At 37.9% G+C, this 230,686-nt stretch carries 221 protein-coding genes, 2 tRNA genes and 11 pseudogenes (2 of these 234 only partly in view); 123 read left to right on the top strand and 111 right to left on the bottom strand.

The genetic code is table 11. The annotated features are described in order from the left end of the window. The 3 genes from aspS to NG743_RS18730 all read left to right on the top strand — a co-directional run. Positions 1–1,311, top strand: the 3' portion of a protein-coding gene (aspS, locus tag NG743_RS18740) for an aspartate--tRNA ligase (protein WP_257120653.1). The gene continues 477 nt to the left of window position 1, outside the view; the window shows 1,311 of its 1,788 coding nt (coding positions 478–1,788); the start codon falls outside the window, past its left edge; the stop codon is at positions 1,309–1,311. A 178-nt stretch (positions 1,312–1,489) separates the two neighbouring features. Then, complete coding sequence (locus tag NG743_RS18735; RefSeq protein ID WP_257120652.1) at positions 1,490–2,743, top strand: AAA family ATPase; 1,254 nt, start codon at positions 1,490–1,492, stop codon at positions 2,741–2,743. Positions 2,744–2,757: 14 nt separating this feature from the next. After that, positions 2,758–3,495, top strand: a complete 738-nt coding sequence (locus tag NG743_RS18730) for a hypothetical protein (protein WP_257120651.1) — start codon at positions 2,758–2,760, stop codon at positions 3,493–3,495. A 128-nt stretch (positions 3,496–3,623) separates the two neighbouring features. On the opposite strand, the gene NG743_RS18725 is transcribed toward NG743_RS18730, so the two are convergent. The 6 genes from NG743_RS18725 to NG743_RS18700 all read right to left on the bottom strand — a co-directional run bounded on the left by NG743_RS18725 (position 3,624) and on the right by NG743_RS18700 (position 9,238). After that, a complete protein-coding gene (locus NG743_RS18725; protein ID WP_027402216.1) occupies positions 3,624–4,250 on the bottom strand; it encodes a hypothetical protein in 627 nt (208 codons plus the stop codon). Between the two features lie 331 nt (positions 4,251–4,581). Next, positions 4,582–5,343 (bottom strand): Uma2 family endonuclease, encoded by a 762-nt coding sequence (locus NG743_RS18720; RefSeq protein ID WP_027402215.1) that lies wholly within the window; start codon positions 5,341–5,343, stop codon positions 4,582–4,584. A gap of 641 nt (positions 5,344–5,984) precedes the next feature. Further along, entirely contained in the window at positions 5,985–6,251 is a 267-nt protein-coding gene (locus tag NG743_RS18715; protein ID WP_027402214.1) for an NIL domain-containing protein, read from the bottom strand. A 73-nt stretch (positions 6,252–6,324) separates the two neighbouring features. After that, positions 6,325–7,164, bottom strand: coding sequence for a sulfate ABC transporter permease subunit CysW (gene cysW / locus NG743_RS18710; protein ID WP_027402213.1), 840 nt, complete (start codon positions 7,162–7,164; stop codon positions 6,325–6,327). Further along, complete coding sequence (gene cysT / locus NG743_RS18705; RefSeq protein WP_257120650.1) at positions 7,151–8,020, bottom strand: sulfate ABC transporter permease subunit CysT; 870 nt, start codon at positions 8,018–8,020, stop codon at positions 7,151–7,153. Before cysT ends, cysW begins: the two co-directional genes overlap by 14 nt. Positions 8,021–8,122: 102 nt before the next feature. Continuing rightward, the gene (locus tag NG743_RS18700) at positions 8,123–9,238 is read right to left on the bottom strand and encodes a sulfate ABC transporter substrate-binding protein (protein WP_027402211.1); all 1,116 of its coding nucleotides are present in this window, start codon (positions 9,236–9,238) and stop codon (positions 8,123–8,125) included. A 494-nt stretch (positions 9,239–9,732) separates the two neighbouring features. Here NG743_RS18700 and NG743_RS18695 point away from each other — a divergent pair, with 494 nt between their 5' ends. Continuing rightward, positions 9,733–10,815: a sulfate ABC transporter substrate-binding protein gene (locus NG743_RS18695; RefSeq protein WP_080683856.1), complete on the top strand. Its 1,083-nt coding sequence runs from the start codon at positions 9,733–9,735 to the stop codon at positions 10,813–10,815. A 540-nt stretch (positions 10,816–11,355) separates the two neighbouring features. On the opposite strand, the pseudogene NG743_RS18690 reads toward NG743_RS18695, so the two are convergent. After that, positions 11,356–12,130, bottom strand: a pseudogene (locus NG743_RS18690) (class II glutamine amidotransferase). Positions 12,131–12,554: 424 nt separating this feature from the next. On the opposite strand from NG743_RS18690, the gene msrB reads away from it, so the two are divergent. After that, positions 12,555–13,049 carry a peptide-methionine (R)-S-oxide reductase MsrB gene (gene msrB, locus NG743_RS18685; protein ID WP_027402208.1) on the top strand — a complete coding sequence of 165 codons (495 nt, stop codon included), beginning with the start codon at positions 12,555–12,557 and terminating at the stop codon, positions 13,047–13,049. A gap of 136 nt (positions 13,050–13,185) precedes the next feature. Beyond that, positions 13,186–13,524: a hypothetical protein gene (locus NG743_RS18680; RefSeq protein ID WP_027402207.1), complete on the top strand. Its 339-nt coding sequence runs from the start codon at positions 13,186–13,188 to the stop codon at positions 13,522–13,524. A gap of 210 nt (positions 13,525–13,734) precedes the next feature. On the opposite strand, the gene cpcG4 is transcribed toward NG743_RS18680, so the two are convergent. The 11 genes from cpcG4 to NG743_RS18625 all read right to left on the bottom strand — a co-directional run bounded on the left by cpcG4 (position 13,735) and on the right by NG743_RS18625 (position 23,011). After that, the gene (gene cpcG4 / locus NG743_RS18675; protein WP_027402206.1) at positions 13,735–14,496 is read right to left on the bottom strand and encodes a phycobilisome rod-core linker protein CpcG4; all 762 of its coding nucleotides are present in this window, start codon (positions 14,494–14,496) and stop codon (positions 13,735–13,737) included. 166 nt (positions 14,497–14,662) lie between these two features. Next, the gene (gene cpcG3, locus NG743_RS18670; RefSeq protein WP_027402205.1) at positions 14,663–15,391 is read right to left on the bottom strand and encodes a phycobilisome rod-core linker protein CpcG3; all 729 of its coding nucleotides are present in this window, start codon (positions 15,389–15,391) and stop codon (positions 14,663–14,665) included. Positions 15,392–15,530: 139 nt separating this feature from the next. After that, entirely contained in the window at positions 15,531–16,274 is a 744-nt protein-coding gene (cpcG2, locus tag NG743_RS18665) for a phycobilisome rod-core linker protein CpcG2 (protein WP_193962850.1), read from the bottom strand. Between the two features lie 135 nt (positions 16,275–16,409). After that, positions 16,410–17,246: a phycobilisome rod-core linker protein CpcG1 gene (cpcG1, locus tag NG743_RS18660; protein WP_039200908.1), complete on the bottom strand. Its 837-nt coding sequence runs from the start codon at positions 17,244–17,246 to the stop codon at positions 16,410–16,412. A gap of 40 nt (positions 17,247–17,286) precedes the next feature. After that, the gene (gene cpcF, locus NG743_RS18655; RefSeq protein WP_027402202.1) at positions 17,287–17,883 is read right to left on the bottom strand and encodes a C-phycocyanin alpha-cysteine-84 phycocyanobilin lyase subunit CpcF; all 597 of its coding nucleotides are present in this window, start codon (positions 17,881–17,883) and stop codon (positions 17,287–17,289) included. A gap of 104 nt (positions 17,884–17,987) precedes the next feature. After that, positions 17,988–18,818 carry a C-phycocyanin alpha-cysteine-84 phycocyanobilin lyase subunit CpcE gene (cpcE, locus tag NG743_RS18650; RefSeq protein ID WP_027402201.1) on the bottom strand — a complete coding sequence of 277 codons (831 nt, stop codon included), beginning with the start codon at positions 18,816–18,818 and terminating at the stop codon, positions 17,988–17,990. Positions 18,819–18,834: 16 nt separating this feature from the next. Further along, the gene (cpcD, locus tag NG743_RS18645; protein WP_027402200.1) at positions 18,835–19,074 is read right to left on the bottom strand and encodes a rod-capping linker protein CpcD; all 240 of its coding nucleotides are present in this window, start codon (positions 19,072–19,074) and stop codon (positions 18,835–18,837) included. A gap of 49 nt (positions 19,075–19,123) precedes the next feature. Then, complete coding sequence (locus NG743_RS18640) at positions 19,124–19,984, bottom strand: phycobilisome linker polypeptide (RefSeq protein WP_027402199.1); 861 nt, start codon at positions 19,982–19,984, stop codon at positions 19,124–19,126. Positions 19,985–20,345: 361 nt separating this feature from the next. Next, positions 20,346–20,834 carry a C-phycocyanin subunit alpha gene (gene cpcA / locus NG743_RS18635; RefSeq protein ID WP_027402198.1) on the bottom strand — a complete coding sequence of 163 codons (489 nt, stop codon included), beginning with the start codon at positions 20,832–20,834 and terminating at the stop codon, positions 20,346–20,348. 103 nt (positions 20,835–20,937) lie between these two features. Beyond that, positions 20,938–21,459, bottom strand: coding sequence for a C-phycocyanin subunit beta (cpcB, locus tag NG743_RS18630; protein ID WP_027402197.1), 522 nt, complete (start codon positions 21,457–21,459; stop codon positions 20,938–20,940). Positions 21,460–22,075: 616 nt separating this feature from the next. Continuing rightward, positions 22,076–23,011, bottom strand: coding sequence for an RluA family pseudouridine synthase (locus tag NG743_RS18625; protein WP_027402196.1), 936 nt, complete (start codon positions 23,009–23,011; stop codon positions 22,076–22,078). A gap of 219 nt (positions 23,012–23,230) precedes the next feature. Here NG743_RS18625 and NG743_RS18620 point away from each other — a divergent pair, with 219 nt between their 5' ends. The 3 genes from NG743_RS18620 to NG743_RS18610 all read left to right on the top strand — a co-directional run bounded on the left by NG743_RS18620 (position 23,231) and on the right by NG743_RS18610 (position 26,085). Further along, the gene (locus tag NG743_RS18620; RefSeq protein ID WP_027402195.1) at positions 23,231–24,271 is read left to right on the top strand and encodes a response regulator; all 1,041 of its coding nucleotides are present in this window, start codon (positions 23,231–23,233) and stop codon (positions 24,269–24,271) included. 231 nt (positions 24,272–24,502) lie between these two features. Then, positions 24,503–25,129, top strand: a complete 627-nt coding sequence (gene tmk, locus NG743_RS18615; protein ID WP_027402194.1) for a dTMP kinase — start codon at positions 24,503–24,505, stop codon at positions 25,127–25,129. 2 nt (positions 25,130–25,131) lie between these two features. After that, the gene (locus tag NG743_RS18610) at positions 25,132–26,085 is read left to right on the top strand and encodes a DNA polymerase III subunit delta' (RefSeq protein WP_027402193.1); all 954 of its coding nucleotides are present in this window, start codon (positions 25,132–25,134) and stop codon (positions 26,083–26,085) included. 484 nt (positions 26,086–26,569) lie between these two features. Here NG743_RS18610 and NG743_RS18605 read toward each other — a convergent pair whose 3' ends face one another. Next, entirely contained in the window at positions 26,570–27,016 is a 447-nt protein-coding gene (locus NG743_RS18605) for a VOC family protein (protein ID WP_193963739.1), read from the bottom strand. Positions 27,017–27,034: 18 nt separating this feature from the next. Further along, positions 27,035–27,628 (bottom strand): Uma2 family endonuclease, encoded by a 594-nt coding sequence (locus NG743_RS18600; RefSeq protein ID WP_027402192.1) that lies wholly within the window; start codon positions 27,626–27,628, stop codon positions 27,035–27,037. 278 nt (positions 27,629–27,906) lie between these two features. Between NG743_RS18600 and NG743_RS18595 the strand changes: the two genes are divergently transcribed. Further along, positions 27,907–29,037: a DNA cytosine methyltransferase gene (locus NG743_RS18595; protein WP_027402191.1), complete on the top strand. Its 1,131-nt coding sequence runs from the start codon at positions 27,907–27,909 to the stop codon at positions 29,035–29,037. Between the two features lie 123 nt (positions 29,038–29,160). On the opposite strand, the gene NG743_RS18590 is transcribed toward NG743_RS18595, so the two are convergent. From NG743_RS18590 to NG743_RS18565, 6 genes are all read right to left on the bottom strand, one after another. Further along, complete coding sequence (locus tag NG743_RS18590; protein WP_228043928.1) at positions 29,161–29,412, bottom strand: hypothetical protein; 252 nt, start codon at positions 29,410–29,412, stop codon at positions 29,161–29,163. A 3-nt stretch (positions 29,413–29,415) separates the two neighbouring features. Further along, on the bottom strand, positions 29,416–29,880 hold the full coding sequence (locus NG743_RS18585; RefSeq protein WP_228043929.1) for a hypothetical protein: 465 nt from the start codon (positions 29,878–29,880) through the stop codon (positions 29,416–29,418). After that, positions 29,858–30,109, bottom strand: coding sequence for a helix-turn-helix domain-containing protein (locus NG743_RS18580; protein ID WP_027402189.1), 252 nt, complete (start codon positions 30,107–30,109; stop codon positions 29,858–29,860). The genes NG743_RS18585 and NG743_RS18580 overlap by 23 nt, the downstream gene beginning before the upstream one ends. A gap of 380 nt (positions 30,110–30,489) precedes the next feature. After that, on the bottom strand, positions 30,490–31,509 hold the full coding sequence (locus tag NG743_RS18575) for an aldo/keto reductase (protein ID WP_027402188.1): 1,020 nt from the start codon (positions 31,507–31,509) through the stop codon (positions 30,490–30,492). A 13-nt stretch (positions 31,510–31,522) separates the two neighbouring features. Next, entirely contained in the window at positions 31,523–31,858 is a 336-nt protein-coding gene (gene petJ, locus NG743_RS18570) for a cytochrome c6 PetJ (RefSeq protein WP_027402187.1), read from the bottom strand. Next, entirely contained in the window at positions 31,855–32,079 is a 225-nt protein-coding gene (locus tag NG743_RS18565; protein ID WP_027402186.1) for a hypothetical protein, read from the bottom strand. Before NG743_RS18565 ends, petJ begins: the two co-directional genes overlap by 4 nt. A 307-nt stretch (positions 32,080–32,386) precedes the next feature. On the opposite strand from NG743_RS18565, the gene NG743_RS18560 reads away from it, so the two are divergent. Next, entirely contained in the window at positions 32,387–33,169 is a 783-nt protein-coding gene (locus tag NG743_RS18560; protein ID WP_035081653.1) for a hypothetical protein, read from the top strand. Positions 33,170–33,240: 71 nt separating this feature from the next. On the opposite strand, the gene NG743_RS18555 is transcribed toward NG743_RS18560, so the two are convergent. The 3 genes from NG743_RS18555 to NG743_RS18545 form a co-directional block, all read right to left on the bottom strand. After that, positions 33,241–33,432 carry a YqaE/Pmp3 family membrane protein gene (locus NG743_RS18555; RefSeq protein WP_027402184.1) on the bottom strand — a complete coding sequence of 64 codons (192 nt, stop codon included), beginning with the start codon at positions 33,430–33,432 and terminating at the stop codon, positions 33,241–33,243. Positions 33,433–33,467: 35 nt separating this feature from the next. Then, positions 33,468–33,836, bottom strand: coding sequence for a phage holin family protein (locus tag NG743_RS18550; protein ID WP_027402183.1), 369 nt, complete (start codon positions 33,834–33,836; stop codon positions 33,468–33,470). 545 nt (positions 33,837–34,381) lie between these two features. Continuing rightward, positions 34,382–34,678, bottom strand: a complete 297-nt coding sequence (locus NG743_RS18545) for a hypothetical protein (protein ID WP_236630511.1) — start codon at positions 34,676–34,678, stop codon at positions 34,382–34,384. 64 nt (positions 34,679–34,742) lie between these two features. Between NG743_RS18545 and NG743_RS18540 the strand changes: the two genes are divergently transcribed. Further along, on the top strand, positions 34,743–35,327 hold the full coding sequence (locus tag NG743_RS18540; protein ID WP_027402181.1) for a Uma2 family endonuclease: 585 nt from the start codon (positions 34,743–34,745) through the stop codon (positions 35,325–35,327). Positions 35,328–35,674: 347 nt separating this feature from the next. Here the strand turns inward: NG743_RS18540 and NG743_RS18535 are convergent, their stop codons facing one another. The 3 genes from NG743_RS18535 to NG743_RS18525 are packed head-to-tail and all read right to left on the bottom strand — an operon-like array spanning position 35,675 to position 36,257. Then, positions 35,675–35,950: a DUF5615 family PIN-like protein gene (locus NG743_RS18535; protein ID WP_234413330.1), complete on the bottom strand. Its 276-nt coding sequence runs from the start codon at positions 35,948–35,950 to the stop codon at positions 35,675–35,677. After that, positions 35,917–36,030 carry a DUF5615 family PIN-like protein gene (locus tag NG743_RS18530; protein ID WP_257120644.1) on the bottom strand — a complete coding sequence of 38 codons (114 nt, stop codon included), beginning with the start codon at positions 36,028–36,030 and terminating at the stop codon, positions 35,917–35,919. The genes NG743_RS18535 and NG743_RS18530 overlap by 34 nt, the downstream gene beginning before the upstream one ends. Continuing rightward, complete coding sequence (locus NG743_RS18525; RefSeq protein ID WP_027402180.1) at positions 36,027–36,257, bottom strand: DUF433 domain-containing protein; 231 nt, start codon at positions 36,255–36,257, stop codon at positions 36,027–36,029. The genes NG743_RS18530 and NG743_RS18525 overlap by 4 nt, the downstream gene beginning before the upstream one ends. A 206-nt stretch (positions 36,258–36,463) precedes the next feature. Between NG743_RS18525 and NG743_RS18520 the strand changes: the two genes are divergently transcribed. Next, positions 36,464–37,282, top strand: coding sequence for an Rpn family recombination-promoting nuclease/putative transposase (locus tag NG743_RS18520; RefSeq protein ID WP_027402179.1), 819 nt, complete (start codon positions 36,464–36,466; stop codon positions 37,280–37,282). A gap of 363 nt (positions 37,283–37,645) precedes the next feature. Here NG743_RS18520 and NG743_RS18515 read toward each other — a convergent pair whose 3' ends face one another. Further along, positions 37,646–39,805 (bottom strand): Tex family protein, encoded by a 2,160-nt coding sequence (locus NG743_RS18515; RefSeq protein ID WP_257120643.1) that lies wholly within the window; start codon positions 39,803–39,805, stop codon positions 37,646–37,648. A gap of 220 nt (positions 39,806–40,025) precedes the next feature. On the opposite strand from NG743_RS18515, the gene NG743_RS18510 reads away from it, so the two are divergent. From NG743_RS18510 to NG743_RS18480, 7 genes are all read left to right on the top strand, one after another. Further along, the gene (locus NG743_RS18510; protein ID WP_027402177.1) at positions 40,026–40,238 is read left to right on the top strand and encodes a hypothetical protein; all 213 of its coding nucleotides are present in this window, start codon (positions 40,026–40,028) and stop codon (positions 40,236–40,238) included. Between the two features lie 942 nt (positions 40,239–41,180). Beyond that, on the top strand, positions 41,181–42,890 hold the full coding sequence (locus tag NG743_RS18505) for a fatty acyl-AMP ligase (RefSeq protein WP_051424291.1): 1,710 nt from the start codon (positions 41,181–41,183) through the stop codon (positions 42,888–42,890). Positions 42,891–42,943: 53 nt separating this feature from the next. Then, the gene (locus NG743_RS18500) at positions 42,944–43,189 is read left to right on the top strand and encodes an acyl carrier protein (protein WP_051424290.1); all 246 of its coding nucleotides are present in this window, start codon (positions 42,944–42,946) and stop codon (positions 43,187–43,189) included. Positions 43,190–43,203: 14 nt separating this feature from the next. Further along, entirely contained in the window at positions 43,204–44,424 is a 1,221-nt protein-coding gene (locus NG743_RS18495; RefSeq protein WP_027402176.1) for a cytochrome P450, read from the top strand. A 19-nt stretch (positions 44,425–44,443) separates the two neighbouring features. After that, complete coding sequence (locus tag NG743_RS18490; protein WP_257120642.1) at positions 44,444–47,995, top strand: type I polyketide synthase; 3,552 nt, start codon at positions 44,444–44,446, stop codon at positions 47,993–47,995. A gap of 179 nt (positions 47,996–48,174) precedes the next feature. Next, positions 48,175–49,647 (top strand): TldD/PmbA family protein, encoded by a 1,473-nt coding sequence (locus NG743_RS18485; protein ID WP_027402174.1) that lies wholly within the window; start codon positions 48,175–48,177, stop codon positions 49,645–49,647. 190 nt (positions 49,648–49,837) lie between these two features. Then, entirely contained in the window at positions 49,838–51,178 is a 1,341-nt protein-coding gene (locus NG743_RS18480; RefSeq protein ID WP_027402173.1) for a TldD/PmbA family protein, read from the top strand. 82 nt (positions 51,179–51,260) lie between these two features. On the opposite strand, the gene NG743_RS18475 is transcribed toward NG743_RS18480, so the two are convergent. Together NG743_RS18475 and NG743_RS18470 are read right to left on the bottom strand one after the other, a co-directional pair. Continuing rightward, positions 51,261–51,947, bottom strand: a complete 687-nt coding sequence (locus tag NG743_RS18475; RefSeq protein ID WP_257120641.1) for a hypothetical protein — start codon at positions 51,945–51,947, stop codon at positions 51,261–51,263. 193 nt (positions 51,948–52,140) lie between these two features. Next, the gene (locus tag NG743_RS18470; RefSeq protein ID WP_015079318.1) at positions 52,141–52,788 is read right to left on the bottom strand and encodes a sigma-70 family RNA polymerase sigma factor; all 648 of its coding nucleotides are present in this window, start codon (positions 52,786–52,788) and stop codon (positions 52,141–52,143) included. An 880-nt stretch (positions 52,789–53,668) separates the two neighbouring features. On the opposite strand from NG743_RS18470, the gene NG743_RS18465 reads away from it, so the two are divergent. Beyond that, complete coding sequence (locus NG743_RS18465; RefSeq protein ID WP_257120640.1) at positions 53,669–53,851, top strand: hypothetical protein; 183 nt, start codon at positions 53,669–53,671, stop codon at positions 53,849–53,851. Positions 53,852–54,096: 245 nt separating this feature from the next. Beyond that, positions 54,097–54,285 carry a hypothetical protein gene (locus NG743_RS18460; protein ID WP_257120639.1) on the top strand — a complete coding sequence of 63 codons (189 nt, stop codon included), beginning with the start codon at positions 54,097–54,099 and terminating at the stop codon, positions 54,283–54,285. Positions 54,286–54,550: 265 nt separating this feature from the next. On the opposite strand, the gene NG743_RS18455 is transcribed toward NG743_RS18460, so the two are convergent. Both NG743_RS18455 and larC read right to left on the bottom strand, forming a co-directional pair. Continuing rightward, a complete protein-coding gene (locus NG743_RS18455; protein ID WP_257120638.1) occupies positions 54,551–55,462 on the bottom strand; it encodes a lysylphosphatidylglycerol synthase domain-containing protein in 912 nt (303 codons plus the stop codon). Positions 55,463–55,530: 68 nt separating this feature from the next. Beyond that, entirely contained in the window at positions 55,531–56,808 is a 1,278-nt protein-coding gene (larC, locus tag NG743_RS18450) for a nickel pincer cofactor biosynthesis protein LarC (RefSeq protein WP_027402171.1), read from the bottom strand. Positions 56,809–56,891: 83 nt separating this feature from the next. Between larC and NG743_RS18445 the strand changes: the two genes are divergently transcribed. Together NG743_RS18445 and NG743_RS18440 are read left to right on the top strand one after the other, a co-directional pair. Then, the gene (locus tag NG743_RS18445; RefSeq protein ID WP_027402170.1) at positions 56,892–57,551 is read left to right on the top strand and encodes an L-threonylcarbamoyladenylate synthase; all 660 of its coding nucleotides are present in this window, start codon (positions 56,892–56,894) and stop codon (positions 57,549–57,551) included. 407 nt (positions 57,552–57,958) lie between these two features. Then, positions 57,959–59,179 carry a HetZ-related protein gene (locus NG743_RS18440; protein ID WP_027402169.1) on the top strand — a complete coding sequence of 407 codons (1,221 nt, stop codon included), beginning with the start codon at positions 57,959–57,961 and terminating at the stop codon, positions 59,177–59,179. 156 nt (positions 59,180–59,335) lie between these two features. On the opposite strand, the pseudogene NG743_RS18435 reads toward NG743_RS18440, so the two are convergent. Further along, positions 59,336–59,924, bottom strand: a pseudogene (locus NG743_RS18435) (DNA adenine methylase); the annotation flags it as partial. A gap of 65 nt (positions 59,925–59,989) precedes the next feature. Between NG743_RS18435 and NG743_RS18430 the strand changes: the two are divergent. From NG743_RS18430 to NG743_RS18420, 3 genes are all read left to right on the top strand, one after another. Continuing rightward, positions 59,990–60,196, top strand: a complete 207-nt coding sequence (locus tag NG743_RS18430; RefSeq protein ID WP_071992769.1) for a DUF751 family protein — start codon at positions 59,990–59,992, stop codon at positions 60,194–60,196. A gap of 126 nt (positions 60,197–60,322) precedes the next feature. Further along, a complete protein-coding gene (gene rbfA / locus NG743_RS18425) occupies positions 60,323–60,721 on the top strand; it encodes a 30S ribosome-binding factor RbfA (protein ID WP_027402168.1) in 399 nt (132 codons plus the stop codon). A gap of 504 nt (positions 60,722–61,225) precedes the next feature. Further along, entirely contained in the window at positions 61,226–61,468 is a 243-nt protein-coding gene (locus NG743_RS18420; protein WP_015079328.1) for a DUF4327 family protein, read from the top strand. Between the two features lie 336 nt (positions 61,469–61,804). On the opposite strand, the gene NG743_RS18415 is transcribed toward NG743_RS18420, so the two are convergent. Together NG743_RS18415 and petN are read right to left on the bottom strand one after the other, a co-directional pair. After that, positions 61,805–61,966 (bottom strand): hypothetical protein, encoded by a 162-nt coding sequence (locus tag NG743_RS18415; RefSeq protein WP_168634893.1) that lies wholly within the window; start codon positions 61,964–61,966, stop codon positions 61,805–61,807. A 7-nt stretch (positions 61,967–61,973) separates the two neighbouring features. Further along, entirely contained in the window at positions 61,974–62,060 is an 87-nt protein-coding gene (gene petN, locus NG743_RS18410) for a cytochrome b6-f complex subunit PetN (RefSeq protein WP_013189847.1), read from the bottom strand. Between the two features lie 101 nt (positions 62,061–62,161). Here petN and NG743_RS18405 point away from each other — a divergent pair, with 101 nt between their 5' ends. Then, the gene (locus NG743_RS18405) at positions 62,162–62,602 is read left to right on the top strand and encodes a hypothetical protein (protein WP_257120635.1); all 441 of its coding nucleotides are present in this window, start codon (positions 62,162–62,164) and stop codon (positions 62,600–62,602) included. A 386-nt stretch (positions 62,603–62,988) separates the two neighbouring features. On the opposite strand, the gene NG743_RS18400 is transcribed toward NG743_RS18405, so the two are convergent. Beyond that, positions 62,989–63,414 (bottom strand): hypothetical protein, encoded by a 426-nt coding sequence (locus NG743_RS18400; protein WP_027402166.1) that lies wholly within the window; start codon positions 63,412–63,414, stop codon positions 62,989–62,991. Positions 63,415–63,475: 61 nt separating this feature from the next. On the opposite strand from NG743_RS18400, the gene NG743_RS18395 reads away from it, so the two are divergent. The 3 genes from NG743_RS18395 (at position 63,476) to NG743_RS18385 (ending at position 66,733) form a co-directional block, all read left to right on the top strand. Then, positions 63,476–63,646 (top strand): sensor histidine kinase, encoded by a 171-nt coding sequence (locus tag NG743_RS18395; protein ID WP_160170617.1) that lies wholly within the window; start codon positions 63,476–63,478, stop codon positions 63,644–63,646. Between the two features lie 129 nt (positions 63,647–63,775). Then, entirely contained in the window at positions 63,776–66,367 is a 2,592-nt protein-coding gene (locus NG743_RS18390; protein ID WP_257120633.1) for a cation-translocating P-type ATPase, read from the top strand. 84 nt (positions 66,368–66,451) lie between these two features. Continuing rightward, positions 66,452–66,733: a cytochrome b family protein gene (locus tag NG743_RS18385; protein WP_027402163.1), complete on the top strand. Its 282-nt coding sequence runs from the start codon at positions 66,452–66,454 to the stop codon at positions 66,731–66,733. Positions 66,734–66,851: 118 nt separating this feature from the next. Here NG743_RS18385 and NG743_RS18380 read toward each other — a convergent pair whose 3' ends face one another. Continuing rightward, positions 66,852–68,087 (bottom strand): glycosyltransferase, encoded by a 1,236-nt coding sequence (locus tag NG743_RS18380; RefSeq protein ID WP_027402162.1) that lies wholly within the window; start codon positions 68,085–68,087, stop codon positions 66,852–66,854. A 609-nt stretch (positions 68,088–68,696) separates the two neighbouring features. Here NG743_RS18380 and NG743_RS18375 point away from each other — a divergent pair. From NG743_RS18375 to NG743_RS18360, 4 genes and pseudogenes are all read left to right on the top strand, one after another. Further along, a complete protein-coding gene (locus tag NG743_RS18375) occupies positions 68,697–70,277 on the top strand; it encodes a glycosyltransferase family 39 protein (protein WP_051424289.1) in 1,581 nt (526 codons plus the stop codon). A 528-nt stretch (positions 70,278–70,805) separates the two neighbouring features. Next, complete coding sequence (gene cofH, locus NG743_RS18370) at positions 70,806–71,948, top strand: 7,8-didemethyl-8-hydroxy-5-deazariboflavin synthase subunit CofH (RefSeq protein ID WP_027402161.1); 1,143 nt, start codon at positions 70,806–70,808, stop codon at positions 71,946–71,948. Positions 71,949–72,139: 191 nt separating this feature from the next. Then, positions 72,140–72,538 carry a photosystem II protein Psb27 gene (gene psb27, locus NG743_RS18365; RefSeq protein WP_027402160.1) on the top strand — a complete coding sequence of 133 codons (399 nt, stop codon included), beginning with the start codon at positions 72,140–72,142 and terminating at the stop codon, positions 72,536–72,538. A gap of 123 nt (positions 72,539–72,661) precedes the next feature. Next, positions 72,662–73,254, top strand: a pseudogene (locus NG743_RS18360) (Uma2 family endonuclease). 93 nt (positions 73,255–73,347) lie between these two features. Here the strand turns inward: NG743_RS18360 and NG743_RS18355 are convergent. The 3 genes from NG743_RS18355 to trmB form a co-directional block, all read right to left on the bottom strand. Then, positions 73,348–73,809, bottom strand: a complete 462-nt coding sequence (locus tag NG743_RS18355) for a hypothetical protein (protein WP_027402159.1) — start codon at positions 73,807–73,809, stop codon at positions 73,348–73,350. Next, a complete protein-coding gene (locus NG743_RS18350; RefSeq protein ID WP_027402158.1) occupies positions 73,769–74,200 on the bottom strand; it encodes a hypothetical protein in 432 nt (143 codons plus the stop codon). Before NG743_RS18350 ends, NG743_RS18355 begins: the two co-directional genes overlap by 41 nt. A 410-nt stretch (positions 74,201–74,610) precedes the next feature. Beyond that, positions 74,611–75,315 (bottom strand): tRNA (guanosine(46)-N7)-methyltransferase TrmB, encoded by a 705-nt coding sequence (gene trmB, locus NG743_RS18345; protein ID WP_051424288.1) that lies wholly within the window; start codon positions 75,313–75,315, stop codon positions 74,611–74,613. Positions 75,316–75,463: 148 nt separating this feature from the next. Between trmB and NG743_RS18340 the strand changes: the two genes are divergently transcribed. Further along, positions 75,464–76,567 (top strand): metallophosphoesterase family protein, encoded by a 1,104-nt coding sequence (locus NG743_RS18340; RefSeq protein WP_027402157.1) that lies wholly within the window; start codon positions 75,464–75,466, stop codon positions 76,565–76,567. 212 nt (positions 76,568–76,779) lie between these two features. Here the strand turns inward: NG743_RS18340 and NG743_RS18335 are convergent, their stop codons facing one another. From NG743_RS18335 to NG743_RS18300, 8 genes and pseudogenes are all read right to left on the bottom strand, one after another. Then, positions 76,780–77,994: an FIST signal transduction protein gene (locus NG743_RS18335; RefSeq protein ID WP_027402156.1), complete on the bottom strand. Its 1,215-nt coding sequence runs from the start codon at positions 77,992–77,994 to the stop codon at positions 76,780–76,782. Positions 77,995–78,262: 268 nt separating this feature from the next. Continuing rightward, entirely contained in the window at positions 78,263–78,817 is a 555-nt protein-coding gene (locus NG743_RS18330) for a Uma2 family endonuclease (protein WP_257120630.1), read from the bottom strand. A gap of 149 nt (positions 78,818–78,966) precedes the next feature. Further along, positions 78,967–79,179: a type II toxin-antitoxin system HicB family antitoxin gene (locus tag NG743_RS18325; protein ID WP_027402154.1), complete on the bottom strand. Its 213-nt coding sequence runs from the start codon at positions 79,177–79,179 to the stop codon at positions 78,967–78,969. Beyond that, a complete protein-coding gene (locus NG743_RS18320; protein WP_096666998.1) occupies positions 79,179–79,370 on the bottom strand; it encodes a type II toxin-antitoxin system HicA family toxin in 192 nt (63 codons plus the stop codon). Before NG743_RS18320 ends, NG743_RS18325 begins: the two co-directional genes overlap by 1 nt. A gap of 309 nt (positions 79,371–79,679) precedes the next feature. Continuing rightward, a complete protein-coding gene (locus NG743_RS18315) occupies positions 79,680–81,629 on the bottom strand; it encodes an Eco57I restriction-modification methylase domain-containing protein (protein ID WP_257120628.1) in 1,950 nt (649 codons plus the stop codon). 56 nt (positions 81,630–81,685) lie between these two features. After that, positions 81,686–82,210, bottom strand: a complete 525-nt coding sequence (locus NG743_RS18310; RefSeq protein WP_257120627.1) for a hypothetical protein — start codon at positions 82,208–82,210, stop codon at positions 81,686–81,688. Positions 82,211–82,294: 84 nt separating this feature from the next. Next, positions 82,295–82,495, bottom strand: a pseudogene (locus NG743_RS18305) (ISKra4-like element ISMae18 family transposase); the annotation flags it as partial. A 292-nt stretch (positions 82,496–82,787) separates the two neighbouring features. Next, the gene (locus NG743_RS18300; RefSeq protein WP_027402149.1) at positions 82,788–83,135 is read right to left on the bottom strand and encodes a hypothetical protein; all 348 of its coding nucleotides are present in this window, start codon (positions 83,133–83,135) and stop codon (positions 82,788–82,790) included. 272 nt (positions 83,136–83,407) lie between these two features. On the opposite strand from NG743_RS18300, the gene cdf31 reads away from it, so the two are divergent. Further along, positions 83,408–84,310, top strand: coding sequence for a CDF family zinc efflux transporter Cdf31 (gene cdf31, locus NG743_RS18295; protein ID WP_027402148.1), 903 nt, complete (start codon positions 83,408–83,410; stop codon positions 84,308–84,310). Between the two features lie 117 nt (positions 84,311–84,427). Here cdf31 and NG743_RS18290 read toward each other — a convergent pair whose 3' ends face one another. The 4 genes from NG743_RS18290 to NG743_RS18275 form a co-directional block, all read right to left on the bottom strand. After that, positions 84,428–84,688 (bottom strand): CRR7 family NDH-1 assembly protein, encoded by a 261-nt coding sequence (locus tag NG743_RS18290; protein ID WP_039204043.1) that lies wholly within the window; start codon positions 84,686–84,688, stop codon positions 84,428–84,430. Continuing rightward, positions 84,673–84,807: a hypothetical protein gene (locus tag NG743_RS18285; protein ID WP_257120625.1), complete on the bottom strand. Its 135-nt coding sequence runs from the start codon at positions 84,805–84,807 to the stop codon at positions 84,673–84,675. The genes NG743_RS18290 and NG743_RS18285 overlap by 16 nt, the downstream gene beginning before the upstream one ends. Before the next feature lie 61 nt (positions 84,808–84,868). After that, complete coding sequence (locus NG743_RS18280; RefSeq protein ID WP_257120624.1) at positions 84,869–86,074, bottom strand: histidine kinase; 1,206 nt, start codon at positions 86,072–86,074, stop codon at positions 84,869–84,871. Positions 86,075–86,718: 644 nt separating this feature from the next. Continuing rightward, complete coding sequence (locus tag NG743_RS18275; RefSeq protein ID WP_080683854.1) at positions 86,719–86,838, bottom strand: AAA-like domain-containing protein; 120 nt, start codon at positions 86,836–86,838, stop codon at positions 86,719–86,721. A gap of 197 nt (positions 86,839–87,035) precedes the next feature. Between NG743_RS18275 and NG743_RS18270 the strand changes: the two genes are divergently transcribed. Next, a complete protein-coding gene (locus tag NG743_RS18270; protein ID WP_027402145.1) occupies positions 87,036–88,364 on the top strand; it encodes an S-layer homology domain-containing protein in 1,329 nt (442 codons plus the stop codon). An 81-nt stretch (positions 88,365–88,445) separates the two neighbouring features. On the opposite strand, the gene NG743_RS18265 is transcribed toward NG743_RS18270, so the two are convergent. Beyond that, positions 88,446–89,108 (bottom strand): peptidoglycan-binding protein, encoded by a 663-nt coding sequence (locus NG743_RS18265; protein WP_027402144.1) that lies wholly within the window; start codon positions 89,106–89,108, stop codon positions 88,446–88,448. 652 nt (positions 89,109–89,760) lie between these two features. On the opposite strand from NG743_RS18265, the gene NG743_RS18260 reads away from it, so the two are divergent. The 3 genes from NG743_RS18260 to NG743_RS18250 all read left to right on the top strand — a co-directional run bounded on the left by NG743_RS18260 (position 89,761) and on the right by NG743_RS18250 (position 93,112). Further along, the gene (locus tag NG743_RS18260; RefSeq protein WP_027402143.1) at positions 89,761–91,179 is read left to right on the top strand and encodes a hypothetical protein; all 1,419 of its coding nucleotides are present in this window, start codon (positions 89,761–89,763) and stop codon (positions 91,177–91,179) included. 370 nt (positions 91,180–91,549) lie between these two features. Further along, a complete protein-coding gene (locus tag NG743_RS18255; protein WP_027404406.1) occupies positions 91,550–92,509 on the top strand; it encodes an IS110 family RNA-guided transposase in 960 nt (319 codons plus the stop codon). Positions 92,510–92,815: 306 nt separating this feature from the next. Next, a complete protein-coding gene (locus NG743_RS18250; RefSeq protein ID WP_027402142.1) occupies positions 92,816–93,112 on the top strand; it encodes a hypothetical protein in 297 nt (98 codons plus the stop codon). 523 nt (positions 93,113–93,635) lie between these two features. On the opposite strand, the gene NG743_RS18245 is transcribed toward NG743_RS18250, so the two are convergent. From NG743_RS18245 to NG743_RS18230, 4 genes are all read right to left on the bottom strand, one after another. Beyond that, positions 93,636–93,818, bottom strand: a complete 183-nt coding sequence (locus tag NG743_RS18245; RefSeq protein ID WP_027402141.1) for a CAB/ELIP/HLIP family chlorophyll-binding protein — start codon at positions 93,816–93,818, stop codon at positions 93,636–93,638. A 136-nt stretch (positions 93,819–93,954) separates the two neighbouring features. Continuing rightward, complete coding sequence (locus NG743_RS18240) at positions 93,955–94,890, bottom strand: cation diffusion facilitator family transporter (protein ID WP_027402140.1); 936 nt, start codon at positions 94,888–94,890, stop codon at positions 93,955–93,957. Positions 94,891–95,088: 198 nt separating this feature from the next. Next, the gene (locus NG743_RS18235; protein ID WP_193962583.1) at positions 95,089–95,880 is read right to left on the bottom strand and encodes a YdcF family protein; all 792 of its coding nucleotides are present in this window, start codon (positions 95,878–95,880) and stop codon (positions 95,089–95,091) included. Between the two features lie 387 nt (positions 95,881–96,267). After that, on the bottom strand, positions 96,268–96,984 hold the full coding sequence (locus NG743_RS18230) for a biliverdin-producing heme oxygenase (RefSeq protein ID WP_027402138.1): 717 nt from the start codon (positions 96,982–96,984) through the stop codon (positions 96,268–96,270). Between the two features lie 210 nt (positions 96,985–97,194). Between NG743_RS18230 and glmM the strand changes: the two genes are divergently transcribed. The 4 genes from glmM to NG743_RS18210 all read left to right on the top strand — a co-directional run bounded on the left by glmM (position 97,195) and on the right by NG743_RS18210 (position 101,054). After that, positions 97,195–98,631 (top strand): phosphoglucosamine mutase, encoded by a 1,437-nt coding sequence (gene glmM, locus NG743_RS18225; RefSeq protein ID WP_257120622.1) that lies wholly within the window; start codon positions 97,195–97,197, stop codon positions 98,629–98,631. A gap of 108 nt (positions 98,632–98,739) precedes the next feature. Then, the gene (locus tag NG743_RS18220; RefSeq protein WP_027402136.1) at positions 98,740–99,378 is read left to right on the top strand and encodes a peroxiredoxin; all 639 of its coding nucleotides are present in this window, start codon (positions 98,740–98,742) and stop codon (positions 99,376–99,378) included. Between the two features lie 208 nt (positions 99,379–99,586). Then, positions 99,587–100,705 (top strand): AAA family ATPase, encoded by a 1,119-nt coding sequence (locus tag NG743_RS18215; RefSeq protein WP_257120621.1) that lies wholly within the window; start codon positions 99,587–99,589, stop codon positions 100,703–100,705. Positions 100,706–100,709: 4 nt separating this feature from the next. Beyond that, positions 100,710–101,054 carry a hypothetical protein gene (locus tag NG743_RS18210; RefSeq protein WP_257120620.1) on the top strand — a complete coding sequence of 115 codons (345 nt, stop codon included), beginning with the start codon at positions 100,710–100,712 and terminating at the stop codon, positions 101,052–101,054. 213 nt (positions 101,055–101,267) lie between these two features. On the opposite strand, the gene NG743_RS18205 is transcribed toward NG743_RS18210, so the two are convergent. From NG743_RS18205 to NG743_RS18180, 6 genes are all read right to left on the bottom strand, one after another. Continuing rightward, positions 101,268–101,423: a YlcI/YnfO family protein gene (locus NG743_RS18205; protein ID WP_257120619.1), complete on the bottom strand. Its 156-nt coding sequence runs from the start codon at positions 101,421–101,423 to the stop codon at positions 101,268–101,270. Between the two features lie 15 nt (positions 101,424–101,438). Beyond that, positions 101,439–101,669: an HNH endonuclease gene (locus tag NG743_RS18200; protein ID WP_213719599.1), complete on the bottom strand. Its 231-nt coding sequence runs from the start codon at positions 101,667–101,669 to the stop codon at positions 101,439–101,441. A 243-nt stretch (positions 101,670–101,912) separates the two neighbouring features. Next, positions 101,913–102,119 (bottom strand): hypothetical protein, encoded by a 207-nt coding sequence (locus NG743_RS18195; protein ID WP_257120618.1) that lies wholly within the window; start codon positions 102,117–102,119, stop codon positions 101,913–101,915. A gap of 41 nt (positions 102,120–102,160) precedes the next feature. Further along, positions 102,161–102,436, bottom strand: coding sequence for a hypothetical protein (locus tag NG743_RS18190; protein WP_257120617.1), 276 nt, complete (start codon positions 102,434–102,436; stop codon positions 102,161–102,163). A gap of 146 nt (positions 102,437–102,582) precedes the next feature. Beyond that, on the bottom strand, positions 102,583–102,744 hold the full coding sequence (locus NG743_RS18185) for a hypothetical protein (protein ID WP_257120616.1): 162 nt from the start codon (positions 102,742–102,744) through the stop codon (positions 102,583–102,585). Positions 102,745–102,786: 42 nt separating this feature from the next. Continuing rightward, the gene (locus NG743_RS18180; protein WP_257120615.1) at positions 102,787–102,972 is read right to left on the bottom strand and encodes a hypothetical protein; all 186 of its coding nucleotides are present in this window, start codon (positions 102,970–102,972) and stop codon (positions 102,787–102,789) included. A gap of 234 nt (positions 102,973–103,206) precedes the next feature. Between NG743_RS18180 and NG743_RS18175 the strand changes: the two genes are divergently transcribed. Together NG743_RS18175 and NG743_RS26715 are read left to right on the top strand one after the other, a co-directional pair. Next, positions 103,207–103,938: an Rpn family recombination-promoting nuclease/putative transposase gene (locus NG743_RS18175; RefSeq protein WP_306459802.1), complete on the top strand. Its 732-nt coding sequence runs from the start codon at positions 103,207–103,209 to the stop codon at positions 103,936–103,938. Continuing rightward, entirely contained in the window at positions 103,907–104,089 is a 183-nt protein-coding gene (locus NG743_RS26715) for an Rpn/YhgA-type helix-turn-helix domain-containing protein (protein WP_306459801.1), read from the top strand. The genes NG743_RS18175 and NG743_RS26715 overlap by 32 nt, the downstream gene beginning before the upstream one ends. A 799-nt stretch (positions 104,090–104,888) precedes the next feature. Here NG743_RS26715 and NG743_RS18170 read toward each other — a convergent pair. Both NG743_RS18170 and NG743_RS18165 read right to left on the bottom strand, forming a co-directional pair. Then, positions 104,889–105,293: a type II toxin-antitoxin system VapC family toxin gene (locus tag NG743_RS18170; RefSeq protein ID WP_027402407.1), complete on the bottom strand. Its 405-nt coding sequence runs from the start codon at positions 105,291–105,293 to the stop codon at positions 104,889–104,891. 7 nt (positions 105,294–105,300) lie between these two features. Next, complete coding sequence (locus tag NG743_RS18165; protein WP_027402408.1) at positions 105,301–105,597, bottom strand: hypothetical protein; 297 nt, start codon at positions 105,595–105,597, stop codon at positions 105,301–105,303. A gap of 454 nt (positions 105,598–106,051) precedes the next feature. Here NG743_RS18165 and NG743_RS18160 point away from each other — a divergent pair, with 454 nt between their 5' ends. Together NG743_RS18160 and NG743_RS18155 are read left to right on the top strand one after the other, a co-directional pair. Further along, a complete protein-coding gene (locus NG743_RS18160) occupies positions 106,052–106,288 on the top strand; it encodes a DUF433 domain-containing protein (RefSeq protein WP_015080100.1) in 237 nt (78 codons plus the stop codon). Beyond that, complete coding sequence (locus NG743_RS18155) at positions 106,285–106,635, top strand: DUF5615 family PIN-like protein (RefSeq protein ID WP_027402409.1); 351 nt, start codon at positions 106,285–106,287, stop codon at positions 106,633–106,635. The genes NG743_RS18160 and NG743_RS18155 overlap by 4 nt, the downstream gene beginning before the upstream one ends. Before the next feature lie 253 nt (positions 106,636–106,888). Here NG743_RS18155 and NG743_RS18150 read toward each other — a convergent pair whose 3' ends face one another. From NG743_RS18150 to NG743_RS18140, 3 genes are read right to left on the bottom strand one after another with little or no spacing between them, the layout of a single operon-like run. After that, positions 106,889–107,077: an element excision factor XisI family protein gene (locus NG743_RS18150; RefSeq protein WP_080683860.1), complete on the bottom strand. Its 189-nt coding sequence runs from the start codon at positions 107,075–107,077 to the stop codon at positions 106,889–106,891. A gap of 6 nt (positions 107,078–107,083) precedes the next feature. Further along, a complete protein-coding gene (locus NG743_RS18145; protein ID WP_027402410.1) occupies positions 107,084–107,482 on the bottom strand; it encodes a type II toxin-antitoxin system VapC family toxin in 399 nt (132 codons plus the stop codon). 9 nt (positions 107,483–107,491) lie between these two features. Next, positions 107,492–107,761: a hypothetical protein gene (locus NG743_RS18140; protein ID WP_027402411.1), complete on the bottom strand. Its 270-nt coding sequence runs from the start codon at positions 107,759–107,761 to the stop codon at positions 107,492–107,494. Positions 107,762–107,870: 109 nt separating this feature from the next. On the opposite strand from NG743_RS18140, the pseudogene NG743_RS26960 reads away from it, so the two are divergent. From NG743_RS26960 to vapC, 3 genes and pseudogenes are all read left to right on the top strand, one after another. Next, positions 107,871–107,992: pseudogene (locus NG743_RS26960) on the top strand (saccharopine dehydrogenase-like oxidoreductase); the annotation flags it as partial. A gap of 322 nt (positions 107,993–108,314) precedes the next feature. Next, a complete protein-coding gene (locus NG743_RS18135) occupies positions 108,315–108,536 on the top strand; it encodes a hypothetical protein (protein ID WP_027402412.1) in 222 nt (73 codons plus the stop codon). Further along, a pseudogene (gene vapC / locus NG743_RS18130) lies at positions 108,536–108,946 on the top strand (type II toxin-antitoxin system tRNA(fMet)-specific endonuclease VapC). Before NG743_RS18135 ends, vapC begins: the two are co-directional and overlap by 1 nt. 175 nt (positions 108,947–109,121) lie before the next feature. Here vapC and NG743_RS18125 read toward each other — a convergent pair. Then, entirely contained in the window at positions 109,122–109,988 is an 867-nt protein-coding gene (locus tag NG743_RS18125; protein ID WP_027402413.1) for a DUF2382 domain-containing protein, read from the bottom strand. A gap of 140 nt (positions 109,989–110,128) precedes the next feature. Between NG743_RS18125 and NG743_RS26955 the strand changes: the two are divergent. The 10 genes and pseudogenes from NG743_RS26955 to NG743_RS18085 all read left to right on the top strand — a co-directional run. After that, a pseudogene (locus tag NG743_RS26955) lies at positions 110,129–110,359 on the top strand (hypothetical protein); the annotation flags it as partial. 98 nt (positions 110,360–110,457) lie between these two features. Then, entirely contained in the window at positions 110,458–111,447 is a 990-nt protein-coding gene (locus NG743_RS18120; protein WP_027402414.1) for a PRC-barrel domain-containing protein, read from the top strand. Positions 111,448–112,166: 719 nt separating this feature from the next. Beyond that, positions 112,167–113,528, top strand: coding sequence for a serine/threonine protein kinase (locus NG743_RS18115; protein WP_257120614.1), 1,362 nt, complete (start codon positions 112,167–112,169; stop codon positions 113,526–113,528). 40 nt (positions 113,529–113,568) lie between these two features. Further along, positions 113,569–114,402 carry a hypothetical protein gene (locus tag NG743_RS18110; protein ID WP_257120613.1) on the top strand — a complete coding sequence of 278 codons (834 nt, stop codon included), beginning with the start codon at positions 113,569–113,571 and terminating at the stop codon, positions 114,400–114,402. Positions 114,403–114,552: 150 nt separating this feature from the next. Beyond that, entirely contained in the window at positions 114,553–114,834 is a 282-nt protein-coding gene (locus tag NG743_RS18105) for a hypothetical protein (protein ID WP_257120612.1), read from the top strand. Between the two features lie 61 nt (positions 114,835–114,895). Further along, positions 114,896–115,123, top strand: a complete 228-nt coding sequence (locus NG743_RS18100; protein ID WP_201769137.1) for a type II toxin-antitoxin system HicB family antitoxin — start codon at positions 114,896–114,898, stop codon at positions 115,121–115,123. Further along, complete coding sequence (locus NG743_RS26950) at positions 115,120–115,227, top strand: type II toxin-antitoxin system HicA family toxin (protein ID WP_371316430.1); 108 nt, start codon at positions 115,120–115,122, stop codon at positions 115,225–115,227. Before NG743_RS18100 ends, NG743_RS26950 begins: the two co-directional genes overlap by 4 nt. Then, complete coding sequence (locus tag NG743_RS18095; protein WP_257120611.1) at positions 115,217–115,348, top strand: type II toxin-antitoxin system HicA family toxin; 132 nt, start codon at positions 115,217–115,219, stop codon at positions 115,346–115,348. Before NG743_RS26950 ends, NG743_RS18095 begins: the two co-directional genes overlap by 11 nt. Before the next feature lie 248 nt (positions 115,349–115,596). Further along, positions 115,597–116,244, top strand: coding sequence for a Uma2 family endonuclease (locus NG743_RS18090; protein ID WP_257120610.1), 648 nt, complete (start codon positions 115,597–115,599; stop codon positions 116,242–116,244). A 441-nt stretch (positions 116,245–116,685) separates the two neighbouring features. After that, positions 116,686–116,946, top strand: coding sequence for an NDH complex assembly factor CRR9 (locus NG743_RS18085; protein WP_027402419.1), 261 nt, complete (start codon positions 116,686–116,688; stop codon positions 116,944–116,946). A gap of 74 nt (positions 116,947–117,020) precedes the next feature. Here the strand turns inward: NG743_RS18085 and NG743_RS18080 are convergent, their stop codons facing one another. Then, the gene (locus NG743_RS18080) at positions 117,021–117,800 is read right to left on the bottom strand and encodes a hypothetical protein (RefSeq protein WP_228043719.1); all 780 of its coding nucleotides are present in this window, start codon (positions 117,798–117,800) and stop codon (positions 117,021–117,023) included. A gap of 15 nt (positions 117,801–117,815) precedes the next feature. Beyond that, complete coding sequence (locus NG743_RS18075; protein WP_027402420.1) at positions 117,816–118,136, bottom strand: hypothetical protein; 321 nt, start codon at positions 118,134–118,136, stop codon at positions 117,816–117,818. A gap of 100 nt (positions 118,137–118,236) precedes the next feature. Here NG743_RS18075 and NG743_RS18070 point away from each other — a divergent pair, with 100 nt between their 5' ends. Together NG743_RS18070 and NG743_RS18065 are read left to right on the top strand one after the other, a co-directional pair. After that, entirely contained in the window at positions 118,237–119,925 is a 1,689-nt protein-coding gene (locus NG743_RS18070; protein ID WP_257120609.1) for a SulP family inorganic anion transporter, read from the top strand. 7 nt (positions 119,926–119,932) lie between these two features. Further along, the gene (locus NG743_RS18065; RefSeq protein WP_027402422.1) at positions 119,933–120,481 is read left to right on the top strand and encodes a carbonic anhydrase; all 549 of its coding nucleotides are present in this window, start codon (positions 119,933–119,935) and stop codon (positions 120,479–120,481) included. 26 nt (positions 120,482–120,507) lie between these two features. Here NG743_RS18065 and NG743_RS18060 read toward each other — a convergent pair whose 3' ends face one another. Then, positions 120,508–121,146, bottom strand: coding sequence for a hypothetical protein (locus NG743_RS18060; protein ID WP_027402423.1), 639 nt, complete (start codon positions 121,144–121,146; stop codon positions 120,508–120,510). 483 nt (positions 121,147–121,629) lie between these two features. Continuing rightward, complete coding sequence (locus tag NG743_RS18055; protein ID WP_027402424.1) at positions 121,630–121,956, bottom strand: YbjQ family protein; 327 nt, start codon at positions 121,954–121,956, stop codon at positions 121,630–121,632. 261 nt (positions 121,957–122,217) lie between these two features. Between NG743_RS18055 and NG743_RS18050 the strand changes: the two genes are divergently transcribed. After that, positions 122,218–122,898 (top strand): tetratricopeptide repeat protein, encoded by a 681-nt coding sequence (locus NG743_RS18050; RefSeq protein WP_053538238.1) that lies wholly within the window; start codon positions 122,218–122,220, stop codon positions 122,896–122,898. 77 nt (positions 122,899–122,975) lie between these two features. Here the strand turns inward: NG743_RS18050 and NG743_RS18045 are convergent, their stop codons facing one another. Then, complete coding sequence (locus NG743_RS18045) at positions 122,976–123,125, bottom strand: hypothetical protein (RefSeq protein WP_027402426.1); 150 nt, start codon at positions 123,123–123,125, stop codon at positions 122,976–122,978. A gap of 286 nt (positions 123,126–123,411) precedes the next feature. Between NG743_RS18045 and NG743_RS18040 the strand changes: the two genes are divergently transcribed. Continuing rightward, positions 123,412–124,245: an SWIM zinc finger family protein gene (locus NG743_RS18040; RefSeq protein ID WP_027402427.1), complete on the top strand. Its 834-nt coding sequence runs from the start codon at positions 123,412–123,414 to the stop codon at positions 124,243–124,245. A 105-nt stretch (positions 124,246–124,350) separates the two neighbouring features. Here the strand turns inward: NG743_RS18040 and NG743_RS18035 are convergent, their stop codons facing one another. From NG743_RS18035 to psbD, 4 genes are all read right to left on the bottom strand, one after another. Next, positions 124,351–124,974 (bottom strand): Uma2 family endonuclease, encoded by a 624-nt coding sequence (locus NG743_RS18035; protein ID WP_257120608.1) that lies wholly within the window; start codon positions 124,972–124,974, stop codon positions 124,351–124,353. 176 nt (positions 124,975–125,150) lie between these two features. After that, complete coding sequence (locus tag NG743_RS18030; RefSeq protein WP_257120607.1) at positions 125,151–126,131, bottom strand: hypothetical protein; 981 nt, start codon at positions 126,129–126,131, stop codon at positions 125,151–125,153. Positions 126,132–126,323: 192 nt separating this feature from the next. After that, positions 126,324–127,706 carry a photosystem II reaction center protein CP43 gene (gene psbC / locus NG743_RS18025; RefSeq protein ID WP_027402430.1) on the bottom strand — a complete coding sequence of 461 codons (1,383 nt, stop codon included), beginning with the start codon at positions 127,704–127,706 and terminating at the stop codon, positions 126,324–126,326. Beyond that, positions 127,690–128,745, bottom strand: a complete 1,056-nt coding sequence (gene psbD, locus NG743_RS18020) for a photosystem II D2 protein (photosystem q(a) protein) (RefSeq protein ID WP_015080309.1) — start codon at positions 128,743–128,745, stop codon at positions 127,690–127,692. Before psbD ends, psbC begins: the two co-directional genes overlap by 17 nt. Before the next feature lie 1,087 nt (positions 128,746–129,832). Here psbD and NG743_RS18015 point away from each other — a divergent pair. The 7 genes and pseudogenes from NG743_RS18015 (at position 129,833) to NG743_RS17985 (ending at position 133,717) form a co-directional block, all read left to right on the top strand. After that, positions 129,833–130,402 (top strand): photosystem I assembly protein Ycf4, encoded by a 570-nt coding sequence (locus tag NG743_RS18015; protein ID WP_027402431.1) that lies wholly within the window; start codon positions 129,833–129,835, stop codon positions 130,400–130,402. A gap of 158 nt (positions 130,403–130,560) precedes the next feature. Further along, positions 130,561–131,343: a peptidylprolyl isomerase gene (locus tag NG743_RS18010; protein WP_027402432.1), complete on the top strand. Its 783-nt coding sequence runs from the start codon at positions 130,561–130,563 to the stop codon at positions 131,341–131,343. 118 nt (positions 131,344–131,461) lie between these two features. Continuing rightward, complete coding sequence (locus tag NG743_RS18005; protein ID WP_193962980.1) at positions 131,462–132,598, top strand: beta-ketoacyl-ACP synthase; 1,137 nt, start codon at positions 131,462–131,464, stop codon at positions 132,596–132,598. 162 nt (positions 132,599–132,760) lie between these two features. After that, positions 132,761–132,913 (top strand): hypothetical protein, encoded by a 153-nt coding sequence (locus NG743_RS18000; protein WP_160170623.1) that lies wholly within the window; start codon positions 132,761–132,763, stop codon positions 132,911–132,913. 8 nt (positions 132,914–132,921) lie between these two features. Further along, positions 132,922–133,140: pseudogene (locus NG743_RS17995) on the top strand (type II toxin-antitoxin system HicA family toxin). Further along, positions 133,127–133,345, top strand: a complete 219-nt coding sequence (locus NG743_RS17990) for a type II toxin-antitoxin system HicB family antitoxin (RefSeq protein ID WP_027402435.1) — start codon at positions 133,127–133,129, stop codon at positions 133,343–133,345. The pseudogene NG743_RS17995 and the gene NG743_RS17990 overlap by 14 nt, the downstream one beginning before the upstream one ends. A 42-nt stretch (positions 133,346–133,387) precedes the next feature. Continuing rightward, entirely contained in the window at positions 133,388–133,717 is a 330-nt protein-coding gene (locus tag NG743_RS17985; RefSeq protein ID WP_228043847.1) for a putative endonuclease domain-containing protein, read from the top strand. A 495-nt stretch (positions 133,718–134,212) separates the two neighbouring features. On the opposite strand, the gene gcvH is transcribed toward NG743_RS17985, so the two are convergent. Together gcvH and gcvT are read right to left on the bottom strand one after the other, a co-directional pair. Further along, complete coding sequence (gene gcvH / locus NG743_RS17980) at positions 134,213–134,605, bottom strand: glycine cleavage system protein GcvH (RefSeq protein WP_027402437.1); 393 nt, start codon at positions 134,603–134,605, stop codon at positions 134,213–134,215. An 81-nt stretch (positions 134,606–134,686) separates the two neighbouring features. Then, positions 134,687–135,871, bottom strand: a complete 1,185-nt coding sequence (gcvT, locus tag NG743_RS17975) for a glycine cleavage system aminomethyltransferase GcvT (RefSeq protein WP_371316429.1) — start codon at positions 135,869–135,871, stop codon at positions 134,687–134,689. 155 nt (positions 135,872–136,026) lie between these two features. On the opposite strand from gcvT, the gene NG743_RS17970 reads away from it, so the two are divergent. Together NG743_RS17970 and NG743_RS17965 are read left to right on the top strand one after the other, a co-directional pair. After that, the gene (locus NG743_RS17970) at positions 136,027–136,524 is read left to right on the top strand and encodes a pentapeptide repeat-containing protein (RefSeq protein ID WP_027402439.1); all 498 of its coding nucleotides are present in this window, start codon (positions 136,027–136,029) and stop codon (positions 136,522–136,524) included. A 136-nt stretch (positions 136,525–136,660) separates the two neighbouring features. Then, positions 136,661–138,013 (top strand): C1 family peptidase, encoded by a 1,353-nt coding sequence (locus NG743_RS17965; RefSeq protein ID WP_193962981.1) that lies wholly within the window; start codon positions 136,661–136,663, stop codon positions 138,011–138,013. A 271-nt stretch (positions 138,014–138,284) separates the two neighbouring features. Here the strand turns inward: NG743_RS17965 and NG743_RS17960 are convergent, their stop codons facing one another. After that, positions 138,285–141,806, bottom strand: coding sequence for a WD40 repeat domain-containing protein (locus tag NG743_RS17960; RefSeq protein ID WP_257120606.1), 3,522 nt, complete (start codon positions 141,804–141,806; stop codon positions 138,285–138,287). Between the two features lie 621 nt (positions 141,807–142,427). Between NG743_RS17960 and NG743_RS17955 the strand changes: the two genes are divergently transcribed. The 4 genes from NG743_RS17955 to phnE all read left to right on the top strand — a co-directional run bounded on the left by NG743_RS17955 (position 142,428) and on the right by phnE (position 160,390). After that, a complete protein-coding gene (locus tag NG743_RS17955) occupies positions 142,428–156,011 on the top strand; it encodes a LamG-like jellyroll fold domain-containing protein (protein WP_257120605.1) in 13,584 nt (4,527 codons plus the stop codon). 1,298 nt (positions 156,012–157,309) lie between these two features. Further along, positions 157,310–158,281, top strand: a complete 972-nt coding sequence (locus NG743_RS17950; RefSeq protein WP_257120604.1) for a phosphate/phosphite/phosphonate ABC transporter substrate-binding protein — start codon at positions 157,310–157,312, stop codon at positions 158,279–158,281. A 79-nt stretch (positions 158,282–158,360) separates the two neighbouring features. Next, positions 158,361–159,143 (top strand): phosphonate ABC transporter ATP-binding protein, encoded by a 783-nt coding sequence (locus NG743_RS17945; RefSeq protein WP_080683888.1) that lies wholly within the window; start codon positions 158,361–158,363, stop codon positions 159,141–159,143. 500 nt (positions 159,144–159,643) lie between these two features. Further along, positions 159,644–160,390: a phosphonate ABC transporter, permease protein PhnE gene (gene phnE, locus NG743_RS17940; protein WP_370566882.1), complete on the top strand. Its 747-nt coding sequence runs from the start codon at positions 159,644–159,646 to the stop codon at positions 160,388–160,390. Positions 160,391–160,625: 235 nt separating this feature from the next. On the opposite strand, the gene NG743_RS17935 is transcribed toward phnE, so the two are convergent. The 6 genes from NG743_RS17935 to NG743_RS17910 form a co-directional block, all read right to left on the bottom strand. Then, positions 160,626–161,435, bottom strand: coding sequence for an alpha/beta fold hydrolase (locus tag NG743_RS17935; protein ID WP_257120603.1), 810 nt, complete (start codon positions 161,433–161,435; stop codon positions 160,626–160,628). A 98-nt stretch (positions 161,436–161,533) separates the two neighbouring features. Next, positions 161,534–162,001: an NUDIX hydrolase gene (locus tag NG743_RS17930; protein WP_173401703.1), complete on the bottom strand. Its 468-nt coding sequence runs from the start codon at positions 161,999–162,001 to the stop codon at positions 161,534–161,536. A 345-nt stretch (positions 162,002–162,346) separates the two neighbouring features. Continuing rightward, positions 162,347–165,232, bottom strand: a complete 2,886-nt coding sequence (locus NG743_RS17925) for a hybrid sensor histidine kinase/response regulator (protein WP_257120602.1) — start codon at positions 165,230–165,232, stop codon at positions 162,347–162,349. Between the two features lie 164 nt (positions 165,233–165,396). Continuing rightward, positions 165,397–168,021, bottom strand: a complete 2,625-nt coding sequence (locus NG743_RS17920; protein ID WP_257120601.1) for a methyl-accepting chemotaxis protein — start codon at positions 168,019–168,021, stop codon at positions 165,397–165,399. A gap of 59 nt (positions 168,022–168,080) precedes the next feature. Further along, entirely contained in the window at positions 168,081–168,578 is a 498-nt protein-coding gene (locus tag NG743_RS17915; RefSeq protein ID WP_027402448.1) for a chemotaxis protein CheW, read from the bottom strand. 253 nt (positions 168,579–168,831) lie between these two features. Next, entirely contained in the window at positions 168,832–169,851 is a 1,020-nt protein-coding gene (locus NG743_RS17910; protein ID WP_027402449.1) for an ABC transporter ATP-binding protein, read from the bottom strand. Between the two features lie 331 nt (positions 169,852–170,182). On the opposite strand from NG743_RS17910, the gene NG743_RS17905 reads away from it, so the two are divergent. The 14 genes from NG743_RS17905 (at position 170,183) to NG743_RS17840 (ending at position 184,059) form a co-directional block, all read left to right on the top strand. Then, positions 170,183–170,608, top strand: a complete 426-nt coding sequence (locus NG743_RS17905; protein WP_168643850.1) for a RusA family crossover junction endodeoxyribonuclease — start codon at positions 170,183–170,185, stop codon at positions 170,606–170,608. Further along, the gene (locus NG743_RS17900) at positions 170,605–171,855 is read left to right on the top strand and encodes a hypothetical protein (protein WP_257120600.1); all 1,251 of its coding nucleotides are present in this window, start codon (positions 170,605–170,607) and stop codon (positions 171,853–171,855) included. The genes NG743_RS17905 and NG743_RS17900 overlap by 4 nt, the downstream gene beginning before the upstream one ends. Further along, complete coding sequence (locus NG743_RS17895) at positions 171,852–172,217, top strand: Shedu anti-phage system protein SduA domain-containing protein (RefSeq protein ID WP_193963554.1); 366 nt, start codon at positions 171,852–171,854, stop codon at positions 172,215–172,217. Before NG743_RS17900 ends, NG743_RS17895 begins: the two co-directional genes overlap by 4 nt. An 89-nt stretch (positions 172,218–172,306) precedes the next feature. After that, entirely contained in the window at positions 172,307–172,801 is a 495-nt protein-coding gene (gene sixA, locus NG743_RS17890) for a phosphohistidine phosphatase SixA (RefSeq protein WP_257120598.1), read from the top strand. A gap of 87 nt (positions 172,802–172,888) precedes the next feature. Next, positions 172,889–174,025, top strand: coding sequence for a citrate synthase (locus NG743_RS17885; RefSeq protein ID WP_027402452.1), 1,137 nt, complete (start codon positions 172,889–172,891; stop codon positions 174,023–174,025). Positions 174,026–174,564: 539 nt separating this feature from the next. Then, positions 174,565–175,683, top strand: coding sequence for an NADH-quinone oxidoreductase subunit NuoH (nuoH, locus tag NG743_RS17880; protein WP_027402453.1), 1,119 nt, complete (start codon positions 174,565–174,567; stop codon positions 175,681–175,683). Positions 175,684–175,764: 81 nt separating this feature from the next. Beyond that, on the top strand, positions 175,765–176,358 hold the full coding sequence (gene ndhI / locus NG743_RS17875; protein ID WP_027402454.1) for an NAD(P)H-quinone oxidoreductase subunit I: 594 nt from the start codon (positions 175,765–175,767) through the stop codon (positions 176,356–176,358). Between the two features lie 267 nt (positions 176,359–176,625). After that, positions 176,626–177,243: an NADH-quinone oxidoreductase subunit J gene (locus NG743_RS17870; RefSeq protein ID WP_027402455.1), complete on the top strand. Its 618-nt coding sequence runs from the start codon at positions 176,626–176,628 to the stop codon at positions 177,241–177,243. Positions 177,244–177,338: 95 nt separating this feature from the next. After that, positions 177,339–177,644 carry an NADH-quinone oxidoreductase subunit NuoK gene (nuoK, locus tag NG743_RS17865; RefSeq protein WP_015080280.1) on the top strand — a complete coding sequence of 102 codons (306 nt, stop codon included), beginning with the start codon at positions 177,339–177,341 and terminating at the stop codon, positions 177,642–177,644. A gap of 6 nt (positions 177,645–177,650) precedes the next feature. Next, entirely contained in the window at positions 177,651–178,571 is a 921-nt protein-coding gene (locus NG743_RS17860) for an NAD(+) kinase (protein ID WP_027402456.1), read from the top strand. A gap of 342 nt (positions 178,572–178,913) precedes the next feature. Next, positions 178,914–180,053 (top strand): glutamate--cysteine ligase, encoded by a 1,140-nt coding sequence (gene gshA, locus NG743_RS17855; RefSeq protein ID WP_027402457.1) that lies wholly within the window; start codon positions 178,914–178,916, stop codon positions 180,051–180,053. A gap of 197 nt (positions 180,054–180,250) precedes the next feature. Next, complete coding sequence (locus NG743_RS17850; protein ID WP_027402458.1) at positions 180,251–180,712, top strand: tRNA (cytidine(34)-2'-O)-methyltransferase; 462 nt, start codon at positions 180,251–180,253, stop codon at positions 180,710–180,712. A gap of 769 nt (positions 180,713–181,481) precedes the next feature. Continuing rightward, the gene (locus tag NG743_RS17845; protein WP_257120596.1) at positions 181,482–183,839 is read left to right on the top strand and encodes a peptidoglycan DD-metalloendopeptidase family protein; all 2,358 of its coding nucleotides are present in this window, start codon (positions 181,482–181,484) and stop codon (positions 183,837–183,839) included. Between the two features lie 146 nt (positions 183,840–183,985). Beyond that, positions 183,986–184,059 (top strand) — tRNA-Met (locus NG743_RS17840). A gap of 745 nt (positions 184,060–184,804) precedes the next feature. On the opposite strand, the gene psaC is transcribed toward NG743_RS17840, so the two are convergent. Further along, positions 184,805–185,050, bottom strand: a complete 246-nt coding sequence (gene psaC / locus NG743_RS17835) for a photosystem I iron-sulfur center protein PsaC (protein WP_015080270.1) — start codon at positions 185,048–185,050, stop codon at positions 184,805–184,807. Positions 185,051–185,509: 459 nt separating this feature from the next. Between psaC and NG743_RS17830 the strand changes: the two genes are divergently transcribed. Beyond that, positions 185,510–185,860 (top strand): DUF6464 family protein, encoded by a 351-nt coding sequence (locus NG743_RS17830; protein ID WP_027402460.1) that lies wholly within the window; start codon positions 185,510–185,512, stop codon positions 185,858–185,860. A gap of 127 nt (positions 185,861–185,987) precedes the next feature. On the opposite strand, the gene fmt is transcribed toward NG743_RS17830, so the two are convergent. After that, on the bottom strand, positions 185,988–186,989 hold the full coding sequence (gene fmt / locus NG743_RS17825; protein ID WP_257120594.1) for a methionyl-tRNA formyltransferase: 1,002 nt from the start codon (positions 186,987–186,989) through the stop codon (positions 185,988–185,990). Between the two features lie 1,244 nt (positions 186,990–188,233). Here fmt and NG743_RS17820 point away from each other — a divergent pair. Continuing rightward, positions 188,234–189,484: a hypothetical protein gene (locus NG743_RS17820; RefSeq protein ID WP_193962548.1), complete on the top strand. Its 1,251-nt coding sequence runs from the start codon at positions 188,234–188,236 to the stop codon at positions 189,482–189,484. A gap of 448 nt (positions 189,485–189,932) precedes the next feature. On the opposite strand, the gene NG743_RS17815 is transcribed toward NG743_RS17820, so the two are convergent. From NG743_RS17815 to NG743_RS17795, 5 genes and pseudogenes are all read right to left on the bottom strand, one after another. Further along, complete coding sequence (locus NG743_RS17815) at positions 189,933–192,542, bottom strand: chloride channel protein (protein ID WP_035081719.1); 2,610 nt, start codon at positions 192,540–192,542, stop codon at positions 189,933–189,935. Positions 192,543–192,979: 437 nt separating this feature from the next. Next, a complete protein-coding gene (locus NG743_RS17810) occupies positions 192,980–193,402 on the bottom strand; it encodes a type II toxin-antitoxin system VapC family toxin (protein WP_257120592.1) in 423 nt (140 codons plus the stop codon). Beyond that, complete coding sequence (locus NG743_RS17805; protein WP_257120591.1) at positions 193,393–193,674, bottom strand: hypothetical protein; 282 nt, start codon at positions 193,672–193,674, stop codon at positions 193,393–193,395. Before NG743_RS17805 ends, NG743_RS17810 begins: the two co-directional genes overlap by 10 nt. An 83-nt stretch (positions 193,675–193,757) precedes the next feature. Next, the gene (locus NG743_RS17800) at positions 193,758–194,093 is read right to left on the bottom strand and encodes a XisI protein (protein ID WP_257120590.1); all 336 of its coding nucleotides are present in this window, start codon (positions 194,091–194,093) and stop codon (positions 193,758–193,760) included. Then, positions 194,081–194,434: pseudogene (locus tag NG743_RS17795) on the bottom strand (element excision factor XisH family protein). The gene NG743_RS17800 and the pseudogene NG743_RS17795 overlap by 13 nt, the downstream one beginning before the upstream one ends. Before the next feature lie 135 nt (positions 194,435–194,569). On the opposite strand from NG743_RS17795, the gene NG743_RS17790 reads away from it, so the two are divergent. The 4 genes from NG743_RS17790 (at position 194,570) to NG743_RS17775 (ending at position 195,869) form a co-directional block, all read left to right on the top strand. Continuing rightward, entirely contained in the window at positions 194,570–194,851 is a 282-nt protein-coding gene (locus NG743_RS17790; protein WP_257120588.1) for a hypothetical protein, read from the top strand. Then, positions 194,824–195,141 (top strand): hypothetical protein, encoded by a 318-nt coding sequence (locus tag NG743_RS17785; protein WP_257120587.1) that lies wholly within the window; start codon positions 194,824–194,826, stop codon positions 195,139–195,141. Before NG743_RS17790 ends, NG743_RS17785 begins: the two co-directional genes overlap by 28 nt. Positions 195,142–195,228: 87 nt before the next feature. Further along, on the top strand, positions 195,229–195,474 hold the full coding sequence (locus tag NG743_RS17780; protein ID WP_257120586.1) for a hypothetical protein: 246 nt from the start codon (positions 195,229–195,231) through the stop codon (positions 195,472–195,474). Further along, positions 195,471–195,869 (top strand): hypothetical protein, encoded by a 399-nt coding sequence (locus tag NG743_RS17775; protein WP_257120585.1) that lies wholly within the window; start codon positions 195,471–195,473, stop codon positions 195,867–195,869. Before NG743_RS17780 ends, NG743_RS17775 begins: the two co-directional genes overlap by 4 nt. Before the next feature lie 601 nt (positions 195,870–196,470). Here the strand turns inward: NG743_RS17775 and NG743_RS17770 are convergent. The 5 genes and pseudogenes from NG743_RS17770 to NG743_RS17750 form a co-directional block, all read right to left on the bottom strand. Next, positions 196,471–197,784, bottom strand: coding sequence for a TldD/PmbA family protein (locus tag NG743_RS17770; RefSeq protein WP_193964353.1), 1,314 nt, complete (start codon positions 197,782–197,784; stop codon positions 196,471–196,473). A 169-nt stretch (positions 197,785–197,953) separates the two neighbouring features. Continuing rightward, positions 197,954–198,058 (bottom strand): annotated as a pseudogene (locus NG743_RS17765) (Tab2 family RNA-binding protein); the annotation flags it as partial. Positions 198,059–198,160: 102 nt separating this feature from the next. Next, positions 198,161–199,018, bottom strand: coding sequence for a Tab2/Atab2 family RNA-binding protein (locus tag NG743_RS17760; RefSeq protein ID WP_371316428.1), 858 nt, complete (start codon positions 199,016–199,018; stop codon positions 198,161–198,163). Positions 199,019–199,474: 456 nt separating this feature from the next. Next, positions 199,475–200,155, bottom strand: coding sequence for a uracil-DNA glycosylase (locus tag NG743_RS17755; protein ID WP_193964357.1), 681 nt, complete (start codon positions 200,153–200,155; stop codon positions 199,475–199,477). A 276-nt stretch (positions 200,156–200,431) separates the two neighbouring features. Next, the gene (locus NG743_RS17750) at positions 200,432–200,638 is read right to left on the bottom strand and encodes a hypothetical protein (RefSeq protein ID WP_053538132.1); all 207 of its coding nucleotides are present in this window, start codon (positions 200,636–200,638) and stop codon (positions 200,432–200,434) included. Positions 200,639–200,789: 151 nt separating this feature from the next. On the opposite strand from NG743_RS17750, the gene NG743_RS17745 reads away from it, so the two are divergent. Then, positions 200,790–202,040: a competence/damage-inducible protein A gene (locus tag NG743_RS17745; RefSeq protein ID WP_257120580.1), complete on the top strand. Its 1,251-nt coding sequence runs from the start codon at positions 200,790–200,792 to the stop codon at positions 202,038–202,040. A 105-nt stretch (positions 202,041–202,145) separates the two neighbouring features. On the opposite strand, the gene NG743_RS17740 is transcribed toward NG743_RS17745, so the two are convergent. Further along, positions 202,146–203,726, bottom strand: coding sequence for a B12-binding domain-containing radical SAM protein (locus NG743_RS17740; RefSeq protein ID WP_027402474.1), 1,581 nt, complete (start codon positions 203,724–203,726; stop codon positions 202,146–202,148). 243 nt (positions 203,727–203,969) lie between these two features. Here NG743_RS17740 and NG743_RS17735 point away from each other — a divergent pair, with 243 nt between their 5' ends. The 6 genes from NG743_RS17735 to NG743_RS17710 all read left to right on the top strand — a co-directional run bounded on the left by NG743_RS17735 (position 203,970) and on the right by NG743_RS17710 (position 208,727). Then, positions 203,970–204,278 carry a type II toxin-antitoxin system HigB family toxin gene (locus tag NG743_RS17735; protein ID WP_053538135.1) on the top strand — a complete coding sequence of 103 codons (309 nt, stop codon included), beginning with the start codon at positions 203,970–203,972 and terminating at the stop codon, positions 204,276–204,278. Next, positions 204,253–204,660 carry a helix-turn-helix domain-containing protein gene (locus NG743_RS17730; protein WP_257120579.1) on the top strand — a complete coding sequence of 136 codons (408 nt, stop codon included), beginning with the start codon at positions 204,253–204,255 and terminating at the stop codon, positions 204,658–204,660. The genes NG743_RS17735 and NG743_RS17730 overlap by 26 nt, the downstream gene beginning before the upstream one ends. Before the next feature lie 288 nt (positions 204,661–204,948). After that, complete coding sequence (gene trpS, locus NG743_RS17725; protein WP_053538137.1) at positions 204,949–205,956, top strand: tryptophan--tRNA ligase; 1,008 nt, start codon at positions 204,949–204,951, stop codon at positions 205,954–205,956. Positions 205,957–206,101: 145 nt separating this feature from the next. Continuing rightward, positions 206,102–207,016 carry a methylenetetrahydrofolate reductase gene (locus NG743_RS17720; RefSeq protein WP_193963733.1) on the top strand — a complete coding sequence of 305 codons (915 nt, stop codon included), beginning with the start codon at positions 206,102–206,104 and terminating at the stop codon, positions 207,014–207,016. 156 nt (positions 207,017–207,172) lie between these two features. Beyond that, positions 207,173–207,895: a Uma2 family endonuclease gene (locus NG743_RS17715; protein ID WP_257120578.1), complete on the top strand. Its 723-nt coding sequence runs from the start codon at positions 207,173–207,175 to the stop codon at positions 207,893–207,895. An 88-nt stretch (positions 207,896–207,983) separates the two neighbouring features. Beyond that, positions 207,984–208,727 (top strand): Uma2 family endonuclease, encoded by a 744-nt coding sequence (locus tag NG743_RS17710; protein WP_027402478.1) that lies wholly within the window; start codon positions 207,984–207,986, stop codon positions 208,725–208,727. An 87-nt stretch (positions 208,728–208,814) separates the two neighbouring features. On the opposite strand, the gene NG743_RS17705 is transcribed toward NG743_RS17710, so the two are convergent. The 3 genes and pseudogenes from NG743_RS17705 to NG743_RS17695 form a co-directional block, all read right to left on the bottom strand. Continuing rightward, complete coding sequence (locus tag NG743_RS17705; RefSeq protein WP_027402479.1) at positions 208,815–209,033, bottom strand: hypothetical protein; 219 nt, start codon at positions 209,031–209,033, stop codon at positions 208,815–208,817. Positions 209,034–209,136: 103 nt separating this feature from the next. After that, a complete protein-coding gene (locus tag NG743_RS17700; protein WP_027402480.1) occupies positions 209,137–209,409 on the bottom strand; it encodes a CopG family ribbon-helix-helix protein in 273 nt (90 codons plus the stop codon). Positions 209,410–209,537: 128 nt separating this feature from the next. After that, positions 209,538–210,146 (bottom strand): annotated as a pseudogene (locus NG743_RS17695) (isocitrate lyase/PEP mutase family protein); the annotation flags it as partial. 128 nt (positions 210,147–210,274) lie between these two features. Here NG743_RS17695 and NG743_RS17690 point away from each other — a divergent pair. The 3 genes from NG743_RS17690 to NG743_RS17680 all read left to right on the top strand — a co-directional run bounded on the left by NG743_RS17690 (position 210,275) and on the right by NG743_RS17680 (position 214,402). Further along, a complete protein-coding gene (locus NG743_RS17690; protein WP_193963482.1) occupies positions 210,275–211,696 on the top strand; it encodes an aldehyde dehydrogenase family protein in 1,422 nt (473 codons plus the stop codon). An 846-nt stretch (positions 211,697–212,542) separates the two neighbouring features. Next, positions 212,543–213,931 carry a histidine--tRNA ligase gene (gene hisS, locus NG743_RS17685; protein WP_257120576.1) on the top strand — a complete coding sequence of 463 codons (1,389 nt, stop codon included), beginning with the start codon at positions 212,543–212,545 and terminating at the stop codon, positions 213,929–213,931. Between the two features lie 72 nt (positions 213,932–214,003). After that, positions 214,004–214,402 (top strand): nuclear transport factor 2 family protein, encoded by a 399-nt coding sequence (locus NG743_RS17680; protein WP_027402483.1) that lies wholly within the window; start codon positions 214,004–214,006, stop codon positions 214,400–214,402. Positions 214,403–214,747: 345 nt separating this feature from the next. On the opposite strand, the gene NG743_RS17675 is transcribed toward NG743_RS17680, so the two are convergent. Together NG743_RS17675 and NG743_RS17670 are read right to left on the bottom strand one after the other, a co-directional pair. After that, a complete protein-coding gene (locus NG743_RS17675; RefSeq protein WP_236630529.1) occupies positions 214,748–215,077 on the bottom strand; it encodes a YnfA family protein in 330 nt (109 codons plus the stop codon). Continuing rightward, positions 215,074–216,873, bottom strand: coding sequence for an aspartate kinase (locus NG743_RS17670; protein ID WP_257120575.1), 1,800 nt, complete (start codon positions 216,871–216,873; stop codon positions 215,074–215,076). The genes NG743_RS17675 and NG743_RS17670 overlap by 4 nt, the downstream gene beginning before the upstream one ends. A gap of 712 nt (positions 216,874–217,585) precedes the next feature. Here NG743_RS17670 and pstS point away from each other — a divergent pair. From pstS to NG743_RS26710, 13 genes are all read left to right on the top strand, one after another. After that, complete coding sequence (gene pstS, locus NG743_RS17665) at positions 217,586–218,626, top strand: phosphate ABC transporter substrate-binding protein PstS (RefSeq protein ID WP_193962268.1); 1,041 nt, start codon at positions 217,586–217,588, stop codon at positions 218,624–218,626. Positions 218,627–218,998: 372 nt separating this feature from the next. Then, positions 218,999–219,988 carry a phosphate ABC transporter permease subunit PstC gene (pstC, locus tag NG743_RS17660; protein ID WP_027402487.1) on the top strand — a complete coding sequence of 330 codons (990 nt, stop codon included), beginning with the start codon at positions 218,999–219,001 and terminating at the stop codon, positions 219,986–219,988. Between the two features lie 166 nt (positions 219,989–220,154). Further along, positions 220,155–221,027, top strand: coding sequence for a phosphate ABC transporter permease PstA (gene pstA / locus NG743_RS17655; RefSeq protein ID WP_027402488.1), 873 nt, complete (start codon positions 220,155–220,157; stop codon positions 221,025–221,027). 38 nt (positions 221,028–221,065) lie between these two features. Further along, positions 221,066–221,845: a phosphate ABC transporter ATP-binding protein PstB gene (pstB, locus tag NG743_RS17650; RefSeq protein ID WP_027402489.1), complete on the top strand. Its 780-nt coding sequence runs from the start codon at positions 221,066–221,068 to the stop codon at positions 221,843–221,845. A 79-nt stretch (positions 221,846–221,924) separates the two neighbouring features. After that, positions 221,925–222,521 (top strand): chromophore lyase CpcT/CpeT, encoded by a 597-nt coding sequence (locus NG743_RS17645; protein ID WP_027402490.1) that lies wholly within the window; start codon positions 221,925–221,927, stop codon positions 222,519–222,521. Positions 222,522–222,642: 121 nt separating this feature from the next. Beyond that, positions 222,643–222,714 (top strand) — tRNA-Cys (locus NG743_RS17640). A 189-nt stretch (positions 222,715–222,903) separates the two neighbouring features. Further along, entirely contained in the window at positions 222,904–223,233 is a 330-nt protein-coding gene (locus NG743_RS17635) for a CU044_2847 family protein (RefSeq protein ID WP_257120574.1), read from the top strand. A 14-nt stretch (positions 223,234–223,247) separates the two neighbouring features. Continuing rightward, positions 223,248–224,117, top strand: coding sequence for a trypsin-like peptidase domain-containing protein (locus NG743_RS17630; RefSeq protein ID WP_257120573.1), 870 nt, complete (start codon positions 223,248–223,250; stop codon positions 224,115–224,117). A 111-nt stretch (positions 224,118–224,228) separates the two neighbouring features. Continuing rightward, a complete protein-coding gene (locus NG743_RS17625; RefSeq protein ID WP_257120572.1) occupies positions 224,229–224,474 on the top strand; it encodes a DUF2887 domain-containing protein in 246 nt (81 codons plus the stop codon). Positions 224,475–224,711: 237 nt separating this feature from the next. Beyond that, positions 224,712–225,155, top strand: coding sequence for a hypothetical protein (locus NG743_RS17620; RefSeq protein ID WP_257120571.1), 444 nt, complete (start codon positions 224,712–224,714; stop codon positions 225,153–225,155). Then, positions 225,152–225,781 (top strand): hypothetical protein, encoded by a 630-nt coding sequence (locus tag NG743_RS17615; RefSeq protein WP_257120570.1) that lies wholly within the window; start codon positions 225,152–225,154, stop codon positions 225,779–225,781. The genes NG743_RS17620 and NG743_RS17615 overlap by 4 nt, the downstream gene beginning before the upstream one ends. Before the next feature lie 16 nt (positions 225,782–225,797). Further along, on the top strand, positions 225,798–226,796 hold the full coding sequence (locus tag NG743_RS17610) for an AAA family ATPase (protein ID WP_257120569.1): 999 nt from the start codon (positions 225,798–225,800) through the stop codon (positions 226,794–226,796). A gap of 120 nt (positions 226,797–226,916) precedes the next feature. Then, positions 226,917–229,805 carry a formylglycine-generating enzyme family protein gene (locus tag NG743_RS26710; protein WP_306459799.1) on the top strand — a complete coding sequence of 963 codons (2,889 nt, stop codon included), beginning with the start codon at positions 226,917–226,919 and terminating at the stop codon, positions 229,803–229,805. 83 nt (positions 229,806–229,888) lie between these two features. On the opposite strand, the gene NG743_RS17600 is transcribed toward NG743_RS26710, so the two are convergent. Further along, positions 229,889–230,284 (bottom strand): hypothetical protein, encoded by a 396-nt coding sequence (locus NG743_RS17600; protein ID WP_257120568.1) that lies wholly within the window; start codon positions 230,282–230,284, stop codon positions 229,889–229,891. A 365-nt stretch (positions 230,285–230,649) separates the two neighbouring features. On the opposite strand from NG743_RS17600, the gene NG743_RS17595 reads away from it, so the two are divergent. Beyond that, positions 230,650–230,686 carry the 5' end (the start) of a hypothetical protein gene (locus NG743_RS17595; protein ID WP_257120567.1) on the top strand. 239 nt of this gene lie beyond the right edge of the window, so 37 of the gene's 276 nt are visible here — the first part of the coding sequence; its start codon is at positions 230,650–230,652; its stop codon lies off the right edge, out of view.

Here is a 230,686-nt window from a genome sequence, read left to right as displayed (position 1 = left end):
GACTTAGAAGGTTTTATCGAAATCGAAACCCCAATTCTCACTCGTTCGACTCCTGAAGGGGCGCGAGATTATATTCTTCCCAGTCGCGTTAATGAAGGTGAATGGTTCGCTTTACCGCAATCTCCCCAACTCTTCAAACAATTATTGATGGTATCGGGAATGGATAGATACTATCAAGTGGCGCGATGTTTCCGGGATGAAGATTTACGTGCTGACAGACAACCAGAGTTTACTCAATTAGACATGGAAATGAGTTTCATGTCTGAAAATGAAATTATTGAACTTAACGAAAAGTTAGTTTGTCATATTTTTAAAACCGTGAAAGGAATTGATTTACCTCGTCCTTTTCCTCGTCTTCCCTACGTGGAAGCTATGAACCGTTACGGAAGCGATAAGCCTGACACCCGCTACGGTTTAGAATTAGTTGATGTTTCCGATGTTTTAAAAGATTCCGGTTTTAAAGTTTTTCGAGAAGCTGTTGCTAACGGTGGTATTGTTAAAATTCTCCCCATTCCTAACGGTAACGATGCCATTTCTAATGTTCGCATTAAACCAGGTGGCGATATTTTCCGAGAAGCCGCAGAAGCTGGTGCAAAAGGATTAGCTTATATTCGCGTTCGGGAAAATGGCGAAATTGACACCATTGGCGCAATTAAAGATAATTTAACACCAGAACAAAAGCAAGAAATCTTAACAAGAACAGGTGCAAAAGCTGGACATTTGTTATTATTTGCGGCGGCTGATAGGTCCACTGTGAATAAAACTTTGGACAGAATTCGTCAATTTGTAGCTAAGGAATTTAAGTTAATTGAAAAAGATAAGATTAACTTCCTGTGGGTGACAGAATTTCCCATGTTTGAATGGAATGCAGATGAAAAACGTTTAGAAGCATTACATCATCCTTTTACCGCACCTCATCCTGATGATATCAGCGATTTAAAAACAGCCCGCGCTCAAGCTTATGATTTAGTCTTCAATGGGTTTGAAGTTGGTGGGGGAAGTCTGCGAATTTATCAGCGAGAAGTTCAAGAACAGGTATTTTCAGCTATTGGTTTATCAACGGAAGAAGCACAAAGTAAATTTGGCTTTTTGTTGGAAGCTTTTGAATATGGAACTCCTCCTCATGGTGGTATTGCTTACGGTGTAGATCGTTTGGTAATGTTGTTATCTGGAGAGGAATCAATTCGTGATGTGATTGCTTTTCCTAAGACTCAACAAGCTCGTTGTTTGTTAACAGATGCACCTTCTAGCGTAGATGCAAAACAGTTGAAAGAACTTCATGTTGCTTCCACTGTTAAACCGAAAACCTAAATCACAGGATTGATAAAAATCTCTATCCTGACACGAAAGTAGCGGTAATTGATGAATTACCGCTATAAAATAATTAGATTCTTATTGAAAAAGGATCTATCATTTTTTCTTTAGTAGCCAAGCAGGTGTATTATTAATAGTAACAATCTAAAATAATAGTCATTACTAGAAAAAACTTATGTTTACGCAAGTTACACTTAAAAACTTTAAAACCCATAAGCTGACTACTATAGACCTTCATCCAGTCACCTTACTCATTGGTAATAATAATTCGGGCAAGTCTAATCTTTTAGCAGGTATACAACATTTCTGTAGACTTGTCAGAATAGGTCGTCCAGGAAATACTGAAAAATGGGTTAATGTTCACAGAGACTTATATCCTCATCGCTATAGACTAGCTGATGGCGAACCAATGGGATTTAAGATAGCTTGGAATAATCCTAATGGAAGTATTATTTATGAAATAGAGTTATCTGACAATAAAGATTTTGCAAAATCGGCTATTTGCAAAGAGAAGATAAGTATAAAACTAGATAATGCAGGTGAAAAAATAATTACCAGTGGATATAATAAGCAAACTAATTTAATGGCATTGAGACAAGATATTGAAGATAATACATCTCTACAAGCAGCAGAAAAAAAATTATGTAGAGACTTTTTTGGAGATTTTGCAAACACATATAGTTATCACTTCCAACCTGATTTTCTTAAAGGTTTAGTTAAAGATGATCAAATTCTTAATCTTGATAATTTTCACGATGAAATAGGAAAGAGTAATTTTATTAAAATTCCTTCTGAATTAGGTAATACAGGTCGCGGTTTACAAGCAGTTATTAAATATATCAAAGAAAAAGAAGAACGGACATTTACAAGATTTACGGCTTTAATGAGACGATTTGAAAATAACTTTCAAGGTGTTCGCTATAATGAGAATATTTCCAAACTAGTTTGGGAATTTGATTTAGGAAGAAAAGGAATTGTCGAAGAATTTCCACCAGATTCAGTTTCAGATGGATTTATGAAAGCAGCAGCTATTAGTCTTCTTGCTTCTCTTCATAGACCACCAACTTTGATACTTTTAGAAGAGATTGAAAATGGTGTAAATCCTGGTAATATTCAAGAACTAATGCGTTGGATTTGGCAAATGACATCTCCAACTTCAGAAGGTTTCACATCTCAGTTTATCATTACATCCCATAGTCCATCTGTTTTACGTGAGTTCCATAATCATTTAGATCATGTTTATACTGTTCGCTTAGAAAAACGTAATAGAACTAGTGATGTCAGAAATCTCAATACATCTCTAGAAACCCTTGTAGGTATAGGTACTGTAGAAGGTGATATAGTAGATGATGAAACTACAGGTAAAAAGATAGTTGAGATACCAAAGTATCAGTTAGCAGAACTTTGGTATTCAGGAACAATTGGGTAATCAGGTAAAATATAATGCTAGAGAGAAACATAGCAATTGTTGGAGATGGTGCTACTGACAGGGCAATTTTTAAAAAAATCTCTGAGTGTATTTTATCTGATGGGGATGAAAATAATGTAACTCTTAATTATATTGAGTTAAGTCGGCAAAACATCCATGATGCTGTAGAAAGATATTGTAAAGAGGTAAATAAAATTAATAGTGGTTGCTATCTAACAGGTGAACAAGCTTCACAATTCAGAAAATCAGTTACAAACACTCTTTATACAGCTTTTACAGAGTTTGAAAAGGAAATAGGACCAATTTGTAACCGAGATATTTTATTGCTCACTGCTGATACTGAACAGACGCTTTCCGCTCCTGATGACTACTTTAAAGACTGGAGATTCAGTATATCTAAGATATTAGTAGGAAGTATAGAAGAATTTTATCGAGCTAAGGCAAGAGACGGTTATACACACGAATATTTGCCTGTAGTAATTCCAGTCGTCACGTTTCCCTCAACTGAAATATTTATAGCTGCTGCTAAAATAGACCCCAAAAAATTAATTAAGGATGCTTATGGTAAGAAACCAGGAGAATTAAAAACCTTACTTTATGGTACTAAAGAACTTAAAACTCTTAGTGATGAAGACTTTAAGAAAAAAGCATTAGATTTTATCAATGCAGAAAGTATAGGCAGAATTTTTCAGAATGTACCTGAATCTCGTACTTTTATTCAAACTTTATCTCTTGGTAAATATTACATCTAACCTACATTCCGCAACCCCCAGTGTCACAATTGATGTTTCCACCATAGGAACAACAACAGGTATAGAAAATCTATTAGTGTAAAAATCTCAAGCCAAAAATAGTCAATAATTAGCTTCATTTAAGTAGGTTAATTTTCGGTAAGAGTTCCTACTAAAATTTGCATTAATATTTCTAAATCAGTCGGAACTCGATATAACATTAAGTCCTGAGTTATGAGTTTATTTTCTCGTTGAAAACTGCCAAATTGCCAAATATCTCCAGTGGTTACAGCACCATATAATATTGGTTCATCTCCTTCAATCCATTGATCTAAAGCAATTAATTCAACTGCAAGTTGAGTAAATCCTCGTGTTAAATCTGCGTGTTTTGCCTCTACAACTAAAACCTGATGTTGAGATTGCAAGTAATAATCTAAATCACCTCGCAAAAATTGATTTATCTCAATGGGATATTCAATATTAATTTTAGATTCAGTAATATGTGCAACTTCTAAGAGAATTGGCGCAATTAAAACTTCTCTTCTTGCCGCTTCGCTTGTTAAACTAACTCTTTGAATTGCTTCTTCTAATCGTTTCTGGAGATCAACTAATCGAGGTATTTGATTATTATTTATTGGAAAATTAATTGCTCCTCTAGTTAAATTAACCCCTAGTTCTTGTAAAATATCCGCAGGTGCAAACCTTAACTCAAAATACTTACGAAATGTGTATGTTTCATCAGGTTTGAGAATTGGGGGACGATGTGATTTATTCATAAGGTTATAAATTATGCTGTCAGTTTTTTATCTTTTATATTTATTCAATACCTTGTCCATTTTTTGTAGGTCGGGTTAAGCGACAGCGCAACCCGACGCATTTGTTGGGTTATGGCTATGGCTCCTAAGTCGCCACGCAAGCGATCGCCACACTATGGCTAACGCCTCCCGTCAGGGATACGTGAACGTACCTCAATCCGACCTACAAATCAAGACTTTTTTCGATTTGGACAAGGTATTGATTTATTATAATAAGTAGGTTAGCCTTGAAAATCGTCGTTATGGCAAGGCAAGAGGCAATCATGCAAGAGTGAAGAGGGTTTGGGCGATTTTACGGTTCTGACTCAATTCCCAATTCCCGCAATTTAGCAGCTAGTCTTTCTGCTCTTTGATGTTCTCTATCTGCTCTTTGTCTTTCCTCCTCCGCTTTTTGGCGTTCTTGTTCTGCTTGTTCTGAACTCCATAGCAGTAAATTACCTGATTTATCCCACCAACGCAGCCAGTTCATGGTTTGTCCCAATCTTTCCCCAGACCAAATTCCCAGGTATAATTCCAATTGTGGAATCCACAGCCGCCCTTGGGTATCTACTGGATGTAAAATATATCTGCCATCTTGCAAATAACGGACTTCTAGACTACTATCATAGGGGTCATAAGTCACATAAGTGGGTACTTGCAGAACTTGCTCGTAAAAATGGAGTTTACCATAGGGTGGGGTTGACCTAATGGATAGTTCTCCTCCCTCTGCTTCTGAGAGAAATTCCATCAGAATTGTCACTGCTGCACCATCTGTATTAGGGGTATAACTACGACGAATTACCCCCTCTGGTACGGAATGTACTTGAGGAACATAAAACCAGTCTGGAGCTTTGACGACAATCTTTTTATTAACTGTTGCTACCAGCCCCAAATTCGAGCCAATCAACATTTCCGGCTGAATATATCCTGAAGCTCCCAAAGCATCGGTTAAAGCCGCTGCGAGGGCGGGTTGTTGAATATTTTCCACAGGATCATCTGGTAATATAAAACTAGCTGGTAGGGGTTCCCAGGTAATGGTTGTTTTAGCTTTGATAGACGGGGCTTCGAGTACCATTATATTAACCCTCAACCAGAAATGTTTGTGCAAATTAATTAACAGTATATCAAGGGTTGAGACTTATTCTTTTGCCAAGTTAATTCACTTTTCCATGCTTTGAAGATTAACCCATTGGTACGGATTACTGAATCGTTTTCCTAAGTGCTTAATTGAAGGTTCTTACTGATGTCCGCAATTAATTGATCTAGTTCGCTGATTTCACCTAATAACCCAAGTTGCGGGTAATAAAATGCTGGATTGTTTGTAGAGTTTGAATTGGGAAGAAAGGAAGCAAAAACTAACGATAACTCTGTAGAAGCAACCGTCAGTAATTGTGAAAATAGAAGTACAAAAGTAAACTAATTAAATAAATGCTTGCTTATCTCTATCCTTGTAAGTAAATCCGCTTAAAAATATTTAGTTTTCATGGTTCAGATTGGGAGTGCGATCGCAATTTAAACCTCAAAGCTAGAAAAACTTGGTATAAGTTCACCACCAGAGAAGTAGTGTTACCTTGCTTTCCGTTAGTTTACCGCTAACCACCAAAATCGCTCCAACAAAAAGGGGGAGAAATTTCCAGCCCTTAAAATTTCCTTAGAAATAACCCACCCGTGCACTGGGGGGTGTACTTCATTTAATTAAAATATGCTGTATAATTTTCACCAATCACTAATGCTATTCTCATCCCAAACCTGCAATTTCAATTCTTGGAGATAATTTAATCCATTTTGAATTTGTGTTTCTGTTCCTTGTATATCTAAGTCAAACCAACCATCACCTACAGCATTTTGTCCGAGAATTGCAGCTTTGATATTTACTGTTAAGCCGTATTTGGAAACTAGGCGAGAAATGACAGGTTCTTGATGATGATCTTGAGTGATTCTGACGCGAATTCGCTTGTTTATCAGGGTATTTTCACTGCTCATAACAACTCCTAAGATGTAATTTTATATCTGTCTAAAAATTACCCATTACCCATTACCCATTACCCATTACCCATTATTCAACTTCTTTAATTTGGGTTTTTCGTTCCAGAATTTCCTTGAGTATCAAGGTGATTACTGCGAGGAATGCTAACAATACAGCAGCAGAAAAAGCAGCTTCAGTTTCATATTGTTTGTAAGCATCTTCTACGAATAAGGGTAAACTCTGGGTTGTATTGGCAATGTTACCAGATACGACAGAGACTGCGCCAAATTCACCCATTGCTCTGGCATTTGTTAAGATTAAACCGTAGAGTAAACCCCAGCGAATACTCGGTAAAGTTACTCGCCAGAAAGTTTGCCAATCGTTTGCACCTAATGTTCTGGCGGCTTCTTCTTGATCTTTGCCAAATTCTTCTAAGATAGGAATTACTTCTCTGGCGACAAAAGGCATACTCACAAAGGCGGTAGCCATTACCATTCCTGGAAAAGCAAAGATAATTTGGATATTATGTGCTTGTAGCCAAGGACCAAACCAGCCCTGTCTGCCGTATAGTAGGACTATCATTAACCCGGCGACGACTGGGGAGATGGAAAAGGGTAAATCAATGATACTGAGAACTATAGCGCGTCCAGGGAATTTATGTCGAGCGATCGCCCAAGCCGCGCACAATCCAAATACTGCATTCACAGGTATGGAAATCGCAGCCAGTAATAGAGTTAACCAAGCTGCATGGAGAAATTCCGGTTTTGCCAGGTTGGATAAAAATGGTCCAGATCCCTTTTTGAAAGCTTCAAAAAAAACATTAATAGCTGGAATATATTGAACCAGAAACAGGTAGGCGATCGCAATCCCAATTAAAACCGCCGGCACCCAACTTTGTTTTTTTTGTCTTTTAACTTTATCTATTGTCATATCTTCTTGCCCAAGCTTGTAAGAAATTAATTGCTAACAACATCACCAAAGAAATTCCTAATAAAACCACACCAATTACAGTTGCACCGGAATAGTCATATTGTTCCAACCGTTGGAAAATTAACACAGGTGCAATCAAATCTTTATATGGTGTATTAGAAGAAATAATTACTGTTGAACCATACTCTCCCACAGCGCGGGAAAAACCCAAAGCCACACCAGTTAAAATTGTCGGAAATAAAGGCGGTAAAATCACTTTCCAAAAAGTTTGCCATTCGGAAGCACCCAAACTCCAAGCAGCCTCTTCAATTTCCGATTCCATTTCTTGCAGTACCGGTTGGACAGTTCTCACCACAAAAGGTAAAGATATAAATATCATTGCTACCCCAACTCCCAACCGAGTAAAGGATACCTTAATCCCCATTGGTGCTAACAATGAACCCAGCCAACCATTATCACTATAAACTGTTGCCAGTGTTAAACCTGCTACTGATGTTGGCAAAGCAAATGGTAAATCTACAGTCGCATCAATAATCCGTTTCAAAGGAAAATCGTAACGCACCAATACCCAAGCAATCAAAGTTCCAAACACACCATTCAGCAAAGCTGCAAATAAAGACGTAACAAAGGTAACGTTATAAGTTGCCAATGCTAAATCATTAGTTGCAATTTCCCAAAACTTCTCTGGAGATTCTGTACTAGCCTTGAGAAACATGGCCACAATAGGAATAAATAACATGAAAGTTAGATATCCTAAAGTAATCCGCCAAGTCCAAGGAAGATGAAGCAAATTATCTAGAAACACCTTCCAAATCGGAGGTTTAATATTAGTTTGTACAGGAGAAGATACAGCCATAATTTAGTTAGTTGTCAGTTGTCAGTTGTCAGTTGTCAGTTGTCAGTTGTCAGTTGTCTTCTAACAATTACCAATTACCAATTACCAATTACCCATTACCCATTACCGCCTATTTTTAGCTTGAATTTGGTCAAAAATTGCCCCATCATTAAAGAACTTTTTCTGCACAGCATCCCAACCACCTAATTCTTCAACTGTACTTAAAGTCTTTATTGGGGGATATTTGTCAGCAAACTCTTTACTCTTAGCTACTGTTTCATCCACAGGGCGAAATCCTACTTTCGCAAATTCCTGTTGTGCTTCTGGAGTGAATAAGTATTTAACAAAAGCTTCCGCCACCTCCCGATTACCATGTTTATCAACATTTTTATCCACAACAGCAATAGGATTATCAATGGAGATATTTACATCAGGAAGAACATAGTTTGTTTTTTCACCCTTATCTCTGGCTAAAACAATTTCGTTTTCATAGTTGATTAGAGCATCACCTTGACCTTGTTTAAAAAATGCGTCTGTAGCTTCACGAGCATCTTTAGTTAATACAGGGACATTCTTATAAACCTTAGTAACAAACTCTGTTGCTTTAGCTTCATCTCCACCAGTTTTAATTACCGAATTCCAAAGTGCGAGAAAGTTCCACCGCGCTACCCCAGAAGTTTTAGGATCTGCGGTAATTAGTTTAACATTATCTTTAGCTAAATCAGCCCAATTTTTAATACCTTTAGGGTTGCCTTCACGAGTTACTAAAGCGGCGACAGATTTAGTAACAATTCCATTATTAGGAAATTTTTTCTCCCACCCAGCTTGAATTAATCCCGCCTTTTCAATTTTTTGCGTATCTAAAGCTAGTGCCAGATGAACAACATCTGCTTCTAAACCATCAACTACAGCACGAGTTTGTGAACCAGAACCGCCATAGCTTTGTTTAAAAACTACAGTTTGGTTATGTTCCTTTTGCCATTTTTCCACAAATTTGGGAATAATGGCAGCGTGAGCAGCTTTAGTAACAGCAAAAGAGACAAGAGTTAGTTCTGCATTCTGTTTTTTTTCTGTATCATTAGTTGCACTTGGTGAAGAATTACTGGTGTTTGTCCCAGAACAAGCAGCAAGAGATAAACTCAATACCGTTCCTACTAGAACCAGTGATACAAAGCCTTTGAGAGAATTGGGGTTAAACCTCAGTTGTAATCTTTTCCGTAATTGTTGCCACAAATTCATTATTTTTTCCTCCTGTAAAACTACGGGCAATTAATTTTTTAGCTTGCAGTTATGTGTTAGTGCAAAAGTACATAATTGCCAATGCCGTTTAAAACAGCATATTGACGATAGGGAATATGGTGATTCTACCAGTTTTAGGACAAATTACAACGCCTCTAATAAAGAAGTATCAATTTTTAATTGTCTTTCTTGAGGTAACAAAATATAAATACTTAGAAAATAAGTTAATTAAAATACATAAATAATCAAACTTGACGATAAAAATAGAATTTAATTTACTCAAAACCTTGTTATATAAGGCTTGTAAATAAAAACGCCAAAAAATTAACTGCAATATTAAATACATTCAATACTTGATAGGAAAATAGTTGTTTTTAAGTGCAAAAACTATTGATTTTATTTATTACATCTGGTAAGCTCTTTTTTGATAAGTTAAATACTGTATCTTTACAGAGATACCGTAGATTGCATCGCAGCCAATTTGAGGACATCCCATGACAGATAATTCTTCCAACACTAAAAAATTCGTGACAACAAAGCCATTCTTTTCGACACTGTTCTTAGCCACAACCTTAAGCATAAGCACTATTTTACCTGTATTTGCAGGTACAGCCCAAAAAACGCAACTCATGAGTCAAAGCGGTAAAAAAGTTGAAATTACCCTGGCTACTTACGCAGTGACTAAGGCTGCTTACTCCAAAATCATTCCCCAGTTTGTAGCGAAATGGAAAAGAGAAAAAGGTCAAGATGTTGTAATTAGGGAAAGTTATGGCGGTTCTGGTTCTCAAACCCGTGCTGTTATTGATGGTTTACCCGCAGATGTGGTAGCTTTAGCTCTAGCATTAGATACAAAAAAAATCGAACAAGCCGGTTTGATTAAACCAGGTTGGGAGAAGGAAGCTCCCAATAATTCAATTGTTACCCGTTCAGTGGTTGCGCTGGAAACTCGTCCTGGTAATCCCAAAAAGATCAAGACTTGGACAGATTTAACAAAACCTGGTGTGAAGATTGTTACCGCAAATCCTAAAACATCGGGTGGTGCTAGATGGAATTTCCTAGCTTTGTGGGGTGCTGTGGTGAGGAATGGCGGAAATGAAAGCCAGGCTTTGAAATTTGTCACTGATGTGTTTAAGAACGTGGTTGTATTACCCAAAGATGCACGAGAATCAAGTGATGCTTTTTACAAAAAAGGTCAGGGTGACGTATTACTAAACTATGAAAATGAAGTCATTTTAGCTGCACAGCAAGGAAAAACAGATATTTCTTACGAAGTTCCTCCAGTCAATATTTCTATAGAAGGACCTGTCGCAGTTGTGGATAAAAATGTTGATAAGCACGGAAATCGTGAGGTTTCTGAAGCCTTCGTCAACTTCCTGTTCACTCCAGAAGCACAACGAGAGTTTGCTAAAGTTGGTTTTCGGCCAGTTAATGCTACTGTAGCCAAAGAAGTACAAGGTAAATTCCCCAAGATTGCCCGACTCTACACTGTGGATAGTTTGGGAGGTTGGAATGGTGTACAGAAGAAGTTCTTTGATGATGGTGCTATTTTTGACAGAATTCAGGGTAGAAGACGCTAAATATAGCAGTTCTCAATTAAGTAGGTTAGCATTGAAAATCGTCCTTATGGCAAGGCAAGAGACAATAGGCAATAGTGAAGAGGGTTTGGGGGATTTTACTTTTCTTTACACAGATTGGTTTTATTGTGTTCACCCACTTAGGTTTAAATAGGGGTTGCTGAAAAAGTCTTTTGGTTAGGGCTAGGAGTAGATTTTTATTCCTCCTGGTGTACGCAGTTCATGATGGCTACTTAGTACAATATTAGGTCACGGTGTAAATAAAACAGGACTTACGCAACTGGCACATTGGTAGGGTGCGTAAGATATCAAAAATCTGTTTATTTGCAGGATTTATGCAGTAGTAAAGCACCCTATAACAGATTTTTGGTGTGACAATGAGATGAGATTTTTTTGGATTTGATTATGCGAGTGGTTAATGGTTATCAAAATTGAATAAGTATTTACCAACAATTTCTAGAAATGAAGATTACCAGGGTTTTACTTGGTCTTATTAATTTGGTCTTATTAATTTGGTCTTATTAATAAGTTACTTGTCAAAAATCAGGCAAATTTTAGAGGTAATCCATCTTGAAATATTAGGAGTTCACCCGGTTGAATTTGTGTCCAAACTTCGTTATCGGTTAGAGGTGTGGTGACAATGACAGCAACGCGAATCGCTTGGTGTGGTTAATTCGCTAAAATCTACAGTCATCTCTTCATCAATTAAATGCGCCGCCGCAAAGGGGGCTTGTCTAATAATGTAGCAAAGTTTGGTTGAGCAATAGGTGAAAAAATGCTGACCATTTGATAATATATAGTTGAAAGATCCAAAAACCGCTATTTCTTTGGTAACTTCATGTAATGTCTGGTAGAGTTCCTTTAATGGTGGTTGTCCTTGGGGAAAATGCGATCGCAAAGTATTAAGAATTAAGCAAAATGCTTTTTCGCTATCGGTAGCACCCACAGGTTGAAAAGCCCCATGATTTTCTGGGTTAAAATCTGGTAAATTACCATTATGAGCAAATACCCAATATCTACCCCAAAGTTCCCGACGGAAAGGATGACAGTTTTCTAAGGCTATTTTACCTTGAGTGGCTTTGCGGATATGAGCTATCACATGAGTAGAATGAATGGGATACTGACGGATAAAATCGGCAATTGGTGACGCTATAGAAGCTTCAGCGTCTAAAAAAATTCGACAGCCTTTATCTTCAAAAAAAGCAATTCCCCAACCATCACTATGTTCATCTGTTTTTCCTCCTCTGGCAGAAAAACCTTCAAAGGAAAAGCAAATGTCTGTGGGTACGTTGCAGTTCATTCCTAATAGTTGGCACATTAGTGTTGTCGTTGTAAAGATCAACTCCAGAATAACTTATCAATTTTAATGGGATAGGTGCAATTTGTACATTTAATTAGCAAATATATGAGGCCTTGGTGAATTGGGGTATGAAAGTCGAAAATTTCATCTCTCAAACCCTTACTCTCTGCGCCTGGAGCGTCTCTGGGTGTCCGCGCAGCGTGCCGTAGGCATAATAAAATCATACTTTTACTCAGCAATACCATATATGAATACACCTCCTGCATAAACGCCAAAAATCCGATAGAGATACCGTATATTTGAATTGATTATAGAATCATCACATATTCTTCTCAAGGGGGCAAGATGTTTTGAGGTGATTTTCATCAATTTCTCATCAGAGAATTTATCAATCTTGTGGAGTTGTTTGGCTAAGGAAGAGAAAAATAGCAAATAATAGATTATGGACAAACGCAATTTTTTACAAATCAGTACCCTATTAGTCGGTACAGCCTTTTTTTCCCATTATATCAATTGGAGTTCAGAATCTATGGCACTTTCTAACACAGAGTTTGCAGTGACAAAAACAGAGGAAGAGTGGAAGAGTATCCTCACACCAGAACAGTTTCGGGTGTTGCGGAAACATGGTACAGAACCCTCCCATACCAGTCCCCTCGATAAGCAATATGAACCTGGTACTTATGTCTGCGCTGGGTGTGGACAGGCCTTGTTTACTGCTGATACTAAATTTAATAGTGGTACTGGCTGGCCAAGCTTTTTTAAGCCCATAGAGGGGGCGATCGCTACTACTACAGATAGAGCATTTTTCATGACCCGAACTGAAGTTCATTGTAGTAATTGTGGTGGACATTTAGGCCATGTTTTTAATGATGGACCCAAACCAACTGGTCTCCGTTACTGTATGAACGGTGTATCTTTGCAGTTTACACCTGCGTAGATCACTAATACGGTTCACTTTTTAAACTCTCTCAAGGGGTGCAAACCCCTTGTTTTATTCTCTCAAAAGCAGGAAATTGGAATATAGCAGGTAGAGTTTACATAAAATTGTCGAAAACAAGGATAAGGATTAGATAATGCAAGTTCTCAAAAGATCCATCAAACCAGAAAGTTATATATCGTTTCTCCACATTTACCAAACTACTTGGGGAACTGCTGGTGATATTTGTTTAGTTCGGGAATCTGTAGCTGAATCTAGTGCATCTAAGTTTGTGGGTCGCAGAATTAAATTAGCTCTCCCTAAAGGTATGGAACGTGATTACTTAGTGAATATTCCCATCATTAAAATTGCAGGTCACGTAGGTGAAGGGCATCCTAAAGATCCACAGTCTGAATGGGAAGCCTATGATGGTATAGATCCAGAAATAGCGATCGCAGTTTTGAAAATTTGGGGCTTTAAGTTAATTGAGTTATAGAAGATTTTACTCAAGGTACATCCTCATAGAATAGGCAAAAAACTCCTATTTACAAAAACCATGAGCAACAGCACAAAAAATTAAGAGTGCGTCAAGAATTATCTTCCTAACGCACCCTATAAATTAAAAATTTTTGGGTAAACTTAGTACACAACAGCGGAAGTTAACTTTTAATTTTTAATTATTAATTTTTAATTCCGCCTAGCGGTACTAGCGTTTGCCACGGTAAGGAACAGCATTCAGGTAATCAATATCAAAAGAAGATAGCTTTTGAGCATAGTTACCTTTACCAGATACAGAAGCCGCCATAGCTTCAAAGTTGCCGGGATCACCTGCTTTCAGACGCTTGGCTTTAGCTTTAGCAGTATAGAAATTCTCCAAAGTAAAGCGCCAGTCGGTTTTGACTGTACCGGCTGTTTCTTGGAAGTCCGCACCGTAACGAGGAGTTACCAAGTTAAAAGGACGATCTACAAACCGCTTGCGTTGGTAAGGTACGGTATTATCACCAAAGTTTTGGGTATACTCTTCGCTATCTAATAAAGCATCAACGAAACCGCCAAAGCCCTTGTTACAAATAACAATTGACCAAGCAATTTCTTCTTTTTTATTGTAAGCACAACGACCCAATAAGCGTTTGAGGGTGATGTCTACTAAACGGTAGTTGTTGTTAACAGAAACAACCAAACGATAGAAAGCTTCAGATTTAGCTAAACCGCGAATAAAATCACGAACTGACAAAGAACCGTTTTTCAGTTGAGATTCTAAAGTCCCTTGACGGTTAAACTTGAGGATTTCATGTTCACTGAAAACTTGGCGATAAGCAGCCCAAATGATGTTTGTCATGTCAGTGTAAGAACTAACATCTTCAATGCGATAGATATAAGGTGTATCTTCATTTTGGTCAGCAACACCAAAGCTGGCCACTCGGTGATTTTGACTACTTGGATTGTATTGAAGTAATGGCAATGCCATATTATTTTTCTCCTTTTATTATCAAATTAAACAAAGATAATGAATCAGGGAACAGGGAATAGGGAACAGGGAATATTTTTACCCTATTCCCGGTAAGTTTTGGGTCAGGTCTAAATCCCCTGTATTATTCCTTGTTTCCTCTCGATCTTATTTTCCCCTCAAAAGGCTAGTAGATATCACTAATTCCTAACCAATTGAGAATCAACAAGAAAGTAATGCCTGCGGTTATTACCAGTAATACAGCAGACAATGCCCCCAAATCAACATTTTGCCCAGAGCCTGGGTAGAAACCTCCACGCCATTGACGAATATACGGCCATTTTTGGACAATACCTGCCCGGTCACGATAATCAGCACCATAGCGGGGAGTAAAGCTGATTGGTCGGTCTGTGGTCATTCGTTTGCGTTGATAGGGTACGGTATACTCACCAAAGGCTTGTTCATACTCGCTACTATCAATCAGAATATCTACAAATTTTCCCCAACCTAAAGTAGCAATTTGAATTGACCAAGCAATTTTTTCTTGCTCATTATAGGGAGAACGACCCAAAATTCTTTTCAGAACCATTTCTACCAACCGATAGTTGTTATTAGGTGTCACAACTAGCTGATAAAATCGCTCTGATTTCACCAAACCACGAATGAAGTCTTTAACCGTAATTGACCTATTTTTGAGTTGGGTTTCTAGGGTAATTTGACGGTTAAATTTGAGAATCTCCTGTTCGTTAAAGATTTGGCGATAAGCAGCCCAAATTAGTTGTTCAAGTTCGCCGGAAGAATTAGCATTTTCAATTCGGTAGATATAAGGATTGTCTTCGTTAATATCTGCCGTACCGAAGCTGTTCACTCTTTGGTTTTGAGTTGTAGGTTTGTATTTAAGTAAAGGAATTGCCATTTTAAAGAACCTGCCTTTTGGTAAAGTTGGCATCTTAAAATGTCGTAATACTTAGCGAAATAACTAAAATTAAAATCCTGAAAAAAATGCAAACTTTGTCACTTTTATCACCGAAATTTCCCAGCTAGTTAAAAACTATTTAGCGCACGGGAAAACTAGCACTAGGACTAATAGAAACAGGAATACCTGTTGATTTAGTTTCTCTGGTAGTGTTAGGAATTTGGATATTGGCAGTGCTAACTGGTGTGTGAGGCACTGTTTTAATTTTAATGGAATTCGCCATATCCAAAAAGTTTTTGATGTCGCCCCATTTGTAACGAGCATCCTCGATTTGGTCGCGCCAGTAGTCGCTGTATCGTGGTGTCACTAAATTAAATGGTCTATCTTTATAACGTCGTCTTTGGTAGGGAACGATATTTTCCCCAAAGTTGTTCTGATATTCTTCAGAATTTAGTAAAGCATCCACAAAACCTCCCCAACCTTTGGTAGCAATGACAATTGACCAGGCGATTTCTTCTTCTTTGTTATAGGGTGCGCGACCCAATAACCGTTTTAGTCCAATTTCTACTAATCTGTAGTTGGAATTACTCTGAATTACCAAACTTTGGAAAGCTTCAGATTTGGCTAAACCCCGAATAAAATCGCGGACGGTGATGGCTTTGTTTTTTACCTGGGATTCTAAATTAACTTGGCGGTAAAATTTGAGAATGACGTGTTCACTGAAAAGTTGCCGATAAGCAGCCCAAATTAGTTCTTCTACTTCTCCACCAAAGCCGTAGTCTTCGATGCGGTAAATTTTGGGTGTATCTTCGTTAGGAACTTCATAACCAGAAACACGCTGGTTTTGAGAACTGGGTTTGTATTCTAGTAAAGGTATTGTCATGTTTGTCAGTTGTTAGGGAACAGGGAACAGGGAACAGGGAACAGGGAACAGGGAACAGGGAACAGGGAACAAGTATTTTTCAATGACCAATGACCAATGACCAATGACTAATGACCAATGACCAATGACCAATGACTAATTTTTAGCATTAGCAGGGATGTAACGATAGGGTAAGGAAACTGCCACAGGTTTAATGCTGGGTTGTTCTTGGTTATCTCTGCTAGTGTCAGGTATTGCGGTGTTACTAACGAAAGATTGGGCTGTCGCCAAACTGCGTTGGTAGTTACATTCGTTGGTAATAATTGTTCCCGCCATAATGAAGAAGTTGGCAGGAATCGCCCGACGGATATCTGCTGTGGTCAGTTGTCCTGATGTGCGGATGCTGTAGTAGGAACGACCAGCCAAACCACGCAGGTTTTGAGTATCGCGCCAGTCAGCACCATAACGGGGGTTAGCTAGGTTAAAGGGGCGTGAGCCAAAGCGACGACGTTGGTAGGGGACAACATCATCACCAAAGTTGTCTAAATACTCGTCTGATTCTAATAGAGCATCTATAAAACCGTGTAACCCTTTGGTAGCAATCACAATTGACCAAGCAATTTCTTCGTCTTTGTTGTAAGCAGCCCGACCTAAGAAACGTTTTAAGGTGATGTCAACTAAGCGATAGTTAGAATTTGTATCTGCTACTTGGGTATGGTAAACGTCTGATTTACCTAAACCTCGGATAAAATCACGGAGGGTAATCGCCCGATTTCGCAGTTGTGATTCTAAAGCGGTTTGCTTATAGCTGGCTAAAATCAAATGTTCGCTGAAAATTTGGCGGTATGCAGCCCAGATGATGCTATCAATATCTTGGTCTGAGGTAGCTCTATCTAAGCGATAAGTAGTTGGGGTGTCTTCGTTGGCAACTTCATAGCCTTCTACTCGCTGGTTTTGCGACTTGGGCGCATATTCTAGTAGTGGTATTGACATCTTTACTTTTACCTTGTTATATGGTAATTTAATGGATTTACTAAGCCAAGGCTAACTGAACGCGAGCGCGGACGGCTTTTTCAGTATCCTTAGTCAGCATTAATTGAAATTTAGCCGAAATAATTAATTGCACTCTATCTAATTTTGCTAGAGCTTGTAACCCAACAATAGCAGCATAGCGAATTGACCAATCTGGATCTTCGCAAATTAACAGAAGTGTCTCTAGGACGCGGTTAATGGCTATTTCAGCTTCAGTAGGTGCTAATTTCTGCCAATGTATGTTTCCTAATCCCTTCGCAGCAGCACGGCGGACACTAGGGGCAAAGTCAGTCAATGCACTAGAGATGAGAATATCCAAAGCACGGGGATCTGCGATCGCAGCTATTGTACGAATCGAATAAGCCCGTGCGCCATAGTTATAATCATCAATTTGGTCTAGCAATTGTGGCACTGCTATTTCTCCCAACTCCGTCAACCCGGCTGCTGCCACTATGGCTGCTGCTGGATTGTTATAACCAAAGACGGCAATTAAGGTAGGAATTGCCAATGAATCTTTGGCTGCTGCCAGATTTTTAACTGCTGTCACCATTTGGTCAGGTGTTTCTGCTGCGATGACAGCCTGAATTAGTTCATCCATTTTTCTGTTGTCAGTGGTCAGTGGTCAGTGGTCAGTGGCTTCGCCGTGAGCGTCAGCCGAACGGTCAGTAGTTTTACAACTGACAATTGACAACTGACTACTGACTATAAGAGTGAATCTATGAGATTCATGATTCGGATAGCTGGTTCGGATATATCAAAAGTATCAGACTGTTCTGGCAGTTGATACTCTAATAATCCTTTTAAAGCAATAAGTTTAAAGCTACTTTCCACTTGTGCCAGGGCGATCGCCTCTGCTGCTGCCAAATACCCAATTGCCCCCAAATCCCCCAAGACAACGCGACGCATTTTCAAATCACCTGTTGCCAAAGTCTTCACTAATAACTCACCATAAATAGAGTCTTGTGTCAGTTGGTACATGGCTCTTGCGGCGGAGCATTGTAATCGAGGAACAGAATGGTTAAGAAAAGGCTGGACAAGGGAAGTAGCCTCAGTTGCACCCATAGCTCCTAAGGCTTCTAATACTGCTGTATAGGGCTGGGCAAGGTGGGGAAAACCAGGTACTTGTACGGCTTGGTCAACTCCCCCATCGAGCAGTTTGATCAGTGCTGGTAATGCGGTTTTATCCTGAAGCATAGCTAAAGATTGGGCTGCTGCTTCGCGGACATAAAAATCACTACATTCTAAACACTTAATCAAACCTGGTACGGCTTTTAGGTTGCCCAATTTACCAAGCGCCCTCGCGGCATTACGCCGTAAGGGATAACCACCCAGTTCGGTTCTGTCAGATTCATCCTCTAACGCCCTGATCAGTGCGTCTATGGCTTCTGGCTGACTGACCCGGAACTTACCCAACCACCAAGCAGCATAATAGCGGAGACTTAAATCTGATGATTGCAGGTTAGCGATCGCTATCTCTGGTGTGAGATTTGGTGCATTCTCTACAGAATATTCTTCTCCACTGGGTTCTATCATTGCCAGGGCGTTATGTTTATCCTGCTGCTGTCAAAGTTTCAATTTTGACGATTCTGCCACCTAAACGGCTGATTCGTTGCATTTCCTCATTCATCCGGCTGTAGGGTACGGTAATAAACACGCTACCACTGCGGCGAATGTCAAATTTATTTTTGTCGCTTTCTTCGTTTTGCTTTAAGCCGACAACTTCGTAACGAAATACGCGGCTTGCAGATGAGGAAACGCTACTAGCGCCAAGTGTGGTTTGACCGAACATTACTTCTATATCTCCTATGATGAGTTTTGTCGGTGAACAGCACCGGATCTTAGGTGGAAATTACGCTGACAATTTTGCCGCCAACTCGATGAATTTGCTGCATTTTGTCTAGGAGGCGCTCGTAAGGTACAATAAATACTGTGCTGCTACGGCGCACGCTGGGGTATCCTGGATTGCGGATGCCTGTAACTTCAACTCGGTAGGTACGATTTGATTCTCCTACAGCATTACCCAAGTTTTGCTTAGGAGCGTTATCCGCCGATACACGGAAACCCCAGTTTTCATTACTGCCAGATGGTCCAACAACTGATGAGGTCTGATTACTAGCTAATTCCCGCGCTAAACGAGATTTAGAACCTTCGACTTGAGCAGTATCGCTGTTGGCATAACCCCGGTATAAACGGAACATCCGAGTAAATCCGGCTGCACTTTGTCCTATTTGAAAATCAAAACCGCGATAGTAGGGAACAACGCTTTCCCCAAAGCTATTTTGATATTCTTCAGAGTCAATGTAGGAGTCAATTTCCGCGTCGTAACCTTGGTTAATATATAAGTCTAAGTGGTAAGTTACTTCGGACTCATTGTATGGTGCGCGACCCAACAAATGTTTGTAGTTGAGTTCAATTAACCGAGTTTGAAAGCTGTTGTAGAAGAATTTAGCTTTGTAGAGTTCTGATTTAGCAATGCTGCGAACAAACTCACGAACGCTCAAATTGCGATCGCGTAGCAGTGATTCTGCGCTAATTAAGCGATCTGATGCCAATATATAGTCATTTCCTAAGACTTGCCGATAAACGGCACGAATTACCAACTCGACTTCTTCTCGGCTGGCGTTGGGGCGCAGTTCAACTCTGCGTGCGTCGCTAAAAGGCTCTGTCCCCAGTCTGGATGCTGCTGTTGTAATTGCCATATTTTTCCCCTTTATTGTGCCGAATTTTGGCTGAATAAAGCTTGGTTAGTGGTCAGTTGTCAGTGGTCATTGGTCATTGGTCATTGGTCATTGGTCAGTAGGATTTACCCCTTGCCTCTTGCCTCTTGCCTCTTGCCTTTTACCTCTTGCCTCTTGACCTGTTTTATTTGTACATAAAACTATGCCCGGAGCTAGATCCAATTGCTAGGTGAACCAGAGTGATCATGTATGGTCTTAACGCCACTCAATTCCCAGTCGGAATATTTTCCAACTTACGCAGTGACTCCCCATGAACGACTGGTGAACCCCTTTAGGGGTAAATCCATCTAACAATTGTATCCCTCTCCGGGCATGACGCTATCTAGCTAAGAGCGTTGATTGCGTAGTCAATATAGGTATTAGCTTCGTTAGCAGCTTGACCACTCAAACCATGACTAGCTTTGATGGATTTCAATGCTTCTACGTACCAGCTAGGAGATAAGTCAAATGCGGCGTTAACTTCAGCTAAACCGGCAATTAAGAACTCATCCAAAGGACCTGTACCACCAGCAACTAAGCTATAGGTGATGATGCGGAGATAGTGACCAACGTCACGGGCGCACTTAGCTTTACCACGAGGATCGGCTGCGAATTGATTGCCTTGTGTAGAGGTAGTGTAAGGGAATTTGCTGTATACGGCACTGGTAGCACCGTCAATCAATTTTTGAGCGTTAGCTGTTAAACCACGGGCAGCTTCCATGCTGGCAGCAGCACGGACTAGACGACCGTTAACTGCTTGTAATTCGGTGTTGCTTAAAAAGCGTCCTTGGGTATCAGCAGATGCGATTGCTTCGGTAATTGGTGTTTTCATTGGTGAAAATCTCCTAGATAGTTTCTTGCTTTTTTTGTATGGCTATGCCATGCAGACTATGGGAAAAGCTCAATTCAGGTTCGAGCCAATTTGTCATGAATTATTAAACAACAGCAGCCGCAGCGCGGTCGAAGTAGCTTGCCAATTCAGAAACCAAAGAACTGCAATCACCTTTGGTGATACCGTTAGGATCGTTAACGATAGCGATCGCTGCTTCTTTCATTTTACCAACACCAACTGCTACAGAGCTACCAGGAGTACCCAAAGCTTGGTATGTTTCGCGCAAGCCGTTCAAGCAACGGTCATCAAGAACACTAGCGTCACCAGCGATAGCGGCGTAGGTAACATAGCGTAAAATGATTTCCATGTCGCGTAGACAAGCAGCGTTCCGACGGTTGGTGTAAGCATTACCACCGGGAGCGATCAATTGAGGCTGTTCTTCAAATAAAGAACGAGCCGCGTTGGTAACAATCGCGGAAGCATTGCTTGTAATACGGTTAACAGCATCTAAACGCTTGTTACCGGAAGCTACAACTGCACTTAAAGCATCTAGTTGTTCGGTGCTGAGGAATTCGCCTCTAGCGTCGGCTTGGGAAACAACCTTGGAAAATACATCTAATGTCATGGACTCTAATCTCCTAAATTACTTAGTTGAGAGATGTCTAAATTAAAACTAATTTGGATTTGTTCGCAACGGAGTCAAATCAAAGCGTTTCTCAATTCGCTCTCTCATTTACTAGTTTACAGGTTACAAACCAAAAATTATGAGAGTCAAGGAAAATTTTATGAGAAAGTGGCAAACTTGATGAATTGCCTGCTTTTTTCAACTTTCCTCTGTTGTTTAACCCCTACAGTTTATGTTTATACAATGCTATAGAGTCTTTATTCGTTACAAATTATGAATAAATAAAATCATAGCTTAAGATAATGTTCAAATCCTTCCCCTGCAACGGGTATAGCTGAGAAAATTCTTATATTTATGTTACACAACTTTATATTTTTTGAAAAAAATCGTAACAATCGGCGGTTAAAGATTGTTGTAATTTTGTGAAAAACTCTTGATGTAATTACATTACAGCCTTCTGACTTCCTATAGGAGGGTTATGAATTTTGTTAAGGAGTGTTAAATTTAAATTTCTAAATATTTGGGAAATTTTCCTTTTTTCCCCCCAGGGGGGATATAAATTTTCTCAAAGGTAAAACCCACAAAATCAGACTAAATGGCTATTTTTCAGAAATTCTTAATAAAGACCACTACGACGGCGCAGGACTTCTAGTAAAGTTGTCAAGCTGCGGGGAAGGGGTGCTGTGACTGCGACTAAATCGCCAGAAATGGGATGTTGTAGCTGAAGTTTCCAAGCGTGTAATGCTTGTCCCGGCAAATTTACCCCCAGGGAATGACCTGAACTATAAATAGGGTCGCCGACGATAGGATGACCCATTTTGGCACTGTGAACGCGAATTTGATGGGTACGTCCTGTTTCTAGTTGGAAGTGAATTAAGGTGTAGTTGCCAAACCGTTCTTTTGTGCGCCAGTGAGTGATAGCATTGCGTCCACCATCTTCTATAGAAACAATAGCCATTTTTTTACGGTCTTGGGGATTGCGGCCAATGGGTAAATCTATAATTCCGGTTTCTGTTTTGGGAACACCGTAAATTAAGCCTAAATATTCTCTTCTGGCAGTTTTTGCTTGTAGTTGCGCTTGTAGGTGGTGGTAAGCTAGGTCTGTTTTGGCGATCGCAATTGCTCCTGTTGTATCTTTATCTAAACGATGGACTATTCCTGGACGTTGCACGCCACCGATTCCTGGTAAATTGGGACAGTGGGACAAGATAGCATTAACTAACGTTCCGTCAGGATGTCCGGGTGCGGGGTGGACTACTAAACCTGCGGGTTTATTGAGAATGATGAGTTCGTCGTCTTCGTAGAGGATGTCTAGGGGAATATCTTCGGCGATTAGGTCTAAAGGTTGAATGGTGGGAAGTTCCAGGGTAATGCGATCGCCTGTTTTCAGGTTAATCTTTTTAGATGTGCAAATCTTGTCATTAATTTGAACATGACCCTGTTCTATTAACTGCTGGATGCGAGAACGGGATAAATCTGATAACTCTTGGGATAAGTAGCGATCTAGGCGATCGCTATTTTCGGTAACTTGGATGCTATTAATTGCAGACACGATTAGGTATGGGGTGTTTTAAGAAACATTGAGGTTCAAAATGTTCTGGGAGAACCGCTGTACTTCATTTTTTCATCTTATGTTTAAGATAGTTTTTTATTTCTCTAAAAAATCTATAGTAACCTAAAAGTAATACTTGAATACTTATAATTCAAAACCCTTGTAAAATTCACTAATTAAATGATCATGAGAGAAAATTTTAATGATCAATCCCAGCATATTAACACAATCCCGATTAGTAGATATAGATTTTTTCAAAATATCCAACCAATTAGCTTATTAAAAAAGATTACTAATAATTCTTTTACTGGTTGTTTGCAGGTATTTAGTGAGTCGGGTGCTTGGTCAATATATATGGATCAGGGTAAACTAATTTACGCTGGTTATTCTGAGGAAATGTTTGAACCTCTTTATCGTAATTTACAGAGATTGAGTCAGCAAATTTCGACTCTTCCTATGGGTATTAATGAACAGGTACGGATGATTTTTGAAAAGGATCTTGAAAATCAGTCAATACCAAATCCAGATTATTTAGCAATTTGTTGGTTAGTTAATCAAAAATATATTAGTCACTTTCAGACTGCTTTGTTGATTGAACAATTAGCATTGGAGGTTTTAGAATCATTACTAGATTTAGAATATGGCAGTTATGAATTTGTTCGACATACTTTTTTAGATAATCTTCCTAAATTTTGTCATTTAAATTTAAGAACTTTAGTAGAACAATGTCAATCAGGGGTTAAGGTTGATGTTCAGGAAAATTTGAATTTTGAAAATCATCATCAATCCCCGTCACATACTACATATCACGAACAGTTACCTAAAAGCAATTCTGAGCAAGTTGATTCTCAACTACATATACATCAGCCGATAAACTCCCCAGTTAGGGAGAGGAAGAAATATAGTATTTTGGGTGTGGACAATGATTATAGCATATTAAATACTGTGGAAGATTTTTTAGATGAGCAAATATTTTCTGTGCTGAAATTCATGGATTCTTCCCAAGCTTTAATGGAAATTTTGCGAGTACAGCCCGATATGATTTTATTAAATGTAGAAATGCCTAATTTAGATGGCTATGAAATCTGTTCTTTATTGCGGAAACACTCGTATTATAAAAATACTCCTGTGATTTTGATGACCGAAAGAATGGGATTAAGAGATAAAGCTAAAGCCAAATTTGTGAGGGCTAATGGCTATTTAGAAAAGCCTTTTTCTCAAGGGGATTTACTGAAAATTATTTTTCATCATATTGTGTGAAAATTTGACACCTACAAAATTGATTAGTTTAGGGATTTTTATTTTATTTTGCACTCATACCCAGATCCCCGACTTCTTAGAGAAGTCGGGGATCTGACTCTTGGAGTTAATCTAGCACCACGTCTTCGTGTCTACTGCGATATTTGGGGCAATCATATAAGGTTTGCTTTTGGTGTAGAGTTTATATAAATAGGGATGTCTAAAAAATCAGTATTTACAAAATTTAACAACATGAGTGGTAAGTTCATTGTATTTGAAGGTGTGGAGGGTTGTGGTAAAACTACTCAGATGCAACGGTGTTTTCAGTGGTTAGAAAGCTTAAATATATCAGTAATACTGACTCGTGAACCAGGGGGAACGGAGTTAGGAAAGGATTTACGGGCGTTATTATTGGAAAAGTCACCAAGTAAGCCGGTGGGGGAAGTCACGGAACTATTATTATATGCAGCGGACAGGTCACAACATATTGAAGAAGAGTTAAAACCTAATTTAGCCATAGGGAAATTTATTTTGTGCGATCGCTATACTGATTCTACTATCGCCTATCAAGGTTATGGTAGAGGTTTAAATATGAATCTCATTCATCAACTTAATCAGATTGCTACTGGTGGCTTAGAAAGTGATTTAACTATTTGGTTAGATGTAGATGTCGAGGTAGGACTATCCCGCAAACGGGGACAAGCTAAACTAGATAGAATTGAACAGGAAACTATTACTTTTCATCGTCGGGTACAGCAAGGATATACAGAATTAGCTGCATCCAATCCATCCCAAATTGTGCGAATAGATGGCAATGACAGTCAAGATATCGTTCAAAAAAGTATCCAGGAAATTTTACAGCAACGCCTGTTTTCATAACTATGTTCTCGTCATTAATCGGACAACAGCAAGCGGTAGAATTATTAACTCAATCCGTTAAACAACATCGAGTTGCACCAGCTTATATGTTTGTGGGTGCTGATGGTGTAGGCAGAAGTTTGGCAGCAAAATGTTTTATTGAATTACTTTTTTCTAGTTCTATAAAACCCGATCAAATTCCCATTTTACACAATCGCATTCAGCAAAGAAATCATCCAGCTTTATTGTGGGTAGAACCAACTTATCAATATCAAGGACAAAGACTCACCCCAGCAGAAGCAGCCGAAAAGGGAGTTAAACGCAAAGCACCACCGATTATTCGTTTAGAACAAATTCGAGAAATTACGCAATTTCTTTCTCGTTCACCATTGGAAGCAGCGCGGAATATCATAGTATTAGAACAAGCAGAAACAATGGCGGAATCTGCGGCAAATGCGTTGTTAAAAACTTTAGAAGAACCGGGAAAAGCGACATTAATTTTAATTGCCCCCTCCCCCGAATCTGTGCTACCAACTTTAGTATCCCGTTGTCAAAAAGTTCCCTTTTATCGGTTAAATATTGCGGCTATGACTGAGGTATTGACACAAACAGGAAATGCCGAAATTTTGCAACATCCAGAAGTTTTAAACATAGCCGCAGGTAGTCCAGGAAATGCCATTTCCTCCTACCAACAATTGCAAACCATTCCTAGCGAATTTATCGCCCAGGTGAAAAAAACGCCAACATCTTACCGTCATGCTTTAGAATTAGGTAAAAAAATTGATAAAGAATTAGATACAGAAGCCCAATTATGGTTAATTGACTATTTACAACAATACTATTGGCAACAAATACATGAACCTAAAATTATTCAACAATTAGAAAAAACCCGGAAACATTTACTTTGTTACGCCCAACCTCGTTTGGTTTGGGAATGTACATTTTTAGCCTTATTTCAAATATCCCAAAATCCGTAGGGTTTCCCCGCCCTCAATTAAGTAGGTTAGCATTGAAAATTGTCGTCATGGGAGGGCAAGAGGCAAGAGGCAAAAGGCAAGAGTGAAGAAGCTTTGGACGATTTTACTTTTCTTTTTTCTTTACACACCTTGGTTTTAGAGACTTCCAATTAAAAAAATATCCCAAAATTTCTTGTGGTGCGGGCAATCTTGCCCGCTAATAATAAAAGGACGGGCAAGATGCCCATCCCACAAGATTGGATCATCTTTTTTGTGGAGTTCTTTTATTGTGTTCACCTACTTACAGTAGTTTCCAATGATATGAGTTACATCTTAGCCCCCTCATCGCACCCCCCTCAATCCCCCCGCTGCGGGGGGAAGAAAAGGATAAGCTTTTGATACTGGAGGGGGTTGGGGGTGGGGTTCTTGTACCTCATAACACCGGGAAGTGCTGTATATTGCTTTTATATTGCCTTTAATTATCGAAATTTTCCCATTGTCTCATTTAATCAGGATCACAACGAATTTCAATCATAAATCCATCGGGATCATAAAAATACACTCCTCTACCAGTAGGACGGGAAACTGGTCCATAAGCAATGACCAAATTATTTTCTTGAATTACTGCTAATGCTTGGTCAAATAATTCTGGATCAATATCAAAGGCTAAATGATACGCTCTAGTGAAAGACTTACTGGGATCTGGATCTGGTGGTAATAATTCTGGTTCTCCAAATAAGTCAATAATTGTACCGTCAGGAGTGGCAAAGTTGGCGACTTTTCCGGTGTTGACAAGTTCTATTAATGTTTCTGGTATTTCATCCCCTGTAAGTTCGTGTAAGCCTAAAATATGACCATAAAAATGGCGAGATACTGCCATATTTTGGACGTTAAAAGCGATATGATGAACCTTGCGGAGGTAGCCAGTGGGAATATTTTTTTGAGAAATCATCATCCCGAAATTTAAAATCTATGGATTTAAAATTATCTGCAAATCGAGAATAAAGCCCGGTAAAATATCTTCACCAGAAAGTTTTGGTGGGTTGTCAACATCAAAGTTCAAAACTTCTACATCTTTTCCGTAACGATAAATTTCTACCAAGGGTGTTTGTGGATCAATTAACCAACCTAAAAGCGCCCCATTATTTTGATATTCTCGCATTTTAGTGCGTAATTTTTCTAAACTATCCGTTTCTGATCGCAATTCAACTACAAAATCAGGACAAAGGGGGGGAAACCGCTTTTTTTCTTCTTTACTTAAAGCCTCCCAACGTGCTAGTTTTACCCAAGCTGCATCAGGACAGCGATAAGCACCACTGGGTAATTTAAACTCTGTAGAAGAATCAAATACTTTACCTAATTTGGTTTGACGATTCCAAATACTTAAATCTGTAGTTATATCTGAGTTTCTAATTCCGCTTTCTCCACCTGTGGGGGGCATAATAATTAATTCCCCCGTTTGGGTAAGTTCTAATTGCCAAGGTTCGTTGGCAATGCAAAGTTGATAAAACTGCTCATCTGTTAAATTTACTGCGGGAGGTATGTTTAAGGTGAGGGTTTCCATAGGTTTTGCTTGAAGAGGCTAGTTTTATTATCAGATAAAATTCATGAAAATTCAGAAAAATTTAGGCTAGGCGATCGCTAAAATTGACCCCAATGGTAAAAATGGTGAGATGCTGTCATATTTTGGATATTAAAAGCGATATGATGAACCTTGCGGATGTAGCTGGTGCGAATAGTATTTTTATTCATTTTTGATAATTGGATATTTTTTAATATACTGTAACCCACAACAAGATCATCCTACTTGACATTAAATATAGAATACTATAGTATTCAAGTATGAACAACAAAACTATTGATTTATTCGCAGGTGCAGGTGGCTTAACTACAGGCTTTCACTTGGCTGGCTTTGAAGCGTCTTGTGCCATTGATGTAAATAAAAAAGCCTTAGCCACCTATCAATATAACTACCCAAACACTAAAATTATACATCAAGATATTCGTGAAGTTAATCCCTCAGAACTCCGTTCATATCTAGGTTTAAAAAAAGAAGAACTAAAAGCAATTATTGGCGGACCTCCTTGTCAAGGATTTTCCAGAAATATACCTGCCGAATATCGCTATATAGATGATCCTCGGAATCAGTTATATAAAAGTTTTATAGAATTTGTTCAAGAGTTCAGACCGCTTTACGTCATTATGGAAAACGTCCCGGAAATTTTGACAGCATACAAAGGTTTATTTAAAAATGAAATTACAAATCAACTAGAATTACTGGGATATAAAGTTGTCACATCATCTTTAAATGCTGCTAACTACGGAGTGCCACAAACCAGAGCTAGAGCTTTCTTTATTGCCAGTTTAGAGCATTTAATTTGCTTACCAGAGCCTACACATAATGATGATCTTAAAAGTGGTTCTAGCAAGAAACAATCATCCTATCAAACGAATCTACTAAAATCTAATTATTCTCCAATTGTTACAGTTAAAGATGCAATTGGAGATTTACCACAACTAAATGCAGGACAAAAATATGATGAAGATAGATATCCCTCAGATCCACAAACAACTTATCAATCTTTAATCAGATATGACAGCACAAAAATTACAAACCATATTGCTCGTGCTTTAAGCTCCATTCAAATGTCAAGAGTAAGGCTGTTAAAGGAAGGACAAGATGCCAGAGATTTACCACCTGAATTAGCACCTAAAAAACACTATAGTGGTGCTTATGGCAGGCTTTATTGGGACAAACCAGCGAAGACAATTACCAGATGGGTTTTTCATCCTGGTTCTGGTAGATTCTTTCATCCCACACAAGATAGAACCATTACAATACGTGAAGCTGCGAGACTTCATTCTTATCCAGATACTTTCCATTTTCTAGGAACATATACAGAAATGGCTTCTCAGATTGGTGAATCTGTACCTCCACTACTAGCTAAAACTATCGCTGAGTGCATTAAGTAGGTTGGCGTTGAAAATTGTCGTTATGGCAAGGCAAAAGTCACTCATGCAAGAGGGTTTGGGCGATTTTACGTTTCTTTACACAGTTTGGTTTTATTGTGTTCACCTACTTATCTAAAGTTAAGATTAGGAATTTTGTGCTTGTAAAGCTGCAAGAATAGTTTTCACATAATTCTCAGGGTTAAGACGAGTTCGTTGAATATTTATTCTCACTGCTTCTGGAGAAATAATTCTAGCTTTAAAAAGTTGTTTTTGATTCTTATACCAAACTAACTCAATTTTATCTCCGATACTACCCTGTAAACCTGCACCACTTTTACCAGTTTTCTTATTTACTGTCCAAGCCCAATTAAAAGTAGTTGGATCAAGTGGATACAAAGGCTATTCACAATAAACATATTCATTGCCTTTAATGGTTTTCAGTAGTATGCTTTCATAACTATTTTCAACTCCTTGTAATGACTGATTTGTGATCAATTTCTCATTCCAATGTTGAATAATAGCCGCACCCAGTTCGTCCGGTGGAGATAATTCTGTTAAACCAGAAAAACCAAGTTGATCAGCTTTACTAATAATATCTGCTCTTTGAATAACAAAGAAAAATGTGCTGCCAATTTTTAAGTTACCAAGTTGGAGCGATTTCAATGACCAACCTGTTTCAGTTAAAATATTAACTGCATCATACAGCAGTTTACTACGTCCTAAAGCTGGATCAGAAAGAGGAATATCTTTAACATAATGAAAAATAGCTTCCCAAGCATAATCTTCTATTGACCCAATAGCTGGGGATGCAACAGTAGCAATAATAGCTTGTTTTAGCCTCTCAATCTCGTTTTTTGTCAACACTTAAAGATTCCTCCACAGCTTGCAAAAATTCACTCATTGTTACAGTTAAAGCATTGGTGATATGACTCAGAACTCTTACAGATGGGCTTTTTAATCCTCGTTCCAGTTGGCTAATATAGGTTCTATGCAGACCTGTAATTTCTGCTAGATACTCTTGAGACCAACCTTTTTCTATACGACGACGTTGTATTTCTAGCCCTAAATTTTGGTCTAGTTTACTTGATTGCATAGAAACAGGTTAAGATATTGAATACAAAAGTTCTACAGACTAAAGTATTCAACTACGCTAATAGCAGATTCCTTTGATAAGTAGCCATCATGAACTGCGTACACCAGGACATATAAAAAACTTCTTATTCCCCTCCTCGCTTGCGGGGAGGGGTTAGGGGGTAGTCTGTCAACCCGAAAATGACGGGTGAAGGCAAGCAGGGGGAGCGGGGGGGGTAGGGGGGTAGGGGGTAGGGGAGGTAGGGGAGGTAGGGGGGGTAGGGGAGGTAGGGGAGGGAAGAACAGAAGTTTTTTCCGATCATTACCCGTCAAAATAAATTTGACGAACTACTAGGTTAGGGGTAGGGTCTTATTTTCAGATCTAACTAACCCACCCTACAATTAACGTCTATACTCATCTCCACAATCACCAATTAACTTATATAAATCTTTTGACTGTTCAGAAACTGCATCTATTTTCCCTATATCCTCAGCATCTAAATTGAAACTAAACACCCTAGCATTATCTGACAAATGTTCCGCTATTCCCAATCTTGCACCCACAATTACACCCCCAACTGCTGGCTGATTTAAAACGTAATTTACAGCCACATTTGCAATACTTACTTGATGTTTATCAGCAATGGTTTTTAAGGTATTTAGTAACTGTTGAAATAGTCCCCAACCACCCCAATTATCAATCATTTGTTTGTATTTTCTTAAACTGGTGGTATTTATTTCTAAGCCTTTAAGTTCTGGTTTATTCAAATACTTTTCTGATAACAAACCACCGCAAACACTACCATAGGTAAACAACTTAATATCATGTTCTTGACAAAATTTAACCATGTTTACCTGTGGTCTTCTGTCAACTAAAGAAAACTGCACTTGATTAGAAACAATCTTGATTCCTGCTTCCGTGATAATTTGCAAATGTTCCGTATCAAAATTAGTTAAAGCCAAATGTTTGATTTTACCTTCAGTTTGCAATTCTGCCATATATTTGAGAGCATCTAAATAATTAGCATCTCGATAATCCCACCAGTGGAACTGCATTAAATCCAATGATTTAACGTCCATTCTTCTCAAAGAAATATCAATATTTTCCTCAACCAACTTTTTCGTCATTTTCCCAGGACGAGGAACCCATTTTGTAAAAGCTTGGATATTATTAACAGCTTCTTCTCCACGAGTTGCTATCAGTTGACGACGAAACTCACCAATAAAATCTTCTGCTGGTCCATAATGATCTGCTAAATCCCAGGTTGTAAAACCAGCATCAACATATTGAAACATAGACTCAATCGCAGTTTTGGGGTTAATGCGTCCATGTCCACCGGAAACTTGCCACATTCCATTTAAAATTCGGCAAATTTTTAAGTCGGGAGTAAATTGTAAATAGCTTTCTTGAGGTAACATCATATTTTTTATCTTGTTATTTCCAGTCTTTTTCTGCTTGTTCCAAAACATAAGCTGCAACTTGTTGAATTTCCTCAGTTGTCAATCTTTTTTTATAAGCTGACATATTATTCTTACCATTAGTGACAATGGCTGTAATCGCTTCTAAAGAATCCATGCCATATTTTTTAAGTGCATTCTTTTTTAAGTTTTTACCGCGTCTAATGATATTTTCCCCATTAATATGACAACCAGCACAATGAAAACTAAAAATTTCTGCCCCTTTGGCTGTATCTAAAGCGTTAGCGGGTGAAGTGAAATTGATAGTCCACAAGCAAAATGTGCATAATATCAATACTATTAGTTTTTTCATAAGGCTTCAAAATCAGATATGAAGCCGATAAAGTTTGTACATTGTTCCTGAAAAGCTTCTGCTTCGCTGACATCCTCAATTTTATAGGACATAATGCGTTTTCCATCTGGCATTTTTTTAGAACCAATCAATTCAGCTTGGTAATTTTCTACCATTTTCTTAAATTCAACTCCGTACACTTTCCACGCTTCACCATCACAAGTGATATTTACCTGCCACATGATTTAAAATTTAGTTATTGACCAATATTGATTATTTCATAAATTGGCAACATTTAACCAAAAAATTCCTGGCGACTAGAAGTCGCGGCTATACAGACAAAACCCACCTGCGGGGGTTAAAAACTTCTAATTGCTGAATCTACGAAGGTAGACTTTGCTTGTGTAGCGTGGTGGAAGCATCTTTCTAATCGCCAAATACTTTGAAGTATCTAAAGATAGATATGATTTTATCTCTTTAGAGGGTGTTCATATCTAAAAAGAGTTCGCCATAATAATTGCAAGTGTTGTAATGAGATTTGTATTTAATATGACCACAAATAAGAACATTAAAGAACAAATTCAAATAGATTTACGCCAAGCTAAAGAAACAGGACAATTAAAAGCTGAACGCATTCGGGAAATTGTCAAATCTGCTGTTTCTCAAGTAGGTTCTGAGTTTCAAGAAGGTTCTCATGAACTGCGTAATTTAGTTAATGATGCTGTGTCTACTGTCATTGATAATTTACAAGAAAAAGGTAGTGAAGTTAAAGAAGGAGTGGTAGCTTCAATTGAAGGAGCGATGGAAGCAATAAATATTAGAAAACACTCAGATATTGTCAAGACTCAAGCCGAAATTAAGCAACTACAAGCTCAATTGGATAGGGAAGAAGAAGAACTACAAGCAGAAATTGAAGGAATTTTAACGAAGATAATCGAAACAAGTCAAGATAAATCAGCAGACACAAAAATTGCGATTGATTCAGCCATTGATTCTATCAAAGATAGTGAAGAAGTGGGATTATTAAAGAAACGCTATGCACAATTACAAGCACAGTCAGCAATTATTCGAGCCAATTTATCGGCACGTTATAGTGGAAGTGATCAAGAAGTACAGGATTATTTAAATGAGGCGAAACAATGGTGTGATAAATCCCATCCCAAAGCCGAATCTATCACAGCACAAGTAAAAGAAAGTTACTCACTTCTAGAAAAAAAATTGACAGATGCAGGTGCAGTTATAGCGAAAAAAGAACGTCAATTAAAACAAACTTTGCGTGAGTTACTATTAGCAACGGCTGATTTATTCAAAGATAAAGATATTCGTGCTTAATGAGTAACTATCCTTTAGATCCCCGACTTCTTAGAGAAGTCGGGGATCTAAATTCTTGTTGCTTGTTATACTTAATAAGTACCTTCCTCTCTATTAATATTTTCTTCATGCTTGACAATTACCCAAACTGCATGAATGCTACCAGGAAGCCAACCAAGCAGAGTCAGCAAAATGTTAATTAACAAAGTTGGACCAAAGCCAACGGTGAGAAAAACCCCCAAGGGAGGTAGAAATAAACCGATAAGTATACGCAGTAAGTTCATGGATATTTATTTCCTAGTTTTAAAGTTGGGTTTACCTATTGACTATCTTGTAATTCAAAACCTTTTTCTGCGAAGTATTTACTGAGAAAGGTATTAGCTAAAGAAAGAACTACAGGACCGATAATAAAAGCAATTAATCCTTGAACTTGAAAACCTGGAACTAAAACTGATGCTAACCAAAAGCAGATTCCGTTAATAATTAGGGAAAATCCACCTAATGTGAGATATGTCAAAGGTAAAGACAAGATATTAATGGTTGGTTTAACTCCACTATTAATTAAACCAATCACAACAGCGGCAATTAAAGCTGCCGGAAAATTAGCAATATCTACACCGGGAACAACTAAATCAACAATCAGCAAACTTAAGGCTGTAGCGAGTGCAATGAAAAAATATGACAACATTTTTTACCTCAGTAACAGCATTATCTGTGCTAATTACTATTTTCAAAGATAGACTAATATTTCACATCTTTTCTTAGATATAATCTTGATCTATCTTAGGTTAGATTAAATAACAAATTTTCAGTAAGATACCCGACTTCTCTAAGGGAACACCAAAAAATAAATTACCCAATTTTGTGGGATGGGCATCCTGCCCGTCCTTGATTATTAGCGGGCAAGATGCCCGCACCACAAGAAATTTTTGGGTATTTTTTTAATTGGAAGTCCCTAAGAGGATGTTTGAAAAGTTTTTAATGTATAAATAAACCCCTCTCCAAACCTCTCCTTTGCACCTCTCCCTAACCCTCTCCTAAGAGGAGAGGGAAAAGGAATAATATTTAATACTGGAGAGGCTTTGAAACCCCCATTCCCAGCCTTCGGCACGCTTCGCTAACGCAATGACATTGTGTAATTAATTCTGTCTCACTACTTACACCTGCTTGCTTCCCAAAAAGGTTCTCTTTTCAAGGCATCATCAATAATAATGTTAGTATCTAGCAATACTTTTAAAGATTATGTTTTTCCTTTAAATATTCCCATTTAGCTTGATCTGGATCAAAATCTGCTGGAACAGGTGGGGAATTTTCAAAGAAATGCTGAAAGGCTTTGATCCTAGATTTTCTTTTAGGTGTTTCTATCTCTGGTTCACTGGTTGGGGCTGTGGTATGATCAAGGGTATCTGTAGCTGTCCAGACTACAATTTCCACATTTCCGCGGGGGAAATTGACGGGTTCGGTAATCAGCAAGTTACCAGATTGATCAATTTTTCCCTTGAGTTTGTATGCTTGGATGATATTTTTCATGAGACTCTGTTTTTATATTATCTCCCGTTGAGCAAAATTCAATCTCTTAATTTGGGTTTAAATTATGATAACTACACTCATTGAACAAGAAGCAGAACCAATTTTAATTAGTGACTTAACCTGGAGAGAATTTAAAGCTGTTGAACAGCTAATTGAGCGCCCAGGGTTAAGGTTATCCTTTTTAGATGGAGTGTTGGAGATTCGGAAAATGCCAGGGAAAAAACACGAAACTATCAAAAAACGTATTGCTTCTTTAGTAGAAATTTATTTAGAATTTTTGGAATTAGATTTTACTCCTACTGGTTCTGTCACCCTAGAAAATGAATTTGAAAAAGTCAAAAAAGAAGGTGATGAATCTTATGAATTGGGAGCAAATATAAAACGTCCTGATTTAGTAATTGAGGTGGTTGTTAGTAGTGGAGGAATTAATAAACTGGAAGCATACAAACGGTTACAAATTCCTGAAGTTTGGTTTTGGATGAATGATGAATTATTGTTTTACAGTTTAGGAAATGAGGGATATAAAGCTGTTAGTAAATCGCAACTTTTACCGAGTTTAGATGTAGGTTTATTGATGCGTTGTATTAATATAGAAAATCATGTTCAAGCGCTGCGGGAATTTAGAGGAGGGATAAAAATAACAGAATAGGAGAAAAATTGTAGTAACTTCTACTTTCATTTTTCTAAAATTTGTCTAATTTGAGCTTTAGATTCTATTTTTATATTATCTCGCATTCCCTCAGAGTAAATATATAAAAATTTGAAAATTTGCAAGTGTAAAAGAAATTATAATCTTTTATCTTTTGGTGCTGTTTCAAGAATTTTTTTCAGTATTATATCTGATGCAAGGCGGATATCTCTTATGGATGCTTCTGGGATGGACGCATATCTCACTGAAAGTTTTAAGCCTATAAAACTATTATTGGCTTAAATCTAATCAGTCTATATTACGCACCTTATTACTCGTTTGAATGCAGTTCCAAATTTTCAGTGCGATTATGAGAGAGCAAGCAATGATGAATTTTCATCTTCATAAAATAATTTGATTGTGCTGAACTCCCGACGCAGTAAATTTTCAACTTGTAAGGTAGAACAGTTTCCCAGTCTCAGCCAGATGACTTTTGGCGGATTCCCCAACACTAAACTCAGATCGTGCATATCAGCATCTTTCGAGACAATCATCAAATCATTATCTTTTGCATAATTCCAAACTATCGGGTCTATTGTTGCTTTCATCCCTACATCCCGATAGCGAAGCGTGGCGTAAGCCATACATGAAGGGAGTCTGGAAAAATATCGCTTAAACGGGTGGATAATTTAGGCGATAAGTTTTCATCAAATAGTAATTTCATGCTGATAAAGTCGAAATCATTAACCGACGTTCACGGTCGGCCGCATAAGCAATACAAGCTTTTAAATCTTCTCGCGTTAGGTCGGGAAAATCATCAAGAATTTCCGCTTCGGTCATCTCAGAAGCTAGGTATTCAAGCACCTCATAAACTGTGATTCGCAAGCCACGTACACAAGGCTTACCACCGCGTTTATTGGGTTCGATTGTAATATAGTCTCTGTAATTCATAAGTAGCGAATGCATTTCTATTTTAGTGATTTTCTGAAAAAACTTGTAGTACAATATAAACTGAATTATAGCACTATGTCGATATCGTCTTGCTTTGCAAATGACAGAATCTAATAGAGTTCTTTATAAAAATTAGGCTTTAATACCCTACCATTTGGGGTAACACTTGATAAAAACCTGGATATCGCCAAAAACAACTTTTTAAAATGAAAACAGACAGCATATTTTACCGATTATTTCAAGAAATACCCAGCATATTTTTTGAACTGATTGGTAACTCTCCCCAACTAGCAGAACTTTATCAATTTTCATCAGTTGAAGTTAAACAAACAGCCTTGAGAATAGATGGAGTTTTCTTACCTAACCAAAATACAGATAACCCGATCTACTTTTTAGAAGTACAATTTCAATTAGACAAGGATCTCTACCATAGACTTTTTAGCGAAATATTTCTTTACATTCGCCAAAACAACCCTAAAAATCACTGGAATGCTGTAGTTATCTATCCAACCAGCAGCATAGATACAAGAGATATTCAGCATTATCAAGAATTTTTCACCAGTCAACGAGTTAGAGTGATTTATCTCGATGAATTAGCAGAAACAACATCTTTACCCATTGGTATTGCTACAATAAAACTAATTATCGTTAACGCAGATAATTCCATTACCCAAGCTAGAGAATTAATCACCAGAACTAAACAAGAGATAGATTCTCAATTTCAACAGCAACAACTATTACAAATCATCGAGACAATTTTAATTTATAAGTTTCCAAGAATGAATAGGGAGGAAATAGAAGCTATGTTTGGATTAAGTGAGTTAAAACAAACCCGATTTTATCAAGAAGCAAAAGAAGAGGGAAAGGAAGAAGGAATAGAAGTAGGTGAACGTAAAGCCAAGTTAGACGCAGTTCCTGGTTTGATAGGATTGGGTTTAACTGGAGAACAAATCGCACAAGTTTTAAACTTAAGTTTGGCAGAAATTAGCGAGATTATTCAACAACAGAATACAAAAGACAGGTAAACATTTGGTGATTTGTGATCAAATCTCTGATTTTCATCCTTTAATCCTGCATATCCTGTATCCCTTACGGGAGGTGTTAGCCAGTTCTGACAATTTACCTAACTAGCAACTTACGTTAAATATAGTAAGTAGTGAGACAGAATTAATTACACAATGTCATTGCGTGGCGTTAGCCATATGGAACGAAGTGAAATGAAGCAATTCCAAGGGTTGTGATTGCTTCCCTTCGCTCGCAATGACTGTAAATATTTTTGTCCAATTACTTAATTGTCGGTTGAGTGAGATACAAGAACCCAACCCCCAACTCCCTCTTTGCAAGCGAGGAGGGGGCTATGATTAACATAAAAAGTCAGGAAGAGGTAATTATTGTTTGATTCCTTTCATTGATAAACCTATGCGTTTGAGTTTTTCGTTGATTTCTAAAACTTGCACTTTAACGACTTGTCCAACTTTGACAATTTTTTTTGGATCATCTACAAATCTATCAGCAAGTTGGGAAATATGCACTAAACCATCTTGATGGACTCCAATATCAACGAAAGCACCGAAGTTAGCAACGTTGGTAATAATTCCTTCTAGTTGCATTCCTACGGTTAGATCTTTAATTTCTTTGATTCCTTCTTTAAAGGTAGCATATTTAAATTCAGCACGAGGATCTCTGCCTGGTTTTTCTAATTCGCTGAGAATGTCGCGCAGGGTTGGTTCTCCAATGGTGTCAGTAACATATTTTTTGATGTTGGCTTCTTTGAGTTTTTCTGCAACTTGTGTAACTTGATTCAAGGATACTCCTAAATCAGCCGCGATAGATTGCACTAGGGAATAACTTTCTGGATGAACTGCGGTATTATCTAAGGGATTTTCACCACCACGAATTCTTAAAAAACCTGCTGCTTGTTCAAAGGCTTTTGGTCCTAGTTTGGCTACTTTCAAGAGTTGACGACGATTTTTAAATGCGCCATTTTCGTTACGATAGGCAATAATATTATTAGCTATGGTTGGGGTAATTCCCGAAACAAAGGTGAGAAGTTCTTTAGAAGCTGTATTTAAGTCTACACCCACATAGTTAACGCAACTTTCGACGGTTTCATCTAATTTCTTTTTCAGTAATTTTTGATCAACGTCATGTTGATATTGTCCTACACCAATTGATTTAGGATCTATTTTGACTAATTCTGCTAAAGGATCTTGTAATCTTCTCCCAATACTAATTGCACCCCGCACGGTAATATCTAAATCAGGAAATTCTTCTCTAGCCACTTCACTGGCGGAATATATAGATGCGCCAGATTCATTTACCATGACTTTAACTGGTTTATGGGCTATATTTGGTAATACTTCGGCAACAAATTCTTCTGTTTCTCGTGACGCTGTACCGTTACCAATAGCAATTAATTGAATGTGGTATTTTTCCAGTAATTTCTTAATAGTTTGGGCGGCTTTTTGGCGTTGTTCTGCGGCTTGGTGGGGAAATACGGCTTGATATTCTAAAAATTGTCCAGTTTCATCTAGTATAGCGACTTTGCACCCGGTTCTAAAACCAGGATCTATCGCCATTGTCGGTTTCATTCCTGCTGGTGCAGATAACAGCAATTCTCGCAAATTTGTTTCAAAGGTTTTGATTGATTCTATGTCAGCAAAGGTCTTTTTCTCGTTAGTTACTTCGCTAATTAAGGAAGTTTTGATTAAGCGGTTAAAACTATCTTTTAACATGACTTGATAAAATTCACGCACGTTACTAACCTTAGTTTTAATTTCTTGAGATTCTAAATAACCCAGGATAAAATCTTCGTCATAAGCAACTTCAAAACTGAGGATTTTTTCATCTTTTCCTCGACATAAAGCCAACATATTATGAGGGGCAATATTTTTGACTTTAATTTGATAATTGCGGTACATTTCAAATTTAGTCGTCCCTTCGGGATGGTCATCTTTAATCCGAGAAATAAACAGCCCATTTTCTAAAAGATAATCGCGGATATATGCGCGTGATTCTGCTTTTTCGGCTACTTCTTCTGCTAAGATATCAGATGCCCCTTTTAAAGCTTCATCTGCACTTTTTACTCCTAAAGTTTCGGAAATATACTTTGCTGCTGCTTCCTCTAATGATGCAGAAACAGCATTTTTTGTATTTAGAGATTGAATAAATCTGGCGAGCGCTTCTAACCCTTTTTCCCTAGCAATGGTAGCACGAGTCCGACGTTTAGGACGATAGGGTAAATATAAATCTTCCAGTTCAGTTTTTTGTAAACAGGATGCTATTTTTGCTTGTAGTTCTGGGGTAAGTTTATCTTGTTGAGCGATCGCACTCACAATTACTTTTTTTCTTTCTTCTAACTCCGTTAAGTAATTATGCCTATCTTGTAAATCCCGTAATTGCACCTCATCCATTTCATCTGTTTTTTCTTTACGGTAACGCGCAATAAAGGGAATTGTTGCCCCTTCTGCTAAAAGTTCCAGCGCGTTTTGTACCTGCTGGGGTTTAAGTTGTAGTTCACTGGCGAGGAGTTGGGAAATGTTCAACATCGGGTATTTAAATTAAAAGTGTTAAATGAATTCCAGCACGAATAGATAGTGTTAGTTCAATGTACCAAATAATCACACTATTTGAAAATAGCGATTCCATAGCTTGACAATAAAATCGTTGCCATTTTGCTTTACTTAAGTATAATGTTAACAACGTCCTTGAAGAAGGTTGAAATCTACTGGTATTAAACAGTAGCTCGTAGTTTGGAGATTAGTAAAAATGCCTTTGTTTTTCTTAATGACATTAGTGACAGGTGTAATGACTGGCTATCTCTTTAAAAGAAATGATGATGAAATCACTAATATTGCAGGTGTTTTCACAGCCGTTATTTTTATTGTAAGTTTAGTATTAGCACCTTGGCCAATTCAGTTTGGTTTGTTAATGTTTGTGGTCATTGTCAGTAACAAATTACTGAAGAAAAATTGGTTTTAAATATTATTGTAGGTATTACACTTTACTTAATAGACATATCCAGAAATTAAATATGCGTGACCTGAAACCATTGTAGAGACGTTCCATGTAAGGTCTCTACCATCTTGGAGATGTCTAATAGACTGGAGATGGCTGTAGCCTTTTTAGCTTTTGCCCAATTATGGTATATACTGAAAACTGTTAATAGTTTAACCAAATATGAAACCCCTCTGGTAAACCTCTCCAGTATTAAATGTTATTCCTTTTCCCTCTCCTAAAAGGAGAGGGTTAGAGGGTGTTTTAAAAGTTATGGTTGATGTATCAAATATTTTTTACCCCACCCTAACCCTCCCCTTAGTAAGGGGAGGGAACTGGATTTTTATTGTTTCCCCCCTTTATAAGCCCTTTATAAGGGGAAAGAGGGGTAAGTAGTGAGACAGAATTAATTACACAATGTCATTGCGTTAGCGTAGCGTGGCGTTAGCCATATGGAACGAAGTGAAATCAAGCAATCGCCAGGGTTGTGATTGCTTCCCTTCGCTCGCAATGACTGTAAATATTTTTGTCCAATTACTTAGCAATGTGATAAAAATTACGGGATACGACTTTTCAAACAACCTCTTAGGGAGAGGTGCGGGGAGAGACTTTGAACTTGTTCTTTGTATGATAAAAAAGTCCAGCTTCTAGCCGTTTTGAGTATAATTCACGTGAGACGAGATAAATTCGTAGTTATAAGCTGTTGTGCATTTAGTTTGTATAATTCTAGCGGGCAAGATGCCCGCACTACAAAGTTCAAGTAAATTATGGTTATCAAATTTAGCTGCGTAACAGCTTAAGTAGGTGAACAGAAAAATTTAAAGGTATGTAACCTTATATAAAGTTGTCTCAATCCGAGATTCTGATTGAGTTTCGGCCATTTCATAAAACGCAATAAATTTCGCTTTTATTATATACACCTACTTAATGCTCAATTTACTATCAATCCTTGACCAAAAAGCAAGTCAAAGCCCCGAAAAATTAGCTTATATTTTTCTCAAAAATAGAGAAAATCAAGAGCAAACGATTACTTATCAACAACTATCTCAAATTTCAAAAAGAATTGCCGCTAGGTTACAATCTCTAATCCCCCCAGGAGCCATAGCCTTATTGCTTTATCCCCAAGGTTTAGAATTCATCGCGGCTTTTTTAGGGTGTCTATCTGCTGGAATTATTGCAGTTCCTGCTTACCCACCAAAACGGAATCAAAAAATATCTCGATTAATAGCAATTATTGAAGATTCTCAACCTCAAATTATTCTGACTACTAGCTTTATTTTAGAAAATATTCAACCGAAACTTGAGAATTTTTTAGACTTATCCGTAACGCAATTTTTGGCAACAGATAATCTAAATGATGACCAAGACTTTGAGTTTCATCTCCCAGAGATTAGTGGTGATACCCTAGCTTTCCTCCAATACACATCAGGTTCAACGGGTTCGCCGAAGGGAGTAATGATTTCCCATGACAACATTGCCAATAATTCAGTTTATATTCAAAAAGCTTTTGAACTTACAGAAAAAAGTGTTTCTGTGACTTGGTTGCCGAGTTTTCATGATATGGGGTTGATTGATGGTATTATTCAACCTCTTTATACAGGTTTTTTGGGTATTGTGATGTCGCCTGAATCTTTTTTAAAGAATCCTATGCTCTGGCTACAAGCAATTACCAAATATCGAGCAACTCATAGCGGTAGTCCCAATTTAGGCTATGAATTATGTGTGCGAAGAATTACGCCAGAACAACAGAAAAGCCTTGATTTAAGCAGTTGGCTAAGTGCCTACAATGGAGCAGAGCCAATACGAAGAAAAACCCTAGATAATTTTAGTGATAAATTTCAATCTTCTGGATTTAAATCTCAATATTTTTATCCCTGTTACGGCATGGCAGAAGCAACCTTAATGATTTCTGGGGGTAATATTGAAGATGAGCCAGTTTACTTAAATGTTCAGTCAGAATCTTTGAAAAATAATCAAATTGTAGAAGCAGAGAAAGATAGTGAAAATTATCAGGAACTTGTCGGTTGTGGCCATGCTTGGCAAGATATGGAAGTCAAAATTGTCGATCCTGAAAGTTGTTTAGAATGTGGTGAGAATCAAGTAGGAGAAATTTGGATTTTTGGTTCTAGTATTGCTCAAGGTTATTGGCACCAAGAAGAACAAACGATCGCAACTTTTCAGGCTAAATTAGCGAATACAACGGACGAAAGAAATTTTCTCGGAACAGGCGATCTCGGTTTTATACGAGCCGATGAATTGTTTATAACAGGACGAATTAAGGATGTCATAATTATTTGGGGACGGAATCATTACCCCCAAGATATTGAATATTCAGTACAACAAAGTCATAAAGCTCTGCGTTTAGATTGTGGTGCGGCTTTTACGATAGAAATAGATAATCAAGAAAAATTGGTGATTGTTCAGGAAGTAGAACGTACCTATTTAGCCCACTTAAATGTCAACGAAGTTTTCTCTACCATTCGTGAAACCGTTGCTCTTGATCATGCTTTACAGGTTTATGCGATCGCCTTAATTAAACCTGCGAGTATTCCCAAAACTTCTAGCGGTAAAATACAACGCCATGCTTGTTGTCATGCGTTTCTCACAGAAACTCTGGCGATCGTTGGACAATGGTAACAAAATCAATTATGATGCTCTAGGCTTGTTTTTTGTAAATATTAATTGTTTTTATGAATCAAGAAAAAATTGAGCATTGGCTAATAGATAAATTAGCGAATTCCTTAGGGGTTGATAGCGAAGAAATTGATTTAGAAAAATCTATTTTTGCCTATGGTTTAGATTCCTCTGTAGCCTTGAGCCTTACAGGTGAGCTAGAAAATTTAATTGATTTGGAGCTAGACCCAACATTATTTTGGGAATATCCAAAAATTTCTGAATTGGCCGAATATTTAGTAGATGAATTGGCTAAAAAATAGAGGTAACATTAACAATGAATGCGAAGAAAGTTTTATTTAATCCTTTTGATCCAGAATTTCATACTAATCCCTATCCTCTATTTGATCGCCTTCGTCAAGAAGACCCTATCCACAAAAGCATTTTTGGTACATGGATTATTACTCGTTATGCCGATGCCGTCAGTATTTTAAATGATAAGCGATTTGAGGTAGATAATCTTCCTGAACGTCTCCAGCTAAAAAGTGCCTATCTCAAAGAAGATAATCTAGACGTTCTTGCACAAACTACTGATAAATGGTTGTTTTTTTTGGAACCGCCCGATCATACTCGAATTAAAAACGCACTAAATTCATCCTTTTCTAAAGTATCGGTCGATGCTATGCGTCCTGAAATTCAGGCAATTGTTGACGATTTACTGGATAGACTTGCACCAACGGGAGAGATGGAAGTTATAGCAGATTTTGCGACCCCTCTTCCTGCTTTGGCGATTACTAAAATATTAGGTTTACCGATTGAAGATTATCAACAATTAATTCGATGGTCTGCTAAGTCTATTTTCATTTTTGATCAACCAGTATCTTTGGAAAAATATAAAGAACAAAATCAAATCATGATTGAAAATAGAGCCTATCTTTCCCAAAAAATAGCTGAATATAAAAGACAACCAAATAATGGTTTGATCAGCCAGTTAGCTAATCAGAAAGATCAGGTCAATACACTAACAGAAGATGAAATAGTTAGCACTTGTATTCTGCTAAGTGCGACAGCCCAGGAATCAACAAAAGGACTAGTCAGCAATGCTCTTTTAGCCCTGTTAAAACACCCACAAAGTTTAGAATATGTACGACAAAATCCTGATAATATTAAAAATATTGTCGAAGAATTGTTGCGTTATGATAGTCCCATTCAGTATGTCTCTCGTCGAGCAATGGAAGACGTTGAGGTTTCAGGGAAAATTATTCATCGCGGGGAATATGTCGTTATCTATATCGGTGCAGTAAACCATGATCCTGAATACTTTTCTCATCCCCAACAACTGGATTTCAGTCGTCGCAAACCTAATTTGGCTTTTGGCGGTGGTATTCACTATTGTTTAGGAATGTTTTTAGCCAAGCTTGAAGTGCAAATCGCCCTAAATGCACTGATGCAACGTTTACCAGATATTTGCCTCAATACAGATAAATTAGACTGGTATGAAAGCAATATTTCCAGAAGATTAAAAACTCTTCCTGTGAAATTTACGCCTATTTATTAATCGTATATACAATTTAATAATGATGACTAATCTCAAAATACAGAAAGAATCTATTGCAATTATTGGCATGGGATGTCGTTTTCCTGGTGCAAATGATCTCAATGAATTTTGGCAAGTTAATCAAGATGGAATTGATGCTATTACGGAATCCCCCAGCGATCGCCCTACGGAAATGACAGGTTGGGGCGGATTTTTGAAAGGAATAGATAAGTTTGACGCGGCATTTTTTGGGATTTCCTCAAAAGAAGCTACAAAAATTGATCCCCAACATAGATTCTTATTAGAAGTAACTTGGGAAGCTTTAGAAGATGCAGGGCAAATTCCCGAAAAATTAGCAGGTACTAACACGGCTGTTTTTGTTGGTATTTCTTGTAGTGAATATCATCAGTTAGTCATTCAACAAGAGGCGATTCCAGATATAGAGGCAACAACGGGTAATCATCGCTCTATGGTGGCTAATCGTATTTCCTATCATTTTGATTTTTGCGGTCCTAGTCTGGCAATTAATACGGCTTGTTCATCCTCTTTGGTAGCCGTTGATCGCGCTTGTCATAGTTTATGGACTGGGGAAAGCTCTTTGACTTTAGCCGCAGGTGTAAATATGATATTTTCTCCTGCCATCACAAACAGATTTATTAATGCTGGATTACTTGCCTCTGATGGTTTGTGTAAAACGTTTGATGCTAAAGCGGATGGTTATGTTCGGAGTGAGGGGATCGGAGTCGTTGTCTTGAAACTTTTATCCCAAGCTCAAATAGATGGCGATCGCATTTATGCCGTAATTCGAGGGAGTAGTGTTAATCACAATGGTAGTGGTAATGGCTTGACCGCACCCAATATGCAAGCTCAGATTGATCTCTTGCAAAAAGTTTATCAACAGGCTGATATTGATCCCAGTTCTATCAATTATATTGAAGCTCACGGGACAGCGACATTGATCGGAGATACCCTAGAAATGAAGGCGTTAGGTGCAGTAGTCGGCAAAGATCGAACTCCCGATAATCCCTGTCGAGTCGGTTGTGTGAAAACCAATATTGGTCATACAGAAGCCGCTTCTGGTATTGCGGGTTTGATTAAAGTCGCTCTCTCCCTTTACCATCGCCAGATACCACCTAATTTACATTTTCAAGAGCCTAATCCGGCTATTCCTTTTGCCAAGCTAGGACTAAAAGTACAAAAAACCTTAGAAATTTTACCAGAAGAAACAGAGCCAATTCGAGCGGGAGTGAGTGCTTTCGGTTTAGGCGGAATGAATGCTCATGTGATATTAGAATCAGTTCCATCTCAAGAAAAGGCTGAATCTAATCTTTTTCCCTTACAAATTTTCACCCTAACCGCAAAGAGTCCCACTGCTTTACAGGCTTTAGCCCAACGTCACCAAGCTTTTTTAGAAGATAAACCTGAAGCATCTTTGGTGGATATTTGTTTTACTGCCAATACCAGGCGATCGCAATTTAAACACCGTCTAGCTATTATCACTGAATCCAAAGAACAATTGAAAGATCAACTCAATATTTATATTCATAAACAATTGTCACCAAGTATATTCAGTGGCCAAATTACGAGGCGAAAACCTGCACCAATTTGTTTCATTTTTTCGGGAGAAAGCGATAAAATTAAGCCGCTGATTAAATTATTTTATAAAAGTCAGCCAGACCTTGATTCCCTTCTAGAACCATTGGAATTGATTCTTGATTCTCATGTAGGCAACTCTTTTTTAGAATTGATTGAAAAAGAGAATTTAGAAAATATTGTTCATAGCCAACTAGTTGATTTTCTTTGTGAATATGCGATCGCTCAATTATTGAAATCCTGGGGAATTGAACCTGCAATATCTATAGGTTATGGTACAGGAAATTATACAGCTTTAGTATTAGCAGAAATTTTCACCTTAGAAGATATAATTTCTCTAATTTTAAAAAAGGAAGACTTAACATCAACTCAGAATTTTCAACCTGCAAAAATTCCTGTGGTTTCATCTATTACTGGTAATACAATTCAAATCAACCAAATTATTGATTCTCAACAATGGCAAAAAGAATTTGATGTTACTAAAAGTAATGCCAAGAATTCACCTAATTTATTATTAGATTCTAGTCAAATACTGTTAGATATTTGTTCTATTGAGATTAAAAATAATAAAAATAATGATAATTTACATTGTCTATTATCGACTTTAATCAAATTGTGGTTAATGGGGGTAAAAATTGATTGGTCTAAAATTGAAGATTATAAACAATGTTATCCGATTTCCCTTCCTACTTATCCCTTTGAACGTCAATCATACTGGATTAATACATCACCTACAATATTTAATAGCCAAAGTGAAAATCAAATTACAAATAATCAGAATAAATCAGAACAGCTAGATCAAGAATTTGTCGCTCCTCGTGATGAAATTGAACAACAATTAGCTAATATATGGCAAAAAGTTTTAGGGCATAAATCTATCGGTATTCATGATAATTTTTTTGCATTAGGTGGAAACTCTCGCCTATCTGCTTTGCTAGTGTCAGAGATAGAAAAAACCTTTAATAAACATTTTTCTCTGGCTGCGTTTTTCCAGTTTCCTACCATTGCAGAGATTTCTCAGTCAATGAGTGAGCCTTTAGCCGATTTAACAAAGAGTGAATTTACCACCAAGCTTGCTCCCAAAGATTATCAAAAATTATTAACTTATATTTTGGGTCGCAATGGATTACGTCCTCGCAAAAACTCGCTAATGGTATCTCTTAGTTCTCAAAAAAATAAAAAATCTTTTTTCTTTTGTGCAACTGGTATAAATGAAGCATATCCTTTAAATGAATATCTTGGAAAAGAATACTCTTTTTATTTTTTAGAATCAGGTTATATAGTATTTGTAGAAGAAGATAGGATAACAGAAGAGAATATTAAAGCGATCGCCTCTCATCATGTAAACGACATTTTAACTATTCAACCTGAAGGAGAATATTTCTTAGCAGGCTACTCCTTTGGTAGCTTAGTCGCCTATGAGATAGCCAAACAACTTGAAGAAAAAGGAAAAAAATTAGCTTTTTTGGGCATAATTGATATGTATGGAAGTGATTCTAGACTCAATTACTTTGTTGCTGTTAATGATTTTTATGTAATATTTAAAAATTTAACTAAAAATTTAATCAAGTTAATCATGGTTAGAAAATTTGCGGAAATCTATTTAAAGCTTCGCAGAATAGTTAATACTTTTATCCTAAAATTGCAAATGATTTTGAAAAATATAACTAAGTTAATCATACCGATAAATCTTTATAAAATTGATGAAAATCTTGATCCTATAACTGAGTCAAGATATATTCTAAATAATACTTCAGACCAATATATAATGGATGGATACCAAGGAAAAATTACCCTATTTTTAGCGCAAGGACGCATAAACTCAACTCCAATCCAAAAACTAATTTCTTTGCTATTTCCTAGTTATGGTTGGGCTAGAAAATCCCTATCTCAAATCTATAAAGTATCTGGTAATCATCACTCCATGATTCAAGAACCTCATGTAAAGGTATTGGCAGAAAAATTAGCCTCTCATATTGGAAAAAGTTTACCCGATTAAAGGTTATTACTGAACAAGAGAAAACTTTCCCAGGTGAGAGTATTAACTAAATTCATCTGCAAATGGCGGAAAACCCTACAGCCTAACTGCCAACAACGGCTTTCACAGATTTGTTAGACTGAACACACCAGGATTTTTTTCAGTTAAATCTCTGATAACGCCAGCAGACGAGGCACTTCATGCTTACAAATACCCTACTTCTCTCGAATCAACTTCCCAGTTTACAATATTTATCCACCACAGAACGCTTCGATGAGACTTGGGAAGCCCCTCTGGCAACCCTTTTAGGACTAGGACGCGCTGCCGGAGCAGATTTTGTAGAATACTTCCTAGAACGCCGCAACTACATCAGTTGTTTAGCCGAGGAAGATACCATTACCAGCATTTCCCCCAGTTTAGCTACTGGTGCGGGAGTGCGGGTATTTCGCGGCAAAGCTGACTGCTACGTTAGCACCAATAACCTCACATTTGCCGGTTTAAAAGCTGCTTTAGAAAAAGCTCTTTCTATTTTAGGACTACAATTACCAGGTCCAAGTGCTTTCATCCCTGAAATCAACCTAGAATTACTCAGAGACTACGCCACAAAACGCGGTAAAGACGGTTGGCTGCCCTTATGTAGTTCTATCCGCGAAATGGGAGAAGTCCTGCTTGATGGTACAGCCCAACTTAACAAAAAAGCTACCCACGTCCAATCTCGCCGCGCTTCCTACTTCCGTGATTGGCAAGAAGTATTAGTTGCTGCCAGTGACGGTACATTTGCCCGTGATATTCGCCTCACCCAATCCGTTGGGTTTAACCTGCTTTGTGCTGACGGTGCTAACCGTTCCTCTATTGCTGACAGGGCTGGTAACACCAGTGACGCTAACTTCCTGAGAACCTGGGATTATCAACAAGCCTCCGAACAAATCGCCGAATCAGCCGGTAAAATGCTTTATGCAGATTACGTAGAATCAGGAACTTACCCGATTATTATGGCTAATCATTTTGGTGGTGTAATTTTCCATGAAGCCTGTGGACACCTTTTAGAAACCACTCAAATTGAACACAAAACCACACCATTTGCCGATAAAAAAGGTGAGAAAATCGCCCATGAAAGCCTGACTGCTTGGGATGAAGGACGCACTGATAACGCCTTTGGAACAATTGATATGGACGATGAAGGAATGCCCGCTCAAAGAACATTATTAATTGAAAAAGGCATTCTCAAAAACTTCCTAGCTGATAGAACCGGTTCAGTGCGGACTGGACACCCCAGAACAGGTAGTGGCCGCCGTCAAAATTATACATTTGCTGCCGCTAGTCGGATGCGAAATACATATATTGATTGTGGTGAACACACAACAGAAGACCTATTTGCCTCCGTTGATAAAGGCATTTACTGTAAGAAAATGGGTGGCGGCAGTGTCGGCGCAACAGGTCAATTTAACTTTAGCGTTGACGAAGCTTACTTAATAGAAAATGGCAAAATTACCAAACCATTAAAAGGTGCTACTCTCATCGGTGAAGCTAAGGAAATCATGAATAAAATCTCCCTATGTTCTCAAGATTTAGAATTAGCTCCCGGCTTCTGTGGTTCAGTTAGCGGTAGCATTTACACCACAGTTGGACAACCCCATATTAAGGTTGATTCCATCACTGTCGGCGGCAGATAAAAACCAATACGGTTTAGTTAAATCTAGAACTCTTTGTGAAAGTCATTTTTTAAACGAACCACAGAGACACAGAGGACACAGAGAGAAGAAAAAATTTTTAACTAAACTGTATTGAGATAAAAACAGATAAGCTATATTATCTGCGTTTATCTGCGTTCGTCTGCGTTCAAAATTTAGAAATTAATTCATCATGACAAAAATACAAGAAATCGCCACGTCCGCTCAAGAAAATGCTGCCAAACTTGGCATTAAAAAGTTTGATATTTACGGCTCAACTGTAGATGATACCAGTGTTCAAGTTGACCAAGGTGAACCTAAACAAGTTAAAGCTTCCAATCGTTCTGGGGTAACAGTTCGGGTTTGGAATGAAGAAAATACAATGGGTGTTACTAGCACCACAGATGTAGATGCTAAAGGATTAGAATTAGCCTTGAAAACTGCTTATGAAGCGAGTTTTTTTGGTGTGAAAGAAAATGTTCCTGATTTTAGTCCAGAAGCCACTATTCCTATCCCTAATAAACACCAAGAAAAGGCACTGCAAGCACCTGTTTCTGAACTGATAGAAAAGCTATTAGTGGCAGAAAAAGAATTACTAGCAACCCATCCTGCTATTACAAGTGTGCCTTATAATGGGTTAGCACAAAGGGATATTGACAGATTTTATCTCAATAGTGATGGTGCTGTGAGAACTGAATCTCATTCCTTAGCTTCTATTTATTTGTACAGCAAAACTGAAGAGGAAGGTAAGAAACCCCGCAGTGGTAGTGCTTATCGAGTTAAGGAAAGTGTCGCTGATTTAGATATTGCTGGTTGTATCAAGGAAACTGCCCAGAAAACTATCAGTCATTTGCATTATGAAAAAATTAAAACTGGTAAGTATCAAGTAGTTTTTTCTCCTGAAGCTTTTTTAAGTTTGTTAGGTGCTTTTTCCAATTTATTTAACGCCCAAAGTATTCTGGATAATCAAAGTTTATCGAAAACTGATGATATTGGTAAAGAACTAGCTTCACCTTTACTTTCAGTTTATGATGATGCTTTACACCCTGCTAATATTGGTGCAGAAAGTTTTGATGGTGAGGGTACTCCTACCCGGCAAATTAAGTTAATAGAAAAGGGCATTTTAACTAGCTTTTTGCATAGTGCGGGAACTGCTAAACGGTTAAATTCTCAACCTACAGGTAATGCTAGTATTGGCGCAAAAGTTAGCGTTAGTCCCAATTTTTATCACGTTTTTGCAGCGGGTACACCTGAAAAAGAATTGAGTCTAGAAACTGCGGAAAATGTGATTTTAATTGATGATTTACAAGCTCTCCATGCGGGTGTTAAGGCTTTACAAGGTTCTTTTTCTTTGCCTTTTGATGGTTGGTTAGTTAACAAAGGTGAGAAAACTAGTATTGAGTCTGCAACGGTAGCTGGGGATTTCTTGGAACTTTTGAAATCAATTGTTTATGTCGAGAAAGAGGTGGAATTAACACCAGCAGGAGTTGCTCCCAGGGTTTGGGTGAGTGAACTTTCTATTACTGGAGATTAATATCTTTTTTCACTCTGTGCGTCTGCATGAATCTGTTGAAAACATGAAAATTTCTCCCAAACTTTGACATCATGGCCTCAAATTAATCAATTTGAGGCTTTTCATTGACATCAAACTCAGTCCAGGTTCTATCAATTTGCAGGTCTTGTTCTAGTTGCAATGCTTCATTTAATACTGCATTGGTGAAGTTTATACTTTTCAAGTAAGTTTGGCAAGCTGCTACTGGTATTGTCAATACATCACTCCAGGCTTGTTCTGCTTTGTGAAAATCTTGAATCTTTAAGCTATTTGCAAAAGATAAGCTACTATTTATTAAACCTAATTCCTGGATTTCTGATATTACTGATGGTTCTTTACCTAACCCATAATGATAGTCTCTAACGGTCAGAAGACAGTCATAAATTTGGCGCGATAGTCTGTTACCAACTGGCTGTAGCAAGTTACAAGCTAACGCTGGGATAATGTGCCATGTTTCAGCTAATAAATCTTTTTCTAGTCCAGATATTTTCGCAGGAATTAGCAAATCTACATCACTGAGAAAATCTGTTTCTCCTGATAGCAACATGACAGAAAAAATTAGCCACTCCTCATTTGTATCTAGAATTGCTTCAGGTTCTTTGACAATCATTACATAGCGCGGTGGTGAGTTGCCTGCCAAAAAACTTTGTGCTGAGGAAGAGTAAAAAGTCTCTTGTTCTTGAGAGAATTTCAAAGGACTTCTTATTAAGCGACTCACTTCCCAAATTTCTCCAGGTTGTGGGATTGGCATATTAGACGCTTGCCTGTTTAAAAATGTGGATTTACTCAAGTTTACACGCATATATTTAGTTTCCCGACAAAAATTAACAATGAGCCGGGATTCTGGGTGTAGTCGCATCCAATCCCATATCTTATGTAACGTTCGGACGCTTCTAAATATCAGGATTTACTCTCATTTCAATCAATTTGAGTATTTTATTCACTTACCACTGCTTTGTTGACCGATTGTATTCTCTCTTTTGCTGGCGATTTTCTTGCAGTTTGCCCTTGAAATCTTCAACTTTAAGTAGTCCTAAAGAATCAGCAATCCGTCCTAAAAGTTCCTGCCATCGTTTGGATATTTCACTCTGACTAACTCTCAATTCTCCAGCTAGTTGAGTTTGTGTTTTTCCATCAATTTTACCTTGCCATAATTTCAGATAGTTTTGGCGTGGATATTGTTGATCTAGTTGATAAATTTTCTCTATCGCTTTAAGAATTAAATCTGCCCTTTCTGTTGCTTCCAAAATATTAAATTCATCAGTAATTGTATCTAACAGGGCTATATCTGTTCCAGGGATATTGCAATCTAAACTTTGGCATTTTCGCAGATTTTCTTGACGGACAAAATCAATAATCGCACAGCGGGCTACTGTAGCAGCCCAGCGATAAAATTCTTCTAATCCTCCTTCTCTGAACTTGCCAGATTGCAGACCCTGAAATATTTTTAAATGGGCATTTTGAACCGCATCTTCCCAAGATATGCCTGTACCCCTAGTGTATTTGTTAGCAATTTTTTTTAATCTCTGGCGATAGTTTGAGTCAAGCCAAGTCTCTGAAGAATAAGACCATGATTCCTGCGCTGATAACATACAATATGTCCTTGATAAATAGGCTATTAACTAAGAAATAAATAATCTTTCCAATTCGCAAATTACTGAATAACAGGATTATTTTTGTGAAAATTAGAGCGTAAATTCAACTTGCTTGAATAACGCCTTCACCAACAAATATATAAATTCAGCATTTAGACTTTTTTCTCACATAAGGAAATGTAGAGAATGTTGATTAATACCATATAAATTTATGGGTTTGAAACCAAATCTTTTTTCTCTATATTTTCTTATTTACATTCCATGTCTCACACTAACTGCATAGACGGGTCACAGCTTGGTCATCATAAAATATTCGATGATTGCAATTACCCGGATTTGATATCACCGCATTTTTATTTCGATTCTTCCTATTTAAGTCTCAATGCCAATCTATCCAACATCGTCTAAACAGTAGAAATGGAATTTATCTTTTTTTATAACTGTAGATAGAGGAAAAATATATAATTTATAATTATGCAACAGAAAAAAATATAGCAATTCTTGATTGATAAAAACCTAAATACCATTACTTGCGCTTGCTCAATACCTATTCAGCAAGGCTTCCAAATTTTCTTGCCAACTTCGGAATATTTTGCTTTGGGTGTTCGTTATAGAAAGTAAGGACAGTTCACCATCAAGTTCACAAAGAGACAAGGAAGTTTGACCATTAGTAAATATTTTACTTTGGCTCTAAACTACACCAGCTAGTGAAGTTATCCTCCGGGAAATTGTTTCCTAGTTCTCAAATTCTTGAGCGTCTTTTTGACTGTAAAATTGATTCTTTTGGTGAACTATCCGAGCAATGTGTGTACCTTTCTGCTTAAGAAAAGTGCCACTTTAATCTTTACCTTCATTCTGTTAATTAAGGAAAAACATTATGCAAGTTATCAAAAACAACAAATTGTTTAGCGAACTTTCCAATGAAGAATCTGCTGAGATGAATGGTGGTGCTGGTGCTATTCGCGGGGCTCAGGCTGTCGCCGTATTCTTGACGGCTAACGGTGGTGCGCCGCTAACCCCTGCTCAAGGTGTTCTAGCATCAATAACAACATTGGCATAATTTCTCTGTAGCCTGCCAGCTTATTCTATCAAATGAGGTCAAAAATGCGCCCCAGATTACTTTAAATTGAGATGGGCGCATTCCTTAAACTTAGTAAAACCATAGACAACTTCCTCCTTAACTGTTCACTTCCCTACCCCTCAATTAATGTTTTCATAAGTTTTTCGGAAACTTTTTAGAGATTAGGGGAGTGAATAATTACTTATTTTTCTAATTAGATGTGCCTAATTAAGAAGAACACAATTATGTCGCAAATTAATAATCTCGAACATAAGGAACTGTTTACCCAACTCTCTTTGGAAGAATCCGCTACCGTTAGTGGTGGTGATGCTGCTGCTGCTGCCGCCGCCCTCGCCGGATTCTTAGCTGCCAACGGTTCAGCACGTCTAACTCCTGCTCAAGCAGTGATGGTTATAGCAACAGCATTAGTATAATTTCTCTCTATTTAGGAATATTTAACTCTTGCAAAAACAGATATTTTGACTCACTTAAATATAAAGCCTTACTTACTAGAAACTTCCCTAGCTGAACAAATTTTGTTTATTTGTTCGTCAGGGAAATTTTATATCAAGCCTGATATCTTCACTCATTCCCTCATTGCCTTTCTAATTGTCCTTCTAGTATTTGCCCGATTTTATTTCACCAAAACTATAACATCAAATCTCAGTAACTCCCAAATGAGCATAGATAGGAACCTGATTAAATCCTTTCAAATAGCCAAGCTAGGGCTGCGCCAACTGTTTCTGCTAAGATACTAATGAGACGATAAAGAGCGATCGCACTAATCACCAAAGCCGCCGGAAAATGATATTGTAACAGTAACATCGCTGTGGTTTCAAACACGCCCAAGCCACCAGGCGCACCAGGAACAATTAACCCCAATACCCAAGCACAACTAAAAGCTCCCACTAATAAGGGTATTTGCTCCCAATTTACAGAAGTTAACGCCATTATAGTTAATATAAATCCAGCAGCCCGCAACCCTAAAAAAACTAATTCTCCTAATAATGGTTTCACCGGATAGCGTTTAATTATAAAAATATCAATTAGCTGATTTTCTCCATCAGGTTTTTTATTTTTCCAACGATCTAAAAGTTGAATAACTGGATTTAAAAATCTGGGATCAAGTACACCTAAGACAATTATTAAAGCTAAAAATTGGAGAATAATTAAATTAAAATTCAGACTATTAACAATAATTTGACTACCAAATAAAACAATAATAATTAAAGCTGCTGCTACCATTAATAGTGGTTCTAACAAAACACTTAAAGTAGCAATATTTGTAGGTACATTAGCATTTCTAGCCGCTATAATTCGCCCATAATAATGCCAAATATTCCCAGGTAAATATTTAGCAATATTCGTTTTTAAATAAACTTGGATAAACTCAATAGCAGATACAGATTGATTTAACTCCCTGAGTACCCAAGTCCAAATCCAACCTGCCCAAATATGTGCCAATAAAGTTACACTTGTAGCAGTTGCTAATATTAACCATCCGGTAATATTAATCCGAATAGCACTAACTCCTAACCAATTATCTTTTAACGCTTTCAATAAAAAAAACAGCGTTCCACCTAAAATCAACCACCGGATAATTTTCTTCATTTTAAAAGGATTTAGATCCCCGACTTCTTAGAGAAGTCGGGGATCTTGTTTTTGTGTTTTTGTTAATTTTAATTTTGCAAATACCAACTTTCTAACGCCAAACGATGAATTTCTCGCCAAGAAATATTATTTTTCCGGGCTAATTCTGCACAATCTTCATATTCTGGCTGCACATTAGTAATTACCTTTTCTGTAGCTGTTCCTGTCCAGGCAACTTTTACCGATATTGTTCCATAAATAGTTTCCACTTTTTGCATTTCCCGTTGTAAAATTGCCCGCTTTTGAGTAGTACGACGAATGCCTAAAGTGCTAGTTTCTCGAAATAACACCGCTTCACAACTAGCTAACTTTTCAGGATGACAAATCACAGTTAACAAAATTCCGGTACGCGACTTTTTCATCCCTATCGGTTGAGTAAACACATCCACCGCACCCGCAGCAAATAAAGCCTCAAATACATAACCAAATACTTGAGGATTTAAGTCATCTATTTGAGTTTCTAGGACAGTAATCGTCTCTAAATTTGGGGAAGATTCTCCTAAATTAGAGTTATCAGTCTGTAAAGATTCATTTTCACCATACCAAAGTCGTAGTATATTAGGAATGGGTAAATCTAGAGAACCCGCCCCTAATCCTACCTGTTTGATAGTCATTGGTGGTGGTGAACCAAAGTCTTGAACTAAGGTAGTAGCGATCGCCGCCCCCGTTGGTGTTACCAATTCTCTGTCAATGCCATTACTATAAACTGGACAACCCCGCATTTCCCACAACTTTAACACCGCTGGTACTGGTACAGCCATTCTTCCATGTGCCGCATTAACAGTACCACCTCCCGTTGGAAATGCAGAACAGTATAGCCAAGGCAAACCCTGGCGATCGCTATCAACACCCAACCAATCCAACCCTAAACAAGTACCAACAATATCCACAATCGCATCCACCGCACCCACTTCATGAAAATGAACTTTTTCCGGTGCGATGCCATGAACAGCCCCCTCTGCAACTGCCAACTGTCGGAAAACAGCTAAACTCCAAGCTTCCGCCCGCACTGGCAAATTCCCCTTAACAATCATCTCCTCTATTTCTGGCAAATGACGGGTGTGGTTGTGATCATGTTCATTGTGAGAATGATGGTGATGATGAGAAACCAAATCTACATGAACCTTAGTCGCTTGTTGACCTTGACGGTGAACCAATTCCGCCCACAATCGGTATTCTTGCTCAATTCCCAAGCCATTGAGTTGTTCTATCAAATACTCCACAGGCACACCCAGACTAACCAACGCCCCCAAACACATATCACCAGAAACCCCTGTTGGGCATTGAAGATAAACAATTTTATTCATAAATTTATTTGTTAATTGTCAGTTGTCAGTCGTCAGTTGTCAGGAAAAAAAACTATTACCATTACCAATCACCAATAATCATTATGGCCAAAATATTCACCATTCATCCTGATAATCCTCAAAGCCGCCGAATAGAGGAAATAAAGTTAGCGTTATTAAGTGGCGCTATCATGCTCTACCCTACAGATACAGTTTACGCAATTGGTTGTGACTTGAATGCCAAGTCGGCGGTGGAAAGAGTGCGACAAATCAAACAGTTAGCGAATGATAAACCACTGACATTTTTATGTTCCTCACTCTCCAATGTGGCGACTTATGCCTTCGTAAGTGATACAGCCTACCGACTAATGAAGCGGTTAATACCAGGACCCTACACATTTTTGCTCCCTGCTACCAAATTAGTACCGCGACTAGTGCAAAATCCCAAACGCAAAACCACAGGAATTCGGGTGCCAAATCATAAGGTTTGCTTGGCATTAATGGAAGCGTTAGGAAACCCAATTATTTCTACTTCGGCTCATATTAGAGCAAATGACGAAGATCAGGAAATAGTTGAAAACGGAAAACAACCAATGTTGTCACGGGTAGATTTATATGACCACTTGGATAAATTGGTAGATATTATTATCGACACTGCCGAAGAACCTACATATCAAGTGTCTACCATTTTAGATTTGACCGATGAAGAACCAGTTATTATTCGGAGAGGTTTAGGTTGGGAAGCTGTAGCTACTTGGGTTTAAGAATAAAGCTTTACAAGTGCAACCCCTTGTTTTGGACTCCGTTGCGCTAATTATTATGATCACCTGACTCCAATTTTGAAATTGTCATCTTCCCAGGCACTCTTATCCCAGTCATGAAATTATGGCTACGCCAAACAGGCTATCGGCCAATCTTAGCATGACTAAGGTTTTGGCAATTTGTCCTCAGAGTGAATATCTATTATGCCATCTTTGATTTAGTTGCTAAAAATAAAGCGACACAATTAACAAGCCCTTAACTTTGGAAATTTCCTACAGTATTTACATATCAGGAGTCTAGTTGGTGAGTTCTGAGGCATAAATCCCCAAAGATTTTTACTCCTGAGACTGGCCTTAAATACTGTATATGCGTTTGAGTTAAGGTGCAATACCAATTTTATAGAAAAGTCATGAAAGCTAACATCGCCAATCTGCCTAATTCTACATCTGCTTTTGATAGTTATATTTCTCTTGAAGAATTGTCTGTTCCTACCAGCGATACATTAGTACAACTTTTATCCCATGAGATGCAATCTCAAGTTAAATCCGCCACTTCAGGTGTACAAGATGTTGTTGGACGCATAGCCAAAGAAGTAGAACGGATATGCGATAAAAGCTCCCGCATTCAAAACTCAGGACAAATTCAGTCTTGGCAAATTACATTAGGAAGACATCGCTTACAAAAGTGCCTCCGTTACTATCAACTTGGCTCTAAGCAAGGACGAGTAGAATTACACAGCAGCTTAGGCGCAATTGTTTATCGTCATGTAACTGTTGCCGGCTCAGATTTAGGATTTGAGGCTCGTTACAATCTGATTGAAGATTTCTTACAAGCTTTTTATATCGAAGCAATTAAAGCTTTCCGTCGAGAAACTGAACTACCTGAAGATTACACTCCTCGTACTCAGTTACAAGTAGCTGAGTATATGGCATTTACAGAACAATATGCCAAACGCCGGATTAATTTACCTGGTGGTGCTAATCAACAACTAATTGTTTTACGCGCTCAAGGTTTTGCCCGTCGTCAACCCCAAGAAACTACTGTAGATATTGAAATGGCAGTGGATTCGGCGAAAACGGAAGAAGCGGAATCTTATCAACGCAATGTGGCAGTGCAGCAAATTCGCTCACAAATGATTGCTAAACCTGGTTTTGACCCTTCGGAAGAATCGGAACGCAATCGCGTGATTACCGAATTGATGAAATATCTGGAGTCTCAAGGACAATCTGATTGTATGAATTACTTGACTCTCAAACTCCAGGATCTTTCTGCACCGGAAATTGACCAAATTCTCGGTTTAACCAGTCGTCAACGCGATTATTTACAACAAAGATTTAAATATCACGTTGAGAAGTTTGCCAAACAGCACCAATGGCAATTAGTTCACCAATGGTTAGGTGCTGGTTTAGAACATAAGTTAGGTTTATCTTCCCAGCAATGGGATATTTTTTGGCATCAACTCACACCACAGCAGCAACAAATTTTTGAACTAAAAACCGCTTGTCAAAGTGATCAACTTATTTCTAAAGCTGTTCAATGTACTCCGAAACAACTGCAAAAACGCTGGACACAAATGTTGGAATTAGCATGGTCTATTCGTAACGGTCATGCTGAAACCAAAAATAATTAAATTCCATCTGGTCGGTTGGGTTGACGCAAGTAAACCCAACATTTTCATATAAATGTTAAGTGGGTTGGCGTTAAAAATTGTTGTTATGGCAAGGCAAGAGTGAAGAGGGTTTGGGCGATTTTACGTTTCTTTACACAGTTTGGTTTTATTGTGTTAAGTTTTATTTAGAGGATAATAGGGAGGATCAAAATAAACAAAGTCATTAGTATCAGTTGCATAATTCAACACTTCTTCAAAATTTGCTTGTTTGATTTCTACTTTCTGGAGTGCCAAGGATGCAACTCGCAAAACTTCTTCTTGACAAATACCTGGATTTTTATATTTACCTACAGGGACATTAAATTTTCCTTGAGAATTAACCCGGTACAGCCCCATTAAAACAAGTTTTATTCAGATAAATAAACCGAGCCGCTTTTGTTAGATCTGTCCCATTATGATAATTTCTGACATCATAGTAATACTCTGAATTATGTCTTTGCTGATGTGCTTGCAGTAAAGTTATTAATTCTTCAAGATTGTCTCTAACGCACCGATAAGTAAGAACTAAATCTGCATTAATATCAGTTAAAACTGCATGAGATGGTTGCAAGTGAAAAAAAACTGCTCCACCCCCTAAAAATGGTTCATAGTAAGTCTGGTAATGCTGGGGAAAATAGTCTTTATATTGCGAAATCAATCTAGTTTTACCCCCAGCCCACTTTAAAAATGGTCGTGGGTAAGTTTGTTTAGGGATTTGACTTACCATCTACTTACGATTAAACTAAAAACTAACTAATCAATAAAGTCTATAATAAGGCAGTCTAAATTCAAATGTTTGATGGATTCTGGGATAACGTCTTTCGCTACCCTCGGTATTTAGTTAGTATCGTCTTGGGTGTTTTTCTAAACACCCTTGAGCCGCTGTTTCCATTATTAAAACGTCCTGTGACGCTGATGGCTATTTTAGGCTTGTTTACTGGTGGTCTTTTTTTCGTAACGCTTACCGTGCGGGCTATGCTGGGATTGAGTTCAATGTAAACCAAAAGCCAGGAAAGGGTTGAGTTTATTGGACTGTTGGTGTTGATTTAATCGCGTCAAACACCGTCCACTTTCATTTACGTTTAGAATCATGTTATTTAACCTCTGTGAGAAGGCGGAATTTATATGGCTACAAATCGCCGCGTTTCCCGCGTTGCTGAATTAATTAAACGGGAAGTTAGCCAAATGCTACTCAACGGTATTAAGGATGACCGTGTGGGTATGGGAATGGTCAGTGTTACCGATGTGGATGTTTCTGGGGACCTACAACACGCTACCATCTTTGTGAGTATTTATGGAACGGAGGAAGCGAAAACGGAAACAATGGCTGGTTTAAAGTCAGCTACGGGTTACGTTCGCAGTGAATTGGGGGCTAGAGTCAGATTAAGACGGACTCCAGAAGTGATCTTTGTGGAAGATCGTTCTATAGAACGAGGTACTAAGGTGCTGAGTTTATTAAACCAACTGGAGCAACAACGAGCATCAGCAAGTGTGGATGAGGTAGTAGAAGAGATGGCTGAATGATTTATTAATGCAAAATTAACCAAAATATAAATAAATCTGGAACTTGTTGCTATTTAAAGCACTCTAGTTGGGGATAATAGGGAATGCCTTGATTCCCTATTTTTAGAGAGTTCCGGGTATTGCAAATTTTATATCTTAGGATAGAGGTCAAAAACCATAGACTTATATATACTGATAAAGTTAACGCTAAAGCAAATCTAGTATGATTTTAATAATTCTAAAACAAGTTAATGTTAAAAATGTAAATATCTAGGTTTGATTAGTAAACTTAACTGCTGTTATCTTAGGAATATGAAGTTGAAATACCATGAATGTCACCCTTTGTTGACAAACTTAACATTTCTTTAGATAATTTGGAGGTGCGTAGCGTCAAAATGATAATAGTTCCGTATAGCAAACTACAAAACCCTGGACACAGGTTTAATTATTGCCATGTTTGTTCCTCGTGCATAACGGGAACACTGTCTAAATGTATTTTTGATGTAATTTTGTGAGAAAAAAACCATGAGTGTGAATACGGTGCCTTCTATTAATTACAATTACTACTCTCTAAATGTTATTCAGGACGAAGCACGCCGACTGGTGGAGAGGGGAATGGTTGGTCGTCAACAACCAATATATACACTTTGCCAGTTTATCCCGGCTAGAGAGTGGGTTTGTGTAGAATGTGAATTAGAGAAATGTGATTTTTTGCTGCGCGATCGCATCGGTGATTTAATCGGACGCGAAGAGTGGGATAACGACTAATAATTTTGTTTTTTTTAATAAACTACTGTTATTTTTGATTGTACTTGTTTGTAGTTTCTGGCTATAAACAGGTATATTTTTTTCTATATTTCTTGAATTTCATTTCACGCAGAGACGCAGAGACGCAAAGAAATAATGAATAAAGTTGGCTAATATCTTCGGTAAAACTGCGATCGCTTATTTTGGTTGACCATGCCGAAACCCATTGTCTATCTACATTCTCATAGATAAATTTGCTTGTATATAAATATAAGTTATGTAGGGATAGAAATAGTGATTATCCCTACATAAACACTTTTTAACGCAAAATACAGCTATACATAAGCTGCAATAGAATCATTTTCGCTTGCTAGTGCTACGTCGGGCTTCGCGGGTTTCGTCTTCGAGACGACGGCGATCGCGCCAATCTGATAATGTTAGATAAACAACACCACCAGTAACTCCTACTAGCAGCAGCACCCCAAATAAGGCTAAAATACCCAAAAATGGACTTTCCACGATGCCTCTATAGTCCGTTGCGTCCCCAAACTACCATAGAAATAGACCAAGTAAACACAACTAACAGCGATACCCAACCCAGTGTCAAAATCATAGTTCTACTTTTCAAATAATTACAAAACGGCTCTAATATCCATCATACTGGGAAAATGCAGTGGATTCATTAACTAGATTGATAGGAGAGTTAGAAAAATTATGGAATTAATGGCAGAACGGTTAGAATCCCTGAAAGCGGGAGTAATTGGCAGCATATCTTTAGGTTTAGCTTTTCTTAGTACCAGCTTTATTAATGTTTTGTGGTTAGATAAGTATTTTCCAATAGTTACTTATGATAAAATTGATATAGTAAATTTACAGATGTTATTAAATGGTGTCATAGCCGGGTTTTCTGGGTTTCTATTTGGTGTCACCTATCGTTATATTATCCGTGTAGATGCCAATCCTCACCTCAAAACTGGGGGTATTTGGGCTTTTGGTTTAGTGCGGGGATTAACTCAAATAGAAGTTGGTTGGCATCTAAATAATTCGGTTTTGCCTTTTTTAATCTTAGCAGGAGAAAGTATATTGTGGTTTTCTCTGGCTGCTTTTGCTCTCGATACTGCTATTTTATGGAAATGGTTGAAACCTTTTTCATGAATTTTATTGTCAGAATCAGGATATCCAGGATGGCAGGATGAACAGGATGAAAATGTTATAGCAAGGCAAGAGGCAAGAGGCAAGAGTAAAGAATTTTTCAGCGATTGTTAAAGAAATGTAGGTTGGGTTGAGCGACAGCGAAACCCAACAAAATTCTTGATAATGTTGGATTGTGGCTGATGCCTCCGGCGATAGCGAAGCGCTGCTGCAAGCAGTTCGCAGGGATACGCCACACTATGGCTAACATCTCCCGTCAGGGATAGGTTTACGTTCCACCACCCAACCTGCCGGATAATGACTTTTTAGGCTTAACCGAACAGTATTGTGATGAAAATAGATTATCTTTAAATGTTGTCCGATTCAAAATTATTAAATTTGAGAGTTTATTAAGACTTGGAGATAGTATCAATAGTTTTTTCTAATAATTTTAAGGATGCTAATAACTTATCTTTTTGGGGTTTAGCAGCTTTGAGTTCTCCTGAAATTTCATCCATACTTTTTTCTACAGCTTCATAGTTATCACGAGATTTAGCTTTGATGCCATCTTCTACTTCTTTCCAAGCATCTTCAAACTTGTCAAATTCTTTTTTAGCTTGGACAAAATTCCCAGATGTAACTGCGATTTTTGTTTTGGAGACTACAGCGAGTAAACCTGCATTACTGACTGTAGATTTTTGTCCTGGGACTTTTTTTGTAGAATTGGAAGTTCCGGCTGGGGTAGTTTCGGTAGCAGATTGTTCGGGCTTGTTACAACCTACTAAAGCCAGTAAGCTGATACTTGCAATAATTAACATTGATTTGAAATTCTTCATGGTCAACTCCTAATGGATATTTTTATTTGTACCGTTAATATTTCCTATGATAAAACAGCAAATGTCAAGAACTCGGAAAGTGCAACTTGGCAATTTGCTGGGAAATACTTTGCAATATCCATCTAATGGCGGCTTGCTCAGGATAAAAATCGTTAAATGGGATGATTCTGTAGTTATGGAAGTGGCGGATACTGGTATTGGTGTCGCCTCTAATAGGGCAGCTTGGTCATAAGCCTATGAGTGGGAACGCTCTGCTCAGAATAACAGTTTTAAGAGATTTTTAAGATAAATTTTGGGGATTTTTTGGCGATCGCTATATGTAGTTTACACGATATGTAACCACTCAAACAAAACTTTTATCATGACTCATAAAATCGAACTCCAATCTATTACGGGGCTATCTGTGTCAGCAGCAAGCGATCGCCTCCAACAAGAAGGATATAATGAGTTACCATCTACCCAACATCGCCAAATCTGGGAAATTGCCCTAGAAATCTTCCAAGAGCCGATTTTTCTCCTGTTATTAGGATGTGGTATCATTTATCTGTTTTTGGGTGATGCCCAGGAAGCTTTAATTTTACTAGGGTTCATCTTTTTCATTGTTGGCATCAACTTATACCAAGAACAAAAAACAGAAAAATCTCTGGAAGCATTACGGGATCTTTCTAGTCCACGCGCATTAGTTATTCGTGATGGCAAACGTCAACGAATTGCTGGACGGGAAGTAGTTCGAGAAGATGTGATTGTTTTGTCAGAGGGTGATAGAGTTCCTGCTGATGCTGTGGTGATGTGGTCTACCCATTTGAGCGTTGATGAGTCTTTGTTAACTGGGGAATCTTTACCCGTTCGCAAACAGGATACCACCGATTTAGAAAATACGATGAGAACCGCCACACAGCATCGTCCTGGTGGTGAAGATCTACCTTTTGTCTATTCGGGAACGTTAGTAGTTCAAGGTCAGGGAATTGCCCAAGTCTATGCCACAGGTATGCAGACGGAAATGGGTAAAATTGGTAAAGCCTTGCAAACTGTCGAATCCGAAGACACGGTTTTGCAACGGGAAACTCGAAAAATTGTCAGTAAATTGACCTTTGTAGCGATCGCTATTTGTGTAGCTGTAATCGTTATTTACGGTGCAACAAGGAACGATTGGCTACAAGGAATTTTAGCAGGTTTGGCACTGGCGATGGCAATTTTGCCCAATGAAATTCCTGTGGTCTTGGCAATTTTCCTGGCTTTAGGGGCTTGGAGATTTTCCCAGGCTAGGGTTTTAACTCGGCGTGTTCCTGTAGTAGAAACACTGGGTTCTGCGACTGTTCTTTGTGTAGATAAAACTGGAACGCTGACTTTTAACCGGATGTCAGTTCAGCAATTATTTGTGTATCAGCCCACAACATTAACACCGCAATTTTACGATGTTGCCCTCCATGAACGGGAAGCCCTGCCGGAAACTTTTCATGAATTAATCGAATTTGGGATTTTAGCCAGTCGCAAAGACCCTTTCGACCCCATGGAAAAAGCCCTCAAACAAGTGGGTGATGACTATTTAGCTAGAACAGAACATTTACACCAAGACTGGGAAATCCTGCGGGAATATCCCCTCACAGGTGAATTATTAGCCATGTCCTGTGTGTGGCAATCTCCAGAAAATAAGTTGGTGGTTGCTACTAAAGGAGCGCCGGAAGCGATCGCTGATCTTTGTCATTTTAACACCCAACAAAGGCAAGATTTGGAACAGCAGATTAATAAAATGGCGATCGCTGGTTTGCGTGTTTTGGGTGTAGCCAAAGTTATTGGACAACATCAAAAAAACAAAACCCTCAAATCTCTTCCTCAAGCCCAGCATGACTTTGAATTTGCCTTTTTGGGACTGCTAGGTATGGCTGACCCCGTGCGTCCAACTGTCGCCCCAGCCATTGCTGAGTGTTACACTGCTGGTATCCGGGTAGTGATGATTACAGGAGATTATCCCGCCACAGCCCAAAATATTGCCCGCCAAATCGGTTTAAAACCTGCCACAGAAGTAATTACCGGGTCAGAACTGGAAACAATCCCAGAAGGGGAGTTACTATCTCGCATTCAAACTGTGAATATTTTTGCGCGGGTTGTTCCCGAACAAAAATTACTAATTGTGAATGCCCTCAAACGCTGCGGTGAAATCGTGGCTATGACTGGAGATGGTGTGAATGATGCCCCAGCTTTGAAAGCTGCAAATATCGGTATTGCTATGGGTGAAAGGGGAACAGATGTTGCCCGTGAATCTGCGGATTTAGTTTTGCTAGATGATGATTTTTCTGCTATTGTCGAATCTGTGAGGCTAGGACGGCGAGTATTTGATAACCTGAAAAAAGGTATGGCTTATACTTTGGCGGTGCATATCCCCATTGCGGGAATGTCCTTGATTCCGGTAATATTTCATTGGCCGCTGGTATTATTGCCTATCCACATTGCTTTTCTGCATTTAATTATTGACCCTGCCTGTACTGTAGTATTTGAGGCTGAACCAGAAGAAAGCAATATCATGAACCGTCCACCCCGTAATCCCAGAGAGTCCTTATTCAGTCGTCGAACTTTGAGGTTAGCACTACTGCAAGGGGTAAGTGTGTTAGCGGTGTTACTGCTTGTATTTGCTGTGGCTTTTTATTCTGGATATGGGGAATTTGATGCCCGTGCTTTGGCTTTTACTACCCTAATTGTCTCAAATTTGAGTATGATTTTGAGTAATCGTTCTTGGTCGCGGACTATTCCCGAAATGTTACGCACTCCTAATGCGGCACTTTGGTGGGTGCTGGCTGGTGCTGTGGTGTTTATGGGTTTGGTGCTTTATGTTCCTGTGCTACGTCATTTATTCCGGTTCTCTTTTCTTCATTTTGATGATTTATTAGTTAGTCTCACTTCTGGGGTATTGAGTATTTTGTGGTTTGAAGGATTGAAGGTTTGGCGACGTAGATAAATAAAATGTCTCACGCAAAGGCGCAAAGGTAACATCCGCGTTTATCTGCGTTCATCTGCGTTTAAAAATCTTTGGAGGGTTACTGTGAAAAAAGCATTTCGTAAATATCATCGTGTTATTGGCATTATTGTTTGTGTCCCACTTTTATTAACTGTTTTAACGGGAATGTTAGCAACTATTATTGGGGAATGGTCTGTTAATATTGGGCTTTCTTCTAGATTAATGTTGAAAATTCATACTGGGGAAATTTTTCATTTACAGGCAATTTATCCGATTTTGAATGGTTTTGGATTAATTGGTTTGTTGGTGACGGGTATGAGTATGTCGGGTTTGTTTAATCAGAAGAAAAAACCTAATCATAATTAAACGCAGATGAACGCGGATAAACGCAGATGAATGGATTTCAAGGATTCAGAATAGAAGATCTTTTCTTCTTCTTCTTTTTCTCCTGACTCCTGACTCTGTGACTCCTGACTCCCAAAAATTATTTTACTTCTGTGACTCGCCAGCTTAGTTTTAGGTTAACCCAGAAGTTCCAAATTGTGGCTACTGCGATCGCTATTAATTTAGCTATATACTGGTTCATACCTAAGCTATTGAATAGGAAATTGACTACTAATGTTTGGATGATTATCCCTGCTAAACAGACCATATTGAATTTCAGGAATCTTTTGAAACGCTGGCGCTTTCCTGTCTGTTTCCGGGAAATATCCCCAAATGTCCACAAATCATTCCAGAGGAAATTATTGAGAATTGCTACTTCGGCAGATAAGATTGTACTGCGAGTTAAACCCAAATTAATTACAGTACGCATAATGTGAAATATGGTTAAATCTACAAATACGCCACTAAATCCCACTGCACCAAATCTGAGAAATCGTCCCATAGGAAAGTTAACTTTTTGGCGAATTTTTCCTATTTTTCCAGTAGATAACCGTAATCTGATTAAGTGTTGAATATAGTCTACATATTGTTTCCACGTCACTTTGCTTTCTCCTTCTGTGCGTTCGCGGAATACATAACCGGCTTCAGCAATTTCTCCTACCTGTCCCCGACCAATAACTTCTAAAAGAATTTTATACCCTATAGGATTAAGTGTGGTATTAGCGATCGCACTTCGTCGTACGATAAAATAACCACTCATTGGGTCACTAACTCTACCTAAAACTCCCGGTAAAATCACCAATCCTAGCACTTGCGCTCCACGGGATAAAAAGCGTCTAATTACACTCCAACTACTCACACCACCACCGTCTATATGACGACTAGCTAATGCTAAATCAGCCCCCGCTTCTATTTTTTGCAACAGTTGTGTTAATACTTCTGGAGGATGCTGCAAATCGCCATCAATTACGCCCAATACACGCCCTCTAGCCGCTTGCCAGCCACGTATTACTGCTGAGGATAGTCCTCTCTCTTCTTGACGACGCATGACCCGTAATTGGGGATAATCTGGAATCAGAGATTGTGCCACTTCCCAAGTTCGGTCAGGGCTATCATCATCTACTATAATGAGTTCATAATTACCAGGAATAGCTTTATCCAATAACCCACTTAATATATTGACCACATTTTCGATATTGTCACACTCTTGATACGTGGGAATTACTAAAGATAGGAAAATGGCATTGTTTTCGGCTGTTTCTTTGGGTGTAAATTCAGCAATCATCAATGTACCAATAGGAACTGCTAATAAAGAATTAGATGAGTTGATGGTCATAAAATCAGTAGTAAATTTTAACTTTCTAAATCGCCTATAAAGGTTAACTCTCCATAGAGTACAATACTTTTGGCATATAGAAACAATGGATAAATTTTAATATTAAATATTATTCTTTTTCCCTCTCCTTATTACGATACAAGGGGTAAAGCAAAAGCTTAATGGTGTCAACTTAATCTCAAATCCCTACCACATCTCGTTCCTAGTCTCTGACTAGGAATGTAGTTGATGAGGCTCTGCCTCTAATATTATTGAAGGCAGAGCCTTCTAGAATTTATTCCCAGCCAGAGACTGGGAATGAGATGACTTGGGTTCTTTGTCATTTGGCAAAAGTCCATGTCCCAACCGTTTTGAGTATAAAAATAGTCATGGTTTGTGAAAGATAAAGTCATTCCAGATCAAAATGTGAAATAACTGTTCACACTCTCACACTCCCCCCCTATCCTTAACGAGAGGTCAAGGGTTTCGATAATTTTAGAGGGGGGAGTGAATAACTACAATGTGAAAATATTTATGTTGCATATAATCTTGATAAAGATATAATGGTATGTTATTGACGTTCACACAAAAACTAGTTCTCTGAAAAATTTATAATAATTTTATTTGAATATGAATTTATATTTAAAGAAAATTCTAGCTTCACAAGTTAACTATTGGTTAAGTATTGGATTACTATCAATAATAACATTGTTATTGATTTTTTACCCTATTTACCGCATAAGTTTCTCAGGAATTTTTATAAATTATAATGAGGCTTGGAATGCATACCATCTGACTAGAGTAAATTCAGGAGAATTACTTTATAACTTGCAACAACAATGGACTCCAGTTAACTATCCTCCATTTTCTTTCTATATTGTCAGCGGGTTTAGTAAATTAATCCATAATCCTATTTTGGCAGGAAGATATTTATCGTTATTATCTTTGTTATTAATAATAACAATGGTAATTTTCATAGTTAATATTTTAATTAAAAACCTTCATTATGCTGTTTTATCGGGAATATTTTGCCTAAGTTTATTCACGACAATGGCTCAAGTTTATATAGGCATGAATGACCCTCAACTATTAGGGCATTTACCAATTATATTAGGGTTATTAATTTATTTACGACCTATTAAAATAAAATATCATTTATTGATAGTGGCAGCACTAATGGCAGTGGGTATTTTTATAAAACACAATTTAATTGCCTTACCATTGGCTATAACTATCGAACTTTTTTTGATTTCACGTCCAGATTTTTTCAAATGGCTGATTTACTTAGGCTTGATTACAAGCGGTTTTATTTTAATTAGTATCAATATATCTGGTAGCAATTTTATTCATGAAGTAATGCTTACTGGTAGCCGTGTATATAGTATTCCACAGATTGTAAATAGTGTAGATTTGCTATTAACCAAGTTATTTATTCCGTTTATTCTAGCAATTATCGGTATAACTTATGCTGCCAGACATTTAAAACTAAGAATTACTGCTCTATATTTAGTTATATCTATTAGTACAGGCATATATTTTTCTGGAGGGTTAGGGACTAATATTAATATCTATTTCGATACATTTATTAGTCTTTCTATATTGCTAGGTGTAATTCTTTCTTATCTAGATTCCAAAAGTAAATTGGCAAAAATTTTCCCCCTAGTTATTAGCTTGAGTATGATAATGTCTACACGGATAATGATTATAGATAGTATTCACCAAATTATCCATTTACCTGATCTGGCAAAAGAAGAACAGATGAATCGTGTAGATGCCTCTTTTTTGGCACAGCAAGATGGTTCTGTATTGTGTATACATAATAGCATCTTCATCTGCTATCTTTCTGGCAAGTCCTTTGAATATGATTCATTTAATGGAGGACAAATGATAGCAACTGGAAAAAATAATAAAAATAGCTTTTTAGAAAAAATAAACACAGGATACTTTAGGACAATTCTTCTGGATAATGACTATTTGAATCTAGGGTTAAATGAGAATAATTTAAATATTGAAAAATCACCAATTCAGAAAATTCATATAATGTTTGTAAAATATATCACTGATGGGTTAGAAAAGAAATTCGGTAAACATTCATCTGTTCAATTCAAATCTTTGGATCTCTTGAGAATAAATATTCTCCAAGCTATCAATGAACATTATATTATCAGCCATAAAAGTATAAATGGGACTTTTTATACATACAACAAATAAGCAATATTACTTAATAAAACCCCCGATTCTTTCTAGTTTACCAAAAATGGATTATAATTGTAAAGAACTCCCATTTGATTTTTGTTGACGCAGTTTGTGCTTTGCGCTTACAAAACTCAATACGCCTTAATATTAACCAGCGGAGAAAGATTTCGTCTGTGTAAGTAATTGGACAAAAATATTTACAGTCATTGCGAGCGAAGGGAAGTAATCGCAAGGGTTGTAATTGCTTCATTTCACTTCGTTCCATATGGCTAACGCCACGCTTACGCAATGACATTGTGTAATTAATTCTGTCTCACTACTTAGTTTCGATTTATAATCTTTTAACAAAGATTCTCTAGAACAATGGTGTTTATCAGTTAAATAACATTTAAAAGTTACAAATTTCAATTTATTATGAAATTAAACGAGTTGTTTAAGTAGGTAAACACAATAAAACCAAACTGTGTAAAGAAACATAAAACTTGCCTCTTGCCTTGCCATAACGACAATTTTCAACGCCAACCTACTTATATTTAATCACCTGTGACTACTATAACTTTTGAGTCTATTCTGCAATCGGCTTTGGCAGAGGATAATATATCCCCTAATGATGGAGTATTTTTACTAAAACAAACTGACCCACAGGCGATCGCTCAAATTCAGTCTACAGCAAATCAACTCCGTCAAAAACAAGTTGGTAATACTGTTACTTACATAATTAATCGCAATATTAATTTTACTAACATTTGTGAGCAACATTGCAGTTTTTGTGCATTCCGCCGGGATGATGGTGATTCGGATGCTTATTGGTTAAGTTCGGCGCAGATTTTGGAAAAAGCTACAGATGCAGTGCGTCGAGGAGCAACGGAAATATGTATGCAAGGGGGATTGCACCCACAAGCGCAAATTAATGGTAAGTCTTTACCCTATTATCTCAAACTGGTAAAAACCATTAAGGACGAATTTCCTCACCTCCATTTACACGCTTTTTCCCCCCAAGAAGTCCAATTTATCGCCAGATTAGATGGAATTTCCTATACTGATGTGATTATAGCTTTGCGAGATGCTGGTGTCGGTTCTATGCCCGGAACAGCCGCAGAAGTGCTAGATGATGAAGTCAGACGGGTACTGTGTCCAGAAAAGATTGATACAGCCACTTGGCTAGAAGTTGTCAGCACAGCCCATCAATTAGGTGTACCCACTACGAGTACCATATTGTCTGGACATATTGAAACCCCAGAACAGCAAATTGTCCATTTAGAAAAATTGCGATCGCTCCAACAAACAGCCATAGAAAAAGGCTATTCTGCAAGAATTACCGAATTTATTGTCTTACCCTTCGTTGGTCAAGAAGCCCCCAAATCCCTACGCAAAAAGGTAGGAAGAGACCAACCTGTTTTAGCTGATTCCCTATTACTAACCGCTGTAGCCAGAATTTATCTGGGAAATTACATCCCCAATCACCAACCAAGCTGGGTAAAGCTGGGACTAGATGGTGCTACAGCAGCCTTAAATTGGGGTTGTAATGATATAGGTGGCACATTAATGGAAGAACATATTACCACAATGGCTGGGGCTGTGGGTGGTACTTGCATGGAAGTAGAAACTTTACAAAATGCAATAACTTCTTTGAAAAGACCCTATCAACAACGGGATACTTTATATCGGCTAATGGGTAATGGGTAATTATCTCGTTCCCAGTCTCTGACTGGGAATACAATCATAGAGGCTCTGCCTCATAGTATTATTGAAAAGGCAGAGCCTTATAGAATTTATTCCCATACAGATTATGGGAACGAGACAACTGACCTATTCCCCATATACCGATTCAAGATAGGATGGATTTTGATTTACTTGTTCTTTTTTACTTAATGCTTATGAAAAGCTATTGGTCGCGTCTGCTTTCTCTAGTTTTAGTTTTAGTTATCGGTTTAGTTGGCTGTGCTGGTAGTCCAGATAGTTTAACCGGGGATTATCGTCAAGATACCTTAACTGTAGTCAATACGTTGAGACAAACCCTAGAATTACCTCAAGATTCTCCAAATAAAGCCGAACTTGAAGCAGAAGCCCGTCAAAAAATCAATGACTTTTCGGCTCGCTACCAACGGAATACTTCTGTTTTGGCTCTTAACTCTTTTACCACCATGCGAACAGCCCTCAATTCCCTTGCAGGACATTACAGTTCTTATCCTAATCGTCCCGTTCCTGAAAAGCTGAAAAAACGTCTGGATGCTGAATTCAAGCAAGTAGAAGCATCCCTAAGACGTGGTGCTTAATTTATGTCTCAAGGATAGTTTCTTGATACAGCATAATTCAGGGCGGGGCTTCCCCGCCCAGGTTTCCCCACCCCGATTCTCAGCTAAAAATCCCCAAATTTAGTGATCATAAGAGCCGGGAAGATTAATCCCTGCAAGCTAACTAGGACCCAACTAAAAAATCAGCTTACTGTCGAAGAATTTCTCGCACTTCCCGAAAATGATAATATTTATGAGTTGGTTGACGGGGAAGCTGTACCTAAATATAAAAATGAGCAAATGTCTCCTAAATTCTTTCATGGTTCAACCACAGGAGCATTATTTATATTATTATCTACATGGGCGCAAGATCAAGGTCGTGTTGTTGTGGAATGGGGAATCAAATTAACCAAAAATCAAGCAAGTTGGATACTTCTGATTTAACTTATGTTTCCTATCACCGTCTTGCTGCTGACTGGTTTGAAGATGAGGCTTGTCCTGTTATCCCAGAATTAGTAATCGAAATTATTTCTCCTGGTCAAACTTTTGGAGACATGATTGATAAAGCTACTTATTATCTACAAGCGGGGATTCTATTAGTTTGGATAGTAGATACAATCTCTCAAACTATTACTGTCTTTACAGTATCTTCTCTGCCTGTGACTTTTCGAGAAAATCAAATGATTAGTCATGAAATATTACCAGGATTAGAAATCACTCCTCATACTATCTTTCAACGGGCTGGTTTAATTCGTTAGTTGAAAGACATAGCAGGAATCAGGAGTAAAACTGGCTTGCTATCTGGCTTTGAATTTACATTCTGTACCCTATGGCTAACGCAAAATAACTAATTATTTTTTACTGCTTTTACCCGCTTTGTGTTTTTTCTGCGCTTGTTCTAATCGTATTTTAATTTGTTCTAATTTATCACGGATTTTTAAAAAATCTTTATCAGTGTATTGGCTATAATACTCTCTAGCACTACATTCTAAAATGTCGTTTCTATTTACTAAATATCTAGCTAGTAAACTTTCATTAAAAAGAAAATCATAATTTGCTTGTAAATCCTTACAATTAATATAATTACTGATAGTTTTCACATATTCTCTTCTAAGAGAATGCTGTGATATTTTTGAATCCTCATCTACTTTTAGTAGATCTATCTGATTTAGTTCAAGAGCATAATCATTTATTAGATGCAAAGCTGCATAAAAATACATAATAATAGCCCATTCAGGAAAATCCTTTTGGGCTATCTTTGCGCTTTCTTCGTTAGCTTGAGCTTGCAGGAGATAAATACTTGGTTCTGTCATTGTTGAAAATAATTATTTGATTTTTTTTATCCTCCCTAAACTTTCTAACTACTTGAACCTCAAGATGCCAATTTCTACTCTTAGTAAGGGCATCCATCTTCCATTCTGTTTCAACTGCAAAATCAGTAGCTTCCGTTAGAAGGTCTATTCTTTCACTAGGATTCACGGTAGCTAGTATTTCAAATATTATCTTACGTGAATCACCATTTTTGTTGCGTATTCCCCTAGCCGCTTGAACATTGGGTAAAGCTTCTAGTTTTTCAATTAATTTTCTAACTTCTGCTAATTCTGGGCGTATTTTTTCAACAATAAACCCAAAGAAATTTTTCAAAGCATTGGGTACAGCGAAGAGAGTATTGCTTTTTAATTTTTCTAGGTGTAAAGGAACCATTTTCGCTTCCTGAGATTTTAGAAGCCATAAAAATCCATAGATAAGTTAATTTGGCTCTTCGGCACTTGTTATGGCAAATATGAATTTATTTACTCCAAAACCTTTATAAATAAAGCATTTCATGGGTTTTGATGCCACACTTATGTTAAATCAACCGATGGATCAACCTAAAGTCCTTATATGGTAAGGATTTTACAATTTGATGGGCTAATCTAGCATAGTAAGTCCCGAAGAGCCGTTAATTTTATCTACATTAGTGGCTTTTGAGTTGGATTAAGTCGGTTTGGTGTTTAACCAGTTAATCAACTATATCACCCATTAAAACAAAAGTTAGTAATTTATCACTTTTAAACACGGTTTCAAAGGATGATTATATATACTCAAACAAGTCTAATCGTGTTTAGATTAATCTAGCAAGGGTTACAGCCTGAGCGTAAGTTTCTGTACGATTGCTCATTTACCCCAGGCTCTAAAATTTCAGTTTTCTTTGTAAATAAAGCCCTATATACTGGTTCACCTTTGTTTTGAGTGGCTATTTCCCGTTCTGTGGGGACAGGGAGAGGATTTTGGGCTAACCATGTTGTTGTTCCTAGCTTCTCAAATGCAGGATGTTCATGAAAGCGATCGCACATTTCTACTGCTACAAATTCTATATCAGATTGCAGAAAAACAATACCACCTACTGCTAAATATTTCGCTAGTTCTGTGACTAATTCTGGTTGGACTACCCGACGTTTCGCATGGCGATTTTTAAACCAGGGATCAGGAAATTGAATTGTAACTTTTTGTAAGCTATCTTGAGGTAAAGTTGATAATAAGGAAATGAGGGAATTATTCACATTTGCAAACAAATAATGCAGATTGGTTAAACCCATTTCATCGCGGATTCTATTGGCTTCGACTACTAGGGGTTCTCGGATTTCTAACCCTAAAAAATTCCAATTTGGTTCTATTTGTGCCATTTTTAGGACAAATCTCCCTCTCGCACAACCAATATCTAAGTGTAGAGGCAGGTTTCGTTGTGTATAAATATTTCCCCATTCTGGAGAAGCGGTTGGGGTTTGGAATTTACTTGCCAGGGGGTTTACGTGCTGACGAACTCGAACAGGTGACAAAATTTACGCTCCTAAAAAACAACAATTTTAAACAAATGTATACAAATATTATTAAGTCTAAATATTCCTGCACAGGTATACACAGTGAGAGTTATACTTTGAGAAAAAGAATCTTTGCAACTTTATTTTTAACATTTTCTTAAAATCAATGAAACTCAATTTTCGTTTTGCTATCGTTAGCGACTTACACATTGCGCTTCCTGAAACAATCTGGGATCACCCTAGTCGGTTTCATTTGGTGGAAGTGAGTATTCCGGCTTTTGATAGTGTATTAGAACATTTAACCCAATTAGATTTAGATTTTTTGTTGATCCCTGGAGACTTAACCCAACATGGTGAATCAGCGAATCACAGTTGGTTACAAAACAGGTTATCACAGTTACCTTTTCCATCTTATGTTATTCCTGGTAATCATGATGTCCCTGTTTTAATCGCCAATGAACAATCAATTAGCTTTGCAGATTTTCCCTATTTCTACCAAAAGTTTGGTTATGAAAATCCTCAACAACATTATTATAATCAGCAAATATTTCCAGGACTGAGGTTAATTGGTCTTAATTCTAACTCATTTGATGATCAAGGTCAGCAAATAGGACGGTTGGATAGTCAGCAATTCCAATGGTTAGAACAGCAGTTAGCAGGGATTGAGGATGAATTGGTTTTAGTTATGATTCATCACAATGTGGTTGAACATCTACCGAATCAATCACTTCATCCGATGGCAAATCGTTATATGCTGGAAAATGCAGCAGAACTGCGGACATTATTACAACGTTATGGAGTCAAGTTAGTATTTACAGGACATTTGCACGTTCAAGATGTGGCTTGTGCAGACGGAATTTATGATATTACTACTGGTTCTTTAGTTAGCTATCCTCATCCTTATCGGGTGTTGGAATTTAACCGCGATGAATTGGGTAGTGAATCGTTACAAGTTGTTTCTCATCGTGTGGAATCAGTGCCAGATTTTCCCAATTTACAAACATTATCACGGCAATGGATGGGCGATCGCTCTTATCCCTTTGTCGTCAAGTTATTAACATTACCTCCATTGAGTTTACCACTAGCACAGGCACAAACCCTAGCCCCCGGTTTACGGGACTTTTGGGCGACTATTGCCGATGGTGATGCTATGTTAGAATATCCCCACTTTCCCATTCATGTCCGTCGTTACATTGAAGAATATAGCGCAGTGAATGATGGGAATACAGCTTTCATTGATAATCACAGTACGCTTTTAATTGGTCATTAGTCATTGGTCATTGGTCATTGGTCATTAGAAATAATTTTTCCCCCCTGTAACCTGTAACCTGTAACCTGTAACCTGTAACCTGTAACCTGTAACCTGTAACCTGTAACCTGTAACCTGTAACCTGTAACCTGTAACCTGTAACCTGTAACCTGTCACCTGTAACCTGTAACCTGTCACCTATCACCTGTCACCTGTCACCTGTCACCTGTCACCTATTCCCCAAGAGAACGACAAATGGCAAATACAGAAGTATAACCATGGAGGAAAGTTCTGCCGCTGACTGGACCAATTTCACCACCGCAGAAAAAGCCACCCATTGGGATGTCCTGAATGTAACGGCTAAATAGTTGAGAATCGAAATTAGGTTTGCCATACAGTCCTGTTCCTCGTCCTAAACAGGTGAACATCAAAGCGCCTACAGGAGAAGGTTGTCCGGCATTTTCACTTTGATATTCTTGGAGTAAAATTTCTAAATCTTCGGCGGATGCTTCGGCATCCCTCAAATGAAATTGTAACCTTTGACCGGCACGAATGCGATCGCCAATTGCGATCGCCCCAGCATTAGGATCTACTCCCAAAACATTGCGAATTAAAAAATCCCCCGAATGTAAATTTAGCCGAAATTCATCCATTGCTAAACCCACAAACAAAGAATGTTGCGCCAAAGTCCTTTCTTCTTCAGTCAAACTACTAATTAAATTTCGCAACACCATCAAAGGTACTTTTTCATCTAACTCTAAAATAATATTCCGTTCAGCTTTAGTGACTTGCAACGGTTCACCAATGGGACGACATCCCTGGGCAACAATTGTATCTAAGACGATATTGCCACTTAAAGCGATGCCTACCGTCCCTTCCCGATATAACTTATCATTACAAAATAAGCCCACACGACCATTCATAAAGCCGCTGCTGGCTTGTCCTCCCACCACCACTGAACCCGGATAAGCAAAATCTAACCCCTGCAACAAATCATTTGTTCCCGAAGCAAAGGGACTAGACAAGAGAATAAATTGAGGGACTACGGAAGGTGATACACCTACTAAATCAATCCAAGCAGTCGGGGAACTATCGGAATCTGGCAATTCTTCCGCCACAATATGAAAAGGTTGGATTTCGACACCGGGAAGATGGGCTAAAGTTAAACTCAGGGCTGGTTCTGCTTCTATTTCTTCCGTTTCTCCAGCTTGTTTTCTGCCGATTACACCCCCAGCACTACAACCAATTAGTATAGGTACAGAAAGTTTTTCCGCCAATAAAGGCAAAAGTCGGGAATACTCACTCATAAAAGCAGAAGAAATGAATACCAGCCCTAAATCCGCTGGTGCTGTTAAAGATGCCACAGCTTGTTCTACAACATCGTTAATAGCCGCTTCTAAGGAAGGACGAGTTGATAGGGCATTTGTCCACTGCATTTGATCTGCCATGAGTTTTCGGCTTGTTTCTGTTTTGGGGTTAGTTGATTATTTTAACTAAGTTTGTCACTTATTGATTAGGGAACAGGTAACGAGTCATATCCCCGACTTCTTAGAGAAGTCGGGGATATCGTTGTTCAGATACGTAGGGTGCGTCAGATATTACAAATCTGTTTATTAATATAATTTATGCAGTCTGACGCGGTTGGTGAGCTTGCCGAACCACACCCTACAATACCTGATTTTTTTCAAAAATCCAATATGAGTTCTATATAAACATCTATTCAAATACAGGTGGCCATAATTCAGAAATAGCAATTTCCCAACCCGGAAATAATTCATCTACAGTTAATTTATCGTCTTCTGTTAATAAGGTAATTTTACCATGAGGACGATAAACAGTAACAGTTAATTCATCAGGATTTATTAAAATTCCTACTTTTGCGCCTAATTCTAAAAATAATTTGAGTTTATCTTCTAATTTAGTAACTCTATCAGTTTTTGATTTAATTTCTACTACTAAATCAGGAACTAAATTACCAAAATCTCTCACAGTCCGTTTTAATCTTTGGGCAGTAACAAAGGAAACATCGGGAGCGCGTAAATCAGTATTTGGCATAATAAACCCACCACTGGAGTCAAATATTCGCCCTAATTTACGAGGTTTTATCCAATTACCTAATAATCTAATCAATTCAGCACCAATTTCACTAGATTCTATATCCGATGGACTCATAATTAAAATATTACCTTCTTGTAGTTCTATTTGATAGTCGTTATTATCATCTTTTAATATTTGTTCTATTTTTTCTAAGTTGTTAATTGTGAGAGTCATATAATTTTTATCTCCAGTAATATTTGTGATGATTTGATATTATAGCATATTTATTTATATCATTCAGATCCCTGACTTCTTGAAGATGTTGGGGATCTCTAAACAAAATTATTAAGTTATCAGGATAATATAGGAATTTACTACTTAAATTAAATCAAAACTTCAACTTCTTGGGCGATACTTGTAGGTTGGGGAATTGGTAAACCTGACTCTATTAAACCTTCTATATGAAATTCTATTGCTTCAACAATCATTTGTTGAACTTCTACTAATGTTTCAGCTACAGCTATACAACCGGGTAAGTCGGGAACATAAGCACCATAACTGCTATTTCCCTTTTCAATTACTACTGTATAACGCATTATTCTTCCTCCAATTGTGCTTGTTTCCATATACTTTTTAGTGTACCAATGGGTACGTCAATATTGGGTTTACCGGAAACTGTAACTATACCAAGTTTATCAGGATGTTTAAACTGCCGGTGACTTCCTCTAGTTCTGGCTAAATACCAACCATCCGCTTCTAGTCGCTGAATTACTGCTCGTACTTTCATATTAACATTTATTTCTAATCAATAGTTTAATTTATTGTATAATTAATTATGTAGATTATACATCAGACTTAATATTTCTCCAATTTCACTAGATTCTATATTCGATAGACCCATAATTAAAATATTCCCTTCTTGTAGTTCTATTTGATAGTCGTTATCATCATCTTTTAATATTTGTTCTATTTTTTCTAAGTTGTTAATTGTGAGAGTCATATAATTTTCATCTTCAGTGATATTTGTGATGGTCGAATATTATAGCATATTTATTCAGATCCCACATTTCTTTAAGAAGTCGGGGATCTAAATATTTTATATTTTTATGTCTGCATATTCTTTTTCTGTTAATGTATTTTCAGGATCTATTATTTTTACTTCTTCATAGGTTAATTCATAAAGTTTATAAACCATATTTTCTATTTGTTGTTCTAATGCGGTTGTATCTTTACCTTGAGATTTGAGAGTAAGAATATTATGCACAATGTCTTCTACATTTTTTGAATTTTTCTTTAAGATAATCGGAAGCCTTAGATTATTTATTTCATAACAATTTACATTACTATTTGTGCTGGTTTTTCTAAAAATCCAATTTGTTAACTTAGAATTCAAAACACCTAACATTGCAATTATTGATATTGTCTGATTATCTTCTTTGGATATGATATAGTTGCATGAATTAGCACAATAGATATCCTTATTAATAAGAGTGCTAATAATTCTAATTTTATCATTTGCTCCTGAAATACCTTGAAGTGCAATTCTTTGCAATCTATGATGATAGGTTTTTTTACTATTTGGATAATCTTTGATAAAACTTGCTTTATCCACGAATTCAATAATGCCTTGACTTGGTTTATTAGTTATGAAATATCTTTGAATTTGAGCACCTTTAACAATAAGAGGATTTTGAATATTGTTAGTCATATATGATTTATGAAAAGTCATATTAAGCTCACCTTCAATACATTCAAATAACTCAGAGTAACAAAAATTTGAAGTAGATTTATAATATTTAAGAAAAATATTTTTATCTTCTTTTTTTAAATTTGGAATAACAGCATTAATAGGATCAAAATCATAAATTTCATTTTTATGAAATTCTACATAGTAGTAGTTTTTTAGAGTTCTATTAGCGTGTACTTTAAGTATAAATGAATAATCTTCTAATAATCTTTTTTTAGACATTAAAATACAAACACTCATTTTAACACTCTCAAATAACCTCTTTTTTGGATCATCTCTTTCAGGAAATGAGTCAATAAATAAAATGTGTTGATTTTTAAAATAATAATCTCTAACTCCTTTAGAAGAATTATCAGCTAGATAAGAATTTTGAAATATCTGACAATTTGTTCCATTGACTTTAAGCAGAAAATCTGTTTTTGCTAAAAATAATTCATAGGCATTTATTTTACCTCCCTTACATTTATGATAAATTTCAAATTTAAGTAACCCTTCAATTTCACTTTTCTTTTTTCCTTGATAAACGTCATAAGGTGGGTTTGCAATTACAATATCAAAACCCACATTTTCCACAACTTTCTGATTCATAACTTCAGGAAAATCTAACTTCCAATCAAAGAAATTAAGAGACTTATCAGGATTATTTTTTAATTGTTTAAGTTCCTTAATATTTTGTTTCCAACCAACAGTTTGTAAATAAATTTCCGTTTGCTTAGTTAAAGTTTTACCCTTACCAGTGGGTTTATCTTCCATACCTTTAGTTTTAATCATCAATTGTAATTGACTTATCAACAAATCAATTTTCAAATCACGGATATCAGCAGCTAATTTTTTCTTATCGCTATCAGGACTAAAAAACTGCTTTTGTTTATCACTAATTTTCCTTAAAATTTCTTGAGGTTGGTAAACATCAACTAAAATACTTCCTTGTGTAACATCTTTTATTTCCCAATCAATATCAATAATATCATCACCAAACTTACTCACCAAACTATTACCCACCACAATTTTATAATCAAGATTAGGTAAAGCTTTTGGTTTATCTTCATCTACAATTAAACTCAACCAGAAACGTAATCTAGCAATATCCACAGCACCGCGTTCAATATCCACTCCATAAATACTATTTTGGATAATATTCAACTTCACATCCGAAGCATTAAAATTAGTCGTATTCCCGAATTCAAAAGTATGTAGAGTTTGTTTTGCGGTAAATATTTCGTGTAACAAACCCATAGGAAAAGCACCAGAACCAATAGCAGGATCACAAATCTTTACTTTATCCAATGCAATATTCAAATGTCTGAACCATGATTTATAGGATTCCTTTGATTTGCTTGATTCTTCGAGAATATCTATATTTCTTTCTTTTTGATGAATTGTGTAATCAACTCCTTTTGATTTTCTTCTATCAAAGTAATCCCTAAATCAGAAAAATCATAGTTTAGACAATAGGTATTTAGATATTCAATCAAACTTTCCTGACACATATAATGGACAATTTCTTTCGGGGTGTAATATGCACCCTTATCTTTATTATCTTCCTCAAATAAACCACCATTCAAATAGGGTATTCTACAAGGTTCATTTTTAACAAGTTCAATTAAATCATTAGCGCGTTTTGTATTTAAAGTATCAAAAAATAGCACAGATAAAAATTCTGGATAAAAATTTTCTTTATGGGTAAAATTCTGAAACTGATTAGTTAAAAACTTATGATCACCATTTCCCCAACTTTCATTTTCTGGCACACCTAACCAGCCTTTTTTCTGGATAAAATATAAAAAGACAATCCTTCCTAATAATTTTTTACTAAAATCACGAATAGCTTTTTCATCACCATTAAAGACAGTTTTAGAAATACCAGGTTGGGAAACCATATATTTACAAAAACCATCATAATGCTTTTTATATTCATCAAAAAATGTTTGGGAGCATCCCAATAATGTAATAAGTATAAATACTCAAGCAATAGCCTGATTGAGATAAGCACAACGCAAGTTCAAAATCTGGGAAACATTTTCTGCCTTCCATTGCGCTCCTGTTATTTTTATCCTGGCTCCAATCTGCTTAATCTTCGACTCCACACTCCCTGAACCAATGCAAATTCCTAAATCTTGATACAAACCGTAGTCTGGTATTCTCTGGCGATGCTTTTGGACATAATTGGTGGAAATTCACCACGGCCTTGTTTTGAGACCCTTTAAACTCCGCTAAGGCCATTTCTATGTTTATCTCATTATCTCGTTCCCAGTCTCTGACTGGGAATGCTATTCAGAGGCTCTGCCTCTGCTATTATTGAAGGCAGAGCCTTCTAGAATTCATTCCCATACAGAGTATGGGAACGAGAAAACGAGAAAAATATCTGAAGTATGATTTTTAGGATTATTTTGATGAAGATGAGGGATTCATCATAAAAATCATCAAAATCACAAAAATCATAGTTTAGACGTTAATTTAAAATTGCTCTAAATACTGATTAAGATCCTCAATCACACGGGTAAGTTCCGCTTCTGTCGTTAACCGAATCCCTAGATTGCGAATTGTTAACAAAACTTTAGCTGCAAAGGGAGTAGGCCAGATATTAGGATTGCAGAATAGTTCTATGAATACATCCCCAGTGTAACGATACTCTAACGAGGGTTGGGGACTGACTTTACCTGTTCCTGGAGTTTTACTAGCAACAGCTTTGAGGCTTTTCATTAATTCATCTATTGCTGCTTTTAATTCTTGTGCTGCTTGGGGTGAAAAACTGACGGAAACAGAACCTTCTACTAGATTCAGTGTTAGAGGTACAGAAGACATAAGCTACTTATTAACAATAATTCGTAATTATCTATATTACCGGAATATGCTCTCTATTATATTTATAATATCCAGATCCCATATCCAGATCCCCGACTTCTTTAAGAAGTCGGGGATCTTTTTGTTCAATAAAGAGATAAATTCTTAATTAGCAAGTTTTGACCTATTTTCTATATATTTATTCTTAGCAACAAATACTTATTGGTGTACAGTAAGAGTTCAAGAAAACAAATTCTCTATTCCTTTTTTTCACAAATCACAATTATAAATATATGATTTACGATAACCGCACTGAAGTAAGAAGAGTTCTAATTATTACACTATTACTAAACATATTTGTGATGGGGTTAAAAGCCCTGGTGGGCTATTGGACAGGTTCTTTAAGCTTACTGGCTGATGCCTTACATAGTGTGACAGATAGTGCTAATAATGTCTTAGGATTAGTGGCTATTAAGTTTTCTTCACCGTTGCCAGATCGGGAGCATCCCTACGGACATAATAAGTTTGAAGCAGTGGGGGCTTTGGGTATTGCTGCATTTTTAGGAATAGCCTGTTTTGAAATTGTCCAAGGTGCAGTAGAAAGGATTCTCAAAGGTGGTGAACCTGTGAGAGTATCACCTCCAGAATTGTGGTTATTATTAATTGTTTTAGGAGTAAATATTTTTGTCGCTTTTTATGAACGGAATGTGGGAAAAAGGGTAGGTAGTTCGATTCTAATCGCTGATGCTACCCATACTATGAGCGATGTTTGGGTGACAATTTCGGTTATTGGTGGTTTGATTGGTGTGTGGCTGGGTTATCAATGGTTAGATGTGGTACTAGCTTTCCCGGTGGCTCTACTGGTATTTTGGAGTGGTTGGTCAGTCTTAACTGAAAATTTACCTTGGTTGGTGGATCAAATGGCGATCGCCCCAGAAACAATTCATGCGATCGCCGTTTCCGTCCCCGGTGTCCTCAACTGTCATGATATCGCTTCTCGTGGTGTCATTGGTCGTCAAGTTTTTATAGAAATGCACCTCATTGTAGATGCACCAGATGTAGAGACAGCCCACAACATCACGGAAGAAGTCGAAAAACAACTAGAACAACGTTTTCATCCTGTGAGGATTCTCATTCATGTTGAACCACCTGCATATCAGTCTGAGAGCATAACTTTTGAAACCGAACATAGATAAAGACAAGAATTCAGGAGTCAGAATATTTTTTACATCAGGGATAGGGAGTAGGGATATAGCATTTCCTGATCATACTGAGTATATTATAGCATCGTCCTGGGAAGAATATTGTGGGTTTTATTTTTCCAACCTGACTGCATACCACTGTAAATATTTTCCTGGACCTAAATCTAAATTACAACTAGTATCCAGTAAATATTGTGCTTGTTGGCTGATTGAATTAAATTTTTGCAAATCCAGTGGTAAATCCTCCTGTGAGATTTGCGATAGGGTTGTTTCCAGCTTGAGTAGTAATTCAACTACGGTGAGAAATTGTTCTGGTTGATTTGTCTCTAAAACAACAAAATCATCCTGTTGATACATTAATTGATTTGGCATTTTTGGTAATTGGTGATTGGTAATTGGTAATTGGTAATTGGTAATTGGTAATTGGTAATTGGTAATTGGTAATTGGTAATTGGTAATAATTTCTTATTCTGTTCCCTGTTCCCTGTCACCTGTCACCTGTCACCTGTCACCTGTCACCTGTCACCTGTTCCCTGTTCCCTGTTCCCTAATTCACGATGGATATACTGGCATTGTAAAATGAAACCATGCACCACCGTGGGGAGATGAATCTACCCAAATTTGACCGTAATGGGCGCGGATAATGCGTTGACATAAACAAAGACCAATTCCATATCCATCTGTGCCTCGATCGCGCTGGAGACGGAAAAGATTCTCAAAAATGCGATCGCGGTTTTCTTCGGGAATCCCTGGTCCTGTATCACCAACACTAAATTGAACTTTTTGGGTAGTCCGATGTAATCCGGCTACAGTGATAATACCACCAATAGGTGTATATTTGATAGCGTTATCTAAAAGATTAACTAGGACTTGCCGAATGCGTTCAGGATCAGCATATACATAGGGTAAATCTTGGGGAATATCTGTTTCTACCGTTTGGGATTTAGCTGTGTAGCGATCGCTCAATTCCTCTAATACTTGTAAACACAATTCCCCCAATTGTAACCTTTGTGGTACAATTGGCAATTCTATATCCTCACCCCGCCCGACCTGTAACAAATCAGCAATCATCCGATCAATAATCCGTGTTTGTGTCCGGGCCTGTTTTAATAAATGTATAGCCAGTCCTGGTTTCAGGCGGAGAAATTCCCCCGTATCTGGATTGTAATTAGATTGAAGAGTTTCAATAGCGATCGCCGCCGCCGTCAGAGGATTGCGAAGATCATGGGCTAAAATGGCAATCACTCGGTCTTTAAACAGTAGCTGTTCTTGCAGTCTCTCTTTTTCCTGCTTCAGACGAAAAATTTCATCCCCTAGTTGAATTGCCTCCGCCGAAGTAGCAACAGAATGAATGGTAGACTTAGGCGCAATCACCTGACTCTTCTCATCCAAACATTCCTGGGAATCTTCCTGTAATTTCAAAAAAGTGGTGACAGCGGTTTGCCAACGCGGCCAGCAAATTTTTAATTGCGGAATAATATTAGTACCAGCAATAGTTTGTTGAGGTTCGGGATGAATTTTAACCAAAGCAGGAGTTGCTACTAACTTAAAATGTTCCGCTAAATAGGGTTGTTCGCCAACATCAATAATTTGTAGTTCAAAACTATACCCAGCCTCTAATTCTTTTAAGTAAGCACGAATTCGCTGTACTTGTTGACGGGACTGAGGTCGCCCATCAATAAACAGCAGTAGTTGGAGTGGAGCCTCAGAATAAATAGGCTGATCCTGGGAAACTTGCATGACATCTTGTTTCAGCACTGGTAACAACCTGGGGACGCTTTACAGACGGTGAAATGAACTGACGTTGCTTAATGGCCGTTGTTTTTCTAATTTAATATCTATTTTAGATTCTTCCTACTGCAATCCGATCTATATTTTGGGTGGAAGCGGATTTTTTTCGGAATTTTGCTGCCATTTGCTCTTACTTCTACAGCTACTAGGCTTCTAGTCAGGAATTGTTGAACCTATCGTCACCTCCTTTAGCAATTATTTACAGAACCCAAAAAATAGCCCTAGTAGAAGTTAAGAGTCCCTTAATGTAGGCCTTTGCCATGTATTCTGTAACTCATTCAAGTGCATACCAACCTATAGCTAATTATGTAACACCGATGCAACTTGCGATCGCTTCCCCAATAGAAGCATTAAATCATCCCTAAGCCGTCCATCAATTCCTGTAAACAGCCGAAGAGTTGCCTTATTCCCAGCTTACCACTTCAAACCATTGGCGAAAACTTTCTATCAATTCCTCAAAACCTATAACCGCCACTATTGGCGTTACCAATCAATATTCTATTAACCAAGAAAGGTATAAATTTAGACTATAGCATAACTTACGCAACTTACACATTGGTAGGGGCGTAGGGCCTGCGCCCTCAATTCGATTGTATCAAGCGCGACAACTGCTATATACGTCCTTGAAAATAAAAACGATATAAATTACAAAGACATTGCACATCATTTCCTTTAAATTCAATTAAACCCAAACTGCGTAATTTTAAAGCTTGAGTAGAATCTATTCTCATAGGAAGATCACTATTAATTATAGATGTGTAAAGGTTTAAGCTAAAAACGCATCTCTTCTTCCAGTGAGAGAAAAAATAAACCAAAAACAGTCGGTTAAAACCGACTTTAACTTTAAGACAGGGAATTTATTCCCTGGCTGACTACCCAACCTCAAAAATGCTACTGTAGAAGGTGAAAATCAATTTGTGATTTCTTTGTGTTTTCCCGTAACTACCCCGCTGTATTCCTGAGTTTTGCTGTTTTACTATCCTTAACAGCCTGTGTTAACAGTCAATCTGCTAAAAACCTAGAACAATCATTAGCGGCTGACCCTCAGTTGCAAAATAATCCTGTTCCCTTTGGCAAACCTCAGAGTCAGCAAACAACACCAAACCCCAACACATCAACAATTAAATTACCAGCTGATTTTCCCCCAGATATCCCCATTTATCCCAACGCCAAACTAGAGGAAATTACACCAGCCAATTCTGAAAATAAAATATCAATTCGGTGGCAAAGTGCAGATCCTAGTAATTTAATTACCAGCTTTTACCGCCAGCAATTTCAGGCTAAAAACTGGCAAATTGTCCAACAGCCTCAAGATGATGTAGATGGGACTTTTTCCGCCAAACGCAATGATTTACTCATCAATGTCACAATTAAACCACAAACTGTTACTAAAGCTGAACCCAATCAACCGCAAACAGCCACTAAATTATTAATTGAATATTCATCTAATTCTCAAGTTACAGCTACTAAACCAGTTACCCCTTCAGATAATCCAGAATTTATCGGTCCAGTATTACCCAAAACTGATAATACTAACGTAGTCACCCAACCAACCCTACAGCCAACCACCCAACCGGAAACCTTAACAACTCAGGAATTTACTGATATTCAAAAAGCACCCCCAGAATGGCGCTCTCATATTCAAGATTTAGCTACATTAGGTGTTTTATCTATCGAACCAAAAACCAACGAATTTCTCCCTGATAAAATTATCACCCGTCGGGAATATGCCCGCTGGTTAGTTGCAGCTAATAATGCCATGTATGCGAATAATCCAGCCAAACAAATTCGGTTAGCATCCTCCAGCACTCAACCAGCTTTTAGGGATATATTAACCAAAGATCCCGATTTTCCAGTCATTCAAGGATTAGCCGAAGCTGGTTTAATTCCCAGTGCTTTATCTGGAGATGCCACAGCCGTTTTATTTCGTCCTGATGCACCCTTGACACGAGAACAATTAATCCTCTGGAAAGTTCCTTTAGATACTCGCCAAGCCTTACCCGCTGCTAATTTAGAAGCCGTTAAACAAACTTGGGGTTTTCAAGATGCAGGTAGTATTGAACCGAAAGCATTAAAAGCAATTTTGGCTGATTTCCAAAACGCCGAACAATCAAATATTCGCCGAGTTTTTGGCTACACAACCCTATTTCAACCCAAAAAACCTGTAACTCGTGCTGAAGCCAGTTCAGCTTTATGGTATTTCGGTACTCAAGGTGAGGGAATATCTGCAACGGAAGCTTTAAAGCTGAAAAGGTGAGTTTTATTTGATTTTGAGTAAACATCTGACAGGCACAATAGCCTGTCATTTTTTACCGATTTCTAATTCTTGACTTTACTTTTACGGTGTAGGTATAGGTGTAGCTGTAGCCGTTGGTGTAGGTGTAGCTGTAGCCGTTGGTTTAACTGTTGGTTTAACTGTTGGTTTAGCCGTTGGTTTAATTGTTGGTTTAACTGTTGGTTTAACTGTTGGTGTAACTGTTGGTTTAGCTGTTGGTGTAACTGTTGGTTCGGGTTTAGTTACTGGTTTGGTAATGATAGTTTTAACTTCTTCATTTATTTTTTGACGAAGTTGTAAATCAGCAATCCCAGTTTCTGAGAGTTGATGTTTTTTCTGGTATTCCTTTACCAACTCTTCTAACTGGGGACTGTAGAATTGATCACGAGGAAGTAGAGTTTTTGGTTTAAGTACAGTATTCAAATTAGCTTGCAAAATTTGCACAATCATAGCAGCTTGATCTTGGGTTTGGGGACCTGCTTTCCCATCCACCTTTAACTTGTAGCCTGTTTGAAATTCAGTGATAGCCTTTTTAGTTTCCTCATCAGTCAGAGGATCTTTTGTAACCTTAACGTTATAACCCAATCCACGTAATACAGATCGGAATTCATCGGGTTTATAGTTGCGCTGACGAGCGGCAAAAGTCATATCTGAGGACACAACACTTGCTGCCACAATACAGGTTAAAGCTATAGTTACTCTAGACTTGTTTAAACCACACCACATCATAAAAACTCCTTGGGATTAAATCCTTGATACTAAGACACTAGCAGGTAATTCTGAAGTTTTTTTAACCTATGGCTTAACAATTAGTTATTAATTCTGATTAATTCGACTCTAATTGATTATTAATGAATATAACAAAAATTAGTTTTCGCCATCTGCCTAATATCTCCGAATTGATAAAAATACGCACTATTACTGATATATGCAGATATGCTAAGGTATTAATGATATTAATTGCATCACTAAATAAGTATGCACTGAAGGGTAATAATTTCGGGTGTTGCTGAGTAAAAGTATGATTTTATTATGCCTACGGCACGCTGCGCGAACACGCAGAGGCGCAGAGAGTAAGAGTTTGAGAAATGGAATTTTCGACTTTCATCCCCCAATTCACCAAGGCCTAATAAGTAATTGGACAAAAATATTTACAGTCATTGCGAGCGAAGGGAAGCAATCACAACCCTTGGAATTGCTTCGTTTCATATGGCTAACGCAACGCAACGCTTACGCGGTGACATTGTGTAATTAATTCTGTCTTACTACTTGGTAGAAGACTCCTAACTCCTGATTTCTGCTATAACATTCATGACACTGGTTTTCAACCTGATGCTACTGTATTTCGTAAACCTGCAATTTACTATAACTAGAAATCATGAGCAAATTAAAAATTTCCCAACACAAAAACCTATGGTTTGAAAGAATAATGGCAATTACAGCCACTGTCAATTTAGGATTAGTTTTCTTTGATTTAAGTTATGTACCTTGGAGAGATTTTTACTTCCGTCAAATTCCTGTAATAACTCGATTATACGATCCAATCAAAGGTATCGAACCTCATCGTGAGACAAAACAATATCTAGAGGCAGTAGATGGATTAGAAAAACAGGTAATTCAAACAGGGTTAAACTCTCCTCAAGTCAAAACAAAGTTGGAGGAACTTCACTTTCTTAGCAAAGAGATGATTGATAGTAATCCTTTTGCGGGTGCAGGTAAGAGTGGAACGCTGGAAAAAATCAAAAACCGGATGCGGGAACACATCGGACAAAAATCTGCAAAAGGTGCATTTAATACTTTTTGGAGTCAGGAGTATTTATCTAAACATGGTTGGAATCAGGAAATAGCTTTTTTTAACCAAAAAATTCGCCCTGGAATTGCTAAAAACTATTATCGAAAAATTGGTGATAATGGGGAATTTTTAGATAAATTCTGGATAATTGATTTACCATTTGTAGTTCTATTTGCCACAGAATTACTAGGACGTACTTTCTTAATAAAACGTAGATATAGCCATTTAAGTTGGTTGGAAGCAATTCTTTGGCGTTGGTATGATATATTCTTAATAATACCCATTTGGCGATATTTACGAATCATCCCAGTTACCATCAGACTTGATCAAGCAAAGTTAATTGATTTTTATGTAGTTAGACGGCAAATTCATCAAGGTATTCTTGCTAATTTTGCCGAAGAAATTACAGAAATTGTCGTAGTTCAAGTAATTAACCAGGTTCAAGGTTCAATTAAACGAGGTGAAATTACCCGTTGGCTACTAGAATCAGATCATCTGCGTTCTTATATAGATATTAATAATATCAACGAAGTCGAAGCAATTACTGGATTGTTAATTAAAACTCTGGTTAATCAGGTGTTACCTAAAATTCAACCAGAAGTAAATGCAATTTTGTGCCATAGCATCGCCATTGCTTGTCAACAATTACCAGGATATAGTAATATCCTCCTGTTACCAGGATTAGGTAAAGCTCAAACACAAATTAGTGAACAACTAGCCACGCAAATCACTAATAATATCTATGCTGCTTTATCTAGTACCATCAAAGATCCTGTCGCGGCAAAACTTTCTACTCAGCTAATAGAAAAATTCACAGCTTCATTTAGTTCAGAAATACAGCAAAAACAAGTTTTAGTGGAAATTCAAAGTTTACTAAATGACTTTTTAGAAGAAGTTAAAATTAACTATATTCAACGTCTATCTCAAGAAGATATAGATAAAATTTTGGAAGAAACTAGAAAAATGCGGACGGAGTCATCCAGTAGTTTATCTATTCGCAAATAAAAAATGGCTCTACCATTCCCTCCTTTATGTAAAACAATATTTATTGTAGGTTGGGTTGACGCAAGGAAACCCAACAACTCTTACTATCTTACCGCCAATGTTGGGTTTCACTTCGTTCAACCCAACCTTGTATCTTAGAGGTATGTTAGAAGAAGTGGTAGACCGTCCCAACCTGGGTCAGAAAAGACCGCTTTGTAGCAAGGATCACCACAACAATCTCCATGACAGAACTCGAACAGTCGCCTGGGGTAAAAACTATGAACAAAGACATAGATAATATAGCCCGTATCGTGCAAGGATGAGTGAAATCAAGGGGATGAATAAAAACAAAACAAATTAAAAAGAAGTAATTGAAATTGGAGAGTTAAAAATGGATTATATCTCCCAATGGGTAGGCATTGACGTAAGTAAAGCAACACTTGATGTTTATATCCGTCCAATGGGTAAAGCATTTCAATTTGCTAATACTGAAACAGAAATAGCTAATCTAGTTAAGCAACTTCAATCTAACGATTTAAACCTAATCGTACTGGAAGCAACAGGAGGACTAGAAACAGAATTAATCATTCAATTGCAAGCGGCTCTTTTACCAGTAGCATTAATCAATCCTCGTCAGGGAAGAGACTTTGCTAAAGCTACAGGTAAGTTAGCCAAAACCGATGCCATTGATGCACAGATTTTGGCGCATTTCGGTGAAGCAATGAAACCGGAGGTGTTAGCAATCGAAAGTGAAATGTCACGTCAATTAGGCGAATTAATTAGTCGCCGAAGACAATTAGTAGAAATGTCTACAGCGGAAAAGAATCGCCGTGACCGCGCTCGTGGTAAAGCTTTGACAGATATTGAATCCCATATTGATTATCTTGAGCAACATCTTCAACAACTCAATCAAGAAATTGAGACGTTGACCCAAAATAATCAACAATGGATTGATAAAGTCAATCTACTCAAAACTACTCCTGGCATTGGTCAAGTAATTTCTACCACTTTAGTTTCTGACTTACCAGAATTAGGTCAATTAACTGCCAAACAAATCTCTCGCTTAGTTGGTGTTGCACCAATTAATCATGATAGTGGTCAGCACAAAGGTAAGCGCATGATTAATGGTGGTCGCGCCCATGTTCGTGCCATTCTTTATATGGGTGCTGTTGTTGCCATGCGTCATAATCCTGTTATCAAAACTTTTTATGAGCGCTTGGTTGAACGTGGTAAACCCAAAAAATTGGCCATTACTGCTTGCGTTCATAAAATGTTAGTTATTTTAAATGCGATGATTCGAGATCATCTTCCTTGGTCTATTTCTCAAGACTCACAACCAATTTCTGCATAAAGTTCTACTGTCGTTTTTATACCTCCAATCTAGTTTGGTAATTTATGGCAACCTATAATTTACCTGTTTTGTTCTGTTCTGTTTTTCTCCTCTATTTTCTGACTTTTTTCCTAGACTTTAAATTTTTCCTTAACGATCGCTTGACAATCAAGACAGTCGCTACAAAAATTAAATTAATATTCTTTTCCATAAGGGGAGCGGTAGAATCTAAAAAATTAGCCAATAGATAGATGAAAATTAGGAGGATTTTTTGTCAGGATGGGATCTATAGGAGTCCTATAGTTATACTTATGATTCATTAAAAACATGAATAAAATCATAAATACCGATATTAATCAGATTGATATCAGGTTACTTCTAGAAGAGATAAATCCCGGACAAGCAGAAACTTTATGCGGTGGTTATTGTCAATCATCACAGGATGATCAAGATGCGTACATGAGTGATATTGCTGAGATTATCAATAATGCCAAAAAACAAGCTGAAGGTGTAGATAATAAACGCAGTAATCAGAAGATTAATACCATAAATAATGCCAAAAAAACCTACCTAAATGGGGTAGAAATACCCCGTAAGGGAAAAAACGCAGCTATATCCTTGTGAAATCCAAGTTAGCTAAATCATTAACTTGATTGTTGCTTGTAATTTCTCTTTCAAAATTTGATTATTCATAAGATTAATTTTTTTTGATAAGTAGTGAGACAGAATTAATTACACAATGTCATTGCGTTAGCCATATGGAACGAAGTGAAATGAAGCAATAGCGTTCGCGGAGCGTCCCGGAGGGAACTAGCGCTGCTGCAAGCAGTTCGCCAGGGTTGTGATTGCTTCCCTTCCCTCGCAATGACTGTAAATATTTTTAATTATACTCAAAACGGCTGGGTTGTTTGATTCTAAAGGTAGGGGTTTAGCAGTGCTAAACCCCTACACATCCGGGTTCTTTGTCATTTGGCAAAAGTTTAAATCTCACCCGTGTTTAGTATACTTAATAGTTAGAAGAACCCCACCCCCAGCCCCCTCCTCGCTTGCGGGGAGGGGACTATGATGTATTTTTTCAAGTAAATAACCTGGCAGTTGATGACAACTACCAGGCTTTTGATTAATCAAAAATTATGTTATGGAAAAATTAAAGAATACCCCAGAAGTGGAGAAAGCCTTTACCAGAAAATAGTTCAATCAAAGCTGCTGCTGAAAACCCAATCATTGCTAAACGGCCATTCCAGATTTCTGCTTCAGATGTAAAACCCCAGCGCCAACCGTTGCGATCTGTAGCTACAGGTGTGTTAGCTGCTTTTGTTGCGTTACCCATGATCAGCACTCCAATTAGGATTTACTAAGTTTTATTGACTTATGTAAATAAACATAACATTTTTTTGCCAAAAAAACAATATTTATTTATATTTTTTTTGCACCTATGTGTGCATCAGTTTAAGGATTAGGCTTTTTTAAACAACATGATCTGATTCTAAGGCGCAGGGATAAGCTGAATCCCCTGTTTCTATCTGAATAGTAGAATGTTTGATACCGAAATGGTGTTCAAGTTCCTGAGAAACTTCCCATAAAAAAGCATCACCAGGATAACCTTCTGACATGACTAAATGAACTGTGAGTGCGGTTTCCGTTGTACTCATAGCCCAGATATGAAGATCGTGGATTTTCGACACTCCAGGACATTCAATTAAGTAATTTTTCACGGCACGGGGTTCAATTCCTGCTGGTACGCCATCAAGTGCTAAATTTATAGAGTCTCTGAGTAAATGCCACGTGCCGACTACGACGACTCCCACAAGCACTAAGCTAAATAAGGGGTCAAGCCATAGCCAATGGGTGAATAAAATCACAATTCCGGCTACCACAACTCCCAATGATACCAGGGCATCAGCAGCCATGTGTAAAAATGCGCCCCGAATGTTTAAGTCGCTTTTACGTCCTGACATAAACATAATTGCAGTAGCGGTATTAATGATAATACCAACTAGGGCAACACCAATAATTGTTCCTCCTGATACTGGTGCGGAATCATGAAAACGACGAATGGCTTCCCAAGCGATCGCCCCCATAGATAAAAGTAAAACTACGGCATTGGCTAAAGCTGCTAGAATTGATGAGGCACGCAATCCATAGGTATAGCGGTGGCTGGGAGGACGACGGGCAAGGGAACTTGCACCCCACGCCAGGAGAAGTCCCAATACATCACTCAGGTTATGACCCGCATCAGCAAACAAAGCTAAGGAATGTGCTAGGTAGCCATAGGTGGCTTCAACGATGACAAATCCTATATTCAATGCAGTGCCAATAGCAAAAGCCCGACTAAATGTTGCTGGGGTGTGATTGTGATTATGGTGTCCATGTTCGTGATGATGATGGTGGTCATGTGTCATGGTGGTGTGGGTGTAAAGGATGGATGTTTTTTCACGCAGAGACGCAAAGGCGCAGAGAGTAAGAGTTTGAGAGATGGAATTTTTGACTTTCTTACCTCAATTCTCCAACGCCGAAAATTCTATGTTAATTCTGATTTTTGAGTTAATATTCAGGGATGTTCATCTTTGCAAATACCTTTTTCTTCTTTTTCCTGACTCCTATAGCCAACCTCGCAGGCTATAAATAAAAGTACCAATATATTCTTTTAATGCACTTGTGAATTGGTCTAAATTATCGGCATCAGGTAATAAATTGAGAATTGCGGCTTTAGGGGTGTTGGTAAGTTCTTGAAGTTCACTTTGACTAACTAGAAAATCTGTGGGTGTGGGAATGACATTCATGCCTTGACGTTGAAAAATTTTCAAGGATCGGGGTGTATGTATCGCCGAGGTGATTAATAATACTTTTTTTATTTGACGAGCTTCGAGGATTTTCCGAACATTGACAGCGTTCTCATGGGTATTGAGGGAATCGGGTTCTTGAATAATTGCTTCAGCCGGAACACCAATAGATGTGAGAATAGTTGCCATATCTGCTGATTCTGGAGAACCACTACCGCGCCAATCAATGCGACCGCCACTGAGGATAATTATAGGGGCTTTTTTCTGAAAATAGAGTTGGGCTGCATAAATTACGCGATCGCCTGCTTCGTTTAAATCTGCCATTACCCTGGGCCAAGTTGGTGATCTGGTTGCACCTCCTAAGACGACAATGGCTTCAGCGTTGGGGATTTGCGGGGCGGGGATGTTTTGCCATTCTAAGCTGCGGACTAAGGATTTGGCGACCCAGGCATTGCTACAAACTAGCAACAAAGCTAAGGATAAGGAAATGGCGATAGTCGCAATGCGGGGATGTTTTCGTAAGGTGATCAAAGCCACTATTAAACTTACACTAGCCAATCCTAACGGGTAAAAAAATAGGGGAATGATTTTAGATAAATATAAAAACATAATTGTTTTATCTAAATAGGGATTGTGGAAAAAGTTATCTGTGATAGCGCAGCGTGACGTAAGTCATGGGCTAGGAGTCAGGAAGAATAACCTGAAACCCTTGTAGGGACAATTCATGAATTGTCTCTACGATAATTTTCACCAGATGTCTAATAATCTAACAGTATGGGTTTTGGGAATATCAGGATTTCTTAAAATTTAGGGGCAACTTCCTTCTGGTTGCTTTCATCTACACAAAAACAATCACAAGGCTGTCGCCCCTAGATATTATGAGAAAAGTTAATATTTCTCAACTTACAGCAAATGGCAGATTAATGAGGTACAGAATCTAAATTCAAAGTCAGACACCAAGCCAGTTTTACTCCTGACTCCTGAATCCTCCTAACATTATTCCGCAGTTACCAATTCAGTGCTACCTTTTGTCCGTTTTCGGGTCATGGCATTATAAACCATGATGCCGATGGCTTTAATCAAATTACCTTCCAACTCTTGGAACATTTTCATGTTCACACCAAAAGCGGCATTTGCTTCTTCGGTAATGCGATCGCCTGTAGAATCATCAATAGGCATAGCATCTAAATTGGCTCGATACTTAGCCTTGAATGCCTTTTCATCGGTAATATCTGCAAACTCATAAAAAGCAGTTCCTTCACCTTCACCCAGCTTCATTGCGGTTTGGGCAATACCTTTGAGGATTTGTCCCCCTGATAAATCACCTAGATAACGGGTATAGGAATGAGCAATTAATAATTCTGGTTCAGTCGCCGAAATTTCCCGAATCCGGTTTACATAAGCCGCACCCGCAGCAGATAATTTGATTTGCTCTCGCCAGTTGTAACCATAGTAGTAATGAAGGTCTTGCTCTAAGGTATGCTTGCGGTTCAGTTCAGGAAAGTAAATTTTGCTTAAAATTGGGTGATGCTTGTGTTTTTCCATTTCCTCTTCCATAGCCGAGTAAATGAAGTAAAAGTTAGCAACCAACTTGCGGTAGGAGTTTTTTTCCACAACTCCCTTTAAAAAACACTTGACAAAACCCACGTTTTCTGCCATAGTGTGTGCTTTCTTTGTTCCTACACGTAATTTGCTTGCTAAATTGCTGCTCATATTAAAATTCTCAACTGTAAAAAAATTAACTGTGGGAGTTTTTTGTCCACAATGATTAAAAAACCCCATTAAAACGTAAGATTAAAACTATTTGATGAGAATTTATATTAAAAATCATTAAGCAATGAGTTCCTTTGGCGTTTTATTAGCGTCAAGGATAATGGAAGAAAGTGCTATTCTCCTGTGTGATTGTGTGGAGTTTTTAAATTTATGGTTTCATCAATGGCTCGAAATCAAGGCTGTATTTCCGAAGTTGAGAATAGTGGGGTGTTTAATTCTATACCACTGCCAACCAATGCTTTATTTGGTACAGATGGCATTCGTGGCAAGGTGGGAGACTTACTGAATGCGCCTTTGGCTTTACAAGTGGGTTTTTGGGCGGGGGTTGTCCTCCGTAATTATGCAACTGTTCCTGGTCCAATTATTCTGGGACAAGATTCCAGAAATTCCAGTGATATGTTAGCAATGGCTTTGAGCGCCGGGTTAACTGCTGCTGGTTTGGAAGTGTGGTATTTAGGATTATGTCCTACACCTTGTGTAGCCTATTTGTCCAGCATCACCAATGCCATTGGGGGAATCATGATTTCCGCCAGCCACAATCCTCCTGAAGACAACGGAATTAAAATCTTTGATTCCCAGGGTGGTAAGTTATCTAAAGCCCTACAAGGCGAAATTGAGGCGGGATTACGAGGTCAATTATCCCCCGATTTGAGAATAAATAATTGCGGTAGACATTATTCCCGACCTGAGTTAATCAAAACATATAGCCAGTCTATCCAAACACCTTTAGCATCTGGACTGACTCTCGAAGGCATGAAGATTGTTTTAGATTTAGCTTGGGGTGCGGCTGTGGGTTTAGCACCTGGGGTATTTAGGTCAATGGGTGCGGAGGTCATTTGTTTACATGATCAGGCAGATGGCGATCGCATTAATGTCAATTGCGGTTCTACACATTTAGACATTCTCCAAGCCGCAGTCATAGAACATCAAGCCGATATGGGTTTTGCTTTTGATGGCGATGCAGATCGGGTTTTAGCTGTGGATAATACGGGCAGATCCGTTAATGGTGATTACATTCTTTACCTTTGGGGTCGCCATTTACAACAAAAACAACAACTCCCAGATAATCTGATAGTTTCTACCGTTATGGCTAATTTAGGCTTTGAACGGGCTTGGGAACAAATAGGTGGTAAATTAATTCGTACCGCTGTCGGTGATCAATATGTGCAAGCGGAAATGCAGAAAACTGGGGGAATGTTGGGCGGAGAACAGTCAGGACATATCCTGTGTAGTCATTATGCTATGACTGGAGATGGCTTATTAACAGCTTTGCATATTGCAGCGGTGGTGAAAGAGGCTAATCTCTCCTTGGGAGAAATGGTAGATCAAAGTTTCCAAACCTATCCGCAAATCTTACGGAATGTGCGAGTATTAGATCGGGAACGACGGTTAGGATGGGAAAGTTGTCAACCTATCCAACAAGCGATCGCTATTGCCGAAGTAGCAATGGGTGATCATGGTAGAATCCTAGTTCGGGCTTCGGGAACAGAACCCGTAATTAGAGTCATGGTAGAAGCCGCAAATGCTGAACTTGTCCACCATTGGACAAATGAATTAGTTGCAAAAGTTGAAGAACACCTGGCTTAAACTTAAAATTTTGTTGCAAACCGCGACAGCCCGATGGGGTAATCGGTCTTTTGTGTCATACTGTCACGGTAGAATATAGATGTTTTCTTAAAATACAGGGAATCTTACATGACTCTTCGTCTTGGTGATACAGTACCTAACTTTACTCAAGCCTCTACTCATGGGGAAATTGACTTTTACACCTGGGCTGGTGATAGCTGGGTGGTACTATTTTCTCATCCTGCTGACTTTACACCAGTTTGCACCACCGAACTAGGAACTGTTGCCAAACTCAAACCAGAATTTGATAAACGCAATGTGAAAGCGATCGCTCTCAGCGTTGATGATGTAGAATCTCACAAGGGCTGGGTGGGTGATATTGAAGAAACCCAAAGTACCACTCTCAATTACCCAATTTTGGCAGATCCAGATCGTAAGGTTTCTGAACTTTATGATATGATTCACCCCAACGCCGCAGCTACCGTCACTGTGCGTTCGGTTTTCGTAATTGACAACAATAAAAAACTCCGTCTGACTTTCACCTATCCTCCCAGCACTGGACGCAACTTTGATGAAATTTTGCGCGTCATTGATTCTCTGCAATTAACTGATAATTACAGTGTTGCTACTCCCGCAGACTGGAAAGATGGTGAAGATGTGGTGATTGTCCCATCTTTGAAAGATCCTGAAGTCCTCAAAGCCAAGTTTCCTAAAGGTTATCAAGAAATTAAACCTTATTTGCGGATGACTCCTCAACCTAACAAGTAGGTTTTCATAACAGTAAATATTTCATTGTCGGGTGGGTTAGCAAAAATGTAACCCACCGTTACTTATTTGATTATGTAAGCATTGAGACTAAGATAAAATAAGTGGTTTAGCCAATGATTTTTATTTTTGGAGTAATTTTCTAGATGAGGTTGAATAGTCAAGGATATCTTAGTTAATCTAAGAATAGAAAGAAAAGAGGAACTGATGTATGACTGATCAAGTAGAAATTAATAAAGGTCACACTCAATCTAATCAGCAACCTCAATCTATTAAGATTAGAAACTTAAAAATCAGAAATTTTAAGGGATTAGATGATATTGAACTTGATTTTCCAGTTCCACAGCTAAAAGCTGATCCAGATATCATCGTTATGGGTAGTCGTAATGGACTGGGTAAAACATCAGTATTAGAGTCTTGTGCATTACTATTTTTAGCGGCATCTCAAGATAAAATATCTTTGAATAGATTTCTTTCCCCTGGTATTTCTATTAATATTCCTGACCTCTTAATTAGAGGCGGTGAAGAAGATGCAAATATTAGTGGTGATTTTTTTGTTGATCATCAAAAATTCAGCGTAAATTTACAAATTTCTCGTACTGGCAATTTTAAAACTAATATTGATACTTCAGCATTTAAACAAGTCTTAACTCAAAAACATTTTCAGTTATTTTATACAAGTGATAATATCGAAAGATTCTTTTATTCGTTAGTAGGTTTGAGTCCAGAACCAATTCTACTTCCACATTTCATTTATTTTCATAGCTATAGAAAAATTCAGGAAGGTGGTCTAGAACTAGGAATGATGGTTGAAGATAAGTCATATAGAAGATTAAAAAGAGTCAGAGCAGAGCTTCCTATCAGCACATTTAAACTGGAAATTTTGCGTTCATTAATGAGTCGAGGTGGTCTCTTTGAAAATATAGACGATACTGAATCGGAGAAAGTTATAGAAACATTAAATGAATTAATGAGCCGATACGCATCTGGTACTATTGAAAAGTTACGTCCATCACCAGATAATACTATTGAGTTTAGAATTACGCCAACAAATGGTAGTGCATCTTTTACTTTTGATGGATTAAGTTCTGGACAAAAAGAGATAATATCAACTCTTTTTCTGATTTGGAAATATACCGCTCGTTATCCGGGAATAGTTCTGATTGATGAACCTGAATTACATCTTAATGCAGAATGGCATCGCCGATTTATTCATCATTTATATCAACTTGCACCAAACAACCAATATATTATTGCTACTCATTCTGAGGATATTTTTGCTTCTGTAGAATCTGATAGACGTATCCTCCTATCATCTGGTGAAGATTGATAAAATGATGATTAAACCTAAAACTAATGTTCAACCTGAACAGGTAAGACAAGGAGCTAGTCACGTTATATTTGTAGAAGGTAAGGATGATAATTCAATCGATCCTTTTATTATAAACACACTTTTTACTAATAATGATATTTTTGTGGATGTTAAACCTCTTGGTGCATCTTTTCATATCAGAAGTGCAGCAGAGGCTCTTCATCCACATCACCCTGAATACTATTTCATTATTGATAGAGATCATTGTTCTAATGAAGAAGTCGAAAGTACATGGTCTAATTTTCCAGATGAAACCAAGAATAATTTATTAATATGGAGGAAACGAGAAATTGAAAATGTGAATTAGTTAAAAAGAGAATAAATATTAAGTAAGATATACACGGTTTCACAAAGAAACGGTATTACCTATTTTCTCTTGAAGAGAAGTAATAATTTCAGGAGTTAATTCTACTTCTGGTTGTACTACTTCACGTTCAGCTAAAACTGATTTAATTTGACTTTCGGAAGCTTTTCCTAAACCTTCTAACAGTGTTTGAAAACTCTGTTCTTGCTCAATTATTTATTTTTCTGGTGTTGTTTGAATAAACTCTGTTGATACAGCTTGGCGAGTTAAAGCATAAACTATATATTGATTCAAAGAAACACCTTCAGTTTCAGCTAACCGGATTAATTGTTGGTGTAATGTTTCTGGTAATCTCAGTGTTAATTGACTCATTATTATTCCACTAAATTAAAACCTATCAATATCTATATTTAATTCACCACTATGATACTTACGATGACACTCTGGACAGAACGTGATCATATTTTGTAGATGAGCTTCTCCTCCTTCGCTGTAAGGAATCAGATGATGTCCATGTGCTTTTTGTGTAATTTTTCCACACACCATACATTGATATCCTTCAACTTCTTTAACTTCCTTTTGTACTTTTCTATGTTCGTAAGGTCGTTGCTTGCCCATTTTGATATTTCCTTAAGCATTAAAAAATTATTGACTCCCCTATCCTCAATGTTTTAAATGATTGATGTTTCATTGAGAGAAAAGGGGAGAATGAAATTTAACTCATAAGTAATTGGACAAAAATATTTACAGTCATTGCGAGCGAAGGGAAGCAATCACAACCCCTGCAATTGCTTCATTTCACTTCGTTCCATTGACAATGACATTGTGTAATTAATTCTGTCTCACTACTTAAATCTGGTGTTATTCATCATTATCACTCGAATCAAGAAATTTCAATTCCTGTGCGGGAAGAGATTTCATATCTCCTTCAACTATAGTTCCTCTTGCCTCTGGAGCAATTTGTTTTTTTAGTTTTTTTATTCCACTAGAAATCTCTTCTTGTTCCGTTTCCGTCAACATATCAATTCTGACAGTAATTGCCCGATTTCTCTCCGACTTTTTAGTCATTATTAATACTTTTACTGAATATGAAATACCTGACAATTTTTCTAAAAGGTACTTACTTTTACTTTTCCTTGTGGAGTTTCTTGAACCGTACTAACTTCCATGACATTTGTCTCATCTATGTGAGTAATTACTAAGTTAGGAGTTTGGTTAATTCTGGGCATTTTGTTCTCATCTAGACTTATGGAAATTACGAAAACTTCTCCTTTTTGATTCTTGATAACAACATGATAGCCTGAATCTATAGGCCATAAATTTATTACTTCTTCTCCTTCTTTAAGAATTTTGATTTCTGGTGGAGAGATATGATTAGCTAACATAGTTATGTTCTCCATTTTGTAAAAAGAAAGTTATAGTACGATTTTAATATAGAGTACATCCAAAAAACAATCTTGTAAAGAAATTTGATAATATTTTTTGTCTGATAGGATCACGAGGATCATTGACATAAATTAAGATATTAGTATCAACGGCGTTCATGCAGCATCTCCCGTGTGAAACGAGGTGCATTTAATGGAATCGGATTTTGCTGCATTCGTGAAATTAGAAGATTGAGAAAACGTTGTTTGCTTTCTACATCGGAAATGGGAGGTGAAACAATAGAACTTGATTGAATGAGTAATTCCACCGTGAGATCAACAACTTACTTGCTAGAAAGATATGTCGTGACTTACAAGTGCCAGAGCCAAATACAACCTAATACTTCGTTGGAACTGACATTGCGATCGCTATTTATTGACGAAAGTGCGATCGCTCGTAGGTTAAATTGATAAACTGCGATAGCGAAGCGCCCCGCAGGAATCACTTGTAGGTTAAATTGATAAACTGCGATAGCGAAGCGCTCCGCAGGAATCACTTGTAGGTTAAATTGATAAAGTGCGATAGCGAAGCGCTCCGCAGGAATCGCTTGTAGGTTGGATTGATAAAAGTGCGATAGCGAAGCGCTCCGCAGGAATCGCTCGTGGGTTAGATTTATAAAGTGCGACCGCTTGTAGGTTAGATTGATAAAGTGCGATTGCTTGTAGGTTGGATTGATAAAGTGCGATAGCGAAGCGCTCCGCAGGAATCGCTAGTAGGTTAGATTGATAAAGTGCGTTCAATTGTACCGTTATACAGAAAAATTCTGGATAAAACCAAGGGAAAAATTCTATCCGACTTTGAATTGAGTAAGCGGATATTATCGTATAATTTTTTCATGTATGACGATACCTGCCGATTTCTTGCCGAAAATTTTTCTGCTGACTTTGCCAGTTGGCTTTTGGGTGAACCTGTCACCCTGACACAAATCCAACCCTCGGAACTCTCCCTTGACCCGATTCGAGCCGATGCCTTGATTTTGCTGGAATCTAACGAATCCGTTTTACATATCGAGTTTCAAACGCTCCCTAAAAATAATATTCCATTTCGCATTTTGGATTACCGTGTGCGAATGTACCGAAAAGATCCGACTAAACCAATGCGACAGGTCGTAATTTACTTAAAGCAGACTAGATCGGAGTTGGCTTATCAAACGAGCTTTATGATGGAGCGGACGCGCCATGAGTTTGATGTCATCCGATTGTGGGAACAACCTGCATCACTTTTCCTGCAATATCCTGGGCTGATTCCCTTTGCGGTTTTGGGTGAAAGTGTGAATGCCGAGGAAACGTTGCGCCAAGTAGCTAAAAGGGTGGATCAGATTGTAGACCCTACAACAAAAGCAAACCTGATGGCAGCATCAGGGATTTTGGCTGGGCTAAAATTAGAAGATGAGATCGTTTATCGTTTATCGCATACTACGGAGAGACATCATGCAGGAATCCACTGTTTATCGTTCGATTGAAAGAGATGCTCGGAAAGAGGAGAAGCGGGCGATCGCGCTTAATCTTCTACGCGGTGGCGTGGCACTCAATCTTATTGTATCTTCCACAGGTTTATCGATCGAGGAAGTTCAACAGATTCAGCAGCAACTGAATGAGTCTGCAAAAAACTAAACTTGCTCGTAGGTGGTGTTAGGAAGTGCGATAGCGAAGCGCTCCGCAGGAATCGCTCATAGGTTCGATTGATAAAGTGCGATAGCGAAGCGCTCCGCAGGAATCGCTCATAGGTTGGATTGACTAAGTGCGATAGCGAAGCGCGACCTAGGAATCGCTCATAGGTTAGATTGATAAAATGCGATTGCTTGTAGGTTAGATTGACCAAGTGCGATAGCGAAGCGCGACCTAGGAATCGCTTGTAGGTTAGATTGATAAAGTGCGATAGCGAAGCGCTCCGCAGGAATCGCTTGTAGGTTAGATTGATAAAGTGCGATTGCTTGTAGGTTAGATTGACCAAGTGCGATAGCGAAGCGCTCCGCAGGAATCGCTTGTAGGTTAGATTGATAAAGTGCGATAGCGAAGCGCTCCGCAGGAATCGCTTGTAGGTTAGATTGATAAAGTGCGATAGCGAAGCGCTCCGCAGGAATCGCTTGTAGGTTAGATTGATAAAGTGCGATAGCGAAGCACTCCGCAGGAATCGCTTGTAGGTTAAATTGATAAACTGCGATAGCGAAGCGCTCCGCAGGAATCGCTTGTAGGTTGAATTGATAAATTGCGATAGCGAAGCGCGACCTAGGAATCGCTTGTAGGTTGAATTGATAAATTGCGATAGCGAAGCGCGACCTAGGAATCGCTCACAGGTTAGATTGATAAAGTGCGAGTTCGCCACTTACACCCTGACCAAATGCGAAAAACCCAATAACAGCTTAACCAAACCTACAGTTTTAAATACATCAGCCAAAAAATAATTTAATCATCATAATTCTACCCAATTCTCTAAACTTAAACCCTCAACTCTGTCCAAATCACTATCATTAGAAACCACAATTAAATCTTTAAGAATAGCAGTAGCAGCGATTAAAACATCTTCAGTTTGAATTGGTACACCCCTTAATCTCAAATTAGCATGAATTTGAGCAGCTTTTTCTAAAATTGCTAAATCATCTAAGAAAATAATCGGATATTCTTGACAAAATTCCTCAAATCTTGCTCTTTGTTTTGGTGCATCAACCGCTAAAAAACCTCGCCTAATTTCAAAATAGGTGATACAACTAATAAAAATCTTTTCTTCCTTAGACTCACTAATTGTAATCTTGTGAAGAATTTGGGAATTTTGTTTGAGTGCTAAAGAAACAATATTAGTATCTAATAAATAATTCATAAATTTTCTATTTTCTTTTAACTGCATCATCAAAAATTGCCATTTGTTCAGGAGTAAAATCCTCTCCTATTTTAGCCAAAAGGTGTAGAGCCATGATACCACTACAACGCTTTTTAAGACTTTCTTCTGATATCTGACTAAATTCTTCTAAAGAAAAGTTTTCTTTAAATACTTTTACTAAATCTTGAACCATTTTCGTATAATTTAGATCCTCTTTAAATAAAGGACGTTCTTCCATTAAAATAGCAACAACATTCTCAATTCTCTTAATTATTGATTCTTGTTTCATATCAGTTGATAACATAATTATTACCTCACTAAATAGTCTTTATGTCCATTATATCAAGTTTGTGAACTTTTGGGAATTATTTATACTAACACTTTTAAATCACCAATGAGTCCCCAAAAGTTTGTAGCGACTGTTTTGAATGTCAAGCGATAGCGAAGCGCGACCTAGGAATCGCTCACAGTTTAAACTGATAAAGTGCGATAGCGAACGCATTGCGTCCCGGAGGGAACTAGCGCGACCTAGGAATCGCTCGTAGGTTCGATTGACTAAAGTGCGATAGCGAACGCATTGCGTCCCGGAGGGAACTAGCGCGACCTAGGAATCGCCGGTAGGTTGGATTGATAAAGTGCGATAGCGAAGCGCTCTGTAAGAGTCGCGCAACGGTGACTTTCAGTTCGCTTTTTTCTATTGTCATAGAACTCGAAAAATCAAGTACAATTAATTTAGTGCCAACATAACATCTAATATCATGAATAACCTTCTATTAAATAGAATAACAATTAACCATGATATTTGTCATGGTAAACCCTGTATTCGTGGATTGCGCTATCCGGTGGAAATGATCTTAGAACTTTTGAGTTCAGGCATGAATATTGATGATATTTTAGAAGATTATGATGATTTAGAATACGAAGACATTTTAGCAGTTCTCAGCTTTGCTACTCGACTTACTCAAGTTAAAAGTATTCTCCAATTAGTTTCATGAAATTCTTGATTGATGCTCAATTACCAATGCGAATTGCCAATTTATTAGATAACTTAGGTTATGATGTTATACATACCAAAAATCTTCCTTTAAAAAATGCAACTCCAGATTCGGAAATCAACAAACTATCAATCCTGGAACAGAGAATTGTTATTACCAAAGATAAAGATTTTTTAGATTCTTTTTTAATCAAACAAGAGCCTTACAAATTACTACTAATAACCACAGGTAATATTAGTAACAAACAAATTGAACAACTTTTTCTACAAAATATCACTCAAATAATCGAATTGTTTTTGACCTATGATTTTTTAGAAATGACTAGAGATAGTTTGATTATTCATTAGTGCGAGTTCGCCTGTTGGGGAAGTGTAATCAGCGATCGCTTGTAGGTTAGATTGATAAGGTGCGATAGCGTTCGCATTGCGTCCCGGAGGGAACTAGCGCGACCTAGGAATCGCTTGTAGTTTGGATTGAGCAAGTGCGATAGCGTTCGCATTGCGTCCCGGAGGGAACTAGCGCGACCTAGGAATCGTTTGTAGGTTGGATTGATAAAGTGCGATAGCGAACGCATTGCGTCCCGGAGGGAACTAGCGCGACCTAGGAATCGTTTGTAGTTTGGATTGATAAAGTGCGATTTTCCCAACCAGTTTCTACTAATAAATAATGATCATTTTTTTCATCTAACACCACTTCCACCTTCACCTGTTCATCATTATCAAAAAAATCAGCATATTCTTGAATAACATTTTTAATAATCTGACGATATTGATTAGTTAAAGAATCCATTTAAGTTTAAGATTGCAATAAACGAGTAAATCCTTCTTGCTCAAAATGTTTATCAGTAGTCAACGCTTCCCTAATTCCTTTCTTCCGCATCAACACAAAACTGATAGCATCACACAAAGAATATGTTTTATCTTGTCGAACTAACAATAAATCCATTGCTTCCCGATGTAAAATTTCATCAACCCAAACCATCTCTACATTTGGATTTTCCATTAATTCCAACGAATACATTAACACCGTTGAACGAGGAAAACGTCGAACTAATGACAAAGCTATCAACTCAGCGAGAACATAGTTATGTGTGATAAAACGACCGTTATAATTAGAAATTAATTCAACTGCTGTTTTGTGTTGAGCTTCATCTTGATGAAGAAAACAGAGCAACCCTGATGTATCAAGTAACACAATTATACCCTATAAATTATTATCATAAGCCTTAGCCAGATCAGCATCAATGCCTTCATTATCTATACCTGTAGCGTAACCGAGACTAATTACACCAGCATAGCCAAGCAAACGCTGACGTGCTTCCTCACTATCAGATTGAGGACTAACTAACAAGCTATATTGACGATTTAGAGAAGTTGCAACTAATTCGGCTACTGAAACTCCCACTGCTGTAGCTTGTTGTTGCAAAACTTTATAAACGTCATCATTCAGTTCCAAGGTTAATACTTTACTCACGATTTTTAAGCTACCTTAAATAACGTTCTAGTAATTATAGCTTTTTTCTCCATGAGAACTCAGAAAAATAACGCATAATTAACCATTAACCAGACAGAGAAAAAACACAATGAACAAACAACCCCTCTGCATCGAGTCTTAGGTTTTGGTAGACTTGGCCAAGCATCCGCAAAACTCCTATCCAGCAAACGCGAAATGATCCTCGTAGCAGTGCGATCGCTCATAGGTTGGATTGACCAAGTGTGATAGCGAAGCGCTCCGCAGGAATCGCTTGTAGGTTGGATTGATAAAGTGCGATAGCGAACGCATTGCGTCCCGGAGGGAACTAGCGCGACCTAGGAATCGCTTGTAGGTGGATTGATAAGGTGCGATAGCGAACGCATTGCGTCCCGGAGGGAACTAGCGCGACCTAGGAATCGCTCAAATTAGACTTATAAAGCAAGATCGTTTATAATATACTGAATAGACAACATTAGACAACCATTCCAGCATAGGAGCTATCTATGTTGTTACAAGAACTTAAAGAACAGATATTCAAAAGAGGTAAATAGTTATGCAAAGTATGAGAGTGCGATCGCTAATTGGTAAAAATGGACTTTTACAAATTCAATTACCCGAAACAACAGAAGGAACGGAATTAGATATTATTCTTGTTTATGAATCAGCATTACCAACAAAAACAACAACAAAATTGAGTGATTTTTATGGTTGTATTCAAGATGAAACATTTATCAGACATCCACAGCCAGAACAAGCAGAAAGAGAGCTATTTTGATGATTTATCTGCTAGACACTAATGCCTGTATTATTTATCTCAAGGGCAAAAACTTTCATTTAAAACAAAAGCTGGATAATATCCCACTTTCAGAAATTGCTGTTTGTTCAGTTGTGAAGGGTGAATTATTTTACGGATCAATTCGTAGTGCTAACCCAGAGCGTAATCTGACGTTACAGCAAGGATTTTTGAGTCAATTTGTGTCTTTGCCATTTGATGACCAGTCTGCTAGAATTTTCGGAGAGATTCGCGCCTAACTTGCTGCTAATGGAACACCTATTGGAGCTTACGATTTACAAATTGCTGCTATTGCTTTAGCGAATAATTTGATCTTAGTTACCCATAATACTAAAGAATTTTCACGCATTCCCCAACTACAATTGGAAGACTGGGAAATAGATATTTTGTAATCTTTTAACTGTAAGCATTACAGCTATCAGTGCGATAGCGAAGCACTCCGTAGGAATCGCCAATTGATTTTAAGTTTAATCAGCGAACTGACAAGTCAGCGCTTACGCGATCGCCTTGCGTTAGTAAGTGCGATAATTGAGTCATTGTAAAATCAGCCAACTTTCGGTTAATTAATTAGTTTCTTCTCTCAGTTACTCGTTGATCATTCCGAGTCACGTCTAATTCTTCACGACGAATAGTATCTTCCGCTTCAACTGTATCCTGTTCAACTATTTTCTTGATTTTTACTCCTCCTTCACCTAAATCAGCTTCAGTTAGTGATACAGTTTTAATACCCGTCTCTGCACTGGCGTGTTCAATGACTATGCGTTCTTTCTGAACAGGTACAGAAACTGTTACCATCTCAGTATATAGTTGCTTACTAATAGTTACTTCTCCTGTCTTCACACGAGATTTATTAGCTACTAAACGTTCTTCATATAGTTTCAGGTTTTGGTGATCCTGCTCATTCACATTGTAAAGATTTGGTTCTTCCTCATACCTATATGTATTCCGTTCAACAGGAACAGCAGGAGTAACTATTGTGCGCTCATGAGAAACTAGTGGAGAATCTACAGCTATCGGTGACTCTAGCGGTGTTGATGACTCTAAAGGTTCTTGTGCTATTGCTGGACGATAAACACCCCGCACCCGTTCCTCATAGTCGTAATCAATTTCTTGCAGATCTTTAAAATCTGGTAAATTTTCTACCTGCTGCTTTGTCAGCTTATTCGCGTACACCCGACGTTTATCATAGTCAATTCGGGAACGTCCAATTGGTAACAATACTTGTCTACCAAAAAACCAAAACCCTGTGTCCACAACTAAATAACGCAAACGCCCTGAATCATCTACTAATATGTATTTAATAGTGCCAACTTTATCATCATCTATGTCTGAATAGACATCAAAATGCTTAATCTTTTCAACTTCACTGTCATCCAACCCTGGACTATCATAGTTAGAGTCAGGAGTAAAGTCTTCAATTTTGTATAAAGCCATATTCATTTAGCTCCAAACAGCTATACTTATAATTTTAAAAATAAAATTTTTTACTTCTTCTTTCTAAAGAAGGATATTAATATCAATAAATCTTGCTGTTCTGGTGGAAATGTATTATCAGGATATCCAGCTACAATTACGAAGTTGATATGTTTTTAAATGGGCCAAACAGGGAATGATTAGCTAGAATGATCAGACAACAGGCGGAACAAGCTTTATAATTGTGAGTTTGCGCCGTCCGATGATAGAATCAATCAGCCCAACGCACAATTGGCGTAACTCAAGCCAGAGGCGCGGATACTCAAGTTTTGAGTATTAAGTTAGGTAACAGGGAACAGGGAACAGGAAAAAAGTTTACCAATGACAACTGACAACTGACAACTGACAAATTTCTGTTAAAAATAGACATATACATAAACCAGATTCGAGATTGCCTACGGCACGCTACGCGAACAGGAAGACCTATAGAATGACTTCAGAACAAATAGTTAGACGTTCAGATATATTAAACACTCAGGTAATCACCCGCGACAACGGTAAGCGGTTAGGTATCGTGAGTCAAATTTGGGTTGATGTTGATCAAAGAGAGGTTGTGGCACTAAGTTTGCGAGACAGCCTGATCTCTATTTCTAGTTTGCCTCGCAATATGTATCTCAACACCATCAACCAAATCGGTGATGTCATCTTAGTTGATAACGAGGATGTCATCGAAGATGTAGAAGTGGAGATTCTCAGTAACCTGATGAACTGGGAAGTAATCACCGAAACAGGTGAAGTTTTAGGCAAAGTAAGAGGCTTTAAATTTAATGGCGAAACGGGTAAAATATACTCTATCGTCATTGCCTCCTTGGGATTACCCCAAATCCCCGACCAGTTTTTGAGTACCTATGAACTATCCATTGATGAAGTAGTCAGCACCGGACCTAGTCGGTTAATTGTGTTTGAAGGTGCTGAAGAAAGAGTAAACCAGTTAACTGTGGGCGTTTTAGAACGGCTGGGAATCGGTAAAGCCCCTTGGGAAAGAGATGCAGAAGAAGAATTTGGCTATAGCGCCCCTCGGACAGTTGCACCCAGTAATCAATTACCTAGTGGTGTTCCTCTCCAACCACCTCGTCCCAAAGTCCGCATTCCTGAACCCATAGCCCAAGAAGAGGAATGGACGGAAGACTATGTAGAAGAAGAAAGACCCCAGCGTCAGGTGATGAAAGCCCGTTCCTACGAGTCAATTCAGTATGAAGAAGACGAAGAAGATAACTGGAGTGATGCAACGGTAAGAGATAGTTATCAGGAAGCCCCAAGAGCGGAAGCCAAACCTGCCAAAAAGACCTACGCTGACCAGTATGATGACTATGATGATGATCTAGACGGTGATGCCTGGGATGATGCACCAAAGCCTGTAAATATTCCCAAAAAGGTTAAGGAACGACAAGTGGAATACGAAGAAGAAGGCGGATATTAAGTTTTGTAAACCCCCTCTACTATAAGTAGCTACGGTGTACACACAAGTTATCGAATCACCATTATTCCTCAAATTACCCCACCTTAACCCTCCCCGATGCTTTGGGGAGGGAACTAATTTTTCCGGTTTCCCCCCAAAGCATCGGCTACCGTGTACACACATCCTTACCCAAAGCCAGTTTTCCACAACGAGAAAGAATTTATTAATTGGTGCAACACCAACTAAACGAGAGATTTGCTTCAATACCTCAGCCAAATTATGAACGGTGAGATGATACAGCACTTCCTGATGTTATGAGGTACAAAGTTTCATCGCCAATCCTGTAGGGGCGCAGGGTCTGCGCCCTTAATTATGTTTAATTCTGATTAGTCCATCTTCATTAGGGATATTTTTAGGCTGGTTAGTTTATCAAATATTTCCAATATTTGCAAATCGCTAAACCTGCATTTAGATTAGATATTCTTCTTCTGTGATAATTCCCTCTTTAAATATTTCTTTTAAAGTCCTGGGAGAAGGTGGTTTTGGAATTACGTATCAAGCACAACATACACTTTTAAAGTCACGGCTACACAGGCAAAACCCGCCTGCGCGGGTTTGAAAACCTTGATTTTCCGTGAGTCCGCGCAGGCGGACTTTGTTTGTATAGCCGCGATTTCTAATCGCCAGGGCTTGGTGCTGTGCAAAAATGAACATAATTATATTTTAGGCATTTGTAACCTATGGTTTGGCAAAAGGGGTATAAATTACAGGGTGGAAGATACGTTATTGAAAAAGTCCTGGGAGAAGGTGGTTTTGGAATTACGTATCAAGCACAACATACACTTTTAAAGCAGTGGGTAGTTATAAAAACGCCGAATGAAATCCTAAAAAATGATTCTGAATACCCCAATTATGTAAAAAGATTTATTCAAGAAGGACGCAAATTAGCACAACTTTCTCAACAACCACACCCGAATATTGTTCGTGTAACAGAATTATTTGAAGATAGTAAAACATATTGTTTAGTAATGGACTTTGTACCGGGTGAAAGTTTATTTAATTTAGTCCAAAAACAGGGAGCATTACCAGAATTAGAAGCAGTAGGATATATAAAACAAATTGGAGAGGCTTTAATTTTTGTTCATCATCAGGGTTTAGTTCATCGGGATGCACACCCTGGTAATATTATGGTACAAAAAAATGGCAAAGCTGTTTTAATTGACTTTGGTATTGCTGGGGAAATAATGCCCCAAGATGGATATTTTACTTCTCATCATCCTGCTAATATTGCTTTTGCACCCTATGAACAAATGGGAGGTAATAGACAAGTAACGATTGATGTTTATACTCTTGCTGCTTCTTTATATTATGCAGTTACAGGTAAACGTCCTGAAAGTTCGCTGGATAGAAAATTGTATAATAAACCGTTAATTTCTCCTAATAAATATGTTGTTGGTATTAGTGATAGTTTGAATCGGGCAATACTTAAAGGTATGAATTTAGAAGCGGAATATCGTCCGCAGTCTATGAGAGAATGGTTAAAGTTATTGCCTGATTTTAGTAATCAGGTTTATCAGGTTAGTCAGAAAACTCAACATCAAACAATTAGGACTGATAAAACATTTCCTGTTATTGTAGGTACTAATAATTCTCAACAACAAAATAAAAAAATTAATAATATTCCTTGGTTTTGGTTAGTAGTCATGAGTTTATATTATTTAATAATGGGATTGCTATTAGCACCTGCTGGTAAAGATTTGTTTTTATTATTGTCCTGGATGTCTTTTTGTTGGGCTGTGATTTGGACGGTTTATTATCGTTGGACTCTTGTTTGGGTAATATTGTGGACTTTGGTAGTAGTTCCGATGGAGACTCTTATTTTCGCTCAGATGTGGGGTGTAAAATACAGTTGGATAGCACTTGTGGCTTTTATTATGTTTTGGTTTTTGAATATTCTTTTTATCTTTACTTGTATTAAAGAAATAGAAAAATATTTCAGCCAATGGCATAAATTTTTAATTTTACTTTGTACATCCTGGTTAGGCTTATTTTTAGGCTGGTTAATTTATCAAATATTCCCAGTATTCACACGATTATCTTGATATTATAAAATAATGAGATAATTTTTCCAGGAGTAGGCTAATGTTACTTTACCACGGTACAAGTTTTGAAAATGTTGAGAGAATTCGGAGTCAAGGAGTTTTACCTCCCAGAGAAACCAAAAAAAGCAATTGGTCTATGCCTGAGTCAAATGATTATGAGTCAAGGAACGACTCTGTTTATTTAAGTAATGCTTATTCACAATACTATGCTTTTGATCAATACTATGCTGCTTTGAGTAAACAGTTTTCCTCACAATTGATAGAACCACCAATTGAATTTACTACACTAAGCTCGAAAGTAGCTTTAATTGAAATAGATATTGATTCCTTAAAACAAGATAATCTCTACCCAGATGAAGACTTTTTAGCACGGTCAAACCTGCCTTGTAAAATAGGAGAAACACTAGAAGAACGCACAAAGTATTTTAAAGAAAATTTAGAATCCTATCAGGGTTACTTGAAAGATAGCCTTCAAGAAATGGGTAACTGTTGTTATATTGGTGTAATTCCTCCAACAGCGATTTCTCGCATTACAACATGGTGCTGTAAAGAAGTTAGGATTCTAAAGGCATTGAGTTATGATTATGTGTACGACAAAGGTGGGGTTACAATATTTCATGATCAGGAAGATAGTCAAATTTTACGATTGCTAACGAAATGTTTTGCAAAGCGAGAATTCCAAATAGATGAACTACTATTTTTATGTAAAACAAAGTTTCAACTGGATGATAATTTTGATTATGATAAAATTAAAGATATCCTCATCCAAGAAATTGAAAGAATTGAAATTGTCTGTGATAAAGACTGTGGTACAATAGAATCGGAGTCAAAAAATCTAAGAGGGTGTTTGAAAAGTTTTGAATGTATAAATTGACCCCTCTCCAAACCTCTCCCCGACGCGGGGAGAGGCTTTGAAAACCCCATTCCCTGGTAGGGAAGGGGGGCAGGGGGGTTAGGTTTTTGGAGATTATGGGTTTCATCTGATACTTTTCAAACAACCTCTAACTACATAAATATAAAAAATATGAACAACCTATCAATTCCAGCGCAAACATTACAGGAAGCATGGGAAAAAGGTTTACAGCAAGGCTTAACCCAAGTTGCTGTAAATATGTTACGAGAAAGTATTGATTTAGATTTTATCGTCAAACTAACTGGACTGCCATTAGAAGTAGTTAAAAATTTACAATCTGTTCATACAGATGATGATAAAATATTGGTTAAAGAATTTTTAGAAATGAGTGAATCATCATTAAATAAAATTTGGCTTGATCCAGAGAAAGACGAAGCATGGAAGGATCTATAGAACTTTCCTTTGTGTTATAATACAAATCGAATATTGCTAACTTTATTAGTAACCTATCGCAATGACAAATAAAACCATGAAAAACAAAGAATTTTATGTAGTAATTGAAAGAGATGAAGATGGTATGTATATTGGTGAAGTTCCTCAACTAAAAGCCTGTTATAGTCAAGGAGAAACTATTGATGAATTAATGAAAAATATTAAAGAAGTTATTGAAATGTGTTTAGAAGAACTAGAAGAGGAATTAACCACAGAATTTATTGGTGTGCAAAAAGTAGTATTATCATGACTAAATTACCAACAATTACAGGAGAAGAACTGATTGCTGCATTAGAAAAAGCAGGTTTTTATATAGTCAGACAAAAGGGGAAGTCATGTAAGAATGAAACATGAAGATAATCGAGTTGTTTCTATTCCTTCTCATAGTGGTAAAACTATCGGCAAAGGTTTATTAGTAAAAATAATTCGAGATGCAGATTTAACTAAAGATGAACTGATAGAGCTTTTAAATTAGGGATCTACCGTTCCTTTTATGTAAAATAATATTTATTGTAGGTTGGGTAGAACGAAGTGAAACCCAACATTTACGGTAGTATAGCAAAGTGTGTTGGGTTTCGTTCCTCAACCCAACCTACTGAATATTAATAAGTCAAAATTAAAAATTGACAAACTTTTGTTATTAACTCCGTTTTATCAATCATTTCCTTTAATTGAAATTGATTATAGTATATAATAGAACAATTAAAACTGCGAGGTGAATTTATGGTAACTTTAGCACCTACTCACAGCGACACTCACACAAATAGCGTCATCCTCCATAATATTTCTTGGAATACTTTTGAACGAATTTTATTAGAAACTGGTGGCGATCGCCATAACAGGTTTACTTATAATCAGGGAATCTTAGAAATTATGACTCCATTAATGCCCCATGAACATAATAAAAGATTGATAGAAAAAATAATTGATACTTTAGTTGAAGAGTTAAATCTCAATGTCAAAAGCACTGGTTCATTAACTTGTAAAAGAGAAGATTTAGCTAGAGGTGTAGAACCTGATTCTAGTTTCTATATTCAAAATGAACCAATCATGAGAAATAAAACCAGTTTAGATTTAACTCAAGATCCCCCACCTGATTTAGTAATAGAAGTTGATTATGCTAGTTCTTCTATTGATAAATTACCGATTTATTTAGCTTTAGGTGTTCCTGAAGTTTGGCGTTATGAAGAACCTGTGATGCAAATTTATAGTTTATCTGAGGATAAATATATTCCTGGCAATGGTTCACCAACCTTTGGGAATTTACCTTTAAATACAGAAGTTCCTCAGTTTTTAGCTTCTAGTTTACAAGTGGGTGAAGTGTCAATGATTAAGAATTTTCGGAGTTGGTTAAAAACACAAATTTCCTGATTAAATTAAGAAGTCGGAAATCTGGGTATTATGTTTTTTAAGGTTGAGTTATACCCAACACGGCTTATTTGTTTGGCTGACAGACCCACCCTAAAATGAATTATGGCTTACGCCACGCTACGCTATCAGGGCTAATAGCTAAAGTTTACTAAAGTAAACTAAACAAGTTCAAAAATTTTCTAGTTCTTTTAGTCATCTTCAGATGACTTCTGCTATGAGACTGGGAGTTCATTCCTAGTCGGGTTATGGATTTTACGTTAAGTTGACACCATTAAGCATTGCTAAACCCCTACCAATCTAGGGTTTTCGTGATTTTACTTTCATTCCATGTCTCAACCGTTTTGAGTTACTTATTGCTCGGCTTTTATTGCTCAGGGGGTACAATAATATGATTTAATGGTAAAAAGGCAACTTCTCGATTAAACAGAATTTTGAATTATTATGGATATTTCACCTAATCAATCATCAACTCAATTTTTATCTTCGGAAGAATCCGCTCAAGTTGACGCGGCCTTGTTGTCTTCTCCTGAGAAGTTTTTAACTAGACTGACAATTTCTTCTTTGCGGATTTTACAACATATTGCTAAGGAATATGATGTTTCTATTGAGGAATTGACGACAAAGCAAATTATTACTTGGTTTGAAATTGATGCGAAAGTTAGAAGAGAGAAGGGAATTGAGGAAGCGTTTTTGAAGTGGTAGTAAATAATCCGTCATTCGTAGACTGCCAGCTTTTTGATTGCAATGCCTTGAAACAAGCGGGATAACTACTAGAATTAGCGAAAGCAGACTAATTCTATTAATCTGTCCATTGCTTGCTTGTCTATTTGTTGCGTCGCAGTTTCAGACTCTTTAACCTGCTCTTGCTGAGAAATTAGAGCAATATATTCATCAAAATTGACTCCTCTGTTTTCAATTCTTTGACGTAATTCAGGCTCGTCCATTAGTATAAGCAGAAAATCTTTAAGAACAAGCTTTGTATTCCATTGTCTAGCAGCCCATACTTCATCGGCTTCTTCTTTCCCAAAAGTACCCACAAATTGGTTATAGAATTCATGATCACTAATCTCTTGATCATGAGTAAGTCCAGCATGAGCATATTTCAAATCATCTTTCATTTCATCAAGTAAAGGTTCAAGCTCATTCTGGATTAAACTTTTATCATCTGGTTTGGAAGTATTTTCAACCTTACCCAAGACTTGAGAAGTATATGTTAGCTTTTCCAAGAACTCAAGTAATTTTCTCTCGGATACTTTTATCTCTTCCGTTTGTCTAATGTTATTCCAATCAATAACTGCAACCCAAATATTCTCTTCTTCAGAATATTTCACTATTCCATCTACTTCTAAGTCTTCGCTATAAAAAGTCAGTGATTGACCATCTTTTAATTCAATTTTTTGCCTGGCTAAATCATCAATAGTACCAATACAATTTAAACGAAGACAATCCTGTTCATCAGCGTTATTAAAATCAGCAAAAACTCTCAATCTATTACCTACAAGTTTTTGTTGGTTATTATCTTCCGGCGATTTTAAAGAATGTGCTGGTGTGTTCATAGATAACCTCCATGACTATTGTTGCTTTGGTTTAGGTATTGTAGGTGTTAGAAGATTACTGATTTGTTCTGGAGTTAAACCAGTTAGTGTTGCATGATAACCTCTTCCAGAAGTTCTAATTACATCACCACATGCTTTACGAACTTCTCCCACTGTTGTAACACCTATTTGCCCATGAGGAATTACTTTTACTAATTCCTCTATTGATAATCCTACCTCACATTGTATGGAAATTCCTATTATTCCACTGGGATGAGTACCTATTCCCATTTGGATATCTTCTGGACGGTTGCGGCCTCCTCGCACTACTAAGGCTTCATCTGGTATTTTTTCCACAGGCTTAAACTTGAAAAATCATGTACCTTAGACTTAGAAAAGATAGAATAACATATATTTCGTGTATCAACTAATTTTGTATAAAAGTTGAAATAACAATATGGCAATCTCTGATACCCTGCAAGAATCAAAGCTTTCGCGTCTAGGTCCTTGGTTGAGTAGTTTCCGTGGCGATTTGACGGGAGGATTAACAGCAGCAGTAGTAGCATTACCTTTGGCTTTAGCTTTTGCTGTAGCCAGTGGAGTCGAACCAAAAGCGGGACTCTATACTGCTATTGTTGCGGGAATTGTGGCGGCCATTTTTGGTGGTTCTCCAGTCCAGATTACCGGACCAACGGGGGCAATGGCCGTGGTTTTGGTGGGAATTGTTGCTAAATACGGGATTGAGAAAGTTTGGATTGCGGGGGTAATGGCGGGAATTATCCAAATTGCTTTGGGTGTGGCCAAACTCGGACAGCTAGTGAAGTTTATTCCCTACCCAGTGACAGCAGGTTTTACTAATGGGATTGCTGTCATTATTTTTTGTGGTCAATTAAATAATTTCTTTGGGTTAAAATTACCCCGAAGTGAACATTTTTTGCCGGGAGTTTGGCAAAGTTTAACTCATGTAGAAGCTTTAAATTGGGCAGCAGTGGCACTGGCAATTGTGGTAATTGTCACTACAGTTTTGTGGCCAAAAATTAATAATACCATACCCAGTTCTTTGGTGGGGTTGGTGTTAGCGACGGGAATAGCTACTTATTTCCATCTGAATGTTCCCACAATTGGCGCAATTCCCCAATCTTTACCCATGCCCCAAGGGATTCCCCACTGGAATGATTTTAGTGTAATTCGAGAACTAATTAATCCAGCTTTGGCTTTAGCAGCATTGGGAAGTATAGAATCTTTATTATCAGCGGTGGTGGCTGATGGGATGACGGTCAGTGAGAAACATAATAGCGATCGCGAATTAATTGGTCAAGGGTTAGCAAATATCATTGTCCCATTTTTTGGTGGTATTCCTGCCACGGGGGCGATCGCGCGAACTGCTGTTAATGTCCGTTCTGGTGGCAAAACCCGACTTTCTGGAGTAATTCACGGCGTGGCATTAGCCATTATTGTTCTCACCTTAGCACCCTTAGCTGCCCAAGTTCCCCTAGCCGCATTGGCAGGAATTCTCATGGTGGTGAGTGTGCGAATGATTGAATGGGAAGCCATTGGCTTGTTAATGCGGGCTACCTATTCTGACTTTGCGGTGATGATTTTGACTTGGCTGGTAACAATCTTATTTGACTTAGTTCTCGCGGTGGAGGTAGGATTAATTGCTGCCGGTGCTTTGTTCATCAAACGCATGAGCGATTTGAGTTTGGTGAAGATTCCCGAAACCGAAGTATTCCCCCCCGGAACTTCGCTAGAATTAGGGAAAGAAATTGCTGTTTATCGAGTAGATGGTCCGGTATTTTTTGGGGCTGCGGAGAGATTTGCTACCTTTATTCGAGATGAACCAGAGGTAAAATACTTAATTCTGCGGTTGCGGTTTGTGCCAAATATGGATACCACTGGGTTAGTAGCGTTAGAGGATATTTACCACGACTTAGAACGCCATAATTGTCGTTTAATTCTCACAGGTTTACAACCGGAAGTTAAACAACTGCTAGAACGTTCGGGATTATTAAAAACTATTGGTTTGTCCAATTGTTTTGAAACAACCACAGATGCTATTTATTCTATCTCTCCTCAAATTATAGAATATTCGCAACCAGGGGCAATTGATTTGAAATCAAAAGAATTAATGGAATTAAATGACTAAGTAAAACATGAATAAAAATATCAATCAATGTCTTTGTTGTTCTAGTCGTCGCCATTTTCTTAGATCTTTCCTGCCCGCAGCAGTGGCATTTACTGTTCTGCAATCAGCGACACCAGCAAAAGCCACAGTCAATCAATCCCAAGCTTTAGTTCTGAGTTGTATTGACTTCCGGTTTTTGACAGCAGAACAGTCTTTTTTAAGGAATAAAAATCTCACAGATAAATATGATTTAACAGCTTTAGCTGGTGCTTCATTAGCTTTAACCGGATTTCCCCACAAATCTGATGCTGAAGCATTTTGGGATCAGTTAGATATATCCTATAAACTCCATCATATCAACACAGTTATTATTATTGATCATCAAGATTGTGGGGCTTATGCAATGATGATTGATCCTAATTTAAGCAAAGATACAGAACGAGAGTTGCAAGTACATACAGATTATTTAAATCAAGCTTATTCATCAATTTGCGATCGCTATCCTGATCTTAAAGTTGAACTGTATTTTGCAACTCTCAATCAAGGAGAATTCCAACAAATTTTACCAAAACTTTAAAAATGGAACATCTTTAATCCTTTCAATCAAGAATTGTAATTATTAGTTCTAGAGGTGGTACGTGCGCCGGCAACTGCTCCTACTAAAGCAGTAAGTAAACCTAATAAAGAACCAAAAACATAAAACCACAAAGTTCTCGAAGTAGCAGCAGCAACATCACGAGTTTGTTCAGCAGTTAAGATCGGTGCATTTGGTGCTATGACATTACCTTGTTCCTGTAGTTGATTAATAACTTGTGCTGCATTATAAGCCACTACCCCAAAAGCACCCCAGACTCCATTTGCTAATAGAAAAGAGCTAAGTGCTAAAGTTGTTGCCCAAAGAATTGCCCCGTTGAGTATTGCTGTATCTCGGTGCATGGGTCCACAAGCACGGGTAGTGATCCAAGCACCAATAAATAGGGATAGTAATAATGCAATTGTTGACCAAATTCCGACATTACTAATAATAGTAGGGGCAACTGTTCTTGGTGCTAAGGATTCAGCAATTCTCCCTGCACCAAGGGCGCTAAAAAATGAACTCAATATTAATTGAGTTGCTAAAGCCACTAACACACCGGAAACTATTGGACCCCAGCGCACTCTGTCCCGATATTCAGTGACTCTACTAGCTATCAAAGATTCAGAAGGACTTATTTCTTCACCAACTCGATTTACGTATGACATAGCTATTTTCTCCCTTGCTATTGCGGCAAAGTTGCTGATGTTTTCGATTTTTGATATTTTTCCTGAAAAATCTTTGGTTTTGGATTTTTTCTTATAGCAGTTATCTTTAGGGTGCAATACAATCGAGTGCGGGAAACCCCCTACAGGCTTTAGGATTTGCTGACTGTATCTCACCAAGAGTGCATACCGCTATAAGTAATTGGACAAAAATATTTACAGTCATTGCGAGGGAAGGGAAGCAATCACAACCCTTGGAATTGCTTCATTTCACTTCGTTCCCTATGGCTAACGCTACGCTAACACAATGACATTGTGTAATTAATTCTGTCTCACTACTTATCAAATCTTTTTTATGCCCATGTTTAAAATTAAATCGCTAATTATAATTCTCAATCTCTATCAACAGAAAGAGTTGTTTACCCTTTCTTTAGTTATAAATTGGCTAGATGAAAAATGTTTAAAAATGGCAAAGTTATCAAAATATTAACGAATTTTGACGGCTGTTCCTGTGGCTGTAATTACTAATAAAACACCAGATTGATCAACGTTAATTGTCCCAGTATCAACAGCAATACCGACAACAGCATCTGCGCCTAAACGTTGCGCTCTTTGTTCTAATTCCTCCATTGCTTTCCGCTGCCCTTCTTCAAAGAGACGTTCATAGCTGCCAGTGCGTCCACCAACAATATCCCGAATACTCGCTAAAAAATCCCGGAGAAAATTGCTACCATAGACAACTTCTGCTGTAACAATACCTAAGTAGGATTGAATTACAGCACCTTGAATCACATCAGTAGTAGTTAAAAGCATACATTTATGGAGAAATTAGATGACTATTACCAAATTCAGGGGGAACCCTCGTTCCACGCTCCATTATACCTGCAATTTTGTGTAATTTATCAGTATTGGTTGGCGAAAGGATTAATTTATGGCTATAGTTATGAAGATGTCAAGTAATTTTAATAAATTATTAATATTCTATAAATGTGAATAAATACAGATTACAAAAATCAATATTTTTGTTTTAATGTACTAATAAAAACGGGTTAAGAAAATTTAGGAAAATTTACTATGTACAAAAAAACATCAGTCCTGTTAACTGCCTTATTATTAGGATGTTTATTTACTAGCACACCTGTAGTAGCAAAAGCTGATGTCCTACTGACACAGGTGAATAATCCAGAGTTGAAAAACTTGATAGATGAGGGGAAAAGACTGGTAGATTCTAAAGATTATAATGGAGCGATCGCTATTTATCAAAAAGCCGCAAAATTAGATCCCAAAAATGAAAGAATTTATGCTGGGATTGGCTACTTATATACTCAACAAGGCAATTTCACCTCCGCTTTAGATGCTTATCGTCGAGCTATTGCCATTAATCCTAATAATAGTGATTTTTACTATGCTGTTGGTTATCTGAAAAGTAGTACAAAAGATAACAAAGGCGCAAAAGAAGCTTACCGTCGGGCTATCCAGTTAAATCGGAATAATCTCAACGCTTATTTAGGATTAGGAGTTGCTCAAACTAGCTTAGGTGATTATCAATCAGCCATGTGGGCTTATGAACAAGCAATTAATTTAGATAAAAATAATCCCCGCACCTATGAGTTAATTGGTTCTATGTTTAAACAACGACGACAAACGACACAAGCAAACAAAGTTTTCAAAAAGGCATTAGATTTATATCAGCAGGGAAATGACGCGGAAGGTGCTGCAAGAATACAAGCAATGCTGCAAGAAATAGGCGGTTAGAATCAATTAAAAACAGGGACATGGTATCAAAATTTTTACCATGTCCCTACTTTTAGGATGGAGGAAAATCTTCAGTGTTACCAAGCTGCTTTACCTTTTTTATATATTTTCCCTGTAAAGGGCTGTACCCCAATCACAGGATAGGCATCATTAGCAGGGGTGAAAATCCGCATGAAGGCTTCAGAAATAAACTGAGCCATATCAGCAAACATTTTGGAGATAGCCATAATACTATAGCTCCTTTTTTTCAATCTTTATAATCGGTGACATTTGTACTTTAATACTGTGATTATCTATTTGCCCATATTCTTCATATATCTTATCTATACTGAAAATTGTCGTTATAGCAAGGCAAGAGGCAGGGGCGCAGGGCTTGCGCCCATTCAGGAGTATGGCTAAGAGGGTGTTTGAAAAGTTATGGTTGATGTATCAAATATTTTTTACCCCACCCTAACCCTCCCCAAAGCATCGGGGAGGGAACTGGATTATGACACCACAAAAAGATCAAAGATTATGAGTAACGAAACCTTACAAGCAAGTCGGGAATGGTGGTCACAAAGATGGTTAGATCTACTAGATTCTTACCGATTTAAAAAGCGATTAGAACGGGCAAGAAATTATTCTCGACAAGGAAATGTTCTCAGTATTAAATTTAAAGCTGCGAAAGTATTAGCGAGGGTACAAGGTAGTGAAGCAGAACCTTATAAGGTTTCTTTATCTCTTGATGCTTTTAGTGATGAAGAATGGGGTTATGTGGTGGAAACTATGTCCCAAAAGGCGATTTTTGCGGCTAAGTTATTAGCGGGAGAAATGCCACAAAATATTGAAGAAGTTTTTATCAGTAATGGTTTATCCTTGTTTCCCTTTACTCTTACTGATGTTCACAGTAAATGTTCTTGTCCTGATAAAGCCGTTCCTTGTAAACATATAGGTGCAGTATATTATCAATTAGGCGATCGCTTTAGTGAAGACCCTTTTGTATTATTTCAACTACGTGGACGCACCAAAGAGCAAATTATCAGCGACTTACGCCAATTACGCAGGACTAAAAATGTCGAGACAATTCAGGAAACATCGGCAATTCAACCAGAAGTTTCTGGAAATAAATATCCCGTTAGAATAGATGATTTTTGGCAATATAATCAGCCGTTAGAATCGTCTTTAGTAGTAATTTCACCTGCGGTTAGTGAAACAGTATTAGATACATTAGGGACAATTCCTTTAGCAAAAGATGAAGAAAATCCAACTAATTCTCCTGCTGGTGAATTGGTGATGAAATATTTAAAATCCCTTTATCAAGATGTCAGTCAAAAAGCTTTTTTAGCAGCGATGAATGTGGGGGGATGAATATTTTTAAGAGTAAGCCACAAAATAAATGATTTGTTTTGTCATGCCTCTGGCACGCTGCGCGAACAGAAGACATTGGGCATTTCTTTTTGTGGAGTTCTCTAATTATTTTTGATGCACCCATTTCCTAACAGCTTTTCTAATTGCCCTTCTACCATTTACCCGATTTTGCTCAATTATTTTTGGTAAATCCCGAATTTCTAAACTAGGAAATACTAAACTTTTCTGTGATTCCAGATATTCCCCAGCTTGCAAAAGATAGATTTTCAACTCACCAGAATCATAACACCAAATTTCAGGAACTCCCAAACGAGCATAAATAGGAAAACGGTCTAAAGACTTACTCGTAACATCAATTTCTAAAGCTAAGTCAGGAGGTGGATCTTTTTGCAAATCTAAATCTAATCTACCTCTAACTAATGGTTCATTTTGAAAATAAAAGCAATTATCTGCCTCTATTCCTGCCATTTTGCGTTCTTTTTTCCAGGTAGTTGAACCTAAACTTTCATAGTCTAAATCCAACTCTTCAGCGATATCTTTAACTGCATCACTAATTACTTCTTTATATTGTTCGTGTTCTGGTAAAGGGGTCATAATTTCCAAATTTCCATCATCATAAGCCACCCTAGCAGCCCGATTTTCTCCCAAATCTTGGAGAAGACTTTCAAACTGTTGCCAACTGATGTTATGAAGTATGACTCTATCAGCGCGATATTTGGTGATGGTCATTTGTATATCTAAGAATAAAATACAAGTTAATTTAATTATAGCAACTGGTAGAGAGGAAAGTTAAAACTAGGATTTACGCAAATGTGATACTAAATATTTTTTGTAGGGTGAGTCAGACTCGATAACTCAGTAATAATGAATATATTTTCAACATCTGACACACCCTAAATTGTCAATTAGAATTGGTAAGAAATACCAAGAGAAAAAACAGGATAAACACTTAACCAATTCAGATCGCTTTCTTGTTTTTTCCTTTCTGCTTCGATGTTACTATTAATTTCCGCTTTTAAAGCCTCCGTTGCATCTGGACCAAACCCAGGTGTTAATGATACCATTGGGGAGCCAGCAAACATCACACCTAAATTTGCCGAAAATCCCAGATGTTTACCAGGCTTCACAGCATTACCCCAACCCAGTCCAATATATGGTGCGACACTATTGGGAAAGGAAGCTTTAGATTTCAATGATGTAAGCACAGTTGTGCTGTTATAGTCTTTGTCATTGATCCTAATGGTCACACCATTCTTGGGTTTCCCAGTTCCTTCCAAATTATTATCTTGAAATACCAAACCTCCGGTCAAATGAAAACCACCATTTTTCCAAGGTAGGTAGTCAATTAAGGTAGACACATTAAATAGGTTGAGGTTAGCTTTATAATCAACATCGGACAAGCTAATATCTCTACTTATACCTAAGCCATTAATGCCTAATTTAGCATTGACATTAGGTGTTATGGACTTAGTGACTGTTGCACCAACACCTAGTGTACTAATTTCAGGAGTAATTGCCCAACCGCTAGTTTTTACAGGAGTTTCGCTTGCTTCTTCGGTAGGTTTAGATTCTTCTGGCTTTGGTTTTGATGGAGTAGAACGCTCAGTACAGAGGGAATTTAAAGGATAACTTTTGCAAAATATATCTAAATCCAGTGGTCTTTTTGCCAGTAAATCACCAGCACTATAACTGAAAGTTCCTGGTTGAGGATGAGTTTCAGTTTTTTCAGGAGTGATTGATGTGGCAATAACTTCATTTGTAACTGCTGGCTGAGTAATTGATTCTGCAACAACTTCCTCAGCAATAACTACTTGATTAATTGATGCCCCCATTACCAAACCAGCAGTAACTGTTAATACAGACGTGCTGAACTTTAGCTTATTCATTACCTGACCTTTACTAAGATTTATTTGTTACATTGTATATTAGCAGCAATGTACAAAATTTATTTTAAATTTTTACTCTTACTTAACACAGCTTAATGTGTGAACTTACACAGAAAAATACAAAAAAAGCCCTTGCGGTTAGGCAAGAGCTATCAAAAGCATTATATTGTCAGTAATTAAGCCTAGAAAAACCTAGTCAAGGTCAGGCATAAACATTGCTGGTTCTGTTTCACGGTTAATACCCTTCTCAAAACCACCAGCAGCAGCCCGGGCGCGACCTGCGTGCCATAAGTGACCAATGAGGAAGAAGAATCCTAAAACGAAGTGTGAAGTCGCCAACCAAGCGCGAGGAGACACATAGTTGAAGGAGTTAATTTCCGTAGCCACACCACCCACAGAGTTCAAAGAACCCAAAGGCGCGTGGGTCATGTATTCAGCAGCGCGACGAGCTTGCCAAGGCTGAATATCATTCTTGATTTTTTCCAAATCAAGACCGTTAGGTCCACGAAGAGGCTCTAACCAAGGACCACGAAAATCCCAGAAGCGCATGGTTTCACCACCGAAGATGATTTCACCAGATGGAGAGCGCATCAAGTATTTACCTAGACCGGTAGGACCTTGGGCAGAACCGACGTTAGCACCCAAACGTTGGTCACGAATCAAGAAGGTTAAAGCTTGAGCTTGAGAAGCTTCAGGACCAGTAGGACCGTAAAATTCGCTAGGGTAAACGGTGTTGTTAAACCACACCATAACGCAAGCGATGAACCCCATTAAGGAGAGCGCACCTAAGCTATAGGATAGATAAGCTTCACCAGACCAAATGGAGGCACGACGTGACCAAGCAAAAGGCTTGGTGAAGATGTGCCAAATACCACCGGCAATACAAGTTAAACCAATCCAAATGTGACCACCGATAACATCTTCCATGTTATCAACGCTAATAATCCAGCCTTCGCCACCGAAGGGAGCTTTAATTAGATAACCGAAGATGATTGCAGGGTTGAGTGTGGGATTAGTAATCACACGCACATCACCACCACCTGGAGCCCATGTATCATAAACTCCACCGAAGAACATAGCCTTCAGCACCAATAACAACGCACCGCATCCCAGGATGATCAGGTGGAAGCCGATGATATTGGTCATCTTGTTCTTGTCTTTCCAGTCATAACCAAAGAATGCAGAATATTCTTCTAAGGTTTCAGGACCACGAACGGCATGATAAATACCGCCAAAGCCTAGAACTGCGGAGGAAATCAGGTGAAGTACACCGACAACGAAGTAGGGGAATGTATCAAAAACTTCACCACCTGGACCAACGCCCCAACCCAGTGTGGCGAGGTGAGGAAGCAGAATCAAGCCTTGTTCGTACATAGGCTTTTCTGGGATGAAGTGAGAGACTTCAAACAAAGTCATTGCTCCGGCCCAGAAGACGATTAAACCAGCATGGGCAACGTGAGCGCCAAGTAGTTTACCAGACAAATTGATTAAACGGGCGTTGCCGGACCACCAAGCGAAGCCGCTTGATTCTTGGTCGCGTCCACCACTAATAACTCTATTAGAGAGCGTTACCACGTGGAAGTACCTCCTCTGGGAATACGAACTGTTCGTGGGGTTGATCTTGAGGAGCCATCCAAGCGCGGATACCCTCATTCAACAAAATATTTTTGGTATAGAAAGTTTCAAACTCTGGGTCTTCTGCTGCCCGTAATTCTTGGGAAACGAAGTCATAAGCCCGCAGGTTTAATGCTAAACCAACGATCCCAATGGAACTCATCCACAAGCCTGTCACAGGGACAAACAACATGAAGAAGTGCAACCAACGTTTGTTGGAGAAAGCAACTCCGAAAATCTGTGACCAGAAACGGTTTGCTGTCACCATGGAGTAGGTTTCTTCAGCTTGGGTGGGGTTGAAGGCGCGGAAAGTATTTGAACCTTCACCGTCTTCAAATAGGGTGTTTTCTACTGTGGCACCGTGAATGGCACAAAGTAAAGCTCCACCTAAGATTCCTGCTACACCCATCATGTGGAAGGGGTTAAGTGTCCAGTTGTGGAAACCTTGGAGGAATAAGAGGAAACGGAAAATTGCGGCTACTCCAAAGCTAGGTGCAAAGAACCAGCTAGATTGTCCCAAAGGATACATCAGGAACACGCTGACGAATACGGCAATAGGACCGGAGAAAGCAAGGGCGTTATAAGGACGAAGACCGACAAGACGGGCTACTTCAAATTGGCGTAACATGAAGCCAATCAAACCGAATGCGCCATGTAGGGCGACGAAAGGCCACAAACCACCGAGTTGAATCCAACGGGTGAAGTCACCTTGAGCTTCAGGTCCCCACAGGAACAACAGGGAATGTCCCATGCTGTTGGCTGGTGTGGATACTGCTACTGTTAAAAAGTTAGCTCCTTCTAAGTAAGAAGATGCTAGTCCGTGGGTGTACCAGGAGGTGACGAAGGTTGTACCGGTTAGCCAACCGCCTAATGCGAGGAAGGCACAGGGGAATAGTAATATTCCTGACCAACCTACGAATACAAAGCGATCGCGCTTTAGCCAGTCGTCTAATACGTCAAACCACCCTCTACTCGGGGCGCGTCCAACTGCGATGGTCATTTACTAAAATCCTCGTTTTTACTAAAATTGCAACGTTTTTTAAGCAGTGTTTCAGCGAGTTTACTGATTTATATCATAAGAACGCCCGGTAAGTGGGAAACGAGCGCGTCTTTAGATCTGAGAGGGAAACGACACGAGCGGTTTTAACCGCTGTGGATATTAAAATTGAAACCAGATTTTTGATTGGAATCTGGAAACCAACTCCCATTTCTGGGGTAATGTTAGCCTAGACCTGTTATAAGAGCTTGTTGGGCTTGCAACACTGTTCCAGTGACCTTAGAACTGTTTAATCACAAGCGACAGAGCAGGGAACTGGCAACGCATTCGGTGGGTGTCGTGACTCAAATAACGGCTACCATGAGAGTAAACTCAGGGTGGTTTGGTCAGTACGGCTTGCTTGATTACTCTTGCAAGCCCAGTCCCTTTAGGGATGGGTTACTGACCTGCCGTGAGGAATTCAACGTTTTCTTCAATCCTAGCAGCTTTACAGACGCTAAGATTGTGAGAACTGATTGCTTGACAAAGTGATCATTTCTCATAAGGATACCATGAGACTAGGCTCAGGGTGGTCTGGTCACTACGACTTGCTTGATTACTCTTGCAAGCTCAGTCCCTTGAGGGCTGGGTTACTGACAAATTATGACATGATCGGCTACCGTTAACCAGCAATCTAGGTTTTAGTAACGTAATGATTCTTAACTTATCACATTAGTCAGAATTTGGGCTGGATATAGAACAGGAAGTTAAATATTTTCTATCAATATCAGAATTTTAACAATTTGACACAGATTTTCTCATAAATCTTCGTAGGGGCGCAGGGCTTGCGCCCTAAATTCTCTCAATGGCCTGCGCCCTAAATTCTCTCAATGGCCTGCGCCCTAAATTCTCTCAATGGCTTGCGCCCTAAATTCTCTCAATGGCCTGCGCCCTGAAATTCTCTCAATGGCCTGCGCCCTGAAATTCTCTCAATGGCCTGCGCTCGGAAATCCTGCAAGTTGAGGATAAAATTTATTGTCATCTCTTCGATAACTTGCAATCCAGACTGCTTCAGTGGCAGACTTGAGAAAGATAGTCCAAGGTAGTTTAGATGACCGTATCAACAACAATTAATAAAAGCGAGAACATCCTCTCTCAAAAGGTTCTTGGTTCACGTCGGTTTAGTAACTACTGGTGGGCAAGTATTGTAACTATGGGAGCCAGTGGTTTTTTCTTAGCTAGTATTTCTAGTTATCTCAAAGTTAATTTACTCATAGTTACTGATGCAACACAACTAATATTTGTCCCTCAAGGATTGGTGATGGGACTATATGGTGCTGCTGGCTTGCTATTAGCTACATATCTGTGGCTTGTAGTTCTATGGGATTTAGGTGGTGGTTATAATGAGTTCAATCGGGAAACAGGGACATTAAAAATTTTCCGTTGGGGGTTTCCCGGAAAAAATCGTCAAATCCAAATTGACGGCAGGATTTCAGATGTACAATCTGTCAAGATTTTGATTAAGGAAGGTCTGAATCCTCAACGCGCTTTATATCTTCGGGTTAAAGGTAGACGGGATATTCCCCTTACAAGAGTAGGTCAACCCTTATCTTTGGCAGATTTGGAAACCCAAGGTGCGGAATTAGCTCGTTTTTTAGGAGTATCTTTAGAAGGACTCTAGGAATTTTGGATTTTGGATTGGTGAACAATAAGAATCAGATCCCCGACTTCTTAGAGAAGTCGGGGATCTGAGGTCAAGTTATTTTCACAATTTAAAATCCAAACTTCAGGAATGGGCAAGAACAAATTAAGATATTTTGATTAATGCAGTCACTAACAATGCGGTTTAAATTTCCACAATTTTTTGTAGTTCTATTGATGATTTGCGCTTTAACTTTGGGAGGATGTGCGAGTAATACAACATCGTCTAGTGCATCCCCAACTGCAACAGCTACCTCAGACACGACTACTAGTGCAAAAACAGTATCAGAAACTATTAGCGAAAGTGTTCCTGGAATCAAAGGTTTACCACGTCTTGAAGGTAAGGCTACAGTGGTGATGACGGTGAAGCGTGGAGAAGTAGTTAATCCCACAGAAATTGAGATTGAAATAGATGGGACAAATGCACCAATTACTGGCGGTAATTTTGTGGATTTGGTTCAAAAAGGTGTTTATGACGGTTTAGTATTCCATCGTGTTGTGCGCGAACCTCAGCCTTTTGTAGTTCAAGGTGGAGATCCACAAGGTAAAGACCCCAAATTTCCCGAAAGTAGATTGGGAACCAGTGGTTATATTGATCCTCAAACTGGAAATGAACGACGGATACCCTTAGAAATTAAACCAAAAGGCGCAAAAGATCCTATTTACAGTAAGACTATTACTGAGAAGCCTGTGTTACAGCACAAGCAAGGAGCGATCGCTATGGCTAGATCACAATCCCCGGATTCTGCTTCTTCTCAATTTTACTTTGCTTTAGCAGATTTATCGTTCTTGGATGGTAACTATGCCGTGTTTGGTAATGTTACCAAAGGTTTTGAGGTAGTTAACAAAATCCAGCAAGGCGATCGCATTGAGTCTGCTAAAGTCACTACAGGTGCAGAAAATCTGAAAATTCCTCAGTAGTTAGTTGTCAGTTGTTGATTTGTGATTTTATAAGTATTCTGACTTCTGACTCCTGAGAAAGGGCGCAGTCCCTGCGCCCCTACCTCCTGACTCCTCAGTTACTATATAAAATCTAAAATTGGTTAAAGTTGTTGTTACTGGGATTGGTTTAGTTTCTGCTTTAGGTCAAAGCTTAGAAGATAGTTGGCAAAATTTATTATTAGGAAAAACAGGGATTAAATTACATCAAATATTTCCAGAATTGGGAATAGTTCCCCTGGGATTAATTGCTGAAAAACCCTCTTTATTAAATACACTCGCGGAAATAGTTGTTAATTCAGCCCTACAAGATGCCGAATTGGTAGCACCTTTGTTTGATTGTGCTGTAGTAATTGGTTCTAGTCGGGGTTATCAAGCATCTTGGGAGATAATGGCACGACAGATGTATCAGGAAGAGGCAGAATCAAACTTAGACAATTGGTTAAATACTCTACCGCAAATGAATGCGATCGCTATAGCCCGAAAAATAGGCTCAACAGCAGCAGTTTTAGCACCAATGGCTGCTTGTGCAACGGGAATTTGGGCGATCGCTCAGGCTACAATGTTAATTAAAACTGGGCAATACCAACGAGTAATTACAGGGGCAATAGAAGCACCCATAACCCCCCTAACAATTGCTGGATTTAGGCAAATGGGGGCTTTAGCCAAAACAGGTGCTTATCCCTTTGACTTACAGCGAGAAGGCTTGGTACTAGGTGAAGGTGGTGCTATTTTGATTCTTGAATCTGCGGAGTTAGCAGCCCAACGACAAGCTAAAATTTATGGAGAAATATTAGGTTTTGGCTTGACAGCAGACGCATATCATGGAAACTCACCAGAACCATTAGGTAAAAGTGCCATCATAGCCATTAAGCAATGTTTAGAACGTAGTCATATTTCACCCACAGACATAGACTATATTCACACTCATGGTACAGCCACCCAGTTAAATGACCGGATAGAAAGTAAAATTATTCAACACTTATTTTCACCAAAATTAGCGATTAGTTCCACCAAAGGTAGCACCGGGCATACATTAGGAGCATCAGGAGCTTTAGGTGTAGCCTTTTCACTCATGGCATTGCAACAGCAAATTTTACCCCCCTGCGTAGGACTTCAGCAACCAGAATTTAATTTAAACTTCATCACCTCAGCACAAGAAAGTAAAATTCAGCAAGTCCTATGTTTTAGCTTTGGTTTTGGTGGACAAAATGCTGTGATAGCTTTAGGGAATTAAGGATCAATCATAAAAGAACTAGAAATACTTAAAAACTTATATTCTCAAGATTTAGAAACCAGAAAAAACTGGTATTCTCATGTAGCAGAAACTTATAAGGCGTTGGTGAATGAAAGTATGAATTAGTCTCACGCAAAGGCGCAAAGATTAAGAGTTTCAGAAATGGAATTTTTAATTTTCATACCTCAATTCAGCAATACCGAATTTCCCAGAAGTGGTCAAAACAATATTGAAACCATTGCCAAAAAAGATGAACTGATTGCAGCAGGTTTCTTTACACAGTTTGTTTTATTTAGAAAATTGGCATATAAATGAGTAAATAAATGCCTAAAAAAATTCGAGAACTAAAACAAATACTGCGTCAAGCAGGGTTTACAGAAATTCCGGGAAAAGGAAGTCACACCAACTGAATACATCCACTATATACTGGAAAAATAACCATTTCTGGTAAAGATAGCACAGATGCCAAGCAGTATCAAGAAAAAGAAGTAAAACAAGCTATTAACGAAATAGAGGGTAAAACCAAAAATGATGAAACTTAAATATCAAATGATCATTCAATGGTCAGAAGAAGATAACTGTTTTTTAGTAGGTTTCCCTGACTTTCCTGGACAAACTTGGCGGACACATGGAGACACTTATGAAGAAGCCGTAACTAATGGAACTGAGGCTTTAGAATCCTTAGTAATAGCTTATCAAGCAACAGGTGAACCTCTTCCACAACCAACAGTTAATCAAGCTGCATAAATCCTTGGTATTCTGTGAATTGGCTACAATTTACCACAGAGAATGCACCAAAATTTCTGTTGGCTATTCACACAAACAGATGCAAACTCTGATTTTGAACGAGAAGTTTTACAAGAGATTTACCAACGGGGTTATAAACTACCTGATACAGCCCAGGAATTAATTACCGAAGCCAATTGTAAACCAGATTTTGTGTATAAGGAAGATGCGATCGCTATTTTCTGCGATGGTTCAGTTCATGATAGTGCTGAACAGAAAAAGCAAGACCAAATTGAGAGAGATAATCTGAGATACAATGCTGGATATCAGATATTAACCCTGCGATATGATAAAAATTGGCGGGAGCAATTAAAGGTTTTAGGGAGTTTATGAATTGATAATTAGTAATCCATTTAAATTAGGTAGTGAGACAGAATTAATTACACAATGTCATTGTGATTGCTTCCCTTCGCTCGCAATGACTGTAAATATTTTTGTCTAATTACTTAGTATAATATCAAATTAATATGGTTTTTCGGGAACACCAAAAAATAAATTACCCAATTTTGTGGGATGGGCATCCTGCCCGTCCCAATACTGTTCGGTTAAGGCTAAAACATTGTTATACCGTAGGTTGGGTTGTTCGCGTTAGCGTTGCAATCGGAACGTTCACGAAGTGTGGCGATAGCTTGCGTGGGGACGTAGGAGCCATAGCCATAACCCAACAAAATCCTTGGTAATGTTGGGTTTCACTATCGCTCAACCCAACCTACATTTCCTTAACCGACAAGTATTGCTGCCCGTCCTTGATGATTAGCGGGCAATTCGTCCCGCACCACAAGAAATTTTTGGGTATTTTTTTAATTGTAAGTCCCTAAATGAACTTATTTACACACCCTCTACCTGATTACTATATTCATCTGCTGTTAATGTATCCTCATTAATTTCATCAGGGTCATTAATACGAACTTTTAAGAACCAACCTTCTCCATAGGGGTCTTCAGGTACTTGTTCTGGATCATTTATTAAAGCTTCATTGCGTTCTACAACTGTGCCAGTAACAGGTGAATTCAAGTCTTCAACAGCCTTCACGGATTCAATAGAACCAAATGTCTCTCCCTTGGTAATAACATCACCAATATCCGGCAGTTCCAAAAAGACAATATCACCTAATTGTTCTATAGCAAACGCAGTAATACCAATAGTGGCAATTTCTCCATCTAGACGAACATATTCATGGGAATCTAAGTATCGAAAATCCTGGGGATATTCTAAAGACATATCACTTTCTCTTCCACGTTAAAAAAATAGTGTTACAAGAGTAACCTAAAAGACATTATTCCTCAAAAACCTCAAAGATTATCAGTTAGTAACACGATTCTTTGAGCGATAAAATGGGCGTTTCACAACCACCGCAGGGTAAGCTTTACCGCGAATTTCTACATCTAGCTGCTGCTTAAGCCTGGCTAATGGGGTGGGAACGTAAGCTAAGGCTATGGGATAACCGAGTGTCAGGGAGATAGTACCACTTGTCACTTCTCCTACGACTTGTTTAGATGATAATACGGGGTAGCCATGACGAGGAATATTGCGTCCTTGTGTTTGCAAACCGACCAGTTTACGAGATATTCCTTGGGTTTGCTGCTGGATTAAAACCTCTCTGCCAATAAAATCACTTTTGGTATCTAAATGTACCAACCAACCTAAGCCAGCTTCTAGCGGTGTAGTGGTATCGTCAATATCTTGCCCATAAAGTGCCATTGCAGCTTCTAAGCGAAGGGTATCTCTACAACCAAGTCCGCAGGGAATAACACCAGCATTATATAAACTTTGCCACAAGTCTATCCCAACGGAGGCATCCACCATCACTTCAAAACCATCTTCGCCAGTGTAACCTGTGCGGGCGAGGAATGCGTGTTTGCCAAAAATGGTCGTTTCTAAATGCCCAAAAGCCTTAATAGGTGATAAGTCTGTTGTGACTAGGGATTGCAGATGATGAGTAGCTGTTGGTCCTTGAACGGCAATTAAGATTTTATCCCGTGATAGGTCTTGAAATTGAACTACATCAAGATCAAGATGTGCCAATAGCCATTTTTTGTCTTTGTCGGTAGTTGAGGCGTTAACGATGATGACTAGATTTTGCGTCCCAGTGCTGTCTGTATTTTGGTAATAAATAATGATGTCGTCAATGATTCCGCCTTGGGGGTTAAGCAATACAGTATATTGTGCTTGTCCAGGTTGTAACCTACTTAAATCGGAGGGAACTAAATACTCCAGTTGGGAGATCAGGTTTTTACCTTGGAGGGTAAATTTGCCCATGTGAGAAATATCGAACATTCCAGCGGTATTCCTAACGGCATGGTGTTCTTGGGTGATACTGCTATATTGTATGGGCATTTCCCAGCCCCCAAAGCTGGTAAATCTGGCTTTGAGTTCTACACCCATTTGATATAAAGGGGTTCGTGTCAGAGATTGGGAAGCAGGGAAATTTGGGGGGGTTTCCCCATGAGCAACTGCCGACGAGGTAATATTTTCTTGATTAGCCACAGGTAGTTATTTATATTGACGTTTACGTGCGATCGCATCTCAACATTTATCTATCCTACGAGATCGCTGTTAATTTAGCAGAAAATTACAAGCTGCATCCTTCCTGCGGTTTAATGATTAGTAGTGGAATTGTTGAGATTTATTAAGCAAAAATTATGAAGTATCGCTCAATCTTAGCTAGTGTGATTTTAGCTCTAGTATTGTTGGTGTTCCCCTTGTCAGCGCAAGCAGCAAGTTCTTCTAGTGTTACTAATTCTCTTGGCAACAAGGGAGTCGGGGGGAAGGACTTTTCTGGACAAAGTTTAATTGGGATTGAGTTTACAAGCGTGAAATTAGAAAATACTAATTTTAGCACTGCTGATTTACGTGGTGCTGTATTTAACGGTGTTTTATTGGATGCTGTAAATTTTCATGGTGTGGATTTTAGTCAAGGAATTGCTTATTTATCAAAATTCAAAGATGCCGATTTAAGTGATGCAGTTTTTACAGATGCGATGATGTTGCGTTCCATTTTTGATGCAGTTGATGTCACTGGTGCTGATTTTACCAATGCAATTTTAGATATGGTACAGGTGAAAAAGCTCTGTGTTAATGCCAGTGGTGTAAATTCTAAAACTGGTGTAGATACTCGTCAATCTTTAGGATGTAAGTAAAAACCCCATATCCCCTTCATTAATCAGAAGGGGCGTTAAGAATAATTGAGTAATTCTTAAATTCTTGTATCTATGCTAAAAGGATATTTTACAATTTTTATACCTTCTGGTCTGTGGATAATCCACATAAAATTCCATGTCTAAAAAAGCTGTATTATCTTATGTCGTAGATCGGAATACAGGTCTATGGAAAGCCTTAAGCGGTTGCAGTGCTTCCCAACAAGAAATTTCCGGTTCTCAAGTTTACAATAGTGAGAGGTTTACAGAAGCAGAATTACCACCACAGGTTGATCTGCGTCCCTTCATGACTTCCGTAGAAAATCAAGCTGGCTCTAACAGTTGTACAGCTAATGCAGTTGTAGGCGGTTATGAGTATATCATGAACCGTGTAGGAGAAGAAGTTGATTTTAGTCGTCTTTTTGTCTATTACAATGCCCGAGAGCTAGGACTAGAACACAATGGTGAAAATAAAATTCAAGACCAAGGAAGTAGCATTACTTTAGCATTGATGAGTTTACAGGAAAAAGGTATTTGCCATGAATCAACCTGGGCTTATGAAGTTACAGACAATGGTAAAGTCAGAAACGTTAATACTAAACCAATTTATGATGCCTATGAAGAGGCTGCCGAACTCCTAAGTGTTCCTGATTTCCAATGGGAAAACCCAGAACAAGTTCCTGTGGATCTTCATGCTATGAAACATTGTTTAGCAGAAGGTTATCCTTTTGTTTTTGGACTCACTTTGTTTAAGTCTTTTGATCGTGTTACCAACAAAGGAAGAGTTCCAATGCCAGATTTAGCCAGTGATGAAGGCAGGCAAGAACATGGTAAACACGCTATGCTTTGCGTGGGTTATAAAGATAGTGCTGAAGTCTTTATTATCCGTAATTCATGGGGGGAAGAGTGGGGAGAAGAAGGCTACTGCTATATCCCTTATGAGTATATGACTAACCCAAATTTATGTTTTGAATGCTGGAAAATTAAAGGAACAACTGACTTCGATTTAACTGCGGATGTTTGGGTTGAAGAAGATGAGGATTTTGATGAAGATTTCTATGAAGAGGACGACGCAGAAGCAGCAAATAATTGTTATTTAACTCTTGTAGAATCTATTGCTGTCATTTGTTTGTGTGGTGCCTCTGTAGATGGCTTATCTGATGAAGAATCAGAGTTATTAACTGGACTTTATGAAACCTATGAAATTGATACTGAACTTCTTGAGGAGAAAATCCAGGGTTTAATGGAAATCGGCGGGCTTGAACTCCTTTACAATGCGGCTTTACAAATTATTTTGGCGGAAGATGCAGCAGAGGAAACTTTCCAAATGTCGGTTGAATTTGCTCTTGCTGATGAATGTTTTAGTGATGAAGAATACGAATACTGGACTAAGTTAGCACAAAACTTAGAGCTTGATGAAGATAGGGCTACAGAACTATTTAATGAGGTTTTAGAGGAATATGATTATGAAACCTTAGACAGTCTATTTTAATCTGGCTATAGAAACATTAATTAGGGATCACCAAAAAATAAATTACCCAATTTTGTGGGATGGGCATCCTGCCTGTCCTTGGTAATTAGCGGGCAATTCGTCCCGCACCACCAGGGGATTGCTTCCCTTCCCTCGCAATGACTGTAAATAAGCTGTTACACAGCTAAATTGTATAATCCTAATATTCTGAACTCTTGTTTAACAGGCAAGATGCCTGTTCCACTTATACAAATTAAATGCACAACAGCTTATTTTTGTCCAATTACCTGTGCTAATTCGTGGAATGTGCGATCGCACCCAAACCTGTCAATGTTTCTAATTGGGATGAGGTTAAACCAGTAGCTTCATAAACATTCATACCTTCGTAGGGGCGATCGCTGGTTAATACTTGTATACATTTTGCCGTATTCACATCCCAAATTCTAATTGTACTATCGGCGCTACCTGTGGCAAAAGTATCTTCATTCACGATAGTTAAACTGGTAATAGGTGCTTGATGATCTGTTAAAATATGGAGACATTTTCCTGATAATAATTCCCAGATTCTCACTGTACTATCCAAACTGATAGTAACTATTAGTTGATCTTGTTTGATAAAAATTAGACCTACAACTTGAATAAGATGTCCTTTTAAAGAAGTAAGAAAGGTATTACTTTCTAAATGCAAAACTTCCACTTTAGCATCATCACTACCAAAAGCAAGATAAGCATGATCTTGACTGAAACTTAAACCATTCCTGACATCATTAATATTAGATTTTTCCCTTTGAAAAATTTGATCTAAACAATTTTGTGAGAGATCATAAAGAAAAATTTGACCTGTCCTGGTATCTAGAGCTAATAAATTACCATCATTTGACCAAACTAATTTCATAATTTCAGTAGTTGGTATTTCTAATTCATGATGATATTGATTAGTGGTATATTGCCAAAAATAAACTTTATTTCCTGACCCAGCTATCGCCAATAAATCTCCTTGGGGATGCCATGAAATAGAAAAAATTACATCTATAGGAGTTGACAAAATTTGTAAGCATTCTCCTGTTATACCATCCCACAATTTAATAGTGCTATCGCTGCTACAACTAGCTAAAATTCTACCATCGGGATGCCATTGAACCGCATAAATAGACCCTTTATGGGCATTTAATTCTCGTAAAAGAGAGGCTTTTTCTACAGACCATAATCTAAGTTTACTATCAGTACCACCACTGGCTAATACATTATTTTGGTTAATAGATAACGCCCAAATATGATTACTATAACCGGATAAAGTTTTTAAATGATGACCACTTTCCACATCTACAAAAGTGGTACATTCATTGTTTGAACCTGTAATTAATATTTTACCATCAGGACTATAATCAACGGAAATAACTTTTTCTTTTTGTTCTGTTAAATGGTTTAAAATGCTTCCAGTGATCGTATCCCAAATCGTCAGAATTGAGCCTGAAGCTGTGATAAAAGATTTACCAGTGGGATCAAAAGTAGCTGTAAAAATTGTTAGTGTTTGATTTCCTAAAGTATAAAGACATTGACCAGATTTTATTGACCAGATTTTTAGTTTACCATTAAGACTAACACTTAAAAGAAATTGATCATTCTTTGTAACTGATAATTTTTTTACGCCAGTGACATGACTTTCAAAAGTTTTAATACATTTACCTTCAGCTAAATCCCATTGTTTAATGGTATGATCTGAACTAGCAGTAAATAAATATTTTTCATCGCCACTCAATTGTAAACTATTAATTGCTCCTTGATGACCTTTTAAAATCTGATGTTGATTTTCCTGCCAATACCACAATTGTAAATAATTTGCACTTGTACCAATCATAATTATTTTATTATCTTTACTAATAGTAACTGCATTAGGTTTATCTTTTTTTAATTCATAATTAGCTAGACAATTACCTGTATTTATATCCCAAACTTTTACAGTTTGATCATCGGAAGCACTAACTAATAATTTACCATCAGCACTAAATTTAAAATCCCAGATCAGACCTTGATGTCCAATTAATTTTAAGATTGTTTGTCCATCACTAACTCGCCATAAATGAATGATCTTTTGTAAATCAGAATTTGCTATAATCTCACCTTGGGGATGATAAGCTACTTTTAACACTGGTGCAAGATTTTGGAAAAATTTCACATTTTTAAAGTCTGCATAACTAAAATTAACTCCTTTTACTGATATTTGTGATAAGTCGGTTTGCCAAATCGGTAATTCTGAAAAATCATAGTCTTTAAGAGGTAATTTTAAACTATTATAAATATTGATTAAATTGCCTACTCCATAATTTGCTATTACTGAATTTTTTAATTGATGGAGAATATTTTGTAAATGTTTTTGCAAACGAATTTTAACAGGAAAAGTTTGTTTTAATCTATCAACTAATGGCTCAATAATTAATTTTTTTTGCGTTTCTGTTACATATTCTTTAACGGTGGTTTTATTCAGGGAATATTTACCGAATAAATCTATTTTTACATCAATTAATTCTTGATAGATTTCATTAATTAAATTATCTAATACATATTCCATGATTACAGCTTGTTGAGTATATTTTCCTTGTTTTTGTTCGATGAGCGATCGCCCAATTAAAGATTCTAAACTCTGTAATAACTCTGACTTAGTAATAGGCGGAAAAATATCTTGTTCCAATTCTTGAATAGATGTTAATTCTCGATTAATAGCTAACCAATTCATAATCGTTTTTTCCCCAGTGCTAAGACGGGTAAATTGTTCATCTAATAAACGATTTAGCCCATTAAAAATAAAAGTTTTCTCTAATAAAAATGTTTGAATATCACCATTAAATAAATCTTGAATTGAAGTTGCTATAATTTTAATAGCCAGGGGACTATTATCATATAGATTGGTTAAATATTGTTTATCTTCTAAATTTCCTTGAATATTTCTGGCTTCTAAAATACTTAGAGATGCTTCTAAACAACCTTGGACAATAATACTTTTTACCTTAGTTTCTTTTCCTTCTAAATAATTAACTTCGGGAGATTTTTCTCTGCTAGTAATAATAATACGACTTTGATGATCAGACTCTCCTAAAAAGCGAATCAAATTACCATAATTTTCAAAACCTGAACGATAATAACCAATTTTTCCTGATTCTAAAATTGTCTCAAAATTATCTAATAAGATTAAACAATGATGATTTTGCAGAAAGGTTAATAAATCTTCAGTTTTTCCTTGTAAATTTTCTGATTTTGAAATAACAGTAACTAGATCAGTTATTAAAGTATTTAAAGGAGGTGCATTACGCAGCGATCGCCAAATTATTACTTCAAAATCTTCTTGATATTGTTGAGCAAACTTAACACTTAAAGCAGTTTTACCAATACCGCCCAGCCCTAATAAACTAATTAAACGATTATCATGATGAAAAATTACATCTTTGAGTTGTTTGATTTCTTCATTTCTACCATAAAATTTCTCTAAAATTGGACAAGCATTCCAATCTATAATTTTTATTTTCTGATGTATTTTTTGACTTTGGTTAATTTCCGCTTGATATTTTTCTGTAATAATCGTGTGAAAATTCTTTTTGGTAATTTTAGTATTGAGATATTGGGATAATAATTGCCATAATTCCGCAGCAACCCGCTTAATATAATTAGCATCATAACTAATTTCTTCAGCAATTTCAGAATAACTCTTTTCTAATAAAACTTCTTTTAAGATTAATTCCATCACCGGAGTTAAGCTATCTGGAGGAATGATAGTTTTCAGATAATTAATAACTTGTCCAAAATCATTGATTAATAACATATAAGTAGGTGGGCTTAATTAATTGTTAGATCGTAGAACAGGCTTCTAGCCTGTGGACAGGCAGGATGCCTATCCCACTTTTATATTTAATTGCAACCAGCTACTTAGGCTCTTCGACATTTGTTATGCTAAGTTAGCAAGCTTTGTAGAGCTTATTTTACATCTCATACGACTGAATACTGCTATATGAGATTTCTTTGATCCAAAATCAGCCAGTAGTTTTTGATCATAATTTTCCTCAAAAAGTAACCTTTTTAGAAATTTAAGTAACTTTTATACACTTACATAATTAGTCTCTTGTATCATACTGTAAGAAATACCAGCAATTCCAAACTCAGAGTGTAGTCAAACAGACAAAAATCTCGAAGTGCTTACTGGAAAGAGGTTTCATGTCAATATTTAGAATCAACGTAACGCTCTATTGAGTGATTGATCAAGTTTGCTTGCCGGTTACTTACTCTCCAAGAGACTGAGATTCGAGGAGGAAATGCAAAAAATCTCTCTTACCTTTACAGAAGCGAGATTATGTCTGTATTCCATGTTGCCGTTTGAATTTGGAATTGCTGTGTAAATAGATTATTTTTTTCATTATTCAATTAATCAAAAACAGAGGTATCACATATGTCTAATTCTACACTAGATGCAATTATCGTCGCTCATGGTTCCCAAGAGTTATCCCGTTTATTAGGTACACTAAAATCCATTATAGGTACTGATATGATTGGGGCAACCGTTACCGAACAACCCCCCAGTGAGGACGGAAAATATTGCTTTAGCGTTGAGGTAAAAAACCGTAATTTTACACTTGGTGATTTTCTTGGCGGAAGTGAATCGGGTAGTATTGGCAAAGATTTAAAAAATAATATTAATCCTAACGATCCTCAGACTAATCCCATTTTTACTAATGCTATTTTTAACTTCACGATTTCCCCTAACTCTAAGCCAACAATGGCTATCACCTTAAACGGGATTCCATTTAGTGCCATAACCTCTCTGTTAAAAGTTGCTACTGATCAATTTACCGATGCCATCGGTGTAACTGCCCCTGGTTTGATTGGTGCTTTAAACAATGTGCAAACCAGCACTCTCATTAACTTAATAATAGACGCAAGTAGCGAAAACTTTGAGATCGAGTTTGATGGACCAAATTCCTTGCCCGGTTATCAAATAGATGTAGAAAATTTTATCAAAACCTTAAATAAAACAGGTTTTCCCGCTCTACCAACAGATCCAGCAATTCAAGCCCTCAATACTACCCTCAATGGGTTTTCTAAGATTAAAGTAGATAAACCAAAAATATATTTTGCTAAAAGTGATGAAACGAAAGAATTTAATATTTCCGTCGAAGTGAATGATGATATTTTAACCTTAAAATACGAGAAAAATAAAAAAGATGGTGATCAAGTCATCTATAAAGTTGAATATGAAGATGGCAGTACCACAAACCTTTCCCTGAGTTCGATTTTGGATCTGCCTGGAGGTCTAACGATCAAAAACCCGACATACACAATCAGTAGTGACAACACTAAATTTGATGAAAAAGGGAAAGAGCCGGAATATGTAAAGGGATTTAACTGGACAGGGACAATTGAAATTGACAATCCCATGCCCAAGGAAATAACAAATTTTCTTTCTACATATGTGGGATTTGATTTAAACAAATTATTTGATTCTCAGTTATTAGCAGGAGTTGGATTTGGCACAGATGGCGCTAAAAATCTGAATCTTTACCTCGATCTTGAGCTAGATCAGCCCGTAGTTAAGTTTCCTTACCAAATTCCTAATTTTGACGAGTCATTTGAACTATATTTTAACGGATTTGGTTTAGATTATAGTTTAACCCCCATTAACATGGGCTTTACCACCACTCAAGCCCTATCGGGTAATATTACCCTTCAAGGTTATGATCCGGTGCAAAAAAATGAACCCGCATTAAATTTAGTGGGTGGTTTCAAAACAATAGTTTCCAGTGATCCGACCAAAAATGGTGTATTAGGATATTTTAACCTAGATACTTTAGGATCAGGATGGCGCAACCCCTTTGGGATTCCTAATTCAGAATTTCGCCAGTTAGCACTAGAAATAGGTTTTGGATCTACTGTACTAAAATCTATTGGCTTTATTGGGGATTTAAGATTTGGTAACTATGACTTCGGTGCTTTTATTTCCCTTGATATTAATGATCCTCAAAAGAACGGTTTCGGACTAACCCTCAATCGCCCGATCAGCGCAATGGATCTATTTTTAGGTCCAGTCGGCTCTTTTACGGCGGGTCAATTAAGCAATACTTTTGACGAAGTAGAGAATGTATTTGATCTCCTAAACTCAATTTTTGATCTTACCCTAGAGTCTATTGATGGTGATGGTGATGGGGATTTAGATCCCCTATTTTACTTTATGCCTCAAGCCACTAGTATTGCCGGACAACCCTTTGATCAAGGGACTCACATTAATGCTGGAATTAGTGCTTGGGGTTGGGATGGTAGGCTTTCCTATAGTGCCACTACTTCATTATTTGGCCTCCCTGTATATAAAGGTTCTCTTTCTTTAGAAAAAATTGATATCGGAGGTCTGGGTTGGTTTGTCCTGGAAGGGATTGATGATCCAAAGACTACTACAGTAGATGAAAGTAAAGAACTCAATTTGGACTTTTCCACTACTGGATTGTCCCTCTCAGCCGATGCTTCTTTGACCCTATTTGGTTTTAATGTAGCTAAAGCCTCTGTTGAAGTGGGTTTAGGTGGCATTGATATTGATGCTAAACTTAATTTATTTAATACTTTAGGCATTGATGCTAAACTCTTTGTCGGGAATCTCAAAGAAGGCCAGTCAGCGCAAGTTACAGTTAATGCTGATGGTACTGTAAGTTTAGCGGAGGGTGTGAATAATCAAGGATTTTTGAGCCTAGCTGGACAACCGCGCACTTACTTGAGTTTAGATGGAATTAATGATTATGTTCAGGCAACACCAACGGGATTGAACCTCGCTAATCAAGACTTTACCATTGAAGCCTGGATTAAAACTACAGGTACAAAAGAGAGCATTCTTGTTAAAAGTGATGGTGATACCATTTGGGAGAAAGGAGAAAAAGCCTTTTATATTAATGAATTAGGTAAAGTTAATTTTGTTGGCTTTGGCAATAACTATATTAAGGGCAATACTGCCGTAAATGATGGTAAATGGCATCATGTAGCAGTAGTTTGGGATTATAGTAGTGGCACTACTGGCACTGGTCGGGTCTTTGTTGATGGAGTTAATGATACTCAAAGTAGTAATTATGCGGCTACTAATCTTGATAATAGTACCGATACCTTAAAAATTGGTAGCCTGAATTTCAGTGAAGCGACTAATTATTTTTCTGGTCAAATTGACGAGGTGCGGATTTGGAAAACTGCCCGTACAGAGTCAGAAATTAAAACTAATAGCGATAATCGAGTCAATCCGACCACAGAAACTAATCTAGTTTATTATTTACCTGTGGATCAAGGCGATCGCGCTACAATCACCACTACAACAGTTAATAGTGATCCCCTCCCCAGAAAGGAAATATTAACTCTAGAGGGAGAAACAGAACAAACAGCTTTAATATTTGACGGTGTAAATGATTATGTCCAAGTCAAAGCCGGAGATGCTAGTTTTGCTGATTTTAACACCAGTAATTTTACTGTTGAGTTATGGGTTAAAACCACTGATCTGAATGGTACTTTAATCGGTGCTAGTAATACCAGCACTGGTACGGGAGATTATTGGCGGGTTTGGCTAGAAAATGGACAGACAAAATTTAACTTTCAGCCCGGTGGTAATACCCAACCCTCTGCTAGTTCTATCAATGCAATTAATGATGATTCATGGCATCATATTGCAGTAGTTAGAGATGGTTTCTATACTGGTAAACTTTATGTAGATGGAGTTTTAGACAGTAAACTTAATTTCACCGGCAGTTCCAACGGGATTGATATTAATAGTGATCTATTTATTGGTCAATGGGTATCTGGGACAGATCAGTTTGCTGGGAAAATGGATGAAGTCCGGATTTGGAAAACTGCCCGCACTGAGACAGAAATTAGTGCCAATATGAATCGGCGCTTAGATAAAACTGTCGAAACCAATTTAACCTATTATCTACCAATTGATCAAAGCGATCGCTCTAGTCGTGAAAATAAAATTCTCAGTGAAACCTTCGACGGTGGTTTACCCAAATCTATTTATAATGTTTCCCTAACGGACAATAATATTGCCTCTGTTAGTGATAAATATCGTCAAATAACCCCCACACTTTCAACTCCTAATGCAATTGCCCATTGGCGTTTAAACGAATCTAGCGGCACAACAGCCACAAATATCGGCACATTAGGTACTGCCGTTAATGGTACTTATGTAGGTAGTCCTACTCTCAATAATCCTGGTTTAGTGGCTGGGAGTACAGGAGTTAAATTTGACGGTGTTAATGATGGAATTGCTATTCCCGATCATAATAATATTAACCTTCTAGCCACCACCGCCCGGAGTATTGAACTTTGGTTTAAAGCCGATGATCTCACAGGTAAACAGGTTATCTATGAAGAAGGTGGCACAGGAAGTGGTCTCAATATTTATCTCGATGGTGATCAATTAAAACTCGGTGCATGGTCTGGAAATGCAGGAGAATGGTTAGCGACTCAAGTAATTAAAGACAATAAATATCACGTTGTCTTGAGTTTTGATCAAGGTAACTTAACCGGTTATCTCAATGGTGAATCATTTGGGACTGTAGCCACCAACTTTACCACCATACCTGTCCATAGTGAGGATATTGGTATTGGTTACATGAAACAAGATACCCGTTTATCCGATACTGTGAGGCTTACGGGTGATGGTAATTATTTTAATGGCGTAATTGATGAAGTAGCCCTCTATAATGTGGGGTTATCTCCTGAAAGAGCGATCGCTAATTATGCAAGCGGATTTACCCAAGGCTTAAAAGTTGAAACTTTTAATAATATTAATTTAGCAGGTGATCCCGTTACTATTGACTTAACAAATAGCTTCCAAAACCTGACTGTAGCTAGTAATTCTAGTCAAAAAATCACAGGCTGGGTACAAGCACCTGTTACTGGTACTTACACCTTCAACACTACCAATAATTACGGTACTCGCCTTGCTGTTAATGACACTAAGTTAATAGATAATTGGCAAAATCCTGAAAAAGCCATAGATTTTGATGGAGTTGGTGATTATATTCAGATTGAAAACTATGATGGGATGTATGATCGAAGTAAATCCATGACGGTAGAAGCCTGGATTAAAGTTGATCAGTTTAATACCACATCTCAAGCCATTATTCGCAAAGGAGACAATGGTTGGAGGTTAGAGCGCAACGGCACTACCAACAAGATTGATTTTACCTTCGATGTATATAAAAATACGACAACAACTCAAGTCCTTGATGGAAACAGAAGCGTAGTTAGTAATCGTCAATTTAACGATCAACAATGGCATCATGTTATAGCAACCACTGATGGCTTAAATGTGACTCTTTATGTTGATGGAAAATTGGATAATTCGGTAACATATACTAATCCGAATGATGGCTATAGTCGCTCTATTTTCAATAGTAATGCTCCAGTGATTATTGGGGGTTATCGTGGAACAACACAACAATACTTTGATGGAAAAATTGATGAAGTCGCAATTTGGAATAAATATTTTACGGCGACAGATGCTCAAACTAATTTTACTCAAAAGTTAACCGGATCAGAAGCTAACTTAGTAGGTTACTGGAATTTTGATCATCCTCAAGGATTAAAAACCATTGTGGATCAAAGTTCTAATCACAACAATGGTTATTTTCGAGGTTTTGTATCGCCTGATCAATCTCAAGTAAATTCTTGGAGTAGTAAACTTGTAGCTTACAAAAATGACTATAGCAGTGTTTTCACTCCTACTACCCAATCAGGTACAAATACCATTGATTTAGTAGCTGGAAAACTCTATAAAGTTGAATTAGATGCACAAAGTTTAAATGGAGTTAGCACCCCTCAACTGCAATGGAATTATACTGGAGTAAGTAATCAAATTATTCCTACTTCTGCTTTATTTACCGATGCTCAAGTAGAGACAGATTGGAAGGTTAGTGGTGGTAAAATCGGGACTAGCTTTCTTAATACTGATGCAGATGGAGCGTTAGAATTTTTCAATACCACAGGCGATCGCTATGCCATTTCACAGCCTTATGATCTTAGTCAAGGTGGAAACCTAAGTTTTAGTTCAATTTTAGGTGGTAACAGCACCATTAATAACATAAGTGGTGTTCAGGTGTCAGTGGCCAATGGTTCAACCAATGGAGATACTGTAGACGACAATAAGGCCATTAAACTGGAATATTCTATTGATAATGGCAATACCTGGGTATTGTTAGATAGCTTTACTTCTAAGTCAGAGGGCGGAAACTGGCATAATGTCGTTATAGGCTTACCGAAGCAAGCGCAAACTCAATCTACTCGGTTTAAATGGTCACAACCTAGTTATGTCCTAGATAATTGGGCAATTGATAATGTTGGTGTAGTCACCAACTCCAATAATGTATGGGCGGATATCAAAGGTGCAGACGTATTAAAAGCACAAAAAGATAATGGAACTACCATCAGTAATGGCGAAGCCCTTTATTTTACTGGTAAACCCTTTGCAATTGTCACTCCTCTGCCAGATGTATCTCAACCTCTATTAAAAGATTCCTTTGCTAACTTGATTACGGGAGACTTTAATGGTGATGGTAAAACAGATTTTCTTCGGCAACAAAAATTCCAATGGAGTTATGATAACCAATTAGTTACGACTTATCTTTCTCAAGGTGATGGTACTTTTAATACTGTAAATACTAATTACCCGTCCTCTGTTGCTAATGACTTTTCAGCGATAATTCAAACAGGAGATTTTAATGGAGATCGTAAAACCGACTTTATTCGTCAGAATAAAGATAGTGGCGGTAGCAACTTTCAAGTAGGTTTATCCAATGGTGATGGTACTTTTAGTATCATTACCCCATCTGGTAACACTGGAAGTGGTACTAGTCATAATTACCAAACCGACCTTCTGGGTAATCCGGGTGTCAATCTCATTATGGGAGATTACAACGGCGATGGTAAAACAGACTTTATTCGTCAAGAAAAAAATGGCTGGGATAATAGTGGAAATCAGACTTTTAGCGTCTGGCTGTCTAATGGAAATGGTACTTTTAACCCCATAACTCCTTCCGGAGATGTCTATCAAAAGGATCTTAAGTTTGATGGAGGCGCAAATATCATTACCGGAGACTTTAATGGTGATGGTAAAACCGATTTCATCCGTCAAGAAAAAAATGGCTATGATGATGATATAAAGAATACTTTCAACGTTTATTTCTCTAATGGTAACGGTACTTTTAATATAGTTACCCCCGGTTCTAATGTATCTGGAGATCCCTATCAAGATAATTTGCGGTTTGATCCAGGCGTAAATATCATTACCGGAGACTATAACGGTGATGGTAAAACCGATTTCATCCGTCAAGCAAAAGGTGACTGGGATAATGATGTAAGTACTAATTTCAACGTTTATTTCTCTAATGGTAACGGTACTTTTAATATAGTTACCCCCGGTTCTAATGTATCCGGAGATCCCTATCAAGATTCTTTACGGTCTGATCCAGGCGTAAATATCATTACCGGAGACTATAACGGTGATGGTAAAACTGATTTCATTCGTCAAGAAAAAAATGGCTGGGATGATGATATAAATGGTTCTTTCAATATCTTTCTTTCTCAGGGAAATGGTTACTTTAATATAGTTAGTCCCAACCTCCCCGAATATCAATCGGTGCTTAACTATGATAAAGGGGCAAATATTATTGTAGGAGACTACAACGGCGATGGTGCAGGTGACTTTCTCCGTCAAGAAAGAGGGACTTGGGGTGATGACTATGCTAATACTTACCAAACCTATCTTTCTAAGCTAAATCAAACAAATCAGCGTTATGCTACTACCCAATCTTTAAATACCACTGACACAAAAGCGTTACAGTTTGACTTTGTTTTTGGACAAAAATATACAGCGGGAAATCCTTTCACTTACGAAGGCTCTACCTATGGTGATGAAGATGTAATATCAACCACAGGAGATGCACCAGAAGCAGGGGAAGATGTGTTAGTTTCCTATTCCACCAATGGCGGTCAAACTTGGACGACTTTAACCACCTTATTAGCTAGTAATTACGCCACTACATACACTAATTGGACTACCCAAGCGATCGCTTTACCCGATGCAGCTAAAACTGATCATACTCAATTCCGTTGGCAACAAACTAATTTTACCAATACGGGTGATGATACTTGGGCGATTGATAATATTACCCTAGCCTCAAATACTATTATGAGTGGAGTACAGTTTTATACTCCTATCACTCAAATAGATAACTTTAAAACTGTTAATACTACCAATCCAAATTCAGGTAATAGTAACAGTAAATTTGTGATTATGGGTAATGGCAACATTAGTTTTCTAGGAGAAACCATATCCAGTGTATCCTTGGATGTGAGTGAAAATGGATTAAAATTTAACCTGTTTGATACTTTTGCTTATGCTCTACTGAATGGGGTTATAACCCCAATGCCTGTGAAAACAGCTATAAGCAGTGGCGCATACATCATTGGGACATTATCTAAAGACATCAGTGTTATTGCGGGAAAAAATGGTGCTAGTGTAACAGGAGCATTAGGTTTAGAATTTCCTTTAAGCTTGAGTGTTCCCTATTTTGGTACTCTTAAACTAGCAAGTTTAAAAGCAGATGGGGTATTAAATTTAACAGTGGGTACAGATGGCAAAATATCTGGTTATATCAAAGATATTGACTTTACTGTATGGGGTAAAAACCTCTCTATTCCTAGCTTTTCATTTAGTAGTAATGTCAATTCTTGGGATGACCTCATTGTTGAAACCTCTCAAGCAGTAGCTGATAAAATCCAGAAAGAATTTCTTAATCTCTTTGATGATGCAGAGCAATTATACAATGGCATCAAAAATGGCACGATTGATTTTGCGAAGGATGTCGAAAGTTTCTTTGCTAATTATGGTCAAACGGGAATCAATGCTTTAAAAGATTTGGGAAGTAATGCGGCATCACTCTACACTGATGTTGGGATTGGAGATTCCTACAATACTTTTAATAAGTCTCTTCAAAACATCGCAAATGCCGTTGGTAGTGGTATAAAGGGTGGTGTTAAAAAAGCAGGCAAAGCACTTAAAAAAGCCTTTAATGGACCGATCGCTGATGCTAAAGTTTTCCTTGATATTAATGGCAATTTCATCCCAGATCAAAATGAACCGACCGTAACAACCGATAATTATGGGCGTTTTAATCTGCAATATAACCTTAACGATTATGACACCAATGGGGATGGTAAATTAGATTATACCGAAGCCTTAGTCATAGGTATGGGCGGTATTGATACCACCACTGGCAAAGAAGTTAAAGTCCCCTTTATGGCTACGGTAGGTAGTGAAATTAGCCCTCTGACTACCCTGAAAACAGGTTTAATACTGCAAGGTTTAACGGAAACAGCAGCCGAAACGATCATCAAGAAAAGTTTTGATTTAGACAAATTTGGCGATATTTTACTAAATCAATTTGATGCCTATAGCGAAATTGGTCAGGGTAATTTGGTTGGTTATGATGTGGCGATCGCTCAAATTATGGCTCATAACCTGTTATTATTTGGCAGTGCTGTTATTAAACAAATTCAACCCCAATTATCTGATTCTGAGGTTCAAAATCAACTATTCAAGATCATTGCCCAAGTAGTAGCAGATCAAGGGAGTATTGATCGTACTAACCCAGAGGTTAACCGCAGTTTAATTAAGGCCTTAATTCAAAATAGTCCCACACTTATTAGTGATAAAATTGTATCAGCGTTTTCATCTTTGGTGATCGAAACTGAAGCTCAACTTCATAAAATCGTTGGTGATACTTCTCATCCAGATAACTTAAGGTTAATCTTACCAAGCCTTAATCACATTAAAACGATCCTGGTGGAAAATCTACCTGCAATCATGCAAAAGGTGATTACCAAAGAAATAAAACCCGCAGATGTTATGGATAGTTTCCAGTCCATTTTAAATCAGAATAATCATCTCATTCAATATGCTTTAAATGAGGCGCGGACTGTCACCATCAGCACCGAAGGAATACTAAAAGAAGGTGATAGTTCTTTCCATCATGGTAAGTTTATTGTCAATCTTGGTGAGACAGCACCCGCACAAGGTTTAACTATCTTTTATACTCTTTCGGGAACTGCAACTTTAGGGGAAGATTATCAATTACTGTATAATCCCACAGTAGGACAGCTAAATATAGCGCCTTATGAAAAAACAGGGATTATTGATTTAGAAGTCTTGGATGATACTTTAAGTGAATCTCCTGAATCAATTACCCTCACTCTTCAATATGCTGGTGATGGTTTTGCTATCAATCCTAATCAAAATACAGCTTATTTCGTGATCAAGGATGATGAAAATTCAGGTAATAATTCAGTTTTCCGACCAGATCAAGTGATAGCTGGAACAATCAATAATGATATTCTCACTGGTACTGATCAATCTGAATGGTTAAAAGGTAGCTATGGTAATGATCAAATTTTTGGTTTAGGGAATAACGATAAAATTGATGGTGGTTTTGGTAACGATATTCTTCACGGTGGATCAGGTAATGATATCATGGCTGGTCAATTTGGTGCAGATCAACTTTGGGGTGAAGATGGTAATGATTTGCTCCAAGGAGGTACGGGCAATGACATCCTTAACGGTGGTGCAGGTAACGATATTCTTCACGGTGGAGAAGGTGATGATCAACTCACAGGTGATGTTGGGAATGACCAACTAGAAGGTGATGCTGGTAATGATCTGATTAATGGTAATGCCGATAATGATTGGTTAAGTGGTGGTATTGGTAATGATATTCTCATTGGTGGCGCAGGAGATGATGTCGTTAGTGGTGGTATCGGTGCAGATCAATTTGTGATTACTTCTGGTAATGATGGGTTTGATATCTTTAGTGATTTTAATCCCGCAGAAGGCGATCGCATTGTCATTGACTCTAAACAATTTGACTCTTTTGATCTGAGTAAACTTACCTTTGCTCATGGTTTTCTTAAATATGATGGTCAAAACCTCGCTTTAATCCAAAATCAAGGTAATATTTATGCTCTGCTAAACTTAAAACCAGTGGTAGATGTGGTATCTGAGTTAACCTTCCCCACTGTTTTCCCTGCTAATAGTAATATTCTGACTACAGGTGACATACTTAGTTTAGCAACTCTGACGCATACAACAGTTGATCCTACTCAATCCGAAGGTTTATTAGGCAAGATTTTGACCAGGGGTTATATTAAAGTTGCGATCGCTCCAAATACTCCTCAATGGCAAAAAGAACAAGCTAAAGCCTTAGCTGCGGCACTCTTTGGTGATTCTCAAGCACTGCAATATGTCACCTTAGATGAAAAAGATATTTTTGCAGCAGTAACCACTCAACAAGTAGATATTTCGGCGCATCTATTCCCCAATACCTATGAAAATCAAATAGATTTTGCGCCCGCGACTTTCTATGACAGTGAAGTTATTGTTGTTAAAAATAATAGTCATATCACTCAATCTCAAGATCTACAGAATGTCACCATCGGAGTGATCGCCAATAGCGACTCTCGCCAAAATCTCCGCGCTGTTTTAGGTAACGCTGGTATTAACTACAAACTAGCTGAATTTGCTGATAATCAGACATTAAGGTTGGCTTATGACAATAATCAAATTGGTGCAGTAGTTCTCAATCCTAGTCAAGTTAAGGATTTACCCACAGGTAACTCTGTCTTAGATTTAGAACTATCTACTCAAGCCATGAGTATGGTATTACCAGAAAATGAATCTTCTTGGGCTGATGTGGTACGCTGGGCAATTACCGCACCCATCGCAGCAGAATCTTTAGGTATTACTTCCACTAATTTGGATAGTTTGGTAAATAGTAATGATCCAGTAATTCGACGCTTTTTAGGTTTAGAAGGTAATTTAGGACAATCTCTCGGTATTAGTAATGATTTTGCTAATCAAGTTATTCGCACAATGGGTAACTATGCTGAGTTTTGGCAAAATAATTTTGGAGATTTATCGAGAAGTCGCAACCATCTTTTTGCTGATGATGGTTTACTCTATTCTTTACCCTTCGCTGGTAGCGTCAGTCAAAAACCGGAATTAATTAACAATAATGATCGCAATGTCTTAACAGAAATCAAAGCACGAGGTTTCATTAACGCGGGTGTATCATCGAGTCAATATCCAGGTTTGTTTTACCAAGAAAATGATCAATGGAGTGGCTTCCATATTGATATTCTCAAAGCCCTGTCTGTGGCTTTATTTGGCGATGCAAATCACTTAAATTTTAGTAATCCTACCAGTTTTTTACTGAGCAGCTTAACTAATACGGCTAACGGTGTTGTGGATATTTCTTCTAATAGCACTACTCATAATTTAGTCCGGGATGGCTCTGTGGGTATTGATTTTAGTAAGCCTTATTTCTTTGATGGACAAGCTATTTTAGTAGGTCTTGATAGCGGTATTAGCTCTCTTGGGACGCTGACAGGCAGACGTATAGGGGTAGAAGCAAATACGACTGCTTTCGCTGGTTTAGATGATAATTTGGTTGGCATTAACTTCACTAAGGTAGAGTATACTAGCACTACTGATCTTTACAATGCTTACCAAAATGGAGAAATTGATGCTCTAATTGGCGATCGCTCGATTATTGCTAGTCGTCTGAGTACCTTTTCCAATCCTGAAAATCATAAGATACTGGATCAAGTATTATCAAGAGAACCAATCGCTTTTGTAGTGGATGAAAATCAGTCAGATTGGTTAGATGTGATCAATTTGATCATTGATACCCTCACCAAAGCCGAAGAATTAGGCATTACCAGCGCAAATGTAGATCAATTAGTTAAGGGCAATAATCCTGCTATCCGTGAATTTTTGGGTGTTAATGGCAAACTTGGCGAAAAATTTGGTTTAACTGCTAATTTTGCCCAAAATATCATTAAATCTATGGGTAACTATGGAGAAATTTATCAACGAAATCTAGGGGCGATATCCATTCCCAGAGATGCTAATCAGAGTTTTGCTGATTTTGGATTACAATCTGCTAATAGTTATACCAGTGCTTTGAGTATTGCCAACCCTGAATTAGAAATCAGGGGTAATGGTATTTTCCAAGTGATGGATAATTTAGCCAATATTAAATTTAACCTCATCAAGCATGACGGGAAGACTCAGGCTGAAATCGGTCTATATAAAACTGATGCAGATGGCAGCATTAATGGCATTAATCGCAACAGCACAGGTTATCTAAGTGAAGTTTTAAAACACAGTCAAACCATCTTCTCTATTCTGGACAAAAACCCTAATGGTTTTGATAGTAATAGCTTCAGCAGAACATTAGGAGAGTTTGATAACAATACCTACTTTGGCTTATATATGATCCAAGGTAGGGATGCTACCACCGTTCTTAACACTGGAGACTATAGTTCTTTGGTGTTGTCCCAAAATGTCAAAGCGCTGCAAACCCTTGATAACGGAGCAAATCTTGTTTTTAATTGGGAAACCAACGGTGATAACAGTTACGATGATCTAATTATCGAAGCTGCTCCCACCTTAGAAGGAACTGTATTTGGTACAACCCTTGATAAAACAATTGATCTGACTGGTTTGGATCATCAAGGCCATAACATCAGCTTTACCGTAAACCGCGAAGCAGCTTATGACAATTTAATCGGTTTCTATCGAGTTAATGAACAGGGTCAGGTGCTAGATAGCCAAGGTAACGTGGTTTCTGGTAATCCAAATCAGGATAGTAACTATGCTCAATTAGCCATAAACAATCGTTTGGATATGCTTCTGAGTACAGGTAATCAAAAAACTGCTGTCTTTAATGAACAACTCATGGGCGGTGTACGTTATGCTCCCATCCTCATCGCTAATGGTGGTTCAGCTTCCAGTCCCAATTTCAGCAATACCTATTTTGCCTATAGCGGAGCTAATAGTGATGGAGTTAATCATGTGCGACGCATGGCAGATAATATCTTTGGCTTTGAAGATATTCGCGGCGGTGGAGATAATGACTTTAATGATGTGATTGTGTCGGTAAAAGTCATCTAGTCGTCTGTCAACCCGAGAATGACGGGTGGGGGAGGTAGAGAGGTGGGGGGGGTGGGGGAGGTAGGGAGGTGGGGGAGGTGGGGGAGGTGGGGGAGGGATAGAGCCTGAAAGCTACGTTGAAGGAAGAGGTGCTTAAGTAATTGGACAAAAATATTTACAGTCATTGCGAGCGAAGGGAAGCAATCGCAAAGGTTGTGATTGCTTGATTTTACTTCGTTTCATTTGCAATGATATTGTGTAATTAATTCTGTCCTATTTGTCCCATTACTTATATTAAGAGTTTCCGGGTTAAAAAAGTGAATTAGGTGCAAGGAATAAGCATTGAAACCATTAAAAACCCATCACTTTCTGGAATTTGAGACTATTCTTATCTCCTTCTAATTCTTCCTCCTGACTCCTGACTCCTAGCCCTCACAGATAACTTTTTCAGCAAACCCTAAATATCACTAAAATTAATAACATTGACAGGTTGATTATCACTTTCTTGTCAATTTGTCAATAGAGAATTTTGGCGATCGCTCAAACTAGATCATTTCTGAGCAAATTCATGGCTAAAATTGTTGAGGGAATAGCTATTAATTTTGTAAAGTTTTGTATTAGCCTGGGAAATTAATTTCTGAAACTACTGTCAATAAAGGGTTTGAGACTAACATCTTTTAAAATATCTAAAATTGACAATAGTACTCCAATTATGAAATTCTTTGAAATTATAGCAAATCGCTGAAAGTATAGCAACCTCGTTGATAAATAGAAAAGATTCTCAATTAATTATTAAGGAAATATAAAGGCAAATCACTAAAAGTTATAAATATCAAAAGTATTATTGATTTCCTATAATTTAAACTTATCATATAGCTATTATGAATAATATATCTGATAAATAGCATCTAGGATAAAGCTAAGAGCATAGTATTAGATTATAGTTGGGCGATACCAATCTTGTGGGATGGGCATCTTGCCCGTCCTTGTATTAAGTAGTGAGACAGAATTAATTACACAATATCATTGCGTAAGCGTTGCCTTAGCCATATGGAACGAAGTGAAATGAAGCAATCACAACCCTTGCGATTGCTTCCCTTCCCTCGCAATGACTGTAAATATTTTTGTCCAATTACTTATTAGCTGGCTTTTCGTCCCGCACCACAAGAAATTTTGGGATATTTTTTTAATTGGAAGTCTCTAATGGTAAAAAAATTTTGCTTATTGACTTTTATTCTTAAAAAGTCTATAGTTTTTGATGGAGTTAATTGCAAGTAATTTGCAAAAATATTGAACATAATTCTTAGTGGGGTAAAAAAATGGTAGTGGGTAAAAAAAGCTTTTGGGGTGTTGGTGGCGGATTGTTAGCCTTGACAGGAATAGTGTTGAGCGGTTTGGATTCTCCGCATCTAGCCATAGCTAACCCTTTGCAAAATCAACCAGCACCACGCTTAATTGCTCAGAAAATCAACCCTTTAACTATAGTTTTTCCTAGTCGCTCTGATTCTACAGACTTGCAAAATAAAGCTAATAATGTAGCTGCTTTTTTATCTAAGGAATTAGGCATACCCGTTAAAGCGCAAGTAGGTGATGAGACAGCCGCAGTAGAAGCTTTAAGAGCGAATCGGGCTGATGTAGCATTTTTAAGTAGTCGTCCGGCTTTAAAGGCTGAACAATTAGCAAATTCTCGGTTATATTTGGCAGAAGTTCGCAAAAATTACTCTGGTAGATATACTTATAATTCTATTTTTGTTGTTCCTAGTAACAGCCAATTAAAAAGTAAAAATTCTCCAAAAGCAACTTTAGAACAACTCAGAGGAAAAACTATTGCTTTTACTTCTCCTACATCTGGTTCCGGGTTTCTTTTTCCAGTGAGTGAGTTAGTAAAACAGGGTTTCGTACCTAACCGCGATCGCTTGGAAAGCTTCTTTGGTAAAGTTAGTTATGGTGGAAATTATAGTAAAGCTTTAGATGCTGTAATTAGAGGTCAAGCGGATGTAGCTGTAGTCTCAGAATATGCTCTTTTCCCTCCCTATTTGGCGGCTGAAAATAGAGATAAGGTCAGGATATTACATAAAATTTCCGGTGTTCCGGCTCATGGTATTGCCATTGATGATGATGTCCCTGTTGTCATCAGAGAAAAGCTAATTAATGCTTTATTGAAGTTAAATAAATCAGAAAATAATCAATTACTAAGCAGTTTATATAATTCCACAGAATTGGTAAGAGTTGATCATAATCGTCATCTTCAACCAGTGCGAGAAGCTTTGAAAAACGTGGGAATGGAATAATATAACCCCACCCCCAACCCCTCCCCGCAAGCGAGGAGGGGAGCAGGATAGAACAAAAATTATCATATTCCCATTAGCCATGACTATTGATCAAGTAGCACATAAAAATTATCATTTATCCAACTTATCTCAAAGTAACGTGAATTTTATTGAATGTTGTAATTTGGAAACAGGTTATATTGCATCTCTACAGCGACCAATTTTAAATAATATTAATTGCCAAATTAATCAAGGTGAATTTGTAGTCTTGCTAGGATTGAATGGGGCAGGTAAATCAACATTATTAAAATCACTTGTGGGTTTAGTTCCCTTGATTAAGGGAGAAATTAAAATTAATGGTGTGTCTGTAAGTGAGCAAAACTTACCGCAAATCCGTCGAGATGTGGGAATGCTATTTCAGGGAGGGGGCTTAATTCGCCAATTATCAGCAATTGATAATGTTTTGTGTGGCAGGTTGGGGGTGAGAAAAACGAGGCAAACTTTATGGGGATTTGGGCAACGCGATCGCACCTTAGCCTTAGAATTATTAACACAACTAGGTTTGCAAGAACAAGCATATCAAAAAACTAGTAAATTAAGCGGTGGACAACAACAAAAAGTAGCGATCGCTAGAGCATTAATGCAATCTCCACAAATACTTTTAGCCGATGAACCCACCACAGGTTTAGATGTGGTAGCCTCCCAACAAGTCATGGCAACTTTATCAGAATTGCATCAACAAGGATTAACTATAATTACCGTTTTACATGACTTAGCTCTAGCTAAAGAATATGCTCAAAGAGCGATAATTTTAGATAATGGAAAAGTAGTTTATGATGGCAAATGTGAAAATTTACAACAGCGATTTTTATCAACTATCTAAGTAGTGAGACAGAATTAATTACACAATGTCACTGCGTTAGCGTGGCGTTAGCCATATGGAACGAAGTGAAATGAAGCAACTCCAAGGGTTGTGATTGCTTCCCTTCGCTCGCAATGACTGTAAATATTTTTGTCCAATTACTTAATTTGAGGAATAATGGTGATTCGATAACTTGTGTGTACACCGTAGCTTTATAAGGGGAAAGGGGGGTAAAAATGTGATGAAAATTACGGGATACGACTTTTCAAACATCCTCTAAGGGACTTCCAATTAAAAAAATACCCAAAAATTTCTTGTGGTGCGGGACGAATTGCCTGCTAATCATTAAGGACAGGCAGGATGCCCATCCCACAAAATTGGGTAATTTATTTTTTGGTGTTCCCTAACGCCACGCTACGCTATCAGCAAACCCTAAATAAAATAATCAAAATTATATGGAGTAATTTAAAAAAATGAAAAAATTTTCTAATTCACAAATTTTTCATCGTTATCCTTGGTTTATGCCTTCACTTGTCTTCCTATTAATGATAGGAATTTATATTTGGGCATTACAAGGATTAAAAGTTGATCTGAAATTATTAAAAGATAGCTGGCCTTTTATCACAGACTTCATTTCTCGGTTATTTCCTCCCAACTTGCAAGTTTTAGACATTGCCATTAAAGGATTAATTGAAACCGTGCAGATGTCCGTCTGGGGAACATCCATAGGTGCAGTTTTATCCTTACCAATTGCCATAGCCAGTTCTAATAATATCGCCCCTTTATGGTTAAGATGGATAGCAAACTTACTGCAAAATGCTGTGCGTTCCGTACCTTCAATTATCTTAGGTTTAATCTTCGTAGCTGCTACAGGTTTAGGCGCACCCGCTGGAACATTGGCATTATCAATATATACTATTGGCTATCTTGCTAAATTTTATCAACAAGCGATAGAATCAGTAGATTATCATTCCTTAGAGTCTTTACAGGTAATTGGAGCATCAAAAATACAAATTGCTCAGTATGGGATATTACCGCAAATATTACCTTTAGGATTAGGTTATACCCTATGGATGTTTGAATATAACATTCGTGCTGCTTCAGTTTTAGGAGTAGTTGGTGCTGGGGGAATAGGATTTCAATTAAAAAGCTATATAGATGGTTTTGAATATACCAAAGCCACAACCATGATGTTAGTGCTATTAGTAGTAGTCACAGTTATTGATTGGTTTAGTAGTAAATTACGCCGATACCTAGAGTCAATTTAGTATTTATCTGCGTTTATCTGCGTTTATCTGCGTTCAATTATTCCAAAAATCGGCGTTGCTGATTAAGGGGATGAATTTTAGTCTCACGCAAAGGTAAGATTTTTAAAGGTTCAATTTGGAAATTTCATACCTCGATATGGCTAATGCCTCCGGCTCCCGCAGGGATACGCCACGCAGGCTATCAGCAACGCCCAAAAATCTTACCAATTCTTCCTCCTGACTCCTGACTCGGTGACTACTTATTAATAAAATCCCAAATAGCTTCAGCGACAACACTGGCACAAGTTTCTGGTAAATTACTTTCTCCATGAGCAATATTATGTAACTGAACTTCGGGAATTAATCGGGCATAAGTATTACTTTTTGATATAGCAGATTGTGTATCTTGACCACCTTGCAAAATCAAACAGGGAACATTAATTTCCGGTAAGCGGGTTTCTAATAATTCTGCTGCTATTTCTGGTTGCTTGCGATTAAAAAGTAATTGACAAGCTGTAGAAGATTGTAACAATGTTTGTCTTAATTCTAAATCTCTAGCAATTTTTCCCTCCCAACCAATCAATTTGATAAAAGGCATAATTAAGCGTAAAAATTTAATTATTAAGGGTGAACAATTAAATAACCGCCGTTTTTTTTGCCATTCCTCTTTTTTATCTTCCGCTGCAACACCCTCTGGTGATAACAATATTAAGCCAGATATTTGTTCTGGATATTTTAAAGCATAACTAGCCGCAATCCAACCTCCTAGAGAATTACCAGCTAAATAGACCTTTTCTAATTTTAAAGCGTTTAAAAAATCAGCTAAACACTCGACTTGTAAATCTATGGAATGGTGAATTTTAGGATTTGCTGATTCACCAAAACCTAACAAATCTGGTGAAAAGCAATGGATGTTTTCAGCTAATAATTCCATTGTGGATACCCATTCGCTACCATCATTCCATGCACCATGTAGAAAAACTACGGGTATTCCTGTACCAACTTCACGCCAAAACAATACCCCTTGACTAAGTTTTATGCGGGAGTTACGAAATAAAATATTCATTTATTTTAACTTACTAATTTAGGTGTCTAAGTTGTGCAATTTCCAATTATAGACTTTAGAGTTAATTTCCCAACCCAGAATTTTAAATTTTCCATCTTTTATGCAAGTGTTGTTAAACCATTTAAGTAGTCTTGTAACTGACGAAAATGATCATGAGACATATCTGGTTTTGGCAAAGAACTAGGAGGAAAAGCTTGAATTTCCATAACTTCTAAAGTATCTTTGACTGCCATTTCTCCTTGAACTTCAGCTTCAACAGTAATACAGATAGAATGAATCCGAGGATCACGATCTGGTGAAGAGTAAACCCCCACTAAACGGCGGATTTTAACTACTTCTAACCCTGTTTCCTCTATCAATTCCCGACGGACTGCATGAGGAACATCTTCTCCCCAATCCACCATACCACCAGGTAATGACCAACGACCATCATCCTTTCTTCTAATGAGGACAATCTGACCATCAGGTAAAATAGGAATAATACTTGTACCAGTAATGGGGTGGCGGAATATAATACCCAGTACCGTTTGTCCAAAATGCCATAAGCTTCGTGTGGACTGAATCATTGGTGTAAAATTAGTAAAAATGTTCAAGTTTAAAATTGTTTGATTGTGTTAAGTAGGTTAGCATTGAAAATCGTCGTTATGGGAGGGCAAGAGGCAAAAGGCAAGAGGCAAAAGGCAAGAGGCAATAGTGAAGAGGGTTTGGGCGATTTTACGTTTCTTTACACAGATTGGTTTTATTGTGTTCACCTACTTACGAATTACGAATTCCGGCGTTGCTGATTAAGGGTATGAATTTTAGTCTCACGCAAAGGCGCAAAGACGCAAAGGTAAGATTTTTAAAGGTTCAATTTGGAAATTTCATACCTCGATTCAGCAACGCCCGAATTCCAAATTACGAATTACGAATTACGAATTACCAATTAATGTTGTTTCTGCAATCTGGAAAATTATTTCTTCTAATGTCCGCAATAATTCTTGCTCATTGTACGGTTTAGAAAAATAAGCTTTTGCTCCTAATTGCATAGCTAACTGACGATGCTTACTACTACTACGGGAGGTTAACATAGCGACAGGAATATTTCTCAACTCTGTATTGTTGTTGATTCGCTCTAAAAAGCTATAACCGTCAATACGAGGCATTTCAATATCACAGATCACTGCTTGGACTTGCAAACCACTTTCTAGCTTTTCTAAAGCTTCTTGACCATCTTTAGCCTGTTCTACTTGATATCCACCTTTTTCCAGGGTTAGTGCTAGATAACGACGGACATTAATGGAATCATCAACAATCAAAATTATGCCTTTTTGGCGACTAGGTTGATTGATAGTGGGTACTTTTGGCGGTTTGAGGAATGCAGTTTGTAGTCTTGTTGTTGGTAATTTATTACTGATGTGGGGACGTTCATTTTTTGTAATCCATGATACCAAATCATTAGTATTAATGAGGGGAACTACTCGACCATCACCCAGAATTGTACAGTTGTTAAAACCACTGGGAAGGGGAATATTACCTTCTACTTGACGAATAGCTACTTCTTGTTCACCCCAGCAGCGTTCTACTTGAACTGCGACTTGTTGATGATCATGTTTGACTATCAATACACTTATAGCATTAATGATCGGCAGAGTTTCTAATTCCAGGTTATTGTAGCGGGAGCAATTAAATTCAAAGTAACTATTGAGACGTAGTAATGGTAATTGATTGTTTTGCCAGTTAATAAATTCCTTCCCGTTTTGGGAGAAGATTTGTTCCTGTTCTAGCAAGAAAATTTCCTCAATTACGTCTGTAAAAAATGCTAACACCAAGCGATCGCTCTCAACCAATAAAACCCGCGCAACTGACAAGGTAAATGGGACTGATAAGGTAAACTTCGTCCCCACTCCAGCTTGGGTGTCAACATTCACATCTCCTCGCGCTAATTTCAGGTTATTACGGACTACATCCATACCTACACCCCGACCAGATAAAGCTGTTACCTGTTCTGAGGTGCTAAATCCTGGTTCAAAAATCAATGATAGTAGATCTTCATCACTAGCGCTCGCTAATAAAGAATCGTCCAAACCCATTTTTAAGGCGCGGTGACGAATTTTGTCTAAAGAAATACCTTGACCATCATCACGAATAGTAATAATCGTGCGATTACTATGATAGACCGCTTTCATTTCAATCAAACCTTGTTCACTTTTTCCTTGCTTTTTCCGAGTAATAGGATCTTCAATTCCATGATCAAAAGCATTGCGTAATAAGTGCATTAAAGGCTCATTTAAAGCTTCCAAAATACCTCTTTCAATTAAAGTATTTCCACCTTCAATTTTTAATTGCACATTTTTTCCATACTCAACATTTAAATCCCTAATAGCTCTAGGAAACCGTTCTACTAAATCGGAGAAAGGACGCATTCTCACCTGGGTTAATTGTCTTTGTAATTGTTTAGAAGTTTTATTTAGTTTTCTTGCTATTTGGTCTGTATCGTCCACACTTAATTGGATATCACTGGTAACTTCTGCCACTTGGACAATAGTTTCCATCACATTTTGAGATAATAAATTCAATTTTTGATAGCTATCTTGTTCTGTAAAATTATTTTCTACTTCTTGATTACCATGATTATGAGTTATTATTTTTGCGTAAGCTGTTCGCAGTTCTTGATTTTCTTGATCAAGAATTTGGACTCTTTGACTGAGATTACGCACTAATTTACGTAATCTTTCCATTTGCACATTTAACCCATTACGTTGAATAATAACTTCTCCAAATAAATCATTAATCTTTTCTAAATGTTTACTAGGAACTCTAACTGTATTTTCCTGGTTTTCCCTTTCTTTAGGCAGTGAATTAATATCACTTTTACGTTCAGTATATTTATAATCTATGGGGAGATTTTCTGAGGTTGATCCTCTATCAGCACTTTCTGGAGATAATTCAACATTTTCTAATAAATCAAAATCAGAAATATTTGATTTATGCAATAAATAATCTTGCTGATTTGATGAAATAGGAGGAAGATTATGAATAACTTCACCAAAATTAATTCTAGTTGGTAAATTACCTAGTTGATTACTTAATACTAAAGTTTGAGATTGTCGCCATGCTTTTAATGCTAAATTAGCAATTTCTAAACAACTATCAGGGTAAGTTTCTAAATAATGGCTAACGGATTGACATAATTTGGTAAAAGCTGTTAATTGCAGCATTTCTCCTAACCCACTCAACTCAGTGGACATCATTACCAACTCTACTCTTAACCCCGATTTATTGCTATTTTTTAATCTAGCTTCTAGGTGTTGTAAATACTCTTCAACTTCAGTTTCAAATAATAAAGGGATAATTTCTGTATCATTTTCTGATGATAGTAAAGTTGTAATATTTTCTGGAGTCGGTTCACCTAAACGCTCATAAAGTTCGTCAAAAACTGGATAACAAAATTTTCTTAACCAACTATCATCCAGATTATTACCCTTTGCCAATAACTCAACAATCTGTCGTAGCCAATCAACACTAGATAGTAATAAACTTTGTAAATGAGTATCAAGTTCCAAAGAATCTTTTTGAGTCTTTAAGACTTTAAAGGCATCTTCCAATTTATGAGCTAAATCACTTAATACGCGAAATCCCATCATTGCTGCTCCACCTTTAATAGAGTGGGCGGCTCTCATTGCAGCGTTAATATGTTCTAATTCAATACGTTTACTAATGTCAATTTCCAGTAATACCCCTTCTAAAGTATTGAGATAATCAGTTGCTTCTTCCAGAAATTGCATCTGGATTTCCAATTCTTTATCTTTAGTCATTAGTCATTAGTCATTAAGTAGGTTGGTGTTGAAAATTGTCGTTATGGCAAGGCAAAAGGCAAAAGGCAAGAGTGAAGAGGGTTTGGGCGATTTTACATTTCTTTACACAGTTTGGTTTTATTGTGTTCACCTACTTATTTATTAATTCAGAACAAATGAGAATATCAATTAGGTGGGAAAGTCTCAATAGTATCTTTTAACTCTTGAGAAATATCTACTGCTTTTTGTAAAGATTGGGAAACTTGACGCGAATTATGAATATTACGTGCTGATACAAGGGTAATATCTTTAATAGTTTGACTCACAATTTGTGATGTTTGAACTTGAGATTGAGTAGAACTTAAAATTGACTGAACCAGGGTATCTATTTGCTGGGATACATCAGTGATTTTTTGTAAATTATGCTTGGCATTTTCAATAATATTGCTGCTTTGGGTAACTTGATTAGTTCCCATTGTCATTGTTTTTAATACTTCACCTGTTTCTTGTTGGATTTTGGCAATTATTTCCTCAATTTCTTGAGTAGCGGCTGCACTTCTGGCGGCTAATTCGCCAACTTCTTCAGCTACCACTGCAAAACCTTGACCTTCCTCTCCGGCTCTTGCAGCTTCAATTCCCGCATTAATTGCTAATAGATTAGTTTGCATAGAAATTTGATTAATTATAGAAACCACACGGGAAATTTGTTGAGAAGAGTCCCCTAAACGTCTTACTTTTTTGGTGATTTCATCAACCGTTTCTTGGACACAGAAAATATTTTGCAGTGTTAAATCCATCTCTGCTCCAGTTTTAGTAGCTGTATGGTTAGCATCATTAATAATGGTGACAGCTTGCTGTGCTATATCAGCGGTAGATTGAATAGCAATGGTCATATTTTCAATAGTTTCTAAGCTTTGGTACATTTTTTCAGGTTCTAGAATTGCCTCTGTGGCGAATTTTTCTAAATAAACATTTACTTCACTAACAGCTTGTTGAATTTGATTGACAATCGGCTCAATACTATCCTGAAAATTCTGGAGTTCTAGGGAGTCTTGATGAATATTTGTTTGACTATGAGCTTTCAATTTTCTGATCTCTACTAGCAGATGAGATTGTTCTAAAGCATAGCCAACTTGTGTAGCAATTTGGGTTAAAAAATTAATTTCTTCAACTTGCCAAATATGAGGATTATAACAATGATGAGCAATCAGGAATCCTTGAATTTCTCCATGACTTAAAATTGGTGCTGTTAAACTACTTTGTACAGAAAATTTCTTTAACCACTCGATATAACTACTGGTTAATTTTACCTCTTGTTCAATGTCTGATATAGCCTCAAATTGATTACTTTTCCCAAGTTCTCGCCAGTGAGAATCATTGTTATAGACACCAAGCATTTTTTGACAATCATCAAGTACTGATTCAGCAATTACTTTGACAGCTTGGGTTTTTCGATGGAGTTTATAAACGATGACTCTATCTGTTTTTAGAACATGACTAACTTCAGAAATTGCTGTTTGATAAATAGCTTCGGACTGAAGATTTAGCCGAATTTTTCTAGTCACTTCTAGCAGTAATTTTAGCCATTCAATTTCTCTTTCTTGATCTTCTTGTTTGTTGACTACGCTTAGATGTATTTGCTCTTGAATTTCCTGAGCTTTTCCTATAGACGTATTCGCAATTTTAGCATTAATCCGCTGACTTAACCAAGCTACAAGCAACGTCATTAATAATGCAATTAATGATGTTGTAGTAGCAGTTAATTTTAAAAATTCTCTTTGTTGCTTAAAGGCGATCGCTGTATCTTTTTCTACGATTAATTGCCACTTGATCTCCGGTAAACCTGATATTTTGGAAAATGGTATATAAGTAATAAGTTGCTGCTTTTGATTATTTTTGGCAATGGCTGTAAATGTATCAATATTTTTGGTATTCAAAACATTAGTTAAACTCGGATATATATCTACGAGTTTTTCACCAAACATATCTTGATAGGAACTAATTAAAATTTTTCCTGCTGCATCTAAAAAATAATATTGATTATTCTTATCTATATAACCTTGGATTACTTTTTTTAAAGCCTTTAGAGGTATACGAGTTCTGACTATACCAATAGTATTACCCTCCACTGCATCCTTAATTGGTGCAGCTATATAAATCACTGTGCCGATATTTTTAACTATTTCTGGTTGACTAATAATAGGAGTATTTTGTTTAACTACATCTTGAAAATAGATCAGTTGTTTTTCTGGACTTAAAGACTCTCCTGATGATTGCATAATCACTTGTCCATTCAGATCAAATATGGCTACACTATCATAAACATGACTATTTTTGATCAAGCTATCTAAGGAGGCTTTTGTTTCTATATTAATTGTGCTGGGATCAACTTTCGATATTTGCCTAAATTTTTCTGCTATTGCTTTTTCTGTATCTTGCATCGGACTTGAAAAAGATATATTAGATAGGATCTGAATATCTCCATAGCGTTGTCCAATAAAGTTATTAACTTTATCACTTAAATTAATTGCTGTATTTTCTTGGGATGTAATAATTTGCTTTGTAATTAACTTACTACCAAACATATAAGCGATCGCCCCAATTCCCAAAACTGGTAAAGTACCAATAGCTATAGATAAAATTATAGATTGGGTACTTAACTTAAATTGTCGCAAATATTCTAATCTCTCATACCAAGACCTCTGATCACTGGAACTTTTTCCTCTATTATCAACAACTTTAGTTGGAGAAATTAAAGATGCTTGATTTTGAGAATTGCTACTTTGTTTGATATCAGTTTTATTCAACATATATTCTTCGCACCACATCTATAAAATAAAAAGTTACCGCTTTCTTCGAGTATTAATTATTAGTTAATACAAAAAACATCTGAACTTAAAATATGTACTGCATTTAATACCAATAAAATTTCTTCTTGTTGTACCACACAACCACATAAGTAAGGTACTAAACTAGATGCTACTTGTCCGACAGGGGAACGGATATCATCAGCAATAAACTTGGTTGTTCCTTTAATTTCTTGAACGACTAAACCTAAAATTATTGATTCTATTTGAATAACAATAATATTATACTGACGCAATCGGTGATCAAGACATTCTAGATTAAACATCCTCGGTAAATCAACCACCCAAATTATATGACTGCGCCAATTCATCAATCCTAATATACAAGCAGGCATATTCGGAATAGCCGTAACCGATGTCACAGGTACAATAATTGCTTCCTGCGTATGAGAAATGGATAAAACAGCACCAGTTTGTTGATTAAGTTGAAATTTGAGATAGCCATCTTCTCGACTATTATGTATGGCTTGATGGTTAAAGTCAAATTGCAACTTTTTCATAAGTAAATATAATTAAAATCAGTTTACTTTCGTTTTATGGGATAACCACAACTTTCTCCCATACTAACTTAGTTATCAGTCCAGTCCAGTAATTTCTCCATCTCCTCATCTGTGCCAAGTATACAGTAGGATTATCTCTCCCAGAAGCGATCGCCGAAGGCATCAGCCATAACCCAACATTATCAAGGATTTTGTTGGGTTTCGCTATCGCTCAACCCAACCTACATTTCCTTAACTATTACCTACCTATTCTCTATCTCATATTTTGCTTTTTCTCCGCTTTGGGATCACGATTGGCTACAGCGGCTAATTCCGCATCCATTAAGGTTTTTCCGGTGGCTGCTAGGTAAACATCATCTAAACTAGGACGAGATTGAGCGATGCCAAAAATTGGTAAATTGGCATGATTTAACGCCTGTTGAATCGTGATCAAAACGTCATTTTGCGGAGTAACTACTAAATTTAGAGAGTTACCTTGGGCGCTGTTGATGATGATTTCTTGAACAAAAGGTAAGGCTGCTAACAGGTTTTTGGCGGTTTCGGCTTCTTCTAGAGGTGAAAATTCGCGGATTCTCAAGGTGATGCGATCGCCCCCCACCTGATCTTTTAACTGAGAAGGTGTACCATTAGCAATAACCAAACCTCTATCAATAATTGCCACCCTGTCAGCTAAAGCATCAACTTCTTCCAAATAATGACTGGTAATTACCACAGTAGTTCCCCCAGCCCGTAATTGCCGCAGGAAATTCCAGACTACAACCCGACTTTCAATATCCAATCCTACCGTTGGTTCATCTAATACCAACACATCAGGGGCATGAAGTAACCCAGCCGCTAGATCTAACCGTTTGCGTAAACCACCGGAATAAGTGCCAGTTTTTTTATCTGCGTATTCTTGTAACCCCAGCAAATCCAAAATAGTATTAATTCGCTGTTTAATCAGCGCACCAGGAAGATGATACAGCGCCGCTTGTAATTGTAGTAACTCCCGTCCAGTTAGCACCTTATCTAAAGCTACCTCTTGGGCTACATAACCCAGTTTTTGCCTAGCCAATTTGGGGTTATTTAAGACGGAAATGCCGGAAACCTCAATTTTCCCAGTATCAGGCGTTGTTAGCGTACATAAAGCCCGGAGAGTGGTCGTTTTCCCCGCCCCGTTAGGTCCAAGTAACCCAAAAATTTCTCCAGGTTGGACTTGAAAGGAAACATCCTGGACTGCGACTAGATTACCGTAGCTTTTTTTGAGATTTTCGATGAAAACAGCGGCAGTCATGACAGCTATAATCCTTAACTATACAATTCGCAACAATCTATCTTTCATTGTACAAGTTAGGCGATCGCCATGATGAGTTGAATATTTCATTTTCAGATAATTCTCAGTACAGATTTAGCCAAATGATCAACTATAGGGATAAGCTCATCTCTATCGTTATTGTTGATACTTCAGCTATACAGTACGTCTATCAACTTGACTTATTTGATTTATTTTTGAAACTATATAGTCAAAGAAACAGGTATAAATTTAGTACAATTTTGAGATACACCCAAGACGTGGTGGAAAGTGCTGTAAGTTTATTAAGTTATAATCAAGAGATGGACTGGGAATGTCAATAATATATTTTGAACTTCTCATTCGCAAGCGGCCTGTTTCAAACCAAACACGGAACAAAATAAACCGTCGAGAATGGATAAATTTTGTGCATTCTGAAGCCCAAAAGGTTTGGACGGGTAGCAGTCCAATTAAAGATGCTAATTTACAGTTAACGCTAATTTATCTTTGTGGTGATAATTATGGTGATCCGAATCTACTTGACACCGATAACATTATTAAACCCATTCAGGATGCACTCAATGAGTTAGTTTATGAAGATGATGGACTAATATCAGATGTAGAGAGTCATCGTCGGTTTTTATCTGAGCCAATTGATATAACAAATTTACCTTTATTATTACAGGAAGGTGTCATCATTGGCGAAGAGTGTGTTTATGTCAAAGTAAGTGAATCTCAAACATTGGAAAAATACTTATGATAGACAATACTAAAAGTTTACATGATGATAAAGTTGAATCTTTGATCAAGCAGTATCGTGATCAAGGATTTACTGTTATACAAAACCCGAAAGCAGATCAATTACCGTTTGATTTGGATAATTATCAACCCGATATTCTTGCTACTAAGAATGAAAATGAATCTGGTTTAATAGGTTTAATAATTGAAGTAAAAACCAGTATTCGTCCAGTTTCAGTTGAGCATTTACAATTTGTAGCAGAAGAAGTAAGTAGACATCCAGGCTGGCGTTTTTTATTAGTGACACTTGAAGATATAGAAGCCGAATCATTACCTGGAACATCGGAAGAACTACCTTCTTGGGAAGAACTAATTGACCATTTTAGTCAAGTTAGCAAGCTTATTGAAAATAATAATATTGAACCTGCTTTTCTTTTTCTCTGGAGTGTTTTTGAGGGAGCATTAAGAAAAAGAGCAGTTGATGTATCAATTCCTATTGAACGTTTACCATTCATAAAATTGCTAAGATCAATGTACTCTGTGGGAGAGTTATCAATTTCTGAATTTGATATTATTCAAGCTTACTTAGAAAAGCGTAATCGTCTGGCTCACGGTTATATTCAGAAGCTAGATTCGGAGGTTTTACCTAAGTTTATAATGTTGGTTGTTAAGTTATTGATAGAATGGATTTCTAATATATCTGAAACTGAAAAAATAGCAGTTCTACAGGTTTTCAGGCAAATTATGGTTAGTATGACCGAAAATACTCAGGAAACTACAGCACAAAGGAATCAGAAATTTCAAGAAATATTAGTTTCTGTGTTAAACGACGAACCAACAGAAAAAAAAGATGAAATATTTGCAAAGATTAAGCACATATTGGAAAAAGTAGAAGGAGGAACTAATTTTTTTAATGAAGTTCAACACTTATCTGATGAGTATTGCGATCTTTCTACTAACTCTAAAAATCAACAGCCAAACAAAAATGAAATAGTTCTAGATGATAACGCACAAATAGCACTTGATGCTTTACCAACTCAAGAAAAAGAAAAGATTAGTCATGCTATTAGTTATCTAGAAAACTTTCCTGATTGTTCAGAAATTGAATTTTCTAATCTGAATTCAAGCCCAGATAATGATTTTATTGCGAAGGTAGGCATATATCGAATCATTTTTGAAGTTCAATCTAAAAAAGTGACTATTACTGATATAGTTAATTATAAACGGATTGAAATGTTATATGGATTATTAGAAAAGGCTAAAGTATGAAAAATCTAGATTCTTTTCATATAGATATTAAACAGTGTTGGGTTGAACTTGAGGAATTTGAAAATCTACTGCGTTCGCATAGATTTGAACATGGATTTAGTCAAATCATTGATTGGTTTTGGAAAATTGATGATGTTAAGAATACTTCTCAATTTCGTTCTATTTTTGGAAGTGAGAATATAGAATATCAAGGTATTCTTGTTATAGGTAGAGATGAATTCCTTAGTGAGCTTGAAAAAGCTAGATTGAAATGGTATTTAAATAGAGTTGTAGTAGACTCACGCAAAGTAATTTGTAAAACATTTGATCAATTAGCTAGAGATATAAGACATAGACTTTCACAGTATCCAAAGATTTTATGAAATTACTAATTTTACCCTCTTCTTTGCGCCTTTGCTTCTTTGCGTCTTTGCGCGAAACAAAAATAATATAAAAACACCCAACTAAAAACATGGAACTATACTTAATCCGTCATGGTATCGCCGAAGAACATCAACCGCAACTAAAAGACGAAGAACGACAACTCACCCCAGAAGGACGAGAAAAAACCGAGAAAGTCGCTCAAAGATTAGCACAGCTAGAATTACACTTTGATCTCATTCTTACCAGTCCCCTAGTTCGCGCTTATCAAACAGCAGAAATACTCATTGCGGCTGGATTGAGTTCCCAGTTAGAAACATCAGATCATCTGAGCTTTGATGGTAATATTCAAAATTGGTGGCAAGAATGGCTTCAACCCAGGAATTATCCCCAGAAAACCAAATTAGCATTAGTCGGTCATGAGCCTAGTTTAAGCCATTGGGCAGAAATTCTCCTGTGGGGAGCAGCAAAAGAGAGCCTCATCCTCAAAAAAGCAGGTATGATGGGAATAAAACTACCAGATGATGGTTCAGCTTGGGGTCGTAGTCAACTGTTTTGGTTAACATCACCCAAGTACCTGCTGTAATAGTTGTTACATCTGCAACTATTGTGGTGAAAATAGTCTCTAGTAGGTTAGTGTGAGCAGATATTTTACAAAGTAAATGGTGTTGCCATGACGGTATGCGAATACAAGCCTGGTTTAGAAGGCATTCCCGCAGCCCAGTCGAGCATTAGTTATGTAGACGGGCAGAAAGGAATTCTAGAATATCGTGGTATCAGGATTGAGGAATTAGCGGAGAAAAGTACATTCCTAGAAACTGCATATCTGTTAATTTGGGGTGAGTTACCAAATGAAGAAGAACTAAAAGCATTTGAGCATGAAGTTCTCTTCCACAGGCGCATCAAATACCGCATTCGGGACATGATGAAATGCTTCCCTGAAAGTGGTCATCCGATGGATGCGCTTCAAGCCTCGGCTGCTGCTTTAGGTTTATTCTATTCTCGTCGGGATTTACATAATCCTGTCTATATTCGGACTGCTGCCGTCCGGTTAATCGCTACTATTCCCACGATGGTAGCAGCATTCCAGTTAATGCGGCAAGGTAATGACCCCGTTAAACCCAGGGATGATTTGAACTATGCGGCTAACTTCCTGTATATGCTCAATGAGAAAGAGCCTGACCCCCTAGCCGCCAAAATATTTGATATCTGCCTAATACTTCATGTTGAGCATACAATGAATGCTTCAACATTTAGTGCTAGAGTCACAGCTTCTACATTGACTGATCCTTATGCAGTAGTCGCCAGTGCCGTCGGTACTTTAGGCGGTCCATTGCATGGTGGAGCGAATGAAGAAGTAATTCAGATGTTAGAAGACATCGGTTCAGTAGAAAATGTTGTCCCCTATGTAGATGATCTTCTCAAACGCAAAGCTAAAATTATGGGCTTTGGTCATCGTGTCTACAAAGTCAAAGATCCTCGCGCTACAATCTTACAAAGCTTGGCAGAGCAATTGTTTGAGAAGTTTGGCTATGACGAATACTATGAAATTGCCGTAGAAATGGAACGGGTAGTTTCAGAAAAACTGGGTGGTAAAGGGATTTATCCTAATGTTGACTTTTATTCTGGTTTGGTGTATAGGAAAATGGGAATCCCTACAGATTTGTTTACACCAGTATTTGCGATCGCCCGTGTAGCCGGTTGGTTAGCACACTGGAAAGAACAACTGGTAGAAAACCGGATTTTCCGTCCCACTCAAATTTACAGTGGTCGTCACGAAATCGCCTACACTCCGATTGACCAACGTTAACTGACAAACTACTCAACTGTAGATTTGGGATGTTCAATTCAAGTCCTCCAATGGACAGATTGATAACCGTCACATCTTCCATTGAGGCTTGTATTCCAAAATCACAACCCGTTAAAATTGGCAAACTTACAACAGCGCCGAGTTTGGGAAACCCATTACCAACCCGGAAGCGGCTAATTTGCACTACCTGATGACGATTAAGTCATCAATCATCAATTCCCAATCCCAACCATAAGTAGAAGTTGTCTTGTAGAGTCTGATGGGGAAACCCATCCAAGGATATACTAAACTCATGAATTAGCCCAAGTATTGAAGGGAATAAACTATCAAAGATTTGTTAATTGCTCAACTGTCCCTCTCATTGTTTGTGCTGGCGCACAAAATTACTCAAGGGACGTTTCACAATTAAACCTCCATTCCTCCCATCACCAAACTGAGTACAGTTTTGGTGGGGGTCTCCTGGAGGTTTAGATGAAAGTTGAAACAACTAATTTCATCTTGGACAGTTGATCAGAACGTTGACTTAAAGAGCAGCAAACATGAATCCAGGAATTGACCTCCAAGGAACTTTTATTCAATCTGTCAAAGACTTGGGCGTACCCCCTGGCGCGGCCAAAGCTCTATGGATGCCATTACCAATGGTATTGATGCTAATTGGGGCTACAGTAGGCGTACTAGTTGCCACATGGCTAGAACGGAAAATTTCAGCGGCGGCACAGCAGCGGATTGGTCCTGAATACCAAGGACCCTTTGGATTACTAGTGCCTGTAGCCGATGGTCTGAAGCTGGTATTTAAAGAAGATATCATCCCCGCCAAAGCAGATACTTGGCTATTTACCATCGGTCCAATTATTGTCGTCTTACCAGTATTTCTGTCTTATTTAATTGTGCCATTTGGACAGAATATCATCATTGCTAACGTCGGCATGGGCGTGTTCTTGTGGATTGCACTATCTAGTATTCAGCCCATTGGTTTATTAATGGCAGGTTATGCCTCTAATAATAAATACGCCTTATTGGGAGGTTTACGGGCAGCAGCACAGTCCATCAGCTATGAAATTCCCTTAGCATTGAGTGTACTAGCGATCGCCATGATGTCCAATAGTCTTAGTACCGTTGACATCGTTAATCAGCAATCTAACTTTGGCATTCTCGGCTGGAATATTTGGCGACAACCATTAGGTTTTATGATCTTTTGGATAGCCGCCCTAGCAGAATGCGAGCGCCTACCCTTTGACTTACCAGAAGCCGAAGAAGAACTAGTTGCCGGGTATCAGACCGAATATTCAGGCATGAAATTCGCCCTCTTTTACCTCAGTTCCTACATTAACCTTGTCCTTTCTGCCCTATTAGTAGCAATTTTATACCTTGGTGGTTGGCATTGTCCTATACCCCTGGAGATGATCACTGGTTGGTTAGGAGTCAGCGAAAGTGACCCAGCCATTCAGGTAGTCACAGCAGTGATAGGCATTACCATGACCGTGATTAAAGCCTACTTACTAGTATTTTTTGCCATCCTCATTCGTTGGACAGTACCACGGGTACGGATTGACCAATTGCTAGACTTAGGATGGAAATTTCTCTTACCAATAGGCTTGGTAAATCTCCTATTAACCGCAGCCTTCAAACTAGCCTTTCCCTTCGCCTTCGGTGGGTAAGGCAATTTTAGATTTTGGATTGAATCTGAAATCTAAAATCCAAAATCCAAAATCCAAAATTGTAAAGAGAGAGACACAAAAATGCTTAAATTCCTCAAACAAGTTGGTGATTACGCCAAAGAAGCAGTCCAAGCAGGTCGTTATATTGGTCAAGGATTATCTGTTACTTTTGACCACATGAGACGGCGACCTGTTACCGTTCAATATCCCTACGAAAAATTGATTCCTGGGGAAAGATTTCGCGGTCGCATTCACTATGAATTTGATAAGTGTATTGCTTGTGAAGTCTGTGTGCGTGTTTGTCCCATTAATCTTCCTGTCGTTGACTGGGAAATGGACAAAGGCACTAAAAAGAAAAAGCTCAAACACTACAGTATTGATTTTGGAGTTTGTATCTTCTGTGGTAACTGTGTGGAATACTGTCCCACCAACTGTTTATCCATGACAGAAGAATATGAACTAGCCACTTATGATCGCCATGAACTTAATTACGATAGTGTAGCCCTGGGACGATTACCCTATAAAGTTACAAACGATCCCATGGTGACACCACTGCGCGAACTTGTTTACCTACCTAAAGGCGTAATGGACCCTCACGGAGTCCCCGCTGATGCCCCCCGTGCAGGTTCTCGTCCAGAAGACTTAGTAGTCTGTCAACCCGAAAATGACGGGTGAAGGCAAGCAGGGGGAGGTTGGGGAGGTTGGGGAGGTGGGGGAGGTGGGGGAGGTGGGGGAGGGAAGAAGAGAAGTTTTTTCCGATTATTACCCGTCAAAATAAATTTGACGAACTACTAGTAGAAACAGAAAAATAATTAGTTATTAGTCATTAGTCATTAGTCATTAGCAAAGATAATTTACAACTGACAACTGACAACTGACAACTGACAACTGACAACTGACAACTGACAACCAACAACTAACAACTGACTAAGGACAAAAACAGTGAATCTAGCAGAGGGAGTACAGTCTGTATCACTTGGCATTCTTGGTGTAATGATGATTGGGACAGCACTCGGTGTAGTGTTATTCTCTAACATTGTTTATTCCGCGTTTTTGCTGGGAGGTGTATTCATCAGTATAGCGGGAATGTACTTATTGCTAAATGGTGATTTTGTCGCATCAGCACAAATCCTAATTTATGTTGGTGCTATTAACGTTTTAATTCTGTTTGCCATTATGTTGGTAAACAAAAGACAGGATTTTTCACCATTACCTAGTGCTGGATTAAGAAAAGTATTTACAGCTATAGTCAGTTTTGGACTATTTGCGCTTTTAAGTACAATGGTATTAGCTACACCTTGGGCTTATACAATTAATCCCGTAGTTAATCAAAATTCCATCGTTGTCATTGGTGAGCATTTCTTCAGCGACTTTTTGCTACCCTTTGAATTAGCTTCCGTCCTCTTGCTAATAGCGATGGTAGGCGCAATTATTTTGGCGCGTCGGGAATATCTCCCTGACCAAGTACCAACCACTGAACTACAACAAACAATTTTAACCCTACCAGAACGTCCCAAAGAACTCATCTCCACTGGTAGCACCACTACAAATGCCGAATAGCAACTGGAAAGAGATATCAAGGTTAAAAAACTTCTGTCTTTTGCCTTTTAACTCTTGCCTTTTGCCTCTTGCCTATTCCTTGACAACTGACAATCATGCAACTCCAATACTTTTTATTACTAGCCGCAGCTTTGTTTTGCATTGGGATTTATGGCTTAATTACCAGTCGGAACGCAGTGCGGGTACTCATGTCAATTGAGTTATTGCTAAATGCCGTTAATCTAAATTTAATGGCATTTTCCAACTTCCTGGATTCAACCTTAATTAAGGGTCAGGTTTTTACCGTTTTCGTGATTACCGTAGCAGCAGCAGAAGCAGCAGTAGGTTTAGCGATCGTTCTGACTATTTATCGCAACCGCGATACCGTTGATATGGAGCAGTTTAATCTTCTGAAGTGGTAATAGTTAGTGCAACTCAAGCAGGTAATCATTGCTTATAAAGCCCGAGATCCCCAGAGTCAACGCTGGGCTGAACTCTGTGCTAAACAACTAGAAAATCGTCAGTGCCAAGTATTGATGGGACCTAGTGGTCCAAAAGATAACCCCTATCCGGTTTTTTTGGCCTCTGCTAACCAACCAATTGATTTAGCTTTGGTACTCGGTGGTGATGGTACTGTCTTAACTGGCGCTAGGCATTTAGCTCCAGCCGGCATTCCCATTCTCGGAGTCAATGTAGGCGGACATTTGGGGTTTTTAACCGAGTCAGTAGATGAGTTTCAAGATCCAGAAATAGTTTGGGACAGGCTGTTAGAAGATCGTTATGCTATCCAACGGCGGATGATGTTACAAGCAGCGGTATATGAAGGAACTGGCTCAAATTTAGAACCCGTAACTGAAAGTTACTTGGCTTTAAATGAGTTTTGTGTCAAACCCGCTTCTGCTGACAGAATGATTACCTCAATTCTGGAAATGGAAATTGATGGTGAAATAGTAGATCAATATGTGGGAGATGGGTTAATTATCTCTACTCCCACAGGTTCTACTGGTTATACTGTTTCTGCCAGCGGACCAATTATCCATGATGGGATGGAAGCAATTACTATCACTCCCATTTGTCCAATGAGTCTTTCTAGTCGTCCTCTGGTTTTACCCCCCGGTTCGGTGGTTAGTATTTGGCCTTTGGGCGATTATGATTTAAGCACCAAACTCTGGATGGATGGTGTTTTATCTACTTCTATTTGGCCTGGACATCGTGTTGATGTGCGAATGGCTGATTGTCGCGCTAAGTTTATTGTCTTACGGGCAAATAATTCATATTACCAAACATTGCGGGAGAAGTTACTGTGGGCAGGAACAAGAGTTCGTTACAACAATAATCACCGCAATTGATGTTTATGTTTATTTTCTAAACTTTCACCCCGTCACGCCTGTAATTCTCAATCAATTTTCGCCCCCAATTGCAATTTATTTGGGGGTTCTTTTTAGGAACTACGGTCAGAAACGGTAAGTTCTACCGAGATTGTCTGTCGAGTGGAAAAACCTCTTAGAAGTCATTCTAAGACCACGATGAAGCAGGAAATAAACACTAAGATTATCGCTGTCCAGATGTGTCTAGACTTTGGTAATTTTGGGTAAGTTTTATAGAACGGTAAGACAATGTACACAAAAAATGCAAAAAATCGTCTAATTAGATACAATTTATGAACATTAGAAGAAGTTTTGGAGAATAACATGGTCTTATTAAAAGGCTTTGAGATTGAGATATACACTGGCACACCTCAAGGTGACATTGTGGGACTATCGGACAAGATTGTTACAAATTTAGATGGATTTATGCGTGAACCGGATAGCCGGAATGTGGAGTACATAACTCAACCATCTATCAATTATGACAGTTTATTGTGTGCTTTGTTGCGACCCAGAAAGACGTTGCGGAATTATCTCCAAGGTTTAGATAATTATACTTTGATACCAGGTAGTACATTATCTTTGCAAGGAAGCCAAAGCTTTTTGCGTTCTGACCCTACGAATCCCTATCATGATTACATTGAACAAACCTATGGCACAAAGGTAGTTACAGCCAGCGTCCATATCAATATTGGTATCAGTGACCCAGAAATATTAATGCGTGCCTGTCGGGTCATCAGAATGGAAGCACCTCTATTTTTAGCTATGAGTGCCTCTTCTCCTTTCCTGGATAGTAAAACCACAGGTTATCATTCCACTCGCTGGGGACTATTTCCCCAAACCCCTGATTATGTTCCCTTATTTGCTAGTCATGCTGATCATATTCAATGGGTAAATGAACAGTTGGCGGCTGGAACAATGCAAAATGTCCGGCATTTGTGGACATCAGTACGTCCCAATGGCGATCGCCGACCTTATGATCTAAATCGGTTAGAATTGCGAATTTGTGATTTAGTGACAGATCCTATTGCCTTGTTAGCGATGACAGCAATGCTGGAAGCGCGGTTAATCCAAATTATTGACAACCCCAGTATTGATCCTTTAACTCAAAGCCCGTTTTCTCCCGAAGAACTGATTACCTTAACCAGAAGCAACGAAATGGCTGCCGCCACTGACAGTCTGGATGCAAGATTACAGCGATGGCAAGATGGTAGCAGTATCCTGGCTAGAGATTGGATAGCACAAATCTATCAAGAAGTTTGGAGTATCGCCAAACAACAGGGCTTTAGTTGTTTCTTATCCCCCTTGCAAAAAATCCTGCGAGAAGGCAATGAAGCTCAACAATGGTTGCAACTGCATAAAGTAGGCATTGATATTCAGCGTGTAATTGCTCAAGCCATTATTGCCACCCAAGAACGGGAAACCGAATTAGAAAGCAAGCTATGTTCATCTGTGAGGCAATAAGGGAGAGGCAAGAGGGAATAGGCAAAGATAAATATTCTCCTCACTCAGATCCTCCTTTCCTCTTGCTGAATGATTTAAAAAAATAATCACAGGGCAATACTTCGTACATATTAAAAAAAACTATATATCGCCTCTACATTTTGGTAGATTTTTAGACAGTAAGAAATTTCCTAATATACAATTTAGAGCTGAGAAAGATGCCCCAGATAGTTTTAGTCAACCCACAAATTCCTCCTAATACTGGCAATATTGCCCGGACTTGTGCTGCTACAGGTACGGAATTACATCTAGTTGGTCCATTAGGATTTGAAATTAGCGATCGCTATCTCAAACGAGCCGGGTTAGATTATTGGCCTTACGTTAAATTCCATTATCATAATTCCATAGAAACATTTCAAGACGCACATAAACAACGTGGAGGTAGATGCTTAGGTTTTAGCGTTCGTGGTAATTTTAACTACATTAATTTTGAATTTCAACCGGATGACTGGCTACTCTTTGGCAGTGAAACAGCAGGATTACCAGACACCATTCTTTCCACTTGTGACTCCACCTTATATATTCCCATGAATGAACCTGGCGTGAGGAGCTTGAACCTATCAGTCAGCGTCGCCATAGGTTTATTTGAATGTCGTCGTCAGTTAGGCTATTTACAATAATTCATATTCACCAACAGAAATTTAGGATTAACTGTGATAGAAACATATTTATCAGCATCAATCATGCCAACACCCTTGAAAACAATGTTGCGTAAAATACATAAGCAAAAAGTTAATCATGATAAATACTGATAAAATCTGCTAACATGACATAAGAAATTTGTATAGATACTTTCAGGGTGATCTAACCAACAAGGATAGATTTTAGTTAATTCTCAACTTATGACTCAAAAAAGCAGAAAATCCCCAACACCTTGACTCTCAATGAATCGGACAATATTGTATCCAGAAATACAACAAAATCATGCAAAAATCGTGGATGTTGTATACGGTTGTTTTTTAGGGAAGAATAAAAGTAAAATCTCGTATTGATAAAACGGATTTAGTCAAAAAATCTTGAAAACGTCTACAGCGGGATCATTGCTATTGTAGAAATTGTCCCAGATCATGAGCTAACGAAGACAATAAACCTAACCAAGTTATGATATTTGTTTAGTTCTGTGTTTTTGCAGCAAAATGACTGAGGATGACTCTCAACAGTAAAAATTTCTAGGTTGTGAGGAGTGACTTAGACAAGGCAGCACCAAAAACTTTAGAGTTTACAAAAGTGTGGAACTTGTTTAAATCAGAGAAGCACGTTAATCTTGCGTAAGTGTCTCTGGTGAATGTGATCTTGATGTATGGTTTAATGTGATATCAATCATGAATTAATATCCAAACTTAAAAATCAAGATTCAGTTAAACGCTAGTGATCATTAGGAGGTCGTCTTTGAAACGAGCATTGAAAAAAAGAGATAAGGCTGTGTTGAACAATACCCCCAGCGGCGATGATGCCCCGGTAGAGCAAACAAATTATGAGATCAATCCCAAAATGACTCGCCGGGCGCGGACTCATCGGGCAGCCATGATTGGCTTGGCAATATCCATGGGAGCAACCAGCCTTTTGGTGACTCGACAAAGCGATCAAGCCCAAGCAGCGGCCCCTGTTGGCAGTCAAAAAGCAGCTTCAACAAATCCATCTGTTGCTGAGACTGAGATGAAATTTGCCGCCACTAAACTGGAAGCCCCAACCGTCTCACCCACAGGTGAGTTAGGCAATCCAGTGATATTGGAACCAACAGTAGTCTCACAAGTACCTGGGCTTGAAGCTAAATGGCAAATTGCAACCAACAGCACAGCCGTCGAAGGCACTGCATCCAACGTAATTTCCCCAGCCAAATCAGTTGACAGAAATTCTGTCCACTCACAATTAGCGCCGGGAGTAAGCTATAGCCCAATTCAGGCGACATTACCAACAAATAACCAACAGCCTGAGACAGCATCAAAGTTGTCTACAGTGGAAGAGGTTACTGGCAGTACCCAAAATTTGTCAGCAGGCGAGTTAGCCGGCGGTAATGTTGATGCCCAATTAAAAGCACAGCAGGAATTTGCCCTGAATCGCTTACAGGAAAAATCAATCCGCTTAAGAAATAGTTTGGCAGACTTACGGTCTGAACAAGCTCAAGATTTATTAAAAACTGGTATTCAAGAAGCACAGCCAACCACTGTAGCTAATAGATCCGTACCAGAACAATCGCAGAACTTGACTGATTTCCAACAATCCGATCTGATTTATCGGTTGAAACAGAACAAAGAAACAAGTGCGACGATACAGCAAATACCTGTTCCTGCATCAGCCTCAACAAAAGTTGTTGCACAATTGTCTGCTTCAACATATCAAGTGAAGCCCGGAGACACCTTAGCGGAAATTGCTAACAGTTATGGTACTTCAGTTTCTGAGCTAGTTAGAACTAACAACCTGAGTGATCCTAATCAACTGCAAATTAATCAAAGGTTAATTATTCCTGCCGACAAGATATTAGAAGCCTCCAGCCAGGTAGATAATTCTTCTTTAAATAACCCTAGTTTTAACCCTAGATCATTTGTTGCCAACAATACCAGTGTAACAATTCCTGCCCCAAAAATAAATGAGCAGGTAGAAGGGATTGAAACTCCGGCTACCAATAGCGTGGCTATCCCAGTCCCAGTGGTGACACAAGAGCAAGAACAGACTAATTATCCTACTATTGCTAACCGAATAAATGTTCCTGCACCAATAGTCCCAGATAGCCAAGGGCAGGCGACTATTCCTATTGTTATTCCCAAAGCCTTACCTACTCCCAGTAACTCTTACGGCTTAGGCGGTGATGCTCCATTACCAAGAGCTTTTTCCCAAAAGCAGGGTTCACAAAAACCCGTGCAAAAGGTATCTCAAGCCAAAGGTAATGAACGTATCCGTAGCTTGCAAGCAGAAATTGAGAGATTGCGTTATAAATACCGCGCTCAACAATCTGGTGTAGCTGTTACAGCCCCTGAAAACAATATTCAGTCTGTACCTGTTGCTATTGAATCATCTAATAAATTCACAGTATCTCAAGCGAATGCCATCCAGATTGCCGTACCTCAAGCAATATTGCCCAGCTACAGCAATCAACCACTTAAGACTCTGGTAACAGCATCCGCTCCCACCAACGAGCCAATTAACCCAGAATTTCTGCCTAGCAAAACTGGCGCTAGATGGAATTCTCCCCCCAAATCATCTGGCATTAAGTTAACAGTGCCTCCTGCTCGTACTAGTGCCTCTGACTCTTTAGGAAAATTGCGAGGAACTTCTGTTTCTCCCGCTTTACCACCTATAGCCGCAGTGGATATCCACTTGCCTCAGACCACTGAAGACAATCCCAGTTTCCCAGCTAATTCTTCCACCACAGGCTACATTTGGCCTGCTAAGGGAGTTCTAACATCTGGTTATGGCTGGCGCTGGGGAAGAATGCACAGGGGGATTGATATTGCTAACTCAACCGGCACACCTATTTATGCTTCATCTGCTGGTGTAGTGGAGAAAGCTGGCTGGAACAGCGGTGGTTACGGTAACGTTGTGGATATCCGTCATGATGATGGTAGCCTGACTCGCTATGGACATAACAGCCGAATTTTGGTGCAATCTGGTCAACGAGTGCAACAAGGTCAGCCAATCGCGGCTATGGGTAGCACCGGTTTCAGCACTGGACCTCATAGTCACTTTGAAGTTCATCCATCTGGCAAGGGTGCTGTTAACCCTATCGCTTTCTTACCCAATCGCATTTAATTCTCGCTGGTTGGGGATTTAGTGATTCTTGGGTTAATTGAGGGGGGTGAACTCCCTCTTTTTATTTTGAAAGTAAAAATTTGGAAGTTGATAGTTGTCAAATGCAAATTGGTGTGCTATCTTAATATAAGTTGATAAAACAACGTGGCTCAGTAGCTCAGTTGGTTAGAGTACGGGACTCATAAGCCTGGGGTCGTCAGTTCAAATCTGACCTGAGCCATTAAAAACAATATGATATATAAGGGGTAGAAACAGCTTGATAATTTCTACCCATAACTGTCCATATATTACTGTTTGTCCAAGTCTTCAATAAGTTGATCAATAAAATCCCTCAACCGTTGCTGCTGTGTCAGGGACGGTTTTAATTTTTTCCCTGACTCCAGGCAAAACCTTAAATTACAAAAGAAGGGAACTCTTAACAGGGAACTCTTAACAGGGAACTCTTAACTGGGAACTCCTAACTGGGAACTCCTAACTGGGAACTCCTAACTGGGAACTCCTAACTGGGAACTCCTAACTGGGAACTCTTAACTGGGAGCAAATAAGAAACACTCATTTGCACCAGTTTAAAGCTCAGTCAAAAAAAGGATGTTTTTAAAAGATGCGTAGCACGAAAAAAACAGTGTCATTATTTCAATCTCATGTTTTTAAACATGAGTTTTTCCTGTTGCCCGTTCCCTGTTCCCTCTGAACATCAGCGATTGACTTGTATAAAAAGTTAGTCGCCGAGGTTAAATCTGAACACAGTTCTTTATGTCCGTGTCAGCACAAAAACTCAGTTACTAGACCTTGATACACAAATAGAATTTTTAGGTAAAACTTACCCAGGATGTCGAGTAGTCAAGGATGTTGCTAGTGGCGCACAAAATTACTCAAGGGACTTTTCACAATTAACCCTCCATTCCTCCCATCACCAAACTGAGTACAGTTTTGGTGGGGGTCTCCTGGAGGTTTAGGTGGAATTCTTAGTAAGCCAAGCCCATGCTGCGAGTGGTTTCAGCGCCTAAATAAACGCGAATACTCAAAAAGTCGGTGGGGCAAGCAGTTTCACAACGCTTACAACCTACACAGTCTTCAGTGCGGGGAGAAGCAGCCACTTGAGCAGCCTTACAGCCATCCCAAGGAACCATTTCTAGTACGTCAGTAGGGCAAGCGCGGACGCATTGTGTACAGCCAATGCAGGTGTCGTAGATTTTTACGGTATGAGACATTGAAAAAACTGCTCCTTTCGGGTGTTCTTCTGAGGTGAAATAATCATAATCAAGGCATAGTTTACCCCAGAGCTTGATAGCTTGTAAGCAAAATGCTACATAACTTTAAACAATGTAATAGACACCTTAACTAATTTATCTCCCAAAATTGCTGTTACATAGCTGTAATCAGCAACATCGCCATTTAGTGTTTACCCAACTTACTCCCTGTAAAACATGGCAATTTGTAAAGATGTGTAAATTAACAGTCGTTTTCTGGAGGTCATCTATCATACCTGTGATCTATCCTCTATAGATTGATCAACCCTGGTTAAGTTGTGATGGAATATTAACTTTTAAATGACGTTATAATCCTGTAAAGACGTTTTATCAAACGTTGCTACAAAAATGGGGAACGAAGCAACAATATCGTCAAAATATTGCGATACTCTATAGTAAATCACATCACATAAACTGATCATGGACTTAAATTCTTTACCCACTGAGGTAATTTTGACACATCCGCGTCAGTCTCTTGGTAAGTTACAACTTGATTGGACACCCCAACCGGGAAACTATCTTGATTTTGAAGGTAAAACCTACGCAGTTTTAGAGCGTTGTCATAGATATCAGCTTAGAGGAGGACGCTATAGTTTACATAATATCGCTATTTATGTCCAAAAAGCCCAAAGACCGGAAGAAAAAAGTTTAGTAGAGGGACGTTGGGTTATCGGTGATGCTACCTGTAACTATAATGCTCTTTCAGAAATTATCCGTTGTGCTGTTAACCCAGAAGGACCATGTAAATCCTGTCGGTTCTATGAAAATTAGGGAACAGGGAACAGGGAACAGGGAACAGATGGAGAGACGATGTTACCCAATCACCAATCACCAATTACCAATTACCAATTACCAATTACCAATTACCAATTACCAATTACCAATTACCAATTACCAATTACCCATTACCCATTACCTCACCAACAGTTAATCGAGTCCCATTGACAAAATCCCATCCTGATTGGGGACGTTTACCTGTTAATTGCACTTCTCGCAGCAGTAATAAACCTGCGCCTGTTTGGACAATTGCTCCTAGTCCTTTAGTAATATTTACTACTTCTCCAGGTTGACCTGATATAGTTGATAAGTTGGGTATTTTGTTAATTTTTTCCTGTAACTGCTCTGGTAATTCTTGAATATACGCAGCTTCTATGGGAACGGTAGCAGTGATTTTCAATGGTTGATTGCGGAAGCTGGCAATACAGTTAGGATAAAAGCCGCGAATTTGATTGTGTAATTGAATGGCACTTTTTGCCCAGTCCATGTCATAGTCTGGTTTTTGAATCAAAGATGCGTAAGTGGCTGTGGTATGGTCTTGAGGAATGGGTGTAATTTCCTGACGTTCTAGTTTATATAGGGTTTCTATGAGTAAATCTGCCCCAGCGATCGCTAACTTTTCCGCTAAAATCTGAGCATTATCTAGTAAATTAATTGGTGTAGTTGCTTTGAGGAGCATATCACCTGTATCCATGCCCTTATCCATAAGCATAGTTGTAATCCCGGTTTCTTTTTCACCATTGTAGATACTCCACTGAATTGGTGCAGCCCCGCGATATTGAGGGAGAATTGATCCATGTACGTTGACACAACCTAGCTTTGGCATATCTAATACTTTCTTAGACAAAATTTGTCCATAAGCAATGACTACAAACACATCTGCTTCCATCTGCTTGAGTCGTGTTAAGGTTTCAACATCTTTTTTGAGTCTTTCCGGTTGCCATACTGGAATATGATGATCTGTAGCTAAGGTTTTCACGGGGGAAGGTGTCAGTTTATTCCCACGTTCTCGGCGTTTATCTGGTTGGGTAATTACAGCAAGTACCTGAAAATCACTGTTTTCTAAGAGTTTTTTAAAGGTGGGAATCGCAAAATCTGGAGTGCCAAAAAATACTATTTTCATTAGTTATTAATCATTAATTACGAGTCATGAGTCATTAATTAATGGTAAGTGTGTTCATCATCACTGACAACTGCGACATCTGAATATTAATAAAATTATGTTGAGCATTTTTGATTATGGGAAATAAATTTTCATGGTTTGATGGTATAGTGTTTATTATTAGTTGAGTAAAAACAGCTTCGATAAACTATCAATAGTCCAAGTAGTTAGTTCGGCAATACTTTCGGTTCGGAAGCCTATCATTATTTGCATCTACTGTTGACGGATTTTGTGCGTCTGGCTGTGTTTTAGAGTTGGTCATTTCTCTACTAAATCAAAATTATTCGATAATTGCCCAAGTTCAAAGTAAACTGTGTTTGCTTAATCGCAGCGGTTACGAGTGTAAATTACAGTTTGTTGTCCTGGTGTATGAATTTAATGTTTTTGTTTACTATTGATCGTGCATCAGTTAATCTGAATTTGCCAATATATAGGTTCTGATCGGGTAAGTCCTGCGCTATTATATCCAGCCAGAAACAAAGCATATTATTGGGAAATTACTTGATTTAAAAGGATGTTTGAAAACTTTTTGACGAATTATATTCGCCTCAGTTAGTATGAATTTAGACTTTTAAGTAATTGGAAAAAATATTTACAGTCATTGCGAGCGAAGGGAAGCAATCACAACCCTTGTAATTGCTTCATTTCACTTCGTTCCATATGGCTAACGCCACGCTTCGCTTACGCAATGAAATTGTGTAATTAATTCTGTCTCACTACTTAAAACAACCTCTAAGACAAGTTTTAATATCATCTCTAGATTTTAGCCACGTAGGTGTTCAGCCAAAACCGGATTTTAGGGGCTTTGAATGGGGGAGACTGACATCAGTAAATTAACATTCAGAATGCCGATCAATTCGATTCTTAATCAAGTGCTGACGGCTGAATGTTTGAATTTATGCTCCTGATAAACATACCTATATTCTACTGGTATTAAATATGGATGTTGCTTGAACTGACAATAATGATGGTATTTGTTAACAGATGTAATTTACTGTTAACTTCTATCCCGTCATGATTGTATATTATGTAAAGATTATGAGGGGGTAAATGGTGACAATAAAACTTTTGTAAAGCAATGCAACATTTGAATAAATTATCTCGTAAAAGCTTTTGGTTTGTTGATATACATATAGTCATAGCTTTTTTCCATTTCTGTATAAATACTGCCCGCACTTAGCAACTGCCCCCTAGAGAGTCTCATCATGCTTAAACCCCTTTTGGTGTCAGGATGGTTCCGTGTTCAACCATTTCTCAAGTACATTGCCATAGTTATTATAATTTCACCTTTCGTGGGAATATCTATTAATGCTACCTTAGCGAAACAATTAGAAGCAGCAATTGTGAGTTCGGGAATTAGCAAATCTCATCCAAAATTGACAGAAAATTCTGCTACTAAGCAATTAAATTTACAATTTGCTCAAGTTAACTCTCAAACAGGAAAAATATCCGTTGGTGAAGGGATACATTCATTACCGAAAGATGGGGTGACTTCAGGGGTAGAAAGAGAAAGTTATCAAGTGGGGAATAATGTTGTTAGTGAAACTGTAACATCAGTTAATGTGGCACAATTTCTAAACCCAACATCGGTTAATCAAGTTAATTTAATTCAAAAATCACAAGACGCAAAAGCAGAAGCTGATTTAAATTCTCCAGTCAGTGAGAATGCTGTATCTAAGGAATTGGCAACATCAACAGTTACACCTAAAACCGGAGAAATCCCTGTTAGTGAACAGCAAAATGAGTCAGAGACAGCACAAACTGATCCCATAGGTAGTCCCCACCCTATCCCTTGGCAATGGATTTTGGCTACTCAAGAAGCGGTTGGGGGAAAAGGTGGTTCTGGTGTCCGCTACTATCGGAGTATTCCTGTAGTTTCTCCTGATGGCAAGTATGCGATTTATAGTCGGGTGCAAATGCAAGTAAAACCGGAAATGCACAATAGCCGAGTTAATAGTGTGTTGTTTGTGGAAGATAGACAAACCAAGCGGTTACGGGTGATGACATCAACGAACTTGGTAATTGATCCGCTGTTAAAGAGACAGGCTAGTTTGTCAGTAGAAACGGATCGTGATGGAAATATGGGGGTGTTAGTGCCTGTGAGTTGGTCCGAAAAAGGCGATCGCTTTTTAGCCCGTAAATTTGTGGCTATTTTTAATACCGCAGATGCCACAGATCAGGCTGTAATTTGGAATCGTCAACAAAATCATCTCAATGTAGTTAGTCCTGTGCAATCGCAAGATGATCACGAAAAAATAGCTATTTTGTTAGGTTGGAGTAAAAAGCAACCTAATGATGTGTTATTCCGTGCTGGTGAATTAGGGGAGGAAAATTGGCCCTTGTTGCAAGTGACTAATGATGGTAGAACTGTAGATATTTCAGCAGAAGGGGATCAGGCGGTAACTTTCGGTGAAAGAGGTAGCATTTGGGCTGATCCACAGCTTGCTTCTCGATAATGGTGTCTAAACTGTGATTTTTATGGTTTTTATGATTTTTATGATTTTTATTAACTCATTAAAATCACATAAATCATAGTTAAGAAATTGCGCTGCTGACTAGAATTACCGTAATATCAACACCAGAGGCGATCGCTTCGGGAATGTTTCCTTGAATGGCTCGATAATGGTGTCTAAACTATGATTTTTATGGTTTTTATGATTTTTATGATGTAATTTGATGCATATTTTTTGTCAGAACAAAGATGGTCAATAACTCATTAAAATCACATAAATCATAGTTAAGAAATTGCGCTGCTGACTAAAATTACCGTAATATCAACACCAGAGGCGATCGCTTCGGGAATGTTTCCTTGAATGGCTCGATAATGGTGTCTAAACTATGATTTTTATGGTTTTTATGATTTTTATGATTTTTATTAACTCATTAAAATCACATAAATCATAGTTAAGAAATTGCGCTGCTGACTAGAATTACCGTAATATCAACACCAGAGGCGATCGCTTCGGGAATGTTTCCTTGAATGGCTTGTTGTAATAGTCCCTCACGGGAAGCACCCAAGACTACAACATCGAAACCTTCAGTTTTCACCAACTCAATTACTCCAGTGGTGACAGATTCAGCTTGTAAAGATGCAGCAACAACATTGCCTTGTAAATTACGGTGACGCATTAATTGCCGGGTAGATGCTTCTAAAACTGTCATATCAGGTGCAGTTTCCCCAGGTTTAACTACTTGGGTTAAGCGAATTTCTATCTCATTTTTCAAAGTGACTAAAGCTGGTAATAATTTGATGGCTATGGGTGCATTTGGTCCCCCAGCCATAGGGACTAACCATCGTTTAAATTGTTGATATGAATGGCAATTATTGCCTAATTTTACTAAAACAACATCACAATTTGCTTGACGAATTACCGTATCTACAACATTGCCAAAAATCCTGCCGGGGGTAGATGTATTTCCCTTCCAACCCATGAAAATTAGATCTATGTATCGTTCCTTAGTGGTTTCTAAAATTGCTTGGGCAACATCATGGGCGACCCGAATTTGGGTATGAATGGGAATGTGCAGTTTTTTGGCTAAACTTTCGGCTTGTCGGAGTAAGCGGCGGCTTTTTGCGGTGTTGACTGGGGTTTCCCCTGGGGAAATGTGACGGGATACTAAGATAATTTGTAAACATTCTATTTCATAATGGCGATCGCGGGCAATAGCGGCAGCCATTTCTAGTAATACGGGGGCGGTTTCCGGGTTAGCAATGGTAACTAATAATCTCCCTCTGCCAATACTAGGCGATCGAGTTTGGTAAACTAAATAAGAAGGTTCTGCTTGGGGACCTGTCACTCCATTTTCGCCATTCAAATGATCTGCTTCGGCGCGAATAATATCAGCGCGAGTAATAATCCCAATTAATTTTTTACCATCTACCACAGGTAAACGACTAATTTGATATCTATCTAATAAATAGAGAACATGACTTAATCTATCTGCTGGTGTCACCGTCACCGGCTTAGGTGTCATAATTTCTTTTAAAAGAGTTTCATGGGGCAAAAGATGATTCCGAATCTTCTGTAAATCAGTTTGGGAAACTAAGCCGACTAATTTATTATTTTCTACTACAGGAAAACCGCGATGATGGGAACGAGAAAAAGCCTTAATCACTTCATCTCCCGTCATTTCTGCTTCTAAAGTTTCCACCAAGCACTGCATCACATCCTTAGCAGTTAACTGAGTTAATATCCCTTGGGTTGGACTATTTTTTTGAATAACAATCCCGTTTAATTTTAAAAGTTTGTCATAGAGTGAACCAGGAACAACCTTCTCCGCTACCAGATAAGATGTCACAGATACCACCATTAAAGGTAAGACTAAATTAAAATCTGTCGTCATTTCAAAAACAATCACAATTGCAGTAATGGGAACTTTAGAAACCGCGCTAAAAAATCCCCCCATTCCGGCTAATGCGTAGGTAGTCGGTGAACCAAATCCAAATACTTGCAATTCACATACGCCAATAATATGTCCTAAACAAGAACCTAAAATTAAACTGGGTGCAAATAATCCCCCAGGTGCGCCCGAACCAAAGGCAATTAATGTTAAAATGAATTGGGCAATAAAGGCAATTCCCGCTAAAGGAATATTTGGTTCACTGGCAATCATAAACTCCCGTAAACCCGTATTATCCCGAAAAGTTTCTGGCAGCAAAGACATAATTAAACCCGAAGCCAAACCAGCTATTGCTACCCGCAAAGGTAAACTAATATGTAAACGGCGGTAAGCTTGAATACTAAAAATTAATCCCTGATTAAATAAAGCTGCTAATAAACCCGCTAAAATTCCTAAAATTAATAAAGTCGGAATTTCTAATAGGGAAAAACTGCTAGAGTGATTAATTAGTTTTAAGTCTAGTTGAAAACTCCCACCACCTAACCAGCGGGAAATCACGCCACCAATAAAAGAAGCGATAATTGCCGTTCCTAAAGTTAAACCTGATAAATCTTGTAATAATTCTTCAATAATAAATAAGACCCCGGCTAGAGGCGCATTAAAAGCCGCTGCTAAACCAGCCCCCGCCCCCGCGGCAATCATTTGGCGGCGATGATCTGGAGAAGTGGGAACTAAGCGACTCATACCCGCCGCTAACCCCGCACCAACTTGAACTGTCGGTCCCTGTCTACCCAAGGTTAATCCTGAACCCAAGGCGATAATTGCTGAGATTAACTTGACAAAAGCTACTCTCCATGATAGCTTAATTGGCACATTTGCCAGAGCGGCTTTGACTTGGGGAATCCCACTACCAGAGGCTTCTGGTGCTAATCGTTGGACTAACCAACCGGAAAGAAACCCCAAACTTAAACCAATAATTGGCAGAGTTATCCACGCAGGAAAAATATGGGTTGTATGCACTCGCCATGTTCCCAACCACCCTGAACCTTGTTTGAGTAAGACCGCAGATAGGGCGGCTACTATCCCAATTACAGAAGCTTCTGCTATGGCTAGTCCCTTTCTAGGTTGCCAAAAGTTCCGAAACTGCTGGGTTAGCATTGTCAGGGAAATCATAGATTTTAAGTTTAAATTTTTAATCTTTAAATTTTAAAGTAGGTGAACACAATAAAACCAAACTGTGTAAAGAAACGTAAAATCGCCCAAACCCTCTTCACTCTTGCCTATTGCCTATTGCCTTGCCATAACGACAATTTTCAACGCCAACCTACTAATTTAAAACTAACCTATCTCTAACTCTTTCTTGAGTTTTTTAGATGGGTATATTATTTAGCATATTAAATATTTTTACTGAGGAGCTTGGATGAGAGAAGACGGTAAAATTATTGAAAATACTCTTGACAAGTTTCCAAGTTTCAGTTATAGTTCAAATATAGTAGAAATCTGTGCGCCCATATATATAGGGGATTGCTTTTCCAAAAGTATTTTTGTCAGAATCAGGATACTCAGGATTTTAGGATTTACAGGATGTGGGTTTCAAGTATAATGATCAATTATGATTCATAAATAAAATCTGCTAAACAATTACCTAATTTTAAATTTTCTATACTTTTAAAATCACTATCATAAGTAAATAAAATTAAATCATGTTGAATTGCTGTAGCTGCAATCCAAATATCATTAGTAGGTATAGGTTTTCCTTTCTTTCGCAATTGAGAATAAATGAGAGCATAATATTCTGATGTTTTCTCATCTATGGTAAATATTTTGACTCTAGGAGATTCCATAAATTTTTCTAATTCATAACGATTTAGTTCTAATTTATTTCCTAATGCAAAACCTCCTAGTAATTCTCCAAGGATGATAGAATTGATGACAATAATATCTACATTTGCAATTATTGAAAATGCTTCATTTTGATTACGTTTAAAAGCAGTATAAGCATTAGTATCTAGTAAGATTGATTTTATTGCCATAATTGTTGATCTATTTCATTAAATTGTTGAGTATTAAGCAGAAATTCAGTTTCATCTTCTTTTGTCCATGTTCCAGCAAGATAATCTAAATCATGGTAGGGATAAGAAAGATGTTTTTCTGCTGTTTCTAGTGGTATATTTTGGGATGAGAAAATCCCATTTTTTACATTATTTATTTTATCTGTAAATTCTTTTATCCATTGATAAAGATTATCTAGCTCTTGTTCTGGTATTCTGTCAATTTCTGCTTGAATAAGTTTTTTTACCGTCATAAGTAATACTCCTGCTGGCAATTTATTATATTATATCTAAATGATGTCCAGGATTTGAGGATTTATGGCTTATGCCACAAAAATTAAGCCACACCATAACCAGTATAAGGACGTTTATAGGGTGGTTGTAAACCAAAAACAATGTCCTCTTTTGGTACTCCCATGTTTACGAGTTGTTCAGCTAAATCTGTTTCTGTTGTATTTTGTTGAATCCAGATTTTATTATCTTTGATATCAAAATGAATAATGCTGTAATAAACCCGTTTTAAATCATTCCACCCGACATACATCAATTGATAATGATCATGAATGGTATCAAAAATTAATTCATTATCTATTTCGTCATATTTAGGTTTATATTTGCCATTCTCTCTAAGTATGGTTTGAATACATTGACGATAATGTTCTATATTGGCCATTTAACAATTACCTCCTTGACTGGATTATATACTATCATTTTAACTTTATGTCTTTCTACTGCAATCCTAGCAAGTCGAGTTTGAAAGAAAGAAACATAAGTTTCTTCGGGAACTGCTAAATATAATACTCGTTGTGATTCAGTGTCTTCTAACATTATTTAATAGTTGAGAAATTGTCCTAATGCTGTATGAAATTCACTTACTGCTGAATTACTAGCAAAACTTTTGATTTCTACAGCAATTCTTTCTTCTCCTTTTTCGGCTGCAATTAATCTTTCTGCACCTAAATCAATTTTAACTTTTGATCCCTCAAATTGAAGTTCTAAAGGATCATGGGTAATTAACCATTGTTATTTTTCTAGTGCTGTTCTAACTGCTTGATGGAATAAATCTCTTGCTGACATAGTTATTTATAATTTAATTTATTTGTCTGAATCAGGATTTTCAGGATTTGAGGATTTTCAGGATGTTGTTGGATGATTTTTGGTGGGGGCTTGGTGATTTTTATTTGTCTGAATCAGGATTTTCAGGATTTGAGGATTTTCAGGATGTTGTTGGATGATTTTTGGTGGGATTTGGTGATTTTTATTTGTCTGAATCAGGATTTTCAGGATTTGAGGATTTTCAGGATGTTGTTGGATGATTTTTGGTGGGATTTGGTGATTTTTATTTGTCTGAATCAGGATTTTCAGGATTTGAGGATTTTCAGGATGTTGTTGGATGATTTTTGGTGGGATTTGGTGATTTTATTTGTCTGAATCAGGATTTTCAGGATTTGAGGATTTTCAGGATGTTGTTGGATGATTTTTGGTGGAGAGTTGGTGATTTTATTTGTCTGAATCAGGATTTTCAGGATTTGAGGATTTTCAGGATGTTTTTGGATGATTTTTGGTGGGATTTGGTGATTTTTATTTGTCTGAATCAGGATTTTCAGGATTTGAGGATTTTCAGGATGTTTTTGGATGATTTTTGGTGGAGAGTTGGTGATTTTTATTTGTCTGAATCAGGATTTTCAGGATTTGAGGATTTTCAGGATGTTGTTGGATGATTTTTGGTGGGATTTGGTGATTTTTATTTGTCTGAATCAGGATTTTCAGGATTTGAGGATTTTCAGGATGTTGTTGGATGATTTTTGGTGGGATTTGGTGATTTTTTTTGTCTGAATCAGGATTTTCAGGATTTGAGGATTTTCAGGATGTTGTTGGATGATTTTTGGTGGGATTTGGTGATTTTTATTTGTCTGAATCAGGATTTTCAGGATTTGAGGATTTTCAGGATGTTGTTGGATGATTTTTGGTGGGATTTGGTGATTTTTATTTGTCTGAATCAGGATTTTCAGGATTTGAGGATTTTCAGGATGTTGTTGGATGATTTTTGGTGATTTTTATTTGTCTGAATCAGGATTTTCAGGATTTGAGGATTTTCAGGATGTTGTTGGATGATTTTTGGTGGGATTTGGTGATTTTTATTTGTCTGAATCAGGATTTTCAGGATTTGAGGATTTTCAGGATGTTGTTGGATGATTTTTGGTGGGATTTGGTGATTTTTATTTGTCTGAATCAGGATTTTCAGGATTTGAGGATTTTCAGGATGTTGTTGGATGATTTTTGGTGGGATTTGGTGATTTTTATTTGTCTGAATCAGGATTTTCAGGATTTGAGGATTTTCAGGATGTTGTTGGATGATTTTTGGTGGGATTTGGTGATTTTTATTTGTCTGAATCAGGATTTTCAGGATTTGAGGATTTTCAGGATGTTGTTGGATGATTTTTGGTGATTTTTATTTGTCTGAATCAGGATTTTCAGGATTTGAGGATTTTCAGGATGTTGTTGGATGATTTTTGGTGGGGGCTTGGTGATTTTTTTTGTCTGAATCAGGATTTTCAGGATTTGAGGATTTTCAGGATGTTGTTGGATGATTTTTGGTGGGGGCTTGGTGATTTTTTTTGTCTGATTAAATTCTCATATTTTCAAATTGAAAGTTGATTATTAAATTGAATATTAAATGAATATTTAAAACATCACATTTCAAACTAATATCCTGTACATCCTCTAATCCTGGAAATCCTGATTCAGACAATTGAGATATTCAGATACCCGACTTTTTTTATTAAAATTATCATTTACTAACATTAATTATTTCAGAAATCGGGGATCTTTGACCACAAAATAAAATCCTGTAAATCCTTTAATCCTGGATATCCTGATTCAGACTTAATAATTTTCTGTAACCTTTAAATATTACAGTTTACAAGTCTTGGTTGCCAGATTATCATACCCTTGATAGTAGATACGGTGGAGACTAATTTAATTGTATCATTGCGTTGTGTTAGATCCCCGACTTCTTGAAGAAGTCGGGGATCTGGGATGTTATAATATTAACTATTTTTCCCAGTAATTGATAGTCCTTCTACTATCAGCGATGGTGTATAACAAGAACCATTCCAATCTACGTCTCCACCCAATCGCACCACTTGTTTTAGGGCTGTGTAGACGTTACCCGCGACCATCGTATCTTTGACTCTGCCAATTATTTGACCATTTTTGACCCGATAACCTAAATCAACATTGATGGAAAAATCACCAGATAGTCCGCTACAACTACCTAACATTTGATCGATAATTAAGCCGTCATCCATCTTGCTAATTAAGTCTAATAGGGAAAGATCACCAGGTTGAATCAGGAAGTTAAATAATCCAGGAGTGGGATAACTACTTAAGCCAGGGCGAAAACCATTACCAGTGCTACCGCTGTTTAATTGTCGTCCAGTGGTGCGATCGCTATAAAAATTCCGTAAAATCCCATTTTCGATAAATATCAATGACTGAGTAGGTTGACCTTCATCATCAAAGGGACAACTATAGGGACCGGCTTTTGGGTTTTGGTAAAGGGTCAGGGTGGGGGCAATAACTGGTTTACCCAATCTATCTGCCCAGGGGGAAGCTTTTTCCAAGATGTGTTTACCATTCAAAGCTGATTGCACAGTTCCCCACAGCATATCTGCTGCTTTGGAAGTGAACAATACAGGACAACGACCACTGGGACTAGGAATGTTTTCTTTAGCCCAATTTAAGCGCTGTAAAATTTGGCTGGCTACTTTTTCTGGGTTGAGTTTATCGCGTTGAGTTTGACCATCAGCAACACTGAGAAAATCATCACCTCTCACCCATTCCGCTGACATATAGCAGCTAAGTGTGGTGTCGGTGTAGTGAGAATCTAAACCTTTGCTGTTAATCAGTCTAGTGTTTTCTATATCGCATTCCCAGTCACTATGGCAAAGAATATCTGGATAAACATCACGAATTGAGGCGATCGCTTCTTTGCCCCAGTTAATCAACATCTCTACAGATACAGATGTGCCTAAATCTGGGTAAGATTGCCCCGTATAACTATTTAATTCAACCGTTTCCGGTGGATTTAATTGACTCAGTGCCAAAGATTTCTCCACCATAGCTTGGGGATCAACATCGCCATAAGCCACCGTCAAACCGGGACAACCATCCCGCCATAGTCGTAGGGCTGTACCCTCAGATTGACTGGTTTCTAGTTGTTTGAGACGGTTGGCTTCAAAAAAAACTGGTCGAGAAAGCGATCGTGACTGATATACTTCCGCAGCCTCAGCGCCAGATTTGAGGGCAAGTTCTAGCAGTTGTTCCGCCAGTGTATCTTGTAACAAATTTGCAGAACCCATGTCCCTTTATGAATTATGGATTTTGGATATAAATCGCTTAATAGACGCACATCATTATCCCATTAGCGTGTCATCAACAGTTACAAAAAAGGGAACAGGGAACAGGGAACAGGGAACAGATAAGAAACACTCATTTGCACCAGTTTAGAGCTTATCCCTGCTTGTACCCTCATGGCAAATTGATTTCTTGTAACAGCCAAAAGCCCGCAAAATCTTGGGATTGAGAATCGGACTGGACACCAATAAAATGTACGCCATTGGCTTGTTCCTTAGCTACAGCAATGTCATCAACAGTTACAAAAAAGGGAACAGGGAACAGGGAACAGATAAGAAACACTCATTTGCACCAGTTTATAGCTTATCCCTGCTTGTACCCTCATGGCAAATTGATTTCTTGTAACAGCCAAAAGCCCGCAAAATCTTGGGATTGAGAATCGGACTGGACACCAATAAAATGTACGCCATTGGCTTGTTCCTTAGCTACAGCAAAGCCCTGTGCTTCTGCCAAAAGTTCAGGAGTGCGGATATTAGCCACCACCCAACTTTCCGTAGCCCCCGTTTCCAAAATCAACCTGTTGCCTTGTTTGGTGTCAAAGTGCAAATAAGCCATTTCTAAACCAGACATCCAACCCGCTATGGGTAAAGCCCTGGAGGAGAAAATCAAAATTCCTGGAATCCGAGTTTCTGGGGATAATTGCGCCAACTCCAGGGGAAAAGCTTCACCAAAGCCAATTTCCCAATCCGGCATTTCCGCCAAATCACTAGCTTCTAAAGTCACAAAAGCCCATTGTTTTCCTTCCAACGCATCTGGTAATCGCTGGGGCAAGGGTCTATCTAAACGCACCGAAGGATTAACTACCCCCTGATATCCTGGTTCTTGGGGATAAACTTCCTTCATTCGCTGCTGTATCCACTGATTGAGAACTAACGTCCGCCGACTTGGTACGGCGGGTACTCCCACATCTTCACAGGATTTGGTGATCATGTTATTCATTTGGCGGCGGAAAAAGCGGATTTTGGTAGGTGCTGCACCAGCTTCTTCTATCGCTTCCTGGATTGCTGTCCGTAGCCAACCCGAATTTACCTGGGTACTTGGGCAATATTTAGCATAGCGAAACAGAGAATCCGTTGGTGTACCAATATCTACAGGACTTTCGCACACCAACATTTCCCACACTTTTTTCTGATTTTCGTCCAAAATCGGACGGGAGTAAAAATCGAGTTCCCAGTACATTTTTCTCTGGCTGCCCATGTTTTAGCGGTAAAAATCTGATGACTTAATATTTTGTGATTTCCTAACTTTACCAATTTACAGGAGCATTGATATTTACTAATTTTGGAGAATAACAATATACGCTCTTACAAAAAATAGATGTAATATAATGTACCAAAAAGAAAGCAACAGGCTCTATCTTTGATAGTAGCGTTGGGCTTGAGCTTGATATATCTTTGTAAAGGGCGATCGCATTTTTGGATCTAACTGTATATTTGTTATCACCATTTGGTGATTTGTTTACTCTAATAAGTAGTGAGATAGAATTAATTACACAATGTTATTGCGTAAGCGTGGCGTGGCGTTAGCCATAGGGAACGAAGTGAAATGAAGCAATCGCCAGGGTTGTGATTGCTTCCCTTCCCTCGCAATGACTGTAAATATTTTTGTCCAATTACTTAACTTTTTCAGCAAACCCTAAATAGAGTTTGTCAACTCATCAAACTTAGCCCGAACCACCTGTATATCTTGCCACATTAGCCATTTCGGCTTTCCTTTTTCCCGTGAAGGATTACGCAACAAGTAAGAGGGATGAAAAATAGGCATACATAAGCGCCCTTCCCACTCCAACCATTGACCACGAATTTTAGTAATCGGACGGTTATCACCAATCACACCCTTCACAGAAGTTGCACCTGTTAATAAGATAATTTTTGGGTCAACCAGGCGAATCTGCTCAAATAAATATGGTTTACAAGCAGCAGCCTCTTCATTAGTCGGTACACGGTTTTCCGGTGGTCTACACTTACAAATATTGGCAATATATATATCTGTTTCCGTACTTAAATTTACCGAAGCTAAGATACTTTCTAGTAATTGTCCTGATCTACCCACAAATGGTAAACCTGTTTCATCCTCATTTTTCCCCGGTGCTTCTCCAATAATCATAATATCGGCTTGGAGATTACCACGCCCAACCACAGCATGAGTCCGGTTTTGGGCTAACGCACAACGCTGACAGCCATTGCAATGTTTTGTCAATTCCTCTACATTCTCATAAGTTCCCGGCGGAATGGGAATTTTATTACTTGTAGTAATTAGCTCTCTTTGGTTTAAGCTGGAGTTATCAAATAAACTAAGTTGAGTCTCATGCTGCATGGAATTTAGAATGGTAACTGGAAACTTCAGAATATTAACGCAAATAAGTAGGTTAGCATTAAAGATCGTCGTTATGGCAAGGCAAGAGTGAAGAGGCAAGAGGCAAGAGGCAAGAGTGAAGAGGATTTGAGCGATTTTACTTTTCGTTACATATTTCGGTTTTTTCCGTTCACCTACTTATTACCACCCATCCTATCAATTAATAGACAGGATTAGATTGGGGCTTTGTCTACCTCATCACAAGTATCGCCCTTTTTTCCAGACAGCACACTCTAATTAATCAAGTTTTAAAGCATTAACTGGCACATCATCCCAAGATTTGACTGTTCGTAATTTTGCAATCCAGCCCTCTGCCTTTTGAGAGTTCGTGAGATTAGTCTTAAACGACTCATGACAATCTCTAGCCTGAGATTCATCACAAGAGGCAATACAGGCGTGAATCAGTCCAGAAGGATCAATTTGTTCATTCACCCAAATATTCATAGTTTATATTTTGAAAATATCGTGTTAAAACCGTTATCTTTAATTTTATAATACTTATTAAATTTATGTACAGAAATAAGCAAAATTCAAGCGAGTATTTAATATCACCAGTTCTTCCTAGATTCCTATTCCTAATTCCTTTTTAACCCCCATGAGTGCAGAAATTATTTGCGTTGGTACAGAAATGCTGCTAGGAGATATCCTCAACAGCAATGCCCAATATCTTGCTCAACAATTAGCACAGTTAGGCATTCCTCACTACTATCAAACCGTCGTTGGCGATAATCCAGACCGACTCAAAGAAGTTATAGAAATTGCTGCTTCCAGAGTACAAATTCTCATTTTCACAGGTGGGTTAGGACCCACACCCGATGATCTCACCTGCGAAACTATCGCTGATTTTTTTGGCGTTCCTCTCATAGAACGAGCCGATATTGTCGAAGATATAGCCGAAAAATTTGCCCAACGGGGACGAATAATGTCCGCTAATAATCGCAAACAAGCCTTAATTCCCCAAGGTGCAGAAATTTTACCCAACCCTACAGGAACAGCGCCGGGTATTATTTGGCAACCCCGTCCAGGATTAACTATTTTTACTTTCCCTGGTGTTCCCAGCGAAATGTATCGAATGTGGACAGAAACCGCAGTACCTTTTCTGAAAAGTCAAGGTTGGGGAAAGGAAATTATTTATAGTCGCAGTTTAAGATTTTGGGGAATTGGAGAATCTGCTTTAGCCGAAAAAGTAGCCCCCTACTTTAATTTAACTAATCCCACAGTAGCCCCCTATGCAGGCAAGGGAGAGGTCAGACTGCGAATCTCTGCTAAAGCCACAGACGCAACAACCGCAGAAGCTTTAATTGCACCCATTGAAAAACAACTAATAGAAATTGCTGGCTTAGATTATTATGGCATTGACAATGACACCCTTGCTGCTGTTGTTGGTAATTTATTAAAGTCTGCGGGAGAAACCCTATCTGTAGCCGAATCTTGCACTGGTGGGGGACTGGGGCAAATGTTAACGGAAATTTCTGGTAGTTCTGATTACTTTTGGGGTGGGGTAATTGCCTACGATAATTCTGTCAAAGTTGGACTATTAGGAGTCAACCCAGAGGATTTAGAGGAATTTGGGGCGGTAAGTGCGACAGTAGCTGAACAAATGGCTATTGGCGTTAAAAATCGGCTTTCAACCACTTGGGGATTAAGTATTACAGGCATTGCTGGACCAACCGGGGGAACCCAAACCAAACCAGTGGGTTTAGTCTATATTGGTTTAGCTGGTCCTGGTAATGAAGTAATCAGTTTTGAACATCGCTTCGGAACAATTCGGGGACGGTCTTTAATTCGTTATGTGAGTGCAAATGCAGCCTTAGATCATCTGCGGAGACATCTGCTTAAAAGATAGTAGGGGGGGTGGGGGAGGTGGGGGAGGTGGGGAGGTAGGGGAGGTGGGGGGGTGGGGGAGGTACCAAAAATGGACAAGGTATTGATTACTTACTTACTTACTTACTTACTTACTTACAGGTTCTAATTGTAGACTTATTACTTTTTGTTCTTGTTCTTGTTGCTGAAATTCTGTCAATTCTGATTCTATTTCTGCCCTGACTTCATGACGGAACTTGAAAAAATGTTCACCTGTACCCAGGGCAATTAAATAATCATATAATAGATGAGGTTTACTCCATGCCATTACTATTAATTGCCACCAAAAAACAAACCGTGTAGAACGCAAAATTCCCTGTCGCCAACAAATAGACATTAAAAATTGAAACTCTGGTTTTGTTAAATTTCTTTCATATTTAGCCCGCCAACCTTCCATCATCATAAAATGCCGGAAAGTCCGTTTTAGGTAGGGCATGGGTTCATATAAATTCCAAAAAGCATCAACAAACTCCTCGGCAATTTCCGACATTGGCCGAGTGGGAACAAAATTCATTAAGGCTTTTTGAGAACCCACAAATTCACCTAAACCATCCCTTAACCGTCCTTCTTTTTGCAAGCGAGTCCACATGGCTGTATTGGGTAATGCTTGCAATAAGTTAAGATGGGCTTGGGGAATACAAGTTGCTTCTACAAACTCTTGAATCCGTTTACCTGCACCTGGTTTTTCACCATCAAATCCTAAGATAAAACCAGACATAATTTGTAATCCGGCTTTAGTAATTTTATGGCAGGATTCAACTAAGGAATTGCGGGTATTTTGTGGTTTGTTAATTCCGACTAAACTATCTACATCAGGGGTTTCAATTCCCATGAATACCTGCACAAACCCAGCTTTTACCATTAGTTCTAGTAATTCGTCATCTTCTGCTAAATTTAAAGAAGCTTCTGTTAATAATGCAAAAGGATAATTACGTTCTTCCATCCAGGGAATTAATGCTCTTAAAAAGACCTTAGCATTGCGTTTATTGCCAATAAAGTTATCATCAACTATAAATACATAACGCCACCAACCCATCTGATACAAAGCATCTAATTCTGCGAGGATTTGTTCTGGGGTTTTTGTCCGGGGTTTGCGACCGAAAAGGGTAATAATATCGCAAAATTCACATTGGAATGGACAACCCCGGGAAAATTGCACCGTCATGGCTATATAAGCATTTAAGTCTAATAAATCAAATCGAGGTAGGGGAGTTGTGGTGACATCGGGTTTTTCTGTAGCGCGAAAAATCCCTTTCTCTTCTCCCTTTTCTAAAGCCTCTACAAACATGGGAATAGTAATTTCCCCTTCATCTAAAATTAAATAATCTGCGCCGGCTTCAAGAACAAATTCTGGTACAGATGTGGCAAATGGTCCACCCACTGCCACTTTTTTACCTAATGCCTTACCTTTTCTAATTAATTCACCAAAATCCTGTTGTTGAATGATCATTGCAGAAATGATGACTATATCGCACCATTCCCAATCTGCATCTGTTTCTAGACGGACATTGCGATCGCTCAATCTGAATTCCCAATCACTCGGTAACATTGCTGCCACCGTGATTAACCCTAATGGGGGATTCGTAGATCGTAACCCAGCTAAATCAATGGTTTCCTGATAAGACCAAAAAGAATTAGGCATTATCGGCCAGATTAATAAAGCTTTCATTAAGTATATTTCCCTGAGTTGTTTTTGATCAAAACCTATTTAATTTGAACTATAAAAGTTAGGTCAGTTGGTTTTTATCTCTCTGGAGGTACAGATTCTTTTAGTTTTATATTTAAGAAAAGAAATAGATAAGGTAAAGATAAATTACAGTTCAGCAAACAAAATTTATTTACGTCTGAAATCTGAGATAAAATATTTGGTAAATTTACTTGAAAATGGTTATAATATTATTTTCTTAAATTGATGCGTGTTATTAGCAAAAAAATACTTAGGGACTTTTGGGAAAAGCACTCCCTAGCAGAATCAGGACTTTTACTATGGTATCAACGTATATCTGATTCTCAATTGGAAAAGTTTAATGATGTCAGACAAATTTTTCCATCAGCAGATTTAGTTGGTAACTTTACTGTTTTTAATATCAAAGGTAATCATTATCGTTTGATAACCTATATAGATTATGAGTATCAACTCTTATTTATACGTGCTGTACTCACTCATGCTGAATACGATAAGGAGAATTGGAAAAATGACGAGTGGTTTAAAAATTCCTAGTAACTACTATATAAAACTAATTACCACATTTCCTCCTCGACCAATTACCAATGAAGATGAATTAATTGCTACTCAAAATCAAATTAATTCTATTTTAGATCAACAAAATATTACACAAGATGATCGAGACTATCTGAAGGTTCTTGCTACTCTTGTTTATGATTATGAACAACAACATGAAATAATACCTACCTTAACAGGTATAGCACTCCTTCAAGCTTTGTTAGAAGAATCTAATCTGCAACCAAAAGATTTAGCTTCTATCTTAGAAAGTGAGTTAATAGTTTTAGATATTTTTAATGGTAAACGCCAATTAACAGAAAAACAAATTCAAGATTTAGCTATTTTTTTCCAAATTGATCCTACTTATTTAGTTGCATAACTGAGTTTTCCGCTTACCTGGTAATTGTAGAAACTTCTGGCAAAAGTCGGAAAAAGAGGAAATATGCTTTTAGAGACTTCCAAATAAAAAAATGTCCCAAAACTGATGCAGAAATTCTCTCTCTGTGTACTCTGTGCCTCTGTGGTTCGTTTCTTAGGATAATTTATTTCTTGGAAGTCTCTTAATAACCTCATCACTAATCCCCAATCACTCCCAATGACTACTAAAATGAGTCTTGTAACCGCCCCATTTACAAAGCGGGGAAGAGGAGATAAATAACGGATAATTATGGGTAAACAGCGCGTTTTGTCGGGAGTTCAACCAACTGGTAACTTACACTTAGGTAACTATTTAGGTGCGATTCGCAACTGGGTAGAAATTCAAGACCAGTATGAAAATTTCTTTTGTGTGGTAGATTTACACGCTATCACTGTACCGCATAATCCCGCCACTTTAGCGGCTGATACTTACAAGATTGCTGCTTTATATTTAGCTTGTGGTATTGATTTACAACACTCTCATATCTTTGTTCAGTCCCACGTTTCCGCACACAGTGAACTCACTTGGTTGCTAAATTGCATTACCCCCCTGAACTGGTTGCAAGATATGATTCAGTTTAAGGAAAAAGCCGTTAAACAAGGGGAAAATGTCGGTGTTGGTTTATTAGATTATCCCGTACTCATGGCGGCGGATATTCTCCTTTATCAAGCTGATAAAGTGCCAGTGGGTGAAGACCAAAAGCAACATTTAGAACTAACAAGGGATATTGTTAATCGGTTTAATCACCAATTTGCCAAAAAAGCACCTGTATTAAAATTACCAGATCCTTTGATTAGAAAGGAAGGTGCAAGGGTAATGAGTTTGACAGATGGGACAAGGAAAATGTCAAAATCAGATCCTTCAGAATTGAGCCGAATTAATATTTTAGACTCTCCAGAGGAGATTACTAAGAAGATTAAACGCTGTAAAACTGATTTGGTGAAGGGTTTAACCTTTGATGATTCAGAACGCCCAGAATGCCATAATTTATTGACACTGTATACGCTGCTGGCTGGAAAAACTAAGGAAGAGGTAGCGATTGAATGTGCAGATATGGGTTGGGGACAGTTCAAACCTTTATTGACAGAAACGGCGATTCATGCTTTAAAGCCGATTCAGGACAAATATCAGGAGGTAATGGCGGATAAGGGTTATTTAGAGTCAGTGTTGCGGGATGGTGGGGAGAAAGCCAGAGCGATCGCTAACTCTACTCTAGCAGATGTGAAAGCGGCTTTGGGTTTCACTGTTCCGTTGTAATTTTTTACAGAAGTTAGAACCCCGACTTCTTTGAGAAGTCGGGGATCTGAAAAAGATATCTGAGTGAGTAATATATAACTAAGGTTTAGTCTTTAATGTGTAATTCGTTTTACTCTTTAAGAAAACCTCAAGATAAATTTGAACTATGCCGGATACTTATAGCTTTAGTGCTTTTAACAACTTCCGCACAGCCGCCCAAAAGGGTGACTTTTTAATTACCGCCGAAGTTGCACCTCCCAAGGGCGGAGATCCTATCCATACCATCGAAATGGCGGCGACTCTTAAGGGAAGGGTTCATGCTGTCAATATTACTGATGGTAGCCGTGCCGTAATGCGGATGTCTTCCTTGGTAGCCTCGGTGATTTTATTGCAAAATGGCATTGAACCGATTTGTCAGTTTGCTTGCCGCGATCGCAATAGAATTGGATTACAAGCAGATTTAATGGGCGCTCATGCTTTGGGTATCCGCAACATCTTAGCATTAACTGGCGACCCTGTAAAAGCCGGTGATCATCCTCAAGCAAAAGCCGTTTTTGATTTGGAAGCTGTGCGGCTATTGCAGTTAATTAGAAACATGAATCAGGGTTTTGATTTTAATGAAAAACCCCTCACTGATGGTGCATTAGATTTATTTGCAGGTGCAGCAGTAGATCCTCAATCGAAAAGTTGGTCAGGTTTGCAAAGTCGCTTTGAAAAGAAGATAGCAGCCGGAGCGCAATTTTTTCAAAGTCAATTAATTACTGATTTTGAAATATTAGAAAAGTTCATGAATAAAATTGCCTGTGGTTACAATAAACCAATTTTGGCAGGAATTTTTCTCTTGAAATCGGCAAAAAATGCCCAGTTTATTAATAAAGCTGTTCCCGGCGTGAATATTCCTGAACACATTATTGAGAGATTAGCAAAAGCGAAACATCCTCTAGAAGAAGGCATGAAAATTGCCGCCGAACAAGTGCAAACTGCGCGGGGATTATGTCAGGGTGTGCATATTATGGCGGTGAAACGGGAAGATTTGATTGCACCGATTTTGGATTTAGCGGGGGTGGGGAAAGTTAATTAGGAAGAAAAACAGCTTAAATTATGAATTTAGTAGAGACGTTCCATGGAACCTCTCTACAAGGGTTTTGAGATCACGTATATTTAAATTCAGTCGTTGTCTCTAAATATTGCTAATTTTGCTAAACTAGAATAAACCTCACACCAGCAGGAGGACATAATGACTTTTACAACTGATATCCAGGAAGATTCAGACTTACGCCCTTATCCAGAAACCTCTCTTCCAGATCATACCCAACTGCCAGATTCTAACGGCACGTTTGTGAAAAATTGGCAAGAACATCCCCAAAGTATTCTACTAACTGATTCTATCAAACCAGTATTACAAAAACTTTATCCTGATAGTCAATATTTTATTGGACAAGATTTAGGCATTTATTGGCGTATTACTGAACCACCTGAGAAAGGTGCAGAAGCACCAGACTGGTTCTATGTTCCCAGTGTACCACCTACCTTAAATGGTAAAACCCGACGCTCCTATGTCCTTTGGCAAGAATTTATTGCTCCATCAATTGTTTTAGAATTTGTTTCGGGGAATGGTGCAGAAGAACGAGATAAAACTCCTTGGAAAGGTAAATTTTGGATTTATGAGCAGGTAATTCGTACTCCTTTTTACGGCATTTATGAAGTAAATAAAGCCAGTATAGAAGTTTATGAATTAATTGGTGGACAATATCAGTTATTAGCAGCAAATGAACGGGGACATTATCCGATTACATCTATGGGTGTTGAGTTGGGTTTATGGCAAAGTGAATATCTGGCTATGGATTTACCTTGGTTGCGGTGGTGGGATTTGCAAGGTAATTTATTATTAACCGGTGAAGAAAGAGCGAATCGTTTGACTGCACAATTACGGGCTTTGGGAGTTGAACCGGAAGCGTAATATTATTTGGACTTTGAGTTAAGGATTCGTCGCAATCCTTACTAATTTTGCTAAACTAGAATAAACCTCACACCAGCAGGAGGACATAATGACTTTTACAACTGATATCCAGGAAGATCAAGACTTACGCCCTTACCCAGAAACCTCTCTTCCAGATCATACCCAACTACCAGAGTCGGACGGTACATTTGTGAAAAATTTTCAGGAGCATCCTCAAAGCAATCTACTGACAGACTCCATTCAACAAGTATTACAAAAACGCCATCCAGACGGACAATATGCCATAGGTCAAGATAGCGGTATCTACTGGCGGATGACTGACCCAGCAGAACGGGGTGCAGAAGCTCCAGATTGGTTTTATGTCCCCAATGTACCCCCTACCTTAAATGGGCAAATACGGCGATCTTATGTCCTTTGGCAAGAGTACATTGCCCCGTTAATTGTTTTAGAATTTGTCTCTGGAAATGGTAGTGAAGAAAGAGATAAAACTCCTTGGAAAGGTAAATTTTGGATTTATGAACAGGTAATTCGCCCTGCTTTTTATGGCATTTATGAAGTTAGGAAAGCCCGTCTTGAAGTTTATGAATTAACTGGTGGACAATATCAGTTATTACCAGCAAATGAACGGGGACATTATCCAATTAAACCTATGGATGTGGAGTTAGGTTTATGGCAAGGTGAGTATCTGGCTATGGAACTACCTTGGCTGCGTTGGTGGGATTCCCAAGGTAATTTGTTGTTGAATGGTGATGAAAGAGCCGAACTAGAACGTCAAAAAAGCGATCGTTTAGCTGCACAGTTGCGGGCTTTGGGGATTGAACCGGAAGCGTGATATTAAATTAAATGTAATGATGACGATTTTGGATTTAACGGAAGTAGAAACAAATGATCGATCACTTTTTCACAAATAAATAAGGTATCAGACCGTTAAACTTGCTTGTAATTCAACAATAATACTCTCCATAGATTGAGGTTTTAATTCTCCTTGCTGAAAAGCTGAAATTGCTTTTTTTGCATCTTCAGCAATTTCTTCACGACGAGATTCAATCATTTGATTTTTAATAATTTCTAATAACATTTCTCTTTGTTCAAGAGGAAGTTGATTAACAGTTGAAATTGCCTCTTCTAGTGTTACCATAATTTAGGTTTTCTTCATTTAATTGACTTTCTTTAAATAGATTATAACTTATGGAGTAATTCAAACGCAGATAAACGCAGATAAACGCAGATGATTTTTTGGGCTATTTAACGAAGTTAGGGATAATTGTTTCCGCAGCAGTTCCCCAAGTTTCCAACCATTTCATCACCTCTTCTCCTGATACTACACGACCGGCTTCAATATCAGCGATCGCTTCTTGAGTTTCTTCAAACATCCTTTGTTTAAGTTCTTCCTGCTCAATATACCGACGGAGAGCATCATTAATTATCCAACCTTTAGAACGCTTAATTCGGTTAGCAGTGGTATCAAGTTTCTCTTGTAAGTCATCATCAAGCCGAAAACTCGTGGTACTCATGAAATTACCTCAATAATGCACAGTATTATATTGCATTATTTTTAATATAATTCATTATTCATCAAGTTTCAACCAGAGAAGTAATGAATAATTTATTCCTTATACTCCTTTTCCACAGCTAAATATTGCGGCACATCAGGAAAAGCAGCGGCTATAATTTCCAACTCTGTCACAGATTGAGGAGCTTCCACAAACAAGACATCTGCACCAGCATTGATGTATGATTGACCACGAGCAATGGCTTCCTCCAACCCCAAAGGCGCACGGGCATCAGTTCGGGCTATAATGACCAAATCGCTATCACCACGTGCTTCCACCGCAGCCCGGATTTTTCCCGCGTGTTCTGTCATCGAAATCACCCGTTTACCTGCAAAATGTCCGCATTTCTTCGGCCATTCTTGGTCTTCTAAAATAATCCCAGCTAAACCCAACTGCACCGCATCTTTTACAGTTCGCATCACATTTAAAGCGTTACCGTAGCCCGTATCACAATCAGCAATCAAGGGTATATTAATTGACTGAGCTATTCTCCCGACAGTGGATAAATTTTCTGTAGCAGTGAGAAAACCATAGTCAGGTAAACCCAAGGTAGAAGCAGCAATCCCAAAACCACTGGTAGCAGCGACATCAAAACCCGCCTTTTCTACCAATTTTGCACTCAAACAATCATAAACACCAGGAATAACGATAATTTCAGGACGTGCCAATAATTCACGCAGTTTTTGAGCAGCAGACATACAAATAACTATAAATGGACTATTTTGAGAATACAATAAATACTGTAAAAACGTTTTCGGAAGCTTACGGTATTTCTTCCTTTGCGCCTTTGCGCCTTTGCGAGAGATAAAATTTAAATTAATCACAAATGAGTAAACCAATAGAAGTCCGCAACCCCCGCACAGGTAAATTTGATTATGTCATCGTTCCTCCGCCACCAAAATTACTTTCCCAGCAATGTCACCGTTTGCGGAGAGGACAAATTATCTGGCAAAAATTAGGAATTGAAGGCAGAATTGCCGCTTTAAAAGCATGGAAACAAGCTATATTATCAGACCGAACACAATTAATAGAAGCTTTAGTCAGTGATACTGGAAGATTATCAACATCAGTGACAGAGGTGGATTCATTTATTTCTAGTATTGATAAATGGTGTAATTTAGCTCCACAATTAATACAAGGGACAGCAAAAAATACATCTATTCCTTTTATTGCTTTACAACAAATGGCTGTTCCTTATCCTCTGGTTGGCGTAATTAGTCCTTGGAATTTCCCCCTATTGTTATCTACAATTGATACGATTCCGGCTTTACTAGCGGGTTGTGCTGTAATAGTTAAACCCAGTGAAATCACTCCCCGATTTGTTGCTCCCTTGATGACTACAATCAATACAATTCCTCAATTACGTGATGTTTTAAACTTTGTTGAAGGAGCAGGACAAACAGGAGCAGATTTAATAGAAGATGTAGATTTAATTTGTTTTACAGGTAGTGTAGAAACTGGGCGGTTAGTGGCAGAATCGGCAGCCCAAAAATTTATTCCTGCTTTCTTAGAATTAGGTGGAAAAGACCCAGCTATTGTTTTAGAATCAGCAGATTTAGATTTAGCAACCTCAGCAATTTTGTGGGGTTCTGTTGTGAACTCTGGACAGTCCTGTTTATCAATTGAAAGAATTTATGTTGCTGAATCTATATTTGAAGAATTTTATCATCAATTAGTCACTAAAGCTCATGAATTGAAATTGGCATATCCAACTATTGAAAGTGGTGAAATTGGTCCAATTATTTGTGAAAAACAAGCGGCTATTATTAATGATCATCTGTTAGATGCTGTTGCCAAAGGTGCAGTAATTCACTCTGGTGGTAAAGTAGAAGAATTAGGTGGAGGTTGGTGGTGTCGTCCTACGGTTATGACTGAAGTTGATCATTCTATGAAAGTCATGACTGAAGAAACATTTGGTCCAATTATGCCGATTATGCCTTTTGCTAATATAGAAGCAGCGATAAATTTAGCTAATGATTCTATTTATGGATTAAGTGCTGCTATATTTTCTGAATCAGAAGAGTTAGCATTAGAAATTGGTATGCAAATAGATGTAGGTGCTATTAGTATTAATGATGCAGGTTTAACAGCTATGATGCACGAAGGAGAGAAAAACTCCTTTAAATTTTCTGGTTTGGGAGGTTCACGCATGGGCAAAGCTGCCTTTAAACGCTTTATGCGAAAAAAAGCCTTTTTGATTAAAACTAACTTTGATAAAGACCCTTGGTGGTTTAATAATGAAGAGTAGGGGTATAGAAGCTGGGTAAGTAGGTGAACACAATAAAATCGAATATAGCATCAAAAATCGCTCAATTTTCCAGACTTGATATTACTTCTAACTTCTTCTAAATCCTCCTGATAACGCAGCGTGGCGTTAGCCATACTCCCGAATGGGCGCAAGCCCTGCGCCCCTACCTCCTGATAGCGTAGCGTTAGCCATACTTCTAGCCCTCACAGACAACTTTTTCAGCAAACCCTAAGTAGCTTGGCACAATTAAATATAAAACCTCTCTCCAAACCTCTCCCCTAGTAGGGGAGAGGCTTTGACTCCCCCTTTCCTACCAGGGAAGGGGGTTGGGGGGTTAGGTTTATATTATACTTTTTAACGCCCACTTACTTATTGGTTGACACTCTCCGGTCTAAAGACGCGGAGATTCTATAGAGAGTTTCAGTCTATATCCCTCAGTTATCCCAGTTTCAGGCACTGCCTTAAATATTTGGGTTCTTGCCCTGATTTCGTTGGCCCTGGCGGGCGAAATCATATCTGACAAGCGTAACTTTCCGAGAGTCCCTCGGTAGCTTTTTATGTCTTTAGTGACAATATAGTTGTATCACGAATATGGATTAAAATCAATGCAGGATTTATCCTGCCTCTAGTACAAAACGGCGTAAATAAACCAACCATTCTAAATCCTCCAAAAGCCTATACTGTCTTCATTTTGACTTTTGACTTTTGACTTTTGACTTCCGCCTTGCGGTAATCCCTTGTCTAAAGCCCAAATGTGGCTTCCTGAGTCACCCACATTTTCAAGGGTTTTCGGCGTTCTTCCTTATAATAGTCTGTAATTAATTTCCCATTTATTAAGGTAAAAAAATGACTAAAAGTGACAAAATTAACTTTTCTACTCCTAGCGGGTTTCCTGAATTTTTACCTAGCGAAAAGCGTCTAGAAGTATATTTACTAGATATTATTCGTCAGGTTTTTGAAAGTTATGGTTTTACACCTATTGAAACTCCAGCAGTGGAAAGGTTAGAAGTCCTGCAAGCTAAAGGTAATCAAGGTGACAATATTATTTATGGTATTGAGCCAATTTTACCACCAAATCGCCAAGCAGAAAAGGATAAATCTGGAGAAACTGGTTCAGAAGCCAGGGCTTTAAAATTTGATCAAACTGTTCCTCTTGCTGCGTATATTGCCCGTCACTTAAATGAATTAACTTTTCCTTTTGCTCGTTATCAAACGGACATGGTATTTCGGGGTGAACGGGCAAAAGATGGACGGTTTCGGCAGTTTCGACAATGTGATATTGATGTGGTTGCTCGTGGTAAACTAAGTTTACTTTATGATGCCCAAATGCCGGCAATTATCACGGAAATATTTGAAAAAATTAATATTGGTGATTTTGTCATTCGTATTAATAACCGCAAAATCCTCACAGGTTTTTTTCAATCAGTAGGAGTTACTGAAAACCAAATTAAAACCTGTATTAGTATTATTGATAATTTGGAGAAAATTGGCGAAGCTAAAGTTAAACAAGAATTAGAGACAGAAGGTATTTCCTCAGAACAAACGGAAAAAATTATTGAGTTTGTGAAAATTGATGGCAGCATTGATGATGTTTTAGATAAACTTAAACACCTGGCTGAAAGTTTGCCAGATGCAGAACAATTTAATTTAGGGGTTACTGAATTAGAAACTGTAATTAATGGAGTGAGAAATTTAGGAGTTGCTGATAAACGTTTCTGTATTGATTTATCTATTGCTCGTGGTTTAAATTATTATACTGGCACTGTTTACGAAACTACTTTATTAGGTCATGCAGCTTTGGGGAGTATTTGTTCTGGTGGCAGATATGAAGAATTAGTGGGAATGTTTATTGGTGAAAAAATGCCTGGTGTGGGTATTTCTATTGGTTTAACTCGCTTAATTAGTCGGTTATTAAAAGCGGGTATTTTGAATACGTTACCGGCAACTCCCACTCAGGTGGTAGTAGTAAATATGCAAGAGGATTTAATGCCTGTTTATTTACAAGTATCACAACAATTAAGACAAGCAGGAATTAATGTTGTAACTAATTTTGATAAAAAGCCATTGGGTAAACAATTTCAAGCCGCTGATAAACTGGGAATTAGGTTTTGTGTAATTATTGGTTCAGAAGAAGCCGCCGCACAAAAATCATCATTGAAAGATTTACAAAGTGGTGAACAAATAGAAGTAGCTTTGGCAGATTTACCAGAGGAAGTTAAACGCAGACTGGCATAATTTGGCATCATTTTAATTACCACACTTTTGGCATGGTAATTTATCAAAAAATCAAAAATTAGGAATAGATAGATGACTACACAATCAGAACGCACCTTAAATGTCGCTAATCAGGCATTTGGGTATTTTGTGCAAGGTTTAGAAACTGGTAATTGGCAAGCATTTTTAGATATGCTGACAGATGATTTTACCTTTTGGTTTCCTATGGGAAAATTTCACGGTTTAAATGTAGGTAAAAAACGAGCAAAGGAGTTTTTTGAATATGTTTCTGAGTCCTTCCAACTAGGAATTAAGATTACCTCTTTAGACAATATTACTAGCAATGAAAAAACAGTGATTTTTGAATTTCGGGATGAAGGTAACTTATTTGGTAATCCTTATAAAAATCGGGTTGCAATTGCTTTTGATATTCGAGATAATCAAGTTTGTGCTTACCGAGAATACTTTGGTAGTGATGGTAAATCTTATTAATGAGAGATACAGCGTTTTTTTATTCAGTCAGCTATAAGAACCCCAGCACCCTCGCAAGCGAGGAGGAGGCTATAATATACTCGATATATACTCAAAATGGCTTGATTGTTTGATTCTAAACCTAGGGGTAAAGCAAAAGCTGATATGTGTCAACTTAATCTCAAATCTCTACCACATCTCGTTCCTAGTCTCTGACTAGGAATGCAGTTGATGAGGCTCTGCCTCTAATATCATTGAAGGCAGAGCCTTCTAGAATTCATTCCCAGTCAGAGACTGGGAACGAGACGAATCCATTAATTCATCCGCGTTTATCTGTGTTTATCTGCGGTTAATTATTCTGTTCATTTATCTATGTGAACCGCATAAAATAATTACCGTTCCCAAAAGGGAAAATATCACACCTGATAAATCCCATCTATTCGGTTTTACTCCTTCAAATAGCCATAACCACAGCAAGGATGAAAGGATATAAATTCCCCCATAGGCAGCATAAACTCTGCCAGCATTATCGGCATCTACTTTAGTTAGGGACACAGCAAAGATGATCAAAGCGAAAATTCCCGGAATTACCCAAAGGATGCTTTTTCCTAATCTTAACCATGCCCAAAAACTGTAGCAACCGGAGATTTCTGCAAATGCTGCAATGAGGAGAAAAATCAGGTTGGGTATTTTCACGCTGGAACTACAAATTTTTCACTTCCAGCTAAATCAAAAGCTGAATGAATAACTTGTAATGCTTTGACACCTTCATCCTGTCCGACAACACAACTAATTTTAATCTCTGAAGTGGCTATCATTTGAATGTTGATGTGATTTTTAGCTAAGGCTGTAAACATTTTGGCGGCTATGCCCGGTTGTCCTACCATCCCAGAACCAACGATACTAACTTTAGCGATCGCCTGATCTAATACTACCTCACCCCAATCAAATTCTTTGGCAACTGCTTTTAATTTCTGTTGAGCATTTTCTGCATCCATTTTCGCCACAGTAAAGGCAATATCCCTTCCGGGAACACCATTTACTATTCGACAACGTTGGGACTGAATAATCATATCCACACTGATGTTATGTTGCCCTAAAAATCCAAACAATTTGGCAGCCATACCCGGATTGTTTGGTACTTGCCGAATCGCAATTCGGGCTTGGTTCATGTCTAAAGCGACACCACGCACCGCCGGGGCTTTAATCCCAGCACAGGAGAGAGAAGTAGAAGAAGAGTTGATTTCAAAAGTATGACACAAAGCAGCTATAGCGCGATCGCAATCCCCAATATCCACCACACAACTCACCTTAACTTCACTGGTAGAAATCATCTGAATATTCACACCAGCTTCCGCCAAAGTTGTAAACATCTGCGCTGCTACCCCCGGACGACCAATCATTCCCGCCCCGACAATACTCACTTTAGCAGTATCTTTTTCTACCATTACTTCCGCTTCATCTGAACTATGCTGATTTTTAAATATCGGTGCTATAGCCAATGATACTGCTTCCGCCCGTTTTAATATTGAAGTATTTACTGTAAAAGCAATGTCGTTAGTATTACCTTCATGAATAGACTGAATAATTAAATCCACATCCACATTTTCCTGGGAAATTTGCCCAAATAACTGAGCGGCTATCCCTGGTCTATCAGGAACACGCAATAAAGCCACCTTAGCCTGTTGAATATCAAACTCCACAGCATCCACTGGTCGTGCCAATTCTAAATTTACCAACGCCCGATCTTGCCTTGACGGCGTAGTTACCCAAGTTCCGGGCTGATCCGTCCAACTTGACCGTACCACCAGGGGAACACCATAATTGCGGGCAATTTCCACAGCCCGGGGATGTAATACCTTCGCCCCTAAACTAGCCAATTCCAGCATTTCATCACTCGTGATTTCTGTCAATAATTGGGCTTCAGGAACAAGACGCGGATCTGTAGTTAAAATTCCCGGAACATCTGTATAAATTTCACAAAAATCTGCCCCGATAGCAGCGGCTATGGCGACGGCGGAAGTGTCAGAACCACCACGTCCCAAAGTAGTAATTTCTAATGCTTCTGTACTGCTAATTCCTTGAAATCCCGCAACCACAACCACTTTACCGCCATTAACTTGCCGCATTAAGCGTTCAGTTTCAATATGTAAAATCCGGGCGCGGCTGTGTTCTGCTTCGGTAACAATCCCTACCTGAGCGCCAGTCATCGAAATTGCTGGTTGACCAATTTCCTGCAATGCCATACTCAGTAAAGCAATGGTAACTTGCTCCCCTGTAGAAAGCAGCATATCCATTTCCCGACGACTAGGAGTTTTAGAGATGTCATTAGCTAGTTTAACTAACCCGTCAGTGGTTTTACCCATTGCAGAAACCACTACTACAACAGAATTTCCAGCTTTGACAGTTTTTTCAACCCGCATTGCTACAGCTTGAATCCGTTCGACTGAACCAACAGATGTACCACCGTATTTTTGAACTATAAGCGCCATAAAATTCTCTTTAATCACTTGTTTTGCCACAGTCAGGGTTGTCACGACTATGAAAAACCCTAAAAGTGCCAGTTTAGATTACCAAAAAAAATACACCCGTTAGCAATCTCGGACTTTGATTTTAATCACAAATTAACCATTTCCATGAATTATCTTAACCAATTTATACACCTTTTTTGTTTATTGTAGTTAGCCGTAGGACAGTATTTTTATGTGAATAATTAAATACTAATCCGCTCAAACATGGCAAGCAATATTACTTATTCCTAGCAGACTGTTTATTTACATAACACACTGCTAGGATATTTTATTGAACAGGAGTATTGAACAGGAGTATTGAACAGGAGTATAGCTAACGCCACGCCACCCTATCAGGAGGTAGGGGCGCAGGTCCTGCACCCATTCAGGAGTTCAGAAGGAAGAAATTTCTCCCCCACTCCCCCACTCCCCCAACTCCCCCTACTCCCCCACTCCCCCCACTCCCCCAACTCCCCCACTCCCCCCACTCCCCCCACTCCCCCCACTCCCCCCACTCCCCCCACTCCCCCCACTCCCCCAACCCCACCCCCACTCCACTACTTAAAATTAAATGTTTAAATTAAACTTAAACAGCTTTTGCCGTGTTCTTAATTTTTTCTTAACTATTTAATATCAAAATTAATACCAGGATGTAATTCCCTAAGTAAGTATTTCTGAAAACTTAAGAGGCAGTATGGCTTTTTTATCCACCATTTTGAATCGTGTTGTTGCCACTTCAGTCATAACCGGGGCTGTTGCATTGAGTCCAATGCTGAGTGCGATCGCTCAAGCTCAAACTTTAAACGGTGCTGGAGCAACCTTTCCCGCTCCTTTGTACGAACGTTATGCTCGTGAAATTAGAAAGAAGCACCCCGAATTGAAAGTTAACTACCAAGCCATTGGTAGTGGTGGTGGTATTCGTCAAACCATTGCGGGAACAGTTGACTTTGGTGGTAGTGATGCAGCGATGAAAGATGATGAAATCGCTAAAGTTAAGAATGGTGTGATCTTAGTACCCACTGCTGGTGGTGCCGTTTCCGTTGTTTATAATTTACCTGGTGTCAACAAATTGAGATTATCTCGTACCACATTACCAGCAATTTTCTCTGGACAAATTAAAAACTGGAATGATCCAAAAATTAAAGGGGATAACCCCGGTGCAAATCTACCAAATAGTCCAATTAAATTTGTAGTTCGCGCTGATGGTAGTGGTACAACATTTATTTTCACCAACCATTTAAGTTCTATTAATGGTTATTTCAAAGGTAGAGTTGGAGCTAATACCGCTCCCAAATGGAATTTACCAAACGTTCTCAAAGGTAAAGGTAATCCTGGAGTAGCAGCTTTAGTGAGAAGCACCCCTGGATCTATTGGTTATGTTGAATATGACTACGCTACTAAAAACAAACTAAATTCAGCGGAAGTCCAAAATAAGAAAGGAGAATTTGTTGCTCCTTCTTTAGCAGCTGCGAACTCAGCTTTATCAACAGTGAAATTCCCTGATAACTACCGCGTATTTATTGGCGATCCAGGACAAGGTTATCCCATTGTTGGTTTAACTTGGATGATGGTTTACAAAAAGTATCCCACTCCTGCTAAAGCTGAAGCCATGAAAAAATGGATTAACTGGGTACTCAAAGACGGTCAACAGTATAATGATGACCTCAACTACACCAAAATTCCTGGTGATGTTGTCAACCGTGTTTTACAAACAGTAAATAGCAACGTTAAGTAATTTTCACATAAGCAGTCAGCCGTTATGTATCAGCTTTCAATGTTGAAATGTAGGTAATTGAAACCTGCTTTTATTTACAAAAGAAGGGAACAGGGAACAGGGAACAGATAAGAAACACTCATTTGCACCAGTTTAAAACTCAGTCAAAAAAAAGATGTTTTTTAAGATGCGTAGCCCGAAAAAAAACAGTGTCATTATTTCAATCTCATGTTTTTAAACATGAGTTTTTCCTGTTCCCTGCGATGCACTGAGCTTGTCGAAGCGTTGCCCGTTCCCTGTTCCCTCTGAATTGACCATTTCATTTTTTAGCTGGTTTATGACGGCTGTGCGCTTACATCTAATCTACCTGATTTTATAAACTTTTTATTGATCATGGCTAATTCATCTGAATCTCAGAATAATTCACTAAGTTTAAGTGATGGCAATATTGATTTAACATCCACAGGTGGGGTTAATTTCTGGTTTGATAAAGGATTTACATGGATAGTATATCTTTTCGCTGGGATTACTGTAGCCATCCTCTTTGTCATGACCTGGGTGATTTTCAAGCAAGCGGAACCAGCTATTGGTAAATTTGGACTGGGCTTTTTATGGGGTCAAGATTGGGATACAGGGAATCAGATTTTCGGGGCATTACCCTACATCTATGGAACTTTAGTCAGTAGTGCGATCGCTGTTTTATTAACTATACCCGTAGGCATATCCATAGCCCTAGTCACCAGTGAAGATTTTTTACCAAATCCAGTCAAAAGCACTATAGCTTTCGTCATTGAATTAATTGCCGCTATCCCCAGCGTCATTATTGGTTTATGGGGCATTTTCGTATTTATTCCCGTCATCACACCCATAGAGAAATGGTTAGGTAGCACCTTCGGGTTTATCCCCCTATTTAACACACAAGACCCCGCCGGCAACAATATGTTAACAGCCGGCATTGTTCTCGCCATTATGACCTTACCCGCAATGGCAGCTATTTCTCGTGATGTTTTAATGGTTATTCCTAAAGAGTTACGTAGCTCATCTATGGCTTTAGGCGGAACTCGTTGGGAAACAATTTTTCGAGTTTTGTTACCAGCAGGATTTTCTGGGATGGTCAGTGCAACAATGCTATCTCTGGGCAGGGCATTAGGCGAAACAATGGCTGTCACAATGCTAATTGGTAACTCCGCCCAAATCAGCATATCCCTTCTAGATCCAGCATATAATATTCCCGCAGTCTTAGCCAATGAATTTGCCGAAGCTGAACCAGGCTTACATATTGGGGCATTAGGCTATTTAGGTCTAATTTTATTTGCTTTAACACTAGCTATAAATATTGCGGCTGTATTAATAGTCGAATGGGTTGGCAAAAAAAATAGATAAGTAGGGAACAGGGAACAGGGAACAGGGAACAGGGAACAGGGAACAGGGAACAGGCAAGAGGCAAGAGGCAAGAGGCAAGAGGCAAGAGGGAACAGGGAACAGGGAACAGGGAAATTTTACTTTTGGTTACATATTACTCATTCAAAATCCAAAATCCAAAATTAACATGAGTGCTTATACAAATTCAGAAACAGATCAAGCCGCTGCGGCTTCATTATGTCAGCCCCTATCCACAGATAGACAATTATTCACATACTCAATGAACGGGATTGCCTTTGGTCTGAGTGGTTTAGCACTGTTGCCATTGTTATCCATATTATGGGAAATCATGTCACGGGGGCTTTCTGGCTTCAGACTAGAGATGTTATTTCATCCATTAATTGAAAATGGGTTTGCTAATGCTATTCTTGGTACTATACTTATGGTAGGTATTGGTGCATCACTCAGTATTCCTGTCGGGGTAATTACAGGAATTTTCTTAGCAGAATTTAGTCAAACCAACCCATTTACGCGGTATGTGCGATTTATTACTAGTATTCTTACAGGTGTTCCCTCCATTGTTGTAGGAATATTTGCCTATGGTGTGATTGTTTTATTAACTAAGGGATTTAGTGCCATTGCTGGTGGTTTTGCTCTAGCTGTAATTATGCTACCAGTGATAGTATTAACAACAGAGGAGGCTTTAAAGCTAATTCCTGTTCCCCAACGTCTTGCATCCGCAGCATTGGGAGGAACTCGCTTTCAAACTACTTTTCGTGTTATTGTTAGTTCGGCTATCCCAGGGATTACTACGGGGATTTCCCTAGCTATAGCTCGTGCATCTGGTGAAACAGCACCACTACTTTTTACCGCTTTATTTAGTCAAAATTGGTCAGATGGTTTATTAAGTCCTACTGCTTCCTTACCAGTATTGATTTTTAACCTTTATAACAATCCTGATCCAGCCGTAAATCAACTAGTATGGACAACCTCCATCATTCTCCTGACTTTAGTTTTGTTTTTCAGCTTGCTGTCTCGCGTAATTGCTAAGAAAAGATAAGGTCAACTAAAAAATTTTCTTTCCTACTTTAGTCAATCATGAGTAACTTAACTACTGCCATCCAAGTCAAGAATCTTAGCTTTTACTACGGAAACTATAAAGCTATTGAAGGGATATCATTAGATATCTATAAAAACCAAGTTACTGCATTAATTGGTCCTAGCGGTTGCGGTAAATCCACATTCATTAAAACCATTAATCGGATTAGTGAATTAGAAGGAAAAGTCAAAGTTGAAGGTCGGATAGAGTTCTTTGGTCAAAATATCCATGATCCTCGCATTAATATCAATCGTCTGCGTCGAGAAATTGGCATGGTATTCCAAAAACCCAATCCTTTTCCCATGAGCATTTATGAAAATGTAGCTTATGGTGTGAGAATTGCTGGTAAATCTCCAAAAGTAGTATTAGATGAAATTGTCGAATCTGCCCTTAAAGGTGCGGCTTTGTGGGATGAAGTCAAAGATAAACTTCATCAGTCTGCCACAGGTCTTTCCGGTGGACAACAACAACGTCTCTGTATTGCTAGGGCTTTGGCTGTTAAACCCAAGGTATTGCTAATGGATGAACCCTGTTCAGCCCTTGATCCAATTGCTACAATGAAAGTGGAAGAATTAATTCACCAATTGCGAACAGAATTCACAATTGTGATTGTTACCCATAATATGCAGCAAGCAACTCGTGTTTCTGATTTTACTGCCTTTTTTAGTACCGATGAAAGTCGCATTGGTCAAATGGTGGAATTCGGGGAGACTAGTCAAATCTTTCGTAATCCTCTAGATACTCGGACTCATGACTATGTGTCTGGACGATTTGGTTAACTACAACACCGAATGCGTAGTTTGAGCGTCATCAGGATTTAAAATCAATAGCATTCCTATTCCTAAATCCCAAATTGGTATGACTCATTCTCCAGATATTGCCACTTTAGCAAGGTGGATGGCGGCTGATTTCAGTAATCAAGCCCAAGTTTTTGAGAATCCGGCTTTTTTTGCCCATATTCGTGTATGTATGCGTCCCCTCCATTGGGGGGTGTTATCAGGTGTAAGTTTGTTTGTCGAACAAGCTTATGACTATATGTTGAATAAGCCTTATCGGGTGCGGGTATTACATCTGACAACTGTGGGGGATAAAATCCATATTGAAAACTATACTGTCAAAGAAGAAAAGGATTTTTACGGCGCTTCCCGCGATTTACCAAGGTTGCAGACTTTGACAGGCGATCGCTTGGAAAGGCTTTCTGGTTGTAACATGATTGTAGAGTGGACTGGGACCAAGTTTAAAGGCACAGTCGAGCCTGGAAAGGGCTGCATTGTCATCCGTGACGGGCAAAGAACCTATTTAGATAGTGATTTTGAACTTGATGGTGAACAGTTCATCAGCCGCGACAGAGGGCGAAATCCTGACACCGATGAGCATATCTGGGGGTCTGTTGCTGGTCCATTTTACTTTGTGCGCTGGGCGAATTTTGCCGAAGAAGTGAAATTAAATCCCTAATCTCCACCCAAGGACAGGCTTTGCGTCTGTCCAGTCTGTGAAAAACATCAATCTTCAAAAAAAATTCTCCCAGATAGTGCAAATTCACAAAAATGGTGCTACTATTAGTAATTGTGAGTGCGGCGACATAGCCAAGTGGTAAGGCAGAGGTCTGCAAAACCTCCATCCCCCGGTTCAAATCCGGGTGTCGCCTTTATATATTGTCTGAATCAGGATATCCAGGATTTAGGCAATCATTACAGGGGCGGGTTTAATACTCGTCCCTAATTTTTTGGGTAAACGAGGGGAGTTTTTGAATTAATTGGTGTGATTTTTTACTTTTACAATATGCTGAAAATATTTTATATTTAACATTGCATAGCTTAATTAACAGAATATATGTATGCCAAAAAAACAATTAGTTGAATTTACCCTAGAAAATGGGGGTAAATTTTTGGTGGAAGTTGAAGAATCAGAAGATACATCTATTTCTACGGAGAGAATCGCTTTACCATCTGGTCGAGAAATTGAAAAAGCACAAAAAACTTTTGAAGAAGCTTTAGAGAATATTAAGCCCGTAGTTGCCAGCATTAGTCACAAATTTAAAGACTTAGGACCCAAGGAAATGGAAGTTAAGTTTGGAATCAAACTCAGCGCTGATGCTGGTGCTTTTATCACTTCTGTCGGTGGAGAAGTTACGTTTGAGTTGACTGTGAAATGGAGTAATGACTAAGATTAGTAGATTTTATGTCAACTGAAAATTATTTTCAAGTCTTTAAATGTGCGATCGCTCGCATTTATAATAAACAGGGTAGAGTTGTTGGTGCTGGTTTTTTAGTAACTCAGTACCATCTTCTTACCTGCGCTCATGTAATTACAGCAGCTTTGGGTATTGTCACTAATACACAAGACTCTCCAACTGATATCATAGAGGTTGATTTTCCTCTGATTGCCCCTGGACAAAAAGTAAAAGCCAAGGTTGTATTTTGGCAACCTGTGAACCCAGGACAGAGTAAGGAAGATATTGCAGGATTACAGATAGAGGATATTCTACCAACGGGAGTGAGTCCTGTAAAACTTGTCATCACTTCAGATTATTGGCAACATAAATTTCGCATTTTTGGCTTTCCTCAAGGACATGATACTGGTGTTTGGGCTGACGGTGAACTGCGTGATATTCAAGCTACACGCTGGATACAGATAGAAGCTATTAAAGTTCCTGGGTATCAAATTGAGCCTGGTTTTAGTGGTTCTCCTATTTGGGATGAATCATTACAGGGAGTGGTGGGAATGGCTGTGGCCGCAGAGAAAAAGCGAGAGGGTGTGAAAGCGGCATTTATGATGCCTACAACTGTATTAGTTGAAACTTGGGATTTTTTAAATCAAGCCATTCAGCAAAAACCAATAAATTCTTCTCCCTCTTTAAGTCGGGTACAAGAAATTAAAGCTAGGGAATTGAACAAACGTTTGGCAATTTTAGAAGGGGATTATGAAGCAGTTTATAACCAATTGAATTATACGGAAAATGCCGAAAGTCGTAATAATTTACAACGACAATTAGACAGGATTGAACAGGATATGAATGATGTCGAGGAACAACTAAAAATGATTGGGTAATCACCATTTTCGAGTTTAGGGGTTTAGCGAATAGAATTCGGAAACCCACGCAGGTGGGTTTTGCCTGTGTAGACGCGGTTTCTAACCGCCCCTTTAATTAAGATTAATTTGGTGAAAAAAGCAGATGCAGAAAACAGTCGTGATCTTTTAGAATTAGTAGAGAGAATGTTGATTTACAAATTTTCATCCTATAGCCGTCAGGAGTTGGAAACAATGTTTGGATTAACAGAATGGCAACAAACTCGATTTTATCAAGAAGTTAAGGAAGAAGTTAGAGAAGAAGTTATGGAGGAGGTTGAGGAAAAAACTAAGTTAAAAATAGCTTATCTATTGGCTGACAAACCCGCCCAGAAATGATAGCGTGGCGTAAGCCATATTTCCGGGCTAATAGCGAAAGTAAACTTGAGTTTACTAAATAATTTTTGGTTTCCTTAGTCATCTTCAGATGACTTTTGCTATTAGACTGGGAATTCATTCCCAGGCGGGCTAAAGGTTTCACGTTAAGTTGACACCAATGAAGCTCTTGCTTTACCCCTACCCATGAAATCAAATGATTCAACAATTTTAAGTATAAATTATGGAGATTTTTATAATATGGAAAAACCTAATAATATCAAACTTCAGCAATTAGAAAAGAGATACCAAAATATAAAACAGGATATTGAAAAGCTTAATAACCAATTGAATCATACGGAAAATGCTAGAACTAAAAATAACCTAGAAAGAGAAATGAACTCTCTTTATGAAGAATTGGAAAAGATTGATCAGGAAACAAAAGGACTAAAATCTTCCATTAAAAAAAATGATAGATTTTCTGCTAAACGTTCATTTTTATCATATTTAGCTAATCGTTCCAGCCAAGAATTTGAACTAACAGAAGCCATTAAAAATCGTGATAAATCTCGTCTGTTGGTTTGTATAATTCATGGTGATGAACTTCAAAGCCATTACAAGTTTTTAGAACGAATGCAAAATGATTTTCTCCCTCATGTGCTGGATTTAGACCAAAATAAAACTACAGTGAAAATCAAAAAATGATGTATTCTTCAGAATTAAAAAATCTGAATGAACTACCAAAGTATTTATTAATGAATCTTGCAAAAAATCTTGTAAATAAAGGTAACACATCTTTAGAAGAAATTAACGAAATTATTAATAAATCTAGTCCTATGATTGTTCATACTGATCTAATTAGTGATGATTGGCAAAAACAAGGATTACATATTTTGAATAAATTATTAGAATTTTGGCAAGATTCGCATAATAAAAATACTCTAAATAAAGAAGTAATTATTTGCATTTGTGTTAAATATATACGTATTGAATGGACATGGAATATATTGGCTTTTTTTAAGCAATATCGTTATCAACAAATAAATAAGAAAATGCGTAAACACATTCAAGAATTTTCATCAATTACTAAAAACTATGACTCTTTATCAGTTATTATTTTATCAGAACTAAAGGCTGTAGGGAGAGCAGATGTTGAAAATTGGGCTGATTGTGAACATACTAAAAATTTTATTGGTGAAGATAAAATTCAACAATTAAAAGATAAAATTGGAGATATGTTTGATAAATGGCAAAAACAAAAATCATCTAGTAAGATTCCTATGCGGTATTTAGCTGACAATTTACTAGAAATACTAGAACATTTACATTAATTAAAGAAGACTTAACATGAAATTACCAATCTACACAGGTCAAGGAACCCGTCAAGGTGAACTACCAAAACAACTCCCAGATTCTCCCCTTTCTCGATTATTAAATCCTGAAAAATACATTGCTGATGAAGGTTTGCGAGATGCCTGTAATGTGGCATTATTATTAGGACAACCTTTATTATTAACTGGAGAACCGGGAACGGGTAAAACTCAACTAGCTTATAGTCTTGCGTGGGAACTGGGATTTGGTGAAGTTTTGAAATTTGAAACTAAATCTACTACTGTTGCCAGAGATTTGTTTTATACTTATGATGCTTTAAAGCGATTTCAAGATGTGCAAACTGGTTTTCCTTCAACTCAGATATTAGATTACATCACTTACCAAGCTTTAGGAAAAGCGATTTTACGTACTCGTGATGTAGAGGAAGTAAAAGAATTTATTTCCTCAGAATTTTTTAATACTGAACAGAAACGTTCTGTAGTTTTAATTGATGAAATTGATAAAGCACCCCGTGATTTTCCCAATGATTTACTTAATGAATTGGAATTGATGTATTTTCGGATTCCAGAATTAGGAAATCAAAAAATTGTCGCAGATGAAAAATTGAAACCAATTGTAATTATTACTAGCAACTCTGAAAAAGATTTACCCGACGCTTTTCTGCGACGTTGTATTTATTATCATCTGCCTTTTCCTAAAAATGAGACATTGCAGAATATTATTGCTAATCGGTTGGGAATGAATATTAGTGATCCTTTTTTACAATCAGCGATTAGTTTATTTAAAAAATTCCGCGAACCTAGAAGTAATTTAATAAAAAAACCTGCAACGGCTGAATTATTAAGTTGGATTATAGCTTTACAAAAATTTAATGGTAGTTCTGATATTCCTTTAAAACAGAATCCAAATTTAATTTTCACTACCCTAAGTAGCTTAATTAAAACTGCTGACGACAAAGAAAAAGCCAAAAAAGTTGTAGAACAATGGATAGCAGAACAGAACATAACAACCTAAAACAAAACAATACAGTTGTAGGTTGGGTAGAACGAAGTGAAACCCAACATTTATTAACAATTATTGGGGGTTGTCCCACCATTTTGAAGATCAAGAAAAAGCCAAAAAAGTTATAGAAAAATGGATAAAACAATAGAAGTAGAAAATAATTTAGATTGGCTAAATCCTGATGTTTTGCTAGAGTTTATTGATAAACTTAGGGAAGCAGGTTATAGCATTGGCATATCTCAATATATCGCGGCACAGGATTTAATTTTAATTCTGATTTCTCAAGGTGAAAATTTTGATAATCCAGAGAGGTTGAGGAATTTACTAGCACCTATATTTTGTAGTTCACAACTTGAACAAGAAAATTTTAACCAGTATTTTGATGATTCGTTTAAATCTGTTAGTCAAAATATTTTTTTAACAGAAGAAACAACAGCAGAAAACCAAACATCTTTAGAACCAGAAAAATCCATAAAACCTCGTTCTCTGCTATTGATACTACCGTTGATAGTTATTATTTTTCCAGGAATTCCTCTATTTGTAATATTCAATAATGTTCTTAACCAACCAATTGTAAAACCCCCTAATCCACCAACAACAAAACCTACGAATATACCAACTAAACCACCTGATATTATACCACCAACAAAACCTACGAATATACCAGACAAAAATTCTATAAATTGTACTGAAAATATACCCCCAAATACTATTAACTGGCCAAGAGAATTGGCGTTTTTCTTAACTCCTGCTGCTTTATTTCTAATTTCGAGAATGTGGTGGTTTTGGTTAAATCGTCAATTGTTTTTGCGACGTTATGGGACGACAAACCAACCTGAACTACAGAATATTTCTATTGCTGATTTTGATATTGAGCAAGAATTGTTCCCGACAATGATATTTATGCAAATTGCTCGAAATCTCAGACGACGGATTCCGATTCCTTCCAATCAATTAGATATAGAAAAAACTATTGATGCAACTTTGCGTCAAGGAGGATGGTTAAAGCCGATATATCGTAATTACCAAATACTTCCAGAATATTTGTTTCTGGTTAATCGCACTAGCTTTCAAGATCATCAAGCTCAATTTATAGAAGAAATAATTGAGCGTCTGAAAAAAGATAATGTTTTGATTACCAGTTATTTCTTTGATGATGATCCTTTAATTTGCTTTCCTAGTCATGGAGAAAGTTCTCCTCTCAGACTTGATGAAATTATTAGTAAATATGACCATAATTATCTGATCATAGTTTCAGATACAGCGAATTTTTTCAGTGTTATTAGTGGTGAATTAGAACCTTGGGTAAATCAATTTACAAGCTGGAAATATCCAACTTTTCTGACACCAAAACCCATAGCAAATTGGGGTTATCAAGAGTTTCAAATAGCTCAAGAGTTCATGATTTTACCCGCTACAGCAGCAGGATTAGAGATATTTAGCCAAAAACCCTGGAATGGACATAATTTAAAGCCTCTCTCTTTGCAGGAGAGAGGTTTGGAGAGAGGTTCAACAATACCCATACCGCAAACGCTGCGACTGCAATCTTATCGCTGGTTAGAACGTAATTCTCTAGAACCTGAAAAAATCGCAACTATGTTGGTTTCTCTGCGGGAATATTTGGGGGAGGATAGTTTTTATTGGTTTTGTGCTTGTGCTGTTTTTCCTGAGTTGCAATGGAATATAACTATTTATTTGGGTAATGTGTTGAAAACAGCAGTAGGAAAATCTCTTTTAGAAGTTGATTCTTTGACTAATTTGGCGCGTTTACCTTGGTTTCGTTCTGGTTATATTCCAGATTGGTTGCGTGTTGATTTGATTAAGGAATTAACTCAGGAACAAGAGCAGGAAATCAGAACTGCACTAAAAAACTTACTCAATCAGGTTAATCATACTTCTGGAAATGGGTGGAAGTTATCAATAGCAAAAATGTCTGTAAAAACTATTTCTGAAGATAGTCTATTACAAGATTATCTATTTTTGGATTTTATGACTAAACCATCTTTACTTGATCTCAAAGTACCAGAAAAGTTTAGTCAATTATTGCCAAAACCCAAAAATCAAGTTTCTAAAAAAACGCAAATCAACCGCAGACGATTTTTGCAAATGGTCGGTTTAGGAGGTGCAGGTTTAGTAACAGCAGTAGTGGGTAATCAGATCTTAAAACCTAAAATTTCAGAACCTATCAAAGCTTCTCGTACTTGTAAGTTTGAGGTACTAACAGTAGATTCCCAAGGAAAAATTATTGACCGTGTTTTTAGTCAAGCAACCTTTTTTACTGAAGATTTGGGTAATAATATAACTTTGGAGATGGTGGAAATTCCGGCTGGTTCTTTTATGATGGGTTCACCAGCATCAGAAAAGGGTCGGAGTCAAGATGAAAGTCCACAACATCAGGTAAATGTACCTGCTTTCGCTATGGGTAAATTTGCAGTGACTCAGGAACAGTATCAACAAGTTATGGGTGAGAATCCCGCTGAGTTTAAAGGAGGAAACCGTCCTGTTGAACAGGTATCTTGGAATGATGCGGTGGAGTTTTGTAACAAGCTAAATCAAATTAGTCAGAAAACTGGGCGGAAATATCGTTTACCCAGCGAGGCAGAATGGGAATATGCTTGTCGTGCAGGGACTAATACACCCTTTCATTTTGGGAAAACGATTACGAGTGACTTAGCTAATTATAACGGGTCTACGGTTTACGCCTTTGAGCCAGAAGGTAAATACCGTCAAGAGACAACAGAAGTAGGTAGTTTTCCGCCTAATAGCTTTGGATTATATGATATGCACGGTAATGTATGGGAATGGTGTCAAGATGATTGGCATGATGACTATACAAATACACCTAATAATGGTATTGCCTGGACTAGTCAAAGCGGTAATGCTAAAGTGCTGCGCGGTGGTTCGTGGAACAACATTCCTGGAAGCTGCCGTTCTGCCTACCGCAACTACGACAACCGCGATCTCAGGAACGGCAGTATCGGTTTTCGCGTTGTCTGTTTTAGTGCGGCGAGGACTCTTTAGCCCTTTGCACTCTTGCGCTTTTGCGCTTTGCTCTTTCTTCTCTTTACCCCTACGAGCGTAGCGAGACGATTTTTTTGTCTGAATCAGGATGTCCAGGATTGAAGGATGTACAGGATGGTTTGATGGTTTTGTTGATGGGTTTTTTGATCATGATTTTTATTGGTTGTTTTATTAAGGTATTCTCTGGAAATGTCATTGTCTGAATCAGGATGTCCAGGATTGAAGGATGTACAGGATGGTTTGATGGGTTTTTTGATCATGATTTTTATTGATTGTTTTATTAAGGTATTCTCTGGAAATGTCATTGTCTGAATCAGGATGTCCAGGATTGAAGGATGTACAGGATGGTTTGATGGGTTTTTTTGATCATGATTTTTATTGATTGTTTTATTAAGGTATTCCCTGGAAATGTCATTGTCTGAATCAGGATGTCCATGATTGAAGGATGTACAGGATGGTTTGATGGGTTTTTTGATCATGATTTTTATTGGTTGTTTTATTAAGGTATTCTCTGGAAATGTCATTGTCTGAATCAGGATGTCCAGGATTGAAGGATGTACAGGATGGTTTGATGGGTTTTTTGATCATGATTTTTATTGATTGTTTTATTAAGGTATTCCCTGGAAATGTCATTGTCTGAATCAGGATGTCCAGGATTGAAGGATGTACAGGATGGTTTGATGGGTTTTTTGATCATGATTTTTATTGATTGTTTTATTAAGGTATTCCCTGGAAATGTCATTGTCTGAATCAGGATGTCCAGGATTGAAGGATGTACAGGATGGTTTGATGGGTTTTTTGATCATGATTTTTATTGATTGTTTTATTAAGGTATTCCCTGGAAATGTCATTGTCTGAATCAGGATGTCCAGGATTGAAGG

It is taken from the genome of Dolichospermum heterosporum TAC447 (genome assembly GCF_024584745.1).
In the GTDB taxonomy this organism is placed as follows: Bacteria; Cyanobacteriota; Cyanobacteriia; order Cyanobacteriales; family Nostocaceae; genus Dolichospermum; species Dolichospermum heterosporum.
Note: the sequence above shows the minus strand (reverse complement) of the source record. Positions and strands in the feature narration are given on the sequence as shown.

What these genes read in the sequence shown, in the direction of transcription:
- NG743_RS18735 (WP_257120652.1), top strand. Translation starts at nt 1,490, where the DNA reads ATGTTTACGCAAGTTACACTTAAAAACTTTAAAACCCATAAGCTGACT.
- NG743_RS18730 (WP_257120651.1), top strand. Translation starts at nt 2,758, where the DNA reads ATGCTAGAGAGAAACATAGCAATTGTTGGAGATGGTGCTACTGACAGG.
- NG743_RS18725 (WP_027402216.1), bottom strand. Translation starts at nt 4,250, where the DNA reads ATGAATAAATCACATCGTCCCCCAATTCTCAAACCTGATGAAACATAC.
- NG743_RS18720 (WP_027402215.1), bottom strand. Translation starts at nt 5,343, where the DNA reads ATGGTACTCGAAGCCCCGTCTATCAAAGCTAAAACAACCATTACCTGG.
- NG743_RS18715 (WP_027402214.1), bottom strand. Translation starts at nt 6,251, where the DNA reads ATGAGCAGTGAAAATACCCTGATAAACAAGCGAATTCGCGTCAGAATC.
- cysW (WP_027402213.1), bottom strand. Translation starts at nt 7,164, where the DNA reads ATGACAATAGATAAAGTTAAAAGACAAAAAAAACAAAGTTGGGTGCCG.
- cysT (WP_257120650.1), bottom strand. Translation starts at nt 8,020, where the DNA reads ATGGCTGTATCTTCTCCTGTACAAACTAATATTAAACCTCCGATTTGG.
- NG743_RS18700 (WP_027402211.1), bottom strand. Translation starts at nt 9,238, where the DNA reads ATGAATTTGTGGCAACAATTACGGAAAAGATTACAACTGAGGTTTAAC.
- NG743_RS18695 (WP_080683856.1), top strand. Translation starts at nt 9,733, where the DNA reads ATGACAGATAATTCTTCCAACACTAAAAAATTCGTGACAACAAAGCCA.
- msrB (WP_027402208.1), top strand. Translation starts at nt 12,555, where the DNA reads ATGGACAAACGCAATTTTTTACAAATCAGTACCCTATTAGTCGGTACA.
- NG743_RS18680 (WP_027402207.1), top strand. Translation starts at nt 13,186, where the DNA reads ATGCAAGTTCTCAAAAGATCCATCAAACCAGAAAGTTATATATCGTTT.
- cpcG4 (WP_027402206.1), bottom strand. Translation starts at nt 14,496, where the DNA reads ATGGCATTGCCATTACTTCAATACAATCCAAGTAGTCAAAATCACCGA.
- cpcG3 (WP_027402205.1), bottom strand. Translation starts at nt 15,391, where the DNA reads ATGGCAATTCCTTTACTTAAATACAAACCTACAACTCAAAACCAAAGA.
- cpcG2 (WP_193962850.1), bottom strand. Translation starts at nt 16,274, where the DNA reads ATGACAATACCTTTACTAGAATACAAACCCAGTTCTCAAAACCAGCGT.
- cpcG1 (WP_039200908.1), bottom strand. Translation starts at nt 17,246, where the DNA reads ATGTCAATACCACTACTAGAATATGCGCCCAAGTCGCAAAACCAGCGA.
- cpcF (WP_027402202.1), bottom strand. Translation starts at nt 17,883, where the DNA reads ATGGATGAACTAATTCAGGCTGTCATCGCAGCAGAAACACCTGACCAA.
- cpcE (WP_027402201.1), bottom strand. Translation starts at nt 18,818, where the DNA reads ATGATAGAACCCAGTGGAGAAGAATATTCTGTAGAGAATGCACCAAAT.
- cpcD (WP_027402200.1), bottom strand. Translation starts at nt 19,074, where the DNA reads ATGTTCGGTCAAACCACACTTGGCGCTAGTAGCGTTTCCTCATCTGCA.
- NG743_RS18640 (WP_027402199.1), bottom strand. Translation starts at nt 19,984, where the DNA reads ATGGCAATTACAACAGCAGCATCCAGACTGGGGACAGAGCCTTTTAGC.
- cpcA (WP_027402198.1), bottom strand. Translation starts at nt 20,834, where the DNA reads ATGAAAACACCAATTACCGAAGCAATCGCATCTGCTGATACCCAAGGA.
- cpcB (WP_027402197.1), bottom strand. Translation starts at nt 21,459, where the DNA reads ATGACATTAGATGTATTTTCCAAGGTTGTTTCCCAAGCCGACGCTAGA.
- tmk (WP_027402194.1), top strand. Translation starts at nt 24,503, where the DNA reads ATGAGTGGTAAGTTCATTGTATTTGAAGGTGTGGAGGGTTGTGGTAAA.
- NG743_RS18610 (WP_027402193.1), top strand. Translation starts at nt 25,132, where the DNA reads ATGTTCTCGTCATTAATCGGACAACAGCAAGCGGTAGAATTATTAACT.
- NG743_RS18605 (WP_193963739.1), bottom strand. Translation starts at nt 27,016, where the DNA reads ATGATTTCTCAAAAAAATATTCCCACTGGCTACCTCCGCAAGGTTCAT.
- NG743_RS18600 (WP_027402192.1), bottom strand. Translation starts at nt 27,628, where the DNA reads ATGGAAACCCTCACCTTAAACATACCTCCCGCAGTAAATTTAACAGAT.
- NG743_RS18595 (WP_027402191.1), top strand. Translation starts at nt 27,907, where the DNA reads ATGAACAACAAAACTATTGATTTATTCGCAGGTGCAGGTGGCTTAACT.
- NG743_RS18580 (WP_027402189.1), bottom strand. Translation starts at nt 30,109, where the DNA reads ATGCAATCAAGTAAACTAGACCAAAATTTAGGGCTAGAAATACAACGT.
- NG743_RS18575 (WP_027402188.1), bottom strand. Translation starts at nt 31,509, where the DNA reads ATGATGTTACCTCAAGAAAGCTATTTACAATTTACTCCCGACTTAAAA.
- petJ (WP_027402187.1), bottom strand. Translation starts at nt 31,858, where the DNA reads ATGAAAAAACTAATAGTATTGATATTATGCACATTTTGCTTGTGGACT.
- NG743_RS18565 (WP_027402186.1), bottom strand. Translation starts at nt 32,079, where the DNA reads ATGTGGCAGGTAAATATCACTTGTGATGGTGAAGCGTGGAAAGTGTAC.
- NG743_RS18560 (WP_035081653.1), top strand. Translation starts at nt 32,387, where the DNA reads ATGACCACAAATAAGAACATTAAAGAACAAATTCAAATAGATTTACGC.
- NG743_RS18555 (WP_027402184.1), bottom strand. Translation starts at nt 33,432, where the DNA reads ATGAACTTACTGCGTATACTTATCGGTTTATTTCTACCTCCCTTGGGG.
- NG743_RS18550 (WP_027402183.1), bottom strand. Translation starts at nt 33,836, where the DNA reads ATGTTGTCATATTTTTTCATTGCACTCGCTACAGCCTTAAGTTTGCTG.
- NG743_RS18545 (WP_236630511.1), bottom strand. Translation starts at nt 34,678, where the DNA reads ATGAAAAATATCATCCAAGCATACAAACTCAAGGGAAAAATTGATCAA.
- NG743_RS18540 (WP_027402181.1), top strand. Translation starts at nt 34,743, where the DNA reads ATGATAACTACACTCATTGAACAAGAAGCAGAACCAATTTTAATTAGT.
- NG743_RS18535 (WP_234413330.1), bottom strand. Translation starts at nt 35,950, where the DNA reads ATGGCTTACGCCACGCTTCGCTATCGGGATGTAGGGATGAAAGCAACA.
- NG743_RS18530 (WP_257120644.1), bottom strand. Translation starts at nt 36,030, where the DNA reads ATGAAATTACTATTTGATGAAAACTTATCGCCTAAATTATCCACCCGT.
- NG743_RS18525 (WP_027402180.1), bottom strand. Translation starts at nt 36,257, where the DNA reads ATGAATTACAGAGACTATATTACAATCGAACCCAATAAACGCGGTGGT.
- NG743_RS18520 (WP_027402179.1), top strand. Translation starts at nt 36,464, where the DNA reads ATGAAAACAGACAGCATATTTTACCGATTATTTCAAGAAATACCCAGC.
- NG743_RS18515 (WP_257120643.1), bottom strand. Translation starts at nt 39,805, where the DNA reads ATGTTGAACATTTCCCAACTCCTCGCCAGTGAACTACAACTTAAACCC.
- NG743_RS18510 (WP_027402177.1), top strand. Translation starts at nt 40,026, where the DNA reads ATGCCTTTGTTTTTCTTAATGACATTAGTGACAGGTGTAATGACTGGC.
- NG743_RS18505 (WP_051424291.1), top strand. Translation starts at nt 41,181, where the DNA reads ATGCTCAATTTACTATCAATCCTTGACCAAAAAGCAAGTCAAAGCCCC.
- NG743_RS18500 (WP_051424290.1), top strand. Translation starts at nt 42,944, where the DNA reads ATGAATCAAGAAAAAATTGAGCATTGGCTAATAGATAAATTAGCGAAT.
- NG743_RS18495 (WP_027402176.1), top strand. Translation starts at nt 43,204, where the DNA reads ATGAATGCGAAGAAAGTTTTATTTAATCCTTTTGATCCAGAATTTCAT.
- NG743_RS18490 (WP_257120642.1), top strand. Translation starts at nt 44,444, where the DNA reads ATGATGACTAATCTCAAAATACAGAAAGAATCTATTGCAATTATTGGC.
- NG743_RS18485 (WP_027402174.1), top strand. Translation starts at nt 48,175, where the DNA reads ATGCTTACAAATACCCTACTTCTCTCGAATCAACTTCCCAGTTTACAA.
- NG743_RS18480 (WP_027402173.1), top strand. Translation starts at nt 49,838, where the DNA reads ATGACAAAAATACAAGAAATCGCCACGTCCGCTCAAGAAAATGCTGCC.
- NG743_RS18475 (WP_257120641.1), bottom strand. Translation starts at nt 51,947, where the DNA reads ATGCCAATCCCACAACCTGGAGAAATTTGGGAAGTGAGTCGCTTAATA.
- NG743_RS18470 (WP_015079318.1), bottom strand. Translation starts at nt 52,788, where the DNA reads ATGTTATCAGCGCAGGAATCATGGTCTTATTCTTCAGAGACTTGGCTT.
- NG743_RS18465 (WP_257120640.1), top strand. Translation starts at nt 53,669, where the DNA reads ATGCAAGTTATCAAAAACAACAAATTGTTTAGCGAACTTTCCAATGAA.
- NG743_RS18460 (WP_257120639.1), top strand. Translation starts at nt 54,097, where the DNA reads ATGTCGCAAATTAATAATCTCGAACATAAGGAACTGTTTACCCAACTC.
- NG743_RS18455 (WP_257120638.1), bottom strand. Translation starts at nt 55,462, where the DNA reads ATGAAGAAAATTATCCGGTGGTTGATTTTAGGTGGAACGCTGTTTTTT.
- larC (WP_027402171.1), bottom strand. Translation starts at nt 56,808, where the DNA reads ATGAATAAAATTGTTTATCTTCAATGCCCAACAGGGGTTTCTGGTGAT.
- NG743_RS18445 (WP_027402170.1), top strand. Translation starts at nt 56,892, where the DNA reads ATGGCCAAAATATTCACCATTCATCCTGATAATCCTCAAAGCCGCCGA.
- NG743_RS18440 (WP_027402169.1), top strand. Translation starts at nt 57,959, where the DNA reads ATGAAAGCTAACATCGCCAATCTGCCTAATTCTACATCTGCTTTTGAT.
- NG743_RS18430 (WP_071992769.1), top strand. Translation starts at nt 59,990, where the DNA reads ATGTTTGATGGATTCTGGGATAACGTCTTTCGCTACCCTCGGTATTTA.
- rbfA (WP_027402168.1), top strand. Translation starts at nt 60,323, where the DNA reads ATGGCTACAAATCGCCGCGTTTCCCGCGTTGCTGAATTAATTAAACGG.
- NG743_RS18420 (WP_015079328.1), top strand. Translation starts at nt 61,226, where the DNA reads ATGAGTGTGAATACGGTGCCTTCTATTAATTACAATTACTACTCTCTA.
- petN (WP_013189847.1), bottom strand. Translation starts at nt 62,060, where the DNA reads ATGATTTTGACACTGGGTTGGGTATCGCTGTTAGTTGTGTTTACTTGG.
- NG743_RS18405 (WP_257120635.1), top strand. Translation starts at nt 62,162, where the DNA reads ATGGAATTAATGGCAGAACGGTTAGAATCCCTGAAAGCGGGAGTAATT.
- NG743_RS18400 (WP_027402166.1), bottom strand. Translation starts at nt 63,414, where the DNA reads ATGAAGAATTTCAAATCAATGTTAATTATTGCAAGTATCAGCTTACTG.
- NG743_RS18395 (WP_160170617.1), top strand. Translation starts at nt 63,476, where the DNA reads ATGTCAAGAACTCGGAAAGTGCAACTTGGCAATTTGCTGGGAAATACT.
- NG743_RS18390 (WP_257120633.1), top strand. Translation starts at nt 63,776, where the DNA reads ATGACTCATAAAATCGAACTCCAATCTATTACGGGGCTATCTGTGTCA.
- NG743_RS18380 (WP_027402162.1), bottom strand. Translation starts at nt 68,087, where the DNA reads ATGACCATCAACTCATCTAATTCTTTATTAGCAGTTCCTATTGGTACA.
- NG743_RS18375 (WP_051424289.1), top strand. Translation starts at nt 68,697, where the DNA reads ATGAATTTATATTTAAAGAAAATTCTAGCTTCACAAGTTAACTATTGG.
- psb27 (WP_027402160.1), top strand. Translation starts at nt 72,140, where the DNA reads ATGAAAAGCTATTGGTCGCGTCTGCTTTCTCTAGTTTTAGTTTTAGTT.
- NG743_RS18355 (WP_027402159.1), bottom strand. Translation starts at nt 73,809, where the DNA reads ATGACAGAACCAAGTATTTATCTCCTGCAAGCTCAAGCTAACGAAGAA.
- NG743_RS18350 (WP_027402158.1), bottom strand. Translation starts at nt 74,200, where the DNA reads ATGGTTCCTTTACACCTAGAAAAATTAAAAAGCAATACTCTCTTCGCT.
- NG743_RS18340 (WP_027402157.1), top strand. Translation starts at nt 75,464, where the DNA reads ATGAAACTCAATTTTCGTTTTGCTATCGTTAGCGACTTACACATTGCG.
- NG743_RS18335 (WP_027402156.1), bottom strand. Translation starts at nt 77,994, where the DNA reads ATGGCAGATCAAATGCAGTGGACAAATGCCCTATCAACTCGTCCTTCC.
- NG743_RS18330 (WP_257120630.1), bottom strand. Translation starts at nt 78,817, where the DNA reads ATGACTCTCACAATTAACAACTTAGAAAAAATAGAACAAATATTAAAA.
- NG743_RS18325 (WP_027402154.1), bottom strand. Translation starts at nt 79,179, where the DNA reads ATGCGTTATACAGTAGTAATTGAAAAGGGAAATAGCAGTTATGGTGCT.
- NG743_RS18320 (WP_096666998.1), bottom strand. Translation starts at nt 79,370, where the DNA reads ATGAAAGTACGAGCAGTAATTCAGCGACTAGAAGCGGATGGTTGGTAT.
- NG743_RS18310 (WP_257120627.1), bottom strand. Translation starts at nt 82,210, where the DNA reads ATGGTTTCCCAACCTGGTATTTCTAAAACTGTCTTTAATGGTGATGAA.
- NG743_RS18300 (WP_027402149.1), bottom strand. Translation starts at nt 83,135, where the DNA reads ATGTCTTCTGTACCTCTAACACTGAATCTAGTAGAAGGTTCTGTTTCC.
- cdf31 (WP_027402148.1), top strand. Translation starts at nt 83,408, where the DNA reads ATGATTTACGATAACCGCACTGAAGTAAGAAGAGTTCTAATTATTACA.
- NG743_RS18290 (WP_039204043.1), bottom strand. Translation starts at nt 84,688, where the DNA reads ATGCCAAATCAATTAATGTATCAACAGGATGATTTTGTTGTTTTAGAG.
- NG743_RS18275 (WP_080683854.1), bottom strand. Translation starts at nt 86,838, where the DNA reads ATGAGAATAGATTCTACTCAAGCTTTAAAATTACGCAGTTTGGGTTTA.
- NG743_RS18265 (WP_027402144.1), bottom strand. Translation starts at nt 89,108, where the DNA reads ATGTGGTGTGGTTTAAACAAGTCTAGAGTAACTATAGCTTTAACCTGT.
- NG743_RS18260 (WP_027402143.1), top strand. Translation starts at nt 89,761, where the DNA reads ATGAGCAAATTAAAAATTTCCCAACACAAAAACCTATGGTTTGAAAGA.
- NG743_RS18255 (WP_027404406.1), top strand. Translation starts at nt 91,550, where the DNA reads ATGGATTATATCTCCCAATGGGTAGGCATTGACGTAAGTAAAGCAACA.
- NG743_RS18250 (WP_027402142.1), top strand. Translation starts at nt 92,816, where the DNA reads ATGAATAAAATCATAAATACCGATATTAATCAGATTGATATCAGGTTA.
- NG743_RS18245 (WP_027402141.1), bottom strand. Translation starts at nt 93,818, where the DNA reads ATGGGTAACGCAACAAAAGCAGCTAACACACCTGTAGCTACAGATCGC.
- NG743_RS18240 (WP_027402140.1), bottom strand. Translation starts at nt 94,890, where the DNA reads ATGACACATGACCACCATCATCATCACGAACATGGACACCATAATCAC.
- NG743_RS18235 (WP_193962583.1), bottom strand. Translation starts at nt 95,880, where the DNA reads ATGTTTTTATATTTATCTAAAATCATTCCCCTATTTTTTTACCCGTTA.
- NG743_RS18230 (WP_027402138.1), bottom strand. Translation starts at nt 96,984, where the DNA reads ATGAGCAGCAATTTAGCAAGCAAATTACGTGTAGGAACAAAGAAAGCA.
- glmM (WP_257120622.1), top strand. Translation starts at nt 97,195, where the DNA reads ATGGTTTCATCAATGGCTCGAAATCAAGGCTGTATTTCCGAAGTTGAG.
- NG743_RS18220 (WP_027402136.1), top strand. Translation starts at nt 98,740, where the DNA reads ATGACTCTTCGTCTTGGTGATACAGTACCTAACTTTACTCAAGCCTCT.
- NG743_RS18215 (WP_257120621.1), top strand. Translation starts at nt 99,587, where the DNA reads ATGACTGATCAAGTAGAAATTAATAAAGGTCACACTCAATCTAATCAG.
- NG743_RS18210 (WP_257120620.1), top strand. Translation starts at nt 100,710, where the DNA reads ATGATGATTAAACCTAAAACTAATGTTCAACCTGAACAGGTAAGACAA.
- NG743_RS18205 (WP_257120619.1), bottom strand. Translation starts at nt 101,423, where the DNA reads ATGAGTCAATTAACACTGAGATTACCAGAAACATTACACCAACAATTA.
- NG743_RS18200 (WP_213719599.1), bottom strand. Translation starts at nt 101,669, where the DNA reads ATGGGCAAGCAACGACCTTACGAACATAGAAAAGTACAAAAGGAAGTT.
- NG743_RS18195 (WP_257120618.1), bottom strand. Translation starts at nt 102,119, where the DNA reads ATGACTAAAAAGTCGGAGAGAAATCGGGCAATTACTGTCAGAATTGAT.
- NG743_RS18190 (WP_257120617.1), bottom strand. Translation starts at nt 102,436, where the DNA reads ATGTTAGCTAATCATATCTCTCCACCAGAAATCAAAATTCTTAAAGAA.
- NG743_RS26715 (WP_306459801.1), top strand. Translation starts at nt 103,907, where the DNA reads ATGCAGGAATCCACTGTTTATCGTTCGATTGAAAGAGATGCTCGGAAA.
- NG743_RS18170 (WP_027402407.1), bottom strand. Translation starts at nt 105,293, where the DNA reads ATGAATTATTTATTAGATACTAATATTGTTTCTTTAGCACTCAAACAA.
- NG743_RS18165 (WP_027402408.1), bottom strand. Translation starts at nt 105,597, where the DNA reads ATGTTATCAACTGATATGAAACAAGAATCAATAATTAAGAGAATTGAG.
- NG743_RS18160 (WP_015080100.1), top strand. Translation starts at nt 106,052, where the DNA reads ATGAATAACCTTCTATTAAATAGAATAACAATTAACCATGATATTTGT.
- NG743_RS18155 (WP_027402409.1), top strand. Translation starts at nt 106,285, where the DNA reads ATGAAATTCTTGATTGATGCTCAATTACCAATGCGAATTGCCAATTTA.
- NG743_RS18150 (WP_080683860.1), bottom strand. Translation starts at nt 107,077, where the DNA reads ATGGATTCTTTAACTAATCAATATCGTCAGATTATTAAAAATGTTATT.
- NG743_RS18135 (WP_027402412.1), top strand. Translation starts at nt 108,315, where the DNA reads ATGCAAAGTATGAGAGTGCGATCGCTAATTGGTAAAAATGGACTTTTA.
- NG743_RS18125 (WP_027402413.1), bottom strand. Translation starts at nt 109,988, where the DNA reads ATGGCTTTATACAAAATTGAAGACTTTACTCCTGACTCTAACTATGAT.
- NG743_RS18120 (WP_027402414.1), top strand. Translation starts at nt 110,458, where the DNA reads ATGACTTCAGAACAAATAGTTAGACGTTCAGATATATTAAACACTCAG.
- NG743_RS18115 (WP_257120614.1), top strand. Translation starts at nt 112,167, where the DNA reads ATGGTTTGGCAAAAGGGGTATAAATTACAGGGTGGAAGATACGTTATT.
- NG743_RS18110 (WP_257120613.1), top strand. Translation starts at nt 113,569, where the DNA reads ATGTTACTTTACCACGGTACAAGTTTTGAAAATGTTGAGAGAATTCGG.
- NG743_RS18105 (WP_257120612.1), top strand. Translation starts at nt 114,553, where the DNA reads ATGAACAACCTATCAATTCCAGCGCAAACATTACAGGAAGCATGGGAA.
- NG743_RS18100 (WP_201769137.1), top strand. Translation starts at nt 114,896, where the DNA reads ATGACAAATAAAACCATGAAAAACAAAGAATTTTATGTAGTAATTGAA.
- NG743_RS26950 (WP_371316430.1), top strand. Translation starts at nt 115,120, where the DNA reads ATGACTAAATTACCAACAATTACAGGAGAAGAACTGATTGCTGCATTA.
- NG743_RS18095 (WP_257120611.1), top strand. Translation starts at nt 115,217, where the DNA reads ATGAAACATGAAGATAATCGAGTTGTTTCTATTCCTTCTCATAGTGGT.
- NG743_RS18090 (WP_257120610.1), top strand. Translation starts at nt 115,597, where the DNA reads ATGGTAACTTTAGCACCTACTCACAGCGACACTCACACAAATAGCGTC.
- NG743_RS18085 (WP_027402419.1), top strand. Translation starts at nt 116,686, where the DNA reads ATGGATATTTCACCTAATCAATCATCAACTCAATTTTTATCTTCGGAA.
- NG743_RS18080 (WP_228043719.1), bottom strand. Translation starts at nt 117,800, where the DNA reads ATGAACACACCAGCACATTCTTTAAAATCGCCGGAAGATAATAACCAA.
- NG743_RS18070 (WP_257120609.1), top strand. Translation starts at nt 118,237, where the DNA reads ATGGCAATCTCTGATACCCTGCAAGAATCAAAGCTTTCGCGTCTAGGT.
- NG743_RS18065 (WP_027402422.1), top strand. Translation starts at nt 119,933, where the DNA reads ATGAATAAAAATATCAATCAATGTCTTTGTTGTTCTAGTCGTCGCCAT.
- NG743_RS18060 (WP_027402423.1), bottom strand. Translation starts at nt 121,146, where the DNA reads ATGTCATACGTAAATCGAGTTGGTGAAGAAATAAGTCCTTCTGAATCT.
- NG743_RS18055 (WP_027402424.1), bottom strand. Translation starts at nt 121,956, where the DNA reads ATGCTTTTAACTACTACTGATGTGATTCAAGGTGCTGTAATTCAATCC.
- NG743_RS18050 (WP_053538238.1), top strand. Translation starts at nt 122,218, where the DNA reads ATGTACAAAAAAACATCAGTCCTGTTAACTGCCTTATTATTAGGATGT.
- NG743_RS18045 (WP_027402426.1), bottom strand. Translation starts at nt 123,125, where the DNA reads ATGGCTATCTCCAAAATGTTTGCTGATATGGCTCAGTTTATTTCTGAA.
- NG743_RS18040 (WP_027402427.1), top strand. Translation starts at nt 123,412, where the DNA reads ATGAGTAACGAAACCTTACAAGCAAGTCGGGAATGGTGGTCACAAAGA.
- NG743_RS18035 (WP_257120608.1), bottom strand. Translation starts at nt 124,974, where the DNA reads ATGACCATCACCAAATATCGCGCTGATAGAGTCATACTTCATAACATC.
- NG743_RS18030 (WP_257120607.1), bottom strand. Translation starts at nt 126,131, where the DNA reads ATGAATAAGCTAAAGTTCAGCACGTCTGTATTAACAGTTACTGCTGGT.
- psbD (WP_015080309.1), bottom strand. Translation starts at nt 128,745, where the DNA reads ATGACCATCGCAGTTGGACGCGCCCCGAGTAGAGGGTGGTTTGACGTA.
- NG743_RS18015 (WP_027402431.1), top strand. Translation starts at nt 129,833, where the DNA reads ATGACCGTATCAACAACAATTAATAAAAGCGAGAACATCCTCTCTCAA.
- NG743_RS18010 (WP_027402432.1), top strand. Translation starts at nt 130,561, where the DNA reads ATGCGGTTTAAATTTCCACAATTTTTTGTAGTTCTATTGATGATTTGC.
- NG743_RS18000 (WP_160170623.1), top strand. Translation starts at nt 132,761, where the DNA reads ATGGAATTTTTAATTTTCATACCTCAATTCAGCAATACCGAATTTCCC.
- NG743_RS17990 (WP_027402435.1), top strand. Translation starts at nt 133,127, where the DNA reads ATGATGAAACTTAAATATCAAATGATCATTCAATGGTCAGAAGAAGAT.
- NG743_RS17985 (WP_228043847.1), top strand. Translation starts at nt 133,388, where the DNA reads ATGCACCAAAATTTCTGTTGGCTATTCACACAAACAGATGCAAACTCT.
- gcvH (WP_027402437.1), bottom strand. Translation starts at nt 134,605, where the DNA reads ATGTCTTTAGAATATCCCCAGGATTTTCGATACTTAGATTCCCATGAA.
- NG743_RS17970 (WP_027402439.1), top strand. Translation starts at nt 136,027, where the DNA reads ATGAAGTATCGCTCAATCTTAGCTAGTGTGATTTTAGCTCTAGTATTG.
- NG743_RS17965 (WP_193962981.1), top strand. Translation starts at nt 136,661, where the DNA reads ATGTCTAAAAAAGCTGTATTATCTTATGTCGTAGATCGGAATACAGGT.
- NG743_RS17960 (WP_257120606.1), bottom strand. Translation starts at nt 141,806, where the DNA reads ATGTTATTAATCAATGATTTTGGACAAGTTATTAATTATCTGAAAACT.
- NG743_RS17955 (WP_257120605.1), top strand. Translation starts at nt 142,428, where the DNA reads ATGTCTAATTCTACACTAGATGCAATTATCGTCGCTCATGGTTCCCAA.
- NG743_RS17950 (WP_257120604.1), top strand. Translation starts at nt 157,310, where the DNA reads ATGGTAGTGGGTAAAAAAAGCTTTTGGGGTGTTGGTGGCGGATTGTTA.
- NG743_RS17945 (WP_080683888.1), top strand. Translation starts at nt 158,361, where the DNA reads ATGACTATTGATCAAGTAGCACATAAAAATTATCATTTATCCAACTTA.
- phnE (WP_370566882.1), top strand. Translation starts at nt 159,644, where the DNA reads ATGCCTTCACTTGTCTTCCTATTAATGATAGGAATTTATATTTGGGCA.
- NG743_RS17935 (WP_257120603.1), bottom strand. Translation starts at nt 161,435, where the DNA reads ATGAATATTTTATTTCGTAACTCCCGCATAAAACTTAGTCAAGGGGTA.
- NG743_RS17930 (WP_173401703.1), bottom strand. Translation starts at nt 162,001, where the DNA reads ATGATTCAGTCCACACGAAGCTTATGGCATTTTGGACAAACGGTACTG.
- NG743_RS17925 (WP_257120602.1), bottom strand. Translation starts at nt 165,232, where the DNA reads ATGACTAAAGATAAAGAATTGGAAATCCAGATGCAATTTCTGGAAGAA.
- NG743_RS17920 (WP_257120601.1), bottom strand. Translation starts at nt 168,021, where the DNA reads ATGTTGAATAAAACTGATATCAAACAAAGTAGCAATTCTCAAAATCAA.
- NG743_RS17915 (WP_027402448.1), bottom strand. Translation starts at nt 168,578, where the DNA reads ATGAAAAAGTTGCAATTTGACTTTAACCATCAAGCCATACATAATAGT.
- NG743_RS17910 (WP_027402449.1), bottom strand. Translation starts at nt 169,851, where the DNA reads ATGACTGCCGCTGTTTTCATCGAAAATCTCAAAAAAAGCTACGGTAAT.
- NG743_RS17905 (WP_168643850.1), top strand. Translation starts at nt 170,183, where the DNA reads ATGTCAATAATATATTTTGAACTTCTCATTCGCAAGCGGCCTGTTTCA.
- NG743_RS17900 (WP_257120600.1), top strand. Translation starts at nt 170,605, where the DNA reads ATGATAGACAATACTAAAAGTTTACATGATGATAAAGTTGAATCTTTG.
- NG743_RS17895 (WP_193963554.1), top strand. Translation starts at nt 171,852, where the DNA reads ATGAAAAATCTAGATTCTTTTCATATAGATATTAAACAGTGTTGGGTT.
- sixA (WP_257120598.1), top strand. Translation starts at nt 172,307, where the DNA reads ATGGAACTATACTTAATCCGTCATGGTATCGCCGAAGAACATCAACCG.
- NG743_RS17885 (WP_027402452.1), top strand. Translation starts at nt 172,889, where the DNA reads ATGACGGTATGCGAATACAAGCCTGGTTTAGAAGGCATTCCCGCAGCC.
- nuoH (WP_027402453.1), top strand. Translation starts at nt 174,565, where the DNA reads ATGAATCCAGGAATTGACCTCCAAGGAACTTTTATTCAATCTGTCAAA.
- ndhI (WP_027402454.1), top strand. Translation starts at nt 175,765, where the DNA reads ATGCTTAAATTCCTCAAACAAGTTGGTGATTACGCCAAAGAAGCAGTC.
- nuoK (WP_015080280.1), top strand. Translation starts at nt 177,339, where the DNA reads ATGCAACTCCAATACTTTTTATTACTAGCCGCAGCTTTGTTTTGCATT.
- gshA (WP_027402457.1), top strand. Translation starts at nt 178,914, where the DNA reads ATGGTCTTATTAAAAGGCTTTGAGATTGAGATATACACTGGCACACCT.
- NG743_RS17850 (WP_027402458.1), top strand. Translation starts at nt 180,251, where the DNA reads ATGCCCCAGATAGTTTTAGTCAACCCACAAATTCCTCCTAATACTGGC.
- psaC (WP_015080270.1), bottom strand. Translation starts at nt 185,050, where the DNA reads ATGTCTCATACCGTAAAAATCTACGACACCTGCATTGGCTGTACACAA.
- NG743_RS17830 (WP_027402460.1), top strand. Translation starts at nt 185,510, where the DNA reads ATGGACTTAAATTCTTTACCCACTGAGGTAATTTTGACACATCCGCGT.
- fmt (WP_257120594.1), bottom strand. Translation starts at nt 186,989, where the DNA reads ATGAAAATAGTATTTTTTGGCACTCCAGATTTTGCGATTCCCACCTTT.
- NG743_RS17820 (WP_193962548.1), top strand. Translation starts at nt 188,234, where the DNA reads ATGCTTAAACCCCTTTTGGTGTCAGGATGGTTCCGTGTTCAACCATTT.
- NG743_RS17815 (WP_035081719.1), bottom strand. Translation starts at nt 192,542, where the DNA reads ATGATTTCCCTGACAATGCTAACCCAGCAGTTTCGGAACTTTTGGCAA.
- NG743_RS17810 (WP_257120592.1), bottom strand. Translation starts at nt 193,402, where the DNA reads ATGGCAATAAAATCAATCTTACTAGATACTAATGCTTATACTGCTTTT.
- NG743_RS17805 (WP_257120591.1), bottom strand. Translation starts at nt 193,674, where the DNA reads ATGACGGTAAAAAAACTTATTCAAGCAGAAATTGACAGAATACCAGAA.
- NG743_RS17800 (WP_257120590.1), bottom strand. Translation starts at nt 194,093, where the DNA reads ATGGCCAATATAGAACATTATCGTCAATGTATTCAAACCATACTTAGA.
- NG743_RS17790 (WP_257120588.1), top strand. Translation starts at nt 194,570, where the DNA reads ATGATTTTTGGTGGGGGCTTGGTGATTTTTATTTGTCTGAATCAGGAT.
- NG743_RS17770 (WP_193964353.1), bottom strand. Translation starts at nt 197,784, where the DNA reads ATGGGTTCTGCAAATTTGTTACAAGATACACTGGCGGAACAACTGCTA.
- NG743_RS17760 (WP_371316428.1), bottom strand. Translation starts at nt 199,018, where the DNA reads ATGTACTGGGAACTCGATTTTTACTCCCGTCCGATTTTGGACGAAAAT.
- NG743_RS17755 (WP_193964357.1), bottom strand. Translation starts at nt 200,155, where the DNA reads ATGCAGCATGAGACTCAACTTAGTTTATTTGATAACTCCAGCTTAAAC.
- NG743_RS17750 (WP_053538132.1), bottom strand. Translation starts at nt 200,638, where the DNA reads ATGAATATTTGGGTGAATGAACAAATTGATCCTTCTGGACTGATTCAC.
- NG743_RS17745 (WP_257120580.1), top strand. Translation starts at nt 200,790, where the DNA reads ATGAGTGCAGAAATTATTTGCGTTGGTACAGAAATGCTGCTAGGAGAT.
- NG743_RS17740 (WP_027402474.1), bottom strand. Translation starts at nt 203,726, where the DNA reads ATGAAAGCTTTATTAATCTGGCCGATAATGCCTAATTCTTTTTGGTCT.
- NG743_RS17735 (WP_053538135.1), top strand. Translation starts at nt 203,970, where the DNA reads ATGCGTGTTATTAGCAAAAAAATACTTAGGGACTTTTGGGAAAAGCAC.
- NG743_RS17730 (WP_257120579.1), top strand. Translation starts at nt 204,253, where the DNA reads ATGACGAGTGGTTTAAAAATTCCTAGTAACTACTATATAAAACTAATT.
- trpS (WP_053538137.1), top strand. Translation starts at nt 204,949, where the DNA reads ATGGGTAAACAGCGCGTTTTGTCGGGAGTTCAACCAACTGGTAACTTA.
- NG743_RS17720 (WP_193963733.1), top strand. Translation starts at nt 206,102, where the DNA reads ATGCCGGATACTTATAGCTTTAGTGCTTTTAACAACTTCCGCACAGCC.
- NG743_RS17715 (WP_257120578.1), top strand. Translation starts at nt 207,173, where the DNA reads ATGACTTTTACAACTGATATCCAGGAAGATTCAGACTTACGCCCTTAT.
- NG743_RS17710 (WP_027402478.1), top strand. Translation starts at nt 207,984, where the DNA reads ATGACTTTTACAACTGATATCCAGGAAGATCAAGACTTACGCCCTTAC.
- NG743_RS17705 (WP_027402479.1), bottom strand. Translation starts at nt 209,033, where the DNA reads ATGGTAACACTAGAAGAGGCAATTTCAACTGTTAATCAACTTCCTCTT.
- NG743_RS17700 (WP_027402480.1), bottom strand. Translation starts at nt 209,409, where the DNA reads ATGAGTACCACGAGTTTTCGGCTTGATGATGACTTACAAGAGAAACTT.
- NG743_RS17690 (WP_193963482.1), top strand. Translation starts at nt 210,275, where the DNA reads ATGAGTAAACCAATAGAAGTCCGCAACCCCCGCACAGGTAAATTTGAT.
- hisS (WP_257120576.1), top strand. Translation starts at nt 212,543, where the DNA reads ATGACTAAAAGTGACAAAATTAACTTTTCTACTCCTAGCGGGTTTCCT.
- NG743_RS17680 (WP_027402483.1), top strand. Translation starts at nt 214,004, where the DNA reads ATGACTACACAATCAGAACGCACCTTAAATGTCGCTAATCAGGCATTT.
- NG743_RS17670 (WP_257120575.1), bottom strand. Translation starts at nt 216,873, where the DNA reads ATGGCGCTTATAGTTCAAAAATACGGTGGTACATCTGTTGGTTCAGTC.
- pstS (WP_193962268.1), top strand. Translation starts at nt 217,586, where the DNA reads ATGGCTTTTTTATCCACCATTTTGAATCGTGTTGTTGCCACTTCAGTC.
- pstC (WP_027402487.1), top strand. Translation starts at nt 218,999, where the DNA reads ATGGCTAATTCATCTGAATCTCAGAATAATTCACTAAGTTTAAGTGAT.
- pstA (WP_027402488.1), top strand. Translation starts at nt 220,155, where the DNA reads ATGAGTGCTTATACAAATTCAGAAACAGATCAAGCCGCTGCGGCTTCA.
- pstB (WP_027402489.1), top strand. Translation starts at nt 221,066, where the DNA reads ATGAGTAACTTAACTACTGCCATCCAAGTCAAGAATCTTAGCTTTTAC.
- NG743_RS17645 (WP_027402490.1), top strand. Translation starts at nt 221,925, where the DNA reads ATGACTCATTCTCCAGATATTGCCACTTTAGCAAGGTGGATGGCGGCT.
- NG743_RS17635 (WP_257120574.1), top strand. Translation starts at nt 222,904, where the DNA reads ATGCCAAAAAAACAATTAGTTGAATTTACCCTAGAAAATGGGGGTAAA.
- NG743_RS17630 (WP_257120573.1), top strand. Translation starts at nt 223,248, where the DNA reads ATGTCAACTGAAAATTATTTTCAAGTCTTTAAATGTGCGATCGCTCGC.
- NG743_RS17620 (WP_257120571.1), top strand. Translation starts at nt 224,712, where the DNA reads ATGGAAAAACCTAATAATATCAAACTTCAGCAATTAGAAAAGAGATAC.
- NG743_RS17615 (WP_257120570.1), top strand. Translation starts at nt 225,152, where the DNA reads ATGATGTATTCTTCAGAATTAAAAAATCTGAATGAACTACCAAAGTAT.
- NG743_RS17610 (WP_257120569.1), top strand. Translation starts at nt 225,798, where the DNA reads ATGAAATTACCAATCTACACAGGTCAAGGAACCCGTCAAGGTGAACTA.
- NG743_RS26710 (WP_306459799.1), top strand. Translation starts at nt 226,917, where the DNA reads ATGGATAAAACAATAGAAGTAGAAAATAATTTAGATTGGCTAAATCCT.
- NG743_RS17600 (WP_257120568.1), bottom strand. Translation starts at nt 230,284, where the DNA reads ATGATCAAAAAACCCATCAAACCATCCTGTACATCCTTCAATCATGGA.